The organism is Sphingomonas sp. 179-I 2A4 NHS (assembly GCF_045369135.1).
Classification (GTDB): Bacteria; Pseudomonadota; Alphaproteobacteria; order Sphingomonadales; family Sphingomonadaceae; genus Sphingomonas.
The window spans coordinates 113398-340919 of record NZ_JBIQFL010000001.1 but is presented as its reverse complement, the minus strand read 5'-3'; the positions used below and the strand labels follow the sequence as shown (position 1 = coordinate 340919).

210 protein-coding genes, 2 tRNA genes and 1 riboswitch (1 of these 213 running past the window's edge) are annotated in these 227522 nt (G+C 66.9%); of the genes, 87 read left to right on the top strand and 125 right to left on the bottom strand.

The window, feature by feature from the left end:
* The 14 genes from nuoN to ndhC form a co-directional block, all read right to left on the bottom strand.
* On the bottom strand, window positions 1-323 hold the 5' end (the start) of the coding sequence (gene nuoN, locus ACH0CP_RS01540; RefSeq protein WP_294444020.1) for an NADH-quinone oxidoreductase subunit NuoN. The gene continues 1138 nt to the left of window position 1, outside the view; 323 of the gene's 1461 nt are visible here — the first part of the coding sequence; it begins with the start codon at window positions 321-323; its stop codon lies off the left edge, out of view.
* Window positions 323-1876, bottom strand: a complete 1554-nt coding sequence (locus tag ACH0CP_RS01535; RefSeq protein WP_406875394.1) for an NADH-quinone oxidoreductase subunit M — start codon at window positions 1874-1876, stop codon at window positions 323-325. The genes nuoN and ACH0CP_RS01535 overlap by 1 nt, the downstream gene beginning before the upstream one ends.
* Before the next feature lie 103 nt (window positions 1877-1979).
* Window positions 1980-4061, bottom strand: a complete 2082-nt coding sequence (gene nuoL, locus ACH0CP_RS01530) for an NADH-quinone oxidoreductase subunit L (protein ID WP_406875395.1) — start codon at window positions 4059-4061, stop codon at window positions 1980-1982.
* A 7-nt stretch (window positions 4062-4068) separates the two neighbouring features.
* The gene (gene nuoK, locus ACH0CP_RS01525) at window positions 4069-4386 is read right to left on the bottom strand and encodes an NADH-quinone oxidoreductase subunit NuoK (protein WP_294445148.1); all 318 of its coding nucleotides are present in this window, start codon (window positions 4384-4386) and stop codon (window positions 4069-4071) included.
* A 5-nt stretch (window positions 4387-4391) separates the two neighbouring features.
* On the bottom strand, window positions 4392-5003 hold the full coding sequence (locus ACH0CP_RS01520) for an NADH-quinone oxidoreductase subunit J (protein WP_294445146.1): 612 nt from the start codon (window positions 5001-5003) through the stop codon (window positions 4392-4394).
* Window positions 5004-5042: 39 nt separating this feature from the next.
* On the bottom strand, window positions 5043-5528 hold the full coding sequence (gene nuoI, locus ACH0CP_RS01515) for an NADH-quinone oxidoreductase subunit NuoI (RefSeq protein ID WP_294445145.1): 486 nt from the start codon (window positions 5526-5528) through the stop codon (window positions 5043-5045).
* Window positions 5529-5531: 3 nt separating this feature from the next.
* Entirely contained in the window at window positions 5532-6578 is a 1047-nt protein-coding gene (nuoH, locus tag ACH0CP_RS01510) for an NADH-quinone oxidoreductase subunit NuoH (RefSeq protein ID WP_294445144.1), read from the bottom strand.
* Window positions 6575-8575 carry an NADH-quinone oxidoreductase subunit NuoG gene (gene nuoG / locus ACH0CP_RS01505; RefSeq protein ID WP_406875396.1) on the bottom strand — a complete coding sequence of 667 codons (2001 nt, stop codon included), beginning with the start codon at window positions 8573-8575 and terminating at the stop codon, window positions 6575-6577. The genes nuoH and nuoG overlap by 4 nt, the downstream gene beginning before the upstream one ends.
* A complete protein-coding gene (nuoF, locus tag ACH0CP_RS01500; protein WP_406875397.1) occupies window positions 8575-9894 on the bottom strand; it encodes an NADH-quinone oxidoreductase subunit NuoF in 1320 nt (439 codons plus the stop codon). The genes nuoG and nuoF overlap by 1 nt, the downstream gene beginning before the upstream one ends.
* Window positions 9891-10586 carry an NAD(P)H-dependent oxidoreductase subunit E gene (locus ACH0CP_RS01495; protein ID WP_294444352.1) on the bottom strand — a complete coding sequence of 232 codons (696 nt, stop codon included), beginning with the start codon at window positions 10584-10586 and terminating at the stop codon, window positions 9891-9893. Before ACH0CP_RS01495 ends, nuoF begins: the two co-directional genes overlap by 4 nt.
* Window positions 10586-11845, bottom strand: coding sequence for an NADH-quinone oxidoreductase subunit D (locus tag ACH0CP_RS01490; RefSeq protein ID WP_294444353.1), 1260 nt, complete (start codon window positions 11843-11845; stop codon window positions 10586-10588). Before ACH0CP_RS01490 ends, ACH0CP_RS01495 begins: the two co-directional genes overlap by 1 nt.
* Window positions 11842-12687 (bottom strand): NADH-quinone oxidoreductase subunit C, encoded by an 846-nt coding sequence (locus ACH0CP_RS01485; protein ID WP_406875398.1) that lies wholly within the window; start codon window positions 12685-12687, stop codon window positions 11842-11844. The genes ACH0CP_RS01490 and ACH0CP_RS01485 overlap by 4 nt, the downstream gene beginning before the upstream one ends.
* Window positions 12684-13250 (bottom strand): NADH-quinone oxidoreductase subunit B family protein, encoded by a 567-nt coding sequence (locus ACH0CP_RS01480; protein WP_294444368.1) that lies wholly within the window; start codon window positions 13248-13250, stop codon window positions 12684-12686. The genes ACH0CP_RS01485 and ACH0CP_RS01480 overlap by 4 nt, the downstream gene beginning before the upstream one ends.
* A 2-nt stretch (window positions 13251-13252) precedes the next feature.
* Window positions 13253-13627, bottom strand: a complete 375-nt coding sequence (gene ndhC / locus ACH0CP_RS01475) for an NADH-quinone oxidoreductase subunit A (RefSeq protein ID WP_294444356.1) — start codon at window positions 13625-13627, stop codon at window positions 13253-13255.
* 148 nt (window positions 13628-13775) lie between these two features.
* Between ndhC and ACH0CP_RS01470 the strand changes: the two genes are divergently transcribed.
* From ACH0CP_RS01470 to ACH0CP_RS01455, 4 genes are all read left to right on the top strand, one after another.
* Window positions 13776-14975 carry a hydrolase gene (locus tag ACH0CP_RS01470; protein ID WP_294444357.1) on the top strand — a complete coding sequence of 400 codons (1200 nt, stop codon included), beginning with the start codon at window positions 13776-13778 and terminating at the stop codon, window positions 14973-14975.
* A gap of 62 nt (window positions 14976-15037) precedes the next feature.
* Window positions 15038-16000: an arginine N-succinyltransferase gene (locus ACH0CP_RS01465; RefSeq protein WP_406875434.1), complete on the top strand. Its 963-nt coding sequence runs from the start codon at window positions 15038-15040 to the stop codon at window positions 15998-16000.
* Between the two features lie 4 nt (window positions 16001-16004).
* On the top strand, window positions 16005-17261 hold the full coding sequence (locus ACH0CP_RS01460) for an N-succinylarginine dihydrolase (protein WP_294444370.1): 1257 nt from the start codon (window positions 16005-16007) through the stop codon (window positions 17259-17261).
* Between the two features lie 65 nt (window positions 17262-17326).
* Entirely contained in the window at window positions 17327-17542 is a 216-nt protein-coding gene (locus ACH0CP_RS01455; RefSeq protein WP_294444359.1) for a hypothetical protein, read from the top strand.
* A gap of 3 nt (window positions 17543-17545) precedes the next feature.
* Here the strand turns inward: ACH0CP_RS01455 and ACH0CP_RS01450 are convergent, their stop codons facing one another.
* The 4 genes from ACH0CP_RS01450 to hemB are packed head-to-tail and all read right to left on the bottom strand — an operon-like array spanning window position 17546 to window position 21777.
* Complete coding sequence (locus tag ACH0CP_RS01450; protein WP_294444371.1) at window positions 17546-19729, bottom strand: spermidine synthase; 2184 nt, start codon at window positions 19727-19729, stop codon at window positions 17546-17548.
* Window positions 19722-20258: a GNAT family N-acetyltransferase gene (locus ACH0CP_RS01445; RefSeq protein WP_294444360.1), complete on the bottom strand. Its 537-nt coding sequence runs from the start codon at window positions 20256-20258 to the stop codon at window positions 19722-19724. The genes ACH0CP_RS01450 and ACH0CP_RS01445 overlap by 8 nt, the downstream gene beginning before the upstream one ends.
* On the bottom strand, window positions 20255-20788 hold the full coding sequence (locus ACH0CP_RS01440; RefSeq protein ID WP_294444361.1) for a GNAT family N-acetyltransferase: 534 nt from the start codon (window positions 20786-20788) through the stop codon (window positions 20255-20257). The genes ACH0CP_RS01445 and ACH0CP_RS01440 overlap by 4 nt, the downstream gene beginning before the upstream one ends.
* The gene (gene hemB / locus ACH0CP_RS01435) at window positions 20785-21777 is read right to left on the bottom strand and encodes a porphobilinogen synthase (protein ID WP_294444362.1); all 993 of its coding nucleotides are present in this window, start codon (window positions 21775-21777) and stop codon (window positions 20785-20787) included. Before hemB ends, ACH0CP_RS01440 begins: the two co-directional genes overlap by 4 nt.
* 76 nt (window positions 21778-21853) lie before the next feature.
* On the opposite strand from hemB, the gene ACH0CP_RS01430 reads away from it, so the two are divergent.
* Window positions 21854-22765, top strand: coding sequence for a diacylglycerol kinase family protein (locus ACH0CP_RS01430; protein WP_294444372.1), 912 nt, complete (start codon window positions 21854-21856; stop codon window positions 22763-22765).
* Here the strand turns inward: ACH0CP_RS01430 and ACH0CP_RS01425 are convergent.
* The 5 genes from ACH0CP_RS01425 to ACH0CP_RS01405 form a co-directional block, all read right to left on the bottom strand.
* Complete coding sequence (locus tag ACH0CP_RS01425; protein WP_294444363.1) at window positions 22762-24219, bottom strand: MATE family efflux transporter; 1458 nt, start codon at window positions 24217-24219, stop codon at window positions 22762-22764. The two genes, ACH0CP_RS01430 and ACH0CP_RS01425, sit on opposite strands and share 4 nt — an antisense overlap.
* Window positions 24220-24446: 227 nt before the next feature.
* Window positions 24447-25490 carry a choice-of-anchor A family protein gene (locus ACH0CP_RS01420; protein ID WP_294444364.1) on the bottom strand — a complete coding sequence of 348 codons (1044 nt, stop codon included), beginning with the start codon at window positions 25488-25490 and terminating at the stop codon, window positions 24447-24449.
* 106 nt (window positions 25491-25596) lie between these two features.
* Window positions 25597-28245 carry a valine--tRNA ligase gene (locus tag ACH0CP_RS01415; protein WP_294444366.1) on the bottom strand — a complete coding sequence of 883 codons (2649 nt, stop codon included), beginning with the start codon at window positions 28243-28245 and terminating at the stop codon, window positions 25597-25599.
* Window positions 28246-28332: 87 nt separating this feature from the next.
* Window positions 28333-30372, bottom strand: a complete 2040-nt coding sequence (locus ACH0CP_RS01410; RefSeq protein WP_406875399.1) for a prolyl oligopeptidase family serine peptidase — start codon at window positions 30370-30372, stop codon at window positions 28333-28335.
* 61 nt (window positions 30373-30433) lie between these two features.
* Entirely contained in the window at window positions 30434-31678 is a 1245-nt protein-coding gene (locus ACH0CP_RS01405) for a dipeptidase (protein WP_294445013.1), read from the bottom strand.
* A 172-nt stretch (window positions 31679-31850) separates the two neighbouring features.
* Between ACH0CP_RS01405 and ACH0CP_RS01400 the strand changes: the two genes are divergently transcribed.
* Window positions 31851-32147, top strand: a complete 297-nt coding sequence (locus ACH0CP_RS01400) for a hypothetical protein (protein ID WP_294445014.1) — start codon at window positions 31851-31853, stop codon at window positions 32145-32147.
* 24 nt (window positions 32148-32171) lie between these two features.
* On the opposite strand, the gene ACH0CP_RS01395 is transcribed toward ACH0CP_RS01400, so the two are convergent.
* The 4 genes from ACH0CP_RS01395 to ACH0CP_RS01380 form a co-directional block, all read right to left on the bottom strand.
* A complete protein-coding gene (locus ACH0CP_RS01395) occupies window positions 32172-32450 on the bottom strand; it encodes an acylphosphatase (protein ID WP_294445015.1) in 279 nt (92 codons plus the stop codon).
* 31 nt (window positions 32451-32481) lie between these two features.
* Window positions 32482-33132, bottom strand: coding sequence for a peptidylprolyl isomerase (locus ACH0CP_RS01390; protein WP_294445016.1), 651 nt, complete (start codon window positions 33130-33132; stop codon window positions 32482-32484).
* A 102-nt stretch (window positions 33133-33234) separates the two neighbouring features.
* Window positions 33235-34626 (bottom strand): M20/M25/M40 family metallo-hydrolase, encoded by a 1392-nt coding sequence (locus ACH0CP_RS01385; RefSeq protein WP_294445018.1) that lies wholly within the window; start codon window positions 34624-34626, stop codon window positions 33235-33237.
* Between the two features lie 465 nt (window positions 34627-35091).
* Window positions 35092-35622 (bottom strand): hypothetical protein, encoded by a 531-nt coding sequence (locus ACH0CP_RS01380; protein WP_294445019.1) that lies wholly within the window; start codon window positions 35620-35622, stop codon window positions 35092-35094.
* Window positions 35623-35706: 84 nt separating this feature from the next.
* Here ACH0CP_RS01380 and ACH0CP_RS01375 point away from each other — a divergent pair, with 84 nt between their 5' ends.
* Window positions 35707-36078 (top strand): PRC-barrel domain-containing protein, encoded by a 372-nt coding sequence (locus ACH0CP_RS01375; protein ID WP_294445020.1) that lies wholly within the window; start codon window positions 35707-35709, stop codon window positions 36076-36078.
* A 31-nt stretch (window positions 36079-36109) separates the two neighbouring features.
* Here ACH0CP_RS01375 and uvrB read toward each other — a convergent pair whose 3' ends face one another.
* Window positions 36110-38302, bottom strand: a complete 2193-nt coding sequence (uvrB, locus tag ACH0CP_RS01370) for an excinuclease ABC subunit UvrB (RefSeq protein WP_406875400.1) — start codon at window positions 38300-38302, stop codon at window positions 36110-36112.
* 106 nt (window positions 38303-38408) lie between these two features.
* Between uvrB and ACH0CP_RS01365 the strand changes: the two genes are divergently transcribed.
* Both ACH0CP_RS01365 and ACH0CP_RS01360 read left to right on the top strand, forming a co-directional pair.
* Window positions 38409-39755 (top strand): M20 family metallopeptidase, encoded by a 1347-nt coding sequence (locus tag ACH0CP_RS01365; RefSeq protein ID WP_294443330.1) that lies wholly within the window; start codon window positions 38409-38411, stop codon window positions 39753-39755.
* A complete protein-coding gene (locus tag ACH0CP_RS01360) occupies window positions 39755-40066 on the top strand; it encodes a hypothetical protein (RefSeq protein WP_294443331.1) in 312 nt (103 codons plus the stop codon). The genes ACH0CP_RS01365 and ACH0CP_RS01360 overlap by 1 nt, the downstream gene beginning before the upstream one ends.
* 14 nt (window positions 40067-40080) lie before the next feature.
* Here the strand turns inward: ACH0CP_RS01360 and ACH0CP_RS01355 are convergent, their stop codons facing one another.
* The gene (locus tag ACH0CP_RS01355) at window positions 40081-41265 is read right to left on the bottom strand and encodes an MBL fold metallo-hydrolase (RefSeq protein ID WP_294443332.1); all 1185 of its coding nucleotides are present in this window, start codon (window positions 41263-41265) and stop codon (window positions 40081-40083) included.
* A gap of 143 nt (window positions 41266-41408) precedes the next feature.
* Here ACH0CP_RS01355 and ACH0CP_RS01350 point away from each other — a divergent pair, with 143 nt between their 5' ends.
* Window positions 41409-42488 carry a GNAT family N-acetyltransferase gene (locus ACH0CP_RS01350; protein ID WP_294443334.1) on the top strand — a complete coding sequence of 360 codons (1080 nt, stop codon included), beginning with the start codon at window positions 41409-41411 and terminating at the stop codon, window positions 42486-42488.
* Here the strand turns inward: ACH0CP_RS01350 and ACH0CP_RS01345 are convergent.
* A complete protein-coding gene (locus tag ACH0CP_RS01345) occupies window positions 42463-43125 on the bottom strand; it encodes a TetR/AcrR family transcriptional regulator (RefSeq protein ID WP_294443335.1) in 663 nt (220 codons plus the stop codon). The two genes, ACH0CP_RS01350 and ACH0CP_RS01345, sit on opposite strands and share 26 nt — an antisense overlap.
* A 114-nt stretch (window positions 43126-43239) precedes the next feature.
* Between ACH0CP_RS01345 and ACH0CP_RS01340 the strand changes: the two genes are divergently transcribed.
* Window positions 43240-44310, top strand: coding sequence for a phosphotransferase family protein (locus tag ACH0CP_RS01340; RefSeq protein WP_294443336.1), 1071 nt, complete (start codon window positions 43240-43242; stop codon window positions 44308-44310).
* Window positions 44311-44329: 19 nt separating this feature from the next.
* Here the strand turns inward: ACH0CP_RS01340 and ACH0CP_RS01335 are convergent, their stop codons facing one another.
* Both ACH0CP_RS01335 and ACH0CP_RS01330 read right to left on the bottom strand, forming a co-directional pair.
* The gene (locus ACH0CP_RS01335; protein WP_294443337.1) at window positions 44330-45568 is read right to left on the bottom strand and encodes a serine hydrolase; all 1239 of its coding nucleotides are present in this window, start codon (window positions 45566-45568) and stop codon (window positions 44330-44332) included.
* The gene (locus tag ACH0CP_RS01330) at window positions 45502-48525 is read right to left on the bottom strand and encodes a TonB-dependent receptor domain-containing protein (protein ID WP_294443338.1); all 3024 of its coding nucleotides are present in this window, start codon (window positions 48523-48525) and stop codon (window positions 45502-45504) included. The genes ACH0CP_RS01335 and ACH0CP_RS01330 overlap by 67 nt, the downstream gene beginning before the upstream one ends.
* 168 nt (window positions 48526-48693) lie before the next feature.
* Between ACH0CP_RS01330 and ACH0CP_RS01325 the strand changes: the two genes are divergently transcribed.
* Together ACH0CP_RS01325 and ACH0CP_RS01320 are read left to right on the top strand one after the other, a co-directional pair.
* A complete protein-coding gene (locus tag ACH0CP_RS01325; RefSeq protein WP_294443339.1) occupies window positions 48694-50178 on the top strand; it encodes a permease in 1485 nt (494 codons plus the stop codon).
* Window positions 50175-51182 (top strand): serine hydrolase, encoded by a 1008-nt coding sequence (locus ACH0CP_RS01320; RefSeq protein ID WP_294443340.1) that lies wholly within the window; start codon window positions 50175-50177, stop codon window positions 51180-51182. Before ACH0CP_RS01325 ends, ACH0CP_RS01320 begins: the two co-directional genes overlap by 4 nt.
* Before the next feature lie 33 nt (window positions 51183-51215).
* On the opposite strand, the gene dacB is transcribed toward ACH0CP_RS01320, so the two are convergent.
* The 13 genes from dacB to ACH0CP_RS01255 all read right to left on the bottom strand — a co-directional run bounded on the left by dacB (window position 51216) and on the right by ACH0CP_RS01255 (window position 63275).
* Entirely contained in the window at window positions 51216-52607 is a 1392-nt protein-coding gene (gene dacB, locus ACH0CP_RS01315; protein WP_294443341.1) for a D-alanyl-D-alanine carboxypeptidase/D-alanyl-D-alanine-endopeptidase, read from the bottom strand.
* Window positions 52604-53845 (bottom strand): dicarboxylate/amino acid:cation symporter, encoded by a 1242-nt coding sequence (locus ACH0CP_RS01310; RefSeq protein WP_406875401.1) that lies wholly within the window; start codon window positions 53843-53845, stop codon window positions 52604-52606. The genes dacB and ACH0CP_RS01310 overlap by 4 nt, the downstream gene beginning before the upstream one ends.
* The gene (locus tag ACH0CP_RS01305; protein WP_406875402.1) at window positions 53845-55485 is read right to left on the bottom strand and encodes an amidohydrolase family protein; all 1641 of its coding nucleotides are present in this window, start codon (window positions 55483-55485) and stop codon (window positions 53845-53847) included. The genes ACH0CP_RS01310 and ACH0CP_RS01305 overlap by 1 nt, the downstream gene beginning before the upstream one ends.
* A 32-nt stretch (window positions 55486-55517) precedes the next feature.
* A complete protein-coding gene (locus ACH0CP_RS01300; RefSeq protein WP_294443346.1) occupies window positions 55518-55658 on the bottom strand; it encodes a hypothetical protein in 141 nt (46 codons plus the stop codon).
* Window positions 55659-55894: 236 nt separating this feature from the next.
* A complete protein-coding gene (locus tag ACH0CP_RS01295) occupies window positions 55895-56818 on the bottom strand; it encodes a sulfotransferase domain-containing protein (RefSeq protein ID WP_294443347.1) in 924 nt (307 codons plus the stop codon).
* A 128-nt stretch (window positions 56819-56946) separates the two neighbouring features.
* A complete protein-coding gene (gene acs / locus ACH0CP_RS01290; RefSeq protein WP_294443348.1) occupies window positions 56947-58884 on the bottom strand; it encodes an acetate--CoA ligase in 1938 nt (645 codons plus the stop codon).
* Between the two features lie 55 nt (window positions 58885-58939).
* Window positions 58940-59557, bottom strand: coding sequence for a MarC family protein (locus ACH0CP_RS01285; RefSeq protein WP_294443349.1), 618 nt, complete (start codon window positions 59555-59557; stop codon window positions 58940-58942).
* Window positions 59554-60168, bottom strand: coding sequence for a hypothetical protein (locus ACH0CP_RS01280; RefSeq protein ID WP_294443350.1), 615 nt, complete (start codon window positions 60166-60168; stop codon window positions 59554-59556). Before ACH0CP_RS01280 ends, ACH0CP_RS01285 begins: the two co-directional genes overlap by 4 nt.
* Window positions 60168-61037: a bifunctional methylenetetrahydrofolate dehydrogenase/methenyltetrahydrofolate cyclohydrolase FolD gene (folD, locus tag ACH0CP_RS01275; protein ID WP_294443351.1), complete on the bottom strand. Its 870-nt coding sequence runs from the start codon at window positions 61035-61037 to the stop codon at window positions 60168-60170. The genes ACH0CP_RS01280 and folD overlap by 1 nt, the downstream gene beginning before the upstream one ends.
* The gene (locus ACH0CP_RS01270; protein WP_294443352.1) at window positions 61034-61294 is read right to left on the bottom strand and encodes a DUF167 family protein; all 261 of its coding nucleotides are present in this window, start codon (window positions 61292-61294) and stop codon (window positions 61034-61036) included. The genes folD and ACH0CP_RS01270 overlap by 4 nt, the downstream gene beginning before the upstream one ends.
* A 38-nt stretch (window positions 61295-61332) precedes the next feature.
* A complete protein-coding gene (locus ACH0CP_RS01265) occupies window positions 61333-61632 on the bottom strand; it encodes a YggT family protein (RefSeq protein ID WP_294443365.1) in 300 nt (99 codons plus the stop codon).
* Window positions 61633-61708: 76 nt separating this feature from the next.
* Window positions 61709-62611, bottom strand: coding sequence for an acetylglutamate kinase (gene argB / locus ACH0CP_RS01260; protein ID WP_294443353.1), 903 nt, complete (start codon window positions 62609-62611; stop codon window positions 61709-61711).
* A gap of 10 nt (window positions 62612-62621) precedes the next feature.
* Entirely contained in the window at window positions 62622-63275 is a 654-nt protein-coding gene (locus tag ACH0CP_RS01255; protein WP_294443355.1) for a queuosine precursor transporter, read from the bottom strand.
* Between the two features lie 189 nt (window positions 63276-63464).
* Between ACH0CP_RS01255 and ACH0CP_RS01250 the strand changes: the two genes are divergently transcribed.
* Window positions 63465-64799 carry a NupC/NupG family nucleoside CNT transporter gene (locus ACH0CP_RS01250; protein ID WP_294443356.1) on the top strand — a complete coding sequence of 445 codons (1335 nt, stop codon included), beginning with the start codon at window positions 63465-63467 and terminating at the stop codon, window positions 64797-64799.
* 49 nt (window positions 64800-64848) lie between these two features.
* On the top strand, window positions 64849-65184 hold the full coding sequence (locus ACH0CP_RS01245; RefSeq protein ID WP_294443357.1) for a TfoX/Sxy family protein: 336 nt from the start codon (window positions 64849-64851) through the stop codon (window positions 65182-65184).
* A gap of 227 nt (window positions 65185-65411) precedes the next feature.
* On the opposite strand, the gene ACH0CP_RS01240 is transcribed toward ACH0CP_RS01245, so the two are convergent.
* Window positions 65412-65762 carry a hypothetical protein gene (locus ACH0CP_RS01240; RefSeq protein WP_294443358.1) on the bottom strand — a complete coding sequence of 117 codons (351 nt, stop codon included), beginning with the start codon at window positions 65760-65762 and terminating at the stop codon, window positions 65412-65414.
* A 153-nt stretch (window positions 65763-65915) separates the two neighbouring features.
* A complete protein-coding gene (locus ACH0CP_RS01235) occupies window positions 65916-66698 on the bottom strand; it encodes an SDR family oxidoreductase (RefSeq protein ID WP_294443359.1) in 783 nt (260 codons plus the stop codon).
* Between the two features lie 54 nt (window positions 66699-66752).
* On the opposite strand from ACH0CP_RS01235, the gene ACH0CP_RS01230 reads away from it, so the two are divergent.
* Window positions 66753-67523, top strand: a complete 771-nt coding sequence (locus tag ACH0CP_RS01230) for an ATP-binding cassette domain-containing protein (RefSeq protein WP_294443360.1) — start codon at window positions 66753-66755, stop codon at window positions 67521-67523.
* A complete protein-coding gene (locus ACH0CP_RS01225; RefSeq protein ID WP_294443361.1) occupies window positions 67520-69040 on the top strand; it encodes an ABC transporter permease/substrate-binding protein in 1521 nt (506 codons plus the stop codon). Before ACH0CP_RS01230 ends, ACH0CP_RS01225 begins: the two co-directional genes overlap by 4 nt.
* On the opposite strand, the gene ACH0CP_RS01220 is transcribed toward ACH0CP_RS01225, so the two are convergent.
* A complete protein-coding gene (locus ACH0CP_RS01220; RefSeq protein WP_294443367.1) occupies window positions 69037-69702 on the bottom strand; it encodes a LysR family substrate-binding domain-containing protein in 666 nt (221 codons plus the stop codon). The genes ACH0CP_RS01225 and ACH0CP_RS01220 overlap by 4 nt on opposite strands.
* A gap of 187 nt (window positions 69703-69889) precedes the next feature.
* Here ACH0CP_RS01220 and ACH0CP_RS01215 point away from each other — a divergent pair, with 187 nt between their 5' ends.
* Window positions 69890-75007, top strand: coding sequence for a GAF domain-containing protein (locus ACH0CP_RS01215; protein WP_294443362.1), 5118 nt, complete (start codon window positions 69890-69892; stop codon window positions 75005-75007).
* Window positions 75004-75765 carry a LytTR family DNA-binding domain-containing protein gene (locus ACH0CP_RS01210; RefSeq protein ID WP_294443363.1) on the top strand — a complete coding sequence of 254 codons (762 nt, stop codon included), beginning with the start codon at window positions 75004-75006 and terminating at the stop codon, window positions 75763-75765. The genes ACH0CP_RS01215 and ACH0CP_RS01210 overlap by 4 nt, the downstream gene beginning before the upstream one ends.
* 296 nt (window positions 75766-76061) lie before the next feature.
* Here ACH0CP_RS01210 and pal read toward each other — a convergent pair whose 3' ends face one another.
* The 7 genes from pal to ACH0CP_RS01175 all read right to left on the bottom strand — a co-directional run bounded on the left by pal (window position 76062) and on the right by ACH0CP_RS01175 (window position 81754).
* Entirely contained in the window at window positions 76062-76577 is a 516-nt protein-coding gene (pal, locus tag ACH0CP_RS01205; RefSeq protein ID WP_294443364.1) for a peptidoglycan-associated lipoprotein Pal, read from the bottom strand.
* Window positions 76578-76625: 48 nt separating this feature from the next.
* Window positions 76626-78104, bottom strand: a complete 1479-nt coding sequence (gene tolB / locus ACH0CP_RS01200; protein ID WP_406875404.1) for a Tol-Pal system beta propeller repeat protein TolB — start codon at window positions 78102-78104, stop codon at window positions 76626-76628.
* Window positions 78104-79168: a cell envelope biogenesis protein TolA gene (locus tag ACH0CP_RS01195; RefSeq protein ID WP_294444942.1), complete on the bottom strand. Its 1065-nt coding sequence runs from the start codon at window positions 79166-79168 to the stop codon at window positions 78104-78106. Before ACH0CP_RS01195 ends, tolB begins: the two co-directional genes overlap by 1 nt.
* A 3-nt stretch (window positions 79169-79171) precedes the next feature.
* Complete coding sequence (gene tolR, locus ACH0CP_RS01190) at window positions 79172-79603, bottom strand: protein TolR (protein ID WP_294444943.1); 432 nt, start codon at window positions 79601-79603, stop codon at window positions 79172-79174.
* Window positions 79604-79614: 11 nt separating this feature from the next.
* Window positions 79615-80307 (bottom strand): protein TolQ, encoded by a 693-nt coding sequence (tolQ, locus tag ACH0CP_RS01185; RefSeq protein WP_294444944.1) that lies wholly within the window; start codon window positions 80305-80307, stop codon window positions 79615-79617.
* A complete protein-coding gene (gene ybgC / locus ACH0CP_RS01180) occupies window positions 80304-80771 on the bottom strand; it encodes a tol-pal system-associated acyl-CoA thioesterase (protein WP_294444945.1) in 468 nt (155 codons plus the stop codon). Before ybgC ends, tolQ begins: the two co-directional genes overlap by 4 nt.
* A 65-nt stretch (window positions 80772-80836) precedes the next feature.
* Entirely contained in the window at window positions 80837-81754 is a 918-nt protein-coding gene (locus ACH0CP_RS01175) for a hypothetical protein (RefSeq protein WP_294444946.1), read from the bottom strand.
* Window positions 81755-81941: 187 nt separating this feature from the next.
* On the opposite strand from ACH0CP_RS01175, the gene ACH0CP_RS01170 reads away from it, so the two are divergent.
* On the top strand, window positions 81942-82616 hold the full coding sequence (locus ACH0CP_RS01170; protein WP_294444947.1) for an HAD-IA family hydrolase: 675 nt from the start codon (window positions 81942-81944) through the stop codon (window positions 82614-82616).
* On the opposite strand, the gene ACH0CP_RS01165 is transcribed toward ACH0CP_RS01170, so the two are convergent.
* Together ACH0CP_RS01165 and ACH0CP_RS01160 are read right to left on the bottom strand one after the other, a co-directional pair.
* Window positions 82606-83406 carry a TerC family protein gene (locus ACH0CP_RS01165; RefSeq protein ID WP_294444948.1) on the bottom strand — a complete coding sequence of 267 codons (801 nt, stop codon included), beginning with the start codon at window positions 83404-83406 and terminating at the stop codon, window positions 82606-82608. The two genes, ACH0CP_RS01170 and ACH0CP_RS01165, sit on opposite strands and share 11 nt — an antisense overlap.
* 62 nt (window positions 83407-83468) lie before the next feature.
* On the bottom strand, window positions 83469-84455 hold the full coding sequence (locus ACH0CP_RS01160; protein WP_294444952.1) for a nitronate monooxygenase family protein: 987 nt from the start codon (window positions 84453-84455) through the stop codon (window positions 83469-83471).
* An 89-nt stretch (window positions 84456-84544) separates the two neighbouring features.
* Here ACH0CP_RS01160 and ACH0CP_RS01155 point away from each other — a divergent pair, with 89 nt between their 5' ends.
* Together ACH0CP_RS01155 and ACH0CP_RS01150 are read left to right on the top strand one after the other, a co-directional pair.
* Entirely contained in the window at window positions 84545-84961 is a 417-nt protein-coding gene (locus ACH0CP_RS01155; RefSeq protein ID WP_294444949.1) for a secondary thiamine-phosphate synthase enzyme YjbQ, read from the top strand.
* Window positions 84962-84966: 5 nt separating this feature from the next.
* Window positions 84967-86448, top strand: coding sequence for an AarF/ABC1/UbiB kinase family protein (locus ACH0CP_RS01150; protein WP_294444950.1), 1482 nt, complete (start codon window positions 84967-84969; stop codon window positions 86446-86448).
* A gap of 4 nt (window positions 86449-86452) precedes the next feature.
* Here the strand turns inward: ACH0CP_RS01150 and ACH0CP_RS01145 are convergent, their stop codons facing one another.
* The gene (locus ACH0CP_RS01145) at window positions 86453-87724 is read right to left on the bottom strand and encodes an aspartate kinase (RefSeq protein ID WP_294444951.1); all 1272 of its coding nucleotides are present in this window, start codon (window positions 87722-87724) and stop codon (window positions 86453-86455) included.
* A 52-nt stretch (window positions 87725-87776) separates the two neighbouring features.
* Between ACH0CP_RS01145 and ubiG the strand changes: the two genes are divergently transcribed.
* The 8 genes from ubiG (at window position 87777) to ACH0CP_RS01105 (ending at window position 95259) form a co-directional block, all read left to right on the top strand.
* Window positions 87777-88556, top strand: coding sequence for a bifunctional 2-polyprenyl-6-hydroxyphenol methylase/3-demethylubiquinol 3-O-methyltransferase UbiG (gene ubiG, locus ACH0CP_RS01140; RefSeq protein WP_294443368.1), 780 nt, complete (start codon window positions 87777-87779; stop codon window positions 88554-88556).
* 70 nt (window positions 88557-88626) lie between these two features.
* Window positions 88627-90735, top strand: coding sequence for a S9 family peptidase (locus ACH0CP_RS01135; protein WP_294443369.1), 2109 nt, complete (start codon window positions 88627-88629; stop codon window positions 90733-90735).
* A 140-nt stretch (window positions 90736-90875) separates the two neighbouring features.
* Window positions 90876-92525: a diguanylate cyclase gene (locus ACH0CP_RS01130; RefSeq protein ID WP_294443370.1), complete on the top strand. Its 1650-nt coding sequence runs from the start codon at window positions 90876-90878 to the stop codon at window positions 92523-92525.
* 35 nt (window positions 92526-92560) lie between these two features.
* The gene (locus ACH0CP_RS01125) at window positions 92561-92764 is read left to right on the top strand and encodes a hypothetical protein (RefSeq protein WP_294443371.1); all 204 of its coding nucleotides are present in this window, start codon (window positions 92561-92563) and stop codon (window positions 92762-92764) included.
* Window positions 92765-92830: 66 nt separating this feature from the next.
* On the top strand, window positions 92831-93067 hold the full coding sequence (locus ACH0CP_RS01120) for an exodeoxyribonuclease VII small subunit (protein WP_294443372.1): 237 nt from the start codon (window positions 92831-92833) through the stop codon (window positions 93065-93067).
* Entirely contained in the window at window positions 93064-93960 is an 897-nt protein-coding gene (locus ACH0CP_RS01115) for a polyprenyl synthetase family protein (protein ID WP_294443373.1), read from the top strand. The genes ACH0CP_RS01120 and ACH0CP_RS01115 overlap by 4 nt, the downstream gene beginning before the upstream one ends.
* Window positions 93961-93964: 4 nt before the next feature.
* Window positions 93965-94471, top strand: coding sequence for a pantetheine-phosphate adenylyltransferase (coaD, locus tag ACH0CP_RS01110; RefSeq protein ID WP_294443374.1), 507 nt, complete (start codon window positions 93965-93967; stop codon window positions 94469-94471).
* A gap of 101 nt (window positions 94472-94572) precedes the next feature.
* Complete coding sequence (locus ACH0CP_RS01105) at window positions 94573-95259, top strand: peptidylprolyl isomerase (protein ID WP_294443404.1); 687 nt, start codon at window positions 94573-94575, stop codon at window positions 95257-95259.
* Between the two features lie 71 nt (window positions 95260-95330).
* Here the strand turns inward: ACH0CP_RS01105 and ACH0CP_RS01100 are convergent, their stop codons facing one another.
* From ACH0CP_RS01100 to ACH0CP_RS01090, 3 genes are all read right to left on the bottom strand, one after another.
* Window positions 95331-95924: an exopolysaccharide biosynthesis protein gene (locus ACH0CP_RS01100; RefSeq protein WP_294443375.1), complete on the bottom strand. Its 594-nt coding sequence runs from the start codon at window positions 95922-95924 to the stop codon at window positions 95331-95333.
* 122 nt (window positions 95925-96046) lie between these two features.
* Window positions 96047-98284: a catalase/peroxidase HPI gene (gene katG / locus ACH0CP_RS01095; protein ID WP_294443376.1), complete on the bottom strand. Its 2238-nt coding sequence runs from the start codon at window positions 98282-98284 to the stop codon at window positions 96047-96049.
* A gap of 139 nt (window positions 98285-98423) precedes the next feature.
* Complete coding sequence (locus ACH0CP_RS01090; RefSeq protein ID WP_294443377.1) at window positions 98424-99011, bottom strand: GDSL-type esterase/lipase family protein; 588 nt, start codon at window positions 99009-99011, stop codon at window positions 98424-98426.
* Between the two features lie 92 nt (window positions 99012-99103).
* Here ACH0CP_RS01090 and ACH0CP_RS01085 point away from each other — a divergent pair, with 92 nt between their 5' ends.
* A complete protein-coding gene (locus ACH0CP_RS01085) occupies window positions 99104-101434 on the top strand; it encodes a GH92 family glycosyl hydrolase (RefSeq protein ID WP_406875405.1) in 2331 nt (776 codons plus the stop codon).
* Window positions 101435-101445: 11 nt separating this feature from the next.
* Here ACH0CP_RS01085 and ACH0CP_RS01080 read toward each other — a convergent pair whose 3' ends face one another.
* From ACH0CP_RS01080 to ACH0CP_RS01050, 7 genes are all read right to left on the bottom strand, one after another.
* A complete protein-coding gene (locus ACH0CP_RS01080) occupies window positions 101446-101727 on the bottom strand; it encodes a hypothetical protein (protein WP_294443379.1) in 282 nt (93 codons plus the stop codon).
* Between the two features lie 57 nt (window positions 101728-101784).
* On the bottom strand, window positions 101785-102789 hold the full coding sequence (locus ACH0CP_RS01075) for an FAD:protein FMN transferase (protein ID WP_294443380.1): 1005 nt from the start codon (window positions 102787-102789) through the stop codon (window positions 101785-101787).
* Window positions 102790-102826: 37 nt separating this feature from the next.
* Entirely contained in the window at window positions 102827-103714 is an 888-nt protein-coding gene (locus ACH0CP_RS01070) for a DUF4198 domain-containing protein (protein ID WP_294443382.1), read from the bottom strand.
* 14 nt (window positions 103715-103728) lie between these two features.
* Window positions 103729-104199, bottom strand: a complete 471-nt coding sequence (locus ACH0CP_RS01065; protein WP_294443383.1) for a DUF2271 domain-containing protein — start codon at window positions 104197-104199, stop codon at window positions 103729-103731.
* A gap of 23 nt (window positions 104200-104222) precedes the next feature.
* Window positions 104223-104924: a PepSY-associated TM helix domain-containing protein gene (locus ACH0CP_RS01060; protein ID WP_294443384.1), complete on the bottom strand. Its 702-nt coding sequence runs from the start codon at window positions 104922-104924 to the stop codon at window positions 104223-104225.
* A gap of 81 nt (window positions 104925-105005) precedes the next feature.
* On the bottom strand, window positions 105006-105767 hold the full coding sequence (locus tag ACH0CP_RS01055; RefSeq protein ID WP_294443385.1) for an ABC transporter ATP-binding protein: 762 nt from the start codon (window positions 105765-105767) through the stop codon (window positions 105006-105008).
* Window positions 105761-106711, bottom strand: a complete 951-nt coding sequence (locus tag ACH0CP_RS01050; RefSeq protein WP_406875435.1) for a FecCD family ABC transporter permease — start codon at window positions 106709-106711, stop codon at window positions 105761-105763. The genes ACH0CP_RS01055 and ACH0CP_RS01050 overlap by 7 nt, the downstream gene beginning before the upstream one ends.
* 81 nt (window positions 106712-106792) lie before the next feature.
* Here ACH0CP_RS01050 and ACH0CP_RS01045 point away from each other — a divergent pair, with 81 nt between their 5' ends.
* Entirely contained in the window at window positions 106793-107590 is a 798-nt protein-coding gene (locus tag ACH0CP_RS01045) for an ABC transporter substrate-binding protein (protein WP_294443389.1), read from the top strand.
* 44 nt (window positions 107591-107634) lie between these two features.
* On the opposite strand, the gene ACH0CP_RS01040 is transcribed toward ACH0CP_RS01045, so the two are convergent.
* Window positions 107635-109575: a TonB-dependent siderophore receptor gene (locus ACH0CP_RS01040; protein ID WP_294443390.1), complete on the bottom strand. Its 1941-nt coding sequence runs from the start codon at window positions 109573-109575 to the stop codon at window positions 107635-107637.
* 221 nt (window positions 109576-109796) lie between these two features.
* Window positions 109797-110020, bottom strand: a riboswitch (cobalamin riboswitch).
* Between the two features lie 135 nt (window positions 110021-110155).
* Here ACH0CP_RS01040 and ACH0CP_RS01035 point away from each other — a divergent pair.
* Window positions 110156-111442 carry a glycoside hydrolase family 130 protein gene (locus tag ACH0CP_RS01035; protein ID WP_406888917.1) on the top strand — a complete coding sequence of 429 codons (1287 nt, stop codon included), beginning with the start codon at window positions 110156-110158 and terminating at the stop codon, window positions 111440-111442.
* A 47-nt stretch (window positions 111443-111489) separates the two neighbouring features.
* Window positions 111490-112794 carry a nicotinate phosphoribosyltransferase gene (gene pncB / locus ACH0CP_RS01030; protein WP_294443393.1) on the top strand — a complete coding sequence of 435 codons (1305 nt, stop codon included), beginning with the start codon at window positions 111490-111492 and terminating at the stop codon, window positions 112792-112794.
* A gap of 5 nt (window positions 112795-112799) precedes the next feature.
* Here pncB and glpK read toward each other — a convergent pair whose 3' ends face one another.
* Window positions 112800-114296 carry a glycerol kinase GlpK gene (gene glpK, locus ACH0CP_RS01025; RefSeq protein ID WP_294443394.1) on the bottom strand — a complete coding sequence of 499 codons (1497 nt, stop codon included), beginning with the start codon at window positions 114294-114296 and terminating at the stop codon, window positions 112800-112802.
* Window positions 114297-114408: 112 nt separating this feature from the next.
* Here glpK and ACH0CP_RS01020 point away from each other — a divergent pair, with 112 nt between their 5' ends.
* Genes ACH0CP_RS01020 through ACH0CP_RS01005 form a run of 4 tightly spaced genes read left to right on the top strand, consistent with a single transcriptional unit; the run spans window position 114409 to window position 118395 of the window.
* Window positions 114409-115938: a glycerol-3-phosphate dehydrogenase gene (locus ACH0CP_RS01020; RefSeq protein ID WP_406875407.1), complete on the top strand. Its 1530-nt coding sequence runs from the start codon at window positions 114409-114411 to the stop codon at window positions 115936-115938.
* Complete coding sequence (locus tag ACH0CP_RS01015; protein ID WP_406875408.1) at window positions 115935-116744, top strand: DeoR/GlpR family DNA-binding transcription regulator; 810 nt, start codon at window positions 115935-115937, stop codon at window positions 116742-116744. Before ACH0CP_RS01020 ends, ACH0CP_RS01015 begins: the two co-directional genes overlap by 4 nt.
* Entirely contained in the window at window positions 116744-117979 is a 1236-nt protein-coding gene (locus tag ACH0CP_RS01010; protein ID WP_406875409.1) for a molybdopterin-dependent oxidoreductase, read from the top strand. The genes ACH0CP_RS01015 and ACH0CP_RS01010 overlap by 1 nt, the downstream gene beginning before the upstream one ends.
* Window positions 117979-118395 carry a hypothetical protein gene (locus ACH0CP_RS01005; RefSeq protein WP_294443399.1) on the top strand — a complete coding sequence of 139 codons (417 nt, stop codon included), beginning with the start codon at window positions 117979-117981 and terminating at the stop codon, window positions 118393-118395. The genes ACH0CP_RS01010 and ACH0CP_RS01005 overlap by 1 nt, the downstream gene beginning before the upstream one ends.
* 6 nt (window positions 118396-118401) lie before the next feature.
* On the opposite strand, the gene ACH0CP_RS01000 is transcribed toward ACH0CP_RS01005, so the two are convergent.
* Window positions 118402-118536: a hypothetical protein gene (locus ACH0CP_RS01000; protein WP_294443400.1), complete on the bottom strand. Its 135-nt coding sequence runs from the start codon at window positions 118534-118536 to the stop codon at window positions 118402-118404.
* Between the two features lie 158 nt (window positions 118537-118694).
* Here ACH0CP_RS01000 and ACH0CP_RS00995 point away from each other — a divergent pair, with 158 nt between their 5' ends.
* From ACH0CP_RS00995 to ACH0CP_RS00970, 6 genes are all read left to right on the top strand, one after another.
* Window positions 118695-119744 carry a LacI family DNA-binding transcriptional regulator gene (locus ACH0CP_RS00995; RefSeq protein ID WP_294443401.1) on the top strand — a complete coding sequence of 350 codons (1050 nt, stop codon included), beginning with the start codon at window positions 118695-118697 and terminating at the stop codon, window positions 119742-119744.
* A gap of 53 nt (window positions 119745-119797) precedes the next feature.
* The gene (locus tag ACH0CP_RS00990) at window positions 119798-121027 is read left to right on the top strand and encodes an MFS transporter (RefSeq protein ID WP_294443402.1); all 1230 of its coding nucleotides are present in this window, start codon (window positions 119798-119800) and stop codon (window positions 121025-121027) included.
* Between the two features lie 73 nt (window positions 121028-121100).
* The gene (locus ACH0CP_RS00985; RefSeq protein WP_406875410.1) at window positions 121101-122009 is read left to right on the top strand and encodes an aldo/keto reductase family oxidoreductase; all 909 of its coding nucleotides are present in this window, start codon (window positions 121101-121103) and stop codon (window positions 122007-122009) included.
* The gene (locus ACH0CP_RS00980) at window positions 122006-123082 is read left to right on the top strand and encodes an LLM class flavin-dependent oxidoreductase (protein WP_241212617.1); all 1077 of its coding nucleotides are present in this window, start codon (window positions 122006-122008) and stop codon (window positions 123080-123082) included. The genes ACH0CP_RS00985 and ACH0CP_RS00980 overlap by 4 nt, the downstream gene beginning before the upstream one ends.
* Window positions 123083-123105: 23 nt before the next feature.
* A complete protein-coding gene (locus ACH0CP_RS00975) occupies window positions 123106-125109 on the top strand; it encodes an alpha-glucosidase (RefSeq protein ID WP_406875411.1) in 2004 nt (667 codons plus the stop codon).
* Between the two features lie 107 nt (window positions 125110-125216).
* Window positions 125217-126254 (top strand): YeiH family protein, encoded by a 1038-nt coding sequence (locus ACH0CP_RS00970; RefSeq protein ID WP_294442985.1) that lies wholly within the window; start codon window positions 125217-125219, stop codon window positions 126252-126254.
* Here ACH0CP_RS00970 and ACH0CP_RS00965 read toward each other — a convergent pair.
* The 6 genes from ACH0CP_RS00965 to ACH0CP_RS00940 all read right to left on the bottom strand — a co-directional run bounded on the left by ACH0CP_RS00965 (window position 126249) and on the right by ACH0CP_RS00940 (window position 134593).
* Entirely contained in the window at window positions 126249-127649 is a 1401-nt protein-coding gene (locus ACH0CP_RS00965) for an FAD-binding oxidoreductase (RefSeq protein WP_294442984.1), read from the bottom strand. The genes ACH0CP_RS00970 and ACH0CP_RS00965 overlap by 6 nt on opposite strands.
* A gap of 76 nt (window positions 127650-127725) precedes the next feature.
* Window positions 127726-129090: an efflux transporter outer membrane subunit gene (locus tag ACH0CP_RS00960; RefSeq protein WP_294442983.1), complete on the bottom strand. Its 1365-nt coding sequence runs from the start codon at window positions 129088-129090 to the stop codon at window positions 127726-127728.
* Window positions 129087-130235 (bottom strand): HlyD family secretion protein, encoded by a 1149-nt coding sequence (locus ACH0CP_RS00955; protein ID WP_406875436.1) that lies wholly within the window; start codon window positions 130233-130235, stop codon window positions 129087-129089. The genes ACH0CP_RS00960 and ACH0CP_RS00955 overlap by 4 nt, the downstream gene beginning before the upstream one ends.
* 14 nt (window positions 130236-130249) lie before the next feature.
* Window positions 130250-131914: an MFS transporter gene (locus tag ACH0CP_RS00950; RefSeq protein WP_294442980.1), complete on the bottom strand. Its 1665-nt coding sequence runs from the start codon at window positions 131912-131914 to the stop codon at window positions 130250-130252.
* Window positions 131915-132094: 180 nt separating this feature from the next.
* On the bottom strand, window positions 132095-133396 hold the full coding sequence (locus tag ACH0CP_RS00945; protein ID WP_294442979.1) for an Hsp70 family protein: 1302 nt from the start codon (window positions 133394-133396) through the stop codon (window positions 132095-132097).
* 90 nt (window positions 133397-133486) lie between these two features.
* The gene (locus ACH0CP_RS00940) at window positions 133487-134593 is read right to left on the bottom strand and encodes an NADH:flavin oxidoreductase/NADH oxidase (RefSeq protein ID WP_294442977.1); all 1107 of its coding nucleotides are present in this window, start codon (window positions 134591-134593) and stop codon (window positions 133487-133489) included.
* Window positions 134594-134892: 299 nt separating this feature from the next.
* On the opposite strand from ACH0CP_RS00940, the gene ACH0CP_RS00935 reads away from it, so the two are divergent.
* Window positions 134893-135411 carry a MucR family transcriptional regulator gene (locus ACH0CP_RS00935; protein ID WP_294442976.1) on the top strand — a complete coding sequence of 173 codons (519 nt, stop codon included), beginning with the start codon at window positions 134893-134895 and terminating at the stop codon, window positions 135409-135411.
* 70 nt (window positions 135412-135481) lie between these two features.
* Here ACH0CP_RS00935 and ACH0CP_RS00930 read toward each other — a convergent pair whose 3' ends face one another.
* The 3 genes from ACH0CP_RS00930 to ACH0CP_RS00920 form a co-directional block, all read right to left on the bottom strand.
* Window positions 135482-137293, bottom strand: coding sequence for a DUF885 family protein (locus ACH0CP_RS00930; RefSeq protein WP_294442975.1), 1812 nt, complete (start codon window positions 137291-137293; stop codon window positions 135482-135484).
* A 73-nt stretch (window positions 137294-137366) separates the two neighbouring features.
* On the bottom strand, window positions 137367-139826 hold the full coding sequence (locus ACH0CP_RS00925; protein ID WP_294442974.1) for a TonB-dependent receptor: 2460 nt from the start codon (window positions 139824-139826) through the stop codon (window positions 137367-137369).
* 194 nt (window positions 139827-140020) lie between these two features.
* Window positions 140021-141610, bottom strand: a complete 1590-nt coding sequence (locus ACH0CP_RS00920) for a sulfotransferase (protein ID WP_294442973.1) — start codon at window positions 141608-141610, stop codon at window positions 140021-140023.
* A gap of 129 nt (window positions 141611-141739) precedes the next feature.
* Here ACH0CP_RS00920 and ACH0CP_RS00915 point away from each other — a divergent pair, with 129 nt between their 5' ends.
* The gene (locus tag ACH0CP_RS00915; RefSeq protein WP_406888918.1) at window positions 141740-143026 is read left to right on the top strand and encodes an amino acid permease; all 1287 of its coding nucleotides are present in this window, start codon (window positions 141740-141742) and stop codon (window positions 143024-143026) included.
* Here the strand turns inward: ACH0CP_RS00915 and ACH0CP_RS00910 are convergent.
* Window positions 142998-144605: an NAD(P)/FAD-dependent oxidoreductase gene (locus ACH0CP_RS00910; protein ID WP_294442971.1), complete on the bottom strand. Its 1608-nt coding sequence runs from the start codon at window positions 144603-144605 to the stop codon at window positions 142998-143000. The two genes, ACH0CP_RS00915 and ACH0CP_RS00910, sit on opposite strands and share 29 nt — an antisense overlap.
* A gap of 53 nt (window positions 144606-144658) precedes the next feature.
* Window positions 144659-145840: an aromatic ring-hydroxylating dioxygenase subunit alpha gene (locus tag ACH0CP_RS00905; protein ID WP_294442970.1), complete on the bottom strand. Its 1182-nt coding sequence runs from the start codon at window positions 145838-145840 to the stop codon at window positions 144659-144661.
* A gap of 48 nt (window positions 145841-145888) precedes the next feature.
* Here ACH0CP_RS00905 and ACH0CP_RS00900 point away from each other — a divergent pair, with 48 nt between their 5' ends.
* The 3 genes from ACH0CP_RS00900 (at window position 145889) to ACH0CP_RS00890 (ending at window position 148052) form a co-directional block, all read left to right on the top strand.
* Entirely contained in the window at window positions 145889-146482 is a 594-nt protein-coding gene (locus tag ACH0CP_RS00900; RefSeq protein WP_294442969.1) for a TetR family transcriptional regulator C-terminal domain-containing protein, read from the top strand.
* 74 nt (window positions 146483-146556) lie between these two features.
* The gene (gene yghU, locus ACH0CP_RS00895; protein WP_294442968.1) at window positions 146557-147438 is read left to right on the top strand and encodes a glutathione-dependent disulfide-bond oxidoreductase; all 882 of its coding nucleotides are present in this window, start codon (window positions 146557-146559) and stop codon (window positions 147436-147438) included.
* A complete protein-coding gene (locus ACH0CP_RS00890; RefSeq protein WP_294442967.1) occupies window positions 147435-148052 on the top strand; it encodes a glutathione S-transferase family protein in 618 nt (205 codons plus the stop codon). Before yghU ends, ACH0CP_RS00890 begins: the two co-directional genes overlap by 4 nt.
* Window positions 148053-148111: 59 nt before the next feature.
* On the opposite strand, the gene ACH0CP_RS00885 is transcribed toward ACH0CP_RS00890, so the two are convergent.
* A complete protein-coding gene (locus ACH0CP_RS00885) occupies window positions 148112-149110 on the bottom strand; it encodes a ligase-associated DNA damage response exonuclease (protein ID WP_294442966.1) in 999 nt (332 codons plus the stop codon).
* Between the two features lie 75 nt (window positions 149111-149185).
* On the opposite strand from ACH0CP_RS00885, the gene ACH0CP_RS00880 reads away from it, so the two are divergent.
* From ACH0CP_RS00880 to ACH0CP_RS00865, 4 genes are all read left to right on the top strand, one after another.
* On the top strand, window positions 149186-149374 hold the full coding sequence (locus ACH0CP_RS00880) for a hypothetical protein (RefSeq protein WP_294442965.1): 189 nt from the start codon (window positions 149186-149188) through the stop codon (window positions 149372-149374).
* A gap of 73 nt (window positions 149375-149447) precedes the next feature.
* Window positions 149448-151859 carry a ligase-associated DNA damage response DEXH box helicase gene (locus ACH0CP_RS00875; RefSeq protein ID WP_294442964.1) on the top strand — a complete coding sequence of 804 codons (2412 nt, stop codon included), beginning with the start codon at window positions 149448-149450 and terminating at the stop codon, window positions 151857-151859.
* An 87-nt stretch (window positions 151860-151946) separates the two neighbouring features.
* The gene (locus ACH0CP_RS00870) at window positions 151947-152882 is read left to right on the top strand and encodes a retropepsin-like aspartic protease (protein ID WP_294442963.1); all 936 of its coding nucleotides are present in this window, start codon (window positions 151947-151949) and stop codon (window positions 152880-152882) included.
* A gap of 92 nt (window positions 152883-152974) precedes the next feature.
* The gene (locus ACH0CP_RS00865) at window positions 152975-154384 is read left to right on the top strand and encodes a M20/M25/M40 family metallo-hydrolase (RefSeq protein WP_406875414.1); all 1410 of its coding nucleotides are present in this window, start codon (window positions 152975-152977) and stop codon (window positions 154382-154384) included.
* Window positions 154385-154468: 84 nt separating this feature from the next.
* Here the strand turns inward: ACH0CP_RS00865 and ACH0CP_RS00860 are convergent, their stop codons facing one another.
* The 7 genes from ACH0CP_RS00860 to ACH0CP_RS00830 form a co-directional block, all read right to left on the bottom strand.
* Window positions 154469-155050 (bottom strand): ABC-type transport auxiliary lipoprotein family protein, encoded by a 582-nt coding sequence (locus tag ACH0CP_RS00860; RefSeq protein WP_294442960.1) that lies wholly within the window; start codon window positions 155048-155050, stop codon window positions 154469-154471.
* Window positions 155051-155070: 20 nt separating this feature from the next.
* Window positions 155071-156033, bottom strand: a complete 963-nt coding sequence (locus ACH0CP_RS00855; RefSeq protein ID WP_294442959.1) for an MlaD family protein — start codon at window positions 156031-156033, stop codon at window positions 155071-155073.
* The gene (locus ACH0CP_RS00850) at window positions 156033-156905 is read right to left on the bottom strand and encodes an ABC transporter ATP-binding protein (RefSeq protein ID WP_294442958.1); all 873 of its coding nucleotides are present in this window, start codon (window positions 156903-156905) and stop codon (window positions 156033-156035) included. Before ACH0CP_RS00850 ends, ACH0CP_RS00855 begins: the two co-directional genes overlap by 1 nt.
* Window positions 156905-158002, bottom strand: coding sequence for an ABC transporter permease (locus ACH0CP_RS00845; protein ID WP_294442957.1), 1098 nt, complete (start codon window positions 158000-158002; stop codon window positions 156905-156907). The genes ACH0CP_RS00850 and ACH0CP_RS00845 overlap by 1 nt, the downstream gene beginning before the upstream one ends.
* A 104-nt stretch (window positions 158003-158106) precedes the next feature.
* The gene (locus ACH0CP_RS00840) at window positions 158107-159312 is read right to left on the bottom strand and encodes a DUF445 domain-containing protein (RefSeq protein WP_294442956.1); all 1206 of its coding nucleotides are present in this window, start codon (window positions 159310-159312) and stop codon (window positions 158107-158109) included.
* A 147-nt stretch (window positions 159313-159459) separates the two neighbouring features.
* The gene (locus ACH0CP_RS00835) at window positions 159460-162726 is read right to left on the bottom strand and encodes an efflux RND transporter permease subunit (protein ID WP_294442955.1); all 3267 of its coding nucleotides are present in this window, start codon (window positions 162724-162726) and stop codon (window positions 159460-159462) included.
* A gap of 2 nt (window positions 162727-162728) precedes the next feature.
* Window positions 162729-163904: an efflux RND transporter periplasmic adaptor subunit gene (locus ACH0CP_RS00830; protein WP_294442954.1), complete on the bottom strand. Its 1176-nt coding sequence runs from the start codon at window positions 163902-163904 to the stop codon at window positions 162729-162731.
* Window positions 163905-164120: 216 nt separating this feature from the next.
* Between ACH0CP_RS00830 and ACH0CP_RS00825 the strand changes: the two genes are divergently transcribed.
* On the top strand, window positions 164121-164846 hold the full coding sequence (locus tag ACH0CP_RS00825) for an SIMPL domain-containing protein (RefSeq protein WP_294442953.1): 726 nt from the start codon (window positions 164121-164123) through the stop codon (window positions 164844-164846).
* Between the two features lie 83 nt (window positions 164847-164929).
* On the opposite strand, the gene ACH0CP_RS00820 is transcribed toward ACH0CP_RS00825, so the two are convergent.
* The 3 genes from ACH0CP_RS00820 to ACH0CP_RS00810 all read right to left on the bottom strand — a co-directional run bounded on the left by ACH0CP_RS00820 (window position 164930) and on the right by ACH0CP_RS00810 (window position 165901).
* The gene (locus tag ACH0CP_RS00820; protein ID WP_294442952.1) at window positions 164930-165187 is read right to left on the bottom strand and encodes a GlsB/YeaQ/YmgE family stress response membrane protein; all 258 of its coding nucleotides are present in this window, start codon (window positions 165185-165187) and stop codon (window positions 164930-164932) included.
* Window positions 165188-165271: 84 nt separating this feature from the next.
* Window positions 165272-165571, bottom strand: coding sequence for a DUF1153 domain-containing protein (locus tag ACH0CP_RS00815; protein ID WP_294442951.1), 300 nt, complete (start codon window positions 165569-165571; stop codon window positions 165272-165274).
* A 102-nt stretch (window positions 165572-165673) separates the two neighbouring features.
* Complete coding sequence (locus tag ACH0CP_RS00810; protein ID WP_294442950.1) at window positions 165674-165901, bottom strand: hypothetical protein; 228 nt, start codon at window positions 165899-165901, stop codon at window positions 165674-165676.
* Between the two features lie 161 nt (window positions 165902-166062).
* Between ACH0CP_RS00810 and mnmA the strand changes: the two genes are divergently transcribed.
* Window positions 166063-167169, top strand: coding sequence for a tRNA 2-thiouridine(34) synthase MnmA (gene mnmA, locus ACH0CP_RS00805; protein ID WP_294442949.1), 1107 nt, complete (start codon window positions 166063-166065; stop codon window positions 167167-167169).
* A 100-nt stretch (window positions 167170-167269) separates the two neighbouring features.
* Here mnmA and ACH0CP_RS00800 read toward each other — a convergent pair whose 3' ends face one another.
* The 4 genes from ACH0CP_RS00800 to pdxH all read right to left on the bottom strand — a co-directional run bounded on the left by ACH0CP_RS00800 (window position 167270) and on the right by pdxH (window position 169958).
* Window positions 167270-167488, bottom strand: coding sequence for a hypothetical protein (locus ACH0CP_RS00800; protein ID WP_294442947.1), 219 nt, complete (start codon window positions 167486-167488; stop codon window positions 167270-167272).
* Window positions 167489-167594: 106 nt separating this feature from the next.
* Window positions 167595-168389: a PhzF family phenazine biosynthesis protein gene (locus ACH0CP_RS00795; RefSeq protein ID WP_294442946.1), complete on the bottom strand. Its 795-nt coding sequence runs from the start codon at window positions 168387-168389 to the stop codon at window positions 167595-167597.
* A gap of 40 nt (window positions 168390-168429) precedes the next feature.
* Window positions 168430-169377, bottom strand: coding sequence for a cation diffusion facilitator family transporter (locus ACH0CP_RS00790; protein ID WP_294442944.1), 948 nt, complete (start codon window positions 169375-169377; stop codon window positions 168430-168432).
* Window positions 169374-169958: a pyridoxamine 5'-phosphate oxidase gene (gene pdxH, locus ACH0CP_RS00785; protein WP_294442943.1), complete on the bottom strand. Its 585-nt coding sequence runs from the start codon at window positions 169956-169958 to the stop codon at window positions 169374-169376. Before pdxH ends, ACH0CP_RS00790 begins: the two co-directional genes overlap by 4 nt.
* A gap of 99 nt (window positions 169959-170057) precedes the next feature.
* On the opposite strand from pdxH, the gene ACH0CP_RS00780 reads away from it, so the two are divergent.
* The 4 genes from ACH0CP_RS00780 to ACH0CP_RS00765 all read left to right on the top strand — a co-directional run bounded on the left by ACH0CP_RS00780 (window position 170058) and on the right by ACH0CP_RS00765 (window position 176943).
* A complete protein-coding gene (locus ACH0CP_RS00780) occupies window positions 170058-170984 on the top strand; it encodes a Ku protein (protein ID WP_294442942.1) in 927 nt (308 codons plus the stop codon).
* A 25-nt stretch (window positions 170985-171009) separates the two neighbouring features.
* On the top strand, window positions 171010-173496 hold the full coding sequence (gene ligD / locus ACH0CP_RS00775; RefSeq protein WP_294442941.1) for a DNA ligase D: 2487 nt from the start codon (window positions 171010-171012) through the stop codon (window positions 173494-173496).
* A 94-nt stretch (window positions 173497-173590) separates the two neighbouring features.
* The gene (locus ACH0CP_RS00770) at window positions 173591-176068 is read left to right on the top strand and encodes a circularly permuted type 2 ATP-grasp protein (RefSeq protein ID WP_294442940.1); all 2478 of its coding nucleotides are present in this window, start codon (window positions 173591-173593) and stop codon (window positions 176066-176068) included.
* Window positions 176065-176943 carry a transglutaminase family protein gene (locus ACH0CP_RS00765; protein ID WP_294442939.1) on the top strand — a complete coding sequence of 293 codons (879 nt, stop codon included), beginning with the start codon at window positions 176065-176067 and terminating at the stop codon, window positions 176941-176943. The genes ACH0CP_RS00770 and ACH0CP_RS00765 overlap by 4 nt, the downstream gene beginning before the upstream one ends.
* A 64-nt stretch (window positions 176944-177007) precedes the next feature.
* Here the strand turns inward: ACH0CP_RS00765 and ACH0CP_RS00760 are convergent, their stop codons facing one another.
* On the bottom strand, window positions 177008-178087 hold the full coding sequence (locus tag ACH0CP_RS00760) for an alkene reductase (protein ID WP_294442938.1): 1080 nt from the start codon (window positions 178085-178087) through the stop codon (window positions 177008-177010).
* Between the two features lie 63 nt (window positions 178088-178150).
* On the opposite strand from ACH0CP_RS00760, the gene ACH0CP_RS00755 reads away from it, so the two are divergent.
* The 6 genes from ACH0CP_RS00755 to ACH0CP_RS00730 all read left to right on the top strand — a co-directional run bounded on the left by ACH0CP_RS00755 (window position 178151) and on the right by ACH0CP_RS00730 (window position 184143).
* Window positions 178151-179101, top strand: coding sequence for a DMT family transporter (locus ACH0CP_RS00755; protein ID WP_406875416.1), 951 nt, complete (start codon window positions 178151-178153; stop codon window positions 179099-179101).
* A gap of 6 nt (window positions 179102-179107) precedes the next feature.
* The gene (locus ACH0CP_RS00750; RefSeq protein ID WP_294442936.1) at window positions 179108-179767 is read left to right on the top strand and encodes a COQ9 family protein; all 660 of its coding nucleotides are present in this window, start codon (window positions 179108-179110) and stop codon (window positions 179765-179767) included.
* 42 nt (window positions 179768-179809) lie between these two features.
* On the top strand, window positions 179810-180064 hold the full coding sequence (locus ACH0CP_RS00745) for a FeoA family protein (protein ID WP_294442935.1): 255 nt from the start codon (window positions 179810-179812) through the stop codon (window positions 180062-180064).
* A 1-nt stretch (window position 180065) separates the two neighbouring features.
* Window positions 180066-181925 carry a ferrous iron transporter B gene (locus ACH0CP_RS00740; RefSeq protein WP_294442934.1) on the top strand — a complete coding sequence of 620 codons (1860 nt, stop codon included), beginning with the start codon at window positions 180066-180068 and terminating at the stop codon, window positions 181923-181925.
* Between the two features lie 16 nt (window positions 181926-181941).
* Window positions 181942-182487 carry a single-stranded DNA-binding protein gene (ssb, locus tag ACH0CP_RS00735; protein ID WP_294442933.1) on the top strand — a complete coding sequence of 182 codons (546 nt, stop codon included), beginning with the start codon at window positions 181942-181944 and terminating at the stop codon, window positions 182485-182487.
* 162 nt (window positions 182488-182649) lie between these two features.
* Complete coding sequence (locus ACH0CP_RS00730; protein WP_294442988.1) at window positions 182650-184143, top strand: sensor histidine kinase; 1494 nt, start codon at window positions 182650-182652, stop codon at window positions 184141-184143.
* Here ACH0CP_RS00730 and ACH0CP_RS00725 read toward each other — a convergent pair.
* Genes ACH0CP_RS00725 through ACH0CP_RS00715 form a run of 3 tightly spaced genes read right to left on the bottom strand, consistent with a single transcriptional unit; the run spans window position 184118 to window position 186246 of the window.
* Window positions 184118-184510 carry a response regulator gene (locus ACH0CP_RS00725; protein ID WP_294442932.1) on the bottom strand — a complete coding sequence of 131 codons (393 nt, stop codon included), beginning with the start codon at window positions 184508-184510 and terminating at the stop codon, window positions 184118-184120. The genes ACH0CP_RS00730 and ACH0CP_RS00725 overlap by 26 nt on opposite strands.
* Window positions 184511-184531: 21 nt before the next feature.
* Window positions 184532-185131 (bottom strand): methionine biosynthesis protein MetW, encoded by a 600-nt coding sequence (metW, locus tag ACH0CP_RS00720; RefSeq protein ID WP_406875418.1) that lies wholly within the window; start codon window positions 185129-185131, stop codon window positions 184532-184534.
* The gene (locus ACH0CP_RS00715) at window positions 185128-186246 is read right to left on the bottom strand and encodes a homoserine O-acetyltransferase (RefSeq protein ID WP_294444988.1); all 1119 of its coding nucleotides are present in this window, start codon (window positions 186244-186246) and stop codon (window positions 185128-185130) included. The genes metW and ACH0CP_RS00715 overlap by 4 nt, the downstream gene beginning before the upstream one ends.
* 133 nt (window positions 186247-186379) lie before the next feature.
* On the opposite strand from ACH0CP_RS00715, the gene hisC reads away from it, so the two are divergent.
* Entirely contained in the window at window positions 186380-187477 is a 1098-nt protein-coding gene (gene hisC, locus ACH0CP_RS00710) for a histidinol-phosphate transaminase (protein WP_294444986.1), read from the top strand.
* Window positions 187478-187506: 29 nt separating this feature from the next.
* Window positions 187507-188415, top strand: a complete 909-nt coding sequence (locus ACH0CP_RS00705; RefSeq protein ID WP_294444985.1) for a prephenate/arogenate dehydrogenase family protein — start codon at window positions 187507-187509, stop codon at window positions 188413-188415.
* Window positions 188416-188421: 6 nt separating this feature from the next.
* On the opposite strand, the gene ACH0CP_RS00700 is transcribed toward ACH0CP_RS00705, so the two are convergent.
* From ACH0CP_RS00700 to ftsE, 4 genes are read right to left on the bottom strand one after another with little or no spacing between them, the layout of a single operon-like run.
* Window positions 188422-189141 carry a 1-acyl-sn-glycerol-3-phosphate acyltransferase gene (locus ACH0CP_RS00700; RefSeq protein ID WP_294444984.1) on the bottom strand — a complete coding sequence of 240 codons (720 nt, stop codon included), beginning with the start codon at window positions 189139-189141 and terminating at the stop codon, window positions 188422-188424.
* Window positions 189138-189674 carry a YdcF family protein gene (locus ACH0CP_RS00695; protein WP_294444983.1) on the bottom strand — a complete coding sequence of 179 codons (537 nt, stop codon included), beginning with the start codon at window positions 189672-189674 and terminating at the stop codon, window positions 189138-189140. The genes ACH0CP_RS00700 and ACH0CP_RS00695 overlap by 4 nt, the downstream gene beginning before the upstream one ends.
* A complete protein-coding gene (locus tag ACH0CP_RS00690; RefSeq protein ID WP_294444982.1) occupies window positions 189671-190609 on the bottom strand; it encodes an ABC transporter permease in 939 nt (312 codons plus the stop codon). The genes ACH0CP_RS00695 and ACH0CP_RS00690 overlap by 4 nt, the downstream gene beginning before the upstream one ends.
* A complete protein-coding gene (gene ftsE / locus ACH0CP_RS00685) occupies window positions 190563-191267 on the bottom strand; it encodes a cell division ATP-binding protein FtsE (protein WP_294444980.1) in 705 nt (234 codons plus the stop codon). Before ftsE ends, ACH0CP_RS00690 begins: the two co-directional genes overlap by 47 nt.
* A 152-nt stretch (window positions 191268-191419) precedes the next feature.
* Here ftsE and ACH0CP_RS00680 point away from each other — a divergent pair, with 152 nt between their 5' ends.
* The gene (locus ACH0CP_RS00680) at window positions 191420-192232 is read left to right on the top strand and encodes an MJ0042-type zinc finger domain-containing protein (RefSeq protein WP_294444978.1); all 813 of its coding nucleotides are present in this window, start codon (window positions 191420-191422) and stop codon (window positions 192230-192232) included.
* On the opposite strand, the gene ACH0CP_RS00675 is transcribed toward ACH0CP_RS00680, so the two are convergent.
* On the bottom strand, window positions 192204-193571 hold the full coding sequence (locus ACH0CP_RS00675; RefSeq protein ID WP_406893856.1) for an MATE family efflux transporter: 1368 nt from the start codon (window positions 193569-193571) through the stop codon (window positions 192204-192206). The two genes, ACH0CP_RS00680 and ACH0CP_RS00675, sit on opposite strands and share 29 nt — an antisense overlap.
* 101 nt (window positions 193572-193672) lie before the next feature.
* Here ACH0CP_RS00675 and ACH0CP_RS00670 point away from each other — a divergent pair.
* The 3 genes from ACH0CP_RS00670 to ACH0CP_RS00660 all read left to right on the top strand — a co-directional run bounded on the left by ACH0CP_RS00670 (window position 193673) and on the right by ACH0CP_RS00660 (window position 196397).
* Window positions 193673-193759 (top strand) — tRNA-Leu (locus ACH0CP_RS00670).
* Between the two features lie 180 nt (window positions 193760-193939).
* Window positions 193940-194101, top strand: a complete 162-nt coding sequence (locus ACH0CP_RS00665) for a hypothetical protein (RefSeq protein ID WP_294444953.1) — start codon at window positions 193940-193942, stop codon at window positions 194099-194101.
* Window positions 194102-194231: 130 nt separating this feature from the next.
* Window positions 194232-196397, top strand: coding sequence for a penicillin acylase family protein (locus ACH0CP_RS00660; RefSeq protein WP_294444961.1), 2166 nt, complete (start codon window positions 194232-194234; stop codon window positions 196395-196397).
* Here ACH0CP_RS00660 and ACH0CP_RS00655 read toward each other — a convergent pair whose 3' ends face one another.
* Together ACH0CP_RS00655 and ACH0CP_RS00650 are read right to left on the bottom strand one after the other, a co-directional pair.
* Window positions 196398-197414: an ATP-dependent DNA ligase gene (locus tag ACH0CP_RS00655; RefSeq protein ID WP_294444954.1), complete on the bottom strand. Its 1017-nt coding sequence runs from the start codon at window positions 197412-197414 to the stop codon at window positions 196398-196400.
* A 47-nt stretch (window positions 197415-197461) separates the two neighbouring features.
* Window positions 197462-198544 (bottom strand): zinc-binding dehydrogenase, encoded by a 1083-nt coding sequence (locus tag ACH0CP_RS00650; RefSeq protein WP_294444955.1) that lies wholly within the window; start codon window positions 198542-198544, stop codon window positions 197462-197464.
* A 163-nt stretch (window positions 198545-198707) separates the two neighbouring features.
* Here ACH0CP_RS00650 and ACH0CP_RS00645 point away from each other — a divergent pair, with 163 nt between their 5' ends.
* Window positions 198708-200228: an NAD(P)/FAD-dependent oxidoreductase gene (locus ACH0CP_RS00645; protein ID WP_294444956.1), complete on the top strand. Its 1521-nt coding sequence runs from the start codon at window positions 198708-198710 to the stop codon at window positions 200226-200228.
* Window positions 200229-200267: 39 nt separating this feature from the next.
* Here the strand turns inward: ACH0CP_RS00645 and ACH0CP_RS00640 are convergent, their stop codons facing one another.
* Both ACH0CP_RS00640 and ACH0CP_RS00635 read right to left on the bottom strand, forming a co-directional pair.
* Window positions 200268-201122 (bottom strand): SDR family oxidoreductase, encoded by an 855-nt coding sequence (locus ACH0CP_RS00640; RefSeq protein WP_294444957.1) that lies wholly within the window; start codon window positions 201120-201122, stop codon window positions 200268-200270.
* Window positions 201119-202333, bottom strand: coding sequence for an LLM class flavin-dependent oxidoreductase (locus tag ACH0CP_RS00635; RefSeq protein ID WP_406888920.1), 1215 nt, complete (start codon window positions 202331-202333; stop codon window positions 201119-201121). The genes ACH0CP_RS00640 and ACH0CP_RS00635 overlap by 4 nt, the downstream gene beginning before the upstream one ends.
* A gap of 166 nt (window positions 202334-202499) precedes the next feature.
* Here ACH0CP_RS00635 and ACH0CP_RS00630 point away from each other — a divergent pair, with 166 nt between their 5' ends.
* Window positions 202500-203168 (top strand): TetR/AcrR family transcriptional regulator, encoded by a 669-nt coding sequence (locus ACH0CP_RS00630; RefSeq protein WP_294444959.1) that lies wholly within the window; start codon window positions 202500-202502, stop codon window positions 203166-203168.
* Between the two features lie 69 nt (window positions 203169-203237).
* Here the strand turns inward: ACH0CP_RS00630 and ACH0CP_RS00625 are convergent, their stop codons facing one another.
* The 8 genes from ACH0CP_RS00625 to murC all read right to left on the bottom strand — a co-directional run bounded on the left by ACH0CP_RS00625 (window position 203238) and on the right by murC (window position 209536).
* Window positions 203238-204557, bottom strand: a complete 1320-nt coding sequence (locus ACH0CP_RS00625; RefSeq protein WP_406875419.1) for a cystathionine gamma-synthase family protein — start codon at window positions 204555-204557, stop codon at window positions 203238-203240.
* Window positions 204558-204638: 81 nt separating this feature from the next.
* Window positions 204639-205055 (bottom strand): hypothetical protein, encoded by a 417-nt coding sequence (locus ACH0CP_RS00620; RefSeq protein ID WP_406875420.1) that lies wholly within the window; start codon window positions 205053-205055, stop codon window positions 204639-204641.
* 36 nt (window positions 205056-205091) lie between these two features.
* Window positions 205092-205829, bottom strand: coding sequence for a hydroxyacylglutathione hydrolase (gene gloB / locus ACH0CP_RS00615; RefSeq protein ID WP_294445221.1), 738 nt, complete (start codon window positions 205827-205829; stop codon window positions 205092-205094).
* Window positions 205830-205842: 13 nt separating this feature from the next.
* On the bottom strand, window positions 205843-206301 hold the full coding sequence (locus ACH0CP_RS00610) for a VOC family protein (RefSeq protein WP_406875421.1): 459 nt from the start codon (window positions 206299-206301) through the stop codon (window positions 205843-205845).
* A 7-nt stretch (window positions 206302-206308) separates the two neighbouring features.
* The gene (locus tag ACH0CP_RS00605) at window positions 206309-207064 is read right to left on the bottom strand and encodes a hypothetical protein (protein ID WP_294443207.1); all 756 of its coding nucleotides are present in this window, start codon (window positions 207062-207064) and stop codon (window positions 206309-206311) included.
* The gene (locus ACH0CP_RS00600) at window positions 207064-207777 is read right to left on the bottom strand and encodes an alpha/beta fold hydrolase (protein ID WP_294443163.1); all 714 of its coding nucleotides are present in this window, start codon (window positions 207775-207777) and stop codon (window positions 207064-207066) included. The genes ACH0CP_RS00605 and ACH0CP_RS00600 overlap by 1 nt, the downstream gene beginning before the upstream one ends.
* Window positions 207778-207838: 61 nt before the next feature.
* Window positions 207839-208096 carry a DUF6356 family protein gene (locus ACH0CP_RS00595; protein ID WP_406875422.1) on the bottom strand — a complete coding sequence of 86 codons (258 nt, stop codon included), beginning with the start codon at window positions 208094-208096 and terminating at the stop codon, window positions 207839-207841.
* Between the two features lie 27 nt (window positions 208097-208123).
* Window positions 208124-209536, bottom strand: coding sequence for a UDP-N-acetylmuramate--L-alanine ligase (gene murC / locus ACH0CP_RS00590; RefSeq protein WP_294443164.1), 1413 nt, complete (start codon window positions 209534-209536; stop codon window positions 208124-208126).
* Between the two features lie 71 nt (window positions 209537-209607).
* Between murC and ACH0CP_RS00585 the strand changes: the two genes are divergently transcribed.
* On the top strand, window positions 209608-210429 hold the full coding sequence (locus ACH0CP_RS00585) for an LD-carboxypeptidase (RefSeq protein WP_294443165.1): 822 nt from the start codon (window positions 209608-209610) through the stop codon (window positions 210427-210429).
* A gap of 23 nt (window positions 210430-210452) precedes the next feature.
* On the opposite strand, the gene ACH0CP_RS00580 is transcribed toward ACH0CP_RS00585, so the two are convergent.
* Complete coding sequence (locus ACH0CP_RS00580) at window positions 210453-211178, bottom strand: folate-binding protein YgfZ (protein WP_294443166.1); 726 nt, start codon at window positions 211176-211178, stop codon at window positions 210453-210455.
* A 48-nt stretch (window positions 211179-211226) separates the two neighbouring features.
* Here ACH0CP_RS00580 and pyrC point away from each other — a divergent pair, with 48 nt between their 5' ends.
* Window positions 211227-212264, top strand: a complete 1038-nt coding sequence (gene pyrC / locus ACH0CP_RS00575) for a dihydroorotase (protein WP_406888923.1) — start codon at window positions 211227-211229, stop codon at window positions 212262-212264.
* A 12-nt stretch (window positions 212265-212276) separates the two neighbouring features.
* On the opposite strand, the gene ACH0CP_RS00570 is transcribed toward pyrC, so the two are convergent.
* Window positions 212277-213200: a peptidylprolyl isomerase gene (locus tag ACH0CP_RS00570; protein ID WP_406875438.1), complete on the bottom strand. Its 924-nt coding sequence runs from the start codon at window positions 213198-213200 to the stop codon at window positions 212277-212279.
* Between the two features lie 95 nt (window positions 213201-213295).
* Between ACH0CP_RS00570 and ACH0CP_RS00565 the strand changes: the two genes are divergently transcribed.
* The 9 genes from ACH0CP_RS00565 (at window position 213296) to ACH0CP_RS00525 (ending at window position 220049) form a co-directional block, all read left to right on the top strand.
* Window positions 213296-213386: transfer RNA gene (locus ACH0CP_RS00565), tRNA-Ser, on the top strand.
* A 182-nt stretch (window positions 213387-213568) separates the two neighbouring features.
* Window positions 213569-214756, top strand: a complete 1188-nt coding sequence (locus tag ACH0CP_RS00560) for a site-specific integrase (protein ID WP_294443169.1) — start codon at window positions 213569-213571, stop codon at window positions 214754-214756.
* Window positions 214753-215202, top strand: coding sequence for a hypothetical protein (locus ACH0CP_RS00555; protein WP_294443170.1), 450 nt, complete (start codon window positions 214753-214755; stop codon window positions 215200-215202). The genes ACH0CP_RS00560 and ACH0CP_RS00555 overlap by 4 nt, the downstream gene beginning before the upstream one ends.
* Before the next feature lie 75 nt (window positions 215203-215277).
* Window positions 215278-215511, top strand: a complete 234-nt coding sequence (locus tag ACH0CP_RS00550; RefSeq protein WP_294443171.1) for an AlpA family transcriptional regulator — start codon at window positions 215278-215280, stop codon at window positions 215509-215511.
* A gap of 308 nt (window positions 215512-215819) precedes the next feature.
* Window positions 215820-216290 (top strand): hypothetical protein, encoded by a 471-nt coding sequence (locus ACH0CP_RS00545; protein ID WP_294443172.1) that lies wholly within the window; start codon window positions 215820-215822, stop codon window positions 216288-216290.
* Window positions 216280-218616: a primase-helicase family protein gene (locus ACH0CP_RS00540; RefSeq protein WP_294443173.1), complete on the top strand. Its 2337-nt coding sequence runs from the start codon at window positions 216280-216282 to the stop codon at window positions 218614-218616. Before ACH0CP_RS00545 ends, ACH0CP_RS00540 begins: the two co-directional genes overlap by 11 nt.
* 570 nt (window positions 218617-219186) lie before the next feature.
* On the top strand, window positions 219187-219435 hold the full coding sequence (locus tag ACH0CP_RS00535; protein WP_294443174.1) for a hypothetical protein: 249 nt from the start codon (window positions 219187-219189) through the stop codon (window positions 219433-219435).
* The gene (locus ACH0CP_RS00530; protein ID WP_294443175.1) at window positions 219432-219632 is read left to right on the top strand and encodes a hypothetical protein; all 201 of its coding nucleotides are present in this window, start codon (window positions 219432-219434) and stop codon (window positions 219630-219632) included. The genes ACH0CP_RS00535 and ACH0CP_RS00530 overlap by 4 nt, the downstream gene beginning before the upstream one ends.
* A 129-nt stretch (window positions 219633-219761) precedes the next feature.
* The gene (locus tag ACH0CP_RS00525; protein WP_294443176.1) at window positions 219762-220049 is read left to right on the top strand and encodes a hypothetical protein; all 288 of its coding nucleotides are present in this window, start codon (window positions 219762-219764) and stop codon (window positions 220047-220049) included.
* On the opposite strand, the gene ACH0CP_RS00520 is transcribed toward ACH0CP_RS00525, so the two are convergent.
* A complete protein-coding gene (locus tag ACH0CP_RS00520; RefSeq protein ID WP_406893854.1) occupies window positions 220024-220626 on the bottom strand; it encodes a hypothetical protein in 603 nt (200 codons plus the stop codon). The genes ACH0CP_RS00525 and ACH0CP_RS00520 overlap by 26 nt on opposite strands.
* Before the next feature lie 220 nt (window positions 220627-220846).
* On the opposite strand from ACH0CP_RS00520, the gene ACH0CP_RS00515 reads away from it, so the two are divergent.
* Window positions 220847-222052 (top strand): phage major capsid protein, encoded by a 1206-nt coding sequence (locus tag ACH0CP_RS00515; RefSeq protein ID WP_294443179.1) that lies wholly within the window; start codon window positions 220847-220849, stop codon window positions 222050-222052.
* Window positions 222053-222124: 72 nt separating this feature from the next.
* Here ACH0CP_RS00515 and ACH0CP_RS00510 read toward each other — a convergent pair whose 3' ends face one another.
* A complete protein-coding gene (locus ACH0CP_RS00510; RefSeq protein WP_406875424.1) occupies window positions 222125-223549 on the bottom strand; it encodes a HEPN domain-containing protein in 1425 nt (474 codons plus the stop codon).
* 111 nt (window positions 223550-223660) lie between these two features.
* Here ACH0CP_RS00510 and ACH0CP_RS00505 point away from each other — a divergent pair, with 111 nt between their 5' ends.
* Window positions 223661-223852 carry a hypothetical protein gene (locus ACH0CP_RS00505; protein WP_294443181.1) on the top strand — a complete coding sequence of 64 codons (192 nt, stop codon included), beginning with the start codon at window positions 223661-223663 and terminating at the stop codon, window positions 223850-223852.
* Window positions 223853-224130: 278 nt separating this feature from the next.
* Complete coding sequence (locus ACH0CP_RS00500) at window positions 224131-225468, top strand: ferric reductase-like transmembrane domain-containing protein (protein ID WP_406888926.1); 1338 nt, start codon at window positions 224131-224133, stop codon at window positions 225466-225468.
* Window positions 225469-225539: 71 nt separating this feature from the next.
* Here ACH0CP_RS00500 and ACH0CP_RS00495 read toward each other — a convergent pair whose 3' ends face one another.
* From ACH0CP_RS00495 to ACH0CP_RS00485, 3 genes are all read right to left on the bottom strand, one after another.
* Window positions 225540-226244 carry a hypothetical protein gene (locus ACH0CP_RS00495; protein WP_294443182.1) on the bottom strand — a complete coding sequence of 235 codons (705 nt, stop codon included), beginning with the start codon at window positions 226242-226244 and terminating at the stop codon, window positions 225540-225542.
* Between the two features lie 90 nt (window positions 226245-226334).
* Complete coding sequence (locus tag ACH0CP_RS00490) at window positions 226335-226640, bottom strand: hypothetical protein (RefSeq protein ID WP_294443183.1); 306 nt, start codon at window positions 226638-226640, stop codon at window positions 226335-226337.
* Between the two features lie 203 nt (window positions 226641-226843).
* Window positions 226844-227482 carry a hypothetical protein gene (locus tag ACH0CP_RS00485; protein WP_406888927.1) on the bottom strand — a complete coding sequence of 213 codons (639 nt, stop codon included), beginning with the start codon at window positions 227480-227482 and terminating at the stop codon, window positions 226844-226846.
* Window positions 227483-227522 lie beyond the last annotated feature (40 nt).

Here is a 227522-nt window from a genome sequence, read left to right as displayed (position 1 = left end):
TATTCCGGACGAAGATCATCGCCCGACGTGCGCTCAAAGAAGCGTGGTGCGAGCATGATCGCCACCGCAGCGGAGATGTAGATCACCACCTTTGCAAAGCCGGCGAAGGCGTCCGCCCGGTACATGCCGTCAAAGGCGCTGCCGCCAGTGGTCGCGGGGCCCATCAGCGCGATGCAGGCACCACCGAGGATAGCCACGGCCGTCCAGGACAGCGCGCGCGTCGCCGAAGCTGGAGCCCAGGCCGAGACCATCAACAGTGCCAACGCACCCAGCGCCAGCACGATCTCGGGAAGGGTCATCGCGACCTGCGATGCATAGTCCATCAGTGCGCCTCCACGGCGGCAGAATCATGTGCGGAAGGAGCCGCGTGCGCGGCGGGGACGACACCCGTACCCTCGGTGGGAAGCGAATCCCCCGGCGGCGTCGCGCGCTCGATACGAGCGAGCAGGCGCTGCGTGTCGGCGCGCATCGGCGCGATGAAGCTCTCCGGATAGACGCCCATCCATAGAACAACGGCAGCGATCGGTGCGAGGAGCCACATCTCGCGGCTCGACAGATCCGGCATGGCGCTAACCTCGTCCGACTTGATCTCGCCCCAGACGACGCGGCGGTACAGGTACAGCATGTACGCGGCGCCAAGGATGATGCCGGTCGTGCACAGCAGCGTGATCGTGGTTGACACCTGGTACGAGCCCATCAGCGCCAGGAGTTCACCCGGGAAGTTGCTGGTGCCGGGCAGGCCGATCGAGGCCATGGTGAACAACAGGAACAGAACGGCGTAGCGCGGCATGTTGATGGCAAGCCCACCATAGCGCGAGATTTCGCGGGTGTGCAGGCGGTCGTAGATCACGCCGACGCACAGGAAGAGTGCGCCCGAGACGAGACCGTGGCCCAGCATGACGAGCATCGCGCCCTCGATGCCCTGCGCGTTGAACGCGAACAGGCCGACCGTCACGATTGCCATGTGCGCAACCGACGAATAGGCGATCAGCTTCTTCATGTCGGACTGCACCAGCGCCACAAGGCTGGTGTAGATCACCGCGACGGCGCTGAGACCGAAGATCAGCCAAACGAGCGAAGCCGAGGCCTCCGGGAACATCGGCAGGCTGAAGCGCAGGAAGCCATAGCCGCCCAGCTTCAGCAGCACGCCCGCGAGGATGACCGACCCGGCGGTAGGCGCCTGCACGTGCGCGTCGGGAAGCCAGGTGTGCACCGGCCACATGGGCATCTTAACCGCAAAGGAGGCGAAGAAGGCGAGCCACAGCCATGTCTGAACATCGACCGGGAAGTCGTAGTTCATCAGCGCCGGGATCGACGTCGTGTCCGCGGTGATGCTCATGTAGAGCATCGCGATGAACATCAGCAGCGAACCGAGCAGCGTGTACAGGAAGAACTTGTACGAAGCGTAGATGCGGTTCGCCCCGCCCCAGATGCCGATGATAAGGTACATCGGGATCAGGCCGGCTTCGAAGAAGATGTAGAAGAGGAAGATATCCTGCGCCGCGAAGGTGCCGATCATCAGCACCTCGGTCAGCAGGAACATCGCCATATATTCCGGCACGCGCTTCTCGATCGCCTGCCACGACGCTCCGATGCAAATCGGCATCAGGAACACGCTGAGCATGATCAGCAGAAGCGCGAACCCGTCGATGCCTAGCGCCCACGCGAACCGGCCGAAAACCGGCGCATATTCGACGAACTGCCACTGCGCGCCGCCAATGTCGAAGCTCAGCCAAAGGATCACGCCAAGCGCGAGATCAGCCAGCGTTGCCGCCAGCGCGAGCCAGCGTGCGCTCTGCGCGGACAGGAAGAGGCAGGCGACCGCGGCGATTGCCGGGATTGCGAGCATCACGGAGAGGATCGGAAAGGATGTCACGACTTAACGTCCGTTCGCCCTGAGCTAGTCGAAGGGCGTGGCGCCCGCGAGATAAACATGGGCTTCGACATGCGCAGCCCGAACGGTGGGAATGAGGTGATCGTCATCCGGCGATCACCCAGGTCGCAGCGGCGGTAAGGCCGATCAGCATGACGAAGGCATAGGTGTAGACATACCCCGTCTGAACCCGCCCCGCGACACGACTGGACAGCTGGGTGACCCAAGCCACGCCGTTGGGGCCGAACCGGTCGATCGTACCCTCGTCACCCTTGTGCCAGAGGAAGCGCCCGATCGCGAAGGCGGGACGGACGAACAGCAGGTTGTACAGTTCGTCGAAGTACCATTTGTGCGCCACGAAATCGTAGACCACCTCGAACGTCGCGGTGAAGCGCGCCGGGATGTCGGTGCGCCAGATGTACGCCATCCAGGCAATCACGAGGCCGATGATCATCACGATCGTGGCAGCCAGCTTCACCAGCAGCGGCACGGCGTGCATCTCGTGCGCAAGGTGCTCGCTGAATGCGATGCTGCCGCGCCAGAAGCGTTCGCCCGACTCCGGCTCGATGAAGAAGCCGTGGAAGACGAAGCCGGCGAAGACGGCGCCGATCGAGAGCACGATCAGCGGAATCAGCATCGAAAGCGGGCTTTCGTGCGGGTGGTAGCCTGCCGTGCCGGTCGGAACTTCTCGAACATCACGCGTGTGAGCATCAGGCGAATGGCCGGCATCCTCGTGCGCCGCGTCGCCATGGCCATGCGCCTCGTCATGGCCGTGGTGGCCGTGAGCGTCGTGAACGGCGTGTTGGACATGCTCCGACCCGGCCCAGCGCGGCTTGCCCCAGAAGGTGAGGAACATGAGGCGCCACGAGTAGAAGCTCGTCAGCAGCGCCGCAAAGGTGCCGACCCAGAAGGCGCCCTGCCCGCGGCCCGAGGCCCAGGCCACTTCGAGGATCGCGTCCTTCGAGTGGAAGCCGGCGAAACCGCCGATGCCGTAGATGCCGACGCCGGTGATCGCGAGCGTGCCGAGCAGCATTGCCCAGAAGGTGAGGGGGATGTGCTTACGCAGGCCACCGTAGAAACGCATGTCCTGTTCGTGGTGCATCGCATGGATGACCGAGCCAGCACCCAGGAACAGCAGCGCCTTGAAGAAGGCGTGCGTGAACAGGTGGAACATCGCCGCGCCATAGGCACCCACGCCGGCGGCGAAGAACATGTAGCCGAGCTGCGAACAGGTCGAATAGGCGATCACGCGCTTGATATCGGTCTGCGTCGTGCCGACGGTGGCGGCGAACAGGCACGTCGCGGCGCCGATCGCGGTGACGAAGTGAAGCGCCGTCTGCGACGTTTCGAACATCGGCGACAGGCGGCAGACCATGAACACGCCCGCGGTGACCATCGTCGCCGCGTGGATCAGCGCCGACACCGGGGTCGGGCCTTCCATCGCATCCGGCAACCAGGTGTGGAGGCCGAGCTGCGCCGACTTGCCCATCGCGCCGACGAACAGCAGCAGGCAGAGCACGGTCATCGTATCGAAGCGATAGCCGAGGAAGCCGATCGTCGAGCCCGCCATCCCCGGCGCCATTTCGAGGATCGCCGGGATCGAGACGGTGCCGAACACCAGATAGGTGCCGAAGATGCCGAGCATGAAGCCAAGGTCACCGACGCGGTTGACTACGAACGCCTTGATCGCGGCAGCCTGCGCGCTGGGCTTCCGGAACCAGAAACCGATCAGCAGGTAGCTGGCGAGGCCGACGCCTTCCCAGCCGAAGAACATCTGGATGAGGTTATCCGCCGTCACCAGCATCAGCATGGCGAAGGTGAACAGCGACAGGTACGCGAAGAACCTGGGCTGATCAGGATCGTCGCTCATATAGCCCCAGCTATAGAGGTGGACGAGCGCGGAGACGCTGGTGATCACCACCAGCATCACGCTGGTCAGCGCGTCGACGCGCAGCGACCAATCAGCGCTGAAGGTGCCGGACGTCATGAAGTGGAGCACCGGCGTGACGGTGGCCGACAGGCTGCCCGTCATGAAGCCGATGAAGATCGGCCACGACAGCGCGCAGGAGACGAACAGCGCCGCCGTCGTCACGCCCTTGGCCGCGACATTGCCGATCGAGCGATTGCCGAAGCCGGCGATCGCCGCAGCGAGCAGCGGCAGGAAGACGATGAAGAGGATCGAGGTCACGGTCGGATCAGCCCTTCATCCGGCTGGGATCGTCAACCGAGATCGAGCCCCGGCCGCGGAAGAAGATAACGAGGATGGCCAGGCCGATCGCAGCCTCACCGGCAGCGACCGTCAGCACGAACATCGCAAACACTTGGCCGACGAGATCGCCCAGCGCCGCGCTGAACGCGACGAGATTGATGTTCACGGCGAGCAGGATGAGCTCGATCGCCATCAGGATGACGATGATGTTCTTGCGATTGAGGAAGATGCCCAGCACGCCCATCGTGAACAGCAGCGCCGCCACGACAAGATAGTGAATGAGGCCGACGCCCCCTGAAGCCATGGCGCTCACAGCTGCACCCCCTGTCCGATTTCCGGCCGCACGTTGCGCGTCGCGTCCTGCGGACGGCGCGCAATCTGCTGCGCGATATTCTGCGGGCGAACGCCCTGCCTCTGGCGATGAGTCAGCACGATCGCCCCGATCATGGCGACCAGCAGCACCAGACCCGCGCCTTCGAAGACGAAGAGATAGCGCGAGTAAAGCAGGTTACCGATCGCCTGGATGTTCGGCACCGATGCATCGATCGGCGCGGCGCGACGATCGAGATCGACGCCCCCCGCAGTCCACGCGAAGACCGCGATCACGATCTCCGCGACCAGCGCCACGGCAAGCACCAGGCCAATGCCGAAATAGCGAACGAAACCAGCGCGAAGTTCGGCGAAGTCGATGTCGAGCATCATGACCACGAACAGGAACAGCACCGCGACCGCGCCGACGTACACGATCACCAGCAGCATCGCGATGAATTCGGCACCGACGAGCACCATGAGGCCGGCCGCGTTAAAGAACGCGAGGATCAGCCACAGCACGCTGTGCACCGGATTGCGCGACGCGATCGTCATCGCGCCCGAAACGAGCACGACGACCGCAAACAGATAAAAAGCGATGGCCTGGATCATGCCGTCACCACGGGAATATGGTTCGTCATCGCGCGCCGCCTATCGGTATGCCGCGTCGGCGGCAAGGTTGGCCGCAATCGCCCGCTCCCAGCGATCCCCGTTATCGAGCAGCTTGGCCTTGTCGTAGATCAGCTCTTCGCGGGTCTCGGTCGAGAATTCGTAGTTCGGGCCTTCGACGATCGCATCCACCGGGCAGGCTTCCTGGCACAGGCCGCAATAGATGCACTTCGTCATATCGATGTCGTAGCGCGTAGTGCGGCGGCTGCCGTCCTCGCGCGGTTCGGCCTCGATCGTGATCGCGAGCGCAGGGCACACGGCCTCGCACAGCTTGCACGCGATGCAGCGTTCCTCGCCGTTGGGATAGCGGCGCAACGCGTGCTCACCGCGGAAGCGCGGCGAGACGGGGTTACGCTCGAACGGATAGTTGATCGTGGCCTTTGGCTTGAAGAAATACTTCAAGGTCAGGGCGTGCGCCTTCACGAACTCCCAGAGAGTGAAAGCCTTGATCGTCGATGCGATACCCATGCGTCAGATCCCAACCCGGTTCAGCATCAACACGCCGGACACGAGGAATACCCAGAACAGCGACAGCGGCAGGAACACCTTCCAACCGAGCCGCATCAGCTGATCGTAACGGTACCTGGGCACCGTCGCCTTTACCCAGCTGAAGCAGAAGAAGAAGAAGAGCGCCTTCAGGAACAGCCAGATGATGCCCGGCACGGCATAGAGCGGCGCCCAGTCCAGCGGCGGCAGATAGCCACCCCAGAACAGCGTCGCGTTCAGCACGCACATCAGGATCACGTTGGCATATTCGCCGAGCCAGTAGAGCGCGAAGCTCATCGACGAATATTCGGTCTGATAGCCGGCGACGAGTTCCGATTCCGCCTCGGTCAGGTCGAACGGCGCGCGCGCCGTTTCGGCCAGCGCCGAGATGAAGAACACGATCGACATCGGGAACAGCAGCGGATTGAAGAAGAAGCCGTTGATCGGCGTCCCCAGCACACCGCGCTGCGCCTCGACGATCCCGGTGAGGTTGAACGTGCCGGCCCACAGGACGATCGAGATCAGGACGAAGCCGATCGCGACTTCATAGCTCACCATCTGCGCCGCGGCGCGAATGGCGGAGAAGAACGGATATTTGGAGTTCGACGACCAGCCGGCGAGGATGATGCCGTACACGCCGAGCGACGAGGCCGCGAGCACGTACAGCAGGCCGACGTTGATGTCCGCCAGCACCACGCCGAGATCGAAGGGCACCACGGCCCAGACAATCAGCGCCACCGTGAAGGTGACGATCGGCGCCAGGATGAAGAGCCCGCGATTGGCCGCTGCCGGAACGATCGTTTCCTGCAGGAAGACCTTGAGACCGTCAGCGAAGGACTGGAGCAGACCGAACGGGCCGACGACGTTCGGGCCGCGGCGCAGCGCCATTGCCGCCCAGATTTTGCGATCGGCATAGATGATCATCGCCACCGCCAGCATCAGCGGCAGGGCAATGACGAGGATACCGATCAGCGTGGCAAGGAACCACGCCCAGTTATAGTCCAAACCCCAGGACGTGAATAAGGCGGTCATTCCGCGGCCTCCGCGAAGGTTTCGCCGTGCACCAGTTCAGCCGAGCAGCGCTGCATCGTGGGCGATGCGCGGCAGATCGCGTTGGTGAGGTAGAAGTCCTTGATCGGATAGCCTTCCATGACGCCGCTTGCCGTCGCGGGCAGCGCGGGCGCGGACCACGGGAAGGTGACCAGGCCTTCGTTGGCGAGATCCGGGCAATCGAGCGCCATGGCGGCGCGCAGTTCACCCATCGTATCGAACGGCAGCACCGAACCGATCACTTCGGACAGGGCGCGGAAGATCGTCCAGTCCTCGCGCGCATCGCCCGGCGGGAAGACGGCGCGGTTGCCGCGCTGAACCCGGCCCTCGAGATTGACGTAGGTGCCCGATTTTTCGGCGTAGCTTGCGCCCGGCAGCACCACGTCCGCCGCGGCCGCGCCCTTGTCGCCGTGATGGCCGACATAAACTTTGAAGCCGGTGAAGCGCGTGAAATCGCACTCGTCGGCGCCGAGGAAGAAGGCGAGCTTCGCGTCGTAAAGCGCGGAGATACCGGCCTTTTGCGCATAGCCGAGCATCAGGCCACCCATCCGGCTGGCCGCCATGTGGAGGACGTTGAAGCCGTTCCAGCCGTCCTTGATCAGGCCAAGCGTGTCCACCAGCGCGAGCGCGGCGCCATGCGCGCCCTTCAGCGCCCCGCCGCCGACGATCACCGCCGGACGCTCGGCCTTGCCGAACGCGTCGGTCAGTGCTTGCGGCAGGTTGCCGAGGACCGCCAGATCATTGCCGAGCCACTCGACCTTGTAGGTTAGTTCCGTCTCCGGGCCAACCGCCCACACCTTCGCGCCGCGCTTGATCGCCTTGCGGATACGGGTGTTGACGAGGCTGGCTTCCCAGCGAAGGTTCGTGCCGACCAGCAGGATTGCGTCGGCCTTCTCGATGCCCGCGATGGTAGTGTTGAAATTCACCGCCGCGAGGCTGGACGTGTCATAATCCATGCCCGTCTGCCGCCCTTCGAGCAGCGACGAGCCGAGGTTCTTCAGCAGGGCCTTGGCGGCAAACATCGTCTCGCAATCGACGAGATCGCCGGCCACGGCGGCGACGCTGTCACCGGCGCCCTTGGCGACATCGGCGATCACCGCGAACGCCTCGTCCCAGCTGACAGGGACGAGCTTGCCGTCGCGGCGCACGAACGGGCGATCGAGGCGACGGCGCACCAGGCCATCGACGGCGTGGCGCGTCTTGTCAGTCGCCCACTCCTCGTTCACGTCCTCGTTCACACGCGGCAAGGCGCGCAGCACCTGCCGGCCGCGGCTGTCGAGGCGAATGTTGGTGCCGACCGCGTCCATTACATCGATCGAGAGCGTCTTGGTGAGCTCCCAGGGACGCGCCTCGAAGGAATAGGGCTTGCTGGTGAGCGCGCCGACCGGACAGAGATCAACGACGTTGCCGCTGAGCTCGCTCGTCACCGCCTCTTCGAGATAGGAGGTGATCTGCATGTTCTCGCCGCGGTAGATCGCGCCGATCTCCTCCACGCCGGCGACTTCCTCGGCGAAGCGGATGCAGCGGGTGCACTGGATGCACCGGGTCATGACCGTCTTCACGATCGGGCCCATGTACTTCTCGGTTACGGCGCGCTTGTTCTCGTGGAAGCGGCTGTGGCCGCGGCCGTAGGCGATCGACTGATCCTGCAGATCGCACTCGCCGCCCTGGTCGCAGATCGGGCAATCGAGCGGGTGGTTGATCAGCAGGAATTCCATGACGCCCTCGCGGGCGTGCTTCACCATCGGCGTATTGGTAAAGACTTCCTGATTGTCCGCTGCCGGCAGCGCGCAGGAGGCCTGCGGCTTGGGCGGCCCGGGCTTCACCTCGACGAGGCACATGCGGCAGTTGCCGGCGATCGACAGCCGCTCATGATAACAGAAACGCGGGATTTCCTTGCCGGCGATCTCACACGCCTGCAGCACCGTGGCGCCCTGCGGCACCTCGACCTCGATCCCGTCTACCTTCAGCTTGGGCATTATTCTGCAGCTTCCTGCATGGGGGCGAGACTGCCACCCTGACGTTCGATGATGCGGCGTTCCAGCTCGGGGCGGAAGTGGCGGATGAGGCCCTGGATCGGCCAGGCAGCCGCATCGCCCAGCGCGCAGATGGTGTGGCCTTCGACCTGCTTGGTCACCTGCTGCAGCATGTCGATCTCGCCGATCTCGGCGTCACCGGTGCGCAGACGCTCCATGACGCGCCACATCCAGCCCGTGCCCTCGCGGCACGGCGTGCACTGGCCGCAGCTCTCGTGCTTGTAGAAATACGAGATCCGGCTGATCGCGCGGACGACGTCGGTCGACTTGTCCATGACGATCACCGCCGCGGTGCCGAGGCCCGAGCCGACTGCCTTCAGGCCGTCGAAATCCATCGGCGCGTCCATGATGTCCTTCGCTGGCACCAAAGGCACCGACGAACCACCCGGAATAACCGCGAGCAGATTGTCCCACCCGCCGCGGATGCCGCCGCAATGCTTCTCGATGAGCTCGCGGAACGAGATACTCATCGATTCCTCGACCACGCAGGGCTTTTCCACATGGCCGCTGATCTGGAAGAGCTTCGTGCCGCGATTGTTCTCCGCGCCGAAACTGGCGAACCATTCCGCGCCGCGCCGCAGGATCGTCGGCGCGACGGCGATGCTCTCGACGTTGTTCACCGTCGTCGGACAGCCGTACAGGCCCGCACCCGCGGGGAACGGCGGCTTGAGGCGCGGCTGGCCCTTCTTGCCTTCCAGGCTCTCGATCATCGCGGTCTCTTCGCCGCAGATGTACGCGCCGGCCCCGCGGTGGACGAAAACGTCGAAGTCGTAGCCCGAACCGCAGGCGTTCTTGCCGACGAGGCCGGCGTCATACGCCTCCCGGACGGCGGCGAAGAGCGTCTCAGCCTCGCGGATATATTCGCCGCGGATGTAGATGTACGCGGCGCGCGCGCGCATCGCGAAGCCGGCGACCAGCGCGCCCTCGATCAGCTTGTGCGGATCGTGGCGGATGATCTCACGGTCCTTGCACGAACCGGGCTCGGATTCGTCGGCGTTGATGACCAGGAAGCTCGGCCGCTCGGGGCTCGGCGTCTTGGGCATGAACGACCATTTGGTGCCGGTGGGGAAGCCCGCACCGCCGCGACCGCGCAGGCCCGAGGCCTTGATCACGTCGATGATCTTGTCCTGGCCAAGCTCCAGCAGCGCCTTGGTATTGTCCCAGTCACCGCGCTGGCGCGCCGCCTGCAGCGTCCACGGCTGATAGCCGTAGAGGTTGGTGAAGATGCGGTCCTTGTCCGTCAGGGACGTGATGACGCTCATGCGCTCGCTCCCGCGGCCGGCGCGTTCCACTCGGAACGATAATCGTGGTTCTCGTTCACCATCGCGGTCAGCGTCGTCGGACCGCCGAGCGGCTCCACCGTGTGGCGGCCCGGCTCCTGCGTGCCCGTCTTCGGCTGCTCGCCACGCGCCAGCGCATCGAGGATCGCGACGGTGCGATCGTAATCGAGATCCTCGTAATTGTCGTCGTTGATCTGCACCATCGGGGCCGAGGCGCAATTGCCCATGCACTCGACCTCGGTGAGCGTGAACAGTCCGTCCGGCGTCGTCTTGCCCTTGGTGAGGCCGCGGTTCTTGCACGCCGCGAGCACATCGTCCGACCCGCGCAGCATGCACGGCGTCGTGCCGCAGACCTGCACGTGATAACGGCCGACCGGCGCCAAGTTGAACATCGTGTAGAAGGTCGCGACCTCGTACACGCGCATGTACGGCACGCCGATCTCACGCGCGACATATTCGATCACCGGGATCGGCAGCCAGCCTTGCGTGTTCGTTTCCGCGCCCACCTGGCGCTGCGCCAGATCGAGCAGCGGGATCGAGGCGGATTGCTCCCGCCCCGCGGGGTAGCGGGCAAGGATCGCATCGCGCTTGGCACGATTTTCGTCGGTCCAGGCGAACGCGCCCCAGCGCGCGCGCACTTCTGCCTCGTCGGGGATCTGAGGGGCGTCAGCCATCAGCGGTCACATTCACCAAAAACGATATCCATCGCGCCAAGGATCGCGGTGGTGTCCGCGAGCATGTGCCCGCGGCTCATGAAGTCCATCGCCTGCAGGTGGCTGAAGGCGGTCGGGCGGATCTTGCAACGGTACGGCTTGTTGGTGCCGTCCGACACCAGGTAGACACCGAACTCACCCTTCGGGCTCTCCGTGGCGACATACACTTCGCCGGCCGGCACATGATAGCCTTCGGTGTAGAGCTTGAAGTGGTGGATCAGCGCTTCCATCGACTGCTTCATCTCGGCGCGCTTGGGCGGCACCACCTTGCGGTCGAGGCTGGCAATCGGCCCTTCCGGCATTTCGGCAAGGCACTGCTTCATGATCCGCGCGGACTGGCGGACCTCCTCGACGCGCACCATGAAGCGATCGTAGCAATCGCCCTTCGTGCCGACCGGGATCTCGAAATCCATCCGGTCGTAGACGTCATAGGGCTGCGACTTGCGCAGATCCCACGGGATGCCGGCGGCGCGGATCATTGGGCCCGAGAAGCCCCAGCGGATCGCATCGTCACGGCTGACCACTGCAATATCGACGTTGCGCTGCTTGAAGATGCGGTTGTCGGCGACGAGGCTGATCGCATCCTCGAACAGGCGCGGCAGGCGCGTGTCGAGCCATTCGGCAATGTCGGTCAGCAGCTTCAGCGGCACATCCTGATGGACGCCGCCGGGCCGAAAGTAATTGTGGTGCATGCGCGCGCCGGTCGCGCGCTCGAGGAAGCCGTAGCAATCCTCGCGGATCTCGAACAGCCACAGGTTCGGCGTCATCGCGCCCACGTCCATGACGTGCGACCCGAGGTTCAGCATGTGGTTCGAGATGCGCGTCAGTTCGGCGAAGAACACGCGCAAATACTGCGCGCGGATCGGCACCTCGAGATCGAGCAGCTTCTCGATCGCGAGCACGAAGGTGTGCTCCATACATGCCGGCGAGCAATAATCGAGCCGATCGAAATAGGGGATCGCCTGCGCATAGGTCTTGTACTCGATCAGCTTCTCGGTGCCGCGGTGAAGCAGGCCGACGTGCGGATCGATCCGCTCGACGATCTCGCCGTCCAGCTCCATGACAAGCCGGAGCACGCCGTGCGCCGCGGGGTGCTGCGGGCCGAAATTGATCGTGTAGTTCTGGATCGCCACTTCATCATCGACGTGACCGTCGTGGATGGCGTCGGCCAGCCGCTCGACCGCGGGGTCGATCGAATCATTGAGCACGGTGTCGGTCATTGGTTCTGCCCTCCCTTGCCGGGAACGACATCGGGGTCGGATGGCTGCGGGGTTGCCTGCGGATGCGGGTTGCCGGCACCGGTCTGCGCAGTGCTGGTCGCCGGCTCCTTGGCATAAGGCTGGCTGGGTGCCTGCGCCGGCTTCTTCTCGCTCTGCGCAGCATCGGCCTTGCCGATCGCATCGGCGCTGAGCGGGGTCGGCGCGCCCTTCGCTTCCGGCAGCGCCGCCTTCTCGTCACCCGGAAGAACGTAGGCCGCACCCTCCCACGGACTGGTGAAGTCGAAGGTGCGGAAATCCTGCGCGAGCTTCACGGGCTCGTACACCACGCGCTTCGCCTCTTCGGAATAGCGCATCTCGACGAATCCGCTGAGCGGGAAGTCCTTGCGCTGCGGGTGGCCGCGGAAGCCGTAATCGGTCAGGATCCGGCGCAGGTCCTGATTGCCCTCGAACAGCACGCCGTACATGTCGTAAACCTCGCGCTCGTACCAGCCGGCGACCGGCCAGAGCTCGGTCACGGTCGGCACCGGCGTATCTTCGCTGGCGGCAACATGAACGTGCAGGCGGTGATTGCGGGTCAGCGACAGCAGGCAATAGACGACCTCGAACCGCTCCGCGCGATCCGGATAGTCGACGCCGGCAATGTCCATCAGCTGCTGATATTCCAGCCCCGGCGTGTCACGCAGCGCCGTCAGCGCCGAGATCAGGTGATCGCGGTGGACGTGCAGCTGGATCTCGCCGACATGCGCGAACGCGTCGACCAGCCCGTTCGGAATGGCAGCGCGCGCCGCCTCCAGCGTCGCGTCGTTGAGCTCGGCGGCCCAGCGGGGTGCAGGCGCCCTCACCGTTCGATGCTCCCCGAACGGCGGATCTTCCGCTGCAGCTGCATGATCCCGTACAGCAGCGCCTCGGCGGTCGGCGGGCAGCCGGGCACGTAGATGTCGACCGGCACCACACGATCGCAACCGCGCACGACGCTGTAGCTATAGTGATAATAGCCGCCGCCATTGGCGCACGAGCCCATCGAGATGACGTATTTCGGCTCCGACATCTGGTCGTACACGCGGCGCAGCGCCGGGGCCATCTTGTTGCACAGCGTGCCGGCGACAATCATCACGTCCGACTGGCGCGGGGACGCGCGCGGCGCAGCGCCGAACCGCTCCAGATCGTAACGCGGCATGTTGACGTGGATCATCTCGACCGCGCAGCAGGCGAGGCCGAACGTCATCCACCACAACGATCCGGTGCGCGCCCACTGGAACAGCTCCTCCGTCGAGGTGACGAGGAATCCCTTCTCGGTCAGTTCACCGTTCAGGTCATTGAAAAAGGCGGGATCGGGCTGGACAAGCCCGGTTCCGCTCGAGATCGCGCTTGCGTCGCGCGGCAATTCCACAGGGCCGGAGTGCATGGTCATTCCCAATCCAACGCGCCCTTTTTCCAGGCGTAGACGAGCCCGAGCGCGAGTTCACCGATGAAGATCATCATGCTGATCCAGGCTGCCCAGCCGAGATCAAACACGCTGACCGCCCATGGAAATAGGAACGCCGCTTCGAGATCGAAGATGATGAAGAGGATCGCAACTAGATAAAAACGCACGTCAAATTGCGCGCGACTATCCTCGAAGGCCGGAAAGCCGCACTCATATTCGCTGAGCTTTTCAACGGTCGGCTTGTGAGCGCCGGTCAGGCGCGCGACGCCCATCGGCAGGAACACGAAGGCCGACGACAGAACAAGCGCGATCCCCAGGAACATCAGGATCGGCAGATATTGCGACAGGTCGACCATGGCGCTCTCGAAGCTTCTCTCGCAGGTGCGAACGGATGGCGGCCGCTTTAGGCCCGGCGGTCCGGCGGGGCAAGGCGCACAGCCCGTGAGAATCATTCGCAAGACCAACGGGGTGGTCGGTCCCGCCCGCTTCGGCTAGCAGTGCCAGATGCTGGCGCTGACGACGAGCGAACGACAGGCGATCGACCATGCGAGCGCCTCCCCCATGCTGGAACGTACCCGCGCCTGGGCGGCGATCAATAGCGGAACGGGCAACCTGGCGGGGCTGAGCGCGGTGGCGGGGCAGCTCGCCGACGCCTTTTCCGCGCTTCCCGGCGAGTTGCGGCTGATCGATCCGGCGCCGGCGGAGCGCGTGGCGGCGGACGGCCGGGTGGAGCCGATCGCCCATGGCCAGCATCTGCACCTCAGCGTGCGTCGGCAGGCGCAGGCCCGGCTATTGCTGACCGGGCATATGGATACGGTGTACCCGGTCGATCACCCCTTCCAGGCGATCACGGACCGGCCGGATGGGACGATCAACGGGCCCGGGGTTGCCGACATGAAGGGCGGCCTTGCCGTGATGCTGGCCGCACTGGAAGCGATCGAGGCGGCCGGCTGCCCGATCGGCTATGACGTCATCATCAATTCGGATGAGGAAACCGGCTCCTTCTCCTCGGCCGCCTTGATCGCGCAGGCGGCGCGCGGGAAGCTTGCCGCCCTCACCTATGAACCCGCGCTGCCGGACGGCACGCTGGCGGGCGCGCGTGGTGGCACGGGCAATTTCTCGATCGTCGTGCGCGGCCGATCGGCGCATGCCGGGCGCAATCCGGAGGATGGCCGCAACGCCATCGTCGCCGCCGCCGCACTGGCGCTTCGCCTCAACGACGTGAAGGGTCCGACCCTCGCGGTGAATCCGGCGCGGATTGATGGCGGCGGGCCCAACAACGTGGTCCCCGACCTTGCCGTGCTTCGGGTCAACTTCCGCCCCAGGGGGCAGGACGAGATCGCGCGCGCCCGCGCCGCGATCGATGCCGCCGCCGCGGACGTATCCGCCGCGCACGACGTGCGGGTCGAAGTGCATGGCAGCTTCAACCGGCCGCCCAAGCCGATCGACACCGGCGCCGCAAAGCTGTTCGCCAAGGTGCGCAACGCCGGCGCCGACTTGGGGCTTGCCATCGCCTGGCGCGACACCGGCGGGGTATGCGACGGCAACAATATCGCCGCGGCCGGTACGCCGGTGATCGACACGATGGGCGTGCGCGGCGGCGCGATCCATTCGGCGGACGAGTATCTGATCGTCGACAGCCTCGCCGAACGCGCGGGCCTGTCGGCACTCACCATCCTACGACTGGCGGAGCAGGGACTTTGACGAATCCGGGAACATTCGTGGTGCGGGCGGCGCGCGACGAGGATCTCGAGCACCTCTACGAGATGGCCAAGCTGACCGGGGGCGGCTTCACCAATCTGCCGCCGGATCGCAAGGCGCTTCGCGCCAAGCTCGATCGCAGCCATACCGCCTTCGCCCGCACCGGCGACGGTATCGAGGACGAATTGTTCGTGCTGATCCTAGAGAATCTCTCGACCGGAGAGATTCGCGGCACCTGCCAGATCTTCACCCAGGTGGGCCAGCGGCACCCCTTCTACAGCTATCGCATCAGCACGCTGACCCAGCACAGCCGCGAACTGGAGCGCACCTTCCGCGCCGAGATGCTGACGCTGACGACCGATCTGGAAGGATCGAGCGAGGTGGGCGGCCTGTTCCTTCACCCCGGCGAGCGGGCCGGCGGGCTGGGGCTGCTGCTTGCGCGTAGTCGCTATCTCTTCATCAAGGCGCACCGTGCGCGCTTCGGCGACCGGATCCTCGCCGAGTTGCGCGGCGTGATCGACGAGGCGGGGGGCTCGCCCTTCTGGGACGGGCTTGCCGGGCGCTTCTTCGGCATGAACTTCCAGGATGCGGATGCTTTCAATGCGATCAACGGCCACCAGTTCATCGCCGATCTGATGCCAAAGCATCCAATCTATACCGCCATGCTGTCTGAAACCGCGCGGGCAGCGATCGGGCTTCCGCATCCCTCTGGCCGGGCGGCGATGCGGATGCTGGAGAATGAGGGCTTTGCGTTCGAGAAGTATATCGACATCTTCGACGGCGGCCCCACGATGACGGCACGGATCGATGCGGTGCGGACGATCCGCGAGGCGCGCGAGGCGCGGGTCGTCGCGCTCGACCGGGACGGAGGCACGCAATCGCTGGTGGCGCATGGCCGGCTGTCGGACTTCCGCTGCTCGTTCGGCGTGCTGCGCGAGGTGGGAGATACCGTGGTGATCGACCCAAGCTGCGCCGCGGCCATCGGGGCGAAGGAGGATTCGTCCATCCTCCACGCGCCCCGGATCTGAGCACATCATGATCCGGGAAATCAATTTCGACGGGATCGTCGGCCCGAGCCACAATTATGCGGGCCTCAGCCCGGGAAACCTGGCGGCCACGCGTAACGCGGGTGCCGTGGCGCACCCCCGCGCGGCCGCGTTGCAGGGCATTGCCAAGATGCGGGCCAATCTCGCGCTCGGCCTGCCGCAGGGCGTCTTTCTGCCCCACCCTCGGCCCGACCGTGCCTGGCTTTCCGCACTCCACACCAGCTACGATCGCGCGGCCCCGCACCTTCGGGCCGGGGCGCTCTCCGCCTCGTCAATGTGGGCCGCGAACGCCGCCACCGTGTCCCCGGCGCCGGACACGGCGGACGGCCGCTGTCACCTGACCGTCGCGAACCTCGTCACCATGCCGCACCGCAGCCACGAATGGCCCGCGACGCTGGCGCAACTGCGGCTTGCCTTCGCCGATCCTGCCTTTGCGGTTCACCCGCCGATCCCAGCGCCCTTCGGCGACGAGGGTGCGGCGAACCATATGCGGCTTGCGACGGCGCAAGGCGAAGCGGGTGTCGAGATCTTCGTCTATGGCGAGGCTGGCGGCCCCTTCCCTGCACGCCAGCACCGCGAGGCGAGCGAGGCGGTAGCCCGCGCGCATCGCCTGGACGCGGCGCGCACCCTATTCGTCCAGCAATCGCCCGAAGCGATCGCCGCCGGCGCCTTCCATAATGACGTCGTCGCGGTCGCAAACGAGCGGACGCTGTTTGCGCACGAACAGGCCTTTGCCGCCCGCGACGCCTTCTACGAACGGCTGCGCACGATGATGCCGGGGGTGGAGATCGTCGAGGTGCCCGCCGCCCGCGTTAGCCTCGAGGACGCGATCCGGTCCTATCTGTTCAACGCGCAGCTCGTCACGACGCCGGCGGGGACGCAGACGCTGATCGTGCCAGCGGAGGCGCGTGACACGGCCTCCGTATGGCAGTGGCTGCAGGATCATCTGGCGGGTAACGGCCCGATCCGCGCAGTGGAGGTTGTCGACGTCCGCGAATCAATGGCCAACGGCGGCGGGCCGGCGTGCCTTCGGCTGCGCGTGGCCTGCGATCCGGCGCTAATCGATCCGCGCTTCCTGGTCGACGCGGCGGCGCTTGATCGGATCGCCGCCGTGATCGAGGCGCACTGGCCAGAGGCGATCGCCGGCGAGGATCTCGCCGACCCCGCGCTCATCGCGCGGATCGAGAACGCACGCCGCGCGCTGCTGGAAGAGCTGCTACTTGTCGAGTTAATTGACAGTTAACCATTTAGCCTGACGCAAAAACAACGGAAGTCCGCCATTGGCGCGGGGCTTGCTTATGCGTCGGCATGTTCTCGCGCATTGCCAGGCTGTTCACGATCAAGACCAAGTTCGAGGCGTTCATGGTCATCTATGGCCTCAGCCTCGGGGCGACAGAGCGCGGCGTCCATTATGTCGAGCAATATCCCGGCCTCGGCGGCTGGGTGCTGTTCGGCGTCTGCCCCCTGGCGGTGTTCATGGCCGGTGCCCGCATCCTCGAATCGGTGGAGCGCAACAGCGAGTGATGCTCAGCGACGCAGCAGCGGCAGGATAGAGGCGTAGTCATCGCTCCAGCCGCCATACCCGGCGCGTGCCGCCAGTGGGCGCCAGCCCTCCCCCATCCCCTGCAGCTTGGCGAGCACCTTAGGATCGCGTGACAGCGCAACCCATAACGACAGCGAACCGGCCTCGTCATCCGCGGGCGGGTTGTCCGCAAGCTCGATCGCCCGCCACCCGCCGGCAGCGGCGGCTGCGGCGACGACCGGACGAAGATCGAGGAAGCGGTTCGAGATGTGCACCAGCAGCAGGCCCTTTGGCTGCAAGGCGCGCGCGTAATCGGCGAATGCCTCATGCGTCAGGAGGTGGATCGGTACCGAATCGGACGAGAAGGCATCAAGCGCCAGCAAGTCGAACGACCGGGACGGAGCCGCCTCGATCGAGAGCCTTGCATCCCCCAGCACAACCTTGGCGTCGGGCGCGCAGGTCCTGAGGAAAGAGAAGCGCTTGCGCGCGAGATCCGACATCACCGGATCGATCTCGAAGAACGTCCATTTCTGCGTCGGCCAGGCGTAGCAGGCGAGCGTACCCGTCCCGAGGCCAACGACGCCAATCCGGCTCTCAAGCCCGTAGAGCGCCGGTGCAATCGTCATCGCCCGCCCCACGCCGGACGACGGCACGTAATAGCTCGTCGGCTGCTGCTCTCGCTCCGCAGAGCCGAGCAACTGGATGCCGTGCATCGTCGTGCCGTGAGCAAGCGTGCGCTGCCGCGGCGTTTCCGAGATGCTGTAGACGCCGAAATAGCTGCGCGTGCGCACATTCGCCGCGATCATATCGCGAAGCGCGCTCATCCCCCCGAACAGCAGCAGCGATACGCCAAGCACCGTCACGTACGCCGGCCGCACACCGATCGACGCAAGCCCGACGAGCGCAATTGCTACGAAGACGAAACCGGTATGTTCCTCGCCGAAATAGGCGTCCGGCCCCCATTGGCGAAGCGCCAGTAGCGCGGCCAGCACCAGTCCGACGACCACGGTTGCCGGGATGCCACGTCCGCGTGCCCACCAGTCGCGCACAAAAGGCGCGAGGAACACCTGCGGCGTCAGCGCGCCGGCAGCGAGGATCAGCAGCGGGTATTCCCACGTCCAGTCGAACAGCGCCGGTGCCACGAGCCCGGCGAACACACCGCCAAGCGCGCCGCCCACCGACATGGCGAGATAGAAGCCGGTCAGTCGCTCGGGTGCGGGCCGCGCCCGATAAAGCGCGGTGTGAAGCGCGACCGAGACCATGAAGAGAAGGATCAGCGCCAGCGCCAGCCCGAACAGGGGCGCGACATGGAAGCCGCCGATCATCACGCCGCCGAACAGCAGGATCGTCACCGGCGCCACGCAAACCAGGAAATCCGCCGGACCGCGATCATCGGCAAAAGCGATGGTGAAGCTGAGCAGATACAGGCCGAGCGGCATCACCCACAGCAGCGGCATCGCGACGATATCGGTGGTGATGTATGTCGAGGTGGCCAGCATCAGCCCTGAGGGCACCAGCGACAGGGCGATCCACCGCGCGATCTGGCCAACGCGCGCGGGCGGCGCATCGAAGCTCACGGCCGCCTGCGCCGCTGCCCGCGGCAGCCGGGTCGCGATCAGGATCACCAGCGCCACCAGCACGACATAACCCGCGGTCCACAGCCAGCGCTGGCTGTTCACCGGCATCAGCGGTTCGACCACCAGAGGGTAGGCGATCAGGCCAGCGAAGCTGCCGAGATTGGACGCAGCGTAAAGCCGATAGGGGTCTTCCCCCGGGCGCGCGGCGGCGAACCAGCGCTGCACCAGTGGTGCCTGCGCCGAAACAGCAATGAACAGCGGGCCGATCGAGGCGGCGAACAGCCACGGTACCCACAACTCGGGCGCGGTTCCGATGGGAAGCGGCCAGCCCAGCACCCCGATCGGCAGCCAGAGGCAGGCGATCGCCAGCACGGCGAGATGGATTCCGGCCTGCCGGCGCACCGGCAACTGGCCGATCGCATGGGCATAGCCATAGCCGGCGAGCAGCAGCGCCTGGTACACCAGCATCGCCGAATTCCACACCGCCGGCGCCCCGCCGAGCCGCGGCAACGCGATCCGGGCGACCATCGGCTGGACGAGGAACAGCAAGAACGATCCGCTGAGGATCGTCACGATGAACAGCGCGCGCGGTGCGCGGCTGCCCTCACCCATGAAGGGGCCGTTCGATCGTGTAATGGACGTGGCGACGCAGCGGATCGCCTTCGGCCAGCGCCGGATGGTCAAAGTCGCCGTCTTCGACATGTGTCATGCCGAGCCGAATCATCAACCCCCAGCTGCGCTCGTTCGCCGGTACCGTGATCGCATGCACCCGCGGCGTTTCGCGCTGCCATGCGCGCGCCAGGCAAGCCGCAGCAGCCTCCCGCGCCAGCCCATTGCCCCAGGCATGCCGTGCCAGCCGCCAGCCGATCTCGGGCGCGCCGTCGATCGGCGTGCCGGCCGCGCCAGGCTTGATCCCGCAAAAGCCGATGAAGGCGCCGTCGGCGCGGCGCTCCACAGCCCAGAAGCAATCGCCAGTCGCCTCGGCAAGCTCGTTCATCCGCACCACCGTCGCTTCGCAATCCGCCATGCTCATCGGCGGGCCGAGATAGCGCATGACGTCGGGATCCTGCCCCATGGCGTGAAAGGGCATGACATCCTCCTGCCGCCATTGCCGCAGGATCAGGCGCGGCGTCTCGATCATGTCCGCTCGATCCGGTAGGTGACGCTGTCACGTCGCGGATCATCCGTGGTGAACAGGGGATGCTCGAAATCGAGGGCCGGCACGTGCGCCATGCCAAGGCGCGTCATCAGCGCCCGGCTCTTGGCATTCTGTCGTGCAGTGATGGCGACGATCGCGGGCTCGCCCCGGTTGGCCCAGCCCCAAGCGATGCTGGCCGCCGCCGCTTCATGGGCGTAGCCGGCACCCCAATAGGGCACCGCCAGCATCCAGCCGATCTCCAGCATGCCCATGATCGGCGTATCCGGCGCGCCGGGCTTCAGCCCGCAGAAGCCGATGGTCGCTCCGCTGTCCTTGTGGATCACCGCGCGGAAACCGAGCGGCGCGTAGGATGCGTGGCGCGCCAAGGCGGCGTCGCTCGCCACTTCGTCCTTCACCGGGCCGAGATCGGCCATCACCCGCTCGTCCGCCCACATGGCGTGGAGCGGCGCGCGGTCACCCGGTTCGGGCGCGCGCAGGATCAGCCGCTCGGTCTCGATCGGTGCACCCGTCATGCGTTCAGCAGCCGCGCCGCAAGGGCCGCGTGATAGGTGAGGACGCCGGAGCAGCCCGCGCGCTTGAAGGCGGTTAGCGTCTCGATGACCATCGCGTCGCGATCAGCCGCGCCAGCCGCGACCGCCGCCTCAATCATCGCATACTCGCCGGACACCTGGTATGCGAACACCGGTACTTCGAACCGATCCTTCACGCGGCGGATGACGTCGAGATAGGGCAGGCCCGGCTTCACCATCACGCTGTCCGCCCCTTCCGCGAGATCCAGCGCCACCTCGCGCAGCGCTTCTTCGGCATTGCCGTAATCCATCTGGTACGTCTTCTTGTCGCCCTTCAGCAGTCCGCGGCTGCCCACCGCGTCGCGGAACGGGCCGTAGAAGGCGCTGGCGTACTTGGCGGCATAGGCCATGATCTGGACGTTGCTGTGCCCGGACGCCTCCAGCGCGCCGCGGATCGTGCCGATACGGCCGTCCATCATGTCGGACGGCGCGATGATGTCAGCACCGGCAGCGGCCTGATTGAGCGACTGGCCGACCAGCACCTCCACCGTCGCGTCGTTCAGGACATAACCGGCTGCGTCGACCAGCCCGTCGTGGCCGTGCGCGGTATAGGGATCGAGCGCCACGTCCGTCAGGATGCCGATGTCGGGCACCGCATCCTTCACCGCGCGGATCGCGCGGCACATCAGATTGTCGGGGTTCAGCGCCTCGCGCCCGTCCTCGGTGCGCAACCGCGCAGGCGTATTGGGGAAGAAGGCGAGGCAGGCGATACCGAGCGCCTCCGCCTCCCGCGCACGCGCCACGATGCCATCGACCGACCAGCGCGAGACGCCCGGCAGGCTGGCGATCGGCTCCTCCACCCCTTCCCCGTCCGCGATGAACAGCGGCCAGATGAGGTCGGCGGGCGTCAGCACCGTCTCGCGATGCAGGCGGCGGCTCCAGTCGGCGGAGCGGGTACGGCGAAGGCGAAGCGCGGGGAAAGAGGCGGTCATGACGGTCGTTTGCGCCCGCCCCGGCCGCGCTGCAAGCGTTACGGAAGCGAAACCGGCACTCGCGCGTTGGGCGGGGATGAGCGAAATCCAGTCGGCTGCGCTGATCGTCAATGCCAAGTCGCGCAAGGGCAAGAAGCTGTTCAAAAAGGCGTGCAAGCGGCTGGAGAAGGTGCCCTTCCCGGTCGATGCACATGCCGTTGAGGATCCGGATGATCTCGAGCGCACCGTCGAGCGGGCGCTCGCTAAGAAGCCCGACCTTGTCATCTTCGGCGGCGGTGACGGCACGGTCAGCGGCCTGGTCGACCTGCTGATCGGGAAGGACGTGATCCTCGGCGTGCTGCCGCTCGGCACCGCGAACAGCTTCGCGCGAACGCTTGGCCTGCCGCTCGACATCGATGGCGCGATCGACGTGCTGGTGAACGGCGTGCCCAAGCGGATCGACCTTGGCGTGATCAATGGCGACTATTTCGCCAATTGCGCCGCCATGGGCCTGTCGCCGCAGATCGCGGAAAGCGTGCCGCACAATCTGAAGAAGGTGCTCGGGCGGGTCGGGTATCTCGGCTGGGCGGGGCTGCAATATCTCAGGTTCCGCCCCTTCATCCTCACCGTCGATGATGGGGTGGAGGAGAAGCGCCTCCGCGTCGTCGAGGTGCGGATATCCAACGGGCCCTATCATGGCGGCACCTGGCTGGTGGACGAGGCGGAGATCGATTCGGGCCAGATCGTCGTTCAGGCCGTTACAGGGCGGTACAAGCGCACGCTGCTGAAGAACTGGTTCGCCAGCTTCTTCGGTCTCTCCGCGCGCCATCAGGATACGATCACCTTTTCGGGCAAGCGGCTGAAGATCGACACACGGCCGAGCCTGCCGATCTCGATCGACGGCGAGGTGCTGGCGCGCACCCCGGTTGAGGCGCGGATCGCGGCCGGCGCGATCCGGGTGATGACCCCGCGCGATGCGCCCGACCAGCATGAGGAACACGCCGACTAGCCGACGGGCTTCAGGCTCCCCGCCGGCTCGATGTCCGCGTGGCTGCGTTCCTCGCCATGTTCGTCCGGCACCAGCAGCTGGTTCTCACGCCAGCGGCCGTAGCGATAATAGAGCCCGGCGAGCACGAGGTTAGTGCCCGACCCGATCGGGAAGCTCCACCACAAGGCGTCAGGCCCCAGCAGCGGCTGCAGCGCGAAGGCGACGCCGAGCCGCACCGGGAACATCGCGATCGTCATGATGGCGAGCGGCCCCCACACCGCACCATTGGCGCGGATCACGCCGAACAGCACCATCGTGCCGCCGAAGAGGATGAAGCCCCAGGTGGCGACGAGGTTGATGTGCTGCGCGATCGGCAGCGCCGGGCTGCCGCCCGGGATGAACAGACCGATGATCACGCGGTCGAACCACAGCACCGCCACGACGGTCGCCGCGGTGATGGTGAAATTGTAGAACAGGCCGGCGCGCGTGATCCGCGCCACGCGATCCCAGCGGCCGGCGCCGATGTTCTGCGCCGCCATCGCCGAAACCGCCGCGCCGATCGCCATCGCCGGCATCTGAACATAGCCCCAGAGCTGCTGGACGATGCCATAGGCGGCGACCGTATCGATCCCCGCGCGGTTGACGAGGCCGACCATGGCCAGCGCCGATACCGACAGCACCAGCATCTGCGCCCCGATCGGCAGGCCCTTGCCCACGATCGTGCGCACCAATGCGCGTTCGGGAAGGATGTAGCGGATCTCCGCGCCGCGCAGCCGGAGCGGCAGATCGCGCCAGGCGATCCAGCCGACGAGCGCGGCGAGGGCGACGATGTTGGCAATTAGCGTCGCGGTGGCGGAACCGGCGATCCCCATGCGTGGGAAAGGCCCCAAGCCGGCGATCAGCAACGGGTTCATCGCCGCGTCGATCAGCACGCACAGGCCCATGAACCACAAAGGCGTGACCGAATCGCCCGTGCCGCGCAGACCCATGAACATGAGGACGAGCAGCATCGACGGCGGCAGCGCGAGGAAGATGACGCGCAGGTAATCCAGCGCCGGCTCGAAGGCGTCGGGCGGGGTCGCCAGCGTGACGAGGATCTCGGGCGCGAAGATCCATCCGAGCGCGCCGACGATCACCGATCCCGCCAGCACGAGGCCGATGGCGGAGCCGAACGCGCGGCGCGCGGCATCCACGTCGCGTCGCCCCCAGCTCTGGCCGACGATGATCGTCGCCGCCATGCCGAAGCCGAAAACCGCGCCGAACATCAGGAACATGATGATGTTCGCGTTCGAGGTGGCCGCAAGCGCGCCTTCGCCGAGGAAGCGGCCGACCCAGATCGCGTTGATCGATCCGTTCAGCGATTGAAGGACGTTGGAGGCGAGCGTCGGCAGGGCGAACATCAGCAACGCAGAGCCGATCGGCCCGGACGTGAGATCGCGCTGCCCGGGACGGAGGTGCGTTACCGGTTCTTCCATGCCGCCCCTCTACCCCTTCCAGCCGGTATCGTTCCGGTCTCGGGATCTCCTTGAGGCAGTCTTTGGCGGCCGACAAGCGCGCGAATGTTGAGGAAGTTGAGGCTCTGGCGTGTTTTTCTCCAACATTCGCGTCCCTCCCATCGTGTCTGCGACACTGCCATGGGAGGGCGATTGTAGGACAGCGCCGTCGCTAGGCTGCCGGCTTTGGCCCCCGGCGTTACTGTTCCTCAGGCAGCCGCGAGGCGGCGGCGGCGCAGCAACCACAGGCCGACAGCGCCCAGCGCGAACAGACCGGCGGCCTCGCCCGGGATCGGCGTCGGCGAGCCGCCACCGTTGACCGGCGGCCCGGCCGGCGGATTGTAGGTGCCGACGTAGGTGCCGAGGTGGAACTCGCCGTTCTGCACGAGGCTGCCGAACACCGCGGAGCCCTCGATGTAATTGCCCGTCGTTGCCGCGGCGCCGGGCGCCAGCACCGATCCACCCCATGCCGTGGTGGCATCTACCTTTTGCGCGTCGACCAGGTTCCAGATCACGTGCTTACCGAGACCGCTGGTGCCGCCGAGGAAATTGTCGTTGAGCGTCACGTTCGTGCCGGTGACGTTGACGATCGCGGTATCGGCGCCGTTGAGGTTGAACTTGATCTCACCGATGCGATCGAGATCGGCGCTGGTGATGTTGAACACCGCCACGCCCTGCGCATCCGGCTTCGCATCGAACGTGCCGCGATTGCCGCTGATCGTCAGATCGCTGTTCGCGGACATGCCGCCGAAGGTGCGTGACAGTTCGCCCATGCTGCTGGCGATCAGGCTGCCCTGCTGCTTCAGGTTGACGAGGAAGGACGGATCGCTCGCCGCGAGACCCGACGTCACCGTGTTCTGATTGACGTTGGTGTTGGCGATCGTCCCGCCGACCTTCACCGTCTGCGGCGCGCCGTTCAGGTTGAAGCCGCTGTTGACGTTGCCGCCAACGACCGCGCCCGAGCCGCCGTTCAGGTTCTTGTGCGATCCGTTGACGTCGCCGACCACCGTCAGGCCTGTCACATTATAGGGCGACGGCTCCGGCGTGCGGATCTGATAGTTGGACGAACTGCCGTTGAGGTTGCCGCCAACAAAGGTGCGGCCCTCGACCTCGGACGAGGAGGTGAGATCACCCAGCACCACGAGGTTCCAGGTGCGCAGGACATCAAGGCCGACGATCGACTGGGCACTCGCCGGCGTGGCCGCAGCGAGCGCGGCGACCATGGCGATAACCGAAACCTTTACGCGCGTCATTTCAACTCCAGCGAGACCGGGGGTCCGTTACGACCGCGACACTAATGCCGCCAGTTTTCGTCGGCGGCACCTGTCCCATTCAGGGAAATGCCACCGACGGACGGGATCAGCCGAGCCGCGCCAGGGCGGCCGCAAGCCGCTCCGCCTCCGCGGACTTTTCGGCGTGGTCGGCGCGGGCCTTCTCGACCGCCTCCGGCTTCGCCCGTTCAACGAAACTCGGGTTGTTGAGGCGCCCGGCGAGGCCATCGCGCTCCTTCTGGGCCGCGGCGATCGCCTTGGCGAGGCGGGTGCGTTCGGCGGCGAGATCGATCACGTCACCCAACGCGAGGCGGAAGGTCGCCTCGTCCACGACGACCTGCGCAGTGCCGCCAGAGACTTCGCCCGGATCGATCCGTGCGAGGCGGGCGATCGTCGCGGCGTTGCGGGCAAGGCGCGCCTGGGTGTCGGCGTTCGCATCCGCCACCGCATAGGGCAGCCGTGCACCCGGCGGCACGTTCAGCTCGGTGCGGCTGGAGCGGACTTCGCTGACGAGGCGGATCAGCCAGTCGATCTCCTGCGCCGCCGCAGGATCGATCGCGCGCGCGTCGGCCATCGGCCAGTGCGCCACGATCAGGTCATGATCGCGGGGTGCGAGCGCATGCCACAGTTCCTCGGTGATGAACGGCATGAAGGGGTGGAGCACGACCAGGATCTGATCGAGCACCCAGCCGGCGACCGCCTTCGTCTCCTCGTCGATCGAGCCCTTGATGAGCTCCAGATACCAGTCGCAGAACTGGCTCCACACGAACTGGTAGATCGCGTTCGCCGCGGCATCGAAGCGATATTCGCCGAGGGCGAGGTCGACCGACTGGATCGCCTTGATCGCCTCACCGATGATCCACTTGTTGACCGGGTGAGTCGCCGCCGGCGGCTCCAGCGTGGTCGATCCGCCGATGCCGTTCGACTGGCAGAAGCGGCTGGCGTTCCACAGCTTGGTCGCGAAGTTGCGATAGCCCTCGACGCGCTTCTCATCCATCTTGATGTCACGGCCCTGGCTTTCCATCGCCGCCATGAAGAAGCGAAGCGCGTCCGCGCCGTATTTGTCGATCAGGCCGAGCGGATCGACGGTATTGCCCTTGGACTTGGACATCTTCGCGCCGTCCGCCGCGCGGACCAGGCCGTGCAGGTAGAGCGTGCGGAAGGGCACGTCCTTCAGGAAGTGCATGCCCTGCATCATCATGCGGGCATCCCAGAAGAACAGGATGTCGAAGCCCGAGATGAGGACGTCGTTCGGATAGCGGCCGCCCAGCGTCGGATCGGTGTTCTCCGGCCAGCCCATGGTGGCGAATGGCCAAAGCGCGGAGGAGAACCAGGTGTCGAGCACGTCGGGGTCGCGCGTCAGGGCAACGCCCTCGCCCGCCTGCGCCTGTGCCTCAGCCTCGGTTTCGGCGACATAGGCCTTGCCCTCCGCATCGAACCACGCCGGGATTTGGTGCCCCCACCACAGCTGGCGGCTGACGCACCAAGGCTGGATGTTCTCCATCCAGTTGAAGTAGGTCTTCTCCCACGTCTTGGGCACCAGCCGGATCGCGCCGGACTTCACCGCTTCGATCGCCGGCTGCGCCAGCGTCTTGGCGTCGACATACCATTGGTCGGTCAGCCACGGCTCGATGACGACGCCCGAGCGATCGCCGAACGGCGTCTGGATCGTGCGCGGCTCGGCATCATGCTCCACGCCTTCCTTGTCGACATAGGGCACGAGGACGCCATCGGCCTTCAGCCGGGCGACCACCGCCTTGCGCGCGTCCGCCGTCGACAGCCCCAGGAATTCGGCCGGGATCAGGCCGTCGGCGGTCTGCGTGACATTGGCCTTTGCGTCGAGCATGTTGAGCATCTCGCCCGCCTTCATGCCGGCGCGCTTGCCCACCTCGAAATCGTTGAAGTCATGCCCCGGCGTGATCTTCACCGCGCCCGTGCCTAGCGACGGATCGGCATGTTCGTCGGCGATCACCGGGATCAGGCGGCCGGTGATCGGGAGCCTGATCTGCTTGCCGATCATGTCCTTGTAGCGCGCGTCCTCCGGATGCACCGCGACCGCCATGTCGGCCAGCATCGTCTCCGGGCGGGTCGTCGCGACGGTGATCGTGCCCGAGCCGTCGGCGAGCGGATAGCGGATCTGCCAGAAGCTGCCCTTCACCTCGCGCGTCTCGACCTCGAGATCGCTGATCGCGGTGCCGAGGCCCGGATCCCAGTTCACGAGCCGCTTGTCGCGATAGAGCAGGCCCTGGCGGTGTAGCTCGACGAAGACCTTGAGCACGGCCTTCGAGAAGCCCTCGTCCATCGTGAACCGCTCGTTGGCCCAGTCCATCGAACAGCCGAGGCGGCGCAGCTGGCCGGTGATCTGGCCGCCGCTCTCCGCCTTCCATTCCCACACCTTGGCGACGAATTCGTCGCGCGTGAAATCGGTGCGCTTCTGTTGGCTAAGCGCCATCTGCCGCTCGACCACCATCTGGGTGGCGATGCCGGCGTGATCGGTGCCAACCACCCAGAGCGCGTCCTTGCCCTTCAGCCGGGCATGGCGGGTCAGGATGTCCTGCAGCGTATTGTCGAGCGCATGGCCGATGTGGAGCGAGCCGGTGACGTTGGGTGGCGGATTGACGATCGTCCACGGCTCGGCGCCGGGGCGCTCGGGGCGGAACAGGCCGTTCTCCTCCCAATGGCTGTACCAGCGGGATTCGATCGCGGCGGGGTCAAAGGTTTTCGGCAGCTCGCTCATGGAGCGGCCATAGCGAGGCGGTGGGGGGAACCCAAGTCCCCCCCTCCTCACACCATCACCCCGGCTCCAGGCCGGGATGACGAGGTGTTATTGGTCAGCGGGCGCCTTGCCGGTCCACTTGTCCATCCAGCCGATCACCTCGCGGTACCATTGGCGCGAGTTCTTCGGCTTCAGCACCCAGTGGTTCTCGTTCGGGAAGACGAGCAGGCGCGAGGGGATGCCGCGACGCTGGAGCGCGGTGAAGGCGGCAAGGCCCTGGGTGTAGGGGATGCGGAAATCCTTCTCGCCGGTGATGACGAGCTGCGGCGTCTTCCACTTGGCGACGTGGTGGACGGGGTTCCACTTCTCGAAGGCCTCTGGGTCCTCGTAATAGGTCTTGCCGCCGTGCTCCCACTCGTCGAACCAGAGCTCCTCAGTCTCGTACGCCATGGCGCGCGCGTCGAAGACGCCGTCGTGCTGGACGATGCACTTGAAACGATCAGGCCACTGCCCCTCGATCCAGTTCATCATATAGCCGCCGTAGGACGCACCGAGCGCGCAGGCGTTATCCGCGTCGAGCCAGGTGAACTTGGTGGTCGCGGCGGAGAGGCCCTTCTTGAGGTCCTCCAGCGGCCACCCACCCCAATTGTTGCGGATGCTGTCGGTGAAGGCCTGGCCGTAGCCGGTGGAGCCGTGGAAATCGACCGCGACGAGGCCGTAGCCCGCGCCGGCGAACACCGCCGGATTCCAGCGGTAGGACCAGCTGTTGTTGCTCGATCCCTGCGGGCCGCCATGGACCATGTACGCGATCGGCACCTTGCCGGTGCTATTGGCGGGCTTCACCGCATAGCCCCAGACGGTGTCGTTGTTTGCGCCGGTGAAGCTGAACCGTTCAACGGTCGGCATGTCGATGCCGGCAAGCTTGGCGGCGTTGACGTTGGTCAGCCGCTGCGGCGTGCCGCTCCCGGCGACGCGGTAGAAATCGGCAGGGGCGGTGAGCGAATCGAGCGCGATGATCGGCCCCGTCGTCGTCACGGCGACCGCGCCGACATGGCCCTGCTGTGTCAGCCGGGTGACCTGGCCCGTACGCGCATCGACGCGGAACAGCGGCGTTTCCTGCGTGTCATCGGCCGTCACGTAGAGCGATCGCGAGTCGGGTGCCCAGGCGATCGAGCCGACCGAGCGATCCCACTTTTCGGTGAGCGACGTCATGCGACCGGTGGCGAGATCGCGCAGCATCAGCACTTGGCGGTCCGCCTCATAGCCGGGGCGGCGCATGGCGAACCAGGCGAGCGTGCGGCCATCGGGCGAGACGACCGGCTGATTGTCTGTCGCCTTGTTGTCGGCCGTGAGGTTCACCGGTGCGCGACTCCCGTCCGCGGGCACCTCGAAGATGTCGAGATTGGTCGAGGTCGACTCGATCCGCCCGGCCTCGCGAAGCGCGAAGTATAGCGTCTTGCCGTCAGGGCTCCACGACACTTCCTCCGCGCCGCCGAACGGCTTGGAGGGCGTGTCGCCGACGAGGATCCCGACCACCGCCTTGCCGTTGCCGCGCGCGCCGGCAGCGGTCAGCGGCAGGACGAAGAGCTGCGACCTCTTGCCGTCGCTCCACGTATCCCAATGGCGCACGAACAGCTGGTCATAGGTGCGGCCCGACCCGGCGTCCGCGCGCTTGCGGATCATCGGCTCCTCAAGGCTGGGTGCGCCCGGCAGGCGGTCCGCCCACACGACGATCTTGTCGCCGGTGGGCGCGACCTTGAAGCCGTTGAAGCCGCCCTTGAAGTCGGTCAACCGGCGCGGCGTGCCGCCGGTGACGGGGACGGACCAGATCGCATCGTCCATCGCGAAATAGACGGTGTTGCCGACGATCTGCGGATCATTCTCGTCCTTCTGCGGATCGGCGAGCAATTTCTCCGGTGCGGCGCCGGGCTTCGTCAGATCGAGCCGCCACAGATCGAAGCGGCCGCGATCGGCGTCGAGATCGGTCTCGCGCTGCGCCCAGACCATCCAGCGGCCATCCTTGGAGACGGTCGGCGTGCCGATGCGGCTTAGCATCGTCAGGTCTTCGATGGTCATCGGGCGGGCTGCAGCAGGAAGGGCAGCGGCGGCGGCGAGCGTGATGAGGCTCGCGGAAAGGAACATCCTCATGGCCGCGAACTAAAGCAGATCGTTACCGTTGCGACAACTCGGCTGTTGCCCGCTGCCCACGCTAGTTGCGGCCGATCGCGTCCACCGGCGGCTGCCCGGCAGAGGCCGCGGCGATGGCCTCCGCCCGCTCCATCACGCGCAGCACATTGCCCTGCGCCAGTGCGGCGAGATCAGCATCGCTCCACCCGCGGCGGGCGAGTTCGGCGAACAGCTGCGGGTAGCCGTCAACGCCCGTCATATCCTCGGGCGCGGTGCCGTTGATCCCGTCGAAATCGCCGCCGAGGCCGACCGCACCCTTCCCCGCGACGCGGGCGATGTGATCGACGTGATCGGCGATCGTCGCTGCCGTCACGCGCGGCATCGGGTGCGCCGCATCCCAGGCGACAAGCGGTGCAGGCGCCTTCAGCCCATAGACATCCGCCGGCACGCCCTGCGCCTTGGCAAAGGCGGTTCGCTCCGCATCCCAAGCGCGCCATGGCGCGGAAGCGAAGGCGGGATAGAAGTTCACCATCACCACGCCGCCTGCCTCGCCGATCCGGCGCAGCAGCGCGTCCGGAATGTTGCGCGGCGCATCGGCGATGGCGCGCGCCGAGGAGTGGGAGGCGATCACCGGCGCCTTCGACACGTCAAGCACCGCAGCCATGGTCGCATCCGATACATGGCTGACGTCGACGATCAAGCCGATGCGGTTCATCTCGGCGACCACCTGCCGCCCGAAATCGGAAAGGCCGTTGGCGCGCGGCGCATCGGTGGAAGAATCCGCCCAGTCCAGGCTCTTGCCGTGCGTCAGCGTCATGTAGCTGACGCCCAGCGCCTTCATCTGGCGCAGGACGGAAAGCCGCGCGTCGATCTGATGGCCACCCTCGATCCCGATCAGCGAGGCGATCCGCCCGGCTTTCTGCGCGCGGCGGACGTCGGCGGCGGTGGTCGCCAGCACGAAGACATCGGGGTGCGCGGCGACGAAGCGGCGCACGATGTCGATCTGCTCCAGCGTCATCTCGACCGCGCGGGGGCCCTGCGCGTCGGCCGGGATCCAGACCGACCAGAACTGGCCGCCCACCCCGCCGCGGCGCAGGCGGGGAATGTCGGTCTGCAGCGGCCGCGGCAGCGCGGCGGTGTCGCGCGACAGATCCAAAGCCTCGACCTTCGCATCGTAGCGGTCGCGGATTTCCCAGGCGAGATCGTTATGCCCGTCGATCACCGGCGTCCGCTCCAGCAGCCGCGTGATCCGCGGCGGCACCGGGGGCGGCGCCGGCGCGGCGACGGACGCGGCCTGGGCGGCAAGCAGGATGGCGATCAGCGACATGGAACCCCCCTCGATCGGCCGACGGAACCATCGACCCCAAGCTGCAGTTGATACACCGCGCGGCCGAAAGGACGAGCGAATTGGATGTGGATCGCGCTTTACGCGCCGGCTGCATCATGATGGCCCCGCCGCGCCCGCGACGGGGCTTGTTTTTTGGGTGAGTATTCGACGAATGACCGTGACTTTGCGCCAGATTGCGCCAGTTTCCGATGTTACTATCTTGCCCTTTGAAGAATATGCCCCCACTTGCGCGGAAACAGACGCGCAGGACTATTCGGTGGAAGATAAAGAGTATTTCTACAAGCGCGCGGAGAGCGAGCTTGAGATGGCGCAGCGCACGATCGTTCCGGAAGCGGTAAAGGCGCACTATACTTTGGCCGGCTATTATCTGGACAAGGTCTATAACGACGATCAGGCGCCGGCGGCGAACGACGCGGGACCGGCGCTGGGCAACGCATCCGGCAGCTGACCGGCGCGTGATGCGCGCGGCCAATCAATGAGTCGCGCGCTTCTCGAACCCTTCGAAGGTTTCCGGCGGTGCATCGTCATGCACCGCCACGGCATCGACGCGTGACGCGGGCGAGCCCTGGCGCGCCTTGGCGAGCGCAGCCTCGACCATCTCGCTTGGCCCCTCGATCACTGCCTCGACGGAATTGTCGGCGCGGTTGCGAACCCAGCCGCGGATGCCAAGGCCCCGCATCTCCTCCACGAACGAGGCGCGGTAGAAGACGTTCTGGACACGGCCAGTGATGACGAGGCGGCGGCGGATCATGCGTCAAGAACGCGATGCCCGCCCAGCCGGTTCATCCGTCCTTGCGCCCCTCCAGCAGCCAGGGCCGCGGCCGCCCGGTGGGCTTCGGCTTGCCGTCCAGCCGCACCGCGCGTTTCACATAGACAGGCTTCATCAGCAGCGTGCCGTTCATGCCCCCGCCGGTCGGCTGGGCAAGGATCCGCTTCACCACATCCTGGCCGGCGACAACGCGGCCGAAGGCAGCATAGCCAGGATTGTCCTTCTTCCAGTCCATCCACGGCATCGGGCCGACCGCGATGAACCAGTTTCCGTTGGCAGAGCCCGGCGGCCCGCGCCGCGCCATGGAGATCGTCATGTCGAGATGCTTTATCCCCGTCTTGGCGGTGGATTCATGCGGGATCATGTCGAGGAAGCGGCGTGCATCGGTGCGGATGCCGGACTGGACGAAGCCCATTTGCGGCGCCTGCTTGCTGCGCGCGACGCGATAGAAACTGATCCCGTCGAACCGCCCGTCGTCAACGTAGCGCATGAAATTGGCGGTCGTCTCCGGCGCGCGCTTCGCATTCAGCGCGAGGACAATGTTGCCGAGCACCGTCTCCAGGCGGACGCGCACGAAGCCCGGCGTCGGCCGGTCCGCGCGCTGCGCTGCCGCGGGCGTGATGGTGGCGGCGAGGAGGGCGAGGATCAGAACAAGCGTACGCATCGACCCGCTAGGTAGCGCCGCATCAGCGGCGGCGCCACCGGATCGCTACGGCTTATCCGCCTCGTGCCGGCGAAAGCCGGCGCGAGGTGAATGCGGGGGAGCTTACTTCGAAAGGTCGGTGAAGACCGAGCGGTAGTAGCGCACGGCCAGCGGCACGTTGTCGATTGGCGCACGCTCATTCAGGCCGTGGCTGAAATCATCCGATTCCTTTACGAAGATCGGGCTGATGCCGTAGCTGGGGATGTTGACCGAGCGGAACCACATGGAATCGCTCGCGCCCGCGGACATGGAGGGGAAGATCGGCACGCCGGGGCGGATCGCGCCCATCGCCTTCTTCACCGCGCCCACCACATCGGGCCGCAACGGCGAGGCATCGGTGGGGTTCGAGCCTTCGGTGACGTCGGTGAACTTCACCGCCGGGTCAGCCGCGACACGGCTGAGCTCGGCCATCACGTCAGCCGGCTTCACACCCGGGAAGATGCGGCAATTGATGTTGGCGGTGGCGCGCTGCGGCAGCGCGTTCAGCGCGTGACCGCCCGAGATCATCGTCGCGACGCAGGTGGTGCCGATCTGCCCGACATAGGCGGGACTCGCCGTCAGCGTCTCGATCGCCTTCTGGTTGGTCGGATCGGCGGCGAACGCCTTCATCGCGGCGCCGAGTTCGGGCGTCTGGCGCGGTGCCACGCCTTCGAAATAGCCCTTGGTGATCGGGCTGATCTGCGGCTTGAAGCGGTACGCGCCGATCTTCGCCAGCGCATTCGACAGCTGGACGATCGCATTGTCGTGCCGCGGGGCGGAGGAATGGCCGCCGGGGTTCGTCACCTCCAGCTGGAAATCGGCATAGGTCTTCTCGGCCGCGCCGATGGTGAAATATTGCGGGCGACCGTCCTCGCCATAAAAGCCGCCGCCGCCATCGACGTTGAGCGCCATCTCCGCGCCCTTCAGCCGGTCGGCGAGAATCGAGGAGGTCTTCATCGTCGTCTCCTCGTCTCCCGAGAAGGCGAGCACGATGTCGCGCCGCGGCTTCACGCCGGCGCGCTTCATGTCGATCAGCGTGGCGACGACGAGCGCCATGTCGAGCTTCATGTCGGTGGCGCCGCGGCCATAGAGATACCCGTTCTCGACCACCGGGGTGAAGGGATCGCGCTGCCAGTCGGCGGGCTTCGCCTCCACCACGTCGATATGGCCGGAAATCACGATCGCCGGCGCCTTGGGATCGCTGCCGCGCCAGCGGGCGATCAGCATCGCGGTATCATCCACCGGCTCGACAATGATGTCGGCCGCTGGGAAGCCGCCAGCGACGAGCTGCTGCTTCAGATAGTCGGCGGCCGCGCGCGTCTGGTTGCCCTCCCCGCGCACGGTGCGGAAGGCGATCAGCTTCTGCGCGATTTCCAGGGCCTGCGCGTCGGCAGGGGAAGTGGCCGGTGTTGCCGCGTGAACGGGTAGCGCCGCCGCCATCATGGCCAGCGCCGCCAGCGTCGTGATCGTCTTCATGTGCGTACCCCCCGAATATGCTGCGACGCACGCTAACCGTTGCCGGGGGTGGGCGCCAGATGCGAGGCGCCGGATATGATGGGTGCCAGATATGAGAAGAGGTTGCCGAGCAGCCGCACCTGACTGCCCGACAACCCCTAAACATGGTCAGCGGCCGGAGAGCTCCAGCCCGGGAGACCATGCGAGCCTCTTCACCTCATTCAACCCGGCGTTGACTGGGGGAGAATACCCCCCGCCAGGCTGCGGTGGTGGTTAGAAGCGCGTCCCCCGAACGAACTGAACCGACCCCATTGCTGAACCATGAGACATCGGATCACCTCCTTTCGCTGGTTGATAACGATCGTGGCCAGCGTGGCCACGGACGCAATCTGAGTCGTTTGGCGATGCGAAACAAGTCTTGTTTTCACACCGGCTTTGCACGATCCTCTTTCGCCTTGCCGGAAGACCGCGCCGACGCGCGGTGCCTCAGCGGCAATCCTCGATCACCCGCCCGACTTCCGGATAGGCCGGCACCACCAGCGTCGGCGCGCCGGCCTGCTCGATCACGAAGCGGCCGCGGCTGAACGCCATGGCATCGAGCAGTTCGTCTCGGGCTGCGAGATCGGCCGCGACGTAAGGAGGCGTGCCCCCGGTCGGCCGCACCGGAACCGCGCGCGTCGTGCTGCTGGTGCGCACCGTGAACGCCCCCGTCGCCTGGCCCGGGCGCGACAGATAGAGGCGCCGTGCAGCCAGATCGCAGCGCAGCACCAGCCGCGCATCCTGCCCCGCCTGGCCGAACAAAGCGCGGCCGCCGCGCGCGTCCTTTTCATAGCGCCACGTGCCCGGCGTGATCGGCCAGTCGCGCCAGTCCCCGGCCAGTGGAGCCGGGGCCGGCCTCGGCGCGGGCGGCGGAGGCGCGGGTGACGGCGGCGGCGGGGGCGGCGCATCGGTCGGCGGGGCGACGCAGCCGGCGACGGCGAGAAGCAGGGCAGCGGACAGAAGCGGAAGATGACGCATGAGGCGCACCCTAACGCCCCCGACGCACGGCTCAACCGGAACCGGCGCAGGGGCAGAGCGGTTCAGCGCGGCAGGGAGATGTTTATGGCCGCTGCCGACACGCAAACTCTGCTTCTGATCGAAGCATCGCTCGCCTCGACCATGCGGGTGGAAAGCCGCGACGGCGACAAGATCGGCCATGTCTCCGCCTTCATGGTCAACAAGCGCAGCGGGCGCACGACCCATGCGGTGCTCAGCCTCGGCGGCTTCCTGGGCGTTGGCAAAAGCTATTACCCGCTGCCCTTCTCGCTGCTGCAGTTCGATCCGGTGCGCGACCAATATGTCGTGACGATCGACCGCCGCCTGCTGGAAGGCGGCCCGAGCTGGGCGAACAACGCGCCACACTTCGACCAGGCCTATGCCGATCGCGTCGCCAGTTACTATGGCGTCACCGGCGAGGATCTGTCGCTGGGCTGACCCCTGAAGACAGTGGCGGCGCGGCGAGCGGCTAGCGCCGCTTCGCCATCCTGATCGCCTGCTGCTTGCCGAAGCGCGTCTTGCGCGTGCCCGGCTTGCCTTCGTTGCTGCGGCCCATCAGCGGCGCCTTGTGCTCCTGCACCGGCAGGCCAAGCTCCTCCTGCTCCAACGCACGGATCTCGTCGCGCAGGCGGCCGGCTTCCTCGAACTCGAGGTCTGACGCGGCCTTGCGCATCTTCTTCTCGAGTTCCTCGATATAGGCGCGCAGATTGTGGCCCACCATGTGCGGCCGTTCCTCGTCGCCCGTATCGATCAGCACGCTGTCCTGGTTCGATACGTGCGCGATGATGTCGCCGATGTTGCGCTTGATCGTGGTCGGCGTGATGCCGTGCTCTCGGTTGTACGCCTCCTGCTTCTCGCGGCGGCGCGCGGTTTCGTTCATCGCCCGCTCCATCGAGCCGGTGATACGATCGGCGTAGAGGATCACGCGCCCGTCGACGTTGCGCGCCGCGCGGCCGATCGTCTGGATCAGCGAGGTCTCGGAGCGCAGGAAGCCTTCCTTGTCGGCATCCATGATGCACACGAGGCCGCATTCGGGGATGTCGAGGCCCTCGCGCAGCAGGTTGATGCCGATCAGCACGTCGTACACGCCGAGCCGCAGGTCCCGGATCAGCTCGATACGCTCCAGCGTCTCGACGTCGGAGTGCATGTAGCGGACCTTCACGCCCGCCTCGTGCATATATTCGGTCAGGTCCTCCGCCATCCGCTTGGTCAGCGTGGTGACGAGCGTGCGATAGCCGAGCTCCGCGGTCTTGCGGCACTCGACGATGCAATCCTGCACCTGTTCCTCGACCGGGCGAATCTCGACCGGCGGATCGATGAGGCCGGTCGGGCGGATGACCTGTTCGGCAAAGGCGCCGCCGGTCTGCTCCATCTCCCAGCCGCCCGGCGTCGCCGAGACACTGACGGTCTGCGGGCGCATGGCGTCCCATTCGTTGAAGCGCAGCGGGCGGTTGTCGATACAGCTCGGCAGGCGGAAGCCGTATTCGGCCAGCGTGATCTTCCGACGATGGTCGCCGCGCGCCATTGCGCCGATCTGCGGGATCGTCTGGTGGCTCTCGTCGACGAACAAGAGCGCGTTCTCGGGCAGATATTCGAACAGCGTGGGCGGTGGCTCGCCCGGCAGGCGGCCGGTGAGGAAGCGGCTGTAATTCTCGATGCCGTTGCAGCTGCCGGTGGCGGCGATCATCTCCAGATCGAAATTGGTGCGCTGCTCCAGCCGCTGATGCTCGAGCAGCTTGCCCTCCGCCTCCAGCTCCTTCAGCCGCTCCGCCAACTCGTGGCGGATCGCCTCGGTCGCCTGCTTCATCGTCGGCCCGGGGGTGACATAGTGCGAGTTCGCATAGACCCGCACCGAGTTCATGCTCGCCGCCTTCTTGCCCGTCAGCGGGTCGAACTCGACGATCTCCTCGATCTCGTCACCGAAGAAGCTGATCCGCCACGCTGCATCCTCGAGGTGCGACGGGAAGATCTCCAGATTGTCGCCCTTCACGCGGAAATTGCCGCGCTGGAAGGCCGCATCGTTGCGTTTGTACTGGAGCGCGACGAGCTTCCTCACGATCTCGCGCTGATCGACCGTCTGGCCCTTCTTCAGGTCGAAGATCATCGCCGAGTACGTCTCGACCGACCCGATGCCGTAGAGGCACGAGACAGAGGCGACGATCAGCACATCGTCGCGCTCCAGCAGCGAGCGGGTGGCCGAGTGGCGCATCCGGTCGATCGCCTCGTTCACCGAGCTTTCCTTCTCGATGTACGTGTCCGACCGGGGAACGTACGCCTCGGGCTGATAATAATCGTAGTAGCTGACGAAATACTCGACGGCATTCTCGGGGAAGAAGCTCTTGAACTCCCCATAGAGCTGCGCCGCCAGGATCTTGTTCGGCGCGAGGATCAGCGCGGGGCGCTGCAATTCCTCGATCACCTTGGCCATGGTGAAGGTCTTGCCCGATCCGGTGACGCCAAGCAGCACCTGGTCCTTCTCGCCCTGCCGCGCCGTATCCACCAGTTCGCGGATCGCGGTCGGCTGGTCGCCGGCGGGCTGGTAATCCGAGACAAGCTTGAACCGGCGGCCGCCCTCGACCTTTGCTGGGCGGTTGGGGCGGTGTGGCACGAACGCCGCGTCTGTCTGAGGTTCGTCGAGGGTCGTGCGGATCTGGATCGCCATGTGGAGAATATGGGGTGGAACAGGTGCGAACGGAAGGTGGCACTGCGAAGCCGCTTCACCACGCCGCGCGGCTGGCTATGGTGCGCGCAAACAACGGGGGATTCGCATGCGCCGCACCTTTATCGCCGCTCTTCTGGCCGCAGCTGCCACGCCGGTCGCCGCAGCGCCCGATTACCAGGCGCAGGTGAAGGCGGATTACGATCGCGATCTCGGCAAGCTGTGGGATCAGTTCCACCGCAATCCGGAGCTCTCCTTCCGCGAGACGAAGACGGCGGCGATCATGGCGGCGGAACTGCGCAAGGTGCCGGGCATGCAGGTGACCGAGAAGGTCGGGCAGACGGGCGTCGTCGGCGTGCTGAAGAACGGCGCGGGGCCAGTCGTGCTGGTGCGGGCGGACATGGACGGGCTGCCGGTTGAGGAAAAATCCGGTCTGCCCAATGCCTCGAAAGTGCGCCAGGTGGGCGTGGATGGCATCGAAACGCCGGTAATGCACGCCTGTGGGCATGACACGCACATCGTTGCACTGATTGCGACGGCGCGCCGCCTCGCAGCGATGAAGGACCGGTGGAACGGCACCGTCGTCTTCATCGCCCAGCCGGCCGAGGAGCGCGTCGGCGGCGCCAAGGCGATGATCGCGGATGGCCTGTTCACGCGCTTCCCCAAGCCCGAGTACGCGCTCGCCTTCCACGTCGCCGCAGCGATGGAGACGGGCAAGGTCGCGGCCGGCGAGACGATCCAATATTCATCGTCGGATTCGGTCGACATCACGATCCCCGGCGTCGGCGCGCATGGCGCGAGCCCGCACATGGGCAAGGACCCGGTCTACATGGCCTCCCAGCTCGTCATCGCGCTGCAGGGCCTCGTCAGCCGCGAGCGCGGGCCGCTGGCGCCGGGCGTCATCACCGTCGGCTCGTTCCATTCCGGGCTGAAGCACAACATCATTTCCGACGAGGCGAAACTGCAAGTGACGGTGCGCGCCAATGACGAAGCGACGCGCGCGCAGCTTCTCGCCGGGATCAAGCGGGTCGCCGCAGGGATCGGAGCGCTGAACGGCATGCCGGCGGACAAGATGCCCGTGGTGACGGTGAGCGAAGGCACGCCGACGACGATCAACGACACACCGCTCGCCAAGCGGCTGAACGCAGTGATGGTCGAGACGATGGGCGCCGACAATGTCGTGCCGTTCGAGCAGATGGGCATGGGGGCGGAGGACTTCGCCTATTACGTGCAGCCCGACACCGGCGTGAAAGGCTATTTCTTCGCGGTAGGCGGCACGCCCCGCGCGGCATTCGAGGCGGAGAAGAACGGCGGCCCCGCCGTCCCGTCGCACCATTCGCCGCTGTTCAAGATCACGCCGGAACCCGTTGTCGTCACCGGCGCGACAGCGATGACCGCCGCGGTGCTCGACCTGCTGAAGCCGGGCGCGACGCCCACGCCGGCGGCGGCGCAGTGATGCGCGCGCTGCTCATCCTGCCGGTGCTGCTGGCGGCCGGCTGCGACGTCACGCCGGATGCGGGGGACGTCGAGCGCGTCCGCCGCGGGACCGAGGCGGTGAAGGCTGAGCTGAAGCAGCCCGAAACCGCGCAATTCAAGAGCGTCGAGGCCTATGGCGATGCTGTCTGCGGCGAGGTCAATGCGAGTCTCGGGATGGGCCGCACCGGCTACGAACGGTTCATCGTGAAGGACGGCAAGGTGACGCTGGCGTCGCAGCTGCCGACCGACGCCGCGATGGACGATCGCTGGGCTGCCGACTGCCGTCGCTGAAGCGGCGCGCGGCGCTACTGCAGCGCCTGGACCGCGGGGGTGGATAGCGCCGGGGCGATCCGAGCCTCGTCCAGCCGCGCCGGCGCCGCATAGGGCGGCACCTCAACCGGTGTGCCAAACCCGGCGGGGGCGAAGCGGCCAGCCTCCACGCCGGTCGCGCGGAGCAGCGCGGCGAGCATGCGCGGCGGGGTGTCGCGTGCCTCGTAGCTGAGGCGGAACGTGCCCCAATGGATCGGGATTGCGTGCGACGCGCCCAGCCGGTTGAACACGCGCACCGCATCCGCCGGGCCGATGTGACTACCCGACCCCATCTGGCCGGGCGCGAAGCGGAACGCCCCGATCGGGATCAGCGCCAGCCGGACGGGCCCGAGCGCTGCGGCCTCTGCCGGCCAGCGCCCGTCGCCAAGCCCGGTATCGCCGGCGAAGAAGAGATTGCCGCCCGGCAGCCGAACGGTGAAGGCGGACCACAAGGCGCGGTTGCGATCGGTGAACCAGCGGCTGCCCCAATGGTGGTTGCGCACCACCGCCACCTCGACATTCGGGCGGATGCGGACCCGCTGCCCCCAATCGAGCGCCGTCGCCTTCACCCCCGCCTGGCCGATCACGCTGTCGTTGCCGAGGCTGGTGACAATCGCCGGCCGATCACGCTCCCACAGGCGCCTGAGCGTTCCCTTGTCGAGATGGTCGTAATGATTGTGGCTGACGAGGACGAGATCGATCGGCGGCAGATCCTCGAAGCGGATGCCGGGCGCCGCCACGCGGCGCGGGCCGAAGCCGAACGGGCCGGCGGTGTCCGACCAGACAGGATCGGTCAGGATGTTCAGCCCCTGCGTCTGCACCAGCACGCTGGCGTGGCCGACCCAGGTGGCGACCATGCGATCGCCGGCAACGCGTGTCGCCGGCCGCGTTGGCGTGACCGGCACCGATGCCGGCCAGGCGGGGCGACCGTCGCTCCCCGTCAGGAAGCGCAGCAGGAAGCCTTCGCGGCTGCCGCCGGTCGGCGGACGGGCAGTATCGGCGTCATTGTCAGGATTGAAGAAGCGGGCGCCGTTGAAATGGTCGGTGACCGGGCCTTCGTAATAGATGCGATCGAGGAAGCGCGGCACGATCGCGATGGCGAGCCCCAGGCCCACGCACAGGAACAACAGCGCCGTTCCCGCCACCTTCAGGATCGCACCCAAACCGATTCCCCTCCTCATCCCTGATCCACCCGCGTCACGACCGTCCTTTACCGCGGGCCGAAGCGCTGCCAACGCGCGGGCGGGCCGATCGGCGCATCGGGCGGATCATTAACCCCGATTTGGCAATACCGCGGTAACCACGCAGGTCTATGGCAGGCACGATGACGACGATGCTGGACTGCGACGATGTCGAGCGCCTGTGGCACCCGGTCCATGCCTCGATCGTCAGCGGCTTGCCTCCGGCGATCGACGAGGTTGCCGAATCCGCCCCTCCCAGCCACGCCTTCCTGCGCCGCGCCTGGTATGCCGCCGCGCTCGCGGCCTATGGCGGCGAGGCGCGCACGCTGACGGTTCAACGCGACGACCGGGCGGTACTGGCGCTGCCGATCGTGCCGGTCGGCCCGCGGGCGCTGCGCGGCGCGGCGGTGCCCGGCTGCTACTGGCCGTTTCGCGGCTTCCCGCAGGCCGAGGATGCGGGGCCGGACGTGGCAACCGCAGCGATCGCCGCGCTCGGCCGGCGAGTGCGCGCGCTGCGCATCGGCCCGGTCTATGATGGCGATGTCGCAGTGACGCCGCTCATCGACGCGGCGCGCGCCAGCGGCTGGACGGTGCTTGCCCGGCCGATCGCCACCAGCTTCCTGCTCGACATGGCGGCGGCGCAGGCGGAGGGCACCTGGCCGCGCAATTCGACGCTGCGCAAGAATCGCTTCCACGAGAAGCACCTCGCCGAACATGGCGCCTTGGGCTGGCATTTCCTGTCAGGCAGCGACTGGCCGGGCGCGTTCGACGATCTTGCCGCCGTCGAGTGGAGCAGCTGGATCGCTGCGCGCACCGACGGTCGCGACGCGAAGTTCACCCGCACCGGGCATGGCGCCTTCTGGCGCGCGGCGGCGGCGGACCCGGTGCTCGCCACGATGTTCCGCGCCGCGCTGCTCACCGTCGACGACCGCCCCGCTGCCTTCTCGTTCGATATCGATTGCGGCTCGCTGAAATATGCGATCGCCAACAGCTACGATCCGGCCTTCGCCAAGCATTCGCCCGGCAAGCTGCTGTATTACCGCAACCTCGTCGAGGCGCTGGGACGCGGCATCACGACCGTTGACTGGGGCGCGGGTGACAGCGGGTACAAGCGCACCATCGGTGCGGCGGAGGGGCCTGCGATCCGCGACTGGCTGCTGCTGCGCCCCGGGCTTCCCGCGGCGTTTGCCCCGGCGATCAGGCAGGTCTGGCGGGGCCGGTAAGGATCGCCTCGACCGCGTCGATCATCCCCTCGGTCGCGACCGGTTCGCCCCAATAAGGGTGATCGGGCCCTGCCCCGGCATCGCGCGCCGCCTCGCGCGCCGCCAGCAGCGTGCGCAGCGACAGGCCGGCGAACAACAGCCGCTGGTTCACCAGCGCATGCGGCAAGTGCGACAGCAGGCGATGGAAGTGCGAGACGCAGCGCACATAGCCTTCGGAATGCTCGCCGCCCGCCCATTGATCGAACATCTGGCGCCGCTCGGTCTGCATGCTGGTCATGAAGCGGAAATAGGTTTCACCCTCGCCCGTCTCGCCGGACAGTTCGGCATTGGCAACGACCAGGGCGCGCACCACGTCCCGCAGCGACAGCTCGCCCTTTGCTTCCGCGTCGTCCAGCATCCGCATGCGGATCTGGTCGATGATGTCAGCGCCTTCGACCACCAGTTCGCGCAGCAGATCGTCCTTGCTGCCGAAATAATAATGGACCGCGGCGGCGTTGCGCTGGCCGGCGGCCTCCACGATCTCGCGCATGCCCACCGCAGCGATGCCGCGCTCGGCGAACAGGCGGCGCGCGGCGCGCTTCAGTTCGTTGCGGGTGGTGCCACCGCGGCCGGCGGATTGGGGACGGGCAAGGTTCATGCGGCGGCAGCATCGGGCAAGCGGGCGTCCGGTTCAAGTCACATGGCTTAGATTGACGCTTGCCCCCTCGCCCTTATGGTAATTCGCACGACTTAAAAGAGCGGGGAGCGGACCATGGCAGCACTGGCGCACGACCGGGAGGCATGGCGCGAGCTGATCGATCTGGGCACGCTCGCGCGCTGGATGGACGGCCAGGGCCTCGGCACCGGGGCGCCGATCGAGAATGCCGATACGCTTGGCGGCGGCACGCAGAACATCCTGCTGCGCTTTGATCGTGCCGGCCGCACCTATGTCATGCGTCGCCCGCCGCGCCGCCCGCGCCCGGAAAGCGACGAGGTGATGCGCCGCGAGATGAAGGTCCTGTCCGCGATCGCCGGATCGGACGTGCCGCACCCCGGCTTCATCGCCGGCGAGGGCGATCCCGCGGTGCTCGGAACCGCCTTTTACCTGATGGAGCCGATCGACGGGTTCAACGCGACGGTCGGCCTGCCGCCGCTTCATGCCGGCAGCGCGGACGTGCGCCGGCAGATGGGCGAGGCGATCGTCGACGGCGCGATCGCCCTGTCGCGGATCGATCCGCATGAGGCGGGGCTCGACGACCTCGGCAAGCTCGACGGGTGGCTCGAACGCCAGGTGCCGCGCTGGCGCGCGCAGCTCGACGGCTATGCCAAGTTCGAGGGCTGGACCGGGCTGGAGGCGCTGCCGGACGTGGAGGCGATCTGCACCTGGCTGGAGGCGAACCGTCCGACGACGATGCAGCCCGGCCTGATTCACGGCGACTATCACCTGTCGAACGTCATGTACCGGCCGGATTCGCCCGCGCTGGCGGCGATCGTCGACTGGGAACTGGCGAGCCGCGGCGATCCGATGCTCGATCTCGGCTGGCTCACCGCCACCTGGCGCGATCCGGACGAGGAGAACCAGCGGGTGTCGGTGACGCCGTGGGATGGGTTCCCGAGCCTGGGCGAGATCGTCGACCGCTATCTTGCCGCCACCGGGCGGAGCGCGGCGGATGCGCGGTGGTACAGCGTCCTCGCCCCGTTCAAGCTGGGCGCGATCCTGGAGGGAAGCCATGCGCGCGCCTGCGCCGGCCTGACGCCCAAGCCGATCGGCGACGCGCTCCACGCTCACACCATCTCGCTGTTCGAACGCGCGCTGCGCCGGATCGACAAGCCGCTGCTGTGACCGCCGGAGGATCGGCGGGTTACTTGCCGGCCGCCAGCCGTTCCTCGGTCAGCGACAATGCCGATCGCGTGCCGGCTTCCTTCGGCACGTCGGTGGCGAAATAGACGACGCCGGTGCCGCCGGCGCGATCGACCCACAGGCCGGATTGCAGGCCGTAGGCCTCGCCGGCGTGGCCGATGCGCATGCGGCCGTCGCCGACCGGATCGTCGCGGCACATCGGCAGCGGCGTCGCGGTGAAACTTACCGCCAGGCCATAGCGGCAGTTGAAGCCACCGGGCTGAACGCCGCTTTCCGCCTCCTCGTTCTGCACGCCGTTGCGGCCGTCGAACGTCCATTCCGGCGTCGCCAGCACCGCCATCGAGGCAGGTGTCAGCAGCCGCACGCCATCCACGGCGCCGTCGTTCAGCAGCAGCCGGCCGATCGTGGCCAGCCCGCGCATCGAGATGCGCAGGCCGCCTTGCGGCGAGAACATCGCGCCGTTCACGCCCGGCCGCCACGTCGCCAGATCGCACGATCCATCGCGCGCCGGGGTGACGGGGCAGCCGGCGATGAACGCCGGCTCGTCGCGCACCGCCTTGCCCTGGTCGTACAGCACCACCGCCCGAGCCTTCGCCGCCGGGCTGCATCCTGCCCAGTTGAAGCACGCATCGAGCTTCAGCGGCGCCAGCACCAGCCGCTGCATCAGCCGGTCGAACCGCTCACCAGTCGCGCGCTCCATCACCGCGGCGACCACCGGGAAGTTGAAATTGGTGTAGCGGAAGAAGGTGCCAGGCGCGTGGGCGGCATCCCAGGCCCGCGGATCGCGCACCTTCTGCTCCAGCACATCGTCGAGCGGCAGCACGTAATCCGCTGCATCCGTCAGGCTGGAGCGGTGCGACAGCAGCAGGCGCAATGTGATCGGCACATCGGGAAAGGCGGGGTTGCGCAGCCGCCAGCCGAGCCGGTCCGACACGTCGGCATCGAGATCGAGCAGGCCCTGCTCCACCAGCCGCATCACGCCAATCGCCGTCACCAGCTTGGAGATCGACGCAACGCGTACCGGATCGTCCGCGGTTACCGCGCGGCCGGTCTCGCGGTTCGCGAGGCCAGTGACGGCAACCGCCGTCTCGCCGCGCCGGTCGAACGCCACGCGCACCGTCGCGATCGGAGCCGCAGCCTGGGTCGCGGCCGCAGCGGCAAGGGCGAGGAGGATCAGAACTTCGTCTCCACGCTGATCGTGAACGACCGGCCGCGCGGGTCGGCAACGCGCGGCTCCCACGAACTGCCGGCGCCGGTGTTGCCATCATAAGTGATGGCGAACGGTGGATCCTTATCGAACAGGTTCTTCACGCCCAGCGTCAGCCGGTATCCGGGGATCCCGGTCCAGGCGACGGCGGCATTGTAGATGACGTAATCGTCGACGCGCGGGTTGAAGCCCGGCCGCGTGATCGCGCCCGATGCGATGCCGGGCAGCGCCTGGTTCTTGTAGCCGTGGCGGAAGATCTGCGTCAGCGAGACGAGGAAATCGTCGTTCTGGAAGCTGACGAAGGCATTGTGCTTCCAGCGCAGGCTCAGGTCGCCAGCGAAGGTGAAGACGCCGATCTGGCTCGGGCCATAGTCCGCGGTGGGCGTCAGCTTCTCGCGCCGTTTCAGCAGATACGTGCCGTCGAGCCCGGCGAGGAACCGGCCGCCCGCTGCCTCGACGCCGCCGCGCAGCGCCACCTCAAGGCCCTGCGTGCGGCGCGATCCGGCGTTCAGCCAGCGATTGTCGATGATCTCGATCTCGCCAGTCGCATCGCGAATGAACGCGTCCGGGAACAGCGCGGCATTCTCCACCAGCTGGCGCAGCGTCAGTACCTGGATCGTGTTGTCGACGTTGATCACCCACCAGTCGACCGAGGCGCTGAACATCGGCGCCGGCTGGATCACCACGCCAAGGTTGAACTGCTCCGCCGTCTCCGGGCCGAGATCGCGCCGGCCGCCGGTGTAGATCGCCGGGCGGATGATCGCGCAGGCGGGGTTGGTGGTGTTGGGGACGCCGCCGGGGCAGCGCACCGGATCGGCCAAGTCACTGCCCGAATAAGGCGAATCGGTGATGCCGTTGAAGATCTGGTTGAACGACGGCACGCGGAAGCTGGTGTTGTACGATCCGCGGAACATGATCGCGTCGATCGGCTGGAAACGGAACGAGACCTTCGGGTTCGTCGTGGTGCCAAAGCCAGTGTAATCGTCGACGCGCACCGCGCCGGTGATGTCGATCATGTCACCCAGCGGCACCAGCAGCTCGGCATAAGCCGCCTTCACGTCGCGGTTCACGCGATCGAGCGCGTTGATATTGTCGAACGCGGCGTTGAAGATCACCGGCGCGGTGGCGATCGCGGCGGGCGAGCCGTTGAACGAATAGGTTTCGCGGCGATAATCCGCGCCTACCGCCAGCTGAACGTCCCGGCCCCAGATGCTGAACAGGTCACCCGCGACGGAGGCGTCGAACTGCCGGATCTCGTACTTGCCGCCGTAGAGCGTCACGCCCCGCGCCGAGACGGCGTCGAGCGCGGCAAGCCCGGCGGCGCTCTGGTTCAGCGTGAAGGGATTGATGAGGCCGCTGTTCAGCACGCCGACGAGGCCCGGCGCACTTGCCCCCGGCGCGGTCGGCGCATTGGGATCGATCGCGCCGTTCCCCAGCGTGCCACGATAATGATAGCCGGTGCCGAGCACGGACGACGCCTCGCTCTTCGCGTAGGACGCGCCGGCGTGATAATCCCAGCTGCCGAACAAGGGCCCTTCTGCCGCGGCATAGACGCGCAGCGTATCGACGTCGGTTTCGTACTCGCGCACGTCGCAGGCGATGCAGCGCCAGCGATAGCCGATCGGCTTGCCGTAATTGGCGGCAATCGCCGGGAATTGCGCAGCGATCGCGTTGAACACCTGATTGTAGGTGTCGCGGGTCAGATCGTTGAGCGGGAAAGCGACGGGCAGCGCGGCGGTCGCACTGGTCGTGTTCCCGCTGATCTGGTTGTTCGAGAAGCTCTTGGCGGATTTGGCGCTCGACCCTGACACTTCGAGTGAGAGTTCATGCTCGCCGCCCAGCCGCGCGGCGGCGCGGGCGTAATAGGTCAGCGTCTCGATCGGCTGCTGGATCACCGCGGCGCGACCGGTATCCCAGGAACAAGCGTAGCGCGCCGAGGGCACGTTCCACAGCTGCTCGTCATAGGCCATGCCGCCGTCGACCGAGCCGCATCCGGCCCCGCCCGGCAGATCGAGCGGATTGATGCCGCCGTTGGCCAGCTGCGTCGTGCCGGGGAACACCAGCCCCGGCAGCACGGTCGCGCCCGTCGTCCCGCCGAGCAACGTGCCGCCCGGGAAGAACGCGCCACTCGGGTTCAGCGGGAAGGCGGTGGCGATCGGCGTGCCGCGCGTGTCGACCGAAAGCCCGCGCTCCGGCTGGTTGCCGTTGACGAAGGCCCGGTCACGCCCGCGCAGAATCTGGTTCCACGAATAGGACACAGAGCCCATCACGTTGAAGCCCTGGTCGTCTAGGTCGCCCCAACCGGCGATGCCTGACAGGCGATAGATGTTGCCGTTGCCCTGCTCGGTCACATCGGTGAAGCCCTGCAGGCCGAGGCCCTTATATTCCTTGTAGGTGATGAAGTTGATCACGCCGCCGACCGCATCGGTGCCGTAGATCGCGGAGGCGCCGTCCTTCAGTACCTCGACGCGCTCGATCGCCGCAAAAGGCACCTGGTTCACGTCAACCGCGCCGCCCGTCAGGCCGTGCGCGGCGAGGCGCCGCCCGTTCAGCAGCACCAGCGTTCCCGCCGACCCCTGCCCGCGCAGGTTCGCCGCTGACAGCCCGTTGGTGCCGCGTTGCGCGCCCGAGGTAACGTCGCCGTTCGAGGCGAGATTGTCCGCGCCGGTGCCGTTGGTCGACAGGAAGTTGATCAGCTGTTCGGGATTGCTGATCGAATTGCGGCCAAGCTCCTGCGTGGTGATGATCTGCAGCGGGAGCGCGCTTCGGTTCGGATCCTGGCGGATGCGCGATCCGGTGACGAGGATGTCGCCGCCGCCCTCGGCCTGGCCGCTTGAGGAGGCATCCGTCGCCGGCGTGGCCGCGCCGGTGGGGGTGGCGGCTTCCGGCGTACCCCCGGTCGTCACCTGCGCGATCGCGGCCCCCGGCAGCATCGCCGCCAGCGCCACGCCGGACGCAAGGATCGCCTGAAGTGCGGAACGCTTGACCATTATTCCCCCCGTCGGCCGCTCCCCCAGCGGCGCTGGGCGCATAGCAACGAAATTGTCATCCATCGGCAAGGAGAATTTGCGCAGCCGCAGCATTTTCGCGCGTCCGGCGCCAGCAGCACACCCGGAGCATTGACGACGCCCGCATCGCCGCCAACAACCAACGCGCCCATGCACGCTGCCGCGCCCGTCATCATCCAGCCCCCGGGCCGCACAGCGGCGATCGCGCTGTTCGGCCTGCTCGGCTTTTCCGCGGGCCTGCCCTTCTACATGTTCTCCACCGTGCTGGCGCTTCGCCTTCAGGCGCATGGCGTCGGGCTGGTGGTGATCGGCTTCTTTGCCTGGATCACGCTACTGCCGACGATGAAGTTCCTGTGGGCGCCGGTGCTCGATCGCCTGGCCGTGCCGGGCTTTGCGCGCTTCTGGGGGCAGCGGCGAAGCTGGCTGATGCTCTCGCAGCTCGGCATCACCGCCTCGCTCATCGGCATGGCGCTGACGAGCGACGACGCCAGCCTGCCGCTGACCGCGCTGCTCGCCACCCTGCTCGCCTTCTGGACGACGACGCTGGAGGTCGCGTCCGACGCGTGGCGCATCATCCTTTATCCCAGCAAGGAGGATCAGGGCCCGGTCGTTGCCGCGACCGTCTGGGGCTATCGCACCGCGATGGTGGCAGCGGGCAGCGGCGCGCTGATCGTAGCGGACGGCCAGGGCTGGACGGCGGCGTATTTGCTGATCGCCATTGCGGCCTTCGCCCCCTTTCCGCTGCTCTCCGCCATGCCGCCCGAGCCGGGCTGCGGCGGCGGGCGCGTGGTTGCGCTGGCGACCGGCGTCGCGGCGAGCATGGCGATCCTGCTCGCCGTCGCGGCGGCGACGGCCACGATCGGCTGGATCCTGCTGTCCGGCGCCGAGGCGCTGGGCATCAATGCGGGCAGCAACGTGACGCCCGTCGTGCTGGGCCTGTGCCTCCTGCCCTTCGTCGTGCTGGCGCTCGCATTGCCCTACATCCGCCGCGCGCCGGCCGACGCCCCGGTCCGTCGCTCACCGGCGATCGGGCCCTATGTCGACATCTTCTGGCGTTACGGAACCGGTGTCCTCGCGCTGCTCGCGCTCGTCTCGCTCTATCGCATGGGGGACGTGTTGGCGCTCACCCTGTCGAAGCCGCTGGTCGCCTCGCTCGGCTATTCGCTGACCGCGATCGGCATGGCCGATGGCGGCGTGGCGCTGGCGGCGAGCATGGCGGGCGTGGGCGTCGGCGGGTGGATGGCAGCGCGCTGGCCGATGGGGCGGACGCTGGCGATCGGCGCAATCCTCGCCGGGCTGGGCAACTGGAGCTTCGTGTGGCTGGCGCATCGCCCGCCCGACAGCACGGCGCTGTATCTCGCCACCTTCGCCGACCAGTTCGGCAACGGGTTCGCGGGCGCGGTGTTCGTCGTCTATCTCTCGCTGATGGTGAACCCGCGATATCCGGGCGCGCAATATGCGTTTCTCTCGGGCTTCGCCTTCCTGTTGCCGCGGCTGCTGGCCGGTGCATCGGGATCGATGGTGGCGCGCTTCGGCTATGATGCCTTCTTCCTGCTGTCCGGCGCCTTGAGCTTGGCCGCCTTGCCGCTCCTCCCCTTCGTGATGCGGCTCCGCCCGCGCGCGGCGGACGCGTGATCGAGGGCATCGCCGCCCGCGCCTTCGCGCCCGCCGCCGCCGCGGTGGCGGACGGCCGGCTGCCCGGCGCTGCCCTGGGGATCGTGACACGCGACGGCGCGCGCGCCGTCGTCTTCGCTGGCCATGCCGCGCTGGTCCCGGACCCGGAGGTGCTGACGCGCGACCATTGGTTCGATCTCGCCTCGCTGACGAAGGTGATCGCGACGACACCGATGATCCTGTCGCTCGCGCGGCGCGGCGTGATCGACATCAATGCGCCGCTCACCACCGCGATTCCCGACCTCAGGCAATATGACGTGGACGGCGCGCTCGAACGCCGCCTCACCTTCCGCGATTGCCTCGCCCACCGCACGCATCTGCCCGCTGTGGAGCCGATCTACACTTATGGCGACGACTCCGCCCGGCTGCGCGCCTTCGTCCTGCAGCGCGAGTGGCGCGCCGGCCCGCCGGTCTATTCCGATATCAACTTCATCCTATTGGGGATTGCGATCGAGCGGCTGACCGGCGCCCCGCTCGACGCCTGGCCGCTTGGCCCCGGCCTTGGCTATCGCCCGCTCGGCCCCGCCGTCGCGACCGAGGCGTGCACCTGGCGCGGCCGCATGCTGAAGGGCGAGGTGCATGACGAGAATGCCTTCGCGCTCGGCGGTGCGGCGGGCCACGCGGGCCTGTTCGGCACGATCGATGGCGTGCTCGATTTCGCTGCCGCGACGCTCACCGATCCGCCCCGCGAGATCCTGGACGAAGCGGCGAACCACCGCAGTTGCGGCTGGGAGCTACGCCATCCGGGATGGTCCGGCGGCATGGCATGCGCACCGGGCACGATCGGCCACACCGGCTTCACCGGGACGGGCTTGTGGATCGACGTCTCTCGCGGCCTCGCCTGGACGTTGTTGACGAACCGCGTCCACCCAACGCGCCACCGCGACAGCGGTATCTTCGAGATCCGCCCGGCAACCGGCGAGGCAGTTATTGCCGCGTTCGACGCCCCCGCCCGTTCGTCCTGAACCTGTCGAAGGGCGTGCCGCCAGGCGCGCCGCTCAGTTCGCCGCCGCCACCTCAACCAGCGCCGCGTCGATCACCGCGGTCGCGCTCGCGTCCGCCGGCATGTCATTGGCATAGGCCGCGAACACCAGAGTCGCGCCGCTTTTGGCGGTCATATAGCCGGCCAGTGCATTGGCCGCGTTGAGCGTCCCGGTCTTGGCCCACAAACGGCCCTCCAGCGGCGTGCCGCGGAAGCGCCCGCGCAACGTGCCGTCCACGCCCGCCACCGGCAGCGTCGCGCGGAACTGCGCGCCCCACGGCCGCCCCGCCGCCCAGCGCAGCAGCGTGACCATCGCGCGCGGGCTGACACGATTGTAGCTCGACATGCCGGAGCCGTCGGCAAGATCCCAGCCGGTCCGCGGCACGCCGGCCTTGACCGCCACCGCCTCCACGCCGGCCAGCCCCGATGCGACCGATGCGACCGATGCGCCGCCACGCGCCGCGCCGATGCGGCGCAGCAACAGCTCGGCATGCAGGTTCTGGCTCATCTTGTTGGTGAGCGTGACGTCCGGCAGCAGCGGCGGGGGCACTAGCCGCGCGAGCGGCGCGGGCGGCGGCCCCCGCATCACCACCGCACCTGCCCGGTCGCTCGCGCCGGGCAGGCGATGCCGCGTGCCAATCGTGCCACTCACGCGCACGCCGCGGTCGCGCAGCAGCGCGGCAAAGCGCCACGCCGCGCGATGCGCCGGATCATCGATCCCGCCGCGCGCCTGTGCCGGCGGGGCATCCGCAGCGATCGAGCCGGTCAGCCGCAGCGCACGGCTGTTCGGTGCGCGTTCCAGTGACAGCGACGTCCTACTGCCGGCCACCGTCACCGCGCGATTGTCGATCGTGTAATAGCCATCGTCCGCCACGCGCGGCGCGGTCCCTACCCGCGTCGGCGTCACCACCAACACCGCCTCGTTATCGTCCAGCGTCAGCGCCGACGCGGCGGTACCCGATCGGCTGGGGATGTTGTTCCAGCTCATCCCCTCGCTCCACCGTTCGTCGGCAAAAGCGCTGTCGTCGCCGATCACGTCGCGAACGTGGCGCGTCTTGGCCGCCACCGCATCGGCCAGCGTCTTCAGGCAATTCGCGGCGCAATCTGGCGCACTCGACAGGCGCGCGTCGCCATGGCCGCTGAGCACCACGTCCTGCCCCTCGAGCCGGACCGACGCTCCGCCGGCCGCGTCCGGCGCGCTCAGGTCCAGCGTCTCGAAGGCGGCAATGGTGGTGAAGAGCTTGGTGTTCGACGCCGGCACGAAGCGCTCGTCGGCGCGAATGGCGACGACCTCCCGCCCGTTGAGCGTCGCCACCACCAGCCCGATCCGGGTTCCCGGCGGTGCCTCGATCAGTGGCTCAGCGGCGCTCACGGCCAGTAGCGCGATCGAGGCGGCCAGCCGCCTCATGCCAGCGGGCTTGCGCGATAGACGTTCTGGTCCAGCTCACCCTCCAGCCGCGCCACCGTGGTGGCAACGGCGAGGTTCGCGCTTGCGCTCGGCACCGTGCGCGTCATGTCGAGCAGCCGGTCGAACGGCAGCACAAAGCCCACCACGAGCGCAGTCTGCTCCGGGGCGACGCCGACCGCGGACAGCACGGCGGCGAGCATGAACAGCGAAGCGGAAGGCACCGGCGCCGTGCCGAACGCCGCCAGCGACCCGGTCAGCAGCATGATCGCCAGCACCGCAGGCGTGATCGGCACGCCCAGCGCCTGGAGCGCGAAGACGCTGAGCAGACCGACGTACATCGCCGTCCCGTCCTTGCCGATCGTCGCGCCGAGCGGCAGCACGGTGGAATAGATGCTCCGCCCGATGCCAAGGTTCGCGCCCGCCACCCGCATCGCGACGGGCAAAGTCGCGGAGCTCGAGGCGGTGGAGAAAGCGACGGCAAGCGCATCGACGATGCCGCGGAAGAACGGCAGCACCGGCACCCGCGCAATCAGCCGCAGCAGCAGCGAGTGAACGATCGCGAGCTGGATCAGCGAGCCCGCGACCACCGCGAGCGCCAGCCACCCGACCTGCACGAACACGGCCGCGCCGTGCTGCGCCACCGCATTGGCGATCAGCGCGAAGACGCCGAACGGCGCCGCCTCCATCACCAGGCTGACAATGCGCAGCAGCACGGCCGACAGCGACTGGAGCAGCCCGGCGAACGGCCGCCCCGCTTCCCCCGAAAGCACGGTGCCGACGCCAACCAGGATCGCGACGAAGATCAGCGCCAGCATGTCGCCCTTGGCCAGCGCCTCGACGATATTGACGGGAATGATCCCGATCAGTTGCTCGTACGGCGTCACCGGCGGCCCGAGCGCATGCGGCGCGGCATTGCCGAGCGGCGCGCCGACGCCCGGACGGATCACCAGCGCGACCGCCATGCCGACCGAGACCGCGATCGCGGTCGTCGCCGCGAACAGCCCGATCGTCCGCCCGCCGAGCGCTCCCAGCCGCCGCGGATCGGCGAGCGTCGTGATCCCCGCGGCGATCGTCACCAGCACGATCGGCGCAACGAGCATGCGGATCGCCCGCACGAACAGATCACCGAGGAACGCGACATAGGGCGCTGCGCCGGGCGCCACGATGGCCAGCAGCACGCCGAGCGCCAGCCCGCCCAGCACACGCTGCCACAAGGGGATGCCGAACCAGCCGCGCATCAGGGGCAACTGCCCGGCGACGGCACATGGCGGATCGCCTGGCCCGCTGCGATGCCCGTCGCGCGGCCATGGTCGACCGCAACACGACCATTCACCACCACAGTGCGCACGCCGGCGGCGAGCTTCGTCGGCGAAGCATAGGTGGCGCGGTCGGCATAGCGGCGCGGATCGAAGACGACGATGTCGGCGCGCTTGCCGCTCGCGAGCCGCCCGCGATCCGCAAGGTCAAGCGTGTCCGCCGGCAGCGCCGTGCTGCGATCGATGAACGCGCGCAGGTCGATCACCCCCTGCCGGCGCACGTAAGCGGCGTATTTGCGTGCGAAGCTGCCGAAGACGCGCGGGTGGCCCGGCGACGCGTCGGACCCCGTCATCACCCACGGCTGGCGCATGAAAGCGGCGATGTCGCCTTCGTCCATGTTGAAGGAGACGGTCGCCGGATCGCGCTTGCGGATGACGATAATCGCTGCCGCGACAGGGTCGCCGCGTCCGGCGATTTGCGCCAGCGTCCTCCCTGCTTCATCGCCTTCGGTCACCAGCAGCTTAGCCGCGCCCCCTCGCCGGACGAGATTGGCTCTCATCTCGCGCCGCAGGCGATCGGCCACGGTCGGATCGTTGAAGCGCCGCAGCAGCGCCGCGCGCCCGCCATCCTGCGCCCAGCCCGGTACGAGCGCCGCGACGAGGCTCGTGCCCGACGCTTCATACGGATACTGATCGGCCGACACCCGCACGCCGGCGCGTTGCGCCGCCGTAATTTGCGCGATCACCGCCGGCGCCTTGCCCCAGGTATCGCGCCCCAGCGCCTTGATATGGCTGATGTTCACCGGCAGCCGCGCATCGCGCCCGATCGCCAGCGCTTCCGCCACCGCCGCCTCCAGGCCGATCGAATAGGAGGATTCGTCGCGCAGATGCGTGTCGTAGATGCCGCCGCGCTTGCCTGCCTCAACCGCAAGCGCCGTCACCTCGTCGGTCCTGGCAAAGCGCTGCGGGGCGTAGAACAGCCCGGTCGAGAGCCCCAGCGCGCCCTGGCACATGGCCGCGGCAACGAGCCCGCGCATCGTTGCGAGTTCACCCGCTGTCGGCGCCCGAGCCGCCCCACCGATCACCTGCCGGCGGACCGCGCCGAAGCCGACATGCGCCGCGACGTTGACGCCGATGTTTTGCATCGCGCCCAGCGTCTGCGCGACGGCCGGGCTGCCGGCGCCATCGTTGCCGATGACGATCGTGGTCACCCCCTGCATCAGGAACGGCAGGGCGAGCCGGGTCCGTGCGTCGGGCGAAGACAGCAGCGTGTCGCCATGGGTGTGCGGATCGATGAAGCCGGGCGCGACGATCATGCCGCGGGCATCGATGGTGCGTGCGGCACGCAGCGGCAGCCACTGGCCGACCGCGACGATCCGGTCGCCGCGCACCGCCACATCCCCGACGTACGGATCGGCGCCGCCGCGATAGACCGTGCCGCCGCGGATCAGCAGGTCCACGCTGGGCGGCTGTGCCGCGCCCGGCAACAGGCAGGCGATCGCCGCAAGCGTCAGCCGGCCCAGCCGTGTCGATCGTTCCCCCATCCCGGCCTTGGTACAGCAATGCTGCACGCTGCAAAGAGGCAGGCGATGCGCGTCGATGAGGAAGCGGCTCCCGGACAAGGGAGCGGGCGCCCGTCAGATCGGGCGCCGGATCAGGCGTTGGCCGCCTGCGGCTGGGCAAGCCGGCGCGCGCGCGCCTTCGCCGTCAGCACGATATGCCCGCGCTTCTCCTGCACCCAGCCCTGCCGCGTCAGCGCATCCAGCGTGTACTGGCAATCGCCACGCGAAATCATGAGATGGGGCCCGGCGCAACGTGCCGACCCCAATATGCGTTCGAGCAGCTCAGCGGTAAGCCAAGCGCCATCGTCTTGCTGACCCAATGCGACCCCCCACGGGTTCTACGGCATCGTTGGTGGATGGCCGTAGAGGGCGCTGATTCTTGCTTTGCGTCAAGCGATTCGATGGCCTTGAGTGACCATCCGGGCGGAATCCTCGGCGAAGCGTTTCGCCATGTCGCCGGAAGTCCCCATTAGGCCGCCAGCTGCACCGCCGGCGCACTGCCCGATTGCAGCCAAGTCGCACATTCCGGGCCCAATTCTGCCCTTGCACGCGACTCGTAATGCAAGCTTTCGTTAACTGTCAGCACGTCGCGCCAGCGGCCGTTGGTACCCTTGTTGAGGAAGGATCTGGGCCCGTCCTTCCAGATCGCACCGTGCAGCGGCACCATCGTCTCGCCGTGCTGCCGCATCCAGTCAAAGGTGCAATGTTCGACCTGGGCCGGGAAGCGGTTTTCGTCGATCGGAATGTCGAGGAAGTCCGCCACGCGCCGCATCTCGCCGGCGAGGTCGCGCTTCAGATCGTCGAAGTGCAGCATCAGCACATTGGGCAGGTGCCGGATCGCCCACCAGCTGCGCACGTTCTCCCATAAGGACCAGAATGGCGCGCCATCTGCGGCGAACCAATGCCGCCAGAAAACGTGCACGTCGTCACCCGCGGGCGGCAGCGGCGGGCCGACCCGGCCGGGCGCGTCGTTGATCATCGCAAGCGCTTCGGGCGTGAAGGAGCGATGATGATTGAACAGGCTCCACACCACATCGCGCCCGTCGCGCCCGACGTAGATGTATTTGGCGCGCGGCGAGAAGACGAGCGCGTCGACCGGCAGATGGGTCTTGATGAACCGCCGATTGGTCTGCGCCTCCAGCATCGGCAGCAGCACGTCACGCCCCGGCACGCGCAGGTCCAGCCACGGCGACAGGTCCGCCACCGGAAAACTGGGATCCCCGCCCGACAGCAACTGGCCGACGATTTGCTGCGTCCAGGTGGTGCCTGATTTGGCGTAGGTCGCGATGACGATGTCGTCATCTCGAAAGACGAAGTCGTTCCAGATCGTCGAATCGAAATGATGATTGTGCAACTCCCGGGTTTTCACCGGGATCGGGCAAGCATTGGTCATCGTGGAACATCCCGTTCTTGGATGCCTTCCGACTAACGCTTCCCGATCCCGCGCGTCAAAACCTGCCGCGTTGCACGTGAAATCCTTCTTTCAACAACTTGCGGCACTGGTCGCAGCTTCGTCGCACATTACTGCGCCCGGTTTGCGACCAGATCGTCCACCACCGACGGATCGGCCAGCGTCGACGTATCGCCGAGGCTCGTCACGTCGCCTTCGGCGATCTTGCGCAGGATGCGGCGCATGATCTTGCCCGAACGCGTCTTGGGCAGGCCCGGCGCGAACTGGATCGCATCGGGGCTGGCGATCGGTCCGATCTCCTTGCGCACCCACTGGCGAAGATCGGCCGACAGCGCCTCGGACGCAGCCTCGCCGGCATTCAGCGTGACATAGGCGTAGATGCCCTGCCCCTTCACGTCGTGCGGCATGCCGACCACCGCGGCCTCGGCCACCTTGGGGTGGAGCACCAGGGCGCTTTCCACCTCGGCCGTGCCCATGCGGTGCCCGCTAACGTTGATCACATCGTCCACCCGGCCGGTGATCCAGTAATAGCCATGCTCGTCACGGCGGCAGCCGTCACCGGTGAAATACTTGCCGGGATAGGTCGTGAAATAGGTCTGGAAGAAGCGCGCATGATCGCCCCAGACGGTGCGCATCTGTCCCGGCCAGCTGGCGGTGAGGCACAGGTTGCCGCTCACCGCGCCGTCGAGTACCTGGCCCGTATCGTCCACCAGTTGCGGGTGCACGCCCGGCAGCGGCTTGGTCGCGGAACCGGGCTTGAGGTCCGTCGCGCCCGGCAGCGGCGCGATCAGCGCGCCGCCCGTCTCGGTCTGCCACCATGTATCGACGATCGGCGAGCGGCCCTCGCCCACCACCTCGTGATACCAGCGCCACGCCTCGGGATTGATCGGCTCGCCCACCGTGCCGAGCAGGCGCAGGCTCTTGCGGCTGGTCGCCTTCACCGGCGCATCGCCTTCCTTCATCAATGCCCGAAGTGCGGTCGGCGCGGTGAAGATGGTGTGCACCTGGTGCCGGTCCACCACCTGCCAGATGCGGCTTGCATCGGGCCACGTGGGCAGCCCCTCGTACATCAAAGTCGTCGCGCCGTTCGCGAGCGGGCCGTAGACGATGTACGTATGGCCGGTGACCCAGCCGACGTCCGCGGCGCACCAGAAGATGTTGCCGGGGCGATAATCGAACACCAGCTCGTGGGTGAAGCTCGCCCACAGCAGATAGCCGCCGGTGGTATGGAGCACGCCCTTGGGCTTGCCCGTTGATCCCGAGGTATAAAGGATGAACAGCGGGTCCTCCGCGTTCATCGGCTCGGGCGGGCAGTCGGTCGACACCTCGGCGGCCGCCTCGTGATACCAGACGTCGCGCTGGTGCATCGGCACCTCGTCGCCGGTCGCCTTGATGACGATCACCGTCTCCAGGCTCGGCGCGCGCCCGGCCGCGGCATCGACATTGGCCTTCAGCGCGATGCGCTTGCCGCCGCGCCGCCCGCAATCGGCGGTCACCACCACCTTGGAGTCGCAATCCTGGATCCGCCCGGCGAGCGCATCGGGCGAGAAGCCGCCAAACACCACCGAATGGATCGCGCCTATCCGCGCACAGGCGAGCAAGGCGAAGGCCGCCTCCGGGATCATCGGCAGGTAGATCGTCACCCGGTCGCCCTTGCGCACGCCTTGCGCCTTCAGCACGTTGGCGAAGCGGCACACCTCTTCGTGAAGCTGCGCATAGGTAAAGCGCCTCGGCTCCTCGCTCGGCTCGTCCGGCTCCCAGATGATCGCGATCTGGTCACCGCGTTCGGCCAGATGCCGGTCGAGGCAGTTCACCGAGGCGTTGAGGACGCCATCCTTGAACCACTCGATGCGGAAATCCGCCTCGTCGAACGACCAGTTGCCGGCGACGGTGGGCGGCTTGATCCAGTCCAGCCGCTTCGCCTGGTCGAGCCAGAAGGCGTCGGGATCCGCCGCCGCGGCGCTGTACATCGCCTCGTAGCCGGCACGATCCACCTTCGCTTCCGCAGCCCAGGCGTCCGGCACCGGGTAGTGTTGCTGGTCAGCCATGCATCGTCTCCTTTTTGCGCCTGATGGCCGCAGCGGAGCCGCATTGGCAACCCGTCTATGCGAGCTGTTCCTTGATCCCGTCGATCACGAACTGCACCGCCAGCGCCGCCAGCAGCACGCCGAGCAGCCGGGTGATTACCACCTCGATCTTGTGCCCCAGCATCCGCATCAGCGGCCCGGCCGCCATCAGCGCCACCAGCGTCAGCGCAAGCACCAGGCCGAGCGCGCCGAGCACCACCAGGGATTGCTGCAACCCATCGTTGCGCGCCATCAGCAGCATGACGCTGGCGATCGAGCCCGGCCCGGCGATCATCGGCATCGCCATCGGGAAGATCGAGACGTCCTCCGCCTCCTCCGCCGTCACGCTCGCTGCCCGGTCCTCACGGCGCTGGGTGCGCTTCTCGAACACCATTTCGAGCGCGATCAGGAACAGCATGATGCCGCCCGCGATCCGGAACGAGGCAAGATCGATGCCCAGCCCCTTCAGCAGCTTCTCGCCGAACAGCGCGAAGACGAGCAGGATCGCCGACGCAACGCCAACCGCGCGGATCGCCATGGCCCGCCGCTGCACCGCATTCGCCGTGGCGGTCAGCCCGGCGTAGATTGGGGCGCAGCCGGGCGGATCGATCACCACGAAGAAGGTGATGAAGGAGGAGATGAAGAGCTCGATCATGGTTTCGCCGCCCCCACACGGTCATTCAGTACATCGTCCCAGCCCGTGCCATTCCACAGCCACGCCCGAAGCGATCGCCCATTGGCGTCGCTGCGCCAGGCATAGAAAAGCGTTTGATCCGGCGAACGGCCAGACCCACCCGTACCATCCGCAACGGAAGAAGCCAGGGCACCGCCCGGTGGCGATGCAGGCGTGCCGCTGCACGCCGCCCGGCGAACCGCCGGTTCAGGCACGCGCGGGCGGGGCGTTTCAAGATTGTCCCCGTGATCCAAGGCCCAGCGCCATGTGCCGCCCGCCTGCTTCCACACGGTCGAGAAGTAGCTCGCATGCCCGTCCGGCCACGCCGCGCCGCCGGTATTCACCGCCATCTTGCCGTCGCACGAGACGAAGCTTGCCGTCGGCCACCAGTGGACGGCCTTCGGCGGGTCCTTCAGCGGCTTCAGGAATGCCTGCGCGTTCGTCGGCTGCGGCACGAAGATGACGGCATCATCCGCCGCCCATTTGCGGAACGCGCTCCACTGCCCGATCGCCTTGGCATCGGCGGCGAAGGCGCGTTCGGCGCCGGCTGCCGTCACCGGCCCCGCGCCGGCAAGCAGCAGCGCGGCGAGCATCAGATATCAGTCGCCAGCGTCACGCCCTCGCGCCGCGCGGCGGAGACCAGCGTATTGCGTAGCAGCACCGCGATCGTCATCGGGCCGACGCCGCCCGGCACCGGCGTCATCGCGCCCGCCACGTCGGCGCAGGCGGGGTCGATGTCACCCACCAGCCCCTCGTCCGTGCGGTTGATGCCGACGTCGATCAGCGTCGCGCCCGGCTTGATCCAGTCCGGCTTCACCATCTTCGCCCGGCCCACCGCCGCGACGACGATATCGGCGCGCTTCACCACCTCGGGCAGATCGCGGGTGCGCGAATGGGCGACCGTCACGGTGCAGCTGTCGCCGATCAGCAGCTGCGCCATCGGCTTGCCGACGATGTTCGATCGGCCGATCACCACCGCGTCCTTGCCACTGAGATCGCCCAGCCCGTCACGCAGCAGCATCAGGCAGCCGAGCGGCGTGCATGGCACAAATCCGGGAAGGCCAGTCGCGAGCCGCCCAGCGTTGACCGGGTGGAAGCCGTCGACGTCCTTGTCGGGGTCGATCCGCGTGATGATCGCGCTTTCGTCGAGATGCTCGGGCAACGGCAGCTGGACGAGGATGCCGTCCACCGCGGGATCGGCGTTGAGCCGGTCGACCAGCGCCTCGAGCTCCGCCTGGCCCGTATCGGCCGGCAGGCGATGCTCGAAGCTCTCCATGCCAGCGGCGACGGTCGCCTTGCCCTTCGACCGGACATAGACGGCCGACGCCGGATCCTCGCCAACCAGCACCACGGCCAGCCCGGGCTTGCGGCCGCTTTGCGCGATTACCTCAGCGGCAGCTTCCGCCACCCGTGCGCGCAGCCCTGCGGCGAACGCCTTTCCGTCAATGATCCGTGCCGTCATGTCTCATGGCCATAAAGAGTAGCGGCGACCCGCGCCAGCGCGGCGGGGTCACCGGAAATGAACAGGCGTTTGATCCGGCTCGTCTCGCCGCCGGTCAGGCGAACCGACCCGCGCGACACGCCGAAGCTCTTGGCGACCAGCGCCACCACGGCAGCGTTCGCCGCGCCGTCCACCGGCGGGGCGGACACGCGGGCGGCGAAATGACCGTCGGTGCCGGCGGCCAGCGCGTCCCGCCCGCCCCGCGGCGTCACGCGCACCGCGATGGCGAGGCCGTCGTCGGCGGTCCGCCAGGCGGTCAGATGCTGCCCACCATCACGCTGGCGGCGATGTTGTTGAGGATGATCGTCAGGATCGCGATGCCGATCAGCACCACCGCCGGCGCCAGATCGATGCCCTGCAGTTGCGGCAGCACGCGGCGCAGCGGGCGATAGAGCGGCTCCGTCAGCCGATCGAGCCCCATGTACAGCGAGCGCACGAAGTTCGACTGCATGTTGACGACGTTGAACGCCACCAGCAGCGACAGCACGAACTGGATGACGATTACCCACCAGACGACGTTCAGCAGAACCTGCAGGATCTGGATGATGGTGAGCATCAGCAAGGGCGGCCTCCGTAGGGGTGTATCATTTCAATAGCACAGTTGGGCATGATGTCCCAGCCGATCAAGGCGATCAGGCCCGGCGGATCAGCGTTCCCGCGCCGCGGCGCGTGAAGATCTCGAGCAGCATGCCGTGGGGCACGCGGCCATCCAGCACCACCGCCGCATCGACGCCGGATTCGACCGCGGCGACGCACGTCTCGAGCTTCGGGATCATGCCCCCGGTGATCGTGCCGTCGGCGCGCAGGCCGGCAATGTCGGCAGGCGTCAGATCCGTCATCAGCTCGCCCGACTTGTCGAGCACGCCGGCAACGTCGGTCAAAAGGAAGAAGCGCTTGGCGCCCAGCGCCGCGGCGATCGCGCCGGCCATGGTATCGGCGTTGATGTTATAGGTGTGGCCATCGGCGCCGATGCCGATCGGGGCGATCACCGGGATGATGCCGTCACGGCTCAGCGTGTCGACGATCCGCCGATCGACCGCCACCGGCTCGCCGACGAAGCCAAGGTCGACCTTGCGCTCGATGCCCTGCAGCTGATCGGGCTCCTGACGCCCGACCTTCTCGGCCTGCACCAGCCCCGCATCCTTGCCGGAGATGCCTACCGCACGCCCGCCGGCAGCAGCGATCCAGGAGACGATCTGCTTGTTGATCGATCCCGCAAGAACCATCTCGGCGATGTGCGCGGTTTCCGCATCGGTGACGCGCAGCCCGTCGACGAAGCGCGATTCGACGCCCAGCCGCTTCAGCATCGATCCGATCTGTGGCCCGCCGCCGTGGACCACCACGGGGTTGATGCCGACCGCCTTCATCAGCACCACGTCCTCGGCGAAATCGCGCTGCGCCTCGGGATCGCCCATGGCATGGCCGCCGTATTTCACGACGAAGGTCGCACCGGCATAACGCTGGAGATAGGGCAGTGCCTCGACGAGCGTTTCGGCCTTGGCGAGCAGCCCCGGGGACGGAGAATGGTCGGTCATGCGGCGGCCGTTACGCGGGGCGCGGCGTCGCGTCCAGTTTCCGGCCGAGCGCGACGAAGCCGTAGATCAGCGGCGGCACCAGCACGATCGATAGCACGACTTTGGCGATCATCTGCCCCACCATCAGCTCCCCGATCGGGAACACGCCGTAGAAGGCGATGGTAACGAACAGCAACGTGTCGACCACCTGCGACAGGACGCTGGCGATTGCCGCGCGCAGCCACAACAGCCGGCTATCCTCCTTGCCCTTCAAGGCGGCGAAGATCGTCACGTTCAGTGTCTGCGACGTGCCATAAGCGACGAGGCCGCCCAGCCAGATGCGCGGTGTGCCGGTCATCATCAGCTCGAACGCACCGAGTCGCTCAGGCTCCATCGATGGCGCGGCCGGCACCACCAGCACCACCAGGGTCAGCACCAGCGAGACGAGCAGCGGCACGAAGCCGATCTGCACCAGCCTGTTGGCCATCTGGCGCCCGTGCAGCTCCGCGATCGCGCTCGATGTCGCCACCAGGAACAGGAAGGCGAAAATGCCCGCCTCCACCGACAGCGGGCCAACCGCCACCTGCTTGTTGCCGAGCACGCCGGCGATACAGACCATCCCGCCGTAAAAGATCGAGAAGGCGAAGAGCGAGCGCGAGATGAGCGCAGGGGCGCGTGATTCCATGCGCTTGCCGGTAGCATCGCGAACCGCGGTTGCGAAAGCAGCGATATTACGCAAGCCGCCCGCTTCTCGCGCGCGCGAACGCCAAACCGCGCGGTTGGATGCTTGTCGAACGGGCGGTGCTTTCCCTATGATGGCGCACGGAAAAAGAATCCGGCGGCCAGGTTCCGCCCGAACGGGGACTTGTCGCACTTGAGCCGCTTTCTCATCGGCATTGCCGGTATTGCCGTCATTCTTGCGCTCGCCGTCGCGCTGTCGACCGATCGCCGCGCGATCCGCCCGCGCGTGGTGATCAGCGCCTTTGCGCTTCAGGTCGGGATCGCGGTGATGGTGCTCTACGTCGACTGGGGCAAGCGCGTGCTCGCCACCATGTCTGCGGGTGTCTCCAACCTGCTCGGCTATGCCAAGGCCGGCGTCGACTTTCTCTTCGGCCCGCTCGCCTCGCCGGAGATCGGCGGCAACAGCTTCGCGATCGCCGCGCTGCCGGTGATCATCTTCTTCGCCAGCCTTGTTTCGATCCTTTATTACCTCGGCATCATGCAGCTCGTCGTCCGCTGGCTGGGCGGCGCGCTGGAAAAGGTGATCGGCGTTTCCAAGGTGGAAAGCCTGTGCGCGGCGGCCAACGTCTTCGTCGGCCAGTCCGAATCGCCGCTCGTCATCCGCCCCTATCTCGCCGGCCTCACCCCGCCGCAGCTGTTCACCGTGATGACCAGCGGCATGGCCGGCGTCGCGGGCACGATCCTCGCGGCCTATGCCTCGATGGGCATCCGTATCGACTATCTCCTCGCCGCCAGCTTCATGGCCGCTCCCGCCGGCATCCTGATGGCAAAGATCATCATGCCGGACCGCACCGTGCCGCCGGAGGGCGAATTGCCGCTCGGCGACCTGCCCGATGCTGACCGCGAGATCCTGGTCTCCGAGTCACGGCTCGCCGGCGCGAGCATCGCCGCGCTGCCGAACGAGCTCGCGCCTGGCGAACCGATGCCGCAAGCGACCCATGACGAGGAGGCACCCGCCAACATCATCATGGCCGCCGCGCAGGGCGCGCAGACCGGCGTCCGCCTCGCGGTCGCGGTCGGCGCGATGGTGCTGGCGTTCGTCGCCCTAGTCGCGCTCGCCAACGGCATCCTCGGCGGCATCGGCGGCCTGTTCGGCTATCCCGATCTCAGCTTCCAGCAGATCCTCGGCTATGCCTTTGCGCCGGTGATGTTCCTCATCAACGTGCCGTGGGACGAGGCACTGCGCGCCGGCGGCATGTTCGGCCAGAAGATCGTGCTGAACGAATTCGTCGCCTATATAGATCTCGGCCGGCAGGCGGGCGAGCTGTCCGAGCGCACCGTCGCGATTGTCACCTTCGCCTTGTGCGGCTTTGCAAACTTCTCCTCCATCGCGATCCAGATGGCGGTGACCGGCAATCTCGCCCCCAACCAGCGGCCGATGATCGCCAAGCTCGGCATCCGCGCGCTTCTTGCTGGCAGCCTCGCGAACCTCCTCTCCGCCGCGCTCGCCGGCCTGCTGATCGGCTGACCGGCGGGGCACCCTGTTCGTCGCGATGTCCCACTGTTAGGCTCGCTTCATGGCAACGCAGCACCGCACGATTGAACATCTGATCGCGCAGGCTGCTGGTGCCGGGGAAGTGACCGCCAAGCCGATGTTCGGTGAGTACGGCGTGTACCTCGACGGCAAGATGATCGGCACGGTCTGCGACGATCAGCTGTACCTGAAGCCAACCGCCTCCGGCCGCAGCCATGCCGAGCCTGTGTCGGAAGCGCCGCCCTACCCGGGCGCGAAGCCAAATTTACTGATCGAAGCCGATCGGTGGGACGATGCCACATGGCTCGGCGAACTGCTGCGCATTACCGCGGCTGAGCTGCCGACACCCAAGCCGCGCAAGCCGAAGAAGGCGACCTGAGCGTCAGCCGCCCAACGGCCCCGTTCCCCGCGGACCTCATCGGTCCTGAGGCCGACAGCAGATAGAGGAACGGGCCGAAATCCCACGGGGAAGTGCCCCCGTCAGCCGACGGAAATCCCCGTGTCATGCCCACTCAGAAAGTCGGGCGCTCTCCTTCAATGGTGAGATCGCGTGCTGACCTGAGGCTAAGATGAGTCTGGTAATAATATTTACCCGTGGGGCGCCCTTTAGCCAAAAAGTCGATTCTCGTTTTCTTGGCGACCCCTGACAGCGATCACCTTTCCCAGGACTGCATTTTCAACCGGGCGACCAAGCCGCTCAGCCAGGGCACGTTCCTCTGACGGAGTGACAACGATCGACAGGTTTCGGGGATCGCGATAGTCAGTTTCAGAATTGAGATACAGAAACGATCCTTGCCTGCCCGTTGCTCGCACGACCATTTCGAACACGCCGCCAACGCCGCTCGGCATCTCGGCGGCGTTCATGACAGCTTGGGCGGGCGACAAGCGCAACGGCAACATTCGGGGTGCCTGAGCCGCAATGATCGTCGATGGAAATACTGTGAGCGCGATGGTCATCATCGCATATGCCGATCTCATGTAGCGCCCTTCTGAAGCAGAAACTCTTGCGTGCCACGCTCGGTGGACAGCAACAAGCCCCAGAATACATTGCAGACTCTTAATGCGGCAGTTCACAAGGACGATATTTGCTTGCGACTCAAAGCCAGCCGGTCACAGCCCCCGCCCGCCCCGCATCCGCTTGCGCAGCGATCCGGGCATCCAGCGCGAGGCGAAGGCGAGGCGGCGTGCCGTCTTGCCGACCAGCGTGTGCATGCGCTCGCCATGCACCGCCGCCCAGGCGGCCTCGGCCACCGTCTCAACGGGGGTGAACTCGAGCCCCGCCTCCACCACCGTCTCGCGCACGCTGCGGTTCGATCCGCCGACGCCGGCCTGCAACAGCGGCGTGTCGATGAAGCCCGGCATCAGGCTGCGTACGCGGATGCCGTCCGCTGCCCATTCGGCGTCGAGCGCCTCGGTCAGCCCGCGAACGCCGAACTTGGTGGCCGAATAGACCGCCGCCCCGGCGGTGCCATAGATGCCGGCGGCTGACGCCGTGTTGAGCAGGCACGCCCCCGGCGTCGCGGCAAGAAACGGATAGGCCAGCCGCGCGCCATAGACGACGCCCTTCAGGTTCACGTCCAGCGCGCGGTCGAGATCCTCGAGCGAGGTCGCGCCGAAAGGCCCGCCGACGGCGACTCCGGCGTTGTTGAATAACACGTCCAGCCGCCCCCCGCTGGCACCGACGAACTCGGCCAGCACTTCTTCCCAGTCCTCCGGCGATCGCACGTCCATCACATGGCTCGTCGTCCGGTCGGTCGGCAGCGTCGCTGCCGTGTCGACCAGCCCCGCCGGGTCCCGGTCCGCCAGTCCAACGCGCCAGCCGCGCGTCGCAAACAGCTGCGCCACTGCCCGGCCGATGCCGGAGCCGCCACCGGTGATGAGGATCGCCTTCATGTCCCAAGCTCTCTTATTTGACCTGCCCTGCCGCATCCCGCATCCTCCGGGGCGATGCCAGCGGAATCGCCCGGCCCCACGGTCGCCTTCCACGGCGTATCGAAGCGTTACGCCGCCGGCGCTGCGGCGGTCGACGACGTATCACTCACGATCGCCGGGGGAAGCTTCGTTGCGCTGGTCGGAACGTCTGGATCGGGCAAGTCGACGTTGCTCAAGACGATCAACCGCCTTGTTGTCCCCAGCGCAGGCCACGTCGCGATCGATGGCGAGGACGTCGCGGCGCAGCCCCTGCCCGCACTGCGCCGCGCCATCGGCTATGTCTTCCAGAATGTCGGGCTGTTCCCGCACCTGACGGTTGCGGAGAACATTGCGCTGCCAATGCGCATTGCGCGCCAGCCGGCAGCGGATCGCGTCGGCGCGATGCTCGATCTCGTCGACCTGCCGCGCAATCTCGCTGCGCGCCTCCCGGCCGAGCTTTCCGGCGGCCAGCGCCAGCGCGTCGGAGTCGCCCGCGCGCTCGTCGCCGGCCCGCGCCTGATGCTGATGGACGAGCCGTTCGGCGCGCTCGATCCCGTCACCCGCGCCGCGCTTGGTGACGCGGTCCACGCGCTCCACTCCCGCCTCGGCCTCACCACCATCATGGTGACGCACGATATGGCGGAGGCGCTTCTCCTCGCCGATCGCATCCTCGTCATGCAGCACGGCCGGATCGTCGCCGATGAGACACCCGCCACGCTTCTCGCCGGCGGCGGTGGCGAGGCGGCGCAGGCGCTGGTCGCCGTGCCGCGCACCCAGGCCGAACGTATCGCAGGGCTCGCGCGGTGAGCGAGGCGTGGACGCGCGTTCCCGAACTCGCGGCGCAGCATTTGCTGCTCGCCATCACGGCGCTGGTGCTGGGTATCGCGATTGCCGTGCCGCTCGGCTTCTGGTCGGCACACCGGCCCGCCGCCGCCCGCGTCGCGCTCGGCTTTGCCAGCCTCGTCCAGACGGTCCCCAGCCTCGCGCTGCTCGCGCTTTTCTATCCCGTGCTGCTGTGGATCGGCGGCGTCCCCGCGCTCGGCTTCCTGCCGTCGCTGCTCGCGCTCACGCTCTACGCGCTGTTGCCGATCCTGCGGAACGTCGTCACCGGGCTGCAGGGGCTGGATCCCGCCGTGGTCGAGGCGGCCGACGGCATCGGCATGACGCGCTGGCAGAAGCGCCGGCTGGTGGAGGCGCCGCTCGTCCTTCCGCTTGCGATGGCCGGCATCCGCACCGCCGCGGTGTGGACGATCGGTGCCGCCACCCTCTCCACCACCGTCGGCCAGCCGAGCCTCGGCGACCTCATCTTCGCCGGGCTGCAGACGCAATCGTGGCCGCTCGTCCTCGCTGGCTGCATTGCCGCCGCGGGTCTCGCGCTTGGCGTCGATGCGCTGCTCGGCCTCGCGCAATATGGCGTCGCTACTCGCCGTCGCTGGATCGCAGCCGCATCGCTTGCGCTGCTCGGTCTCGCGACGCTCGCCGCAACGACGCCGCTGTGGCGCAGCGGCGCGCATCGGACGGTGGTGATCGGCGCCAAGAACTTCTCGGAGCAATATATCCTCGCCCGGCTGATCGGGGATCGCCTGCGCGCAGCCGGCTATGAGGTCGCATATCGTGATGGCCTTGGATCGGCCGTCGCCTTCGGCGCAGTCGCCGGCAACACGATCGACGTCTATGTCGATTATGCCGGCACGATCTGGACCGGGCAGATGAAGCGCAGCGACGTGCCGCCGCGCGCCGATCAGGTTCGCGCCATCACGGATTGGGCGCGCGACACCCACGATGTGACGCTGCTCGGCCCGCTCGGCTTCGAGAACGCTTATGCCTTTGCGATGCGCAGCTCCGACGCGCGGCGCCTGAACATCGCCTCGCTCGATGATCTCGTCACCCATGCCCCGGCGCTCGCGCTCGGCGCTGATCTGGAGTTCCTAGACCGTCCCGAATGGGCCGCCGTCCGTCGCGCCTACCCGCTGCGCTTTGCCAGCATGACGCCCTACAGCCCGACCTTCATGTACCGCGCGGTCGCCAGCGGGCGGGCGGACGTGATCAGCGCCTTCTCCTCGGACGGGCGTATCGCGGCCGATCGCCTGACCGTGCTCAGCGATCCGAAGCGCGCGATCCCGGGCTATGACGCGATCCTGCTGGTCGCGCCGCGGCGCCGCGACGATGCCGCCCTCCTCGACGCGCTTCGCCCGCTCGTCGGCCGCATCCCGGTCGAGGCGATGCGGGAGGCGAACTACATGGTCGATCGCGATGCCGATAAGACAAGCCCGGAAGCCGCCGCCGCATGGCTCGACCGCAAGATCACCGGCGCCGCGCGCTAAACGAACCACCCCTCGCGGCTCTGCTCCAACTGCTCGATCAGCGTCGAGAGGGGTGCGTCCCGCCGCGCCTCCAGCCATAGGGCACGAACCCGGAATTGCGCCGCATCCCCCGTGACTGGGCGCACCGCCAGCTGCGCCATCGCCGCGTCGACCTGGCTTTCGCACAGCAGCGCCAGGCCCTCCCCGGCCGCGACCCGCGCCAGCAGTTGGGACCGCCGCGCATCCGCCACGATCCGCGTGGCTGGCGCCGCAACCTTCGGGAACAGCCGGTCGATCAGGAAGCGGTGCAATTGCTCGCGCGCACGATCGCGCGACACCAGCAGGACTGCATCCGCGAGTTGGTCGATCGTGATGTCGGGCGCTGCTGCCAGCGGATGATCCGGCGCCATCGCCACCACCGCCCTGTCAGGCCATAATTCTACGCTCGCAAAACCTTCGACACCAGCGCCGGGGCGCAGCGCCAGCGCCAGCCGGCCGGACGCCACGCCCCCCGGCAACTCGGCAAAACCCATCTCGTGGACGCCGACGTTTAGGTCGGGCCACGCCATGCTGAACGCGACAAGCGGCCCCGCCAGCCGATCGCGGCAAATCCCGCCAAAGCAACCGATAGAAAAGTCCAAAATGGAAGAATCGAAGCCGGGCGGCGAAAAGTGGCGTTGCATCAGGGAGCTGTTTCCCCTGCCCGCCGACACCTGCCGCGTAACTTGCGACGAGTGCGACGAAAGCTCGACGAAGGTGCCTGCCCCGTCGGCGGCGCCGGCCAGCGTGCGACGCGCGCCCTATGCGCGACTCGGCCACGTGATGCTAAGCTGCGCCTCCGGGGGGGGACAGATGGATACGAGCGGAGGAATGCGCGCGCAGAACGCCACCGCAGCGTCACCACCTGCGCTCGATTCTGTCGAGGCGGTAAAGCTGTGGCTGTCGGAACAGTTTGCCGCTGAACGCCCGCCGGCAGCGATCCTCGCGATCGTGTGCGAAACCATCGCCCGGTACCTGGGCGTCAGCCGCGTCGGCTATGGCGAGGTGGAGGGGGACGAGTTCGTCGTCCTTCATGACCGGACCGACGGGCTCGCCACGATGGTGGGCCGCCGTCCGCTGCACCGCGATTCCGGGCTGGTGCGCGAATATGTCCGCGGCCGCACGATCGCCGCCACCGACGTTGATGGCCTTGATCTGACGGAGGCGGAGCGCGCCAGCCTGCGCGCCACCCACTGCCGCGCCACCTTGTCGGTGCCGCTGATCCACGATGGTCGCTTCGTCGCGCTCTTCTCCGCCAATCATCATGAACCGCGCGTCTGGGCGGAGGATGAGATCGCGCTCGTCGCGCAGACCGGCGCGCGCACCTGGGCGGCGCTCGAGCAGGCGCGCACGCTCGCCAGGCTGCGCGAAAGCGAGGAGCAGTTCCGCCTCCTGGCCGACAACATGCCCGGGATCTGCTGGCTCGCCGATCCCGATGGCTTTGGCTATTGGATGAACCGTGCCGGCCGCGCTTATTATGGCGATGCGGTGCGCGATCCCAGCCGCACCATCCATCCCGAGGACCGCCGGGAGGCGATGCGGCTCTACTCCCGGTCCACGCGCGAGGGCTTGCCGCTCGAAACGACGGTGCGGATGCACGGGCTCGACGGCATCTATCGCCCGCTCCTCACCCGCACCGTGCCGATCCGCGACGCGAACGGCGCGATCACGCGCTGGTGCGGCATCCAGTTCGATCTGAGTGGCCAGGCCGCGCGCACCGAACACGAGATTTTCCTGCGCGGCCTGTCCGACGCGATCCGCGACGAAACCGAACCGGCGATCATCCTGGCGACGGTCGCGGACATGCTGAAGGCGCATCTCGGCGCCACCCGCGTCCTTTACAGCGAAGCGGAGCCCTCTTCCGAGGGGCCGATGATCAGCATCCGGCGTGGCCTCGCCGATCTGCTGCCACAGGCGGACAATACGCGCCGTTTCCCCGCCGCCTTCGACGCGTTGTTCGCCGCTTTTGCCCGCGGCGAGACCATCATTACCGAAGATTTCTCGACTTTGGGCGGCCCGATCACCGTTGGCACGCGGGATTATATGGCGGCGATCGGCGTGCGTTCCGGCATCTCGGTGCCGCTCGTGAAGGCGGGCCGGCTCGACGGCATATTGATCGTCCAGCACCACCTCCCCCGCCACTGGTCGCCGGCGGAGATCGCACTGGTGGAGGCGGTAGCCGAGCGCACCTGGGCAACGCTCACCCGCGCCCGCGCCGAGGAGGCGCTGAAGGCACGCGAGCGCGAACAGGCCTTCCTCATCCGCTGGAATGATCGCGTCCGCGCCGCGCTCGATCCGGCCGCGATCACCCAGATCACGCTCACCATGCTCGGCGGCCACCTCGGCGCGACCAGCACCACCTGCTCGACGATCGAACTCGATCCGGTCGGTCCCGCCGGCGACGGGCGTTACACCGTCATCGCGGAATGGGCGCCGGGCCGCCCCTCGGTGCTCGGCTATTCCTGGCCCGCGGCGAACCTCAGCCCGATGGTGCGCAGCGCCTATCTCGCCGGCGAGATGATGGTCAGCGAGGATCTGTCGAAGGATCATCGCTTCTCCGCCGAGGCGCGGCGCCGCTTTGCCGAGACCGGCATCGTCGCGCGGATCGGCGTCCCGCTGGCACGCGGCGGCGTGGTGCAGGCGATCCTCGCGATCGACCAGAACAGCCCGCGCCGCTGGCATCCGGCAGAGGCCGCGCTGGTCGGCGAGGTAGCGGACCGGATGTGGGGCATGCTCGAACGGGCACGCGCCGAGCAATCGCTGAAGGCGCGTGAGCGCGACCAGGCATTCCTGGTCGACTGGACCGATGCGCTGCGCGGCCTTTCCGAACCCGACGACATCATGCTGGATACGATGGAGCGGCTCGGCCGCCATCTCGGCACGACGCGCGTCACCTATTCGGAATTCGATCATGACGACCGCGTCTTCACCACCCGCTGGGACTGGTGCGATGGCTGCCCCAGCCTGATCGGTACCCGTGTCTCGCTGGAGGCGATCGGCACGCGGGCGCAGCGCGAATGGATCGCGGGCGAGATCGTCCGTTACGATGATGTCGCCAGCGATCCGCGCACCGACCCCAAGGACCTGCCGATCTACGCCGAGCGCGACATCGCCGCCTTCGTCAGCATCCCGCTGATCCGCGACGGCGGCGTTGCCGCGATCCTCTCGGTCCAGTCACGCGCGCCGCGGGCGTGGAAGGCCCGCGAGATCGCGCTGATCCGCGACATGGGGGAGCGGACATGGAACGCACTGGAGCGCGCCCGCACCCAGGCTGAACTTGCCCGGCGAGAACGGGATCAGGCGTTCGTCATCGCCTGGAGCGACCGGCTGCGCGCCGAGACGGATCCTGACGCGATCCTCGCCACGACGCTTGCCGCTCTCGCCGGCCACCTCGGCACCGCGCGGGCCAATTTCGCCGAGCCGGAGGCGAACGGTGGTTTTACTGTCCTGCACGAATGGCGCGACACGGTCGGCGCCACCCGCGCGTCGCCGCGGCCTGCCGTGAGCGATGCGGTGGAGTCATCGTATCTCGCCGGCGAGACCGTGATGTCGCGGGACGTGGATTCGGATCCCCGCTTCGACGAGGCGGCCCGCGCCCGCTACCACGCCGTCGACGCCGCCACTTTCGCGGCAGTGCCGATGGTGCGCAGCGGCACGACCTGCGCCTTGCTCTCGGTGCAGGATCGCAGCGCCCGCGACTGGTCGGAGCGCGAACTGCAGCTCCTGCGCGAGGTTGCCGATCGCCTCTGGACGATGCTGGAACGCGCGCGCGCCGAGGCATCGCTGCTCGAACGCGAACGCAATCAGGCGTTCCTCGTCGAATGGAGCGATCAGCTGCGGCAGCTCAGCACCGCCGATCAGGTGATGGCGGCAACGCTCGAGCGGCTCACCCGCCACCTCGGCATCACGCGCACCACCTATTCGATCAACACCGGGCCCGACGGCGAGTTCGTCGTGGTGGCCAACTGGTGCGACGGCGTCAGCAGCGTCGTCGGGCGGCGCTTCTCGGTCGCGCAGGTATCCCAGACGATTGCCGACCAATGGCGTGCGGGTCACGTGATCCGCTACGATGACATCGTCGGCGATCCGCGCGTGCTGCCGGGGCGCGAGGCTTATTATGCCGAAATCGAGGTCCGTGCCTTCGTCACGGTGCCGCTGATCGTCGAAGGCGAGATGCGCGCCTCGCTTTCCGCCCAGTCGCGTCATCCGCGTGGCTGGCGCCAATCCGAGATCCAGCTGATCCGCGACGTATCGGAACGGCTGTGGATCGCGCTCGATCGCGCCCGCGCGCTCGCCGAACTGCGCCAGCGCGAACGCGATCAGGCCTTCCTGATCGGCTGGAGCGATCTCGTCCGCGACGAAAGCCGCGCGCACGCAATCCTCGACATCACGCTGGAATGGGTCGGGCGGTATCTCGGCGTATCGCGCGCCAATTATTCCGAGAGTGACGAGGAAGGGCACGCGCTTCACGTGGTGCGTGAATGGACCCGGGACGGCACGCCGGCGCTGCTCGGGCAGCGCTTCCCCTTCGCGCAGCTTGGTGATCGCCTGCTCGACAGCCACTTCACCGGCACACCCGTCGTGATCGACGACATCGCCACCGATGATCGCTTCGATGAACGAAATCGCCCGCTGTTCGAAAGCATCGGCATCGGCGCGCTGAGCAGCGTCACGCTGACGCGCGCGGGGCGGATCGTCGCCATCCTGTCGATGCAGCAGGCCGAGCCGCGCGCCTGGCGCCCCAACGAGGTGCGCCTGCTGCGCGAGATCGCGGACCGGACCTGGGCCACCCTGGAGCGCGCCCATGCCGAGGAAGCGCTCGAGCGCAGCCGTGAGGCGCTGTATCAGACGGAGAAGCTCTCGGCGCTCGGCTCGCTTCTCGCCGGGGTCAGCCACGAGCTAAACAACCCCCTGTCGATCGTCGTCGCCCAGGCGGTGATGATGGAGCGCCAAGCGAAGGGAGGTGACCTCGCGGACCGCGCGTTCAAGATCCGCAAGGCGGCCGATCGCTGCGCGCGCATCGTCCAGACCTTCCTCGCCATGGCCCGGGCCAAGCAGCCGGAACGCCAGCCGGTCGATCTGAACCAGGTCGCGATCGCTGCGCTGGACCTCGCCGAATTCGGCCTCCGGACGGAGGGGATCCGCATCGAACGCGCTTTTGACCCCGCCTTGCCGCAGATCGCCGCCGATGCCGATCAGCTCCACCAGATCATCATCAACCTGTTGATCAACGCCCAGCATGCGCTCGTCGGCCATGGCGGGATCGGCGAGCGTGTGGTGCGGATCACCACCGCCCGGGGGCCGGAGCCGATGACGGTGGTGCTCGACGTGGCGGACAATGGCCCCGGCGTCCCGGCCGACGCGCGCCGGCGGATCTTCGAACCCTTCTTCACCACCAAGACGCAAGGCGAAGGCACCGGTGTCGGCCTCTCGTTCTCGCAAGGCCTGGCGGAGGCGCACGGCGGGCGGCTGACGCTGCTGCCCACCCGCACCGGCGCCACCTTCCGCCTGACGCTGCCGGTCGATCCGCAGCAGATGCTGGGCCGTGCCGAGCCGAGCGCGGCCGAGCCGCCGCCCCCGCCGCAGCGGCGCGCACTGGTGATCGATGACGAGGCCGAAATTGCCGAATCGCTCGCCGACTTCCTTTCGCTCGAGGGCTTCACCTGCGACATTGCGGTTGGCGGGCTGGCGGCCAAGTCGCGGCTCGCCGGCGGCGACTATGACCTCATCGTCAGTGATCTGCGCATGCCCGACATGGACGGGCCCGCGCTCTATGACTTCGTGCGCGCAGAGCGGCCGGATCTCGCCTCACGCGTCGCCTTCGCCACCGGCGACACGCTTGGTGCTGCTGCCGCGCGCTTCATTGCCGAGATGCAGCGCCCGGTGCTGGAAAAACCCTTCGTACCCGAGGCGGTGCGCCGCTTCCTTGACCAGATGGAGCAAAGATGAGCGACGCCATTCCCCACATCGTCCTGGTCGATGACGAAGAGGATCTGCGGGAGCCGACCGCCGCCTATCTCGCGGACCAGGGCCTCGATGTGTCGGAGGCGGATGGCGGCCGCGCGCTCGACGCCATCCTGGCGGAGCGTCCGGCCGATCTCGTCGTGCTCGACGTCACCATGCCCGAAGAGGACGGCTTCTCGATCGCGCGCCGGCTGCGCGCCACCGGCAAGCCGATCGGCATCATCATGCTGACGGCACGGCAGGACGTGATCGACCGCGTGGTGGGGCTGGAGCTTGGCGCGGACGATTACATGATGAAGCCGTTCGAGCCGCGCGAACTGCTCGCGCGCGTGCGCTCCGTGCTTCGGCGCGTCGCCACGACGAGTACGCCGGCCTCGGAACCGCAGACCGCGCCCGCGGAGATGCCGGGCGGCGGCTATCAGACCGAATTCTGGATCCCCACCGGCCGCGGCCAGGTGCGCGTCGCGGTCGACGCGATCGAGTGGATCGAGGCGGCCAAGGATTATGCGCTGCTCCACACGGCGGAGCGCAGCTACATGATCCGCGTCACGATGGGGGCGCTGGAAGGCGCGCTCGATCCGGCGCAGCTGATGCGCGTCCACCGCTCCGCCTTCGTGCGGCCGGACGCGGTGCAGGCGATCAACCAGATCGGCCGCCACACCACATTGGTGCTGAAATCAGGAGCGAGCGTCCGTGTCGGCCCGCAGCATGTCGGCGACGTTCGCCATCGGCTGAAGCGGTAGCGGCGCCGATCCCGCCGCTTCGTCGCGGCCACCGGCACCTTGGTCGCAGCCCCGCCCCGCCGATCGCACGGCGGCTGACGCCCACACCGGGCGATGGCACCTGCCTCCTCACGAAAGGAGACGCGCCATGCACCGTCCAAGCTTCTTCCCGGCGCTGCTCGCCGGCTTCCTGCTGACCGTTATGGTGATCGCGCCGTCCGTCGGCGCCGCCTGAGGGATTTGCCGCGGCCGTCCCTCCGCCCAGCAGGTCGCGGCAAACGGGCGCCGGCCCCTATCGGGCCGGCGCCCTCATATCGTCAGTTCAGGACGACGGTCACCGCGCGGCGGTTCTGCGCCCAGCTCTCCTCGTCGGAGCCAAGTGCCAGCGGCCGCTCCTTGCCGTAGCTGATGGTCGTGATGCGCGACGGCGAGATGCCACGCGCGACGAGATAGTTCTTCGCCGAATTCGCGCGGCGATCGCCCAGCGCCAGGTTGTACTCGCGCGTGCCGCGCTCGTCGGCATGGCCTTCGATCGTCACCCGCACGTTCGGATAGCGCTGCAGCCAAACCACCTGGCTGTCGAGGATGCCGCGCGCCGTGCCGTCGATGTCGTACATGTCGAGGCCGAAGTTGATCGTGTCGCTGGTAACCGAGCGCTTGAAGTCCTCGGACGAGCCCGGGATGACCGCGCCATCGCTCGGGCCGGTCGGGCCGGTCGGGCCCTGCGGCGCCTCGCCCGGCGCCGGCGGCAGCACTTCGGGCCGCTTCTTCGAGCAGGCCGCGGTCGTGACAAGCGCCGTCGCGAGCAGGATGGTGGTCGTCAGTCTCGCCATTCTTCTTTCTCCCATTTCTGCACCCCGTATCTCACCCCCATAACAGCTTTACGGCCGCAGCGGACCCCATGAGGGGTCGGAGCCGTCGAGCGGCGTCGGCACGCGGCGTTCGTTGACGCCGGTCAGGTCCACCGACCACAGATCCGCCTTGCCGCTGCGCCCCTGTGCGGAGCGATAGAACATCAGCACGCGGCCGTTCGGCGCCCAGCTCGGGCCCTCGTCATGCCAGCCGTTGGTGAGGATCTTCTCGCCTCCGCCGCTGGTGTTCATGATGCCGATGCGGAAGCCGCCCGACATGCGCGTGAACGCGATCAGGTCACCGCGCGGGCTCCAGGCCGGCGTGCCGTAGCGGCCGCCGCCGAAGCTGATGCGCTGCTGGTTCGAACCATCGGCGTTCATCACGTACAATTGCTGTCCACCCGAACGATCGCTCTCGAACACGATCTTGCTGCCGTCGGGGGAATAGCTGCCGCCGGTATCGATGCCCGGCGAATTGGTCAGCCGCTGCGGCGTGCCGCCGGCAGCGGGCACGCGATAGAGGTCCGTGTTGCCGCCGGTCGCCATCGAGAACAGGATCCAGCGGCCGTCCGGCGAGAAGCGCGGTGCGAAGGTCGTGGCGACATTCTGCACCACCAGCCGCTGCCGTCCGCTGCCGATCTCGTAGACATAGATCGCCGGCACCCGGCCGACATAGCTCATGTACACGATCGACTGCTGGTTCGGCGAGAAGCGCGGCGTCAGCACGATCGACTGGCCGTTGGTCAGGAAGCGGTGGTTGGCGCCGTCCTGATCCATGATCGACAGCCGCTTGATGCGCTTGCCCTTCGGCCCCGTCTCGGAGACGTAGACGACGCGGCTGTCGAAATACGGTCCTTCGCCGGTCAGGCGGGTGTAGACCATGTCGGCGCATTTGTGCGCCGCACGTCGCCAGTCGGACGGTGGCACCACGAAGCCCTGGCGCATCAGTTCGGTTTGCGCCGACACGTCGAACAGATAGCAGCCGACCGTCAGCGTGCCGTCGCCATTGGCGCGGATATAGCCCTGCACCAGCGCCTGCGCGCCCGTGCCGCCCCAATAGCTGAACGCCGGTGCCTGCACTTCGGGGAACATCACGGTGCGCAGCTGCGCCGGCGACAGCGGCGTGAAGAGGCCCGAGTTGCGCAGGTCGTTGGTCACGATCTCCGCCAGCTGCCGGCCGAGCGCGTCGGTCGATCCCGCCGGCGTCTGCGCGACGGCGGCAGGCGGCATATAGGGGATGGCGATCGGCATCGGCGCCGAGATGCCGCCCGTCACGTCCACTTCCAGCGGGCCGCCGGCGGTCTGCGCGGGAGCCGCCGCCGGCGCCTGGACGGTCGGCACGTTGAGCGGCGTCGGTGGCACGTCCTGCGCGACGCCCGGCGCGGCGAGCAGCGCGAGGAACAGCGCCGCCACGCCCGCCCGGGCCGGTCGGCCGGATCCACGGGCTGCAAGGCCGGCGTCTCCGCGCGCATCGACACGCTCAGGGCGAACGGTTGTTGGTTCGATCATCACCGCAGCTTCCACTTGAAGTTGATGTTGTTCCACCCGCCACTGGGCGTGTCGTAATATTCCGCCGGCAGCTTGAGCGGCGAACAGCCCTTGAACGCCGCGATGCCGAGGTCCTTCACGCGCTGGGCGTAACGCTCGTTCTCGGGCGTGATGCCGGTCTGGCGGACGACCGTTGGCGTTGAGGCGAGCGTGCCGTTCTCGTTCAGGCGCAGGTTCAGCGTCGTCACGATCTGGTTCGCGCCGGGGCCCGGATCGACCTGGCGATCGGCGCATGGCTGAATCTGTCGCGCGATCGCCTGCACGATCGATGCAAGGGCGGTCGCATCGATCTTCGCCGCACGTGGCGTCTGACTGCGGCTCGTCGACGGCTCGGTCGTCAGGCCCTTCAGGAAGTCATCGCCGAGCCGGCCACCGCGCGGCTTTGCCGATTTGGACTGGCTGTCCGATCCCGATCCACGCGCCTTGGCGGCTGCGGCAGCTTTTGCCTTGGCATCCGCTGCAGCCTTCGCGCGCGCATCGGCCGCGGCCTTCGCCTTCGCCTCTGCGGCAGCTTTCGCCTTGGCAGCGGCAGCTTCCTTCGCGGCATTCTCGGCCGCTGCGGCCTTCTTCGCCGCCTCGCGCTCCGCCGCCGGGTTCGGCCTGGGCGTGGGCTTGGGCTGCGGCTTTTCAGCCGGCTTGGGCGCAGGCTGCGGCTTGGGCGGCGCGGGCTTGGGCTTGGGTTCCTGCTTGGGCGCAGCCTTGGGTGCAGGCTTGGGCGGCTCGGGCTTCGGCGCGGGCTGCGGCGGCGCGGGTTCGGGCTCGGGTGCCGGTTCAGGCTCGGCCGGCGCCGGCGGCGCCGCATCGTCCGGCTCGCCCGTTTCCGGGGCAACCGACTGCGCCGGCTCCTCCACCGCTTGCGGCGCCGTCGCCTCCAGCCCCACGTCCTTTACGAGGCTGACGTCGATCGGCTGCTGCTTCAGCTTTTCGGGATTGGGCGTCGAGAGGAAGCCGACGGACAAGAGCCCAAACAGGACCAGATGTCCTGCCCCTGCAACCCCAAGCCCGACCTTCTCCGTCTGATCCATCGCTTACTCGTCGCCGATCGTCACCAGCGCGACGCGGTTCAGCCCGGCGCGGTTCAACTCGCCCATCACCCGCATCACGCGGCCGTAATCGAGCGCACGGTCGGCGCGCAGATACACCTGCGGCGGATCACCCGCGCCCGATTGCGCCGCGATCGCATCCAGCCGCGCCGGCAGCGCGTCCGGCGCGATCTCCTCCTTGGCGATGAAGATCTGGCCATCGGCGTCGAGCGAAATCTCGGTCGGCTGCTGGTCCTGGTCCAGCGGCTTGGCGCGGCTGTCAGGCAGGTTCACCGGCACGCCCGCGGTCAGCAGCGGCGCCGTCACCATGAAGATGATCAGCAGCACCAGCATCACGTCGACGAGCGGCGTGACGTTGATCTCCGCCATCGGCGCGCGGCGCCCGCCGGATCGTTGCGAGGGAAGTTGCAGGGCCATCGGCTACCCCCTCACTTCTCGCGGTCGAGCTGGCGCGAAAGCGTCGCGTGGAAGCCGTCGGCGAAGCGGTTCAGCCGCGCTTCGATGCGGTTGATGGCATGGCTGAAGCGGTTGTAGGCGATGACCGCGGGGATCGCCGCGAACAGGCCGATCGCGGTCGCGAACAGCGCCTCCGCAATGCCCGGCGCGACGACCGCAAGGCTGGTGTTCTGCTGGCTGGCGATGCTGGTGAAGCTGCGCATGATGCCCCACACGGTGCCGAACAGGCCAACGAACGGCGCCACCGAGCCGACCGTCGCCAGAATGTTCAGCCGGTCGGACAGGTTGTCGATCTCGCTCGCCACGGCCGCGCCCATCGTCGTCGCCAGCCGCTCGCGCGTGCCGCCGCGATCGATCACCGCGCCCTGGGTCGAGCGCCGCCACTCCGCGACGCCCGCGGCAAACACCCGCGCGCTTGGCAGGTCCGCATCGGCGCGTGTCTTGTAGAACGCGTCGATATCCTCCGCCTTCCAGAAATCGCGCTCGAACGTCTCAGTCGCCTTCCGCGTCCGCCCCAGCTTGCGCCAGAACATGAAGATGATCGCCCAAGTCCAGATGCTCGCGGCAAGCAGCCCGAACATCACCAGCTTCACCACCCAATCGGCCTGCAGGAACAAGGCGATCGGGGAGAGGGTGGCAGCGTCGGTATTGAAGAACGGGTTCAAGGCCTGTTTTCCCCTTTGTCGACAAGTGCGGAGAAACGGTCGATCCAATCACGCGGTTGCCGGCGCGGCCGCCCCGAAGGGGCGACCAGCGCGGCGACCACATCCGCCTCCGCCAGCACAAGCGCGTCACGCATGACTCTTTGATGAATGGAGACGCTGGCCGCGCGCACGGCCGTCACCCGCGTCGTCACCACCAGCGCGTCATCGAGCCGCGCGGGCGCGGCGTAGCGGATCGACAGGCTGGCGACGGCATAGGCGCCGTCGCCCGCTTCCTGCACCGCACGCTGATTGACGCCCACCAGGCGAAGCATGTCCGATCGCCCGCGTTCCATGAAACGCAGGTAATTGGCGTGATAGACCACGCCCGACAGGTCGGTGTCCTCGAAATAGACGCGCACCGGCAAACGGTGCTCGAACCCGTCGAAGCGCCCCTCGGCGGGCTGATCGGCGCGGCCGGTCTCCATGTCGCGCTGTTAACCCAACGCCTTGCCCGGCGTAACCCCTTCGCTGAGCGTCCGGGCGGGCGCGATCAACGGCGCGGCGCGACCGGCTCCTCGTCCTGCAGCGCCGCCATGTCGAGCTCCAGCCGCGGCGCGCGGGTACCGACCGCAGCGGCAGGGGCGGCAGGGGCAGGAGCGGCCACGGCCGCCGTGCGGACGCCGGCAGCCGGCACCACGGCGCGCGATGCCACCGCGGGCAGCGGCTTGCTCACCGGCGCCGGGGCCAGTGTCGGTGCGCGGGTACCCACCGCCGGCTCCGGCGCAGCGGCAACGCGCGTCGCGACGGCGCGCGCCGGCAAAGGCGCCGCAGTTGCCGGTGTCGACACCGGTAACGCCTGCGGTCGCGCCACCTGCGGCGTGATCGACGCATGGACCGGCACAGATGCGGGGGCCGCTGCGGCGATCACCGGTCGCGGCGCGAGCATTTCCGCGAATGGCGCGTCCAGCGTCGGCAGCACAGCTGCGGCGAAGCTCTGCAGCTCGCCCGGGCGCAGCCGTTCGGTCTCCGTCAGCGTCGCCGCCGCGGCCGTGCAGAACGCATCGCGTGCCTGCGCCTGCGAGAAGAAATTGTAGAGGCGGGTCATCGCATCGTCATAGCGATCCTGCCAGTCCCCGCCGCTCGCCTTGAACTCCGCCGACAGCGTCGCTTGCGCCGTCGCCAGCGTCGCCTTGTGCGTCGCCAGCATGGCATTGTAGCGCTGGATGATGCCGGCTTCCTCGGTCCCGCGGCAGGCGAGGGCCGCGACGTTCAGCGCCACCCGGACGTGCCAGACGGTCGCCGCATCGCTCAGGCCGCGGTTGATCGGAGACAAGGGCGGCGTGATGTACACCGGAACGGCCGGCGTCGGCGGCGGTGGCGGCGCCTCCGCGATCACCTTGGGCTTCGTCGAGCAGGCCGCCATGGCGACCAACACGAGGGCGGCAGAGGCTAGCGATACGCGTGACATGGCGGCTCCGTTTTCTCCCCGGCTCCCGAATCGAAACGTGCGCCCGATAAAGTTACCGCGCAGTAAACCTTGCGATAAACGGATCCGGTTCGGATCGGCTCCAGTGGTAACGATGTGTCCGCATCCCCTTGCACCAAGGAGAGTTCTGCTTCCCGGCTGCAACGGCCACATCCTGAGGAACACGATCTTGAGTCACCAGAAGCTTCCGAACCGCAGCTACGCCGCCCTGTTGTTCGACATGGATGGCACCATCCTCAACAGCATCGCCGTGGCCAATCGCGTGTGGACGACATGGGCGGAGCGGCACGGCATCGATCCCGCGGAAGTCCGCGCAGTGATGCATGGCGTGCAGGCGGCCGAGACGGTGCGGCGCTTCGCGAAGCCGGGCATGGATCCGGATCACGAGGCCGCGCTCATCACCGCCGCGGAGATCGAGGACGTGGAAGGCGTAGTGGAGATCGCCGGCGCCCGGCACCTTCTCGATCAACTCGCCGATGCACGCTGGGCGGTGGTCACGTCCGCCCCAAGTGCGCTCGCCTTGCGCCGCATGGAGGCCGCTGGGCTGCCGCTTCCGCCGGTCATGATCAGTGCCGAGGATATCGCGAACGGCAAGCCGGCACCCGATTGCTTCCTCGCAGCCGCCAGCGCGCTCGGCGTCGCGATCGAAGACTGCCTGATATGGGAGGATGCGCCGGCCGGGATTGCCGCTGCCGAAGCCGCCGAGGCGACAGCGATCATCGTCCTCCGCGCGGCGCACGACGATCCACCTTCCACGTCGCATCCCGTGGTCCGCGATTATCGCGGGCTTGCAGTGGCGGTTCAGGCGGACGGCAGCATCCGCCTGACCGGCGTCACTCCTTAGCGGCCTGCGCCGCGGCCTTACGCTGATCGGCGCGCCGCGACATCAGGTTCAGCGCCTCGACCAGGACCGAGAAGCCCATCGCGGCATAGATATAGCCCTTGGGCACATGCACGCCGAAGCCGTCCGCGATCAGCACCGCGCCGATCATCAACAGGAAGCCCAGCGCCAGCATCACGACGGACGGGTTGCGCGCGATGAAGTTCGCCAGCGGATCCGCCGCCAGCACCATCGTGCCGACCGCGACCAGCACCGCGATCACCATCACCGCCAGATTGTCGGTCATGCCCACCGCCGTCAGGATCGAATCGATCGAGAACACCATGTCGAGCAGGATGATCTGCACAATCGCCCCGCCGAAGGTGATCGCCGCCACCTGCTTCTTGTCGAGCAGGTCGTCGCTCACCCGCGGATCGACGTTATGGTGGATCTCCTTGGTCGCCTTCCAGATCAGGAACAGGCCGCCCGCGATCAGGATCAGGTCCCGCCAGGAGAACGCCGTCTCGAACGCCGGCTGGCCATAATCGTTGAGCGGCCCCTTGATGCCGAGGTCGAACACCACCGCCGTCAGGCCGACGAGCCAGGCGATCATCGACAGCAGGATAAGGCGCATGACCAGCGCCAGCCCGATGCCGAGCTTGCGGGCCTTGCCGCGCTGCTCCTCGGGCAGCTTGTTCGACAGGATCGAGATGAAGATCAGGTTGTCGATGCCAAGCACGACTTCCATGATCACCAGCGCGATCAGCGCCGCCCAGGCGGTCGGATCGGAGAATAACGCAACAAGGCTTTCCATGCCGCGATGCTATGCGGCCGATCGCCCACCGGCAACGAGGATATTTGTGCCGCCCGCGGAACCTATGCCGCGCGCTGCTCCAGCGCCTGCGCGGCTTCCGCCATCAGCGACGCGATGATGTCGGCCAACGGCTCTTCCTTGGTGACCATGCCCACCGACTGGCCAGCCATCACGCTGCCATGCTCGACATCGCCGTCGATCACCGCGCGGCGCAGCGCGCCGGCCCAATAATGTTCGATCTGCAGCTGCGCCTCGGCCATCGCGACCGACCCTTCGTCCAGCGCCTGCGCCACTTCGCGCTGCTTCGCCGTGAACAATTCGCCCCCGGCATTCTTCAACGCGCGCACCGGGATCACCGGCAGGCGCGGGTCGATCTGAACGCTGGCCACCGCGTCGCGGGCCGAGGCACGGATGAACGCCTGCTTGAACTTGGGATGCGCGATCGATTCGGTCGCGCAGACGAAGCGCGTACCGAGCTGGACGCCTGCCGCGCCCATGTCGAGATAGCCCGCAATCGCCTCGCCGCGGCCGATGCCGCCAGCGATGAACACCGGCACGTCACTGGCGATCGCCGGCAGGATCTCCTGCGCCAGCACGCTGGTCGAAACGGGGCCAATATGCCCCCCTGCCTCGGACCCTTCGATCACCAGCGCGTCGACGCCCGAGCGGATCAGCTTCTTCGCCAGCGCCAGCGTCGGCGCAAAGCAGATGACCTTGGCGCCTGATGCCTTGATCGCTTCCAGCGAGCCCTTGGGCGGCAGCCCGCCCGCCAGCACGACATGGCCAACCTGATGCTTCGCGCACACCTCGATCAGCGCCATCAGATCGGGGTGCATGGTGATCAGGTTCACGCCGAACGGCTTGTCGGTCAGCGCCTTGGTCGCGGCGATTTCCTTGTCGAGCAACTCGACCGTCATCGCCCCGCACGCAATCACGCCAAACCCGCCGGCGTTGGACATGGCGGCGACCAAATTGCGTTCGCTAACCCAGCTCATCGCGCCGGCCATGATGGCCACTTCGCTGCCGAGGAATGCGGCGCCGCGCTCCATGCGGCGGGCGAGACGGGCGGAACCCGAACGGTCGATCGTGGTATCGTTCATCACCGCGCCGCTACACCGGTCGCGCGGCGGAGACAAACATGCGGCAATACGCCACCGAATTGATTGTTACCTCGCCCGGACAGGGCCTTCACGAATTCACCCGCGATGTCACCGGCTGGGTCGCCTCGACCGGCATCGAACAGGGCCTCCTCACCCTCTTCATCCGCCACACCTCCGCCTCGCTGCTGATCCAGGAAAATGCCGCCCCCGCCGCGCGACGCGACATAGAACGCTATCTCGCCCGCATCGCCCCCGAATCGCGTGATTACGAGCATGACGATGAAGGGCCGGACGACATGCCCGCGCACCTGCGCTCGGCGCTCACCGCCACCAGCCTCTCGATCCCAGTCGCGAATGGCCGCCCTGTGCTCGGCACATGGCAGGGCATCTACCTCTTCGAGCATCGCCGTGCGTCGCACCGTCGGCAGGTCGCGCTTCACCTGATCGGCGAGTGACGGCGATGCTGGGAACGCTGAAAGTCGCCGCCCGCGATCGCGCCCGGCTGGGCGAAGTCGCCGCCGTCATGTCGCGCTTCGGCCTCGACGTGCTGCTCGCCCGCCTCGGCCTCGGCAGCGCGCAGGACGAGCCCGAGCCGTTCGACCTTCCCGATCGCACCCGCCGCGCGCTGGAGGCGCTCGGCCCCACCTGGGTGAAGCTCGGCCAGATCATGGCGACGCGCGCGGATATCCTGCCGCCCGAATGGATCGCCGCGTTCGAACAGCTGCAAAGCTCGGCCCCGCGCCTGCCCTTCGAGGACCTGCGCCCGGCGGTGGAGGCCGCGCTCGGCGAGCCGCCCGAGACCGTCTTCGCCCAGTTCGATGCCGAACCGCTCGCCGCCGCCTCGATGGCGCAGGTCCACCGCGCAACGCTGCCCGATGGCACGGCCGTGGTGGTCAAGATCCGCCGCCCCGGCATCCGCCCGCGGATGGAGGCGGACTTGCGCCTGCTCGGCGAAGTCGCGCGCGTCATGGAACGCTCCAATGCGGAGGCCCGCCGCTTCGGCGCGACCAAGCTCATCCGCCAGCTCGGCAGCGCGATCCTGGGCGAACTCGATTTCGCCAACGAGGGCCGCAACGCCGATCTGCTGCGCGACGATTTCGCGCGCGACTCCCGCGTGCTGATCCCGCGCATCCACTGGGATTATACGTCCGAAGCGCTGATCGTGATGGACCACATCCCCGGCGTGCCGCCGCGCAACGCCCAGGTGCTGCGAGATGCCGGGATCGACCCCGCCGTGATCGCCGCCTCGGGCGCGGACATCGTGCTTCAGATGGCGCTCATCAACGGCCGCTTCCACGGCGATCCGCACCCCGGCAACCTCCTGTGCTTGCCCGGCAACCGCATCGGCATGATCGATTTCGGCCTCATCGGCCACGTCAGCCCGCGCCGGCGTGAGGAATTCATCGCCTTCGTCCAGGCACTGGTCACCGACGATCCCGCGCTCCTCGCCGAAACGCTCGCCCGCTGGGCCGAACTGGAACATCAGGTCCCGCGCTTCATGCCGATCGCGGAGGGGCTGGTGGTCCGCCACGGCCGCCGTCTGGTGCTGGCCGATCTCGTCGCCGACCTGTTCGGCACGCTGCGCGAGGAGAAGCTCGCCTTCCCGCCCGATCTGCTGCTTTTGTTCAAGGCGCTGATCACATTGGACGGCGTGCTCGGCGCGATCGAGCCCGACTTCGATCTCGCCGCCGCGATGCGCCGGGCAAGCGGCCGGCTGGTGATGGAGCGGCTATCGCCGGAGCGCTGGTCACGCCGCGCCGCCGCCGTCGCACTGGAGGTCGATCGGCTGGGAGACGATCTCCCGCGTCTGATCCGCGCGCTCGTCCGCCGCGCGGAGGCCCCGCCAACGCCTGCCCCGGCGCAGCCGTTCGACAGCCGCATCCTCGCGGCCGCCCTAATCGTCGCCGCGCTGATCATCGCGGCGGCGATCATGCTGACCTAGCGGCTCAGGCCGCCTCGTCGGCGTCGAGGCCGTAGGCGGTGTGCAGCACGCGCACCGCCAGCTCGGTCTCGTCCTCGTTGATCAGCACGCTGACCTTGATCTCGCTGGTCGAGATCGCAAGGATGTTGATCCCGCGCGCGCCCAGCGTCGAGAACATCGTGCTCGCCACGCCCGCATGGCTGCGCATGCCGACGCCCACGACGCTGATCTTCGCCACGCGCGTGTCGTGCACCAGCTCCTCGAAGCCGATCGCCACACGCGCCTGGTTCAGCGTCTCGATCGATCGTGCCAGATCCGCCGCCGGCACGGTGAAGGTCACGTCCGTCGAGCCCGAGCCCCGCGCTCCGTGATCGTGCGCGATATTCTGGATGATCATGTCGACGTTGATGTTCGCCGCGGCCAGCGGCTCGAAGATCGCCGACACCGAACCCGGCTTGTCGGGCACTGCGGTCAGCGTGATCTTCGCTTCGTTCTTGTCGTGCGCGATGCCGGTGATCAGCTGGCGTTCCACGTCTTCAACCTCCTCTTCGCCCACGATCATCGTACCGGGCAGTGTATCCGCCATCGGCGCATCGTCGCCGGTGAACGACGAGAGCACCTGGACGCGGACGTTTTCCTTCATCGCCAGGCCCACCGACCGCGTCTGCAGCACCTTGGCGCCCACGCTGGCGAGCTCCAGCATCTCCTCATACGTCACCTTGGCGAGCTTGCGCGCGCGCGGCACGATGCGCGGATCGGTGGTATAGACGCCATCAACGTCGGTGTAGATGTCGCAGCGATCGGCCTTGATCGCTGCCGCCACCGCCACCGCCGACGTGTCGGAGCCGCCACGGCCCAGCGTCGTCACGCGCCCGTCATGCACGCCCTGGAAGCCGGGGATCACCGCCACTTCGCCCGCACCCATGCTGGCGAGCAGTGCCTCGGCATCGATCGTTTCGATCCGCGCCTTTGCGAACGCGCCGGACGTGTTGACCGGCAACTGCCAGCCCAGCCAGGAACGCGCCGGCACGCCGATCGCCTGCAGCGCGATCGCCAGCAGCCCGCTGGTGATCTGCTCGCCGGCGGAAACGACGACGTCATATTCCTTGGGATCGTACAGCGCGCTCGCCTCGCGGCAGAAATTGACCAGCCGGTCGGTCTCGCCCGCCATGGCGGAAACGACCACGGCCACTTCGTTGCCGGCCGCCGCCTCGCGTTTCACCCGCGCGGCGACCGAGCGAATCCGCTCGATCCCCGCCATCGAGGTGCCGCCGAATTTCATGACGATGCGGGCCACGCGAATACTCTCGGAGCTTGGGGAAAACAGGCGCGCCTGATAGGAGCGGCCCATGGTGGACGCAACCGTAACAACCGATACCGCTCCGGCCAGCTCCGGCGTAGCCAGCCCCGATCACGCGAGCATCGTCGCGACCGAGGCGGCGCACTTCGGCGCGATGGCGAAGGACTGGTGGGATCCGCGCGGTTCCTCGGCGATGCTCCACCGCCTGAACCCGGTGCGGCTGCGCTACATCCGCGAACAGGCGGACGGGCATTTCGATCTCGATCCGGCAAGCTTCACCCCGCTCGCCGGCAAGACCGCGCTCGATGTCGGCTGCGGCGCCGGGCTCCTCGCGGAGCCGCTGAAGCGCCTCGGCGCCGCCGTCACCGCGATTGACGCCGCGCCCGAGAATATCGCGGTGGCGCGCGATCACGCCCACACCAGCGGCCTCGTCATCGATTATCGCGCCGGCGGCGTGGAGGCAGTGGCGGGCGAGACGTTCGACCTTGTCACCTGCCTCGAGGTGATCGAGCATGTCGCCGATCCTGCTTCCTTCGTCGCTGGCCTCGCCGGCGCGCTGGCGGAGGGCGGCCTGCTGATCCTCTCCACCCCCAATCGCACCCCGCTGTCGCGCGTCGCGATGATCACGCTTGCCGAAGGGACCGGCCGGATCCCGAAGGGCACGCATGATTGGGACAAGTTCCTGACGCCAGAGGAACTGACCGAGCTGCTCGACAAGGCCGGCCTCACCGTGCGCGACACGCGCGGGCTCAGCTTCTCGCCAACCGCCGGCTTCACCCTCTCGGACTCGCTCGCGCTCAATTACCTGATTACCGCCACCCGCGCCTGAGCGCCGCAATCCACCGCTTGCGCGCCACGCCCGATCGCGCTTCAACGCCGCATCCTCACCGGAGACGTTGATGCGCATCCTTCCCTTGCTTCTCGCCTGCACCGCCATCGCCGCCGCGCCCGCCGCGGCCCAGCAGCAGACCAATGCTGCCCCGGTCGATGGCCCGACCCGCACCTTCACCGGCGCTGATCTCTTCGGCCTCTCGATCGCGGCCGATCCGCAGATCAGCCCCGATGGGCGCACCATCGTCTACGTCCGCCGCACCGGCGACATCATGAGCGATCGGATGCAGTCCTCGCTGTGGCTGATCGACGTCGCCAGCGGCAAGCAATCGCCCTTCGCTACCAGCGGCTCAAGCCCGCGCTGGTCGCCGGACGGCACGCGCATCGCCTATGTCGCCGCGGACGGCGATCGTGCGCAGCTGTTCGTGCGCTGGGTCGCGACCGGCGCCAGCACCCGCGTCACCAGCCTGCCGGGTGACCCGAACAGCCTCGCCTGGTCGCCTGACGGCAAGCGCATCGCCTATATCGCCACCGTTGCCGGCCAGCCGACCACGCTCGGCAAGGCGCCCGCGAAGCCGGAGGGTGCGAAATGGGCCGAGCCGCTCGAGGTGATCGACCGCATCACCTATCGCAACGACGGACCCGGCTATCGCAAGCCCGGCTATGACCATCTCTTTGTCGTCGCGGCAGAAGGCGGCGCGGCGCAGCAGCTCACCTTCGGCAAGTTCGACGATGGCGGCCCGCTTTCGTGGAGTGCCGATGGCCGCACCATCCTGTTCTCCGCCATCCGCGGCCCCGATGCCGAGCGCCAGGTGATGAATTCCGAGGTGATCGCGGTCGATGCGAACAGCGGCACGCTGCGCACGCTCACCAGCCGCGACGGCCCGGATGCCGCACCGCGCTATTCTGATGACGGCAGCCGGATCGCCTGGATCGGCTTCGACGACAAGCGCCGCGCCTATACCAATGCGGAGCTTTACGTCGGCGATGCGAACGCTGCGGCGCCACGCTCGCTGACCGCGTCGCTCGATCGCTCGATCGAGGACGCGCAATGGGCCGGCGACGGCCGCTCGCTCTACGCCAGCTATGACGACAAGGGGCAGCGCAAGCTCGCCCGCATCGGGCTCGACGGGCGTTCGACGGTGCTTGCGGATAATCTCGCCGGCGGCGGGCTCGACCGCCCCTATACGGGCGGCGACTTCTCCGTCTCGCGCGGCGGCACCGTGGCGTACACCGGCGGTGACGCCTCGGCACCCGCGGACGTATGGGTGTGGAGCGGCGGCAAGGCGCGCCGCCTGACGAACCTCAACGCCGTGCTCACCGCCTCCAAGACGCTGGCACCGGTGCGCAAGGTCCCGGTGACGGCGCCGGACGGCCGCCCGATCGACGCCTGGCTCGCCACCCCGCCGGGCTGGCAGCCGGGTACCCGCGTGCCGCTGATCCTGGAGATCCACGGTGGGCCGCATTCCGCCTATGGCCCCAGCTTCGCGACCGACGTCCAGCTCTATGCCTCGGGCGGCTACGCGGTGCTGTGGACCAACCCGCGCGGCTCCACCTCCTACGGCGCCGAATTCGCGAACCTGATCGACAAGAACTACCCCAGCCAGGACTATGACGATCTCATGGCCGCGGTGGATGCGACGATCGCCGAAGGCGTGGCCGATCCCAACAACCTGTTCGTCACCGGCGGCTCGGGCGGCGGCGTGCTCACCTCCTGGATCGTCGGGAAGACCAACCGGTTCAAGGCGGCGGCCACGCAGAAGCCGGTGATCAACTGGATCAGCGAGGCGCTGACGATGGACAACACGCTGTTCACGTCGCGCTACTGGTTCACCAAGCTGCCGTGGGAAGATCCCATGAGCTACTGGAACCGCTCGCCCTTGAGCCTCGTCGGGAACGTCAAGACGCCGACCCTCGTCGTCGTCGGTAGCGAGGATTACCGCACGCCCGTCAGCGAGAGCGAGCAATATTATGCCGCGCTCCAGATCGCCGGCGTGCCGACTGCACTGGTGAAGGTGCCCGGCGCCAGCCACGGCGGCTTCACCAGCCGCCCGTCGCAATCGGCCGCCAAGGCGAGCGCGATCCTCGCCTGGTTCGATCGCTATCGCGGCGCCGGTGCGCCTGCCGGCATGCAGCCGGCGCAGCCGCAGGCGCCGTCTGCCACGCCGACCAACTGACCGGTGCCGGGCCGGTCCGGGTGCACCCCGTTCCGGCCCGCCCGCGCGGCGAAATGCCGCCGCTCGTTTACGCATTATTCGTCTTGCGCCCTTAATCCCGAGCCATGTCGGGGTGGGTAAAACGATGTGTGGTCTGGCTGATGGCGTGCGTCATCGGCCCATGGGTGCTGGCGTCGCCCGCCGCGGCCGCCATTGGCGCCGTCGGCAGCCCGTTTTCCGTCTGCATCGCGCCGGTCCGGGCGGGTGACACGCCGGCAGCGATGCTGCGCGCGAACGAGCGATTCGATTGCACCGTCACCCAGTCTGATTACGGCCCGGGCGATTTCTGGGCTCGCTCCGCCCCGCTTGCCGCAGCCGGCCCGGTGTCGGTGCGCCACGCCAGCCTGTGGCAGCGCCATGCGACCCTCTGGACGATCTATGCCGACGGCGTCGTCAGGAAGCAGAGCTTCGACGGCGCAGGGCTGGCGCATCACATCCAGCTCGGCGCGATCGTCGAGATCCCGCTCGCGCGCCGCGACGTGCCCGTTACCCGCCTGCTCTGGCGAATCGACGGCGCGGCCAACATGCGCGGCGTCCTCCTCGGCACGCGGCTCGCCTCGCCCGAAGAAAGCGTGACGTCGAACATCACCTTGGCGGCGCTCTACGGCAGCTTCGCCGGCCTGTGCCTTGCGCTGTTCGTCTACAATCTCGCGCTTTGGGCAGCGCAGCGCCACCGCTTCCAGATCGTTTATTGCGCGATGCTGCTGTCGCTCGGCACCTACGCCTTCTCCTCCTCCGGCGCGCTCGCCTGGGTATGGCCGGATCTGCCCAACAACGTGCGGTTGCGCGTCAATTACTTTGCGCTCGCCGCCTCTGCCGCCTGGGCGATCGCGTTCGCGCGCACCTTCTTCGAATCGCGCGTGTTCCGCGGATGGCTCACCCACCTGACGAACCTCGTCGCGGCCCTTGTCCTTGGCAGCGCGATCGTGCTCGCCATCGCCGCGGATTGGGACATGGTGCTGCTCGACCGCATCTACGCGGCCAGCTTCCTCCTCCTCACGCTCGTCAGCATCCCGGTGCTCTGGCAGGCATGGCGTCGGCGGAGCAATTACCTGTGGCTGTTCGCCTGCGCCTGGGCGCTGCCGATCCTGCTCGCCGCCGTGCGCACCGCCGGCAACTTCCACCTCGTGCCGTGGAGCTTCCTGCTCGACAATTCGACGCTCGCCGCAATGGCCAGCGAGGCGCTGCTGTCCAGCCTCGCCATCGCCTACCGCACCCGCATGCTTGCCCGTGAGCGGGACGAGGCACGGGTGCGGGAAAGCGAGGCGCGCGAGCTGGCCGATCGCGATCCGCTAACCGGCCTTCTCAACCGCCGCGCGTTCCTGCGCGATGCGATTGGGCGCAGCGGCGAACAGCAGTTGATCATCGTCGACATCGATCACTTCAAGGCAGTCAACGACACGCTGGGCCATGATGGCGGGGACGAGGTGCTCCGCCTCGTCGCGCGCGTGCTGCGCCGCACCGCCGCCCCGCGCGACGCGCTCGTCGCGCGTCTCGGCGGCGAGGAATTCGCGCTGCTCGCCCCCGCCTGCGCACCCGTTGCGGTGGAAGAGGTGCTGGAGGCGATCCGTGCCGAACGCATGCCGTTCGACATTCGCGTCACCGCGTCGCTCGGTGTTGCATCCGGCTGGCTGACCGAGGAAACCGACTGGAAGCAGCTCTATCGCGCCGCCGATCAGGCGCTCTATGCGGCCAAGGACGCGGGCCGCGACCGGGCGCGCACCACCGGCGCCGTCGCGCTGGCCGCCTGATTGCCGCGCCGCCCGTGATCGGTTACAGTCCGGGCATGACCAAGCGTCGCCAGATCGCCCTCGCCGTCGGCGTCCTTTCGCTGGCCGCGGTCGCATCGCATCCGCCCAGCGCCAACGTCGCGATCCTCACGCATCGCTCGGGCGATGCCTCGCCGGCACGCTTCCAGGCCGCGGTCGATCTCGGCCTCGCCAGCGCCTCGATCCTCGTCACCTGGACGGGCAGCCAGCTCACCCGCTGAGGCGGCGCCGCGCCCGCGCCGCGCCATAACCTTGATTATTCCCCGGCCGCTGGCCATAGCGCGGGGATGGACACGCCCGTCGAGAACCTGACGTTCGAAGCCGCGCTGAAGGAGCTCGAGGCGATCGTCGGCCGCCTGGAATCGGGCGAAACCCCGCTACAGGACGCGATCGACCTCTACGAACGCGGCAACGCCCTTCGTGCCCGCTGCGCCGAGCGGCTTGATGCTGCCCAGGCCCGGATCGAGGCGATCCGCCTCGACGCGGAAGGCCGCGCCACCACCACGCCCTTCACCGCCGGATGAGCCCCTCCCCCGCGCTTGAAGCGGCGCTGGCCGAAACCGCGCGTGAGATCGACGCGCGCTTCGACGCGTTGCTCGCCGTGCCGGACGATCCCCGCGCGGATCTCTATCGCGCGATGCGCCACGCCGCGATCGACGGTGGCAAGCGGCTCCGCCCGCTGCTGGTCTTCGCCACGGCACAGCTCTTCAACTGCGATCGTCAGTGCGCCGCCCGCGTCGCCGTGGCGCTGGAGGCGATCCATGTCTATTCGCTGATCCACGACGATCTGCCGGCGATGGACAATGACGATATGCGCCGCGGTCGGCCGACGGTGCACAAGGCGTATAACGAGGCGACCGCGATCCTCGCCGGCGATTGCCTTCACGCCCTCGCCTTCGAGGTGCTGGCCGATCCCGCGACTCACCCCGATCCATTCGTCCGCGCCGAACTGGTGCTCGATCTCGCCCGCGCGGCCGGCCCCGCCGGCATGGCAGGCGGCCAGATGATGGATCTGGAGGCGGAAGGCGCGAACTTCGATCTCGCCACCGTCACCCGGCTGCAGGCGATGAAGACCGGCGCGCTGATCGCCGCGGCGGTGGAGGCCGGCGCGATCCTCGGCCGCCTTCCCCCTGAGGGCCGCGTCCACCTGCGCGGCTATGCGCGCGACATCGGCCTTGCCTTCCAGATCGTCGACGATCTCCTCGACGTCGAGGGCGACGAGGCGGTCGCCGGCAAGAAACTGCGCAAGGACGAGGGCGCCGGCAAGGAAACGTTCGTGTCGCTGCTCGGCGTCGAGCCCGCGCGGGCCCGGTGCCGCATGCTCGTCGACCAGGCGATCACGCACCTGCGCCACTATGGCCCGGAGGCCGATCTCCTCCGCGACATTGCCCGTTTTGTCCTATCCAGGGATCATTGACGACATGACCACCCGCATCGGCGTTTACCCCGGCACCTTCGATCCGATCACCCGCGGGCATATGGACATCATCCGGCGCGGGGCGAAGCTGGTCGACCGTCTGGTCATCGGGGTGACGACGAACCCCTCGAAAAGCCCGATGTTCAGCCTCGAGGAACGCATGGCGCAGGTGGAGCGCGAATGCGCGGCGCTCGACGCCGATATCCGCGTCGTCAGCTTCGATCTGCTCCTGATGGATTTCGCCGAGCGCGAGAAGGCCAGCATCATCGTGCGCGGCCTGCGCGCCGTCGCGGATTTCGAATACGAATATCAGATGGCCGGCATGAACCAGCAGCTCAATGACCGGATCGAGACGGTCTTCCTGATGGCCGACGTGGCGCTTCAGCCGATCGCCAGCCGGCTGGTGAAGGAAATCGCGCTGTTCGGCGGCGATATCTCCAAGTTCGTGACGCCGGCGGTGCGTGACGAAGTCGTCGCGCGGGTCGCGGCAACCGGTCGACGCGGCGGCTGATTCCCGCTTCGACCCGCCCTCACCTTTCGCCGGCGTAGTTCAGATTGGCGCAAGCTGCGATCTGGTCTACGGCGCGGCGACACGATCTGGTTGGGATGACGATGCGTTTTGTGGGAATGATCGCGATGCTCGGCGCGGCACTGCTCGCCGGCCCGGCTATGGCCAAAGACAAGGACAAGGCGCAGGATCCGGCGACGACGGCCAAGCAGCGGTACACGCCGCCGCCGACCAACGATCTGGAGAACACCTGGCTGCTCGACCTGTCGAGTGGTGGCCGCGTCTCGATCTGGCTGCGGCCGGACGTGGCACCGGAAACCGTGCGCCGCATCAAGAACCTGACGCGCCGACACTTCTATGACGGGCTGACGTTCCACCGCGTCATCGATGGCTTCATGGCGCAGGGCGGCGATCCTAAGGGCGACGGCAGCGGCGGCTCCGAGCTTCCCGACGTGAAGGCGGAGTTCAACTATCTGCCGCACGTGCGCGGCGCGGTCGCCATGGCACGCGCGGAGGATGAGAACAGCGGCAACAGCCAGTTCTACATCGTGCTGATGCCGCGCCTCAGCCTCGACGGGAAATACACCGTCTTCGGTCGCGTGCTGCAGGGCATGCAATATGTCGACGCGATCGAGAAGGGCGAGCCGCCGGCGAACCCGACGCGGATTCTCCACGCCTATATCGCGGCCGATAATCCGCCGCCCTACCAGGCAGCGCCCGCCGCACCCGCGCCGACGCTCGAGCCCGTCACCCTGCCGGGCACCAAGCCGAAGCCCGTTCCCGCCAAATAAGCTTCCGTCATCGCCGGTGCGGCGCGATCCGATCGCGCTGCCCGGTCAATGACGCGGCGTCTAACTGGCCCCTAGCCGCGCGCACTCCACAGGCCGATTGCGGCGGCGAGCGCCGCGCCGGCCGCTGCATAAGCGATGATCATCAGCAGCCCGTCGCGCACCAGCAGTGCCATGCCGAACGCCGCGATTGCCGCCATCGGCGCGGTCGTCGCCATCGGCAGCAGTTCCAGCGGTGGCACCGCCAGCGTCATCACGATGATCGCCGCCGCCGCCATCCGCACCGCCGGCCCCTTGGTCAGCGCCGGCAGGCGGCCGTGAAACCATTTGTCCATCCGCTCGCCGATCGGGCGGACCTTCTTCACCGCCTTCTTCACCTTGTCTGATTTCAGCGATCGGTTGGCGAGGAAGCCGGGCAGCCACATGTGCTTGCGCCCGAACAGCAGTTGCGCAGCCGTCAGCATGATCACCAGCGCCAGCAGCGTCGGCAGGCCGGGGATCGATCCGATCGGCGAAATCTCCATCAGCGGCAGGATCACTAGGAACGGGGCGTAGCTGCGGTTGCCGAACGCCTCGATCGTCTGCCCCAGCGACACCTCGTCCTTTTCGTCCGCCAGGTCGTTCAGTCGGTCCAGGATATCGCCGACGCTATGGGGTTCATCTGCCATCGCCCGCTTGAACGGCGCGGCGCGGGTCACGGTTCCGCTGGCGTAACGGTCGCCGCAGCCGCAAAAACAAAGGGCCGCGGCACCCGTGGATGCCGCGGCCCCTGTCGCCGCCTAGGCTGCGATCACTTGTACTTCAGGTCGAAGCGATCGGCTTCCATCACCTTGGTCCATGCCGCCACGAAGTCCTTCACGAACTTCTCCTTGGCGTCGTCGCAGGCATAGACTTCGGCCAGCGCGCGCAGCTGCGAATTGGCGCCGAACACCAGGTCGGTGCGCGATGCCCGCCACCGCGGCTCGTCTGTGGCGCGGTCGGTGCCGACGTAGAGCTCGTCGCTCTCCTCATCCACCTGCTTCCACGCCGTGCTCATGTCGAGCAGGTTGACGAAATAGTCGTTCGTCAGTTGCCCCGGCTTGTCGGTCAGCACGCCATGGTCGGTATCGCCATGATTGGCGCCGATCACGCGCATGCCGCCCACCAGCACGGTCATCTCCGGCCCGCTCAGCCCCAGCAGCTGCGCCCGGTCGACCAGCAGCTCCTCGGTCGGCACGTTGAACCGCACCTGCAGGTAATTGCGGAAGCCGTCGGCCTTGGGTTCCAGCACCTCGAAGCTCGCCGCATCGGTCTGCTCTTCCGTGGCATCGGTGCGCCCGGGTGTGAACGGCACCTCGATGTCGTGGCCGGCCGCCTTCGCCGCCTGCTCCACGCCCAGGCTGCCGCCCAGCACGATCAGGTCGGCGATCGACACCTTCTTGCCGCCGCTCGCGCTGCCATCGAAGTCCGCCTTGATGCGCTCATAGACGTCGAGCACACGGGCCAGCTTCTCCGGCTCGTTCACGTCCCAGCTGCGCTGCGGCTCCAGCCGGATGCGCGCGCCATTGGCGCCGCCGCGATGGTCCGACTGGCGATAGGTCGAGGCAGAGGCCCAGGCCGTCTTCACCAGTTCGCTCGTCGACAGGCCCGAAGCAGCGATCTTCTGCTTGAGCGCGTTCACGTCCGCCGCATCGATCATCGCGTAATCGGCCTTGGGGATCGGATCCTGCCAGATCAGATCCTCTGCCGGCACGTCCGGGCCGAGGTAGCGGATCTTGGGCCCCATGTCGCGGTGGCACAGCTTGAACCACGCACGGGCGAAGGCGTCGGCGAACTGATCCGGGTTGTTGCGGAACCGCTCGGAGATCTCGCGATACTTCGGGTCGACCTTCATCGCCATGTCGGCGGTGGTCATCATCGTCGGCACCTTGACGCCGGGCGTATGCGCCTTGGGCGCCAGCGTCTCCGGCGGGTTGCCGATCGGCTGCCACTGCCACGCACCGGCCGGGCTCTTCACCAGCTCATATTCGTGGTCGAGCAGCATCTCGAAATAGGTCATGTCCCATTTCGTCGGCGTCGGCGTCCACGCGCCCTCGATGCCGCTGGTGATCGTGTGATCGCCCATGCCGCTTTCGTGGGTGGAGGCCCAGCCAAGCCCCATCTGGGCGATGTCAGCGCCTTCCGGCTCCGCCCCGACGAGCGATGCGTCGCCCGCGCCATGCGCCTTGCCGAAAGTGTGGCCGCCGGCGGTGAGGGCAACGACTTCCTCGTCGTTCATGCCCATGCGGTGGAACGTCTCGCGGATGTCGCGCGCCGACCCCTTGGGATCAGGCTCGCCGCCCGGCCCTTCCGGATTGACGTAGATAAGGCCCATCTGGATCGCCGCGAGCGGGTTCTCCAGCGCCAGCCCCGATTTCTCGTCGATGCGCGTCTGGCCGAGCCATTCCTCCTCGGTGCCCCAGTAGATGTCCTTTTCCGGCTCGAACACGTCCTCGCGCCCGCCGCCGAAGCCGAACACCGGGCCGCCCATCGATTCGATCGCGACATTGCCGGTCAGGATGAAAAGGTCCGCCCAGCTCAGCTTGCGGCCGTACTTCTGCTTGATCGGCCACAACAGGCGCCGCGCCTTGTCGAGGTTGCCGTTATCCGGCCAGCTGTTGAGCGGGGCGAACCGCTGCGCGCCCGACGACGAACCGCCGCGCCCGTCGCCGGTGCGATAGGTGCCGGCCGAGTGCCACGCCATGCGGATGAAGAACGGGCCATAGTGACCGTAATCGGCCGGCCACCACGGCTGGCTGTCGGTCATCAGCGCGCGAAGATCCGCCTTCACCGCTTCCAGGTCGAGCGTCTTGAACTCCGCGGCGTAATCGAAGTCGTCGCCCATCGGATTTCCCGACAGGCCGTCCTGTTGAAGAATTTCCAGCGACAGCTGGTTCGGCCACCAATCCCGGTTCGTACGGCCGAGCAACTTGCGAAGCGCCGCCGGTTCCTTGGAATGATCGCTGAGGGGGCTTCCGGTAACCGGGCAGCCACTAGTGGGTGCGTCCATCTTGATATCCTCTCGTCGCGATGTTCTTGCCCGAGACTAGGCAGATCGCGCCGCGATGGAAGCAACATAAATTCGTCAGTAAGAGCGGCTAAATCGATCAAACGCGCCGGAACAAGCGACTCAGCCGATCGAAGCCACATCAGGCGGCAGCCGCGATCCCCGCCTTCGTCAGCGCCTGCTCCACCGCCGGCAGCAGGTGCGCGACCACCGCCGCGATCGCGCGCGCATTCGGGTGGACGCGGTCGAACAACACCATGTCCGCCCGCCCCAGCACGCCCGCCGGGAAGAAGCCGCTCACCGCCGCGCCATGCCGCGCCGCCACCTCGCCATGCACCCCCAGATACGGCCCGGTCCGCGCATGCAGGATCGCCGGGGGCTCCAGCGTCGCCAGCAGCACCGGGATGCCGCACCTCGCGAATTCGGTCAGCATCGCATCGAGGTTCGCGCGCGTCTGCGCCGGCGGAAGGCTGCGCAGCACGTCGTTCGCGCCGATCTGCACGATGGCAAGATCCGGCCGTGCGGCGAGCCCGCTCAAGAGCCGCGGCAGCCGGCGCAGCGCATCCGCGGTCGTGTTGCCGGAGACGCCGGCGTTGATCACCCGCGCCGCCGGATGCCGTGGCCGAAGCGCCGCCTCCAGCTGCGCCGGGAAACTTTCGCTCGCGGCAAGGCCATAGCCCGCGATCAGGCTGTCGCCGAACGCGAGGATGAGCGGGGTATCCTGGGTCATGAACCGGCAGAGATAGGAAGCGCGCGCGCTTTTGCATCGCCTGCCTTCGGGGGGCTTGGCCGCACCGCCGCCGTCATGCTCTAACCCCGCGGATGCTCCGCCCCGCTCTCGCGCTGCTCCTCGCCAGCGCCTCGCTCGCTGCCCCCGGCCTCGCGCAATCCACCTATGACAGCGTCGATCCGTTCATCGGGACGGGCGGCGAGGGTCACACCTTTCCCGGCGCCGTCGCTCCCTTCGGCATGGTGCAGGTGAGCCCCGACACCGACACCACCTGCCAGATCCGCGAATGCTACGGCCACGCCGCCGGCTATCGCTACGATGATCCGACGATCCAGGGCTTCTCGCTTACCCATTTCTCCGGCGCCGGCCATTCCGATCTCGGCGATTTCCTGCTGATGCCCGTGGCCGGCGCCAACGTGCCGCTCGAGCCGGGCGATCCGGGCAAGCCCGGCTCGGGCTATCGCTCCCGCTTCAGCCACGACGCCGAAGTCGCGCGGCCGGGCTATTACGCCGTCACCCTCGCCGAAAGCGGCGTGCGCGCCGAGCTTACCGCCGGCACCCGCGTCGGCGTCCACCGCTATACCTTTCCCGCGGGCAAGGACGCGCATGTCGTCCTCGACCTGCGCTCCTCGCTGTACAATTATCCGGGCAAGATCCTCTGGTCGTCGGTCCGCCTGCGCCCCAATGGCACGATCACCGGCATGCGCGAGACGCGCGGCTGGGCCCCGGCGCGCAAGCTCTATTTCGCGATCCGCCCGAACGCGCCGCTGGCCGGCCACGCCTTCCACAATCGCGAGGGGAAGATCGCCTACACGGGCTTCCAGGCCCCCGGTCGCGGCCGCGCCGACCTTGCGCAGCTACAGGGCCAGGCGCTCGTCGCCGCGCTCGATTTCGGCCGCCTCACCCGCCCGCTGGAATTGAAGGTCGCCATTTCCAGCGTCGACGAGGATGGCGCGATCGCCAATCTCGACAGCGAGCCCGGCAGCTTCGACGCCGTCGCCGCCGCTGCCCGCACCGCCTGGGCCCAGGCGCTCGCCACCCTGGAGGTCGACGCCCCCGCGCCGATGAAGCGCATGGTCTCCACCGCGCTCTATCACGCGATGATCGCCCCCAGCGTCTTCTCCGATGCGGACGGGCGCTATCGCGGCCCCGACGATCAGGTGCACCGGACGGACGGCTTCACCTTCCATTCCACCTTCTCGCTCTGGGATACGTTCCGCGCCGAGCACCCGTTGCTGCTCCTCGTCCAGCCGGAACAGCGCAACCGCGATTTCGTGAAGTCGCTCCTTGCCAGCCAGCAAGCGAGCCCGTTCGGCATCCTCCCCGTCTGGCAATTCCACGGCCGCGAGACGTGGACGATGATCGGCTATCACGCCGTTCCCGTCATCGCCGACGCGTATCTGAAGGGCCTGCGCGGCTTCGATGCCGATGCCGCGCTCGATGCAATGGTGAAGAGCGCCAGCTACGGCCCCTATGGCGGGCTCGATCACTATATGCGGCTTGGCTTCGTGCCGATCGACAAGGAGCCGGAGGCCGCCTCCAAGACGGTCGAATACGCCTATGACGACTGGACCATCGCCCGCATGGCCCGCGCGCTCGGCAAGGCCGATGTCGCGGCGGCGTTCGAGAAGCGCGCCGGCAACTGGCGCAACAGCTTTGACGCCAGGACCGGCTTCCTGCGCGCCCGCAAAACGGACGGCAGCTTCCGCACCCCGTTCGATCCCACCGCGATCAACTATGGCAGTGACTATACCGAGGGGAATGCCTGGCAATATTCCTGGTTCGTGCCGCAGGATCAGGCCGCGATGTTCCGCCTTCTGGGCGGAGACGCCGCCGCGGTGGCGAAGCTCGACGCCATGTTCGATCACGACAATTCGAAGCTCGATTACAGCCATGCCGAGGACATCGCCGGCCTCATCGGCCAATATATCCACGGCAACGAGCCAAGCCACCACGTCGCCTATCTCTATGCTTTTGCCGGCCAGCCATGGCGCACGCAGGAACGGCTGAAGCAGATCGTCGACGCCCAGTACAAGGCAGCGTCCGATGGGCTGTCGGGGAATGACGATCTCGGCCAGATGTCCGCCTGGCTCGTCTTCACCGCGCTCGGCTTCTATCCCGTCGCGCCGGGATCGAACGAATATGTCATCGGCCGACCCTTCGTAAATCGCGCCGCGCTGACGCTGCCGAACGGCAAGCGCTTCACCATCGTTGCCAACGGTCTCTCCGACGCAAACCGCTATGTCGGCCGCGTCACGCTGAACGGTCGCCCGCTGGAACGCAGCTATCTTCGCCACGACGAACTCACCGCCGGCGGCGAGCTTCGCTTCGCCATGCAGGCAACGCCCAACAAGGCTTGGGGCACGGCGCCCGGCGCGCGTCCCTATTCGATGAGCACGACGGCAGGCTCGCGCCCCCGGTAACGGGGCGCGGCCTAGACCATGTCCGGCAGCGGCGCGGTGCCCGCCGATCGCGCGATGAATACGCGTTCGGGGCAATGCTCGGTCAGCCAGGCAAGCCCTGCGGCTTCCGCATCGTCATAGCTCGGATAGGGCTCGCCGCCGACGAGCGAGACCGAATCGGCGGCATCGCCATCGCCGCAGCTCAGCAGCACCGATCCGCTCAGTTCGAACTTGTCGTCGGCCAGTTGCTGGATTCGGATGCAATCACCGTCGCTTGGCGCCGGCTGTCCGGGCGGCAGTTTCAGGATTTCCATGTCGCCTCCTATTCGCCCCGCTCTAGAACGCTCGGGCGTGCGATCGGCTGCGTCATCCTAATCCGCGATCATCGCCTGCAGGGCCGGGCTCAGAAGCTCCCGCACGCCGCCGTCCGTCCGGATCAGCGCTCGCGCAGCAAGGCCGTGCGCCTCGGACAGCGGCAGGAAATCCTCCGGCCCGACCACGCTGAGCGCTGTCGCCCAGGCATCGGCCAGCATCGCGGAACGGTGGATCACGCTCACGGCCAGCGCGTGATGGACCGGCCGGCCAGTGTGCGGATCGATCGTATGCTTGCCGCGCACGTAATCGCCCGATGTCGCGACCGCCAGTTGATGCAGCGCGACGCGGATCGGCCTCACCTCGCCGGCCGGCGTCTCCAGCTCCACCCACCAGGGATCGCCATCCGGCCGCATCCCGCGTCCGACGAACTCGCCCCCGATCTCAACCAGGCTGTGCCGCACGCCACGCTCCATCAACAGCGCCGACACGCGGTCCACCCCATGCCCCTTGGCGATGCCTGACAGGTCGAGGCGGAGCCCGCCCGGCTGCAACAATCGCCGCGCCGCGGGGTCGAAGTGCAGCCGCTGCCAGCCCCCCTGCTCAAGCGCCGCGCGCACCGAAGCATCGTCGGGGCGCCCCGCGGCGGGGACCGGACCGAAGCCCCACAGATCCACCAGCGCGCCGATCGCCGGATCGAACGCGCCGAAGGTTTGCGCGGCGAGGTCGAGCGCAGCGGCGATCACGGTCGCAAAGTCGGGCGGCAGCGCGGTCCAGCTGCCCGGCGCCGCGCGGTTGAAGCGGCCGAGCGCCGAATCGGGCTCCCAATGGCTCATCTCCGCCACCAGCTGATCGAGCAGCGCCACGATCGCTCCGCGCAGCTGGCCGCGATCCACGGCGGGCGGCGCGGCGAACATCGCCCGCCACCCGGTTCCCATGGTCGCGCCGCCAAGCTCGACGATCGGCAGCGTCGGATCCCAGCCCGCCATCGCGGCGGGATCGATCGCGCCCACCGCGATGCGCGGCGATATGCCGCCACCCGCGCCCGCGCCCTCGCCGCTCATCGCTGGCGCATCCCTGTTGCCGGCAAGTGGCGCCGCGTCAGGGCGCGGGCACTTCCAGCGTCGTGGTATAGGTCATCCGCCGCTCGGTCGCGCGCGGCGCGCTCGGCTTGGCGTCGGTCAGGGTCGCGCTCATCCAGTACATGCCGGGAACCGGCCATTTCACACGCAGCACGCCGTCCGCGCCGGTGGTCAGCTCCTGTGCTTCCTCGCTGTCGCGGAACTTCTTCGAACCCGGCACCACCGTCACCTTCACGCCCGCCGCCGGCTTGCCGTCGACGAGGAAGCGGAACTGGCCGTCCTCATCCGCCACCAGCGCGCTCGGGTGCGTGATGGGCTGCATCTCCAGCCCCTTGCCGGTCGGCTTGAACGCGCCCTCGGTGGCGGGGCCCGCGGTCACGAACACCGCGTTGGTGCCGATCACCTCGGTCAGCTTGATGTCGGTGGCGCCGGCCGGGATCTCCGCCGGGCTCGCGACGAACTTCGGCATCGGCCGTGCCGGCGCGCCGGCAGCACCAGCGCCGCCCGCCCCTGCGCCTGCGCCGCCCATCGGCGGCCGGCGGCCGCCGACGCGCCAGTCTTCGCCGTTCAGCTTGAAGCTGCCGTTCACGGCATTCATCTCGGTGCCGATCTTCCACGTGCCCGGCTTGTCGATCTTCACGTCGAAGGTCGTACGATATTTGCCCGTCGACGCATTCTCGATCGTCGCGGGCGTGCCGTCCGGCGCCCACACCTTGATCTGCTCGGGGCGCATCGGCACGTGATCGGCGTAGAACAGGTCGTTCGAAACCGCCGCATCCACCGTCACATATTGGTTGGTGTCGGCCAGCGTCGTCGTCGACGGCAGCAGCCACTGGCGATGCGCCAGCGCGGGCGTCGCGGCGGTGATGGCAGCAGCGGCCGCCAGCACGATGGTGCGGATGCGCATAGAGGGTCCCTTTCTTAGCGGACGGTAATGGTGCCGAGTTCGGATTTGCCGGTGGCGGTGCCGCCCTTGCCCGGCACGGTGATCGGCACCTGCACCAGCTCGCGCCCGCCGGTCTCGCGTGCGGCCTCGATGTTCAGCACATATTGCCCGGGCTTGAGGTCCGCCGGCAGCGGCACCTGATAGGTGCCCGGCGCGCGCGTCGCGCCGCTCACGCCATTGGCCGGCAGGGAAAGGTTGCGGCCGCCCTTGCGCCACCAGCTGCGGAGGTCCGCCAGCCACTTGGTGCCCGGCTCCGCCCCGCCCTTCTTGATGTCGTACCAGACGAAGACGGTGCGCGCCGCGCCGCCCCCCGCCGGCTCCAGCCAGCCCGCCACATAGGGACGGTGATATTCCGCCACCTTCAGCCGCGGGATGGTGATCGTAACGGTCGCCGCGGTCGCTGGCGTGCTGATGACGCCGGCTAGCAGCAGATAGGCAGGGCGCATGGAACCTCCCGGAACAAACAGGCTCAGTGGATCAGGAACATGGCGAGCAGCAGCGGCACGAGCAGGCTCGTCGCCACCAGTGGCCAGGTGGACGGGCGATGCCGGGCATGAAGCTGCAGCAGCAGCAGCCCGGTCAGCGTGAAGATGATGCAGGCAACGGCAAAGGCATCGATGAACCAGAACCAGGCGTCACCGGTGTTGCGGCCCTTGTGCAGGTCGTTGAGGTAGGAGATCCAGCCGCGCCACGTCGTCTCGGCCGAGATCTTGCCGCTCTCGCGATCGATGCTCACCCAGGCGTCGCGCCCCGGGCCCGGCATGGCGACATAGACTTCCGTGTCGGACCACTCGCCGGCGCGCCCGGCGGGGTCCAGCCCCACCTTGTCGCGCACCACCGTGGCAACGTCGGCTGGCAATTGCGCGTCCGCGGCATGGTCACCGCGCAGCTTGGCCAGCGCCTGGGGCGTCAGCACCGCCTCCACCTGCGTCACCTTCGGCTCAGCACCGATCGAGGCAGCGTGATTGAGCGTGATGCCGGTGATCGCGAACAGCAGCATGCCGGCCAGCGACACCGCCGCGCTCACCCAATGCCACATGTGGAGCTGCTTCAGCCACGCCGCGCGCACCTTGCGCTTGGCGCGCTGCGCACCGGCCGGCGAATCCGGACGGTTGGCGGCACCGCGGGTCGCCCGCTGTTCACCCGTCACCGTCGCGTCGCTCGCCTGCATGAAAAACCCTCTTCGCCCGCAGCAGCAGGCTGATGGCCTCCGCTAGCGTCTATGCGAATTATTCGCAATAGCGAAGCGGGGTCAGCGCAGGCGGTCCAGCGGAACGATCAGGCCATCGACGTATCGCGCCGCGATGCCATAGACGTCGGCGAGCAGCGCGGGCGTAAGCACCGCCCCGGGGGCGCCATCGGCCTTGAGCTCGCCGTCCGCCATCACCAGCACCCGATCGCAGAAGCGCGCCGCCAGCGTCAGGTCGTGCAGCACAGCGATCACCAGCGCGCCGGCATCCGCCTCGGCGCGCAGCAGCTCCATCCCCTCGATCTGGTGCGCAGGGTCGAGGCTCGCCAGCGGCTCGTCCGCGATCAGCGCCGGCGCCTCCACCGCCAGCGCCCGCGCCAGCAACACCCGCGCCCGCTCGCCCCCGGACAGTTCCGTCGCCACCCGCGCGCGTAGATGCGCCACGTCCGTCCGCGCCAGCGCCCGCTCGATCGCCGCGCGGTCTTCGTCCCCCAGCCGCGACAGGGGCGCCAAGTGCGGCAGCCGTCCCAGCGCCACCAGCCGCTCCACCGTCACCGGCCAATGCAGCACCTGCCCCTGCGGCAGATAGGCGATCCGCCGCGCCACTTCATGGCCGGGCAGAGACGCGCGATCCGCGTCGTCGATGCTCACGGTGCCCTCATGCGGCAGCAAACCCAGCAAGGCGCGTACAAAGGTGGACTTCCCCGCACCGTTCGGGCCGAGAATGCCGATCAACTGGCCGCCATCCATGTTCACGGAGATACCGCGAACGACCGTTCGGCGGCCAAGATTGACCGTCAATGCACTGGTTGCGACGCTCACCACAGGCGCCGCTCCCGCATCAGGTGGATCAGGAATACCGGCACGCCGAGGAACGCGGTCACCACGCCGAGCTTCAACTCGTTGCTCGCCGGGATCACCCGAACCGCCACATCGGCGAGCGTCAGCAGCGCCGCCCCCGCCACCGCGCTCGGCCACAATACCGCCGACGGGCTGCGGTCGGTCAGCGGGCGCACCAGGTGCGGCACGATCAGCCCGACGAAGCCGATTGCGCCCGACACGGCCACGGCGCCGCCCACCCCGATCGCCACCCCCAGCAGCAGCCGCAGCCGCACCGCACGAAGGTTCACGCCCAGCGCCGCCGCGCCGTCCTCCCCGAGCGTCAGCGCATCCAGCGCCCGCCCCTGTCCCGCGAGCAGCAGCATCCCCGCCATGACGCACGGTAGGGCGATGGCGACATGCTGGAACGATCGATCCTCCAGGCTGCCGAGCAGCCAGGTGGTGATCTCCATCGCCGCGAAGGGGTTGGGCGACAGGTTCAGCGCCAGGCTGATCCCGGCCCCCGCCAGCGTCGATACCGCGATGCCCGCCAGGATCAGTGTCAGCGCGCTTTCCGATCGCCCCGCCAGCACGAACAGCAACGACAGCGCAAGCAGTGCGCCCGTGATCGCCAGCACTGGCAGCACCACCGGGTTCGCGATCGCCAGCCCGAAATACAGCGCCACCACCGCGCCCAGCGCAGCGCCATTCGATGCGCCCAGCACCGATGGCTCTGCCAGCGGATTGCGCAGATATCCCTGCAGCGCCGCCCCGCCCAGGCCCAGGATCGCGCCGACGGCGAGTCCAAGGATCACACGCGGCAACCGCAGCTCGACCACGATGGCCCGCTCGATCGGATCGCCCCAGCCGCCCAATGCCGCCAGCAGCCGCGCCGGCGGGATGGTCGTGCTGCCGATCGCCACGCCCAGCATCGCGGCGAGGACGACCATCACGATCAACAAGGGCCAGAGCCAGGGGCGAGTCACCACCATCGTCTAGCGCGCCGCCGCCAAGCGGGGCAAAGCGCTGCCATGCGCCGCCTGCTCGCCATCCTGCTGATGCCCACCCTGATCGCCGCAGCGCCAGCACCGACGCCTAAGCGCATCGTGTCGCTCAACCTGTGCGCCGACCAATATCTGATGGCGCTCGCCGATCGGGGCCAGATCGTCGCCTTGTCGCGCAACGCCCGCGATCCCTCGATGTCGGCGGACGCGGCGCAGGCGCGGCGTTATCCGATCACGCGCGGCGGCGCGGAGGATGTGCTGGCGCTTCGGCCGGACCTCATCGTCGCAGCGCCTGGCCGCGTCGATGCTGCCACTACCGCGCTGCGCGGCCGCGCCCGCACGCTCGATGTGCCGCCAGCGAACAGCTACGCCGAAATCATCGACCAAGTGCGTACGATTGCTGCCGCCGTCGGTCATCCGGCGCGCGGCGAAGCACTGATTGCACACATGAATGCACAGCTTGGTACGGTGTCGACGGGTGCCGGGCGCGGCCGGACGGCGGCTTATTACCAGCGGCGTGGCTATCTCACCGGCGCCGGCACGCTCGTCGACGAACTGCTGCGCCACGTCGGGCTGCGCAATCTCGCCGTCTCGCTCGGCAAGCCCGCCTTGTCGCGGATCGGCCTCGAGGAACTGGCTCGCGCGCAGCCCGACTATCTGGTGGTGGAAACGGAGACCGACCGGATCAGCGATCAGGGAACGGAGATGCTGCACCACCCGGTGCTCGCATCCATTCCCCGCATCCGCCTGCCGCAATCCTGGACGGTCTGTGGCGGCCCCGCCTACGTCCGCGCCGCCCGGTCGATCGCGGCGCAGCTGCGCTGAACCCGCGCGATTGCGGACGCGCATCGCGCCGGCCCAGCCCATCATCAGAAGCGTGCCCGCACGCCGCCATAGGCAGCCCGTCCGGCCGCGGCGAAGCTGAAGATCTCCTGATAATCCTCGTCGGTCAGGTTCTCAATCCGGCCGAACAGCGACAGGCGATCCGACAGACGATATTCGGCGTTGAGGTTCACCAGCACGAACTCCTGCAGCTCCACCAAAGGTGATGTCGCATAGGTCGGGTCGGTAAACGTCACGTCCGTCTGGCGGCCGTTGTACCGCACGGTCAGCGTGCCGGAGAAGCGCTGGTCGGTGCTGAAGATCGTCGTGTTGAGGCTGGCCACATGCCGCGGGCGCCGAACCTCGTCGACGCCATTCTCGCGCGCCTTCAGATAGGTATAGGCCAGGTCGAACTTGATCTGCGGGATCGGCCGCGCGGAGGCGAAGAGCTCGACGCCATGCTGCTTCGACAAGGTGGTGCGATTCAGCGGCGTCGCGTCGAACGCAGGGGCCGGATAGGCGATGTAGATCTCGTTTTTCAGCCGGTTATCGAAATAGGTGACGCCGATCGTCCCCTTGCCGCCGGCCAGTTCCTGATCGACGCCGGCCTCCCATCCTTCCGACTTCTCCGGCTTCAGATCCGGATTGCCGATGTAGCGGCCGTCGGAATAGCCGAAGAGCTCGTAATAGCCCGGGTTCTTGACGCCCGTGCCATAGGCGCCGCGCAGCCGCAGGCCGATTGGCAGGCGGTAGCCGGCCTGCGCGCGCCAGGTGGTCACGTCCTCGAACCGGTCGTTCTCGTCCTGCCGCACGCTGGCTCCGGCGGACAGCGCATCGTCGACCGTCACTTCATACTGGCCGACAAACCCCCAGTTGGTCGTCGAGCGCCGCCCGTTGAACGCGAAGCCGCCGGGCGTGGTGTTCTGAAACTCCTCCCGCTCGTAATCAACCGCGCCAGTCAGCCGGTGCGCGACGCGATCATCGCCAAAGCGATAGCTCGTCTCGAACGTGACCTTGTACCGCCGGCCCTTGTCGCCGAAATCGAGCCCCGCAGCCGTGAAATTCTCGCGCGTCGTATCGGAAAACTGGCCCGTGAGGGCGTTGGTCCAGCGTCCATCTGCGAGCGACAATTCCGCCCGCGCCAGGCCATAGAAGGCCTCGCTGCGCGAATGGACGCCCGGGCTGTCGATCGTCTGGCCAAATAGCGGGCTTGCCGGATCATTGTCGCTGTCGTTGGTCAGCGCATCGGTATAGCCGTAGCGCCCGACGCCGATCAGCTTGAACGTGTCGGACGGCGTCCAGCTCAGCTTCGCGCTCGCACCGATGCTGGTTGCCCCGACATTGCGGCTGCCGCCGATCGCGCTGGGCGTGCCATCGGTGCGGTAGATCGAGCTCGACAACGCATAGTCCGCGGTATCGCTGAACCCCGCAACCCGTGCGCCGCCCGCAAAGGTGCCGAACGATCCGCCTTCCGCGCGGAGCAATATCCCCGGCGCCTCGCGCCCGGTCAGCGTGATGTACTGGATCACGCCCCCGATCGCGTCCGAGCCGTAAAGCGAGGATTGCTGGCCCCGCAGCACCTCGATCTTCGCCGCTTCGTCGGCGATCAGCGTGCCGAAATCGAACTCGCCCTGATAGGGGTCCGACGCTTCGATCCCGTCGACCAGCACCAGCACGTGGTTGCTCTCCCCGCCGCGCAGCCGCACCTGGGTGACGCCACCGACACCGCCAGTGCGGCTCACCGCCACGCCCGGCACGTCGCGCAGCACGTCGGAAACGATACGCGTCTGCCGCTCTTCCAGGTCCGCCGCGGTCAGCAGCGTCACCGATGCCGGCAGGTTACGCACCTCGACGCTGTCGCCGGAGCGCGATCCCGTGACGACAATATCGTTCCCGCTCGCGTCGGTGGTCGGCAGGGTGGGATTGCTCTGGGCGAGTGCCGGTGTGGCTGCAACGAGTGCGAACAGGGACACGAGCGGCTTCATCATGATCTTCTTCCCCGCGTCAGTTCCCGAACGCGCGGTCGGGGCCGCCCGCGCTTTGGCGGACGCCGGGGCACGACGGTGGGCAACGCGGGTGCCCGGGCGACGTGCGCCGATCGCAGCCCCGTGGCCGCGCAGCACTAGGACCGAGGCGAACAGATGCTCGCCCGCGGCCTTTCGTCGCTCGAACGGAAGAGATCCGTGCCTCCGCCATCCCCTGAGCGCGAGACATGAGCGACAGCGCTGGCAGGTCTCCTGGCTCGCGGGTCGTCGCTCGAAACACGCCTTCCCGGGATCATCCCAGTGGCTGGCCGGACGAGACCGCCGGCGCCTGTGCTTCTCACTCACCGCTTACAGTTGCAGGGACAGCCGCGGAATTGAGGGGCACGCCCCTCGCACCGCATTCCCGTTTTCAGCCCCGTCAAAGGGCACCGGCGCGATCTTCGGGCCCGGGCACGCCCGGATCCGGCGGCGCCTGTAATCGAAACGCGCGATGGCGTACAATGCAAATCGCGCTCGGCAGCGGGAGCCGTTCCGCCGTCCGCCCGTTACCTTGCGCATCGGGGCGCACTTGGGAGGATATCGGATGAAGGCAGCGGACGTATTCACCAAGCTTCCCCTCGAGCTGAAGCCCGATCCGTCCCGCACCGTCATCCGCCCGTTCAGCTTCGCCTATCCCGAAGCGTTCGCGCGTGGCCGGCCGCCGCGCATGCAGGAGGTGGTGCAGCGGCTCCTCGCACTCAGCCCGGCGATGCGACGGCGGATGCGCACCCTGCTTGCCATCCCGATGCACGAACGACACGACAATGCGGACGAGACGTTCCTGCGCCGCTTCAATTCGGTCTGCGAGGAGATCGGCCTTGATCCGTCGCTGTCGGAAACTGATCGACTGCTGATCGGCGCCTATTTCAGCCAGGAATATGCCTTTGAATCCGCGGCGCTTTTCAATCCCAGCATCGTGCGCCTGCCAGACGCCGACGTGACGGACGACAAGATGCCGTTCCTCCTCTCACTACGCGGGATCGGTGAGGGCCATATTTCATCCGTCACCTTCCGCACCGGAACCTGGGACGGCGGGACCGACGTGGTGATCGATCCCGCGAGCCAGCACGGCACACCGCCGCGGCTCGATGGCGTCATCGACGGGTGGTCGCATCTGATGTGCGATGAAAGCGACGACGTGTCCGAAACCGTCATCTTCCCGGTTCTCCCAAGCCAACGACAGGGCGTTGAGGACCTGCGCATGGTGAACTTCACCGACGATGATGGCTCCAAGAGCGTGATTGGCACCTACACTGCGTTCGACGGCGTCAAGGCCACGCAGGAGCTGCTGCGCGGGGTTGACCTTCGCACCTTCCAGATGCGCGCGCTGACGGGGGCGATGACGGCCTACAAGGGCATGGCGCTGTTTCCGCGGCGCATCGACGGCAAGTTCGTCATGCTCGGCCGACAGGATAACGAGAACATCTGGCTGCTGCGGTCGGACGATATCAGCCACTGGGACGAAGGGGAACGGATCATGGCTCCGAAATATCCCTGGGAGTTCGTTCAGCTCGGCAATTGCGGCTCCCCGATCGAAATCGACGAAGGCTGGCTGGTGTTCACCTATGGCGTGGGGATGATCCGCGGTTATTGCGTCGGCGCCTGCCTGCTCGACAAGTCTGATCCGTCGAAGGTGCTGGCACGCACGCCCTCGCCCCTATTGTTCCCCAGCGCCGAGCAGCGCGGCGGCTATGTCCCGAACGTCACCTACAGCTGCGGCGCGCTTCGCCATAAGCGTAACATCCTGCTGCCCTATGCGATTGGCGACGAGTATAGCGCCTTTGCGGTCGGCAAGGTCGATGACATCCTGTCGGTGATGGAGCCGGCCTGAGCGTGGCGAACGGCAACCGCAGCAGCGCCTGATCCGTTCGCCTGATCATGGCCGTTACCGACATCGCAACCCGCACCTACGATCACGCCTTCCGGCTCGATCCGATCGTCCGAAGCCTGCTCGATACGGATTTCTACAAGCTGCTGATGCTGCAGATGATCTGGCGGCTGCACCGCGACGTGAACGTCACGTTCGAACTGATCAACAGGTCCGGCGCCGTTCGGCTCGCCGACATCATCGACGAGGGCGAGCTTCGCGCGCAGCTCGATCACGCCCGCACGATCCGCTTCACGAAGAAGGAACTGATCTGGCTCGCCGGCAACAGCTTCTACGGCGAGCGCCGCATGTTCGCGCCCGATTTCCTCGCCTGGCTCGCCGATTTCCAGCTGCCGGGATATGAACTGTCGCGTGCGGACGGCCAGTTCCAGCTGCGCTTTGCCGGCCCGTGGACAGACACCACCATGTGGGAAATCCCGGCGCTCGCCATCGTTAACGAATTGCGCGCGCGGGCGACGCTCCACGGCAAGGGCCGGTTCGCGCTCGACGTCACCTATGCGCGCGCCAAGGCGAAGCTCTGGGCCAAGGTCGAGCGGCTGCGCGCACTCCCCGATCTCGCCATCTCGGATTTCGGCACCCGGCGCCGGCACGGCTTCCTGTGGCAGCGCTGGTGCGTCGAGGCGCTGAAGGAAGGTCTTGGCGATCGGTTCATCGGCACGTCGAACGTGTTGCTCGCGATGGACAATGATCTCGAGGCGATCGGCACCAATGCGCACGAACTACCCATGGTGGCGGCCGCGCTCGCGCCCGACGATGCGGCCCTCGCCCAGTCACCCTATCAGGTGCTGGAGGAATGGCGCGGCCAATATGCCGGCAACCTGCTGATCGTCCTTCCCGACACCTATGGCACCAGCCGCTTCCTCACCGACGCGCCCGACTGGGTCGCGGACTGGACCGGCTTTCGCCCGGACAGTGCGCCCCCGGTCGAGGCGGGCGAGGAGATCATCGCCTGGTGGCAGGAGAAGGGCCGCGATCCACGCGAGAAGCTTCTGATTTTCTCGGACGGCATGGACGTCGAGTCGATCGAGCGCGTCCGTCACCACTTCGCGGGGCGCGTGCGGACCAGCTTCGGCTGGGGTACCAACCTCACCAACGATTTTCGCGGTTGTGATCCGGACGGGCATCCGGGGCTGGAGCCCATCTCGCTCGTCTGCAAGGTCACCAGCGCCAACGGCCGGCCGGCGGTCAAACTATCCGACAACCCCGCCAAGGCATCCGGCGACCCGGCGGAGATCGCGCGTTATCTGCGCGTGTTCGGCGCCTCAGGCTACGCCGCGCACACGCCCGAGGTCTGAGCGCGTCAGCCCTCGTGCAGCTGACTCAGCGTCCGCCGGACCGCATCGTGCCAGCCAGCGACGAGCGGCGCCCGCGTCTCGGGGCTCATCGACGGCGCAAAGCTGCGCTCCCGGGACCACAGGCCAGCCAGTTCGTCGAGGCCTGACCAAACACCAGTCGCCAGTCCCGCATGGAAGGCCGCGCCACGCGCGGTCGTCTCCAGATCGGTCGGCCGCTCCACCGTCATGTCGGTGAGATCCGCGAGAAAACCGCAGAGCCAGTCGTTCGCGGCCATGCCACCATCGACACGCAGCAGCTTTGGCCGGCCGCCGCCATCGGCCGCCATGGCTTCGGCAAGGTCGAGCGTCTGGTAGGCCACCGCCTCCAGCGCCGCCCGCGCCAGGTGCGCCGCCGTCGTATCCAGCGTCAGCCCGTGGATCGAGCCCCGCGCCTCCGGGTCCCAATGCGGGGCGCCAAGCCCGACGAAGGCCGGCACCATATAGACGCCGTGGCTGTCCGCGACGCGCGTCGCCATGTCGTTGGTCTGGCTGGCGTGCGTGATGATGCCGATGCCGTCGCGCAGCCACTTGATCGCCGCGCCGGCGACGAAGATCGAGCCTTCCAGCGCATAGATGGTCTTGCCGCCCAGCCGATAGGCGGGTGTCGTCAGAAGCCGGTGCTTCGATTCCACTGCCTCCGCGCCGGTATTGAGCAACATGAAACAACCGGTGCCATAGGTCGATTTGGCGGTCCCGCGATCGAAGCAGGCCTGACCGAACAAGGCGGATTGCTGGTCCCCTGCCATCCCGGCAATTGGGATCGGCGCGCCAAACAGGTCGGCATCCGTGGTGCCGTAGAGGTGCGCATTGTCGTGCACCTCCGGCAGCAGTGACATCGGCACGCCGATCGCGCGGCACAATTCCTCGTCCCAGCTGCTGCGATGGATATCGAACAGCATCGTGCGGCTGGCGTTGGTGACGTCGGTCGCATGCACCTTCCCGCCGGTCAGCCGCCACAAGAGGAAACTGTCGATCGTGCCGAACGCGAGCTCGCCGCGCTCGGCGCGTGCCCGCGCGTCCGGCACATTGTCCAGCATCCACGCTATCTTGGTGGCTGAGAAATAGGGATCGATCAGCAGGCCCGTGCGGGCGCGGATCAGATCCTCAACGCCGTCCGTGCGCAGCTGCGTGCACAAGGCCGCGCCGCGCCGGTCCTGCCAGACAATGGCATTGTGGATCGGCACGCCAGTGGCGCGGTCCCAGATCACCGCCGTTTCGCGCTGGTTGGTGATGCCGATCGCGGCAATTGCCTGGAGTGACACCCCACTCTTCTCGATCGCCTCACGCGCGGTCGCCAGCGTGTCGCGCCAGATGTCTTCGGGATCATGCTCCACCCAGCCATGCGCCGGATAATGCTGCGCAAACTCGGTTTGCGCGATCGCGACGCGGCGCGCGGCATCATCGAACAGCACGCTACGCGTAGAGGTCGTCCCCTGATCGATCACCAGAATGTGGGACGCCATTTACACCTCCATCGACTTTCGAAACGAACCTCGCGCGCTTTCGTACGAACGTCAACGCTTTCATTTGCTGACCGCTTCCCTATGTTGCCTACACCAGTTCGGAGCAAAGATGATGGCGGCAAGCGCCGTAGGAAGTGCCGACGGCGGCACGGTCGACCTGCTGATCGTGGGCGGCGGAATCAACGGCGCGGGCATCGCTCGCGATGCGGCGGGCCGCGGCCTGTCGGTGCTGCTGGTCGAGCAGGACGATCTGGCAAGCCACACCTCGTCCGCCTCCACGAAGCTGATCCATGGCGGCCTGCGCTATCTCGAATATGGCGAGTTCCGCTTGGTGCGCGAGGCGCTGATCGAGCGGGAGCGGCTGCTCGGCATGGCGCCCCACATCATCTGGCCACTCGAATTCGTCCTGCCGCAAACGCAGTCGCCGCGTCCGGCCTGGATGGTTCGCCTCGGCCTCTTCCTCTACGATCATCTCGGCGGGCGAGAGAAGCTGCCCGGCACCCGCACCGTGCGGCTCGAACGCTCGCCGCTTGGCGACGGGCTCGCGACGCCTTCGGGCAAGGCGTTCGTCTATTCTGACTGCTGGGTGGAAGACAGCCGTCTGGTCGTGCTGAACGCCATGGATGCTGCTGCCCGCGGCGCCCGGATCGAAACGCGCACGCGGATGGTGTCCGCCCGTCGCACGGACAGCGGCTGGATCGCTACCATTGCCGATGCACGCGACGAGCGCGAGGTACGCGCCCGCGTCCTCGTCAACGCAGCCGGCCCTTGGGTTGCGGACGTGCTCGGCCGCGTACCCGACGCGCGCACCGACCGCGGCGTCCGGCTGGTCAAGGGCAGCCACATCATCGTGCCGCGACTGTATCACGGCGATCACGCGTTCATGCTGCAGAACCCGGACCGCCGGATCGTGTTCGCTATTCCGTACGAGCAGGATTACACGCTCGTCGGCACGACCGACGAGGTGTGGAACGAGCCCCCGGCCAAGGCGTCGATCAGCGCTGACGAAACCACGTATCTGCTCGAAACGGTGCGGCGCTACTTCGCCCGGCCAGTTAGCGAGAGTGATATCCGCTGGACCTACGCCGGTATCCGGCCGCTCTATGACGACAAGTCGTCGAACGCCTCGGCCGTCACCCGTGATTACGTGCTCGACCTCGACGCCGGCGAAGGGCGGGCCCCTATGCTGAGCATCTTCGGCGGCAAGATAACGACCTATCGCAAGCTCGCCGAACACGCGCTCGAAGAGCTCGCTCCCTTCTTCCCGGATGCCGGCAATTCATGGACAGCGGGCGCCACGCTTCCCGGTGGGGACATGCCGGATGCTGACTTCGACCGCTTCGTCGCATCGCTGCAGGCCGCGCGTCCCGGCCTGGACGCCCCGCTTCTGCGCCGCCTCGCCCGCGCCTACGGCACCCGCGTCGATCGGCTGCTGGGCGAAGCGCAGACCGTTGAAGATCTCGGCCGGCCATTCGGTGGCGATCTCTACCAGGCGGAAGTCGATTATCTCGTCGCCAACGAATGGGCGCGGACGTCAGAGGACGTGCTTTACCGACGCAGCAAGCTCGGCCTCCACACCCCCCCGGGTACCGCGACGGCGCTCGACGCCTATTTCGCCAATACGTCGCGGCAGACGGCATGAGCGCGCCGGGCACCGACGTCATAGCCGCCCGCCACCGGGCGATCCTGGAGATCGCGCGCCACACCGGCAGCGTTTCTGTGGATTCGCTTGCCGAGCAGCTAGGCGTCACCCCGCAGACGATCCGCAAAGATTTGAATCTGCTCGCTGATCGCGCGATGCTGGCACGCGTTCATGGCGGGGCGATCATCACCTCCGGCGTCGACAACCTGCGCTACGCCGAGCGTCGCCACGTCGCGGCGGAATCGAAGGCCGCGATCGGCGCTGCGGCGGCAGCACTGGTTCCTGATGGCGCCAGCCTCTTCATCAACATCGGTTCGACCACCGAGGCGATTGCCCGCCATCTCACCGGCCACCGCAATTTGATGGTGATCACGAACAACCTCAACGTCGTCGACATCCTCGCTGAGTGCCCATCGATCGAGGTGATCGCCGCTGGTGGCCGCGTGCGGGCCAGCGATCGCGCCGTGGTCGGCGCCCTGGCGATGGACTTCATCCGCGGCTTCAAGGTCGATTTCGCGCTGGTGGGCGCCTCCGCGATCGAGCCCGACGGGACGTTCCTCGATTTCGATATCGACGAGGTCCGCGTTTCGCAGACCATCATTGCACAGGCGCGTCAGGTGATCCTGGCGCTGGACTCCTCGAAGCTCGGTCGCCCGGCGCCGGTGCGTGTCGGTGATCTTGGCGATATCGACTTCCTCGTCACCGATACGCTAGCGGACGCAGGATTGGTGCAGGCGTGCAGCCTCGCGGAAGTGCGGGTGGTGGAAACCGCGCCATCCGCGACGGGGGCGCAACAGGGGGCGTGATGGACCGGTTCGATTTCCCGCTGGCGAAGGCGTTGACTCGCCGCCGGCTGCTCGCGGCAGGTGCCGGCGGTGCCGCTGCGACGATCGCGGCACGGGCGCTTGCCGCCGACGTCGACCTCAGCCTCCCCCGCGGCGCGGGGGCGCGGCCGCTCACCAGCGACTTTCCGCAAAAGGGGACGATGATCCTGCAGCGCGCGCGCCCCGCGCTGCTCGAGACACCGATGGAGGTCTTCCAGCAGAACCTCTTCACCCCGAACGACCGCTTCTACGTCCGCTGGCATTGGGGCGACATGCCGAACGCGATCGACGTCGAGGCCTATCGCATCCGTCTGTTCGGCGCGGTGAACCGGCCGCTGTCGATCTCGCTCGCCCAGTTGCTGCGGATGCCGCGGATCGAGCTTGCCGCGGTCAATCAATGCTCCGGCAATTCGCGGGGGCTGTTCCAGCCGCGCGTGCCCGGCGCGCAATGGGGCCATGGGGCGATGGGCAATGCGAAGTGGATGGGCGTCCCGCTTCGCCACCTGCTCGATCTTGCCGGCGTCCGTGCAGGTGCTGTCGCGATACGGGTCGGCGCGCTCGACAAGCCATCGGTGCCCGGCGCCCCCGACTTCGAGAAGTCACTCGCCATCGATCATGCACGTGATGGCGAGGTGATGCTCGCCTTCGCCATGAACGGAGAGCAACTGCCACTGCTGAACGGCTTCCCGGTGCGCATCGTCGTGCCCGGCTGGTATTCCACATACTGGATGAAGACCGTCGACTCGATCGAGGTGCTCGAGAGCGCCGACGAGGGCTATTGGATGGCGAAGGCCTACAAGATCCCCAAGACACCGCGTGCGCATGTCGCCCCCGGGACAAAGGATTTTCCCAGCGAGCCGATCAACCGCATGAACCCGCGGTCGTGGATCACCAGCCTCAGCGACGGCGCTGCCTATGGATATGATCCGGTGCTGCCGATCGAGGGGATCGCGATGGGCGGAGACACCGGGGTGACCGCCGTCCACATCTCCGGCGACAATGGCCGCAACTGGATCGAGGCGAAGCTTGGTCCCGATGAAGGGAAATACGGCTTCCGTCGCTTTGTCGGGCGGATCGGCGTACCTCGGCGTGGGCGCGTCCGCTTGATGTCCCGCTGCACCAACACGCGCGGCGAGATGCAGCCGATGGAGCCGAACTGGAACCCCGGCGGCTATATGCGCAATTGCGTCGAACCCGTCACCGTGGCGCTCACCTGATGCGCGCGCCCTCCACCGGTGCGATCGTCGGCGTCCTCCTGCTCGCCACCCTGCTTGTCGCAGTGCTGCTCGGCACACGCCATCGCCCTGCCGAGCCCGCACGCGCCAGCGCGGTTGCGCCCGCCAGCAGCGTCGCTTCGAACGGCTTCACCCTCACCTCCACCAGCGTCGAGCCGGTGACCGACGATGCGACCTTTCCCGCCGGACCGCACGCCGATCTGGTCAACCAGCGTTGCCTCGCCTGCCACTCGGCCAGCATGGTGCTGACCCAGCCGCCGCTGAAGCGCGAGCAATGGCAGGCGATCGTCGAGAAGATGCGCGACACGTATCACGCTCCGCTGGCGCCGGGCGAGGTACCGCTGATCGTCGACTATCTATCGCGCAGCGGCGCCTCGATCAGCAGCAGCGAGCGATAATTCGGATCAGATCGGCGAGACGCCAATGAACTTCAGCAACCCCAGCACCAGCAGAAGCAGTGCAATCGCAGCGATGATCTGCCCGACGTTGAAGCTCGAACGCTGGACCACGACGGTTTCGTCCTTGCGAACTTCGGCCATGGCATTTCTCCCCAAGTAGATAAAAGAGGGATGCGGCGGGCGAACCGTCGCATGCCGTAACAATCCCTGGGAATGGCTTCGGTTCATTGACGCACGCTCGCTCACCACGATCTTCTGTGACACGGCAGCGCCGGCGCCCTACACGGCAAGCAATGGATATGCCCCCGAACGCGGCCGCTTCTCCCGCCAGCCTCGGCATCGATCGACATCGGCCCACGATCCGCGATGTCGCCCGGCTCGCTGGCGTGTCGATCAAGACCGTGTCGCGCGTCATCAACGATCAGCAATATGTCAGCGCCGAAAAGCGCGATCGCGTTCGCGCCGTGATGGATGAACTCGCCTTCCAGCCGAGCCAGGCGGCCCGGGCGCTTGCCGGCCACCGCTCGCACCAGATCGCGCTGATCTGCGACAATCCCAATCCCTGGTACGTGTACGAGATCCAGCTTGGCGTTCGCGAACGCTGCGCGCGCGACAAGATCCGCATGATCGCCCAGCCCTATGATCGTGCCTCGCCCACGCTGCTGGAGGATATCGTCGCCCTCATCGATCAGGCGCACCCCGATGGGCTCGTGCTTGCCCCGCCAGCGTGCGACGACCAGCGCGTGCTCGGCGAACTTAACCGGCGGGGCATTCCCTTCGTCCGTCTTCAGCCCGGCACCCGCATGGAGGAAGGGCCAAGCGTCCTCATCGACAATGAAGCGGCTGCCTTCGACATGACGCAGCATCTGATCACGCTCGGCCACCGCCGGATCGGCTTCGTCGTCGGCGATCGCAGCTATGCCGCCTCGGAGCAGCGGCTGGCCGGCCACCACCGCGCGCTCGCCGCCGCCGGCATCGAGAGCGACGAAGACCTTATCCAGGAAGGGCGCTTCGACGTTGCCTCGGGTGAGGCCGCGGGTGCCGCGCTTCTCTCGCTGCCCAACCCGCCGACAGCCATCTTCGCCTCGAGCGACGACATGGCGGCGGGCGTGCTCGCTGCTGCGCACCAGCGCGGCGTGACGGTGCCGGGCTGTCTGTCGGTCGCGGGTTTCGACGACGGTCCCACCGCGCAGCTCGTCTGGCCGCCCCTCACCACCATTCGCCAGCCGGTCCGCGCGCTCGCCGATGCGGCTACCGACCAGTTGCTTGCCGGCGAGGATGCATCCTCCTCGCGCCGGATCGAGCATAGCCTGGTCGTGCGCGCCTCCACCGCGCCGCCCGGCAGTTGACGATCCAGCGCGGGGATGACACCGCTGTCCTATGGTGAGGGAGTAGCACGGCGATGGATGAAACGATCACTAACGCCCGTCGGGGGTGGATCGTGGCGCTCGCCTTCGCCGCGATCATGCTCAACTACGTCGATCGACAGATCATCGCGCTGCTGAAGCCGATGCTGCAGGCGGAATTCGGCTGGAGCGATCGTGACTACAGCCACATGGCCTCCGCCTTCCAGTTCAGCGCGGCGGTCGCCTTCCTTGGCACTGGCTGGTTCATCGACCGCATCGGCCTGCGCCGCGGCTTCGCGATCGGCGTCGGCGCATGGAGCCTTGCCGGCATGGCGCACGCCTTCGTCAGCAGCGTGGGCGGCTTCGTCGCTGTCCGTGCGGCGCTTGGCGCGGCGGAATCGATCGGCACGCCGGCGCAGGTGAAGACCGCCGCCACCTATTTCCCGCCAAAGCAGCGCTCGCTGATGCTCGGCATCGGCAACATGGCGTCGAACTTCGGCGCGGTGGTGGCGCCGCTCACCATCCCCGCACTCGCGCTATGGCTCGGCTGGCGCGCCGCCTTCCTCATCGCCGGCGGGCTCGGGCTCGTCTGGGTCATCGCCTGGCTGTTCGTCGCACCGCGCCCTGCCGTAGAATCGGACCAGCCGGCGCCGGGTGAAGAGGGCGCGAGCGTGCCATGGCGCACACTGCTCAAGGACCGCCGGCAATGGGCCGTGATTGCCGCCAAGGCGCTCAGCGATCAGGTTTGGTGGTTCCTCCTGTTCTTCATGCCCGATCTGTTCCACCGCCTGTTCGGCATGAGCCAGGGGACGCTCGGCCTGCCGATCGCGATGATCTATTTCCTCGCCGCGATGGGCTCGCTCACCGGCGGCATCCTGCCGACCTGGCTGCTCTCGCGCGGCGTCAGCATCAATGCCGCGCGCAAGGGCTCGATGCTGCTCTACGCGCTGCTGATCCTCCCCGTCCCCACCCTGCTGCTGACCAGCGATCCATGGGTCGCCGCGGCGCTGCTCGGCCTCGGCCTCTTCGCGCACCAGGGCTTCTCGACCAACGTCTTCGGCATGACGGCGGACATGTTCGCGCCGCGCGTCATCGGGACCGCGATCGGTATTGGAGCCTTCGCTGGCAACCTCTCCGGCATGGGGATGATCGAGCTTGCCGGCTGGTCGCTCGACAACGGCCACGGCTACACGCCGCTGCTTTTGATCTGCGGCGGTTCGTATCTCGTCGCCCTGCTCTTCATCCACCTGCTCGTGCCGCGGCTGGAGATCGCCAAGGCGGCGTAAGCACGCCGTTCTTCGCAGCCGCATTGCTGCTCAGCCTCTTTCACCCACCCCTTGTGATCGGTATAGGACAACGGTGTCTTATCTCCCCTCTCCCGCTCGCTCCGTCGCCCTGGGTGACACTGGCCTAACCATCAGCACCATCGCCTGGGGCATGTGGCGTTTCCGCGGCACCGACGTCGCCGCCGCCCGCGCACTGGTCGAGGCGGCGTTTGATGCCGGCGTCACGCTGTTCGACACCGCCGACATCTATGGCCCCGACAATGACGAGGATTTCGGCGCGGCAGAAGCGCTGCTGGGCCGCGTCTTCGCCGAGGCACCGGCATTGCGCGACAAGATGGTGCTGGCGTCCAAGGGCGGCATCCGCATGGGCGTGCCGTATGATTCGGGCGCGACCTATCTGGCCGAGGCGATCGACGCGTCGCTGAGCCGGCTGGGCTGCGAGAAGATCGACCTGTATCAGATCCACCGCCCGGACCTGCTGGCGCATCCGCAGGAAGTGGCGCGCGCGCTGGACGATGCGCGTGTCGCGGGCAAGATCAGCGCGATCGGCGTGTCGAACCATACGCCAAGCCAGACCGCGGCGCTGGCCGAATATCTGACCGTGCCGGTCGTCAGCCATCAGCCGGAATTCTCGGCATTGGCGATCAAGCCGCTGTTCGACGGCCTGTTCGACCAGGCAATGCAGCGTGGCATGGCGGTGCTGGCCTGGTCGCCGTTGGGCGGTGGTCGCCTGGCCGATCCGACCGACGAGCGCGCGCGTGCCGTTGCCGCCTTGCTCGACGTGAAGGCGCATGAGGCGGGCGTTGACCGCGCCGCCGCCGCCTATAGCTGGATCATGGCGCACCCAGCGCGCCCGATCCCGATCGTCGGCACGCAGAATGTGTCGCGGATCGCGACGATCCCCGACGCCTACAAACCACAATGGACGCGCGGGGAATGGTACGCCGTCCTTCAAGCCAGCATGGGAGAGCGTTTGCCGTGACCGGTTCGACCAATAAACAGTGCGAAGTCAGCTGGTTTTCGGCGCTGTGCGATGACGATTACGAGTTTCTCGGCGTTCCCGATCCCAAGCTGAAGTCGAGCTGGGAGCATTGCCGCGACATCGTGCTTCAGGCCGAGAGCGGCGGGTTCGACAATATCCTGCTGCCGTCGGGCTATGCGCTGGGCATCGACACGACCGCCTTTGCCGCGGCGATCGCGACGATGGTGAAGCGTATCCGGCTGCTGATGGCGGTGCGCATCGGCGAAAGCTGGCCGCCGCAGCTGGCGCGCCAGATCGCGACGATCGACCGCATCCTGGGCGGGCGGCTGACGGTCAACATCATCTCCTCCGACCTGCCGGGCGAAACGCTCGCGTCGGCGCCGCGCTATGCCCGCACGCTGGAGGCGATGCAGATCCTCAAGACCATGCTGAACGGCGAGCCGCTGGACCACCAGGGCGAGTTCTGGAAGCTGAAGCTGGACCCGCCGGCCGTCACCACCGTGTCGGGCAAGTGCCCGCCGCTGTATTTCGGCGGCCTGTCGCCGGACGCTCGCGAGACCGCGGCGCAGGGCGCCGACGTGTATCTGATGTGGCCCGACAAGCGGGAAGCGGTGCAGTCGATCATCGACGACATGACCGCGCGCGCCGCCAAGCACGGCCGCACGCTGAAGTTCGGGTATCGCGCGCATGTCATCGTGCGCGAGACCGAGAGCGAGGCGCGTGCCGCCGCCGATCGCCTGCTGTCCAAGCTGGATGCGGCGCAGGGCGAGGCGATCCGCAACAAGTCGCTCGACACCCAGTCGACCGGCGTCGCGGCACAGGCCGCGCTGCGCGAGAATGCCAGCGACGACGGCTATGCCGAGGACAACCTGTGGACCGGCGTCGGCCGGGCGCGCTCGGGCTGCGGCGCGGCGATCGTCGGTGATCCCGACCAGGTGCTCGCCAAGCTTCGCATGTACCAGGACATGGGGATCGAGGCGTTCATCCTGTCGGGCTATCCGCATGCCGCGGAGGCCGATTTGTTCGCGCGCCATGTGCTTCCCAAGCTGCAGCACGGCCCGCTGACGCTGTAACAACCTTCCCCGGAGGCTTTTGAATGACGGTGACGCTTCGCCCCGCGGAGAGCGGTTTCGATATCTTCGCGGGCGAGGCGCTGGTCATTCGCCACCGCGCCGACGCGCCTGCGCTGTTCGTCGGTGCGGGGCGGCCGCTGGTCGACATGTACCGCGGCAATTACTTCCTGGAGGACCGCGTCGACGAGCGGATCGCGCTGCGCGAGGCGAGCGTCGCTGGCGACACCGTCACGCTGTCCGCCGGTGGGCGCGCGCTGCTGACGCTGACGTTGCGTGACGATGCGCTGCATCTGGAAGCGCTCGATCCGGCGCTCAACCGCCTGTGGCTCAACATGGTCGGTGCGGCGGGCGAGCGGCTGTGGGGCGGCGGCGAGCAGATGTCCTATGTCGACATGGCGGGGCGGCGCTTCCCGATGTGGACGTCGGAGCCCGGCGTCGGGCGCGACAAGTCGACGCTGCTGACGTTCCAGTGCGATCGCGACCATCGTTCGGGCGGCGACTATTGGAACACCAACTATCCGCAGCCGACGTACCTCTCGTCGCGGCGCTATGCGCTGCACGTCGATACGACGGCCTATAGCTGCTTCGACTTCCGCGATGCTGCTGCGCCCGCGGTCGAGGTGTGGGAGGTGCCGGCGCGGATCGAGCTGTTCGCCGCGACGCGCTTTGCCGATCTGGTGACGCAGCTTTCGACGCGGTTCGGGCGCCAGCCGCTGCTGCCCGAATGGGCCTATTCGGGCGCGATCCTGGGGCTGAAGGACGGCGCCAACAGCTTCGACCGGATGGAGAAGATCATCGCGGCGGGCGCGGTGGTCACTGGCCTGTGGTGCGAGGATTGGGTCGGGCTTCGCGTCACCAGTTTCGGCAAGCGGCTGTTCTGGGACTGGAAGGCGAACGAGGCGCGCTATCCGCATCTGCGCCAGAAGATCGCCGAGCTGAACGAACGCGGCATTCGCTTTCTTGGCTATGTGAACCCGTATCTGGCGGTCGACGGATCGCTGTATGTCGAGGCGGCGGAGGCGGGGTATCTCGCGCTTAAGCTCGACGCCGATGAGCCGTATCTGGTCGATTTCGGCGAATTTGATTGCGGGATCGTCGATTTCACCAATCCCGCCGCCGCCGACTGGTTCGCCGATCGCGTGATCGGGCGCGAGATGCTGGATTTCGGGCTGTCGGGCTGGATGGCCGATTTCGGCGAGTACCTCCCCACCGACGTTCGCCTGTTCGACGGCACCGACGGGATGCTGGCGCACAATGCCTGGCCGACGATCTGGGCCGAGGTGAATGCGCGCGCGATCGCCTCGCGCGGGAAGACGGGCGATGCGCTGTTCTTCATGCGCGCCGGGTTCAGCGGCGTGGGCGCATATTGCCCGCTGCTGTGGGCCGGCGACCAGAGCGTCGATTTCACGCGGCATGACGGGATCGGCACGGTGATCCGAGGGGCGCTGTCCTCCGGCCTGGTTGGCAATGCCTATCACCACAGCGATCTGGGCGGATACACCAGCCTGTACGACAATGTCCGCACCGCCGAGCTGCTGATGCGGTGGAGCGAGTTGTCGGCATTCTCGCCGATCATGCGCAGCCATGAGGGCAATCGGCCCGACACAAACCTTCAGCTGGATGGCGACGCCGAGGTGCTGGCGCATTTCGTCGCCATGACGAAGGTGCACGCGGCGCTGGCGCCCTATGTTGCGGAACTGTGCCGCGAAGCGGCGGCGACCGGCCTGCCGCTGCAGCGTCCGCTGTTCCTCGACTATGAGGATGACGCGACCTGCTGGGGCGTGGAGACGCAATTCGCTTATGGCCGCGACCTGATCGTCGCGCCGGTGATCGAGGCGGGCGCGGAGCGGTGGCGCGCGTATCTGCCGGCCGGGGCCGAGTGGCGGCACATCTGGTCGGGCGAAACCTTCGCCGGTGGCGCAACCGTCGAAGTGGCGGCGCCAATAGGCCAGCCGCCGGTATTCTACCGCACCGACAGCGTGCATGCGGCAGTCTTCGCCGGTGTCGGCCATAACCATCGGGCATGAGGGCTCGCACGAACTGACCGCCACGCGGCGTGGCGGCACTTCTATGATGACGCGCAAAACTCGTGAATCAGCAAGACCGGGGGCAGCCGGTGCGTGAACGGAAAGCGATGACCAACTATCCCACGCTGCCGCTTGCAGCCGATCTCTACAATGATCTGGAACCCGATCCGCAAAGCAGCTGGCGGGATCTCATTCCCGGGCTGGTCGTGGCGGTGCTCGCGACGATGGCGGCAGCATTCGTCGCTGATCATTATGCCGCGCCGCTCACGCTCATGGCCCTGCTGATCGGTCTCGCCTTGAACTTTCTCGGCGCGGATCCGCGCATGGCGCCGGGGTTGAACTTCGCGTCCAAGACGCTGCTTCGCGTCGGCATCGTGCTGGTGGGCGCGCGCATCACGCTCGGCCAGATCGTCGGGCTCGGCCCGCTGACGTTGCTTGCCGTGGTCATCATCTTGCTCGCGACGCTCGGTGTCGGTGTCCTTGTTGCCCGCGCCACCGGCATGGGCAGTGCCTTTGGCACGCTCGCCGGCGGGGCGGTTGCCATCTGCGGCGCCTCCGCCGCGCTGGCCCTCGCGACCACGCTGGGCGAGAAGCGCGCCAATCAGGCCCAGCTCGCGCTCGTGCTCGTCGGCATTTCCGCCGCCAGCGCCGCCGCGATGTTCCTTTACCCCACGCTCGCGCATCAGCTCGGGCTCAGCGATCGTCAGGCCGGCTTCATGCTCGGCGCCTCGATCCATGACGTCGCCCAGGCGCTCGGCGCCGGGTACAGCTATTCGGACAGCGCCGGCCAGGTCGCCGCCATCGTCAAGCTCACCCGCGTTGCACTGCTCGCGCCGGTGCTGGCGCTCGTTGCCGCCTTCTTCCGGCCGGAGGATGGCAAGAAGACCGGGATCACCCTTCCCTGGTTCGTCGTCGGATTCTTCGTCTTCGCCGGCATCAACTCGCTCGGCCTCGTCCCGCCACTCGCAAGCCGCAGCGCGCAGGATATCGCCACCGCCTGCCTCGCCTGCGCCGTCGCCGCCACCGGCATCCGCGCCCCGATGAGCTCCCTCCTGGAAACCGGCACGCGCCCGCTGCTCGCGATCATCGTTTCCTCGATCGCTGCGCTCCTGCTGTCGCTCGGCGCGGCGCTGCTGCTGCTATAGGCTGAAGATCTTTCCGGGATTGAAGAGGTCGTGTGGATCAAGCGTCCGCTTGAGCGCGCGCATCACGTCCACCGCCTCGCCAAGCTCGCGCACCAGCCACGGCTGTTTGCCCAAACCGATGCCATGTTCGCCCGTGCAGGTGCCATCCGCGGCCAGCGCACGCTCGACAATGCGCGCGTTGATCGCTTCGACCTGCGCCCGCTCGTCTGCGCTGTTCGGGTCGAGCGAGAAGATCACGTGGTAATTGCCGTCCCCGACATGGCCGACGATCGTCGACGGCACATTCGCTTGCGCCAAATCCTCCTTGGTCGCGACGATGCACTCGGGAAGCCGGCTGATCGGCACGCACACGTCGGTCGTCCAGCCGACGCCGCCCGGCCGAAGCGCGATCGCAGCATAATAAGCCTCGTGCCGCGCCTTCCACAGCCGGCTGCGCTCCTCCGGCAGGTTCGACCACGCGAACTCACCACCGCCGTTCGCCGCGGCCAGTGCGCGCACCGTTTCCACCTGCTCTTCCACCCCGGCAGGCGAGCCGTGGAACTCGAAAAACAGCGTCGTCACCTCGGGCAGGTCCAGCTTCGACCACCGGTTCACGGCGCGGATTTGCATGTCGTCCAGCAGTTCGACGCGCGCCAGCGGCACGTCGAGCTGGATCGCCTGCACCACCGTCTCCACCGCCCCGTCGATGGAGGCAAAGCCGCACGTCGCGGACGAAATCACTTCCGGGATCGGGTGCAGCCGCACCGTCACTTCGGTGATGACGCCAAGCGTTCCGTCCGCGCCGACATACAGCCGCGTCAGGTCATAGCCCGCGGCCGATTTGCGCGCGCGCCGCGCCGTTTGGATCACCTTCCCCTCCGGCGTCACCACCGTCAGGTTCAGCACCGCCTCGCGCATCGTGCCGTAGCGGACGGCGTTGGTGCCGCTTGCCCGCGTCGCGGCCATGCCGCCGATCGTCGCATTCGCGCCCGGATCGATCGGGAAGAACAGCCCCAGGTCACGCAGATGCTCGTTCAGCTGCTCGCGCCTGACGCCGGCTTCGACCGTGCAATCGAAATCGGCCGCGTTCACCGCGACGATCCGGTTCATCTCGCTCATGTCGAGGCTGATGCCGCCGCGCACGGGCACCGCATTGCCTTCGATCGACGTACCCGCGCCGAACGGCGCGATCGGGACCCGAGCCGGCACGCAGATCGCGACGAGATCCGCCACATCCTGCGTCGACCGCGCGAAGACGACCGCATCAGGAAGCACCGGCGCGAAATGCGCCTCGCTCGACCCGTGCTGCACCCGCATCGCGTCGCTGGTGTGCAGCTGCGTACCAAAGCGTGCTGCCAGCGCCGCTATCACATCGGGATCAAGCGCGGCTCGCCAAGGATCCGAAACAAGCTGCATGGCATCACGTCCTTTCGCCGCCAAAGGGCGTAGATGGCGCGCGCACGTCCGCCAACAACGATTACTTTCCCGGTCCTCAGGCGCGCCAGCCGCCCCCCATCGCCTGGTATAGCGCGACCAGCGCGTTCAGCTGGTCGGCGCGAAGCTGCACCAGCGTCAGTTCCACGTTGAGCAAGGAGCGCTGCGCATCCAGCTGCTCGAGGTAGCTCGCATAGCCCGCGCGATAGCGATTGGTCGCATGGCGAAGCGCCTCCGCCAACGCCGTACGCTGCGCCTCCAGCCGCACGCGTTGCGCCGCCAGCCGGTCCACCGCCGCCAGCGCGTCCTCCACCTCGCGAAACGCGGTCAGCGCGGTGCGCTGATAAGTGAATGCCGCTTGGTCGCGCCGCGCTGCCGCTCCTTCGACGTTGGCGGTCAGCCGTCCGCCGGCGAACAGCGGCGCTAGCACGCTGGCCCCGGCGGACCAGATCGTCAGCGGGTTTGCCAGCGCGCTCGACAGAGCGAGCCCGCCCGATCCGGTCAGCTGGATGCTCGGCAGGAACTGCGCCCGTGCGGCGTCGAGCGAGCGGTCGGATGCCACCAGCGCGCGTTCGGCCTGTGCAATGTCTGGCCGCCGCCGCAACAGGTCGGACGGCAGGCCAGCCGGCACCGGCAACGGCCGCAAGTCTGCCAGAGATGCACCGCGCGGAATGTCGCGCGGCGCATCGCCTTGAAGAACGCTCAGTGCGTTTTCCTGCCGGCGGATCGCCAGCTCCGCCTGCGGCAGCAATTGCGCCGTGGCCTCATACTCCGCCTCCGCCTGGCGGAGCTCCAGCTGCGAGGTATAGCCCGCCTCGGCGCGTGACCGCGCGATGCGCAACGCCTCGGCGCGCGAGGCGATCGTCGCTTCCACGACGAGGCGACGCGCATCGAGCGCACGCAGCGTGATATAGCCGCTCGCCGCGGTCGCCGCGATCGACAGCACCACTGCGTCGCGCGCCGCTTCGCTCGCCAGCGCCGCCTCCCGCGCCGCCGCCACCTGGCTCGAGATGCGCCCGAACGCATCCACTTCGTAGCTTGCCTGGAACAGCGGCTGCGCGCTCGTCGTCTCCACCGCGGTACCAAAGGCGCTGACACTGCGCCCGTGAGTCACGCCGCCGCCGGCGCTGAGCGACGGGAACAGCTGCGCGCGCGCCAGCCGCTCATTTGCCCGCGCCTCCTGCACGCGCCCCGCCGCAATCGCGATGTCGGGATTGCGCGCCAGCGCCGTCTCCACCAGTCCGCTCAGCACGGGATCGCCGAACTGCGCCCACCAGTCGCGATCAACCGCGGCGCTCGCGGCGGGCAACGCGGTTCGCCAGGCGATCGGCGCCGTCACATTCGCCGCTTCCGGGCGCGGCGGATTGGGCGCCGAGCACGCCGCCAGCGCGCTCCCGACCAGCAGGACCAGGCGTCCCCTCATCGTGTGGCGGATGCCGCGCTGCGCGTGTCCACCCGCGCCTCCACCGACATGCCGGGGCTGAGGCGCGGGTACAGCGGGTCTCGGGCATCGACGGCGATGCGCACCGTCAGCCGCTGCGGCACCTTCACGAAATTGCCCGTCGCATTGTCCGGCCGGATGACCGAGAATTCGCTCCCCGCTGCCGGCGACAGCCGTTCCACCCTGCCGCGAAGCTCTGCGCCGCCAAGCGCGTCCACCGTCACGGTCGCCTGCTGGCCCGGGCGGATCAGCGCGGTCTGCGCTTCCTTGAAGTTCGCCGATACCCACACGGTCGGCGGCACCAGGAACATGAGTTGGGTGCCCGCCGTCACATATTGCCCGAGCCGGACGGATACTTCCCCCAGCCGCCCGTCCTGCGGCGCGCGGATTACCGTGTTCGACAGGTCGATCTGCGCCAGGCGAAGCGCCGCGCGTGCATTTTCGACCGCCGCCTCGAGCCCGCCGCGCCCGACCAGTACGGAGCGTACATCCTGCTCCCCGATCGCCCGCTGCGACTGCGCCTGCAGCACGCCCGCGCGGGCCTGCGCCAGCGCCGCCCGCGTCTGATCGCGCTCGCGCTCCGAGACTGACCCTTCCGCCACCAACTCGTCCACGCGGCGCATGTCCGCCTCGGCGCGCAGCAGCTGAGCGCGCGCATTGGCGATCGCCGCTTGCTGGCCGCCGAGAGCAGCCTCGCGCGACCGCTGGCTCTGCGCCGAATTGGCGAGGTTCGCGAGCTGCGTCGCCACCGCCGCCTCCGCCTGCTCCACCCGCTGGCGATAGATGCGATCGTCGATCCGCGCGAGCACCTGCCCGCGCCGAACGGTCTCGAAATCGCGCACCGTCACTTCGGTGACATAGCCGTTCACCTGCGGCGCGATGACGGTGGTCTGCCCGCGGACATAGGCGTTGTCCGTCACCTGAACGTAGCGGCGGAACGGCGGCAGATCCCAGGCATAGAGCGCCAGCAGCACACCCGCGATCAGCAGGCAGACGAAGATGATCGTGCCGCGCCTGCTGCCCCGCGGCGGTGCCCAGCCGCGCCGCGGCGCCTCGGCGCTGCCCGGCTCGACGGGATCGTGAAGCCGCTCGTTTTCTCCGGCGTCGCTTGTCTCTGCCCGGCGCATCGTCGTCGTGTCGCTCACTTGGATGCCTGTTCGCGCAATCGTTGCAAGGCCTGCAGTTCCTCGGCCAGCGGGTTGATCCCCTTCCATCGCAGATGCAGCCAGCGGGTGGCTAGCCATACGAAAACAGCAAGCGCCAGCATGCCGACCAGGAAGAAGACATCGTTATACGCAAGGACGTTCGCCTCGCGCGTTACTTGCTGTGCCAGCAGGGTCGCCCCTTCCGCCTGGCGCAGCGCGGTGTCGCCAAGCGTTCGCGCATAAGCGCCGCCCAGCTGCTGACTGCGCTGGGCGATCAGCGGATCGCCGCCGAGCATGCCCTCGACCAGCACCTCCGAATGAAACCGCTCGCGCATCGTCTGGAACGTGCCGAGCAGCGCCGCGCCGCCCAGGCTGCCCAGCGACTGGGCGATGCCGAACACTGCGGAAAAGCTCACCAGATGGTTGGGCCCGCGCGCCAGCGCGCGAAGGATGCCAACCATCGTCGCCGATCCGAGCCAGAACAGCGCGGCGAAGCCGATCATGCCCTGGCTGAAGAAAACGTTGACCGGCCGGGTCAGGTTCGTCGCCCGGCTGTCGAGGAACGCCGCCACCGAGATGATCGCCACGGACACCACGACCGGCCACAACAGGTCCTTGGGGTTCAGCGTCAGCACTCCCGTCACCAGCCCCGCAATTGATGCAAGCGTCAGCACGACATTCAACGTAACGAGCTGGTCGCTGCCCATCCCCAGCGTCGTCAACAGCCCGGTCGAACCATAGGTCTGTTCGGACAGGAGCACCCGGATCGCCAGCACGATGACGATGAAGCGCAGCACGTTTCTTGTGCGCATCCATCGGGTGTTGAGCAGCGGATTGGCGCGATTGTGCTCGATCAGCAGCGCCGTGCCGATCAGCACGATTGCGGCGGCCGTGGCGTATCCCAGCCACGCGGTGGTCCACCATACGATCCGCCCCTGCGCCAGCACCGCGCACAACAGGGCAACGCCCGGCGCAAAAAAGGCGAACGTCAGGAAGTCGAGCGGCTCGAACGCCTGGATACGCTGGCTCGGCGGCAACCGAAGCAATGCGACGGAGCCGAGGCACACCAGCGTCAGCCCCAGTTCGAGAATGAACAGGTTCTGGATGTCGCCGTCCGCCAGCAGCACCGGGGAGATCACCCGCGCCAGCGGCAGGGCGATCTGGCCCAGCCCGAAGCCAATAACGAGTCCCGACAGCCGCGCAGCGGGTGGCATGGCCTGGGTGATATAGAAGAAGCTCAAGGTGGTCAGGCCACTGCCTATGACACCAGCACCGCCCCGCACGATCAGCTCCACGCGATAACTGTGCACGAACACCTGAAGCAGCGTGACCGCGAGGAACCCGGCGAGCGAATAACGGATGAAGCGCTGGAGGCCGAATTGCTGGCGGAACTTGATCAGCAGCAGACTCATGCAAACGCTGGTCATCGTATAGGTCGCCATCAGCCACCCGCCCTCGACCGGCGTCAGCCCCAGCGAACCCTGGATCTGCGGCAGATTGGCCAGCAGCAGTCCGTTGCTGAGGCCCCCGGTGATGCCCAGCAGCGTGCCGATCGCGAAATAGGCGACTCGGCGGCTCGGCGGATGATCCGGCGTCGCCGGTGATCCGGGCAGCAGCGGCCGCTCATGCGGGGCGAATTCATAGACCGGTTCTGAAGCCATCTCGCGCTGCGCCTTCGCTTCCTTCAGACTCTTGCCGCGCGAAACACGCACTCATGCCACGGCCCCGCGCCGCCGCTCAGCGTGTGGATATCCGCCCCGGATGCGCGTTGAACGAGCAAGGCGGCGCGAGGTGCCATCGCTGCAACATCGCTGCGACAAAAGTGCACAGGGGAGCGGTCCTTACGCCGCCCATTCCGTCGGATCGGGCTCGGCCCCGATCAGCGCCAGGCCATGGGCGATCGATGTCAGTTCACCGCCCGTCGCGATACGCTCCGCGCCGAAACGCCGATCGAAGATTGCACGGATCGCCGGGATCAGTGACGATCCACCCGTTAGGAACACCCGGTCGATCGCCGGCGGCGCCAACTCAGCGCGCTCCAGCGCCTTGTCCAGCGCAGCCTCGATCTTCCGCAGATCGCCTTCAATCCATTGTTCGAAGTCCACGCGCCGCACCGCCGCTTTGATCTTCACGTCCCCGCCCTCAAAGACGAACTCGGCCTCTTCCGCGCTCGACAGCGCCCGCTTCAGCCGGCCGACCGCATCATACAGCGGGAAACCCTGCTCATGCTCGATCAGCGCGATCATCCGGCCGATCGGCGCTTGATCGACCGCGTCGCGTTGCAGTCGCCGCAAGTCCTCCAGCGTCCGCCGGTTGCGCATCATCGCCAACCTCGACCAGTCGGCGAAGTCAGTGAAATAGCCGCCGGGAATATCGAGCAGCTTGCCGAACGAGCGATATTGCCCGCCCTTGCCCAGGAACGGCAGGACAAGCTGTGAGACGATACGCTGGTCGAACCGGTCGCCGGCAATCCCGATGCCGGCTGAAGCGGCCGGCACGCAGCGGCGAGCCGCGCCCGGCTCCGCCACCCGCACGATCGAAAAGTCTGTCGTGCCGCCGCCGAAATCCGCGACCAGGATCGTCGCTGGCTCGGTAAGCCGGGCAGCGTAGCTGAACGCCGCGCCCAGCGGCTCGAACACATAATGCAACTCCACCCCGAAGCCTTCGAGCATCCGGTCATACCGTTCGCGCGCCAGCGCCTCGTTTGGCCGCGCGCCAGCGAACTCCACGGGCCGGCCGACGATCAGACGCCGCGGCCGCTCGTCCAGCCGCCCGGCGGCGTGCCCGACCAGCCGCTGGAGAAACAATCGCCCCAGATCCTCGAAGCGGAACGGCTTGTTGAAGATCAGCGCGCGTTCGAACGTCTCGCTCGCCGCGACGGTCTTGAATGATTGCACGAACCGGCTGTCGAGCGGCGACTGGAGATACTCCTCGATCGCCCACGGCCCCGCCTCATGTGCGATGCCGTTCCAGGCATCTTCCTCTCCCCAGAAGCACAAGGCGGATCGAAACACGGAGGCCCCGGCGTCGGCACTTCCGAACGGCACCAGCCGCGTTCCGGCGCTCCCGTCAGCCGCGGCGACGACGGTGTTGGTAGTACCAAAATCGAGGCCGAGCGCGCGCACGGCCGGTTCGTCGCTCACGACGCATTCCTGCTGAAAGAGGGGCCCGCGATCGATGCCGCCGGGCGGGCGGCGCCTATGGCATCCGCTCGCCCGTCCCGCAACCGCCGATCACTGGCCGCGCAGCAGATCCGGATAGCGCCGTGGCTGCGAGCGAAGATATTGATTAGGCGCCGAAACTTGCGCGCCCAATGCGGCCGCTGCATGCCATGGCCACCGCGGATCGTAGAGCATCGCGCGCGCGAGCGCGATCATGTCGGCGTCTCCCGCGCCGAGGATAGACTCGGCATGTTCCGGCTCGGTGATCAACCCCACCGCCACCACCGGCATGCGGGTCTCTGCCTTTATCGCGCGTGCCAGCGGCACCTGATAACCCGGTCCGACCGGGATCGCCTGGCGCGGATCAAGCCCGCCGCTCGACACATGAATCGCGGCGCAGCCACGGCGCTCCAGTGCCTGGGCGAAGGCAATCGTCTGCTCCACATCCCAGCCGCCGGGCACCCAGTCCGTCCCCGATACCCGCATCGTCACTGGCTTGTCCGCCGGGAATGCTGCGCGGACCGCGTCGAATACTTCCAGCGGAAAGCGCATTCGGTTCTCCAGCGATCCGCCGAACTCGTCGTCACGCCGGTTCGACAATGGAGAGAGGAACTGGTGCAGCAGATAGCCGTGCGCGCCGTGAAGCTGGATGCCATCCAGCCCAAGCCGCGCCGCCCGCCGCGCTGCTGCCGCAAAGGCAGTACGAAGCTCGTTCAGTGCTTTGCGGTCGATCGCGTTGGGCGCGTGGTCGCTCGCCGCAAACGGCAGCGCGGAGGGCGCCTGCGTCTGCCACCCATGTGGATGATCCGGCGCGATCTGTCCGCCGCCGTGCCACGGCAGGTCAGTCGAAGCCTTGCGGCCGGCGTGCGCCAGCTGGATCGCGATCGGCATGGTCGAGTGGCGCCGTATCGCCTCGATCACCCGCTCCATCGCGTCTTCGGTGGCATCGTCCCACAGGCCGACATCGGCATAGGAAATCCGCCCTTCGGGCACCACCGCCGTCGCCTCGATCGTCAGCAACCCCGCGCCGGACAGCGCCAACTGGCCAAGGTGGATGAGGTGCCAGTCCGTCATGCAGCCATCCGCGGCCGAATATTGGCACATCGGTGCAATGACGATCCGATTATCGAGCGAAAGCCCGCCAAAGCTGATCGGTTCGAACAATTTGGGTCCACTCATGGACAGGCTTCCTTGTGTCAAAAGCGCCCCTCAACTGGGAAGCACCTGACGCGAGATCAACCTCACCATCGGGATCGTGCCCGACCGACCATCCGCCAAAGCTGCCGAAAAGATCATGCGATCCGCTCCGTTCAAAGCAGATAGATCATATAAAATGCGAGAATTACTGATTGACGAGCAAGAGAAAGCAACGGCCTTGTCATGCCGCGGCGCGTTCATCCCCGATTTGGTGTCAACTTTGCTACCCGCCGCCGAACGACAACCCTATCGTTCGTCATGAGAGAACCGGGAGGGTGTGAGTGGAACAGGATGGAAGAACGCTGAAATTGGCAGCGGATCTGACGATCGCTTGGCTATCGAATCCGAATACACGTGTATCGGCCGGCGATGTCCCGGAATTCCTTCGCTCGACGCACCAGATGTTGTCGGACTTGGTCGCCACCCCGTCCGAGGAACATGCCGAAGCGGAACCGGCGTTCGAACCGGCGGTCAGCGTGCGCAAATCGCTTGCCTCGCCCGATCGGATCATCTCGATGATCGATGGCAAGCCTTACATGTCGCTCGCCCGCCATCTGAAGTCGCACGGTCTGACGCCGGACGAATATCGTCAACGTTATGGCCTGAAGCCTGATTATCCGATGGTCGCGCCCGCCTATAGCCAGGCGCGCCGTGCAATGGCGCTTCGCATTGGCCTTGGTGGCAAGGCGGCGGCAGCGCGCGCAGCGGCTGCAGCCAGCAATGGCGCCGGAAACAGCCGCGGCCAGGAAAAGGGGCGAAAGGCCGGCAGGTCCCGCTCCTCCTCCGCCGAGGCTGGCTGATCCAGGCGCGACATCCGCTGCACTTGGTCGATCCGTCCCGCCCCAGCCTGTCACCGGGGCGGGATCGACATCATTGCTGCGCTGCGATCCAGTCGGCCAGCTTCTTCTCCAGCACCGGCATGGGCAGTGATCCGGTGTCCAGCACCGCGGCATGGAACGCGCGCGGGTCGAACTTCGCGCCCAGCTTCGCCTTCGCCTCCGCCTTCAGGCGCAGGACGGTGAGCTGCCCGATCTTGTACGCCAGCGCCTGGCCCGGAATAGCGATATAGCGCTCGACCTCGGCGGTCGCGTCGCTTTCCGGCATCGGCGAATTGTCGAGCATGTATTTGATCGCCTGATCGCGGGTCCAGCCTTTGGCGTGCAGCCCGGTATCGACCACCAGCCGCATGGCGCGCAGCATCTCGTCATTGAGGCCGCCCATCCGCTGCAGCGGATCGGTCTCCATGCCAAGCTCGGGCCACAGCGTCTCGGCATAGAGTGCCCAGCCCTCGACGAAGGCGGTATTTCCACCGAAGCGCATGAACGCTGGCAGGCTGTCATTCTCCTGCGCCAGGCTGATCTGGAAATGATGCCCCGGCACCGCCTCGTGCAGGTACAAGGTCTCCATGCCCCACAGGTAACGGTTCGGCAGGTCATAGGTGTTGTAATAGAACACGCCCGGCCGCGTGCCGTCCGGCGTGCCCGACTGGTACGATCCCGCCGCGTCCGTCTTCTCCTTGAACGCGGGCACCGGCCGGATCTCGAGCGGCGTCTTGGGGATCAGCGTGAACTGCTCGCGCACCCGCGCGTCCACGCGCTTGCCGATCGCGTCATAGCCCTGCGCGATCTCCGCGGCAGACTTAGGCTTGAACTTGGGATCGGTGCGCAGATAGGCAAAGAACTCTGGCAACGTGCCGGTGAAGCCGGCGCGCGTCTTCTGCGCCTCCATCTCGGCCAGGATCCGCTTCACTTCGGACAGGCCCAGCTGATGCACCTCCTCCGCCTTCATCGGCAGGGTCGTGCTGCTTTCGATAAGATATTCGTAGAGCGCCGCCCCACCCGGCACCGCCGACAGGCCGACGGTGTCGCGCGCCTTGGGCAGATATTCGCTCTTCAGGAAGTCGCGCAGCAGGCTGTGCGCCGGGTTCAGCACCTCACGCACCTGCCGTTCGTATGCCGCCGTCAGACGGGCACGCTCGGTTGCCGGCAATCCTTCGGGAAACTTCGTCACGGGTTCGTAGAACAAGGATTTCTCGACCGGCGCGTCGAGCAGGTGATCGAGCTGGCCTATCACATTCTGCACCACCAGCTTCGGCGGCACGATGCCGCGCTTCATGCCTTCCCGGGCCCGCACGATCATCCGGTCGACGACGCGCGCATATTCGGCGTTGCGCTTCAGGTTGTTGTCGTAGTCTGCTACCGTCTTGAACGGTGCCGCGCCCTGGCCGGAGGCGAATTCCGGATAGAAGGTCTGGAAGCCGGAGAAGTGATTGATCGGCAGCACATCGGTAATCTGCCGGATGGCAGGCGCGTAGCCCCGCAGCTGCCGCTCATTGTCCGCCTTGAACACGTCATAAGCGATCTGGTTGACGGGCGAGAGCTTCGCGCGATCCACCGTGCCCAGCGCGCGCAGGTTCGCCAGCAGCGCCTGCCGCTCGCCCTCTTCATAAGCCGGCGTCAGATACGGGCTCAGCCGATCGGCATAGCGCAGGTCACCGCGGAAGATGCCCTCCAGCGGGTTGCGCTTCAGCGAGGCTTCGTCGCTCTCCGCAAATATGCGGCGCAGTTTCGCATCTTCGGCGGTAGCGGCAGCGGCGGGCTTCGCTGCGCTTGCGGCAGGGGTCTGCGCCGTGGCGACGGCAGGCAAAGCGGCGGACAACAGCAGGGCAAATGCAAGGCGCAAGGTGGGGGGTACCTTTCGGGAACGTTGCCCCGCCCTAGCGCCTCTGCCGCCCCCCGCGCAACGCAGCCAAACCCTAGAATTTCGTGCCCGCGCGCAGCCCGATCGTGCGCGGGCGGATCGGCACGATATAGACGCGCTGATCGCACGCGCCGCACTGCTGGAACCGCGTCAGTTGCGCCCGTTCGTCCCACAGGTTCTGCGCGAACAGCTCGAAGGTGAAATTGCGCAGCTCCGCCCCGATCGAAAGGTTGCCGGTGGTGTAAGGCTTCAGCCGCCCGATGATCGCTGCCTTCTCCACCCGTATGTCGGACGAGGCGGAGCTTTGGTGCGCGACCAGCATCTGGATATAGCCCTTCGCCTCCCCGATCGGCACGGTGTACCGCGCCGTCCCGCCCAGCTTGAAGCGCGGGGTGATCGGCAGTCGCGTTCCCGTCGGCGCCAGCACGTCATCCCCGGTCCCGTTGCAGATCTGCGCCGCGCACAGGTCGTTGCGCGTCTTGGCGTCCGTGTAAGCGGCGGACGCCGTCAGCGACAGCGGCCCTACCCCCAGGTTCACGTCGGTCTCGATCCCTCGGATCCGCGCATCCGGCCCGTTCTGGATCACCGTGAAGCTGTTCTCGCCCAGGAACGAGAATTGGAAGGCATCCCAATTCTGCTGATACACCGCGCCGTTGAAGCGCAGTCTCCCGCCGAGCAGCGTCGTCTTCCAGCCAAGCTCGTAGTTGGTCAGGAAGTCCGCGCCATAGGCGCCGACGTCACCGCGCCGGTTGATGCCGCCCGGGCGGAACCCGCGAGACCAGGTGCCGTAAAGGAGAATATCCTCCACCGGCTTCCACGTGACGTTGAAGCGATAGGTGACGCCGCTGCCTGACGCCTTCTTGGGTACCAGCTGCCCGCCTGACAGCGTGGCAAGGTTGGTACACGGGCTTCCCGAGACGATCCCCGGCAGCAAGGCCGATGTGTCGCCGCCATTGAGGTAAACGTCGCGCAGCGTCTGCCCGCCCGCGACATAGCAACCCGCAACCCCCGTCCGCCCGGAACCGGCGCCGTTGAACGGTGACGCCGTGAATGGCCGCCCGTCATCCGGATCGACACCCGGATTGCGCCCGAAGCCGAAGAAACCGATCAGCGAATTGTCATAAATGAAGGCGCGCCCGCCCGCGGTCAGCGTCAGCGTCGGCGTCACGTCCAGGCTCGCCTCGCCGAACATGGCGTAGTCGCGGTCCACCCGCTCCTGCTGGGTCAGCCACAAAGTGCCCGGCCAGCCATTGACGGACACGTCCGGGCCCAGCCCAGGGATGTTGTAATCCTGGTGGATGAAATTGCTCTGCCGCTGGTAGAACATGCCCGCCACCACGCGGAACGGATCCTCCGCCGGCGAGGCGACGCGAAGCTCCTGGCTCAGCTTCTTGAAGTGATCGGTGCCCAGCACGTTCTGCCGCGGGTCGATCGTATTCCCAGCCGCGTCGAGGTAATAGAAATAGCCGGCGAGCCCGCCGACCGACGCATAGAGCGAGTCATAGGCTTCGGAATAATCCGTATAATCCGATGAAGAGGCAGTGCGCCGGTCGAGATAGGCGCCGGCATAGGTCACGTCCCAATTGCCGACCTGCCCCTCGATCGTCAGCGCGGCCTGGACGAAGCGATCGCGCCGATATTCGGGGTAGAAGCGCTGCACCTGAAGATCGCCGACGCTGGGATCATAGGCGAAGCTGCCGTCGCTGCGCAGCTCCTGGTACAGCACCGTCGGCGTCACGGTCCAGCTATCATCCAGGTCGATCTTCAGCGCGGCGCGCCCGCCCCAGATGTCGGTCTTGTTGTAGTTCTTCTTGACGAATTCGTCATTGTCGACGGTGATCCCGCCCGGTGTCGGGAGGAAGCTGCGCGTGCCCGGCACGTTGTCGATGAAGCCCGCATCGCGCTGATAGAAACCGACGACGCGCAACGCGATGTCCTGCGAAAGCGGCGCATTGATCATGCCCTCGATCCGGCCGCCCTCGCCGCCGCTCTTGACCGTGTTCACCTCTCCGTCGACCCGGCCGTAGAAGCCGGACGTATCGGGCTTGTTGGTGATGATGCGGATCGTACCCGCCTGGGATGAAGCGCCGTAGAGCGTGCCCTGTGGGCCGGCCAGGCTCTCGATCCGCGCAATGTCGTAGATATGGACGTCCAGCGTCCCGCCGATTGTCGTCACCGGTTGCTCGTCCAGATACGTGCCCACCGATGGCAGCGATCCCGAGTGGTTGCCGTCCCCGCCCGATGCGACCCCGCGCATGTAAACGGTGGTCAGGCCCGGCTGCGACGTCTGATACGCGACCGATGGCAGGAGCTGGGTGTAATCGTTGAAATTGGTAATGTTCAGTTGATCCAGCCGCCGCGTGCCGATCGCCTGAATGCTGATCGCGACGTCCTGAATATTCTCATCGCGCTTTTGCGCCGTGACGATGATGTCGTCCTGGAAGTCCGATCGCGCGGTATCATCAGCCGGCGTGGTCGCGGTCGTGGCATCCTGCGCCAGCGCCGGGACTGCCATCACTGCTGCCGATGCGAGGAGAGCCGAGAAACCAGCCCGCCGAACCGAACCGCAGATCATCCGCCGCCCCCCGTGTGGAACTATGTTGCGGAAGATTGTGCAACTGCGAAAAGAACGTCAATCGGCTAGGCTGAACGCTGAACGATCATTACGTCTTCGTGACAGTTCTGCAACAGATCGCCCGATTTCGAGCGTCAGAAGCGCGGAACATTGGGATAGAGTGTCGCAACATCTCCAAGCGCCGCGTCTAGGGGGGCCAGCCGCTCGGCGAAGGGCCGCCATGCATCGTTACCCGTGCGATAGATTGGCTGGCGCACCTGCTCCGAACTCGCCGTGCGCACCGGCCGCTCCGTCTCGTGGAAGGCAAGGCACCCGGGCTCGAACGGAAGCCCACAGGCCTCGACCAATCGCCGCACCTCCGTCTCCGGGTCCGCGACCAAGGCCTCGTGGATCACACGGTGCACCCAGCCCGGCAGCCCCGCGTCAACATGCGCCATCAGCCGCACATAGTCGCGATAATAGCGTCCCACGTCCTCCAGCGTGTAGCTGAACGCCTGCCCGCGCGCGAAATGCTGCTTGAAGTTCGAAAAGCAGCACGCTCGCGGCTCGCGCCGCGCATCGATCACGATGGCGTTGGGCAGGATCAAGCGGATCAACGCGACATGCGCCCAATTGTTCGGCAGCTTGTCGATGAACAGCGGCCGCTCGGTGCGGCGCTGTACCGCGGTGCGCTGCAGATATTCCTCGCCCATCGCCCGCGCCTGATCCGCGGTCAGGGTGGCGAGACCCGCGGGATAGTCGCTGACGCGCCGCGCGATCGCGGGCAAATCGGGAAGCTCGGTCGTGCCCTCGATCTGGCTGTGGCTGGCAAGGATCTGCTCGATCAGCGTCGATCCCGCCCGCGGCATGCCCAGCACGAAGATCACTTCGCGCGATGGGCAGCCCCAGTCCTGCCGCTCGGCAAAGGAGGCCGGTGTCGCAATGGCGCACACGTCGTCCACGAACCGCTCGGTCTCGTCCGCATCATAGACGATTTGCGTGCGGCGCAGCGCATTGCCGCGCGCATAATGATCGAAAGCCCGCGCCGCCTCGCGCCGGTCCTCCCATGCTTTGCCCAGCGCGAAATCTAGGTGGAACCGATCCTCGTCGCTGATGTCCGCCTGGGCGAGCGCGGCGGTCATCGCCGCCACGTCCGCGTCATCGAACCGCACCGTCTTCAGATTGGCCAGGCTCCACCACGCCTCCCCCAGTTCCGGGCGAAGCGCGATGGCGCGGCGATAGGCGGCAATCCCGTCCTGCTGCCGCCCCACCGTCTTCAGCATGTGGCCGTAGCTCATCCACACCTTCGGCTGGTTCGGCGCCTGGCGCAGCACATTCTCGTACAGCGGAATGGCATCCTCGAAGCTGCCGAGCCGTCCCAGTGCCGCCGCCTTCAGGTTCGCGTGGCCGACATGATCGGGCTCTGCCGCGAGCAACTTGTCGAGCTCTGCCAGCGCCTCCACGGGGCGGTTCAAGCGGTAAAGCACGATCGCCAAGTTCGCGCGCGCCGCGGTGAAGGCGGGGGCGATCTCCAGTGCGCGACGAAGCAGCGTCTCGGCATCGCGGTTGCGCCCGATCCGCCCGGCAAGCTCCGCCAGCATGCGGATCGCGCGCGCGTCGAACGGATCATCCTTCAGATGCGCACGCAGCAGCGGCTCGGCGACGTTCAGCCGATTGTCGTGCAGCGCCAGCGCGGCGTCGATCAGCCGCGGCGGCCAGCGTGTGGTGAGGGAAGAAGCGGGCACGGGTCGGGAGAAGATCATGCGTTGCGAGGCCGATCAAGGGATGATCGGAAACGGGCCTCGCCACGGACGATCCTCGCTTATAGAAACGCATCACTTTCCGCCGACCATCCACGCACAGGAACCCCCGCATTGACCAACCGCGCGAGCAAGCCGCTCGGCTTCTGGCCCGTTCTGGCGCTCGTCGTCGGCAATATGGTCGGCTCCGGCATCTATCTCCTTCCCGCGACGCTCGCGCCCTTCGGCACCAACGCGACGCTTGGCTGGATGGCGACGATCGCAGGCGCAATGTGCCTCGCCTTCATCTTCGCGCGACTTGCCCATGCGATGCCGGTCGCGGGTGGCCCCTATGCCTTCGTCAACGCCGCGTTCGGGCCGGTCGCCGGCTTCGCCACGGCATGGAGCTACTGGACACTGCTCTGGGCCGGCAACGCCGCGGTCGCGATCGCCGTGATCAGCGCAATCAGCCTGATCCTGCCCGGGCTTGAGGCCTATGCCGCTCTCGCGTCCCTGGTGCTGATCTGGTCGGTGGTGCTCGTCAACGTACGCGGCGTCGCCCTCGCCGGCCGCGTCCAGCTCGTCACCGCCGCGCTGAAACTGGTGCCGCTCGTCGGCGTCATCCTGCTCGCCTTGTGGCTGCTGACCACGCAAGGTGGCGAGGCGATCGTGCCCAACCCGGCGGTGCCGATCACCGGCGGCGCGATCGCCGGGGCGGCGGCATTGACCTTTTGGGGCTTTCTGGGCGTCGAGTCGGCTACCGTTCCTGCTGATCGCATCACCAATGCCGCGCGTGTCGTGCCGTTTGCGACCATTCTCGGCACATTTTTGACCGGCGCGGTCTACCTTGCGGTCAGCCTCGCGCTCACCACAATGATGCCCGCGGCCGAGGCCGCCGCCTCTCCCTCGCCGATCGCGACCTTCCTCGGCCGCACCTTCGGCAATGGTACCGCCGTCGTCGTCGCGGCCTTCGCCGCAATTGCTGCGCTGGGCGCGCTGAACGGGTTCACGCTGTTGCAGGGCGAGATCTGCGCGGCGATGGCGCGCGGCGGCGTATTCCCCGCGTGGCTCGGCAAGCAGTCCAGCCGTGGCACGCCGGCACGCGCGCACATCGTCTCCGGCGTGCTCGTCACCGTCGTCACGCTCACCAACTACACCCGCGGCATGGGCGATCTGTTCACCTTCATCGCCTCCGTATCCCTCGCCGCCGGGATGCTCGCTTACTTCGCCAGCGCTTGCGCCGCGATCAAGCTCCTCCCTGGCGATCGCCCGGCGGTGATCGTCGCCGCAATCGGCGCAGCCTTCGTGGCGTGGTTGTCATGGGGCCTCGGCGCCGAAGCCAATGCCTGGGCGCTCATCCTGCTGCTTGCCGGCGCGCCGGTGTATCTTCTCGTCAGGCGCGCCGCAGCCAGCGGCCGATAAGGCTGCGATCAGCGAGGATGGCGTGCGCCGCATTATGCCCCGGCGCGCCTGTCACCCCGCCGCCCGGATGCGTACCCGATCCGCACATGTAGAGCCCCTTGATGGGCGCGCGATAGTCGCCGTGCCCAAGCACCGGCCGCGCCGCCCACAACTGGTCGAGGCTCATCCGGCCATGGAAAATGTCGCCGCCGATCAGCCCGAACTTGCGCTCCAGATCAAGCGGCGAGTGGATCTGCCGCGCGATCACGCTCGCCTTGAAGTTGGGCGCGTGATCGTTGACCGTATCGACGATGAGGTCCGCCACTTCCTCACGGTGATCGTCCCAGCTCCGCCCACCGGGCAGCTCAGGCGCGAACTGCTGGCAGAACAGGCTGGCGATATGCATCCCCGGCGGGGCCAGGCTGTCGTCCACTGTCGTCGGCAACTTCATCTCGACGATCGGCTTCTTCGACCAGCCGAAGGCGCGCGCATCGTCGAACGCCTGGTCCATGTAATCCATGCCTGGCGCGATGATGATTCCGGCGGTATGATGTTCCGCCTTATCCTTGCCGCGCAACACGCTGAAATCAGGAAGCTCGGATAGCGCCACATTCATCCGGAACGTGCCCGATCCGGTCTTGAACCCATCCATCCGGCGCCGGAAATCGCCATCGAGATCACTCGGATCGACCATCTGGCGGTACAGCATCGCCGGGCCGACGTTCGCCGCGAGGATCCCCGCGGCAAGCTCCTCTCCGCTCTCCAACCGGACACCGGCAGCGCGCCCGCCATCGACCAGCACCTTCGCGACAGGCGTATCGAGCGAAATTTCGACGCCAGCATCGATGCACGCCGCCGCCATTGCCTGCGTGATCGCGCCCATGCCGCCGACCGAATGTCCCCAGGCACCGTACTTGCCGTTCACCTCCCCGAACACGTGGTGCAGCAGCACGTACGCACTGCCCGGCGTGGACACCCCCGCGTAATTGCCCACCACCGCGTCGAAGGCGAAGGCAGTCTTGACGCAATCATTCTCGTACCAGCCATCGAGGAAGTCGCGCGCGGACTTCACGAACAGGTCGAGCACGTCGCGCTGCGCCTCGATACTCATCCCGGCCAGTCGCTTGCCCTGGCTCGCCGCGGCGAGCAGCGAGGGCAGGCCGCCCCCCACGTTCGGCGGCGCCTTCAACGCCAGGTCGCGCATGACTTGTGCGACGCGTTCCAGCGCCGCTTCATACGCTGGGAAAGAGTCCGCATCCTTCTTCGAGAAGCGCGCGAACTCCGCCTGCGTCTGCCCGCCGCCGAGCTTGAGATAGTCATTCTCGAACGGGAAGAAGTTCGAGATCGTCCGCTCGATGATGCGAAAGCCGCGGTCGTGCAGCTTCATGTCCGCGATCACCTTCGGGCGCAGCAGGCTGACCGTGTAGCTCGCGGTCGAGTTGCGGAAGCCGGGGTGGAACTCCTCGGTGACTGCCGCCCCGCCGACGACATGGCGCCGCTCCAGCACGCGCACCTTCAGCCGCGCCCGCGCGAGATAAAAGGCACAGACCAGCCCGTTGTGCCCGCCGCCGATCACCAGCGCATCATACTTCTTCGTCATGCCCGCCCCGCCCAAAAAGCCACTTCCCCGAACCACGTTCGGCATGACGATCCTCAGTCCACTGCCTTCAACCGCTTCGACCAGCCAGGCGCCGGCGGACGATGCAGCCGCGCCTCGGGGATCCGCTCCCGGATCTTCGCCGCGAAGCTCCGCAGGCATACCTCACTCGCGCCGATCGGGCCGGCGGTGTAGCTTTGCGATGCCATGCCCTGCTGCACGCGCTCGATCAGCCACGTGTCCTCGGCGTTGACCACCCGGTTGATCCGCCAATTGGCATAGCGCGCCAGCTTCATCTCGCGCCGATCGTCGGGCAGCGCGAACACCATCTCGCGGAGCAGCGAGGTCGTCGGGCTCAGCGGCGACCACTGCATGAAATCGATCTGGTCGGCGTAGATGTCGAACGCCATGTTCGGCCACAGCTTGTAGTAAAGCCACAGCCGCTGGTTCGCTTCCGGCAAGTGCGGCACATGCGGCAGATGCTTCTGGTAGAAGCGCTCGGACGGATTGTCCGACGGGCGATCGACGAGGTAGCCGGACATCTTGTCCACCCAGCCGCTTGCCTCGATTGCATAGCTCCTGCCGAACAGCCGCGTCAGCCCGTCATGCGCCACGGGGATGTGGAGATTGTCGGAATAATTATCGCCGACATTTTTCCAGTTCACCCGCCGCTCGCGGGTGCGCACCGGCGCGATCGCGCGCATTTCCTCGAAACGGTAAGGCGCGACCTCGGCATCGTAAGGCGCGAACATCTCCGCCACGGAAGGGCCGCCATCATCGGCAAGCCGCACGAAGACGAACCCGCGCCAGCGGTCGACCTCGACCGGCACCAGCCCGGTACTTGCCATGTCGAGCGCCGGATAATCGCGCCGCATCGGCACGCCCGTCAGCCGCCCATCGAGTTCATAGACCCAGGCGTGATAGGGGCAGACCAGCTTCCTCGCGCAGCCCGCTGCGCCCTCCACCAGCCGCATCGCGCGGTGACGGCATACGTTGTGAAAGGCCCGGATCGCACCGTCCTCGCCCCGCACCACGACGACGCTCTCCCCAAGATACTCGAGCGTGTGCCAGTCGCCCGCGGCCGGAATGTCGCTCTCGTGGCAAACGATCTGCCACGAGGGGCGGATCACCCGCTCCACCTCAAGGTCGAAAAACTCGCGATCGGTGTAGAGCCAGCCGGGCAGGCTCCAGTCCGCATCGCGATCGGGCAGCGGAAGATCGATCGGACGATGCGCCATGGCGAGCCTCAGATTGCTTGTTGTACGATCGTATTATAAGCCTCTCACATGCGCAAGCGCTTCGCCCGCGTCGATGCCGACAGCCGCCGCACCAGCCTGATCGAGGCCACCGCCCGCGTGCTCGCCGAGCGCGGCACCGCCGGCGCGTCGGTACGCGCCATCGCTGCAGAGGCGGGCGTCTCCCCGGGGCTCGTCACGCACCATTTCGCCAGCGTCGACACGCTGATTGCGCAGACCTACGCTCATGTCGCGGCGCGAGTGGATCGCGCCCTTGCCGATGCGGTGGCTCGAGCAGGCGAGGATCCCCGGGCACGGCTCGACGCCTATGTTCGCGCAAGCTTCGCCCCACCAATCGCCGACCCGGCGCTGCTCGCCACATGGACCGCCTTCTGGGGCCTCGTCCGCAGCAACCCCGGCGTCGCGGCGGAGCATGATCGAAGCTACGCCACCTACCGCGAGGATCTGGAGCGGCTGCTCGCGGCCTGCGGGCTGCCCCAGCCCGACTGCCGCATTGCCGCCATCTCGATCACTGCCCTTGTCGATGGCCTATGGCTGGAACTCTGCCTGACCCCGGGCGGCTTCACCGCGGCCGAGGCGATCACAATTGCCGATCTTCACGTAACGGCGTTGCTACCCGGCTGACTGTGTCGCGCCGCAGAGCCGGCCTTGGTCCTCCCCAACCCGGCGTGTATGCCGCCACCAAAGGAGAGCCGAGCATGACCGAGCCGACGTACACGCCGCCCGAAGTGTGGACCTGGAACAAGGAAAGCGGCGGGCGCTTCGCCAATATCAACCGCCCGATCGCCGGACCGACGCACGACAAGGATCTGCCGCTCGGCAAGCACCCGCTGCAGCTCTATTCGCTCGCCACGCCGAACGGCGTGAAGGTCACGGTGATGCTGGAGGAACTGCTCGCCGGCGGCCACAGCGGCGCGGAGTATGACGCATGGTTGATCCGCATCAACGAAGGCGATCAATTCTCCAGCGGCTTCGTCTCGGTGAACCCGAACTCGAAGATCCCTGCACTGCTGGATCGTAGCGGCGATACGCCGATCCGCGTCTTCGAATCCGGCGCGATCCTGCTTTATCTCGCCGAGAAGTTCGGCGCGTTCCTTCCCACCGACCCTGCCAAGCGCGCGGAATGCCTCTCCTGGCTGTTCTGGCAGATGGGCAGCGCGCCTTACCTCGGCGGCGGCTTCGGCCACTTCTACGCCTACGCCCCGTTCAAGATCGAATACGCGATCGATCGCTTTGCCATGGAGGTGAAGCGTCAGTTGGACGTGCTCGACCGGCGGCTTGCTGAAAGCGAATATCTCGGCGGCGACGAATATACGATCGCCGATATGGCGGTGTGGCCGTGGTATGGCGCGCTCGTGAAAGGCCTCGTCTATGAGGCGGGCACCTTCCTCCAGGTACAGGATTACAAGAACGTCCAGCGCTGGACTGACCAAATCGCGGAACGCCCGGCGGTGAAGCGCGGCCGAATGGTCAATCGCGTGATGGGTGATCCCGCAAGCCAGCTCCACGAGCGCCACGATGCCAGCGACTTCGACACAAAGACGCAGGACAAGATCGGCGCACAGGAGCCCGCAGCATGAAGCTTTACGACAGCACGCGTGCCCCCAATCCCCGTCGCGTCCGCTGGTTTCTCGCTGAAAAGGGCGCCGAGGATATCGAGATCGTCCAGGTCGACGTGTTCAAGGGCGAGCACAAGACGCCGGAATATCTCGCGCGTGTCGGGCTCGCGAATGTGCCCGCGCTGGAGCTCGACGACGGCACGACGATCACTGAGTCGGTCGCGATCTGCCGCTACCTCGAAAGCGTCTATCCCGAGCCCAACATGTTCGGCCGGGACGCGCGCGAGATCGCGGAGATCGAGATGTGGGCGCGGCGCACCGAATTGCTCGTCGCCAATCCGCTGATGATGGCTGTGCGACACACGCACCCGGCGCTGGCCGCGCTCGACACGCAGGTACCGGCTATCGCCGAAGCGAATGCCGCCTCCGCTACCCGTGCCTTGAAGCTGCTCGATCGGCGCCTCGGCGAGAGTCCGTTCATTGCCGCGGAACGCGTGACGATCGCGGACATCCTCGCCTTTACCGCGATGGATTTCGCTCGGATGATCAAATTCGCGCCGCCCGCCGAACTGACAAATGTCGCGCGATGGGCCGACGAGATGCGTGCCCGTCCCGCAGCTTCGGCGGGGGTGTAGCGACAAACCAACTGCGCGCCGTCACTCAGCTCAACGCGCAGGTGACGGCGCCAGACCTCTCAATCATCCTCGTCCTCGAAGCCAAGCAAGGCCAGCGCCCTGGCCTTGATCTGGCGCATTTCGCACCAGTGGATCAGCGCATCCTCGCGCCCGTGGGTCACCCATACTTCCCTCGGCGCGATCTCCTCGATCGTCTGCGTCAGTTCGTCCCAATCGGCGTGGTCCGACATGATCAGCGGCAGTTCGACCAGCTTCTGCCGCGCGCGCTGGCGCACCCGCATCCACCCGCTCGCCATCGCCGTGATGGGATCCGGCAAGCGGCGTGACCAGCGATCGTTGAGCGCGCCGGGAGGGCACATCACGACATGGCCCACCATCGCGGCCTTTGGCACGTCGGCGACCGGGACCAGCTCGCCCAGCCGTACGCCCTGCTCGGCATAAAGGTCGCACAGGCGCTGCAGCGCGCCATGGATATAGATCGGCGCCTCATGCCCGCGCTCCCGCAGCTCCGCGATCACTCGCTGCGCCTTGCCCAGAGCATAGGCACCGACAAGCACGCAGCGGTCCGGATTGGCGTGCAGCCGCTCCACCAGCTTGTCGATCTCGTCCCCCGTATCCGGATGGCGGAACACCGGCAGGCCGAACGTCGCTTCGGTAATGAACACGTCGCACGCGATCGGCTCGAACGGCGCGCACGTCGGATCCGGCCGCCGCTTGTAATCACCCGAGACGACGATCCGCTCGCCGCGATACTCCAGCAGTATCTGCGCGGAACCGAGCACATGACCTGCAGGCGCAAAGCTCGCCTCCACCTCGCCCAGCCGGATCGTTTCGCCATAAGCCACCGGATGCCCAGCCTGTTCGCCATAGCGCGTGTCCATGATCGCCAGCGTCTCGGGCGTCGCCCATACCGCGGCGTGCCCTCCCCTGGCGTGATCCGCATGGCCGTGCGTGACCAGCGCGCGAGGCTGAGGGATCGAGGGATCAACCCACGCATCGGCGGGCCGAATGTAAATGCCGTGCGGATGGGGTTCCAGCCAGTCGCCAAGCTTCGCCATGCCGGGCAGTACGCATGATCGGATCAAATCGCCGCATCGCCTCGTTCTGCAATCAAACACCAGGAGGGATTAGGCATGGAACATTCGTCATTCGGCGACAGCCTCTGGGCGATCGTGGTGATCGGCGGCTTCCTCGTTCTCGGGCTCGCGATCGCAATTGCCAAGCTGCGCAACAAGGCAACGCCTGCGCAGGAGCGCCGCACCGAACAGGCGACACACGATCTGTACAAGGAACAGGCCCGCGACGACGCGGCACGCGGCTAATCGACTTTGATGGGGAGGACAGGCAGGCGACGCTTGTTCTGTCGCGGCGCAGGCGTTCCTATATCGCCTCCCGATGAATTCTGTCCTTCCCGCCCCGCTGACTGACTGGTTCGCGTCACGGGGCTGGTCCCCGCGTCGCCATCAGCTTGACATGCTGGCTGAGGGACGAGCCGGTCAACACGCACTTCTCGTTGCGGCCACTGGGGCCGGCAAGACGCTCGCCGGTTTCCTGCCGACACTCGCCGAATTGATCGAGCAGCCGACTGAGGGGCTGCACACCCTTTACGTCTCGCCCCTCAAGGCGCTGGCGGTCGACATCCAGCGGAATCTCGTCACGCCGCTCGATGAAATGGGCATCGACATTCGCGTCGAAACCCGCACCGGCGACACGCCCTCCGATCGCAAGGCGCGTCAGCGGGTGAAGCCCCCGCAGATCCTGCTCACCACGCCCGAATCGCTCTCGCTGCTGCTGAGCTATCCCGACAGTTTCACCATGTTCGCTGGCCTGCGCACGATCGTGATCGACGAAGTTCACGCCTTCGCCACGGGCAAGCGCGGCGATCTCCTGTCGCTGTGCATGGCGCGGCTACAGGCGATTGCGCCCGGCCTGCGCCGCGTCGCGCTCTCCGCCACCGTTGCCGACGCCGATGGCTATCGCGCCTGGCTCGCGCCGGACGGCGATATCGACAGCGTCAGCCTGGTGCAGGGCGAAACTGGCGTCGATCCCAACATCGCCATCCTGCTGCCCGAGGATCGCGTGCCCTGGGCGGGTCATTCCGGCCGCTACGCCGCGGCGCAGGTCATGGCGGAGATCGAGACTCACAAGACCACCATCGTCTTCTGCAACACGCGCAGCCTTGCCGAACTGATCTTCCAGGATCTGTGGAAGGCGAACGAGATGCAGCTGCCGATCGGCATCCATCACGGCAGCCTGGAGAAAGAGGCGCGGCGCAAGGTGGAGGCCGCAATGGCCGGCGGCCGGTTGCGCGCGCTGGTCGCGACCGCCAGCCTCGACCTCGGGGTGGACTGGGGCGATGTCGATTGCGTGATCCAGATGGGCGCCCCCAAGGGCTCGTCGCGCCTTCTCCAGCGGATCGGCCGCAGCAACCACCGCCTCGATGAGCCGTCGGAGGCAATTGTCGTCCCGGGCAATCGCTTCGAGTATCTCGAGGCGCGCGCCGCGCTCGACGCGGTGGAGGCGGGCGAGCTCGATACCGACATATTCCGCATGGGCGCGCTCGACGTGCTGGCGCAGCATGTCATGGCCTGCGCCTGTGCCGCGCCCTTTGATCAGGCCGAATTGCTCGACGAGGTCCGCTCGGCCTTGCCCTATTCGGCGCTGACCGATGAACTGTTCGACAAGGTGCTCGGCTTCATCCGCGACGGCGGCTATTCGCTACGGGCCTACGATCGCTTCAAGCGGCTGACGCAGGATGCCAACGGCCGCTGGCGCGTGAGCCACCCCAGGTTCATCGCGCAGCACCGCCTCAACGCCGGTATCATCGTCGAGGCGACGATGCTCAAGGTGCGCTTCCGCAACGGGCGCGCGCTGGGCAAGGTGGAGGAGGCGTTCGCCTCCACGCTCAGCCATGGCGATACCTTCTTCTTCGCCGGGATGAGCCTTGAGGTCGAGAAGATCGATACCGAGGATCTGATCGTCCGCGCCACCGCCCGGCCCGCGCGCATCCCCACCTATGGCGGCAGCCGGATGCCGCTCTCGACCAACCTTGCCGATCGCGTGCGCGGCTTCCTCGATACGCCGGCCGAATGGTCGCGCTTTCCCGACGACGTGCGCGAATGGCTCGAAATCCAGGCGCGCCGCTCCGCGCTGCCGCACCCCGATCAGCTATTGGTCGAAACCTTCCCGCGCGAAGGGCGCAACTACATGGTCGCCTATAGTTTCGAGGGGTGGAACGCGCACCAATCGCTCGGCATGCTGATCACCCGGCGGATGGAAACGGCGGGGCTGAAGCCGCTCGGCTTCGTCGCCAACGATTATGCCATCGCCACCTATTCGATTGATCCCGTGACCGATCCGGCGGCGCTCTTTTCGCCCGACATCCTTGAGCATGAATTCGTCGACTGGGTGCAGCAATCGCACCTGCTGAAGCGCGCCTTTCGCGAGGTGGCGGTGATCGGCGGGCTGGTGGAGCGGCAGCATCCGGGCAAGCGCAAGACCGGCAAGCAGGTGACCTTCTCCACCGACCTCATCTACGACGTGCTGCGCAAGTACGAACCCGGCCATATCCTGCTGGAGGCTGCCTGGGCCGACGCGCGGGCGCGCATGACCGACGTTGGCCGTCTCGCCGACCTGCTCGACCGCGCGGCCGGCACGATGCTCCATGTCGATCTCCCCCGCGTGTCGCCGCTCGCGGTACCGGTGCTGGTGCTGATCGGGCGTGAACGAGTCGCCACTGGCAGCGCCGACGATGCGTTGCTGATCGAGGCGGAGTCGCTCGCCGCGGAGGCGATGCGCGTCGAATGATGTTCGCTGCGCTGCCTTTGCGACGAAGGCGACATGCTGCGCAGCAATTCCTTTGACAAAGGGCCGAAACGGGCGTTCCCTCACGTAATGCGCCGCTGGTTCTCCCTTGCATTGCTACCGCTTCTGGCAAACGCGGCGCCGCAGCAGCCGCTTGTGCCGCCCGCGCCGATCAGCGAGCCGACGCTTCCTTCGTTGATCGACGAACTTGCCTTCGGCCATAATGGCTTGCGGATGACGGTGCCGGTCGAGATTGCGGGCGCCGGGCCGTACGAATTCATTATCGACACTGGTGCGCAGCGCACGGTCATCAGCCGGGAGCTGGCCGGGAAGCTGGGGCTTGCCGGCGGTCGCAACGTCCGCCTCACTGGCATGACCGGGACGGAGAATGTCGGGACAGTCGTCATCCCCTCCATCTCGGTAAGCACTTTAGGCGGCGAGCGGATCGAAGCCCCGGCGCTTGCTGCCGCGCACCTCGGCGCGCCCGGCATGCTCGGGATCGATGCGCTGCAGGGCCATGCGCTGGCAATCGACTTCGACAATCAGCGCATGACTGTCGCCCCGGCGCGCAAGCGCGGCGAGCGCGTTCGCCGCGCGCCCGATGAAATCGTGATCCAGGCGAAGAGCCTGTTCGGCCAGCTGGTCGTCACCGATGCTCGCGTCGCCGGGGAACGCGTACGCGTGATCCTTGATACCGGCAGCGCCGTCACGATGGGCAACTCCGCTCTGCGTCGCAAGCTCGCGCGCCGGAGCAAAGGCACGCCGGTATCGCTGGTCAGCGTCACCGGCGGGCAGCTTACCGCCGATTACAGCACGATCGGCTCGATCAAGATTGGCGACATCGAGATTCAGGACATGCCCGTCGCCTTCGCGGACGTGCCACCGTTCCGCTCCTTTGGCCTGGAACGGCGCCCGGCGCTGCTCCTGGGCATGGATGCGTTGAAGCTCTTCACCCGCGTGCAGATCGACTTTGCCAATCGCGAACTGCGGCTCAGCCTTCCGCGTTACGGAAGCCGACGCGGCTAGAAATAGCTTTCGCACCGCATGCACACCCGCTCCATTGCGCGGGTACCCTTTCCCTGCAACCATTGCATCTGACATGAGCAGGGGAGAGCGGGATGCGGTTTGGGGCACGGGAATTGGCAACCATGGTCGCGCTCGCGCCGCTTGCCGCGCCGATGGCGGTGCAGGCACAGGCCCGGCCTGATCAGAAGGCCTTCTTCACGCTCTACAAGGAACTGGTCGAGACGAACACGGTCGTCGGCCAGGGCAGTTGCACCCGCGCTGCGCAGCAGATCGCCACGCGGATGAAAGCCGCCGGCTATCCCGATAGCGCCGTCACGCTGTTCAGCACGCCTGAGCACCCTGATGACGGCGGCATCGTCGTCACGCTCAAGGGGAGTGATCCTTCCATCGGCGCGATGCTGCTGCTCGGCCATCTCGATGTCGTGGCGGCCAAGCGCGAGGATTGGGTGCGCGATCCGTTTAAGCTCGTCGAGGAGGACGGCTTCTACTACGCCCGTGGCACCGTCGACGACAAGGCGATGTCCGCCGTCTGGGCGGATACGATGATCCGCTTTGCGCAGGACAAGTTCACGCCCCGCCGCACGGTCAAGCTGGCGCTCACCTGCGGCGAGGAAACGACCTACGCCTTCAACGGCGCCGACTGGCTGGCGCGCAACCGCCCCGAACTCGTGCGCGCCGAATTCGTCCTGAACGAAGGCGGTGGCGGAAGGCTGGATGTGAACGGCCGGCGCCAGGCACTCGCCGTTCAGGTGGGCGAGAAGGCTGCGCAGAACTTCACTTTTGCCGCCACCAATCCCGGCGGGCACAGTTCGGCGCCGACGCCAGACAATGCGATCTACGAACTGGCCGATGCCATCAAGGCGGTGCAGGCCTATGAATTCCCGATCAAGTTCACTGACACCACGCGCGCCTTCTTCGCGGCGACGTCCCAGGCGCTCCCCGCGCCCACCGGCCCGGCTATCAAGCGCCTGCTGGCCAACCCCGCTGATGCACAAGCCGACGCCATCGTCAGCCGCGACAAGACCATGCACTCCACGCTTCGCACCACCTGCGTCGCCACGCTGGTGAACGCCGGCCATGCCGAAAACGCGCTGCCGCAACGTGCGACAGCCAACGTCAATTGTCGCATCTTCCCAGGTGAAACGGTGGACGGCACGCTCGCCAAGCTGAAGGAGCTTGCCGGCCCGAAGGTGACAGTCACCGCCAACCAACCGGTTCGCCCGATCGCCGTTCCCCCACCGCTCGATCCCAAGATCATGGGGCCGATCAAGACGATCGCGGCTAAGCATTTCCCCAACGTGCCCGTCGTGCCGATGATGTCCACGGGGGCGACCGATGGCGTGTTCTTCGGCACGCTCAACATGCCGGTCTACGGCGTGCCGGGCATCTTCCTCGAATCCGATCTGAACGGCGTCCACGGCCTCAACGAACGGGTGCGGGTCAGCGCGCTGTATGAAGGCCGCGACTATCTCTTCGACCTGGCAAAGACGCTCGCCAGCTAGAGGTAGCGGCTGAAGCGCACCCGACGTTTAGTCACCCCGGACTTGATCCGAGGACCCGCTTCTTCATGCTTGGCAGCGACGCTATCACCGGCCGAGCCAGTCGGCGACCTCGCCCGCCACTTGGTTCGCTGCCTGGTTCAGCGCGACACCAACCGGTGCCGCCTCGATCTCCGACACGGGCACCCGCGCCTCGAACCGTCGCTTCTCCAGCGTGCCGCCCTCGTCCCGCACCAGCGCCGCGTCGAACGTCACCACCGCGTTACGCGACGCGGCATCCACGCCGAACCAGCTCAACTGCCCGGCGAGTTGCGCGCCCGGCTCCGCCAGCGACTGCGCGCCGGACAAAACCACCCGCCCGGTGCGGGCGCTGACGGTGTCGGAAAGAACACGCGCGAACTGGCGCGCCGGCAACTCGGCCCATTGCGCGTCCTTAATATAGGCGATCTCCGTCGCACTCGCGCGCACCGGCACCCGGTTGTTTGCCAGCGCCTGAGGCACCGTCGGCACCTGGATCGTCACCGTACGCGCACCGGCCGAACTTTGCGTCTGGCCGACCGGAACCTGTTCGGCAGAGCTCAGGGTCAGCAGTGCGTTCGGCGGCTTCGCACCGAAGCTGATGCAGCCAGCGAGCGGCAGCAGGGCAAGACCAATCAGGATCTTCTTCATGTCCATCCTCATTTCGCCGCTCATTTGCCCTTATAATCCGGCAGCTTCTGCTGCCCGATCAGCGAGCCTGCGCCCTGCTGGTCAACCTTTTCCGCGACCGACGCCAGCGCTGCCGACATCTGGCGCAGATCGAAGACCAGCTTGTTGATCTCGGGTACCGTCTGCTTGGAGAAGGTCTGCAGGCCCGGCCGTGCATCCTGGATCGCGCCGTTCAGCGTGTCGGCACTCTGCCGTGCCGAGCGGATCGTCTCGTTCAGCGTTACCATCGTCGGCTTCACGTCGTCCGCCAGGATGCCGTTGGTGGTTTCCGCCAACGCCCCGATCTGCTCCGCCGCCGTGCCAGCCTGCGCAATCGCGATCCGCGTCTGCGCCAGCGTTGCCGCGATTTCCGGCCCGCGATCGGCAAGTGCGGCGGTCAAACGATCGGTATTCTCCAGGATGCCCGCGATCGACGCCTGGTTCTTGTCCGTCAGCAGCCCCGTCAGACGCTCCGTCAGGGTCGACAGTCGCTCGAGCAGCTGCGGCGCGGAATTGAGGATCGCGCCCAGTCCGCCGGTGCGCGTCGGGATCACCGGCACGCCATAGGGACACTGGCTCGCCATGTCGTTCTCAGGACACACGATCGGCGGCGCGCCTTTTCGCGCACCGTCGAGGCTGATCGTGCTGGTGCCCGTGAAACTGCCCTGGATGGTCGCGGCGGTGCCCTGCAGGATCGGCGTGTCTTCATTCACGCTGATCCGCACGCGCACGAATTGCGGATCGTTGCGCCACAGCTGGATCGATTTCACCTGGCCGGATGGCACGCCCGAATACGTGACCGACGAACCCTTCGCCAGGCCGTCGACCGACTGTTTGAAGAAGATGTCATATTCCTTCTCCTTCGTACCACCGAGGCGCGCGATCCACACCGTGAACAGCGCGAGGACCGCAAGAAGGATCAGTACCACGGCACCGACAAGGACGTGGTTGGAACGGGTTTCCATCAATCAGCCCCTGAACTTCGTGGCGTGCCTGGCGCCGTGCTTGTCGACACATCGGTCGAGGTACCGTCGTGTTCGTGTTCGCCCACGTGCTCGCGCGCTTCCTGTGTCGCGAGCGCGGCGCGGCCGCGCGGCCCCCTGAAATACTCCTGAATCCACGGATGATCCAACGCCAGCAACTCGTCGATGGTCCCAACGGCGATCACCCGCTTGTCCGCGAGCACCGCCACACGGTCGCAGATCGAGTAGAGCGTATCCAGATCGTGGGTGATCAAGAAGACCGTAAGGCCAAGCGTGCGCTGCAAGGATCGCGTCAGTTCGTCGAACGCCGCGGCGCCGATCGGGTCGAGGCCCGCCGTCGGCTCGTCGAGAAACAACAGTTCCGGGTCCAGCGCCAGCGCCCGCGCAAGTCCGGCACGCTTCTTCATGCCGCCGGACAGCTCCGCCGGGTATTTCGGCCCGGCGTCCGCCGGCAGACCCGTCATCGTCACCTTAAACGACGCAATCTCGTCGAGCAGCGACATGTCCAGTTCGCGATAGAACTCGCGCAGCGGCACTTGCACATTCTCCGCCACGGTCAGCGTGGAGAACAAGGCCCCGCCCTGGAACAGCACGCCCCAGCGCTTTCGGATCTCGATCGCCTCGGTTTCCTCGCGGCCGAGGGTCGGTTCGCCGAACACGGTGACCTCGCCCGCCAGCGGCGTCTGCAGGCCAATGATCGAGCGCATCAGCACCGATTTGCCAGTGCCCGATCCGCCCACAACGCCCAGGATCTCCCCGCGCTTGACGTCGAGGTCCAGATCCTCGTGCACCACCTGATCGCCAAATGCGTTCTTCAGGCCGCGCACTTCAATGATGTTGTCCGTCCCCGTCATCAGATCCAGCCGATCCGTTCGAAGAACACCGCGAAGAACGCGTCGAGCACGATGACGAGGAAGATCGCCTGCACGACGGCGGCGGTCGTGCGGGTACCCACCTGTTCCGCGTCACCCTTCACCTGCATGCCCTGAAAGCAACCAGCGACCGCGATGATGGTCCCGAATACCGGCGCCTTGATCAGGCCGACGTAGAGGTCGGTGATCGGCACCACTTCGCGCAGCCGAGCGACGAAGGTGACCGGCGGGATCTCCAGCTGCCACCAGCACAGCAGGCCGCCGCCGATGATGGCAATCAACGAGGAATAGAAGCCAAGCAGCGGCATCATCAGCACCGCCGCCAGCGTGCGTGGCACCACCAGCGCCTCCATCGGCGATACGCCGATCGTGCGCATCGCATCGATCTCCTCGGTCAGCTTCATGGTGCCAAGCTGCGCCGCAAAGGCCGATCCCGATCGGCCCGCGACCATGATTGCGGTCATCAGCACGCCAAGCTCACGCAGCGTGATCCGGCCGATCAGGTTGATCGTGAACACTTCCGCACCAAACTGCCGCAGCTGAACCGCGCCCTGCTGTGCAATGACGATCCCGATCAGGAAGCTCATCAGGCCGATGATGCCAAGCGCCGACACACCGACGACCTCGAACCGCTGCACCGTGGCGTTGAATCGGAATCGGCGGGGATGGCGAATGACATTTCCGAACGCGATGATCGTCGCGCCAAGGAAGCCGAGCAGGCCTACGAGCGTTCGACCCGAGGTCACCACCGCATCGCCGACTTCGCCGAGAACGCGGCTGAACGGCCGAATATGCGGCGCGCGTACTGGTGCGGCAGTGTCAGCGGTCTGCACCTGGTCCAGCAAATGCTGCTGTGGCGGCGTCAGCCCTTCGATCGTCGCCTGATGATCACGCGCGAACCGATGGACTACCCAGGCCCCGATCGTGTCCATCCGATCAATCCCCGACAGATCGATCTTGGACACGCTGCCGTCGAAGCTCTGCAGCCGGTTCGGCAAGTCTCCCAGCCGCGCGAGCGAAAGGTCCCCGGTGAAGCGCAGGACGTCTCCGTCCTCTTTAAAGTCGGTGAGCCCGGCCATCGTCCGCTTCCTTGCGTGAAAGCCTGCACGACGGCAAGGCACAGGTGCAGAAACCCACCGTTGTCACACACATAGACATTCTGCTGGAACTGTATCGGCCTGGGTCACAGGGCAACGTCGACGGCGTGGATCGCAAGACCGACGAGGCCGCCGACCAGCGTGCCGTTGATGCGGATGAACTGCAGATCCTTGCCGACCGCATGTTCCAGCCGCTGCGTGATCGTTCGCGCGTCCCACCCACGAACGGTTTCCGATACGAGGCCGACGATCACATCGCCGTAATCCGCCGCTGCACCAACCGCGACACGGCGCGTGAAGCGATTGATCGTCGCACGCAGGCGCACATCGCTTTCAAGCGTCTCGCCCAGCTGGCGCATCATCTCGCCCATCTTGCCTGCAAGCAGCGCCTCCGGATCGCGCGCCATCCGCAGCATTGCCTGGCGCGCCTGCTCCCACAGGCCATTGATCCAGTCCTGCATCGCCGGATTCTCGAGCAGCCCCAGCTTCAGAGCCTCCACCCGCTCGCGCATCTCCGGCTTGTGCTGCAGATCGGCCGCGAGCGTCACCAGCGCCTCTTCCACCTTGGCGCGCATCGGGTGGTCGGGCTGCTCCGCCATGTCGGTGAGCATCTTGTCGAGGCCATCGATGATCTTGTTGGCGAGCGTCTCGTCGAGGCCTGTCCAGCGCAGGATCGTGCCGGCGCGTTCATGCACCATCGCGCGCACCATGCTGTCGTTCGCTTCCAGCACCTTGCGTGCCCAGCGCACCACCCCGTCCAGCAGCGGCAGGTGCCGGTCCTCGGCCATTGCCGCCTCCAGCGCACGGCCCAGCATCGGCGAGAGGTCGATCGCGCGCACCTGCTGCACCATGGCGCCGCGCACCATCCCGCCCAGTCGCTCCTGATCGAGCGACTGCAGCACTTCGACGGCGAGCCGCGAGGCACCGCGCGTCACCCGCTTGCTGCCGCCCGTCGGATTGCTCAACCAGCGGCCGAGCGCGCCCGCCACGTCCATGCGGCGCATCCGCCGCGCAACCACCACCGGAATCAGGAAATAATCCCGCAAAAAGCTGGCGAGCTGGTCGCCGATCCGGTCCTTGTTGCGCGGGATGATTGCGGTGTGCGGGATCGGCAGCCCCAGCGGGTGGCGGAACAGCGCAGTCACTGCAAACCAGTCTGCCAGGCCGCCCACCATCGCCGCCTCAGCGAAAGCGCGTACGAAGCCCCAGGCGGCGTGTCCGTTCTCCAGATGACGCGCGACGAGGAAGGTCGCGGCCATCACGATCAGCATGCCCGTCGCGATGACGCGCATGCGTACCAGCCCGGGCGGCGGGCGCATTCTGGCTGGGCGCCGAAGCGCGTCGGGGGTCATGCCGCGAACAATACGCAAAGCGACGGATAGTTCACGCGCTTTACGGCGCATCCCCCGCATTGCTCATTCGCCAGCCTCCCCGGCGCGTCACTCCGCTGGCGCCTCGCCGTCGCGGAAGCCGATCCGGCCATGCGGTGCGGGCAGCGGCCCGCCGCCCGGCACATGGTCGATCACCGGCGTACCGTCATCGCCCGGACGATAGGTCAGCAGCTTGCGCCCGAGCCACGGTCCGATCCGCCGCTCGACGCCAACCGCCAGGCTGAACGACGCCGGAACGATCAGGAGGGTCAGCACTGTCGACACGGTCAGGCCGCCAATCACCACGATCCCCATCGGCGCGCGCCACGCGCCGTCGCCGGTCAGTGCAAGCGCGGTCGGCACCATGCCGGCGACCATCGCCACCGTCGTCATCACGATCGGTTGAGCTCGCTTGTGCCCGGCATCGACGATCGCGTCATAGATCGGCACGCCCGCGTTCATCTCCTCCAGCGCGAAGTCGATCAGCAGGATCGAGTTCTTGGCCACGATACCCAGCAGCATGAGCAACCCGATGAACACCGGCATCGACAGCGGATTGCCGGTGAGCATCAGCGCCAGCACGCCGCCGAGGGGCGCCAGCAGCAGCGAGCCCATGTTGACCAGCGGCGGCAACAAGCGGCGGTACAGCAGCACCAGCACAGAGAAGACGAGGAACACGCCCGCGATCACTGCGAAGACGAAGTTGATCAGCATCTCCATCTGCCACTTTGCCTGACCGACGCTCATCTTCTGCACGCCCAGCGGCAGGTTCTTCATGATCGGCAGCGCGTTCACCTGCTGCATCGCGTTCGACAGCACCAGGCCCGGCGCAAGATCCGCACCGATCGTCAGCTGGCGCTGCTGGTTGAGGCGATTGATCTTGGTCGGGCCGGAGCCGAAGCCGATCTCCGCCACCACCGACAGCGGCACCGATCCGCCATTCTGCGTCTGCACCGGCAGGTTTCGGATCGTCGCCATGCGCGACCGCGACGATTGCTCCAGCGCTACCCGGATCGGGATCTGCCGATCGTTCAGCGAGAAGCGCGCGCTGTTCTGGTCGATATCACCCAACGTCGCGATGCGGATCGCATTGGACAGCGCGCTGGTCGTCACGCCAAGATCGGCTGCCAAGTCGAGCCGTGGCTTGATCACGATCTCAGGCCGGTTGAGGTCGCCCGCGATACGCGGCGCCAGGAAGCCGGGGATCTTCGCCATCTCGGCGACGATCTTGTCGGCGGTCTGGCGCAGCAGCACCGGATCGTCGCCGCCCAGCGTCACGGACACGTCGCGGTTGTTATCGCCCCAGCCGAACTGCGACTGGAAATTCACGCGCGCGTCCGGGATCTTGGCCAGCTCCGGCGCCAGCGCGCGCTCGAACTCGGTCGAGCTCTTCGTCCTGAGATGCGAAATGTCGCCGCCGAAGATCGCGCGGATGCGATCATTCAGCGTCGGCTTCTCCTTGAACTGCACCGTTACACGGCCAGTGCCGACTCCGGTACGGGTATAGACCGTGTCGGCCTCCGGCTGCTGACGGATCAGTTCGTACACCTGATCCACCGTTGCCTGGGTCTGTGCGAGCGTGGTGCCCGGCGCCATGGTGATGGTGACGGTCGAACGCTCCTGGTCGGTGGACGGCTGGAACTGCATCGGCAGCGAGGCAAAGCCCAGGACCGTCAACAGGAAGGCAAAGGCGCCGATCCCCATCGTCCAGATACGATGATCGTAGAAATAGCCGGTCACGCGCCGCATCCCGCCGCGTGCGCGCACCGCAAGCGACTTGCCGGGCTCCAGCGTCCAGCGAAGCACGGCCATGTAGATGTCCATGAGCCGGCCTTCGCCATGCGCTTCGGGCCCGGCGGATTTCAGAAAATAGGCTGCGATCATCGGCGTGATCAAACGGGCGACCGCGAGGCTCATCAGCACTGCGACCACCACGGTCAGGCCGAAGTTCTTGAAGAACTGGCCCGACACGCCCGGCATCAGGCCGACCGGCAGGAACACTGCGACGATCGACATGGTCGTCGCCAGAACGGCAAGGCCGATCTCATCCGCTGCGTCGATCGCGGCCTGATATGCCGATTTGCCCATCCGCATGTGCCGGACGATGTTCTCGATCTCCACGATCGCATCGTCGACCAGCACGCCTGCCACCAAACTAAGCGCCAGCAGCGTCATGCTGTTCAGCGAGAAGCCCAGCATGTCCATGAACCAGAAGGCCGGGATTGCCGACAGCGGGATGGCCAGCGCGGAAATGACTGTCGCACGCCAGTCGCGCAGGAACAGGAATACGATGAACACCGCGAGCACCGCGCCCTCGATCATCGCGTGGATCGCGCTCTTGTACTGTTCCAGCGCGTATTTTGAACCGTCGATGCGCAGCTGGAACTTCACCTGCGGATTGCGCTTCTCGAGCTCCTCCAGCTTTTTCTTCGCCTCGCGGAAGACGGTGACTTCCGAATAGCCCTTGGCCCGCTTGAAATCGAACGTCAGCACCGGGCGGCCGTTCACCGCCGCGGCGGTCCGCTGCTCCGCATAAAGGTCCCGCACGGTGGCGACGCTGCTGAGCTTGATCGTGCGGCCGTTGCCGATCGAGATCTGCGTCTGGCCAAGTTCATAGGCGTCGCGCGCATTGCCCAGCACGCGCACCGATTGCTCGGTGCCGGCGATCTCCGCGCGGCCGCCGGCGGCGTTCAGATTCACCTGCCGCAGCTGCTGGTTGATCTGCGTCGCCGTCAGGCCATAGGCTGCGAGCTTCGCCGGATCGAGGATCACGCGGATCTCGCGATCGACGCCGCCGTTGCGCTCAACGCCGCCCATGCCCTCGATGCTGAGCAGTTCCTTGGACACCGTATTGTCGATGTACCAACTCAGCTGCTCGATCGTCATGTCCGTGCCGATCGCGGAATAGCTGCCGAGATCGTCGTCGTTGATCTTCACCCGGCTGATCTGCGGCTCCAGGATGCCTTCGGGCAGATTGGAACGGATCTGGGTGACGGCGTCGCGCACCTCGTTGACCGCGCGATCGACTGGCGTGCCGATGTCCAGCTGGATCATCGTCGTTGAATTGCCTTCGGAGACGTAGGACTGGATCTCGTCCACGCCCTCGACGGTGCGCACCGCCGCCTCGACGCGCTGGGTGATCTGGGTCTCAAGCTCGCTTGGCGCGGCGCCCGGCTGCGTGATCTCGACCGCCACCATCGGGAAGTCGATGTCCGGCTCCCGGTTAATGTCCATCCTCACGAAACTGACGATGCCAGCCACGGTCAGGATGACGAACAGGACGATCGATGGAACCGGGTTCCGGATCGACCAGGCCGAGATATTCTGGAAGCCCATCGTCAGCCCTTTGTCTTGGCGAGCACCGGTGCGATCTTCTGTCCGGGGTTCAGGAAAGCACCTGCCGACACGACCACGCGCTCCGTGCCATCGAGCCCCTCGGCAATCGCGACCGAGGTGTCGTTCACCGTGCCAAGGCGCACGTCACGCCGCCGCACGACATTGTCCTTGTCGGCGATATAAACGTAATTGCCCTTCTCGTCGCTCAAGATCGCAGACTGCGGCAGTTCCGGCACATTCGCGGCGCCACTGACGATCACTGCGGAGGCAAAACCACCCGGGCGAAGCGCCTGATCATACTTCAGCGCGATGCGCGCGATCCCCTGCCTGGTCTGCGGATCGATCACCGGCGACACCTGCCAGACCTGGCCGTCGAAGGAGCGCGCCTCGCCCACCGGGGTCACCTTGGCCTGCGCGCCGGTCCGAACCGTGACGAGGTCGCTTTCCGCCAGTTGCGCGCGCATTTCCATCTCGCCGCCCTTCGCCATGCGGAACAAGGTGCCCGAAGCGGAGCTGATGATCTGGCCCGGCTCCACCTGCCGCGTCAGCACGAGTCCCGCGGCAGGCGCACGGATGTCGAGCCGGCCGTTGCGCGCGCGCTGCTCGGACGCTGCCGCAGTCGCAACCTTCACGCGCGCCGCCGCTGCGTCGCGCGTCGCGATGCGCCGCTGCACATCGGCCTGGCTGATGAAGCCGCGGCCAACCAGTTGCTGGGCACGTTCCAGTTCAGACTGCGCCAGCGTCAGGTCCGCACGCGCGACATTCACCTGGGCCGCAAGGCTCGCCGCCGTCTGCGTCTGAACCGAGCGATCGACCAGCGCGAGGACCTGCCCCTCACGCACCCACTCGCCGGGTTCGACCAGCACGCGAGTCACCATGCCGCCTTCACCCGCGACGCCGACCGGCATCTCGCGCCGCGCCGCCAGAGTACCGGTAGCGTTCACCTGGCGCTCGACCGACGCGCGGCCCGGAACGACGACGGTGACGGTTGGTGCCTGGTCGGATGCGGCCTGCTTTGGCCCCTCTTCGCCGCCACGCAGGAAGAACCACGCCCCTGCGGCCAGAGCTACCACGACAATAATGATGATGAACATGCGCCGCCGGCGCCGTGCCCTGTCGTCTGCGGGCCCCTCGATCGCCAAGGTCTCGCCCTGCAGATTGCCGGCTTCGTAATTCATGCGCCTCGTCATCCCATCCGGCCCTCGACAGAGGCCGTCCGCTGTCTTGATTGTTCAGCTGTGTTATCGAAATAAGTCACCGGCCTCAAGAGCCAGTCGGAACCGCCGTGCAATTGGCAGATTCAGCGTTTCACCTCAAGCGAGCGTCCGTTCATCGTGCGTTGTCCGGCCGGCTTGCAGAAGGGCGCCACTGGTCGAACAGGAGGATTGTTTCCTATGCGTTACACGATTGCAACACTGGCCCTGGTCGCAGCCGCGCAAGCCGCGGTCCCGGCGGCGGCGCAGATTCCGGCCGCGACGCCGATCCTCCCCGACGCGACCGTGCTCGACGTGGTCGCCACCGGCGAGGTCACCCGTGTGCCGGATGTGGCAACCGTGCGAGCCGGTGTGGTCACTCAGGCACCCACCGCCGCCGCTGCGCTCAGCGAAAACGCGGCGCGGATGGAAAAGATCGTTGCCGCGCTTCGCGCCGCCGGCATCGCCTCGCGTGATATCGCGACCGCCAGCGTCGGCCTGTCGCCGCAATATCGCTATGCGGACAATCAACCGCCCGTGATCACGGGTTATCAGGCGAACAACACCGTCTCGATCAAGTTCCGCGACATCGCCAAGAGCGGCGCTGCGCTTGACGCGCTGGTGAAGGCCGGGGCGAACCAGATCGATGGGCCGCAATTGTCGATCGATCAACCCGAAGCGGCGCTGGATGAGGCGCGTACCAACGCGATTGCCCGCGCCCGCGCTCGCGCGGAACTATATGCCCGGGCCGCCGGGATGCGCGTCGATCGGATTGCCGCAATCGAGGAGAATGGGGAGAACGCAGGCGGCGGCCCGCGCCCGCCGGTGCTCTACGTCCAGTCCGCAAAGCGCGAGGCTGCAACCGATGTGATGCCGGGCGAAACGCCGGTGAGCGTGACAGTCGCTGTCCGGTTCCTGCTGAAGTAGCGGTCGACCTTAAGCACAAACGAAAGCGGCCGCCCGAGCGATCGGGCGGCCGTTCAAGTTCTAGTACTGGAGCGTTGCGCTGATTAACGCACGCTACCACGACGAACGAGGTTGACGATCCCGAGCAGGACGATCGCACCAAGCAGCGACACCAGGAACGACGTCAGGGTCAGCGGCGCGCTATTGATCGAACCACCCGAAACGATCAGGCCACCGATGAAGGCGCCGACGATACCCACGACGATATTCAGAAAGATGCCCTGCTGAGCATCCGTGCGCATGATGATGCTGGCCAGCCAGCCGATCACACCGCCGACGATCAACCAGAGAATGATACCCATAACTAACTCCCCTGCGTTAACGGCCCGAACGGCCGGGCGCTGGGGAAAATACTCTTGACAAGGCCCTCTTGTTCCGCCCGCGTATCAGAACTTCTGCTGGCGCTCGTACAACGACTTGTAATGCTGGATCCGCGTCACCCGCAGTCCCGGCATGCCGGAACGGTCGATCGCCCGCTGCCAGCTGGCGAATTCCTCGACGGTCAGATTGTACCGCTGGCACACTTCGTCGACGGTCAGCAGACCGCCATTAACGGCGGCCACCACTTCGGCCTTGCGCCGCACGACCCAGCGCGTGGTGTTCGCCGGCGGCAGGCTGTCGAGCGTCAGCGGCTCGCCTAGCGGGCCAATCACTCGTGCCGGGCGAATTTTCTGATTCTCGATCATTCCTTAACCTCGGTTCGGGGCGGGGGCCCCCTCTCCAGTCCCGCAGCCTTGATGCGACTGCACGGTTGAACGGCCACTAAAGGCCAACGGTAAACAGCCTCTTCATTCGTCACTCCACCGTGCCATCGCCTTGGCCATAGGGCCATTAAACGCACCATCGACAGGGGCAAAAAGCGCCGAATCGAGCCTAATTCGCGCCGATTTGGCGTAAATTGTCGCCGTCGGAGAAGCCGCCTGCCGCGCAGTCATTTCCACCATCAGCACCGCCAGGTCGGTTGGCAGCGTGACGATGGGGCTGTGGCGGTCGAAACGGGTGAAACTCAGATCCACGCGGTGCTTTGTTCCTGTGCAGTGTCCTTTGGCTGCATCGGTCTAGGTCAACGTGGTGAAGGCACCGTAAACCGCGGCGGAAGAATTTTTGCGGCATGGCGCGGCGTTAGGTCGGTTCGTCCGGCTTTCGCCTCCCGCCCCCCCGTCCTAGATAGGGGATCGTGAACGATATCGCAGATTTCCAGCTCGGCCCCGATCTTGCCGGCCGCCGCATCGTTGTCGCCATGTCCGGCGGCGTCGACAGCTCGGTCGTGGCCGCGCTTGCCGCGGCGAGCGGCGCCGAGACGATCGGCATCACGCTGCAATTGTATGATCATGGCGAGGCGACGGCGCGGCCTGGCGCCTGCTGTGCGGGCCGCGACATTCGAGACGCGCGCGCCGTGTGCGATCGACTGGGGATCGCCCATTACGTGTTCGATCACGAAACGAGCTTCCGCAGCCAGGTGGTGGATCGGTTCGCCGACGAGTATCTCGCCGGACGAACACCAATTCCCTGCGTCCAGTGCAACATGGGGCCGAAGTTCACCGATCTTTTCGCGCTCGCCCACGATCTCGGCGCCGACTGCCTTGCCACCGGCCATTATGTCCGCCGCCTGATGGGCGCTGAAGGGGCCGAGTTGCACCGCGCGATCGATCCTGCGCGCGACCAGAGCTATTTTCTCTTCGCCACCACCCGCGCTCAACTCGATTACCTGCGCTTCCCGCTGGGCGGCATGCCCAAGGATCGGGTCCGCGCGATTGCCGCCGAAATGGATCTAGGCGTTGCAGCAAAGCCCGACAGCCAAAACATCTGTTTCGTGCCGGACGGTGACTATGCCGGCCTCGTCAAGAAGCTCCGCCCTGAAGCCGCGCAGGATGGCGAGATCGTCGACCTCGCGGGTCGCCAACTCGGCCGCCATGCCGGCATCATTCATTACACCGTCGGCCAGCGTCGCGGGCTGGAGATCGGCGGCCAGGCAGAGCCGCTCTACGTCGTTCGCCTCGAGCCGGAGGAGAACCGTGTCGTAGTTGGTCCGCGTGCCGCGCTCGCCGTATCTGCGGCCCGGCTGACCGATCTCAACGTACTCGGCCCGCTTGATGGGCCGCTCAGTGCGAAGGTGCGCTCCATGGCAAAGCCCGTGCCCGCGCGCCTCGACGGGGACCGGCTGGTATTCGGATCGCCCGAATATGGCGTCTCCCCGGGGCAGGCCGCCGTGCTCTATGCCGGAAACCGCGTCCTCGGCGGCGGCTGGATCGCCGCGACCGAGCCGGCGCTTCTCGCCGCCTGACAGAAGAAGGCCCGACGCGAGTGGCGCCGGGCCCTAGGTTCGCCTGGGAGCTATCCGGGCGGAAAATCGCCGCAGCGCGATCGACCCGCGCCGCCAAGCATCACAGCGCGTTGGTCGCGATATCGTTGCCGAGATCGAGATCGTTACCGACGAGGCCGTTGTCGGTAACCGTCAGATTGTCGTCCGCGGGAATCTCGTCGTCGAGCACCGTTTCATTGCTGATCACGGTGTTGCCGCCCGCGTCATTGGCCGGCGAACCGCATGCAGCAAGGCCGGCAGACACCAACACAATCGCCAATCCGGAAACGAGCTTCTTCATCCGCATTTCCCCCTCATTATGAGATCGCATCGCGACGATCCGCCGCGTCCCGAGTCAATCTACATGGATGAAGTAGGAATTCAAGCGTGATCGTTGCCGCCTGTACTCACGGCAGCAGAAACGCCCCCTCGATCGTGGTGACACACGCGCCCGTCAGCAGCACGCGATCACCGGCAAGCCGGCATCCCAGTCGCCCACCCCGCGCGCTCGCCTGATAAGCCGTGAAGCTGTCGCGGCCGAGCACCTCCGCCCAATACGGCACCATCACCGCATGTGCTGACCCGGTCACCGGATCCTCCGGAATGTCGAAATAGTCGGTGAACACCCGGCTGACGATATCCGCCGTATCGCCGCGCGCGGCGACGATCAGCACATAAGGGCCCAGCGCCTTCACCGCGCGTCCGTCCGGCGTCGCTGCCCGCACCGCCGCGTCGTCCTCGACCACGACCAGCGCATAGCCTTTGTCGTGCCAAAGCGTCTCTCGCGCCGTCACACCCAACGCCGCGACGATCGCGTCGAGCGGCTTGGGATGCGGCGTCCAAGCGGGCAGCGCCATTTCGTACCCTGCCCCACGCCGCGCGACTTCCAGCACCCCGGCCTGCCGCGTCGAAAAACGAACGACGTCCAGCGTGGGGTCGGACGACAGCACGAAATGCCCGCTGGCGAGCGTCGCATGGCCGCATAGCGCGACTTCGGCCGCCGGGGTGAACCAGCGCAACTCGAAATCCGCGTCTTCACCGCTCGCCGGCACGATGAAGGCCGTCTCGGACAGGTTGTTCTCGCTAGCGATGCTCTGAAGCGTGGCATCGTCCAGCCAAGACGACAGCGGCATCACCGCCGCCGGATTGCCGGTAAACGGCGCGTCGGCAAACGCATCGATCTGCGCAAATGGAATTCTCATACGTTCCCGCTCATTCTCCTGCGCCGCCGGGGGCGGGTCGCTAGACCCGCTTGCCGAACCAGTGCGGCGTCACATCCGCCTCCACTAGCGGATTATCGGTATCGACATGTCCCTCGGGATCGAGGTGGATCAGCACCTCGACGCGCGGGAACACGTCGCGCAGCCGGCGCTCGACGCTTTCGACGATGTCGTGCGCCGCTGCCACCGTCAGGTTGCGATCTACCTCCATGTGGAATTGGGCAAACTCATGCGTCCCCGCGCGCCGCGTGCGGAAATCATGGATGCCGCGGATGCCCGGCTGGCGCGCGGCAACCTCGATGAAGGCAGCGCGCTGCTCGTCCGGCCATTCCTTGTCCATCAGCATGTCGATCGCCTGGCTCGAAGCCTTGAACGCACCCCATGCCAGCCACAGCGCAATCGCGATGCCGAACACCGGATCCGCGCCTGACAGCCCCGCGAACTGGTCAAGCACAAGCGCGGCGATCACTGCGACGTTGAGCAGCACGTCCGACTGGTAATGGACATTGTCGGCCAGGATCGCGACGGATCCGGTCTTGCGGATGATGCTCCGCTGATAGGCGAGCAGCGCGAAGGTAGCGACGATTGCCACGACCGACACGCCGATGCCGAGCGCCGCATCCTCGTTCACCTGCGGGTTGGTAAAGCGCTCGATCGCCCGCGCCGCGATGCCGATGGCGGACGCGGTGATCAGCACCACCTGGAACAGCGCCGCCAGCGCCTCCGCCTTGCCGTGGCCGAAGCGATGATCGTGATCCGCCGGCTCTGCCGCCAGCTTCACACCGTACAGCGTCACCAGGCTCGCCAGAAGGTCGAGCCCGGTATCGGCAAGGCTGCCCAGCATCGCCACCGACCCGGTGTGCCAGGCTGCATAGCCCTTCATCACCAGCAGGAAAAAGGCGGTCGCGACGCTCGCCAGCGCCGCGCGCATCGCAAGCGGAATGACGCGCCGGCGTTCGTCACGTGTCATGGGTACAACAGGCCCTCGGTCCAGTCCGCCCCGGCATCGGCGCGCGTGAATAGTCGCCGCTCATGTAGGCGGTGCGCGCGATCCTGCCAGAACTCGATCCGGTCGGGCACGACGCGATAGCCGCCCCAGTGCGGCGGCCGGGGCACGTCATGCCCCTCGAAGCGGAACTGCATCGCCTCGAAACGCCCTTCGAAGATTGATCGCGCGGCAAGCGGACGGGATTGTTCGGAGGCCCAGGCGCCAAGCTGCGAGTCGCGACCGCGGGACGCGAAATAGGCGTCACTCTCGGCATCACTCACGAGGCTCACCACGCCCTCGATCCGCACCTGTCGGCGAAGCGATTTCCAGTGAAACAGCAATGCCGCCTGCATGTTCTCCGCCAGGTCCGCCGCCTTTCGGCTCTCGCGGTTGGTGTAGAAGACGAAGCCGTCCGGCCCGTGCCCCTTCAGCAGCACCATCCGCGCCGACGGCCGCCCACGCGAATCCGCCGTGGCGAGCGCCATCGCATTGGGGTCGTTCGGCTCGCTCTCGCGCGCTTCGGCAAACCAGGTCTCGAACAGCGTGAAGGGATCATCGGCCATGCCGCGCGCCTTAGCACCGGATGCTTCGCGGAACGACTCCCGCGTCCGTGAATTGAATCGGCCTCGCAACGACAGTTTTCAAGGACAGGGGCAGCAACCATGGCGGCGCGCGCCTATTGGCAGGGACAGATAAGGCTCGCCCTGGTATCGATCCCGGTCGAGATCTACTCCGCCACCAAGTCTGGCGCCGCGGTCTCCTTCCGCCAGATCCATGAGCCAAGCGGTCAGCCGATCCATTACGAAAAGGTCGCGGACGGCGTCGGCCCAGTGAACCCGGACGATATCGTGAAGGGCTACCAGATCGAAAAGGGCGAGTACGTTCTGCTCGATCAGGACGAGATCGATTCGGTGAAACTCGAATCGAAGAAGACGCTGGAGCTCACCCAGTTCGTCGACGCCACCGACATCGACGTCCTATATTACGAGAAACCGTATTTCGTCGTCCCGGCGGACGATCTGGCGGAAGAAGCCTTCATCGTCCTGCGGGAGGCGCTGCGCCGCACGAAGAAGGTCGGGCTCGGTCAACTCGCGATGCGCGGCCGCGAGTATGTCGTCAGCCTGAAGCCGTGCGGCCGCGGGATGATCCTCGAAACCCTGCGCTACGCCGACGAAGTGAACCGCGCGCAAAGCTACTTCCGCGACATTCCCGACGCGAAACCGGACGAGGATCTGCTCGAACTCGCCGAGGCGCTGATCGAGAAGAAGAGCGGAGCCTTCGATCCGAAGGAATTCCACGATCGCTACGTCGATGCGCTGAAGGACCTCATCGAGCGCAAGCGCAAGCAGAAGAGCAATCGCAAGATCATCGAGGACAAGGACAGCGGCGGCGGCCGCTCCGCCTCGAACGTCGTCGACCTCATGGCGGCGCTGAAGAAATCGATGGAAAAGAGCGGCGGCAGCGCGCCTGCCGCCAAATCCACCACAAAGAAGCCGACCGCGAAAAAGGCTCCGGCAAAGAAGCCGGCGACGCGCGCGGCCTCGTCGACCACCACGGCCAAGAAGGCGCCGGCGAGGAAGCGGGCGTGATCGCGCGCTGCCCGGGAGAGGTCGCATGAGCACCGATCCTCTTGCCCGCTACAATGCCAAGCGCGATTTCTCGAAGACGGCGGAGCCTGCCGGCACGCTTGCGCCCGGCAACGGCAACAGCTTCATGGTGCAGAAGCATGATGCGACACGCCTCCACTGGGATTTCCGGCTGGAGCTCGACGGCGTCCTCAAGAGCTGGGCAGTAACGCGCGGGCCCAGCCTCGATCCGAACGAGAAACGCCTCGCCGTCCGCACCGAGGATCACCCGCTCAGCTACGCAACCTTCGAAGGCACCATCCCGAAGGGCGAATATGGCGGCGGCACCGTGATGCTGTGGGATCGCGGCACCTGGTCCGTGATCAAGGGCAAATCGCCCAAGGATCTGGAAAAGGGCCATCTCCACTTCGTCCTCGATGGCGAGCGGATGAAGGGCGAATGGCTGCTCATCCGCCTGAAGCCGCGCGGCAAGGAGAAGAACGAGAACTGGCTGCTTCGCAAGATCGATGATGCCAATGCCGGCGGCACCGACACATTGGTCGAGACCGCACTCACCAGCATCGAGACCGGTCGCACGATGCAGGAGATCGCCGAGGGCAAGAAACCGCCTGCAAAGACCAAGCGAACAGCCAGGACGGAGCCGGCTAAGGGAAAGGCGTCCGCAAAGCGCGCAGGCAGGGCGTCACGAAAAGCCTCCGGCACGCCCCCCGCCTTTCACGAGCCCCAACTCTGCACCCTGGTCGATGCAGTCCCCGCCGGCAGCAACTGGCTGCACGAAGTGAAATACGACGGCTATCGTGCGCTGATCGCGATCGGCGGCGGCTCGGCCAGGGTCTATACCCGCAACGGCCTCGACTGGACGGACAAGTTCGCCGCCATTGCGGAGGCAGCCGCCACGCTCGATGTCGAGGATGCGCTGATCGACGGGGAGATCGTCGCCTTCAAGGATGGCCGACCCGATTTCTCGACGCTGAAGGACGCGATCTCCGCCGGCGGCGACATGACGTTCTTCGCCTTCGACCTTCTGGAGCTGAATGGCGGGGATCTGCGCGCGCTTCCGACGATCGATCGCAAGGAGCGGCTGCGCCCGCTCATCCCCGGCGCAGACCGGATCCAGTTCAGCGAGCACGTCATCGGCTCGGGCGAGAAACTGCTCGACACGATGTGCGAACAGGGGCTGGAGGGCGTCGTCTCCAAACAAGCCGATGCCCCCTATCGTTCGGGGCGCACCAAGGCCTGGCTCAAGATCAAATGCACCCGCCGGCAGGAGTTCATCATCATCGGCTGGACACCATCGGACAAGTCGCGCGGCTTCCGCTCGCTGCTGCTCGGCGTGCATGAGGATGGCAAGCTGCGTTACGCCGGCAAGGTGGGCACAGGCTTTTCCAACCAGTTGATGATCGATCTTGGCGAGAAGCTTGCGAAGCTCAAACGCAAGACGCCGACCGTCGAGGTGCCGCGAAACCTGCGCGCGGCGGTCCGCGGCGCGCACTGGGTCACGCCGAAGCTCGTCGCCGAGATCGCCTATACCGAGACGACGCCGGATAACGTGCTGCGCCACCCGAGCTTCCTTGGCCTGCGCGGTGACAAGGACGCGAAGGACGTGGTGATCGAAACGCCGCAGCCGCTTCCTGCCGCCGCCGCGGCACCGGAAGTCAGCGTGAAGGTGAGCAGCCGCGATCGCCTGATCTTCCCCGAATCAAGTGTGACGAAGGGCGACCTCGCCGACTATTACGCGAAGGTCGCGCCGATCATGCTGCCCTGGTCCGCACGCCGCCCCATCAGCCTCGTCCGCTGCCCGCAGGGGCGCGCCAAGAAATGCTTCTTCCAGAAACATGACGCTGGCTCGTTTGGGGAACACGTCCATCAAGTGCCGGTCACGGAAAAGGACGGCTCGACGGAGAATTACCTGTGGGTCGATGACGCTGACGGCCTAGTCGCCTGCATCCAGATGGGCACGATCGAGTTCCACGGCTGGGGCTCGACCATCGATCATCTCGAGCAGCCCGACCGGCTGGTGTTCGATCTCGATCCCGACGAGGGCTTGGATTTTGGCGACACCAAGAAGGCCGCGGAGCACCTCAAGAACCAGCTTGCCGAAGTCGGCCTCGTCAGCTTCCCCATGCTCTCGGGCGGCAAGGGCGTCCATGTCGTCGTGCCGCTAACGCCAAAGGCCGATTGGCCGGCAGTGAAGAGCTTTGCCGATCGCTTCGCGCGCGCCCTCGCGCAGGCGGAGCCCGACCGCTTCGTCGCCACCATGTCGAAGGCGAAGCGCAAGGGCCGGATCTTCATCGATTGGCTGCGCAACCAGCGCGGCGCCACCGCAATCATGCCCTATGCCGCCCGCGCCCGCGCCGGCGCGCCCGTCGCCGCCCCCGTCTCGTGGACAGAGCTTCGCGACATCGACACCGCCGCGCGCTGGCACGTCACGGACGGGGACGAACTGATCGCGCGCGCTGGCAGCCGCGCGCTGGCCGGTTGGGGTGTGGCCGATCAGACGCTCCCCGATCTCTGAATAGCGACGGCGAACGGGCACCAGCGACTTAGTTATTGCACCTGGGTTGCGCGCAGCTAGGGTCCGCCGCGCTGATTGGGGGGAGCCCGACGACGTGGCGACGCAGCCTGCCCTGTTCGATGCCGCGACGCACGCGCGCCGCTGGGTCGACGATTACTGCACGCACGCCGGGGCCGGCGGCGATGTGCTGTGCAGCGCCGACAAGGCACCTTGGCTCGCCATGCTCGAGGAGCTGGCCGGCGTCGTTGGCGACGACCTCGGCCATGCGCGTGAACGCGTCCAGCGGCACGCCGCGGACATGGGCACTGGCTTTCGCATCCCGGGTGAGGCCGAGGAACGTCCCTGGCCGGTTTCCCCCGTCCCGCTGCTGATCGACAGCGACGAATGGGCCCGGATCGAACGCGGCGTGGTGCAGCGCGCCTCGCTCTTCGAAACGATCCTCAGCGATCTTTATGGCGAGGCGAAGCTCGTCCAGCGCGGCCTCATTCCCGCAGCGCTTGTCACGGGTAGCCAGTTCTTCCTTCGACAGCTCGTCGGGCTGGCCCCGCCCGGTGGCCACCACCTCCATTTCGTCGCGGTCGATCTCGGCCGTGGCCCGACCGGCGAATGGCGCGTCCTTGCCGATCACCTGCGCACCCCCGCCGGGGCCGGCTATGCGCTGGAGAACCGGCTAGCGATCAGCCGCACTCTGGGTGGTCTCCAGGCGCGGCTCAACGTCGCCCGTCACGCGCCCTTCTTCGCCGCCTTTCGTGATGGCATTGCCGCGCTCTGCCGCCGCGCCGATCCGCGCATCGGCCTCCTCACGCCCGGGCGTTACAATCCCAGCTACCCCGAACAGGCGCATCTCGCGCGCTACCTCGGCTTCCTGCTCGTCGAGGGCGCCGATCTCGCCGCGCTTGAGGACAAGGTCTATATCCGCACCATCGGCGGGCTGAAGCGGATCGATGCTTTATGGCGCCGCCTCGATCCGCGCTTCCTTGATCCGTTGGCGTTCGACACCCATTCGCAGATCGGCGTCCCTGGCCTGATCGACGCCTATGCCGCCGGCAACGTCGTCCTATCCAACGCGCCGGGCGTCGGCGTGCTGGAAGCAACCGCGTGGAACGCCTTTCTGCCGCAACTCTCCACCCGGCTCACCGGCGCTGACTTGACGCTGCCCAACATTGCCACCTGGTGGTGCGGGCAGCCGTCGGAGCGCGAGCGGGTCGAGGAGGATCTCACCAACCTGCAGATCGCACCGGCCTTCGGCGGCGGCACGCTCGGCCTGCCCGCGGACGCCCCCGTCACCGGCAGCGATCTCTCCCCTGATCAGCGCGCCGCACTTCTCGCCGATATGGCGCGCCGTCCACAGGATTATGTCGGGCAGGAAGTGGTTCGTCTCTCCACGATGCCGGTGGTGGCCGGCGACACGCTCGTTGCCCGCCCCTTCACCCTGAGGGTCTTCGCCGCGCGCGGCGCGGATGGCAGCTGGACGGTGCTGCCCGGCGGCTTCGCGCGGATCGGCGAGCATCCCGATCCGCGCGCCGCGGTCATGGGCGAAGGCAGCTGGTCGGCCGATGTGGTCGTGCACGGGCGGGTACCAGTCGCGCCCATTTCGCTCCTTCCGGCACCGGATTCGCACCATGTGCGTCGCAATCCGGGCACATTGCCAAGCCGCGTTGCCGACAATTTTTACTGGCTTGGCCGCTATCTGGAGCGCGGCGAGGCTCTGCTCGCGATCATCCGCGTCATGCTCGGCAACTCGATCGACGCCGATGGCGGCGCGGCGCTCGGCCCGGATACCGTCAGCCGCCTCGCCAATCTGGTCGCGACATCCGGCGCAGCCCCTGCTCCGCCTTCGCTAACTCGCGCTGATCTACGCCAGATGGCGCGCACCGCCATGGAGGCCGGCGACGGTTGGCAGTCGGTCGCGGAGATCAACCGACAGGCGCGCCGCGTCGGCGAAGGCTCCCGCGACCGCCTGTCGGCAGACATGGTACGCCTGCTCGACGCGCCTTTCCCCACGCATCGCGGCATGCTCGATCGCGCCGGCTCGCTTCAGCGCCGCTACGCCGCGATCGCCGGCCTGTCGGCGGAACATATGAGCCGCACCGCCGCATGGCGCTTCCACGATCTCGGCCGCCGGGTCGAGCGCGCCGCGGCCATCGCGCGCGCCGTTCGCACCTTCGGCATGCCCGGCGCCTCGCTCGACGATCTTTCCACCCTGCTTGATCTTGCCGACAGCCAGATCAGCTATCGCCAGCGTTATCTCACTGGCCTCGCCCGTGTGCCGGTCATCGACCTCGTGGTGCTCGATCCCGGCAATCCGCGCGCGCTCGCGTTCCAGGTAGAGCGTATCTGTGAGCATCTCGCCGCGCTTCCCACGCTGAACGATGATGGCATGGCCGAGCCGCAGCAGACGCAAGCGACCGAGTTGAAGGCGATGGTGTCGATCGCCCAGGCCGCCACCCTCGATTGGGAAACCCTCAGCCGGATTGAACAGCATCTCGCCGGCCTTTCGGATGCCATTGCGCGTCGCTATTTCCTGCAGGGCGCCGAGCCGTTGCGCGCCGGAGGCCTGACGCTCGCGTGATTTACGACATCGTCCATGTGACGCGCTTCGATTACGGGGCGCAGGTCAAGTTCGCGCGGTGCAACCTCAGGCTCCAGCCGATCGACTGGCCGGGGCAGCGGGTGGAATCTTATGCTCTCCACGTCTCGCCCGCCGGCCGCACCACTCCTGCGCGCGCCGAGGCCGGCCTCGCGCATGTCACGCGGCTGGTGGTGGACGAACCCGTCCGCCGCCTGACGATCGAGAGCATCGCCCGCGTTGCGGTCGACCGCTTGGTTCCCGTGCCCGATGCCGGCGATCCGACGCTTGGCGATGTGGCCAGTCTCGCCCGCGCCAGCCGCGATCTCAGCGCCGCGGGGCCGGCAAGCTACCTCTTCCCCTCGCCGCTCATTCCACTCGATCGCGCGATCGCCGATTATTGCGCACCTGATCTCGACCCCGGCCGCAACGCGTTGGAGGCCGGCATAGCGCTTGCCCGGCGCATCCAGGCCGATTTTGAGTTCGATAACACCGCGACGCTGGTCGATACACCGCCGCACGAGGCGTTCGCCAAGCGGCGCGGCGTGTGCCAGGATTTTGCGCAGATCATGATCACCGGTCTGCGCGCCGCCGGCCTCCCTGCCGCCTATGCCTCCGGCTACATCCGCACCCTGCCGCCCGAGGGGCAGGAACGACTGGTCGGCGCCGACGCCACCCACGCCTGGTTGTTGTTGTGGTGCGGGCCGGAGCGCGGCTGGGTCGGCTTCGATCCCACCAATGGCATCTGGATGGCGAGCGACCACATCATCGTGGCGGTTGGCCGGGATTATGCCGAGATCGCGCCTGTCGACGGCATCGTGCTCGGCTCCAGCGCGCAGAAGATGGACGTCTCGGTCGACGTCGCCCCCGTCGCCTGAACAACAACAGGGCCGCCCCCACCGGCGGCAGGAACGGCCCTGAGATGCCTTCAGGCGATGACGATCAGGCGGCGGCCTGCTCGCTCAGCGCCGGATAGTCGATGTAACCTTCCGGCCCCTTCGTGTACCAGGTCTTCGGATTGTCCTGGTTCAGCGGCGCCCCGGTGCGCAGCCGCTCGACCAGATCCGGGTTGCCGATGAACGCCCGGCCAAACGCAATCGCATCCGCTACGCCCGAATCAAGGTCGGCCTGCGCCTTCTCCAGCGTGTAATCCTGGTTCAGCACCAGCGGGCGCGAGAAGACCTTGCGGATCTGGGGGCTGAGCTTGGGCACGCTCGACGCGCCGAACGTGCCGTCAGGCGATTGCTCGCGCAGCTCGAGGAAGGCGATGCCAAGCTCGTCCAGCACCTTTGCGGCCGGGATGAACACCGCTTGCGGGTTGCTGTCGTCGGCGCCTTGCGTCTCGCCATTGGGTGACAGGCGGATCGAGGTGCGCTCGGCGCCTGCCACCGCGATCACCGCCTGCACCGCTTCCTTCATGAAGCGGATACGATTCTCGGGCGAACCGCCGTAATCATCGTCGCGCAGGTTCGTGTTGTCGCGCAGGAACTGGTCGATCAGATAACCATTGGCGCCGTGCAACTGCACACCGTCGAAGCCGGCCGCAATCGCATTGCGCGCGGCATCGGCATATTGCTCGATCGCCTCCTTGATCTCGTCGATCGTCGCGGCGCGCGCCTCGCCATAGGGGTTTTTCTCCGGAATCGGATAGGGCGCCCGGGTTGCTGAGGCGGACAGCGGCTGCAGCTTGTTCACGTCCGGGCGCGCGAGCCGGCCCTGGTGCCACAGCTGGGCGATGATCTTGCCGCCCGCCTTGTGCACTGCCTCGGTGATCGGCTTCCACGCCTCGGTCTGCGCCTCGGTCCATATGCCCGGCGCATTGGGCCAGCCCAGTCCCTGCCGGCTGATCCCCGTCGCTTCCGAAATGATCAGCCCGGCGCTGGCCCGCTGCCGATAGTATTCGATCATCATCTCGGTCGGCACATGATCCGCATCGGCCCGGGTGCGGGTAAGCGGTGCCATGAGGATACGATTGGCGGCGCGAATCGCGCCCAGTTCGATTGGGTCAAAGAGGCTTGGCATTCATCTCCCTTTCCGTTGCGCTTTGCTACGCGACTTGCGCGATCTAGGCGGTTAGGTGGCACCATGCACGAGGCTCCTGCCCCAAGAAAAGCTACACCGCAGCCAAGCGGTGGTCCGGTCGCCTTCGCCGCGCTGCTCGGCGGCAACCTTGCGCTCGCCTTTGGGCCTTGGTTCGTCCGCCTCGCCGACGTGGGTCCAGTCGCCGCCGGTTTCTGGCGGATTGCGCTCGCGACGCCGCTGTTGCTCGCCATCGCCGCGATGACGACACGCCACGTCCTCGCCAGCGCCCGTGGCCTCGGCTGGGTCCTCGTCGGATCGGGTGTGCTCTTCGCCGGCGATCTCGCCAGCTGGCATGTCGGCATCCACCATACGAAGCTCGCCAACGCCACATTGTTCGGCAATGCGGCGACGTTCGTGTTCCCGCTCTACGGCTTTCTCGTCGCCCGCGCCTGGCCGACACGGGTGCAGGGCCTGGCGCTCGGGCTGGCCGCGGTAGGCGCCGCGCTACTGATGGGGCGTTCCTATCAACTCGCCCCCCAAAACCTGGTCGGCGACCTTCTCTGCTTGCTGGCGGGCATCCTGTATGCGGGATACTTCATCCTGATGTCGCGCGCGCGCACGACAATGGCACCGCTGCCCGCGCTTGGTCTGTCGTCCGCCGCCGCCACGCTCCCGCTGCTCCTGTCGGCAATACTCCTCGGCGAAAAGGTGATGCCGACCAACTGGACGCCGCTGATTGCACTCGCCTTGCTCAGCCAGGTGATCGGCCAGGGGTTGATGATCTATGCGCTCGGCCGCTTCAGCCCGCTGGTGATCGGACTTGCCCTGCTCACCCAGCCGGTGGTCGCCGCTGCGGTCGGCTGGATCGTTTATGGCGAAGCGCTTGGCCTTGCCGACGTGATCGGCGCAGTGTTGGTCGCCATCGCACTCGTCCTCGTCCGCATCGCGCCGGAGCGCGCCCCCGCTCGCCCCGGAAACGCGGGAGTGGCACAAGAGACGTCGCCAAGGGTATAAGGCAGCATGACCGACACCGCAGACATGACCCTCGACGAGATCCGCCTCGCGCTTGCCCCGTCGATCGCCGAGAATGCGGCGTTCGACGGCTGGGGCGATGCCGCGCGCGACATGGCGGCGGAGTTGGCCGGCATCGATCGCGATGTCGCGGCACTCGCGTTCGAGGGTGGCGCGGTCGCGATGATCGACGCCTGGTTCGCATCGATCGACGCGGCCATGCTCCTCGCCGTCCCGCCAGAGCATCTTGCCGTGATGAAGATCCGCCAGCGCATCACGTCGCTGGTGGAGGCACGGCTCGACGCACTGGCTCCTCACCGTGAGGCACTTCGCCGTGCGCTGGCCATCCTCGCCATGCCGCAGAACGTGGCCACTGCCGCCAAGCTCGGCTGGCGCAGCGCCGATGCGATGTGGCGCGCCGCCGGCGACACGGCGACCGACTATAATCACTATACCAAGCGGACGATGCTGCTCGGCGTCTATGCCGCAACGATCACCGTCTTCCTCGACGATGAAAGCGACGGCTACGTCGATACCAAGGCCTTCCTCTCGCGCCGCATCGACAACATCATGCAGATCGAGAAAGCCAAGGCCGGCTTCATCCGCCGGACGCGGCATCGACCCAGCCTCAGCCGTTTCGTCGGGCGCCTGCGCTATCCCGTCGCCTGACGGGAATTGATAATCGTTCGCAGAATCGGTAAGGGCAGGAGCGTGCTTGCTCCTGCTTCCTTGCCGCTAGAAACGCTCCCGGTTCACCGCCGCGCCACGATCACTGACATTGCCTGGGATCGCCTCGCGCCCCCCGAGGCGCGCCGCTTGCGTGAATTCGGCTTTGACGTCGGTGTGCACGTCGAAATCCTTCACCGGGCGACGCTTTTCCGCGGGCCGCTGGCCTGCCGCATCGGCCGGATGACGGTGGCGCTTCGCCGCGGCGTCGCGTCGGCGATCACGGTGCTGACCGACTGACATGAGCAATCTTCCGCTGGTCGCGCTCGTCGGCAACCCCAATGCCGGCAAATCCGCCCTGTTCAACGCTTTGACCGGCGCACGGCAGAAGGTCGGGAATTATCCGGGCGTCACCGTCGAACGCCACTCCGGCCGCCTAGCGCTTGACGACGGCCGCCCGGTTGAGCTCGTCGATCTGCCCGGCACCTACAGTCTCGATCCTTCCTCGCCCGACGAGCAGGTCACCCGCGATGTGCTGTTCGGCAAACAGGCGGGGGAGCGGCGGCCCGACGCGCTGATCGTCGTTGTCGACGCCGCGAACCTCGATCTTCACCTCCGCTTCGCGCTTCAACTGATCGCGCTCGGCCTCCCCGTGGTCGTCGCGCTCAATATGGTCGATCTGGCCGAGCGTGACGGGCTCATCCTGTCGCCCGAGGCGCTGTCGCGCGAACTGGGCGTGCCGGTCGTCGCCACCGTCGCGGTCCGCAAACGTGGCCTCGACGTGCTGCGCGCTGCACTGACCACCGCGGTCGACGGCGGCGGCAACCGCCCCGCGCCAGTGTCGGCAGACCTCGCCGACCAGCCGCTCACCGCGCTGCAGCGTCGCGCGCGTGACATTGCCGCTGCCGCTATCGTCTCCGAAACGCCGATGCGCCGCTGGAATCATGCGCTCGATAGCGTCGCCCTCCACCCGGTCATCGGGCCGCTGCTGCTCGTCGCCTTGATGTTCGTCATGTTCCAGGCGGTATTCAGCTGGTCGGAAGCACCGATCGGCTGGATCGAGGACGGCTTTGCCGCGATTGACGAGGTCGTCCGCGGCGCGATGCCGGATGGTCTTTTGCGATCGATGATCACCGACGGCATCATCGCCGGCGTCGGCGCGGTGGTCGTCTTCCTGCCGCAGATCCTGATCCTCTTCGCCTTCATCCTGGTGCTGGAGGCATCGGGCTATATGGTCCGCGCCGCCTTCCTGATGGATCGGCTGATGGCCGGCGTCGGTCTCTCGGGCCGGGCCTTCATTCCCCTGCTTTCGAGCTTCGCCTGCGCCGTTCCCGGCATCATGGCGACGCGCACGATCAGCGACGAAAAGGATCGGCTGACGACGATCCTGATCGCCCCTTTGATGACCTGCTCGGCGCGCCTGCCGGTCTATACGATCATCATCGGCGCCTTCATTCCGGCGCGGACCGTGCTGCCCGGGGTCGGGCTGCAAGGCCTCATCCTCCTCGGCCTCTATCTTGCCGGCATCGCGGGCGCGTTCGTCGCCGCGCTTCTCCTGCGTCGAACGGTCACCAAGGGCGATTCCTCGGGCTTCATGATGGAGATGCCGAAATACCAGATGCCGCGTCTCAGCGACATTCTGCTCGGCCTTTGGACCCGCGCCATCATCTTCCTGAAGCGTGCCGGCACCATCATCGCACTGACCACGATCATCCTCTGGGCGCTGCTCAGCTTCCCGCGCGCAACCGAGGGCCAGAGCCAGGTGGAGCATTCGATTGCCGGCCGGATCGCCAGCGGCATCGAGGTCGTCGTGAAGCCGATCGGCTTCAATCACGATATCGCGCTTGCGCTGATCCCCGCCATGGCCGCCCGCGAAGTCGCCGTCGCGGCGATCGGCACCGCCTACGCCGTCGACAACCCAGACGAGGCTTCGGGCGAGCAAACGATCATCGAGAAGCTGCGCGAACGCTGGTCGCTGCCCACGGCACTCGCCTTCCTCATGTGGTTCGTCTTCGCCCCGCAATGTGTCTCCACCATCGCCATCACCCGGCGGGAGACAAATGGCTGGAAGTGGCCGCTGTTCATGGTTGGCTATCTGTTCGCCGCCGCTTACATCATGGCCGGAATCACTTACTGGCTCGCCGTTGCGCTGGGCCTCTGAACAAAGGCATCACTGAATGGCGGGCAGCGTCAACAAGGTCATCCTCGTCGGCAATCTCGGCCGCGATCCCGAATCGCGCTCGTTCCAGAACGGCGGCAAGGTCGTGAACCTGCGCATCGCCACCAGCGAGAGCTGGAAGGATCGCAATACGGGCGAGCGCAAGGAAAAGACCGAGTGGCACTCGGTCGCAATCTTCAACGAAGGCCTCGCCAACGTCGCCGAGCGCTTCCTGCGCAAGGGGTCGAAGGTCTATATCGAAGGCCAACTGCAGACCCGCAAATGGCAGGATCAGAACGGTCAGGACCGGTATTCCACCGAAGTGGTGCTTCAAGGCTTCAACAGCGTCCTCACCATGCTCGACGGCCCCGGCGGGAACTCGGGGGGCGGCGGCGGCAGCCGTGATGACTTCGGCGGCGGCGATGATTTCAGCGGCGGCGGCGGTGGCTTTGGCGGTGGCAACCGTGGCGGCAGCGGCAGTCGCAGCGGCGGCGGTGCTGCCGGTGGTTTCGGCCAGTCGCGCGGCGGCTTCGCGGACGACCTTGACGACGACGTGCCGTTCTAAGCTCCACGGAATTGACGCCAGGCGTGCCGGAACCTTCCCGCCGGCGCGTCCTTTTTGACGACGCGTCCTTCAGGCGTTAGCGCCGGACACCGACCATCGTTGCCAGGAGCCGTTACGCACGCCCATCCATCACTGCTCGACGAGGTCGATCGCGCCCGTGTGATGGCGCTCTACGATCTTGCCGGCGCACGCGAAGAAGGCGTGCTGGACGATCTGGCATCGTTCGCCTCGGAATTGTGCGCCGCCCCCGTCGCGGTGGTCAGTCTGGTCGAGGAGGAGTTCCAGACCTTCCTCTCGCGCACCGGCACCGAGCTTTCCGGCACGCCGCGGTCCCAGTCCTTCTGCGCCTATGCCATGCACGGCCACCATGTGATGGAAGTGCCGGACGCGACGCGCGACGTGCGCTTTGCGGATAACCCGCTGGTCACCGGGGAGCCGTTCATCCGCTTCTATGCCGGCGCGCCGCTGGTGTCGCGAGAAGGCGTACCGCTGGGTGCGATTTGCGTCATCGACGTGACGCCGCGCGATGGCCTCACCGCCTTCCAGACCCGCGGGCTCGAAATCCTCGCCACCAGCGTCATGTCGCGCCTTGATGCGCGGCGCGTCGCACGCGAACAGCGCAAGGAACGCGAAGCCGTCGCCGAAACGCGCGCCGCGCTGCAGGATAGCGAGATCCGCTTCCGCACCCTCGCGGATACCATGCCGCAGATGGTGTGGTCGACGCAGCCGGACGGCTATCACGATTACTACAACGCGCGCTGGTACGAGTTCACCGGCGCGCCCTCCGGCACCACTGACGGCGAAGGCTGGAACAACATGTTCCATCCCGACGATCAGGAACGCGCATGGCAGGTGTGGCGCCACAGCCTGGAAACCGGCGCGCCCTACCAGATCGAATACCGGCTGCGGCATTTCGACGGCACCTATCGCTGGGTGCTCGGCCGCGCGCAGCCGATCCGTGACCAGCACGGGCGGATTACCCGTTGGTTCGGCACCTGCACCGACATCCACGAGCAGAAACTCGCGCTCGAGGAGCGGGAGGTCATCAGCCAGGAGCTGTCGCACCGCATCAAGAACATCTTCGCGGTGATGAGCGGCCTCATCCATCTCGCCGCCCGCACCCGGCCGGAGATCGCGCCGCTGGCGGCGGATCTGCGCGAGCGGATCGCGGCGCTTGGGCGGGCGCATGATTTCGTCCGTCCGCACAGCTCCAATTCGCGCCCGTCAGCGCAGCAGGACAGCCTGCGCGGTCTGTTGGGCGAATTGCTGGCGCCTTATCAGAACACGCCCGGGGAGCGCGTGACGATCGATGGCGTGGACGTCGCGATCGACGATCGCGCCGCCACGCCGCTCGCTCTCCTGTTCCACGAACTGGCCACCAACGCGAGCAAGTACGGCGCGCTCTCCACGCCGGAAGGTCACGTGACGATCCAGATCGGAACCGATGGGGAAAACGCAACGATTGTGTGGCGTGAGCGTGGTGGTCCGCCGCTCACCGGCGCTGCGGAGCCGTCAGGCTTCGGCAGCCACTTGATCGAGCTTAGCGCGGTTCGTCAGCTTGGCGGCTCGGTGACGCGCAATTGGCAGCAAGAGGGCCTGGAGATGACGATCCAGGCGCCGCGCGGTTCGTTCAGCCGAGCGCGTCGAGCCGGATGACGTCGTCATTGGCGGCGAGTTGCTCCCCGCTGGCCAGCGCCGCCGCCGCCAGGATCGCCTTGTCGCTGAACGGCTTGCGAATATAGCCCAGCGCATCGACCCCGGCGCCGATCTGTGACGGATTGGCCGTGACGAACACGACCTTCACGCCGTAATCGCGCGCGATCCGCTCCGCGATCTGCGGGCCGGTCGCACCGTCCCGAAGGTTGATGTCGACAAAGGCGAAGGCGCATCCAGGCGCAGCGGCCAGTGCCTGCTCGCTATCGGCGGCAATGGCCGCGACCTGATATCCTGCGTCGGTAAGAATTCGCTCCAAGTCGAGCGCAACGAAGATCTCGTCTTCAATGATGAGTGCAGTTTTGCTCATAATAGTCGTGGGGCAACCCGGTTAACTAGATTTCGTTCCCCGCAAGAGGAAGATTGCGTGCTCAGCGAGGAAGTTTGCCGCCGCCGATGTGGTTTTTTTGTCACCCGACAGAAACCACGCGCCTTCCACTACGACTCCCCTGTCCTTCAGGTAGGCGCGAAAATCGTCGATCGTCAGATGATGGATGTTGGGCGTGTCATACCAGCGCTCCGGCAGCAGCCGGGTCACCGGCATCCGTCCTCCCCAAAGAAGTGACAGTCGCACGCGCCAATGCGCGAAGTTGGGAAAGCTCACGAACGCCCGCCGCCCGATCCGCAGCAGGTGATCGAGCACCGCGTCGGGCGCCCGGCACGTCTGCAGCGTCTGGCTCAGGATCGCATAGTCGAAGCTCGCATCCGGATAGCCCGCGAGGTCGACATCAGCGTCGCCCTGGATCACGCTAAGCCCGCGCCCTACCGCCGCTGCGACATTGTGCGGCTCCAGCTCCAGCCCACGCGCGTCAGCTTGCTTGCCGTCGCGCAGCGCCGCCATCAGCGCACCGTCGCCGCAGCCGACGTCCAGCACCCGGCTGCCAGGCGCGACATGATCGGCGATGATGGCGAGGTCCGCGCGCAAGCTCATGCCGCCGTCCCCAGGAAACCCGCGACCACCCGGTTCATTTCGGGCGAATCGAGCAGGAACGCGTCATGCCCATAGGGGCTGGACAGCTCGACGAAGCTGACGGGTGCGCCGGCGGCATTCAGCGCCTGCACGATGCTGCGCGATTCGCGGGTCGGATACAGCCAGTCGGTATCGAAACTCACCAGGGCGAACCGCGCGCGCGACTGACGGAAGGCATTGGCGAGCAGCCCGCCATGTTCCTCCGCCAGATCGAAATAGTCCATCGCCCGCGTGATATAGAGATAGGAGTTGGCGTCGAACCGGTCGACGAAGGTGATGCCCTGGTGGCGCAGATAGCTCTCCACCTGGAAATCCGCGTCGAACCCGAAGGTCTTGGCCTCACGCGCCTGCAGCTTGCGCCCGAACTTCTCGGTGAGGCCAGCCTCGGACAGATAGGTGATATGCGCCGCCATTCGCGCCACCGCCAGCCCGGCCGCCGGCGTGGAATGGCCGTAATAATCCCCGCCGCGCCAGTTGGGATCGGCCATCACTGCCTGCCGTCCGACTTCGTGGAAGGCAATGTTCTGCGCCGAATGCCGCGCGGCGGATGCGATCACCACCACCGCCTCCACCCGGTCGGGGAAGGTCGCGGGCCAGCTCAGCGCCTGCATCCCTCCCATGGACCCGCCGATCACCGCCTTCAGCCGCCCCACGCCCAGGTGGTCAAGCAGCATCGCCTGCGCGCGCACCATGTCGCGGATCGTGATCACGGGGAAGGTCATGCCCCACGGCCGCCCGGTCGCCGGGTTCACCGTCGCGGGGCCCGACGATCCCATGCAGCTCCCGAGCACGTTCGCGCACACCACGAAGAACCGGTTTGTATCCACCGGGCGACCAGGACCGACCATCTGGGTCCACCAGCCCGCCTTTCCGGTACGCGGATTCGCGCCTGCGACATGCTGGTCCATGGTGAGCGCGTGGCATACGAGCACTGCATTGCTGCCGTCCGGCGCCAGCGTGCCATAGGTTTCGTACGCGATTTCGACCGGCGTCAGCTGCCCCCCGCCGTCGAGCGGCAGCGGGCTGGGCAGGATCACATGGCGCTGGAGACCGAAACGCTGGTCGTCGGCTGACATGATGGCGGCGCTAGCATCGCGCGCGTCCCAAGCAAACCCGCGGCATCGCGCCATTTGTTGCAGATCAGCACCACGCCGCGCGATGAAGGCTACAATTGCCAAGCGTGATCCGCCGCCGCTATGCGCCCGCACCATGACAGGCCCCACTCCCAAGCCGTGGATCATGGAGATCGCGCCCTACGTTCCCGGTCGCTCGACCACGGACGACGGGCGCAAGGTCGCCAAGCTTTCCTCCAACGAAAATCCGCTCGGCACCAGCCCCAAGGCGCGCGAAGCCTTTGCTTCGGCGGCCAACAACCTGGAACGCTATCCCGATGCCAGCGCCAATGAGTTGCGCGAGGCGCTGGCCGCCCGCCACGGCCTTGATCCGGCTCGCATCATCTACGGCAACGGCTCGGACGAGGTACTTCACCTTGCCGCTGGCGCCTTCGCCGGCCCGGGCGACGAGGCAATCTACGTCAACTACGGGTTCGCCGTGTACCCGATCGCGATCCGCCGCGTCGGCGCCACCCCGGTGATCGCCCCGGACAAGGATTACGCGACCGACGTCGACGCGATCCTCGCCGCCGTCACCGAGCGCACGAAGATCGTGTTCGTCGCCAACCCCAACAATCCCACGGGCACGTACGCGCCGCGCGGCGAGATCGAGCGGCTGCACGCAGGCCTTCGCGACGACATCCTGCTCGTCCTCGACCACGCCTATGCTGAGTATATCGAAGGTGGTGACGATGATGGCGGCATGGCGCTCGCTGCGCGCGCCTCGAACGTGCTCGTCACGCGCACCTTCTCAAAGATGTACGGGCTCGCCGCGGAGCGGATCGGCTGGGGCTATGCCGCCGCGCCGATCACCGAGGCGATGCACCGCATCCGGCTGCCTTTCTCAATCACCATCGCCGGCACCGCCGCCGCCGTAGCCGCGCTTGGCGATACCGATTTCGTCGCCCACACGGCGGCGCATAACGCCAAGTGGCGCACCTGGTTCGCGGAAGAGATTGCCAAGCTCGGCAACGCCGGCCTTCGCGCGATCCCCAGCCAGGCGAACTTCGTCCTCGTCGTATTCGAAGGCGCGCTGACGGCGGAAGCCGCGTACAAGGGCCTCATGGACGCCGGCTACATCGTCCGGTGGCTGCCCGGACAGGGTTTGCCGCACGGCCTGCGGATCACGATCGGCACCGAAGACGAGACCAGGGGCGTCATTGCCGCGCTTCGCAAGATGACGGCCGCGGCGTGACGAGCGCGCTTAGGATGGACCTCCGCTAGATGCTGCCCTTCGCCCGCGTCACGATCGTCGGCCTCGGCCTGATCGGCTCCTCAATCGCTCGCGCGGTGCGGGCGAACATGCCGACCGTCCGGCTCATTGGCCATGATGCCGATCCGGACGTGCGGCAGCGTGCCGACGGGCTGGGGATCGTCGACGATGTGACCGACACGATCGGTGCTGCGGTTCAGGACGCCGATCTGGTGATCCTTTGCGTGCCGGTCGGCGCCATGGGCACGGCCGCGGCCGAAATGGCCGCCGGTCTTCCAGCCGATGCGATCGTCAGCGATGTCGGCAGTTGCAAGGCAGAGGTAGTCCGCGCGCTCACCGCCGCGCTACCTGGCGCCACCATCGTTCCCGCGCATCCCGTCGCGGGCACGGAGCAGAGCGGGCCCGAGGCCGGCTTCGCGACCCTCTTCCAGGGCCGCTGGTGCATCGTCACCCCGCTGCCTGACGGCGATCCCACCGCGACCGAGAGAGTCGCCGAATTCTGGCGCCGCCTTGGCAGCATGGTGGAGACGATGGCGCCCGATCATCACGATCGCGTGCTCGCCGTCACCAGCCACCTGCCGCACCTCATCGCGTATACGATCGTCGGCACCGCCAACGATCTCGCCGAGGTCACCCAATCGGAAGTGATCAAATTCTCCGCCGGCGGCTTTCGCGATTTCACCCGCATCGCCGCGTCGGATCCGACGATGTGGCGCGACGTCTTCCTCGCCAACAAGGAAGCCGTGCTCGAGATGCTGCAGCGGTTCAGCGAGGATCTGTCGCACCTCCAGCGCGCGATCCGCTGGGACGATGGCGACACGTTGTTCGATCTCTTCTCCCGCACTCGCACGATCCGCCGCTCGATCGTCGATCAGGGGCAGGACGACGCCGCGGCGGACTTCGGCCGCAAGCACGGCTGATTCTGGTCAGGCCGGCGGGCTGCCTTCCGGCGCCTTCGCCTCCAGTTCCAGCGCGTTGATCGCCGCCCACACGCGCTGCTCGGCTTCCTTGCGCGGCAGCCCCGGCGGGATCACCTCGCCGATCCGCACCGTCACGATGCCGGGATGCTTTGCGCCCTTCTTCGGCAGCAGGCGGCCACTGTCGAGCGCGATCGGCACCACCGGCAGGCCAAGCGCCTTGTAAAGCCCTGCGAAGCCGGACCGCAGCGGCGGCGTCTCGCCCGGCGGCACGCGCGTCCCTTCCGGATAAACGATCACCGAGCGGCCACGCGCGCGGACGGCCGCACCCTCGCTCATCAATTGGCGCAGTGCCTTGGCGGACGCTTCCCGGTCCACAGCGATCGCGCCGTACAGCCGCGTTGCCCAGCCCCACACCGGAATGCGGGTCAATTCGCGCTTCAGCACCATTGCCGGCCCATTCAGGATCAGCTGAAGCTCGGTCGTTTCATACATCGCCTGGTGCTTGGCGGCGTAGAGGAACTGGCCCTCGGGGATGGTGCCCTCCACGCGTGTCGTCACACCCAGGATCATGCGCGCGCACCAGCGGTTGAACGCGGCCCAGCGATGCGCATGCACGATCACCGCCCGTTCGCCGAACGGCGCGACGAACAGCACGGCGATCACGATCGCGGTCGATCCGGCGTAGAACACCAGCCGATAGAGGATCGTGCGCAGCCAGTCGTTCATCCGTCCAGTCCCGCCCACAACGCAACCCGCCGCAGGATCAGCTTGTTATATTCGTTTACCAGCGGGCCCAGCCGCTGCTCGGTCGGCACGCCGTCACGCACGATCCGCACGTTGGGGTCCAGCGCCGCGCCCAGTTCCATCCGCGCACGCGCCATATGCCAGTCGGACGTCACCAGCCGCACCGAGCGATAGCCATGCTCGCGCACCCAGCGCGCCGTTTCCTCGGCATTTGACCGGGTATCGACCGCTTCGCTCCCAAGATCGACGCAGCAGATGATCGCCTGCGCGTGGCCGTTGGCGGCGATCAGGTCCACCTTGCGCAGCCCCGTCGCCACCCCGCTCACAAGCATCCGCTTCGCGCGCTCTGCCTCGATCAGTGCCAGACCGCGAGGGATCCGCCCCGCGCCGCCCGTCGGTACGACGATCGCGTCGGTGACTAGTAGGTCATCCGCCGGCTGGGCAAGCGCCAGCATGAAGATCGCGAAGCCCAAGCCCCAGGCGATCGCCACCAACGCAAATAACCGAGAGATCACAGCACGTTCCTCAGGGCACTCACGACCGCAAGCCGCGCGGCCAGCGCCGCCAGGAGGACGAAGAACACCGGCAGCATCAGCAACGCGATCCAGCCCGCCGGGCCCAGCACCGCGCCGCCAAGCAATCCCGATCCCAGCGCCGCCGCCCGGCTGCCCACCAGCGCCACCAGCGCCACCGCGGCGAGGCCGCCGATGGTGGCGCCGATCGCCGCATCCCGCGCGATCCGCCGCTGGAACAGCCGCGCGATCTGCACGTCGGTCGATCCCAGCATGTGCATCACGTCGATCGTCTGGCGATGCGCGTCGAGCCCGGCCCGCGCCGCCAGCACCACGACCGCCGCGGTTGCCGCCGCCATTAGCAGCACGAGAACCGCCGCGATCAGCACGACGAGGTCGAGGAAATCCGCCACCGGCGCCATCCACGCCTCATGCGCGTCGACCCGCGCCTCCGGCGCCACGCGCCGCACGGCCTCGCGCACGCGGCTCACCGTGGTGGCGTCGTCGCTGGCCAGCTCAAGGTCGATCATCGCCGGCACCGGCAGTTCCGGATCGCCTGCGTCGTCGCCAAGCCACGGCTCCAGCAGGGTGGCGAGCTGCGCCCGGTCCACAGGCGCCGCCGCCCGCACCTCCCGCAGCTTGCGCACCTCGGAAAGCACCCGCGCGGCCTGCGCTTCACGCTGCGCCGGATCGCCAGCGGCGATTTGCACCGTCGCCCGCCCGGTCAGTTCTGTTTCCAGTCCGTCCGCCGCGTTGCGCATCGCGATTCCCAGCGCGCCGCCCAGGATGGTCAGGAACAGCATGATGGCGATGATCCAGATCATTGCCCGCACGCCATGTGCATCATCGAGGACGCGCCGCGTCCGCTCGCCCTTCATCGCCCCTGCCCCATCAGGACGGCCGCGCCGGCGGGTGCCGCAGCGTGCCCGCGGGATCATGCAGCTGCCCCTTGGACAGGCGCATCATCTGCGCGCTTGGAATGCGCTGCATGAGGTGCAGGTCGTGGGTCGCCACCACCACGGTCGTGCCCAGGCGATTGAGCGAATCGAACAGCAGCAGCAGACGCTCGGCCATTTCCGGGTCGACGTTGCCCGTCGGCTCGTCCGCCACCAGCATCTCGGGCCGTGCGATTACCGCGCGGGCGATCGCCACGCGCTGCTGCTCGCCGCCCGACAGGGTCGCCGGCCGCGCGTCGGCGCGATCCGCCAGGCCCACCCAGGCCAGCATCTCGCCCACCGGCCCCGCCACCTCTGCCTCGGGCATCCCGGCAATCCGCAGCGGCAGGGCAATATTGTCTGCCGCGGACAGGTGCGGCACCAGCCGGAAATCCTGAAACACCACGCCGATACGCCGTCGGAAGCCCGGCAGGCGCCCGCGCGGCATCATCACCGCGTCCTCGCCGAACAGCTTGATCACGCCCCGCGTCGGCCGCTGCGCGAGGTAGAGCAGCCGCAGCAGCGACGTCTTTCCCGCCCCGCTCGCTCCCGTCAGGAAGTAGAAGGAACCGGCCGCCAGCGAGAAGCTGATGTCGGACAGCGTCTCGGGCCCGTCGCCGTACCGCAGCCCCACATTCTCGAACTGCACGATGTTCGCCATTGCGGCGCCGTCATCCCTACGCACCCATGCCCCGTCGCAGCCATCGCACGAGCGGTGCCGCTGCATCAACCTCCGCTTGCATGCAACGCACGGGCCGTGTTTAGATTCGCGATGTTACCAGCCCCTGATCCAGTTTCCGGCAGCGTCGCTTCATGATCCTCGAATGTCCCGAATGCCGCACCCGCTATCTGGTGCCCGACAGCTCAATCGGGACGGAGGGTCGGACCGTGCGCTGCGCCAACTGTCGCCACAGCTGGCATCAGGAGCCCGACGCCCGCGCCGTCGAGGCCCTCGCCGCGACACCGCCCGCCGAACCTGCTCCCGCCGAGGCCGAGGCCTCATCCACCCCTGCGCCGCCGCCCGCCGCTGCGGCACCTGCAGCCCCCGTAGCTCGGCCTGCACCCGGCCCCGGCCCCGCAACAGCAGCCACGCCAACGCCGCCGCTGCCGCCGGTCACCCCACCGGCCGCCGCCACGCCGACGGCTCCCGGCACTGATCTCGACCCACTCGGCAATCGCCCCTCCACCCGCCCGCGCATCAACCCCGCGCGCCGCTGGACGATCGCCGCCGTCGCCGCGGCGCTGCTGATGCTCGTCGCCGTCGCCGCAATCCTGTGGACCAGCGCACCCGGCCTGGCGACTCAGCTCGGCTTCTCCTTCGGCCCGGAAGAATCGCCGCTTCGCCTGATCGACAATCCGATCGAGCGGCGCGAGATCAACAATGGCAGCGAATTGTTCGCGGTCAGCGGCAAGGTGCTGAACCCCTCGAACGAGCGGCAGCGCGTGCCGGACATCCGCGCCGATCTGCGCGATGCGCAGGGCCGGATCGTCTACAGCTGGACGATCATCCCGCAGCAGCGCAGCCTCTCGCCCAAGAGCGCGATCGACTTCAACTCGGCAAAGCTCGACGTACCCGCCACCTCCAAGCGGCTCGAGCTCAGCTTCGTCGGCGAAGACGGCGGCTGACCAGCGCGAAGCGGCCGCCGTTCAGCGCCGCGGCCGCAACCATACCCAGCGCCGACGCCCATACGAGCGCCATCGGCCCATCGCCGCGCGTGACGAACCACCAGCCTGCGCCGCCGGTGACGATGAAGAAGGCGATGATCCCGTTCACGCCCGCCGCCACCTGATCACCCAGCGAACGTAGCGCATAGACGAACACCACCTGCAGCCCGTCGAACACGACGAAGGGTAGCCACGGCAACAACATCGTCGCCGCCAACACGGCCACCGCCGCCTCCGCCGGGAACAGGGCCACCACCTGCGCGCGCAGCAGGATCAGCGTCATCGCCACCAGCCCCAGCGCCGCCGCCGTCGCGCCGGCCGCGATCGCCACCCGGCGCCCCGCCTCCTGCGGCACCCCCTCGCCCACCGCATTCCCAGTCCTGACGCCAGCCGCCGAGGCAAAGCCGATCGCGATCGAGAAGGTCACATTGTGGATCGAAAAGACGATCTGGAAGGCATGCGCTGCGGCTTCGCCAAGTTGGGTCGACAGCGCGATCAGGATGGAGAATCCCGCCAGTTCCAGCCCGGCGGCAATTGCCGGCACGATGCCGAACCAGGCGATCCGCCCTGCACCGCGCAGCGTGCCGCGCCACGCGGCGATACCCCAGTCGCGCAACCCGCGCTCGCGCGCTTGCGGGGTCGCCAGCGCCGCAGCCACCATTGCGACCCCGCCCACCAGAGACGCCAGCGTCGTCGCGATCCCGGCGCCGACGGCGCCCAGCGCCGGCAGGCCCGCCTGCCCCGTCGCCAGCACCCAGGCCAGCAAGGCGTTGATCGGCATCACTGAGAGGTTCACCGCCGCCACCATTCTTGGCCGGCTGATCCCCTCGAGGAAGAAGCTCGCTGCCACCAGCGCCAGCTGAAAGGGATAACTGAGCGCAATCGCCCGCACCACGGCAGCGCCGGGCACCACCAGCGGTTCGGCCACGCCCACCATGCGCAGCAGGGATTCGGCGCCGAAGAAGAGGATCGCCGCCATCACCGCGCCCAGCGATACAGCGAACACTAACCCTTCGCGCAGCACCGCCCCGGTCCGCCGCAGATCGCCCGCGCCATCTGCCCGCGAGGCGAAGACCAGCACCCCCGACAGCCAGGACAAGGACGCGACGATCCCGACGAAGGTGATCGCCCGGCTGGCGGACAGCGCGGCCACCTCGTGCACGCTGACGAGCCCGACGACGACCACGTCGGTCACGTGAAGCACCGTCCAGTTGAGGCTGGTCAGCATCACCGGCCAGGCAAGCGCCAGGATCCGCCCCAGTTCGCCGCCCCGCGCCATGCTGCCGCTGCCCCCTCGCATCTTTTCGCGCTAGCGGTGCGACGCGGGCATTGCCAGCCCGCAAAACCCTTGCTAGTGGCCCGCTCCTGCCAGCCGCCGGGCCAGCCCGGTGGACATCACGTGCGGTCGTGGCGGAACTGGTAGACGCGCAACGTTGAGGTCGTTGTGGCCGAAAGGCCGTGGAAGTTCGAGTCTTCTCGACCGCACCATTTCACTCACTGGCAGGCTATCCGGATCATCAGGATCCGGTAGCCGCCAGTGAAGCTGAAACACCCATCATCCTTCGCCGCTGATTCTCGCTGGCCGCCGCCCGCGCGCTCGATTTGGCGCCTGACATGGATTAGGCACAGCGTGCGGTGCGAAAGCCGCTCCTGCGCGTTTGCGGCGGCGTGGATAGGCCCTCGAACTCTCGTCTGGCGAGTGTCGCGGTCATCGTCCTTGTACTGGCCGCACTGATCTGGCTGGTATCGTTCGTCGGCATCAATCTCAGCGGCAAGCAGACGTCGGATCGCCAGCCATCGCGGGTGGCGACCGGCGAGAACAGGAACTGAGGCCGCCATACGACATTACGCGGCAAGCGGCCCCGCGTCGCGCCGGCCATGCAGTCACTACATGGCCATACGCGGCCCGTCGTTCTACGGGGCAACCATGCACTTCTTCCCGCGCCGCGTCCGCACGCCGATGATCCTGCTGGCGTTCGCCGCCACGACAGCAGCCGCGCCCGATCGGGAGCGCGCACGCTGGGAAACGCGGGCTGCCGACGTCACCATCACACGCGACGACTGGGGTATCCCGCACATCCGCGCCCGCACTGATGCCAATGCGGTGTTCGGCATGATGTATGCCCAGGCCGAAGATGATTTCGCCCGGATCGAGGCCAATTACCTCACTGCGCTCGGCCGCACGGCGGAGGCTGATGGGGAAGAAGCCGTCTGGGCCGATCTTCGCCAGCGCCTGTTCGTCGATCCGGCAGAGCTCAAGCGGCAATATGCCGGCAGCCCGGCCTGGCTACGTGCGCTGATGGACGCCTGGGCCGACGGACTGAACTTCTATCTCGCGACACACCCGCAAGTGAAGCCGCGCGTCCTCACCCGCTTCGAACCGTGGATGGCGCTCAGCTTCACCGAAGGCAGCATCGGCGGCGACATCGAGCGCATTTCACTCAGCGAGCTCAAGACCTTTTACGGCCGCCCCACTCCGCCGACGTCGCAGGAGACCGGTGCCACGCCGCGCGAGCCGTCCGGATCGAACGGGATCGCCATCGCGCGCAGCCTCACCAGCAATGGCCGCGCGCTGCTGCTCATCAACCCGCACACCAGCTTCTACTTTCGCTCCGAAGCGCAGGTGACAAGCGACGAGGGCCTCGACGCTTATGGCGCCAGCACGTGGGGCCAGTTCTTCATCTACCAGGGCTTCAACGCCAAGGCCGGCTGGATGCACACCTCCGCCACCGTCGACAATGTCGATGACTTCGCCGAGCGGATCGTGCCGCGCGGCAAAGGCTTTGCCTATCGCTACGGGACGGAGCTTCGCCCGGTCACCGAGAAGATCGTCACGCTACGCGTCCGCCAGAGTAATGGCCGCCTCGCCGAGCAGCGCTTCACAACCTGGCGCACCCATCACGGCCCGATCGTTGCGTCGCGTGACGGCCGCTGGATCGCGACCGCGCTGATGTGGCGCCCGATCTCGGCGCTCGAGCAAAGCTACTTGCGCACCAAGGCGACTGACCTTGTCGGCTACATGAAGATCGCCGAGCGCAAGGCAAATTCGTCGAACGCCACGCTCTTTGCCGACAGCAAGGGCGCGATCGCGTTCCTGATGCCGCAGTTCATGCCGCTGCGCGACGACCGCTTCGATTATACCCGTGCCGTCGACGGCAGCGATCCGGCGACCGACTGGAAGGGGCTGCACACCCTCGCCAGCCTGCCCAATGTCGCCAATCCGCGCGTCGGCTGGGTCCACAACACCAATGACTGGCCGTGGAGCGCCGCCGGGCCGGACAGCCCGAAGGCAAAGGATTATCCGCGTTACATGGATCAGACCGGCTCCAACGCCCGCGGCGTACACGCCGATCTGCTGCTTACCGGGAAGCGCGGCTGGACGCTCGATCGCCTGCAAGCCGCGGCCTATGATCCTTATCTCCCCGCCTTCGCGCGGCTGATGCCGGATCTCGTCGCCGCGTGGCGCGCGCTGCCTGCCGGCGATCCGCGCCGCGCCGCGCTGGCCGAGCCGATCCACCTTATCGAACGCTGGGATCACCGCTGGGGCTATGATTCGGTCGCGACCAGCCTTGCGGTCTTCTGGGGCGATCATCTGTGGGGCGAAGTCGGCGCCGCCGCGCAGGCAGCACGGATGAACGTGCCCGATTACATCGCCGCCCATGTGCCCGCGGAGCAGCGCATCGCTGCGCTGTCGGCAGCGATCGATCGCCTCAACCGCGATTTCGGCAGCTGGCGAACGCCTTGGGGCGCGATCAACCGCTTCCAGCGGCTGGATAATTCCCTGAAGCCGCACTTTGATGATTCGAGGCCGTCGGTGCCGGTGCCCTTCACCTCGGCGCAATGGGGCGGCCTCGCCTCGTTCGGCGCCAAGGCGTGGGCGGGTACGAAGCGCTATTATGGCACCAGCGGGAACAGCTTCGTCGCGGTGGTCGAATTCGGCCCGCGAGTGAGGGCCAAGGCGGTGATGGCGGGTGGCCAGAGCGGTGACCCCGCCTCGCCGCACTTCGCCGATCAGATCCAGCGTTATGCGCAAGGCAACCTGCGCCCGGTCTATTTCTATCCCGACGAGCTCGCCGGCCATGTCGAGCGCCGCTATCGTCCCGGCGAGGTCACCCACGCGCGCTGATCAGCGCGTGATCGTGGCCAGCTCCGCCGGGCGCAACTCATGGACCAACTGCTCCATCCGGCATTGCGCCGGCGCCTTGTCCGGTCGCCAGCGCAGCAGCCGCGTACCATGGCGGAACCGCTTGCCCGTCACCTGATCGTACAGCACCTCGACCACCAGCTCGGGGCGCAGCGGCTCCCACGCACTTTCCTTGCCGTCGTTCCAGCGGCTTGGCCCGCCGGGCGCCTTGCCAGTGAAGCCGGGCGCCTCGATCAGCGGCTCCAGCCGCTCGGCGAGCGCCAGCCGCTCCTCCGCCGCGATGCCGGAGGTGAAGCCGACATGGTTCAGCAGCCCGGCGTCATCGTAGAGCCCAAGCAGCAACGATGCGACGCCTGCCCCGTCCTTGGCGCGGCGAAAGCCGCCCACGACGCAATCGGCCGAACGATGCTGTTTCACCTTCAGCATCGCGCGCTCGCCGGGCCGATAGGGTTCGTCGATCCGTTTCGCCACCACGCCATCAAGCGCCCCGCCGCTCCGCGCCAGCCATGCTTGCGCCGTATCGATCTTCTCGGTTCGATCCGACAGCAGCAGTGCGGCGCTGCCGTGCCTGGCATGGAAGCGCTCCAGCGCCAGCCGTCGCTTGGCCAGCGGCTCGCCCGCCAGATCCACGCCATCCAGCATCAGGCAGTCGAACAGCATCAGCTGCGCCGGCGTCTCACGGGATAGTTTCTCGATCCGGCTCGCCGCCGGATGCAGCCGCGCCTGCAACGCATCGAAGGACAGGATCCCGCCGATCGGCAGGATCAGCTCGCCGTCCAGCGTGAAGCGCTCGCGCTTCACCGCCGCGATCATCGCGACGATTTCGGGGAAATAGCGCGCCAGCGACTTGCCGGATTTGGACAGGATCTCGACATGCTTGCCGTCGCGAAACCCCAAGGCGCGAAAGCCGTCCCACTTGGGTTCGAACTGCCAGCCCGCCTCCTCCGGCAGGTCGGCGACCAGCTTGGCTTCCATCGGGCTGAGGATCGGCGCCGTCATGCACCGAGGAACGCCCGCCCCCTCGGCTCTGATCCACCTCGTTTGCGTCAGCTCACCTTGTCGGGCCGCACGACCACCTTGCACTGCTGCTCCGGGTCCGCGAGCGCGGCGAAGGCGGCGGCCACTCCGTCCAGCCCCACTTCGTCCGTCACCGCCGGCAGTACGTCGATCGTGCCTTCCGCGATATTGCCCAGCGTCGCGGCGAATTCCTCCGCGCTGTAACCAAGCACGAAACGGAAATCGATCTGCTTGCTGATGCACAGGAACGGCTCGATCTTGTCGGTTTCCATGCACACGCCGACGACGATCACCTGCGTGCCGACCGGTACCGATTCGACGATATTGTTGATGACGCCCGGCACGCCGACGCATTCGAAGACGATCGCGCGCTTGCCGCTCTGCCCAGTCATCATCGCCGCCATCCGCTCGCTCGACGTGCGCGGCACGCCAAGATCGCTCCAGCGCGTGTGCGGCGATTCCCTGGCCGGGTCGACGATGATGTCCGCCCCCATCTTCTCCGCCACCGCACGGCGCGCCGGCGAGAAGTCGGACGCGAGGACGGGGCCCAGCCCGCGCGATTTCAGCGCCGCGATCACGGCCAGGCCAACCGGCCCGCAGCCGATGACGAGGTTCACCGTGTCCGCTCCGGCGGCCGACATCGCGACGGCATGTTCGCCCACCGCGAACGGCTCGGTCATCGCCGCCTGCACGTCACTGAGGCCGTTCGGCACCGGCAGCAGCAAGGCCTCGCTCAGCACCATCCGCTCGCTATATCCGCCCGGGTACGTGTTCGAATAACCGATCGCCTCATAGCCATCGGCCTTCATCGCGATCGGCATGGAGACGACGCGCGTGCCGGCCTTCAGCGCCTTCGCCGAACCTGGGCCATGGTCCAGGATTTCGGCGGAGAATTCATGGCCGAACACCATGTCACGCGCCGGATCCGTCTTCGGCTTCTCGCCGGTGCGCGCGCCAAGCTCCAGCATGTTCTCGAACGAGTGGACGGCGTGAAGATCGGATCCGCAGATGCCGCAGGCCAGCGTCTTCACCAGCACCTCGCCCGCGCCCGGCGTCGGCTCGGCGATCTCGTCCAGCACCAGCTTCTTGTTGCGTCTCACCACTGCGCGCATCGCCGCCATCCTCCCCACCGGCCGGCGTTCACCACCGGCTCTTGCCGCATCGTGGCCCGCGCCGCCGCACGAGGCAATAGCGAAAACCATAACGCGTTTGTATTTCTTGCGAGTGCCGTTGGTCTCAGGTAAATGCCGGCGCGACGAGATCCGGAGGATGTTCATGGTCGCCACCACCACCCACGCCGCGCCACAGGAAGACGTGATCGTCGTGGGCGCGGGCATTGCCGGCCTGTGTACGGCGCTGCGGCTGGGCGGCGGCAGCCGGCGCGTCACGCTGCTCGAACGTGATGAGGCACCGCCCCCCGGCGGCCCGGATGCCGCGTTCGATCAATGGCAGCGCCGCGGCGTCAGCCAGCTGCGCCAGAGCCACGCCTTCCTCGCGCGCCTACGCAACATCATCCGTGACGAGCATCCTGAACTGCTCGCCGATCTCTACGCCGCCGGCTGCCGCGACATCGCTTTCGTCGATATGCTCCCGCCCAAGCTGCGCGCGCGCTACGTGCCGGTGCCCGGCGACGAGGACCTGACGATCCTCACCAGCCGCCGCACGACGCTGGAACTCGTGATCCGCCGCTACGTCGAGCGCCTGCCCGGTGTCGCGATCCGCAGCGGCGTCAAGGTGCGCGAGCTGCTCAGCCACAAGGACGCGAGCGGCACCTTCGTCGTCACCGGGGTCCTCGCAGACACCACGGACGGGCGGGAGGAGATCACCGCCGACATGGTGGTCGACGCCGGCGGCAAGGCCGCGAACTTGATCGAGCAGCTGATCAAGGCCGGCGCGCCGATCGCCGAAACGTCGGAAACCGCTGGCGTCCTCTACTTCACCCGCCACTATCGCCTCCACGACGGGCAGGAGGAGCCGCCGCGCGGCGAAATCGCTGCCTCGGGCGATCTTGGCTATCTCAAGTTCGGCGTCTTCCCGGCAGACAATCAGCGCTTCTCGATCACGTTATGCGTGCCCGAGATCGAGAACGGCCTGCGCCGCGCGGTGATGGATGGCGACATGTTCCAGCGCATCTGCGAACAGATGCCCGGCATGGCACCCTGGGTGGATCCCGCCAGGTCGAGCCCGGTCGGCAAGGTGATCGGCATGGGCGATCTGCACAGCCGCTGGCGCAGCCTCGTCACCGGCAGTCGCCCGGCGGTGCTCGGCTATTTCGCGATCGGCGACGCGCTGGTGCGCACCAATCCGCTCTACGGCCGCGGCTGTTCGCTCGCGGCGGTCAGCGCAGGCGTGCTGCGCGGTGCGCTTGACGGCAGCAAGGATTCCGCCGCCCGTATCCTCGCCTATGACGAGGGCATCACGCGCGAGGTGAAGCCCTATTACGATCTCATGCTGAAGCAGGATCGCTCGGCGATCCGCCGCGCCCGCGCCACGCTCAGCCCGGCCCATCGACCGCGTCTCAAGGCGCGCGTCGCCAAGAGCTTCGTCGAGGATGGGATTACCATCGCCGCCCGCTCCGATATCCGGCTGATGCGGGCGATGATGCGCGGCTTCCACATGCTCGAACATCCCGAGGCATGGCTGAAGCGGCCGCAGAACCTCAGCAAGGTGCTCGGCTATTGGGCGCGCGGCCGGCGCCTGAACGAGGCGGCCTATGCGCCCAAGCCCGGCCCCGATCGACCGCAGCTGATGGCGACGCTCGGGCTTGATCCGCAGGCAGACATGCTCGCCGCCTGATCGGGCCGCAGGGGAGCGGGACAACCCGCCCCCGCACCCTCAGCCCGCCGTCGCCGCCACCGGCAGCACCGTCGCCGCCGCATTCCTCGCATCGATCGTCGCGAACAGCGTGCCCGCCGCCATCTCGTCACGCGTCCGCTCCGGCTCCAGCGTCGCCATATGATCCAGCGCGACGAGCTCGGGCGGCACGTACCAGTGCAGCTTGTCCGAATGATACGCCTCCCACACCGTATCGGCGACGTCGCTCGGCGGGATCGCCCGGAACACCCCGGTCTTGGGCGCCGCCGCCGCTGCCCCTTCCGGCAGGATGGGCGTGTCGATCAGCGCCGGCAGCACGTCGGCAACGCGAATGCCATAAGGCTTTAGCTCGATCGCCAGCGCCTCGGTCAGCCCCTTCACCGCGTGCTTGGTCGCCGAATAGACCGCGATCATCGGCATGCCGTAGGTGGCCGACGAGGATGAGGTGGTGAAGCAGAGCGACCCCGGCGTCGCCTTCAGCAGCGGGATGGCGAGGTGGATGCCGGTCAGCACGCCGACGAAATTCACCTGCACCACCGCCAGCACGTCCTCCCACGGCTGGTCCGCGAAGGGCCCGCCACGACCGATGCCGGCATTGTTGTACAGCACGTCCATCCGCCCGTCGGTCGCTGCGGCGAATTCCTCGATTGCGGCGCGATAATCCTCGCGGTCGGTCACATCGAGCCGGCGGACGATGCAGTTCTCCGCGCCCAGTTCGTCGCGCAGCCGCTCCAGCCCCACCTGGTTCACGTCATAGCCGCCGACGAACCAGCCCTCGCCCGCAAAGCGCCGCGCGGTGGCGAGCCCCATGCCCGATGCCGCGCCGGTGATGAAGATCGACTTGCGGCCCCCGGCCGTCCCGGCCTCGCCGCTCATTCCGCCGCCTCCGGCTTCTTGCCGAGGCCCATGGCCGCCAGGATCTCCGGCCGGATATTCTCCGTCCCCTTCTTCTGGATGTGTTCGGCCAGCCGCGCGCCGACCGCTGCCTGCGCCTCGCCGATGAAGCGCGGCCTGTTCGCCGCGGCCCATTCGATCGACGCATGGCGGTTCGCATTCACGCCGTTCACCTCGGGAATCACGTAGCGCGCGATCAGCTCATAGGACTTCTTCATGTCGTCCCATTCCGCCCAGTTGTGATCCATCATCAGGAACGCGCCGAACCCGCCCGATTGCTCGCGCAGCCGCTCGATCTGCTTCACCGCATCCTCGGGCGTGCCGATCACCGCCATGCCGGAATTGACCAGCGCATCCACCGGATCGCTGCCATCGGTCGGCGCCAGCGGCAGTGCCGCCACCTCGCGGAAATAATACAGCCACTTCTCCAACCCGAAGCGCACCTGCGCCCGCGCTTCCTCCCGCGTCGCGGCCACGTGCATCGGGCCGACCAGCCGCCACTGGTTGCGATCCACCCGCGTGCCGCTGTCGGCCGCCTGGTTCTCCGCGATCGCCCAGTTGGAGGCGAGCGCATTGAACCCGCCCGTCTGCGTCGCCCCGATCGAGAGCAGGCCAAGCCCATGCCGCCCCGCCGCCGTCGCACCCGACGGCGATACCTGGCTCGCCACGCTGATCTCGACCGACGGATGGCTGTACGGCAGCATCTGCAGCCGCGCCTCGTTCAGCTCGAACCAGTCGGTCTTCTTCGTCACCTGTTCGCCGCGCAGCAGCGGCACCAGCACATCCAGCGCCTCGTCCATCCGGTCCCGCTGCTTGGCGACCGGAATGCCCATCATGAACGCGTCGGACGGCAGCGCCCCGGGGCCGACCCCGAACATCACGCGCCCGCGCGTGATGTGATCCAGCTGGTTGATCCGGTCCGCCAGCATCAGCGGATGGTGATAGGGAAGCGATGAGACGCCGGTGCCAAGCCGGATGTTGCGCGTGCGCTCCGCGACCGTCGCGATGAACAGCTCCGGGCTGGCAATCAGTTCGTAACCGGCAGAATGATGCTCGCCGATCCAGGCCTCATCATAGCCCAGCTTGTCCATGTGGACGACGAGATCGAGATCGCGCTCCAGCGCCAGCGTCGGGTTCTCATTGAGCGGGTGAAACGGGGCGATGAACGCACCGAACCTGATCTTCGCGGGCACTGAGTCTCTCCTCATTTCTGTTTGCCGCGATGCTACGCCTGCCCCCTGATCGAGAGCAATGCGGATTTTGCGAACACGTTATGAATATCGCCGCTGTCGCCTCCCGCGGGTGATTGCGGCAATGGCCGCCCGCTCGTAGGAAAGATCAGGTGAAGAGGAACGCAAGTTGAGCCGGCGCGAAGACGCGAAGGCGGAGCGCCGTCGACGCATCGTCGCTGCGGCGCGTGATCTCATCAAGGAAACCGGGGACGCGGGCCTGTCGATGCGGGCGATCGCGGCGCGCGCCGGTGTATCGCTGACGACGCCGTACAATCTGTTCGGATCGAAGCGCGCCATCGTCATCGCGCTGCTCGAAGACGTGCGGGAGTTTCACGAGCGTTTCTCCCAGCTCGAACGTGCCAGCGCGATTGACCGTATCTTCGAGGCGGTGTCGATCACCCTCGCCTATTTGGCCGACGATCCCGATTTCTATCGCACCTTGTGGACGGAGGCGCTCCGCTTCGACAGCAAGGAGCTGCGCGGCGAACTGCAATCATCGCAACGCTACAGTTTCTGGGAAGCGTTGCTTGGGGAAGCGCGGGCGGACGGCACGTTGCTCGCCGATATCGCGCTCGATCCGCTTCTGGTCGCGCTAGACTCGGTGTTCGTTTCCGCGATGCTGGCCTGGGTGCTCGGCGCGATCGACGTGCGCGATCTCGAGGCGCATGTCGGCTATGGCTATGCCCTGGCGTTGCGTGGCGCGGCGACCAGCACGCATGCTTCACAGATCGAAGCGCGCCTGCTCGGGTACCAGCGCGATCTGCTGCGGCAGCGCGCCAAGCCCGCCGCCGCCTGAGGACTGGCGCGCCGGGACATTCGATCGTCCCCGGCGCGCCGCCCCTCTCAACTCATCAGTTCCGCGCGGCTACGCAATCGCGGCCAGTGCCTGCTCGAAATCGGCGATCAGGTCGTCGGCATCCTCGACGCCGATCGAGATACGCACCAGATTGTCGGTGATGCCCAGCGCCGCCTTGCGCTCATCGGCGACCGACAGGTGAGTCATCCCCGCCGGGTGGCTTGCCAGCGTCTCGGTGCCACCCAGGCTCACCGCCAGCTTGGCGATCTTCAGCGCGTCGAGGAACGCGAACGCCTCCGTCTCCCCGCCCTTCAGGTACAGCGAGAAGGTCGACCCCGCGCCGCTGCAATGGCGACGATAGATGTCGGCTTGGCGCTTGTCCTCGCCCCGCTCCAGGAAGCCGAGGTAGCCGACCTTTTCCACCTTGGGATGCGCAGCCAGGAATTCGCACACCTTGGCGGCATTCTCACCCGCGCGGCTCATGCGCAGTTCCAGCGTCTCAAGGCTGCGCAGCAGCATCCACGACGTGTTCGGGTCGCAGATCGTGCCGATCGTGTTGCGCATCAGCCGGATGGTGTTGATGTGCTCCTTCGATCCCAGCACGCCGCCGGCCACCAGGTCCGAATGGCCGCCGGCATATTTGGTCAGCGAATAGACAACGATGTCCGCGCCCTGCTTGAGCGGCTTGGCCCACAGCGGCCCAAGGAACGTGTTGTCGATCGCGATCGGCGGCTTGTTCTCACCCGTGAAGATCGCGTCACGGCTCGCCGCGACGGCCTCCACGTCGACCAGCGCATTGGTCGGGTTGGCCGGGCTTTCGAGATAGATCAGCGCGACGTTGCCGGTCGCCGCCTCGGTCAGCACGGCATCGATTTCCTCGCGCGTCGCACCGGCCGGGAAGTCGAGCCACTTCACCCCGAACTTGCCCAGGATGCGCGCGATCAGCGTCTCGGTCGCCGCATACAGTGGCCCGGAATGGACGATCGTGTCGCCGGGCTTGGTCATCGACAGGAACAGCGTGGCGATGGCCGACATGCCGCTGGAGAAGGTCAGCGCATCCTCGGCATCTTCCCACACGCTCAGGCGGTCTTCCAGGATCTCCTGGTTCGGCCCGTTGAAGCGCGAATAGACGAGGCCCTCTGCCCCGCCGGGGCGCTTGCCCGTCACGCCTTCGAAATGGCGCTTGCCGGCAGCGGCATTGGGGAAGACGAAGGTGGAGGTGAGGAAGATCGGCGGCTTCAGCGATCCCTCGGACAGCGCCGGGTCATAGCCATGGCCCATCATCAGCGTCGCCGGCTTCAGCTTGCGCCCGCCGATCTCGTCAACCGCCGGTTTGGGCGATACGCGCGGGGCGACGCCGGTCAGGTCGGCTTCCGTCTCTTTGGTCATGCTGCTGCTCCACTCAGGATCGTATCGCTCGTTACTAACGTAACGCGCTCGGCCCGCAAGCGATGCCTGATGCTGCGACCATCAGCCCTTCGTGTACGGCGTGAAGGTCCCGATGGCGCAGCTGCCGGTATAGAAGCGGCCGACGCGGTCCATCGTGGTGGCGATATCGCCGCGGCACAGCCGGGTGCCGAACTGGCGCGTCACCAGCACGTCACCGCGCGCGACATTCTCGCACCCGCCGGTCGTGTCGCTGACGTAGATCTTGTTGCGGCTCTCACGGTAGATCAGCTTGTTACCGATCGCCGTCAGGCTGATGTTGCGGAAACGCGTGTCGATACATTCCACCGGCGCCTGCGGCTTCAGCTGCGCCAGTTCCTTCTGCAGCCGCTCCTCCAGCCGCTGCTGCGAGTTGCGCGGCTTGTCCGCAGCACTCGCGGCGGTGATGGCCGCGGCGCCGGCAGCGGCCGACAAGGCGAATGAGATCAGGGCCTTGCGCATCCTCGTCACTCCATTCGTTTCACGCGCACAACGCACCTAGCCGCGAAAACTATCCTTCTCGGCGCGTCGCTTGCCCAGCTCCGCCGCGTCGCTCGCCCGCAAAAACGGATTGGTCGCCAGTTCCTCGCCGATCGTCGTCGGGATGGTCGGCTCGCCCGCCGCGCGCATCGCGTCCACCCGCGCCATCCGCTCCCGGATCGCCGCGTTGTCCGGCTCCGCGACCAAGGCGTAGCGGCCGTTCGACTGGGTATATTCATGCCCGCAATAAACGCGCGTCTCCGGCGACAGCGTGGCGTAGCGCTGCATGTTCCCGAACATGTCGTCCGGCGTGCCTTCGAACAGCCGGCCGCAGCCCATCGCGAACAAGGTGTCGCCGGTGAAGATCGCGCGATCCTCGGCGAAGTGAAAGGCGATGTGCCCCTGGGTGTGCCCCGGCACGCTCATCACCCGCGCCTCGTGAGTGCCGAGCGGCACGGTATCGCCCTCGCCAACGCCGACATCCAGCCCGCCGATCTTGCCGCGCTCCGCCTCCGGGCCGATCACCGTCGCGCCGGTCGCGGCGACAATCGCGCCATTGCCGCCGACATGATCGGGGTGCCAGTGAGTGTTCCACACCTGCGTGATCCGCCAGCCGCGCGCCGCCGCCGCATCCAGCAACGGCTGCGCCTCGCCGGGATCGATCACCATCGTCTCGCCGCTGGCGGGATCATGCGCCAGCCAGCTGTAATTGTCGCTCAGCACCGGCACGCGCACGATCTCCAGCGGCGAGGTCATGGTCTTCTCCTTCTTACCAGGTCCCGGTGTTCGGCATCGACGCCCAGGGCTCCTGCGGCGGCTTCGGTCCGTTGAGCTGCAGCAGCTCGATCGAGATGCCGTCCGGCGTCTTCACGAACGCCATGTACCCGTCCCTCGGAGGGCGGTGGACGGTGTAACCGGCGTCGAGCACCGCCTGGCACGTCGCGTAGATATCGTCGCAATCATAGGCGAGATGCCCGAAGTTGCGCCCGCCGGTATATTCCTCCGGCGCGCTGCCGTCCTCGGGCGGCCAGTTGTAGGTCAGCTCCACCTCGGCATGCGCGCGCTCGCCCGGCCCGCGCATGTCGTCGGGCGTGGCGAGGAAGATCAGCGTGAAGCGCCCCGCCTCATTCTCCATCCGGCGCACTTCCTTCAGGCCAAGCACCTCGAAGAATTTGATCGTCTCGTCCGGGTCACTCACCCGGATCATGGTGTGCAGATACCGCATCATTCCTCCGTTACTTCTGCCCGTCGGCATTGAATTGCGTCAGCGCGCGCGCCGCGGCCTGGCCCGCCGGCCGATCCGGCGCGATCCGCATCGCGGCGGTCCAGGCGGCCTTGGCGCCGGCCTCGTCGCCATCGAGCGCGGCGATATTGCCGGCCTCCAGCTGCACCTGCGCATCGTCGGCGGAGCGGCGCAGCGCCTGCGCGATATCGGCCTTGGCGCGCGTCAGATCGCCGGTGCGCCGCGCCAGCGTCGCCGACAGGAGCCAGGCGAGCGGATCGTCCGCCGCATCCACTACCGCCCCGTCGAGGTCGACGCGCGCCGCCTTCAAATCCCCCGTCGCCACCAGCGCGCGGGCCCGGTCCAGCATCGCCTCGCCGCGCTCCAGGCCGCTCAGCGTGCCCGCCGCCAGCGCCGCATCCAGCGCCGCGCGTGCCTTCACCGGGTCCTCGCCGGCGAGCCAGGCATTGCCGGCCTGCGCCCAGAAGCGCGCCGCCTCGCCGGTCCGCGCCAGCTCCGCGGTGCGCGCCGCTTCCTCGAATGCCGCCGCCGCCGCGGCAAAGCGGTTCTGCGCCGTCAGCGCGAGGCCAAGGCACGCCCGCCCCTCCACGCTGCGATCGACGCTTGCCCGCCGCTCGGCCGCGACCGGGTCCTCGCGGATCAGCGCGGCACAGCTGTCGCCCGCCGGCAATGCCGCTACCGTCGGCGGCATGGTCGGCGGTTCGGCGGGTGCCGCGGCCTGTAGCGCGCCTGCGATCAAAAGCAGCATCACGGCAGCACGTCCTCGACGGTGCGGATCAGCAGCGCAATGTCCGCCTCTTGCGACAGGCGATGATCCCCGCCCTTCACCAAAGTCACCTGCACATCCTCGGACCGGATCAGCTCCGCCAGCCGCACCGATTGCGCCCAGGGCACGTCAGGGTCACGCTGGCCGTGGATCAGCCGCACCGGGCAGTCGATCTCCACCGGCTTGTGCATTAGCCGGCTGGCCTCGCCCGCCTGCCAGAAGCGGCGGGTATAGACGGTCGGCGCCGGGCCATAAGGGTTGGGCCGCTCCAGCCGCCCGTGCTGCAGGATGTAGAGCTTCTCTTCCTGGCTGAAGCCCCAGTCGGTGAAGTCGGGCGCCGCCGCGATGCCGACCAGCGCGGCCACCCGCTCCGGCCGCGCCAGCGCCGCCAGCAGCATGATCCACCCGCCCATCGACGATCCGACCAGCACCACCGGGCCTTCGACGGCCTGGTCGATCATCGCCAGCGCGTCATCGCGCCAGTCGGTCAGCGATTGCTCCTCGAACGATCCCTCGCTTGCGCCGCACCCGGCATAATCGAAACGCAGGAAGGCGCGGCCGGCCGATTTCGCCCATTCCTCCAGCGCCAGCGCCTTGGCGCCGGTCATGTCGGAGGCATAGCCGGGAAGGAACACGATCGTCGGGCCGGCGCCCTCGGTCAGGTGATAGGCAAGACGCGGGCGCTGCAAGGTCATGGGCCGCGATGTAGGGGCGGAACGCCCCGGGCGAAAGGCGCGAAGCGCCCCCCGCCGCCGCTCAGATCACATATTCGACGGTGCGAAGCTGGGTCTCCGCGTCACGCTTTGCGGTCCGCTTGGCGACCATTTCGGCGTGCAGCTTGGCGATCGTGCGGCTCCCGGTGGTCTTGAACGCGAACGGCAGCACGCCGTGAATCAGCGCCCCGATCCCGCCCGCCACCATCAGCGCGCCGAAACGGGTCGCGACACCGAAGTGCTCGGCATAGCTCTCACCGACGGATGCGGGGTGATCGAGGAACAGGCGGCGGATCATCATCAAGGCTCCGTTAGGATGAGGGGGAGATTAGCACTTGGCGCCGGCCGCGCCACCTAGCTGCGCCACCATGTCGGCGGCCAGCAGCGGCAAGGTGTCGTCCCGCGCGCCCATCACCACGATCCGGTCGCCCGGTCGTGCCGATGCCACCAGATGTGCCGCCGCCGCCGCGCGGTCGGGAATATGCCGCGCCGTGTGGCCGGCGATCTCGATGTCGCGCACGATATCGGCGCTGGTCACGTCGCGCGTCACCGTGCCGCCCTGATAGACGGGATCCGGCAGGACGAGCAGATCGTCCGGCCGAAGCCGCTCGACGAAACTCTCCACCAATTCGCGTCGCATCGTCTTCAATGGCCCAAACCCATGCGGTTGGAACAGGATCAGCAACCGGCCCGGAAAGGCATGAAGCGTATCCAGCGTCGCGGCAATCTTGTCCGGGTTATGTCCGAAATCATCGATCACGGCGACGCCGCCCGCCTCGCCGACCAGGTCGAACCGGCGCTTCAGCCCGGTGAAGCGGCCGATCGCGCCCACCGCCACGTCGAACGACACGCCCGCCGCCAGGGTCGCGCCGATCGCAGCCAGCGCATTGCCGATATTGTGCCGCCCCGGCACCTGAAGCGCGACGGTCGTGCCACGTAGCGAGAAGCGCGCGGCAAACGGCGCCTCGACGATATCCTCCGCCACCAGATCGGCGTCGCCGATCAGCGAGAATGTCGTCACCCGCTCGCGCGGCAGCTGCATCGCCAGCGCGCGCGCATCCGCATTGTCGGCATTGACGATCGCGGTTCCGGCCTTTCCGATGAAGTCGCCGAACAGCGTGTTCAGTTCCTCCAGCGATTTGTGATCGAGGCTGACGTTGTTCAGCACCGCGATCCGCGGCGCATAAAGCGCGATCGATCCGTCGCTCTCGTCCACTTCGCTGACATAGGGCGCCCCGGCGCCGACCAGTGCGCTGGCGAAGGGTCGGTCGGGCGCGGCGAAATCCTTCATCACCGCGCCGTTCATCACCGTCGGGTCCTGGCCGGCATCGCTCAGGATGCGCGCGATCATTCCCGTCACCGTCGATTTGCCGCTGGTCCCCGCCACACCGATCGGCAGCCGGCTCTCGTTGAACAGCGCAGCGTTCAGCTCCGCGCGGCTCATCCTCCGGCAGCCAAGCCGCTCCGCCGCCACGATATCCGCGACCGTCGCTTCCACCGCAGCGGACGCGACCACGATCTGCTCGGCGGAAACCACGCCGCTGCCGTCCTGCGGGAACAGCGCCACGCCCTTCGCCTCCAGGTCCGCGAATTTGGCCGGCACCCGGCCCTGGTCCAGCCCGCGATCCGAACCTGCGACGCTTGCGCCCCGCCCGGCCAGGATCATGGCCAGCGGCATCATGCCCGATCCGCCGACGCCGACGAAGAAGAAGCGCTTTCCTGCGATGTTGCCGTCCTGCATGGCCGCGCGCTATCGCCGCGATGGGCACGGGGCAAGGCGAAGGCGGCCAATCAGATGAAGAAGCGGGCGATATGAAGATCGGCATCGTCGCCCCGGCGAATACCGCCAACCCCGATATGGTCGCGCCGCTCACCGCTTACGCGGCGCTCGCCTATCCGGAGGTGGATCTCGTCTTCCACCCGCAATGCTTCGAGAATGACGGGCATTTTGCCGGGTCCGATGCGCGCCGCGCCGCCGCCTTCCTCGAATTCGCCAATGATCCCGGCTTCTCGGCGATCTGGTTTGCGCGTGGCGGTTATGGCTCGAACCGGATCCTCGCCACCGTCATGCCGCAGCTGAACGCCGCCGCCCGCTCGAAGAAATATGTCGGCTATTCCGACATGGGGTTCCTGCTCGGCGCGCTGTACGCCCGGCGCATCGGCCAGGTCGCGCATGGCCCGATGCCGATCGACGTCATGCGTCGCTCAGGGGGCGGCGACGAAACCGTCGCCCGCTCGCTCGGCTGGATCGCCCGCGGTGAGCGCCACGGGCTGGAGCCCGGCCTTGGCCAGCGCCCCGCCGCGGCCTTCAACCTCGCGATCCTCGGCTCGCTGATCGGTACGCCCTGGCTGCCCGATCTCGCTGATCACGAACTGCTGATCGAGGAAGTGTCGGAACCGCTCTACAATGTCGATCGGCTGCTCTTCACCATGGCCAATGCCGCGCAGCTCCGCGGCATTGCCGGCGTGCGGCTTGGTGCGGTGACCGACATCAAGGAAAACACACCGCGCTGGGGCGAGACGCTGGACGTCATGATCCAGCGCTGGTGCCGCGACATGGGCGTGCCGTATCTCGGCACCGCGCTGATCGGCCATACCCAGACGAACCGGGTCGTGCCCTTCGGCATGGCCTGAAGCGGGCGCGCCAGCGCGCCCTTTCAGCCCAGCGCTGCGCGCAACCAGTCCGGCATCAGCGCATCGCCCAACGCTTCGACGCGGCGATGTTCCACCATCAGGCCCAGTTCGGGATAGACGGCGCGCGTCCGGTCACCCGGCTCGCCCAGCGGAGCCACCACCAGCCGGCGGTTCACCTTGGCGCGATAGTTCATCCGCGCGGTATTCTCCTGGCCGACATAGCAGCCCTTGGTGAAGCTCACGCCGCCAAGCTCCCCGGCATTGCACTCCAGCCACAGCGTCTCGCCCGATCCCAGTTCGCCCACGCCCTCGGTCACGCCCAGCGACAAACGATGCGCCACCCAGCCTTCGGCCGCCGGCCCGCCGGGTTCGCCGATCCAGCGCCGCCCCAGCGCCGCCAGCCGCGGATCCGGCACGCCCGCGTCGCCCTCACGCGACCAGTGCACCGCCAGCGAATCATCGCGTGCGATCGTGATCGGGCGGCGCAGGCGATACATGGTCAGCCGCTTCGCCAGCGCTTCCGCGTGGCTCGCCTCGCAATCGATCAGCAGGTCCTCGCCGTCCTCCCAGACGATGAAGTCGAACAATGCCTTGCCCTGCGGCGTCAGCAGCCCGGCCCACACCGGCAGCGGGCCCGCCACGTCATTGGTCACCAGCCCTTGCAGGAAACCGCGAACGTCCTCCCCCGAAAGGCGGATGATGGCGCGATCGGTCAGTGTGGTGGCAGCAAGCATGGTGGCATCGGTCATGGGGACAAGCTAGGGCGTCGGCGCCCCTTTCCAAGCTCCGGAATCGTCATGACTGACCGCATCACCATCCGCCGCCCCGATGACTGGCACGTCCATCTGCGTGACGGGGCGATGCTGCAGGCGGTGGCCGCGCATACCGCGCGCCAGTTCGCCCGCGCGATCGTGATGCCGAACCTGACGCCGCCGGTGACGGACGCCGCCGCCGCCGTCGCCTATCGTGAACGGATCATGGCCGCACTCCCGGCAGACGCGGATTTCGCCCCGCTGATGACCTGCTATCTCACTGACGCGGCGGATGCGGCCGCCATCGCGGACGCGCACGCCGCGGGCGTCTTCACCGCGTGCAAGCTCTATCCCGCTCATGCGACGACAAACTCGGCGCATGGCGTCACCGATATCTTTCGCCTCGCCCCGGTGCTCGAACGGATGCAGGCGATCGGCATGCCGCTCCTCATCCACGGCGAGGTCACCGATCGTGACATCGACATCTTCGATCGGGAGGCGGTGTTCGTCGATCGTATCCTGTCGCGGCTGGTGCGCGAATTCCCCGCGCTCAAGATCGTGCTCGAACACATCACCACGGCAGAAGCCGCCGCCTTCGTTTCGGAAGGCCCTGCCACGCTCGCGGCAACGATCACGCCGCAGCATCTCATCATCAACCGTAACGCGCTGTTCGATGGCGGCCTTCGCCCGCACGCGTACTGCCTGCCGGTCGTGAAGCGCGAGAAGCACCGTCTCGCCGTCCGTGCCGCCGCCGTCTCGGGGTCGCCCAAGTTCTTCCTCGGCACGGATAGCGCGCCGCATGTCGTCGGTGCCAAGGAATCGGGCTGCGGCTGCGCCGGCATCTTCAACGCCCCCTTTGCGCTCGAAGCCTATCTTCGGGTGTTCGACCAGGAAGGCGCGCTCGACAAGTTCGAAGCCTTTGTCAGCGAAAACGGCGCTCGCTTCTATGGCCTTCCATTGAACGCCGGTACGATCACACTGGTGCGCGGTGAGACGCCAGTGCCGACCATTATTGGACAAGGCGATACCGCGCTTGTACCTTTTCATGCCGGCGAGACCCTGGGTTGGCGCCTCGTCAACTGATCGCTCGCGCGCCTATTGGCGGCGGATCGGCACCGGAATGTTGCAGATATCCGCCGCCCCCGCGGGCCGGATGAAGAAGGAATCGTGCCGGTTGGCACGCGCCGCGGCGTAGCGCGCCCAGGTCGGCCCGTTGGTCGCAAGATACTGAAAACGCGGCCGTTCGCCTTTAGGTAGGTCGCTTGCGAGGCGCAGGCTGGTCACCGGCACCCGTTGCTCGGCGCGCTCATAGAACCCCAGCCCAAGCGTCCCCCGCGGCAGGCTGGACAGATGCTCCATGCCCTCCACCACCCGCCCCACAACCGCGATATTCCGATCCAGATGCCGCGGCGCATGCCCAATCACCGCATAAAGCTCCGCCCCCGTCCCTGTGTTCGGCGACACGTCACGTCCAACCCCGACCGTGCCGTAGCAATGAACAGGCCACACTTGGCGCGATACGGTGCCGGGCGCATCGGCAGCAACGGGCCAACCGCGGTAAAACATCGTGGCGGCGGCATAAACGTCGGCGGGACCGGGAGCCAGTTCCGCAGCAGAAAACACTGATGCGCCAACAGAATAGTCTTTCTCTGCGGCGACGGAGAGGATCGCCGGAAGCGGCTTCTTCTCGCTCGCATCGCCCCATTGCACCACGTAATTATCCTGAACGCGGTTGACGCTGGTGCCGTCCCACCACCGGGCGCCGGCGAGCGAACGAATATTGGCCACCCACGGCCGCGCGAAAGGCGCCGGGATCAACTGGATCACTACTTGTCGCGGTTCACCACCTCGGGCCGCCGGCAGCCGCATCACCAGCAGTTCCTCCGCCGGGATGGTCACCCACTCGCTGGCGGACGCACTGGCTGCAACCTCAGCCGGTGAAACCGGGTCGGGCGCGGCGCGCCCACTAGCCTGGGCGGCTGCAGCTTGGGCGAGAATGGAGAGCAGCGTTGCGATCATGGCTCCTTGGTGCGCGCCGTCGAGCCGATACGCAATGCCTCGGCGCTTGCGCGAAGCCGCCAAGCCGCCTAGGGGCGCTCCACCCCAGGGTATGCGGAGCGGTGGCCGAGTGGTCGAAGGCGCTCGCCTGGAAAGTGAGTATACGGCAAAACCGTATCGAGGGTTCGAATCCCTCCCGCTCCGCCACTTACCATTTTATACACCGATTTAGCGCGTCTTTACGCGCTCTTTCGCCTGCGTCAGAACCGCAGAAATCTGCCATTTTCGCGCGATCTGGTGGGGCTTATCCGCTCCGTTGCGTTTTCTGTTCCCTTTTTTACCAACTCAGGGGATAGTCGGGTGAAGAAAAACAGCACCCGGAGGCGACGGTGAAGTCCACCCAGCTCAACGTGAAGATGATCGACCGGCTCAAGGAGCCGGGGAAATATAGCGACGGGCGCAACCTCTACCTTCAGGTGGGGCCGAACGGCTCTAAAAGCTGGCTTTTCATCTATCGCCGGATGGGTAGCGACCGAATGCGCGGGCTGGGTTCCTATCGCCATGTCAGCTTGGACGAAGCACGCGAGAAGGCGGCGGAGTACCGGGCGCTGCTCCGGCAGGGCATCGAACCGCCAGTCGCTCGCGGCGCTGTGAGGAAGAAAGAAGAGGGCCGCACCTTCGCGCAGTTGAACGAACGCTATCTGTCCGAGCACAAGGATAGCTGGCGCGATCCCGACAAGGCGGAGAGCCTGTGGCGCAACAGCCTCCGCGACCACGCATATGCGGTCCTTGGCGAGAAGGACGTGAAGGACATCGACGTGAAGGACGTTCACGCCGTCCTCAGTCCGATCTGGCTCACAAAGCATCCGACCGCGAAGAAGATCAGATGGCGGATCGGAGCCGTCCTCGCCTACGCCGCCGCCCTCGACCTCCGCCCTGACGTGGACCTCACGCGCACCGGCGGCAAGCTGGACAAGCTGCTACCGAAGGCGAAGCGCGTCCACATCGTGAAGGGCCATGATTCGATGCCCTATCAACAGATGCCGGAGTTCGTGCCCGAGCTTCGCGGGCGGGTCGGTGTCGCCGCCGCCGCGCTGGACTTCCTCATCCTGACCGCCGCACGAGCGAAGGAAGTGCGGTTGGCGACGTGGGATCAGATCGACTTCAAGGAAGCCGTCTGGAACGCGCCCGAGGAAAACATGAAGGCTGGGCGCGCTCACCGCGTCCCTCTCTCCCCGGACGCTATCGTCGTGTTGAAGGCCATGCCTCGCGACCGCGACGGCGATTACATCTTCATCAGCGCCAGTAAGCCGGGTGAGCCGCTGTCCGATATGGCGATGACCGCCGTGTTGAAACGAATGGACCGCAAGGACGGGGTGACGATTCACGGTTTCCGATCCACGTTCCGCACCTGGGTGGCGGAGGAATGCTTGGACGTGCCGCGTGAGATTGCGGAAGCGGCGCTGGCGCATACCGTGGGCGGCGTGGAAGGCGCATACCAGCGCGGCGATTACTTCAATACGCGCCGCGCGCTGATGGAGCGTTGGGCGGCCTATTGCCGGAGCGCGGAGCAGTGACCGCCGACGAGTTCCGCGCGCTCGCTCTCCAGCACCTAGAACGGTGCGACGAGGCTGACATGGAGGCGCTGGCTTTCGAACAGCCGAACGCTGACCTCTTCATCGACCTTTTCTCACGATACCAGCACGCGCGGCAGGCTTTCCCCGGCATGACGTGGGAGGAGTTCAGTCAGATCGACGCGGCGCGTGAGCGTAGGGGGCGGCGCGGCAGGCCCAACCGCGCATCGGAAGAGCGCGCCGATGAACCGCTGTGGCGCGCCGCGCGCGATGCTGATCGGCTCAAGAGCCTATGGCGGTCGCTGAACCCGGCGACCCCGCGCCCCCGCCCGCCGTTGCATCCCCATCAAATCGCCGCCGCCCGGCACGGCGTGAACCGGCAGGCGCTTGACGACCAGATGAGGCGTCCAACGGCGCGGCGCATGGACCGGATCACCGCCCAAAAATAGCCGATATACCGGCGGCGATCTTATCCGCTTCTCTCGTGATTCCTGAGCGCCTCGAACAACACTCAGGAGACCACCGTGACCGTCCCAACCAGCGCCGCCTCTCCGCGCCGCGCCCTTCCCAAGCCGCTCATCTACCGCGAGCGCGAGCTTCAGGCCGTGACCAGCCTCTCGCGGAAAGCTCGCGAGGACGCGATGCGCGCGGGCACCTTTCCCAAGCCCGTCCCCCTCTCGACCAAGGCGCGCGGCTGGCTCGTCAGCGAGATCGAGCAGTGGATCGAGGAGCGGAAGGCCGCTCGCGACGCGGCTTGAACCGTGGAGCGGGATGACGAGTACGGCGAGGAGCCGTCCGGCCCGCGCGTCGTGATGAGCGCCGAAGCTGGCATGGTAGCGGTCAAGATCGACCCGCCTTTGCCAACCGGCGATCACCGGCGCGACTTCTCCTTCAAAGACTGCGCGTGGTCCTACGCTCGCGAACTATGGTGCGAGTTCCGGCTTGGCTTCTTGGACACGACAACCTTCCGATCTGGTCAGACTTGGTCAACGCGGAAGCCTTCCGAAGAATAGTTGTCGGCTTTGAACTAGCCGCAGTCTTTAGGAAATCCCGAAAGGATACCGGGATGCAAGAACTACATATCAACTCCAAAGAGGCGGCGGAGCATAGCCGCTGCGGCGCGAACATCTATCAGGTTCAGGCCGACCCGAACTGCGCCACTTTCCTGCCCGCCATCGTGGGCGTCGGCAAGATGCGCCCCTACAATCGGCATCAGTACCTCGCGCTGGCGCTCCATACGAAGCTCATGCGACTGGGCTTGTCGATCCCGGCGGCGGGCAAGCTCGTGACGCGCATCACGGAGGAACTGTTCCTTCACCCGGACTCGGGGGCCGTGGTGATCGAGTGCCACGAGAACGGCTACAACGCCTTCTACGCCGTGGAGCGCGATGACCTCTCCTTCGAGCGCAGCGACGCCAGCCGCGCGGCAGGTCCGTCCGCTTTGCGCGTCACCCTCGACATCGCCGGGATGTGGGACGGCGTGAACCACGTGTTCGCCACCTACGGGCGGCGGATCGGGGGCGAAGATGCCGAGTGAGGCGGAAACGAATGCGCCCGCCTCGGAGGGGACCAAGGCGGGCGCCACGTCGGGGCCGACGCAGAATCAAACTGCCTCCGCTCCGCGTCAGACGGAACAGCTACCGCGCATCGGCCTGATCGCCAGCCTGGACGATATTCGTTCGGTGGCGGCTTACCTCCGCCGCGTCGGCGCGCGGGCGATCAACTTCAAGCTCGCCAAGGTGGAGGAAGTCGCCAGCGGCTATCCCCGCTCGGTCGGCACGATCACCTTTGCGCCGGACGGCTGCGTCACGTCGCGGGGCAATGTGGAACCTCCGACCGAAGAAGAAGCAGCGGCGATCAAGCGCGACTTCGAGCGGGCGCAGTTCCCCAAAACGTCCAAGCTCGCGGCGCTGGCCGCGCTCCCGCCGGACGTGGTTGCCTCCGATCCGAACGTCTTCGTGTTCCATGACTTCGACGGTCAGATCACGATGCTTCAGAAGCGGTACGACAACCGCGACGGGGGCAAGGGCTTCCTGACTTACACCTACTGGTCGGACGGGTGCTGGCGACAGATGGAGCCGGACACGCTCCCGTTCTTCGGCCTTCCCGGCTGGCAGGAGCATAGCACCCTCTTCCTGCACGAAGGCGCGGGAGCGGCGGCGCGGGTGAAGCGCATCCTCGCGGGCGAAGACAAGGCGGACTTCCCTTGGCGCGAGGAAATGCGCTGGGGACACCATGTCGGTTGGGTAGGCGGCGTGTTCGCGGTCGGACGCTCCGATTGGGCGGCACTCGCGGCCAAGAACTGGAAGCGCGTCGTCATCGTCGCGGACAACGACCAGAACGGCATCGTCGCGGCACACCGGATCGCGCGACACTTCCCCGGCGACGTTTCCACCGTGACGTTCGATCAGCGGTTCAAAGAGGGCTTCGACTGCGGCGACGATTGGCCCGCCACTCTGTTCGAGGAAGGCGGCGCGTACATCGGCCCGACGATGGACGATTGTCTGCGCTCCGCGATGCAGGCGACCGAGGAAGGTGAGGTGCCGGACGGGCAGCGCGGCCGCCCTCCGTCGCATATCACGCGCTCCTTCGCGGAGCGGGTGGCTTTCACCGTTATCCCGCCCACCTTCATCTTCCGCAACCGGCCTAGCCGCGCCTACTCAGCCGAAGAGTTCAACGCGCTCACCGCGCCGTTCTCGCACGCGCCGATGCGAACGGCGGCGAAGGTGTTGGAGCAGATCACCTGCCAGCACGAACGACTCCAGTACGATTGCGCCCACGCGCCGGGTCCGCTGATCGTGGACGGGCGGCGCGACTGGAACGTGTTCCAGCCGACGCGCGTGAAGCCGATTAAGGGTGATCCCGGTCGGTGGCTCGCGTTCCTCGCGCATCTGTTCCCGGACGAAGCCGAGCGGGAGGAGGTCAAGAAGTGGCTCGCCACGCTGATCGCGATGCCGCAGATCAGAATGCGGTACGGGCTGCTGCTCATCTCGACCACGCAAGGCGTCGGCAAGAATACGCTCTCGCACGTGCTGACGCCCCTGTTGGGCGCGGACAACGTCAGCTTTCCCTCCGAACAGGCGGTGGTCGAAAGCCAGTTCAATGATTGGCTTGCGCGCAAGCGATTGGTGTTCGTCGCGGAAATATACTCCGGCACGAGCCGCGCCGCCTACGACAAGATGAAGTCGGTCGTGACCGACGACATTTGCACGATCAACGAGAAGCGGGTGAAGCCGTACAAGCTGGCGAACTGGGCGACCGTGATAGCCTGTTCCAATTCGCTCGCCGCCCTTCATCTCGACAAGGAGGATCGACGCTGGTTCGTGCCGACCGTCGCGGAGAACGTGAAGCCGCGAGAATGGTGGAACGACTTGTACCGTTGGCTGCGCGGCGACGGCACGGGCATCATTCTCCAGTGGGCGCGCGATTACGTGCGCGACGGCAACCATGTGCAGACCGGCGACCGCGCGCCGGGGTCCGCGCGCAAGGAACTCATCGTGGAGGGTTCGCGGTCGGAGGGGCAGAACCTCGCCAACTCCCTTGCGGAGCATCTACGCGACTGGCCTGAGCCGGTGATCCTGCGGATCAGCGATATTCGCCGGTGGATCGCGGTGCACCGGGGTTTCGTCAGAGGCGGTGAGCCGGACCTTGGGGAGCGGCGCTTAGAGAAGCCCGCCACCATCCTTGCCGCGATGAAGGCGGTCGATGGGATCACCGTTTGGGCGGACAAGATGCGCCCCAAGTTCGGCGCGACCCGCGAGGCGGTCGTCATGAACTTCCGACCTGAAGAGGGGGCTGGCTGGCCTGAAATCAAGAGCCGCCTCACGACTATTGAAGGAGTGAACGCCGATGCCCCGATGTGAAAACCCACGAAGCCCGTCCGAAGGAGGGGGACGGGGGACGGGCGAAAGCCAATTTTCCTCTTCGACTGGTTTTTGTAACCGGCCGGAAGAAGAGAGCTTCGTATTAAAAAGGGGGAAAGAGGAAATTGGGACTTCGCCCGTCCCCCGTCCCCTTTTCGACGGTGCGGACGTTCGCTCCCCACGCGCGCTCAAGGGCAAGTCGCCGGTTCGCGATCCTCGCAATGGTGAGCTGGTCGCTCCCTCCCTCGCGGCCAACGGGAAGCCGAAGAGCCGCGACCATCTGCGCTACCTCGCGACCTCTCGACCGGCGCTGAGCCTTGATCGAGCCGACCGGCAGGCGGCGGCGTGTGATCCTGGCTTGGTTTGGGACGCCGCAGCGTATCGCTACCGGCTCGCCGCCAAAGCCACTCCTCACCCACCGCTGGCCAAGGACGGCCATGAGGACGGGGCCGGGGGGTCGAAAAGTTCTCGCAGCCACAACGCCCAGACCGGCGGTGGCCACGAAAACGAATGCAAACACCATTTTCGCGACCTGGATGCGCCGCGCGCGCCCGCGCGAGGGAGGCTGACATGACCAGCACCGACGAAGCCTGCTCCATGCAGGTGATCGAGTTTTGCCGCGACATGAACCGAAAGGCGGCACGTCAGTACGTCGCACTCGGCATTCGTGCCGAGGACATCGCCATCGCCGCCGCGTACAGCGCCGCCGATCTGGCGCAGCATCATACGGGCGATCCCGCCTCCGCCATCGCGTGGCTCCGGCGCGCGCTGGACGTGATGGAGGAAGGTCTGCCTCTCAATGTGGAAACCCTACAATGAGTCCGCTCGAAAAGCTCCGTAACCTCCCCCCGCACGTTCGCGCGCCGGTGCTAGAGTTGCTCGACCAGATCAGCACCCCGCTCGGGCCGCGCGAACTGGACCGCGCCATACAGGACGCCGGGTACAGCCGAGGCGAAGCCCGCCGGGTCACGAAGGTGCTCAAGACCCTCAACGTCATCGCGGTGACGCGAGCATGAGCGCGTTCACCCTCTCCCCCGGCAGGCCCGCGCGACCGGCGGCGGAGCGCCGCCTAGTGCGTGAGTTCGCCCGATCCTTGGCGAAGCCGGACACCCCACGCGCGCCGATCGCGCGCGCTCGCGGCGCGGGTGGTCGATCATCTGCGCGAACTCGTGGCGGAGGGTAGCGATCCGATGATGGCGGCGGTGAGCGAGAAGCTGCGACGGGCTTTCCCCACCCCCGCAACCATGCTCGCGACCGACCCGGACGTTGATACGCTCGCCTTGTACGTGGAAGCGCGGGTGGAGCAGCTTCGCAACCGTAACGGGTGCCCGTTGTCCCCGGTCGATGAGCAGGCAGAGGTCAGCGCCGCCTTCGCGGCGGTGGAGAGCAGGTTGGCGCTGCGCTACCTCAAGCACCTTCGCGGTCCGGCGTAACCTGATCGCCGGATGGTTCATCAACGCCATCTTCCTTCATGACGCGACGGTAGCGCTCATTGATCGCGTCCGTCTCGCGCTGGCGGTCGTCGGCATCATACGTCTCAGCGCGGATGCGTCGGGTGCCGCTGGCGACTTTGCTCCAATCTTCACGCAGCTTCTTCAACTGATCCGCCACCTGAACTATCGGGTCACGCGCGCCGAGGAAGCTCACTCCCTTGTAGTCCCCCATGTTGAGCAAATAGGAAAGCGCCTCCCGCTCGCCTGCGGGATGTATCTTCCAACTGATCGTCACGGTGAACGTCTTATCGAGATAATCACCAACGCCACTGAGGTAGCTCTTCAATTCCTGCCCCGGTTTGAGAATGCTGATCTTCTGAAACGGGATCGGCATTTCGTCGGATCGGGCTTCGCCGTTCTCCAACGGCGGATCGAAGGTGATCTCAATATCGAACGCGGTTGCGTTGCCGGTGTTCTCCACATTCAGGTCCAGGTGGATCGTGGACCAAGGGTTAGGCACGATATTGGCGACCACCTGCGGCTGCGCCGCCGCGTCCGCCATGCGCTTGGTTTCCACGGCAAGTATCTTCGTGACACGCCAAAGGAAGAACGTCGCCAGCGCCGTGGCGATGGTTGCCGCTAATGTCCCCCAAGTTGCTATCGCTTGAACCATGCTCGCAGAATGGCGCAACGGCGCGCCAGCGCAATCCCGCGCGACTTATTTCGCGTCGTTTGACCTAAAACCGCGAAAGGTCAGCGCCGCGCGCCGATCCTCCTCCGCGATCAAGGAGGACTTCATGCGTACCCACGGCATTGCCATCGCGCTCGCCCGCTCCGGCGGTCGCGTTCTGGCCATTTCGACCGAAGAGCGGATGTTCAACGAACTGAACGAAACGCTCCGCACCAACTTCACGCAGCAGCGCGAACGGGCCGACAACCTCGAAGCGGCGCTGGAAGCCGTGCAGGCGCAGATCAACGGCGGCGCGGGCGCTGTCGGCCTGATCGGTTCGCCCCTCCCGGTGGACCCGAGTTACACCACCGCCTTCGCCAGCTACTTCCGCCGGGGCGACGGTGAGGATGCGCTCAAGGTCGCGAACGCGACGGGCGACCGCGCCATCGTGCAGAACGCCATGTCGGTCGGCACGAACACGGACGGCGGCTATCTCGCGCCGGTCGAATGGGATCGCAAGTTGCAGGAGCGCCAGCGGGCGACCTCGCCCATGCGTCGCCTCGCGACCGTCCGCACGACCACGGTGGGCGCGTACTCCACCCTCTGGAACCTCGACCAGTGGGGATCGGGCTGGGTGGGAGAGACGGCGGCGCGCCCGAACACGACCGCCACGAGCCTCGCGCCCATCATCTTCGCGGCGGGCGAAATCTACGCCATGCCGGCGGCGACGCAGCGGCTGCTGGACGACGCGGCGCTCAACGTCGAGAACTGGCTGGCGGAGAGCGTCGAGCGCGAGTTCAACCGTCAGGAGGGCATCGCCTTCCTCTCCGGCGACGGCTCCAACAAGCCCGCCGGGTTCCTGACCTACGTGGACGGCGGCGCGAACGAGAACACCCACCCCGGCGGCGCGCTGGAAGTCGTGGAAGCTGACATCGACCTCGATGCTCTGACCGACTTCCTCTATGGGCTGGGTGCTCCCTATCGCCAAAATGCGACCTGGCTGATGAGCAGCCAGACGGCGGCGTTCATCGCCAAGATCAAGGACGCCGATGGTCGCCCGATCTGGCGCGAGAGCCTCATCGTGGGCCAGCCCGCGACGCTGCTGGGCCGTCCGGTGGAGATTGACGAAGGGATGCCCGCGCCGACGGCTGGCAACCTCGCAATCGCCTTCGGTGACTTCCGGGCAGGGTATCTCATCAACGACCGCATCGGCACCCGCGTGCTGCGCGACCCGTACACCAACAAGCCTTACGTGAACTTCTACGTCACCAAGCGCGTGGGCGGCGGTGTGCTCGACCCATTCGCGATCCGGCTGCTGCGCGTCGCCGCCTGATCGCGGCCACTACCGTGGTGAGCTAGGGCTATGGGCGGGCGTCCGGGATCAGCGGACTGCCCGCCCGTCGCTTTATTTGGGAACGCCTGCTTTGTCCCAGAGCGTTCGAAACTCGCGATGATTCGTGAGAGCGCCGCGCACTCCCTCTGCGCCGATACCCAGTCGAAGCAATAGCAGCACCGTCAGGAGCAGAATAATCCGCCGCGTGGCATAATGCATATCAGTCCCCTCGAGCGTTTTGCCTTCAAGGCCGGGGGAGTAGTGAGTGTAATAGTTTCGCGTAGTCACAAGTGCGTGCAAGTATGAGTTGCTGAAACCCCCGGGCGTCTCGCCGAACTCTGCTCTCACTTGTGTCATTATCGACTTGAGGCGTTGCATGAGACTAGGTTCATTGGAGAACTGTAAGGTTCCCTCGAGCTTATTCCGCATCCTCGGCGGCGTTCCCTGCGGGATGGCCTTCAACAATGCGATTTGAAGAGCCTGATGCTCAGCTTCGTCCATGATTGTGTCGTCGCACGTCAATCGATGGAATACCTCAAGCGCTTGGATCGCTAATAAGAACCGCACGTTGATGTACATCCACTTCGCGCCTTGAACCGCGAAAAACAAATGCAACGCGGAGGCGATCTCATCATAGGAAGAGAACCAGACCTTAAATGCATTGCTGTTGTACGCAGTCAGATTATGGGCGCGAATCAATGGAACGTCATGGCGACGCGCCTTCTGTGACTCCGAATGAGACATCTGCGCGTACACACGAACGTCGGCTGGATGTGTCCTGTCCGGCGACACTCTCTTTTCTGGCCCATCCAAGGTCAACGAGAGCAAAGGAAGGTGCCTGCCGGTACAGAGTGACGCAAGGCTCTGTATCTTGCTGGCGGCGGAAAAGAACCATGCAAGCGACCGCTTTTCAGAGGGTTCTATGCTGACGTAACTATGAGCCGTGATCGTATAGTCGGTTTCACTTTGGTCGGTGTAAAGGCTCGATCCGAACGTGAGAATACCTTCTTCAAAGCTGCCGAGTGGCGCTTCTCGTCGGCGGTTGACGTGTAGGTCTAAGCTTGTGTGATCGTCTCGAAACTCTAGGTCGAAAAAGCGGTCGCCCAGCCAAGCCTCAATATCCTCGAACCGCACATATCCCTTCGTGAAAATAGCCTCTTCTTCGCTGTCGAAATGCAAGCCTATCGCTGTCAGGTGAGGCTTGTGCGTTTCTCGAACGAAACCGCCGAAGAATGCGCCATGTCTCCCGGTGTTCAGTGAATCAAGAAGTGTAACTGCTTTTCCGTCCTTGAGCGCGCCCAAGATTACCGGATGATCTTTCAGATCGGACTGGAAGGGGCGGAACGGCTTCCCCTCGAATGAGCCAAGAAGCTTGAGTACCGCCCCGTCCTCTTGATTGAAGGTTAGCTCACCGGCCACCTTATCGTCCTCACCGCCGGGCAGCCACCACAATCCATCCTCTCGAAATTGATCGTTCATCCCCGGTGGCGCTGCCATTATCGACCCCTCTTCTAATTCAAGGCACGAGACATCGTCGTTGAGGGATGGTCAACCGGCGAAAGCGACATCATCATCGGTTCACGCAATGATGCAGAAGGAGAGTCGGTGATGGGCGGCGCAAAGAACAAGCAGATGGACGACCAAGGCAGTAGCGCTGCCCGGTGGAAGCACGTTGCTGTGACGGAGGGCTATGCTTGCATTCGCTGCGGCAATCTGCCGGAGTTCGAGGAACGCGAGGAGTATTTCGAGACCAAGCTCTGCGGGTGGTGCCTGCATCAGACCCAAAAAGGGAACGATTGAGCGGGAATGACAGGCGATCCACGCGGCTGTCATCTCGGGTGAAATTCCGCCCTCTTCACCCGACTTCCGCTATCTAGGCCACGTTTTCCGTGAGAGTTCGCCTCCCTCCCGCTCCGCCACACACCGTCCCGAATCCCGTAGGTTTGATTGCGGCCCTGATTAACCGGGGAGAGCATGACGTCACTGCGGGCTCCGTAAAATTGCTGATCGCACCTGCGATGGGCGCATGTCACTCCTTCGATCGACCATCGCTGTCCGGGTCAGGGAGGTGAGACGCATTGCCGTACCGGACGCGCCTTGCGTTTGCCTTCGCTCTGCTCTTCCTCGTGCTTACCCTGCTATGGGCGCTGAGCGTTCAGGCTAACAACAACCCTGACGCCTTCTGGGCGATCCGCAACTACGCCCTATATTACACTGGCTGCCTTGCGATCGGCTTCATGTCGGCCGCGGTTATTCTGGCGGCACGGCCAGTCCAGTTCGAGAGCACGCTAGGCGGGCTCGATAAATTCTACCGGCTCCACAAATGGTTCGGCGTTGCCGGCGCCAGCTTGGGCGTCGTTCACTGGTTGATCGAAATTCTTCCCCGCAGCTTTGTCCGTTGGGGGTGGCTGGCGCCGCGGATCCGTGGGCCGCGACCTGCCATCGACCCGACAGCGGGGTTCGATCTTTTCCGGAATCTGCGCGAACCGGCGGTTAGCGTCGCTGAGCCAGCGCTCTACTTTCTGCTCGCGCTCGTCATCATCGCGCTGTGGAAACGCTTTCCCTACCGCCTGTTTCTCCGCACGCATCGCCTGCTATCGATCGTCTTCATCGTGCTCGTCTTTCACGCCGTGATCCTCATGGGGCGAGCCTATTGGCAGGCGCCGATTGGTCCGGTGATCGGCATATTGATGGCGGCAGCGTCGCTCGCGGCGCTAGCGTCCCTCTTTCGCCGCATCGGAAAGGATCGGCGGGCATCCGGCACGATCGCGGACGTCAACTATCATGGCGACAGCGGCGTTCTTGAACTGACGATCGCGCTGGCCACCGCCTGGCCCGGGCACCGTGCCGGCCAGTTCGCCTACATCGATTTTGGTGACGGGGAGCCACCGCATCCCTTCACCATCGCTTCTGCCTGGCACCATGATGGGCGGCTCCATTTTGGCATCAAGGAACTGGGCGATTACACGCGCGTGCTTCCCGAGCGGCTCTTCCCCGGTCAGACCGTGACGATCGAAGGGCCGTACGGCAGCTTCGACTTCGATCGCGGTCGCCGCCAGCTGTGGATCGCGGGCGGCATCGGGATCGCGCCCTTTGTTGCCGGACTGGAACGCTATGCGGAGCAGAAGGAACGGCCGCAAATCGATCTGATCTACTCAACCCGCCACAGAGACGAAGGCTTGCTCAAGCGGCTGGCGAGGCTCGCGGGGCGAACTGGAGCGCGCGTTCATCTTCTGGTTACGCCGCCCGATCCGCAACTCACGGTACAAAACCTTGAAGAGATGGTGCCGGATTGGCGCGGCGCGGAGGTATGGTTCTGCGGGCCGGCCGACTTCTGCGAATCGATACGCGCGGCGATGCTGGCCAGAGGACTGCCTGCCAGCCGTTTTCATCAAGAGCTATTTGCTCTGCGCTGACGACCGATTTGACAAGCGTCAGGCCAAACCCAGTTCTCAGCCGAAGAAGGCATAGACTGGCGCCGTCAGGCTCAGGACGCAGCCTGCACCGCGAGGCTATGAACGCGTAGGCGCGGGAAAACCTCTTCGAGGGGCTTCGTGTCAGGTAGAACGTACACATAACCGCCCTTCTTCTGGAAGACGGGCTGGACATGTTTGCCGTAAAAGGCGCGCGGCACGTTGATGCATCCAAAGGTAATTCGGTTGTCATCCGGCGTCTCCGACAGCATGCGACCGCGTCTGTTTTCCTTCTTCGCTGCGTCTGCGGGGATCGGGTGTATCGCAACACTGTTGGTATAATCGACCCACAGCACGCGCTGGCGCCCGGCGGCATAGCCGAACTTCGCGAGGAAGCGGCCGGCGGGCGTCGTCTTCTCCGCCGGGCCGAGATCGCTTAGCTTCTTGCTGCCCACCCCGGGGCTTGCATCGTCGCCGGCGGCGATGCCGATCAGCACCGGCACCTGATCCAGCGGCTTCCCGTTTGCGTCATAGAGGATCAGCGAAGCCGTCTTCTTGTCGAGGACAGCGTAAGGCAAGCCGCGATTGTCACCCGACGCGGATATCCAGTCGGCGACCACCCGCGCATCCGGCGAGGGATTGACCTCAACTGGGCGACTGGCCGCGGCAGGCGGCCGTGACGCCTTCTTGGATTTGGCACTGGCCTTCTTGGTCGGTGCGGCATCGGCCGCAGTGGCGATCAGTGCGGTGGCGGCGAGAAGCGGTAGAAACTTGATCATCTTTACCCATGTGAAAGGGTGGCCGCCCCCTCCCTGAGGACGGCCACCCCCTTCAGTCAGACTGCAATTCGCAAACGCGTGGGTGCTGTATCAGTGCCGCGGGCGCTTACCCCGCCGCTCCTGCTCCTGCATGCGCTGTTCGACACTGTCGACGCGGCCATTGATCTGGTCTAGCCGCTGGCCGTTCTGCTGTGCCTGGCCGGAGGCCGCCTGCGCTTCGGCAAGCGCCTGCTTCGCAGTGCCGTCAGTCGCCTGGAGCTGCGTCTCGATCGCGTCGACGCGCTGGCTCACCGGCGCGATCTGCTCACGCACATAGGATTTGGTGGCACAGCCGCCGAGCGCGGTGGCGGCGACCAGAACCACAGCTGCGGGGGCGAGTTTGGTAATTTGAAGCATCGCTCTATCCATTTGGTTATGTAGCCGCGCGAAGGAGCGCGTATCGCTACCTTGCGGCAATAGACGCGGCGGCAGACCGAGGCTATCATGAGCCAAATGGAGCGTTTTAGCTTGATGGTAATCGCACTAAACTGATCACGCTCAGATCATTTGCTTCAGTGCGCATTACTCTTAACCGGCGATGAACAGAATGGGGCGGATCGTTACTTGCGCGAATCGCGCTTCTTATCTGCAGCGAACGGATCCACGGGAATGCGGCCGTCGTTGGCGGGCGCGCGTGGAGCCACAGCCGGGCCACCGCGATAGGCATCGACGCATTTGCGCAATTCAGCGACCGCGGCGCCGCTGCCGTCCAACCGCAGTTCCTCGACCGGCACGTCGCCGCGGCTGACGTGGAGGAAGGCCGAGGCGGCAAAGACCTTGGGGAACGATCCGCCAAAGCTGGTGACGAAGCCCCGCTTGCCGTCAGCGACGATGCCCACCGCCAGATGCCGCGGGAAAGCGGCGTTGGAGAGCCGGAAGTTCAGCTTCAGCTGCTCCTTGGGGCGGATCGACCAATTCGGATTGAGGAGCGACAGGCGGTTGCTGCCATCGGTGTCCAGCCCGAGTAGCAGCGTGGTATTGCGCGCGCCGTCAAAGGTTCGCGTGATGAAGCAGCCTTGCTTGTCGGTGCTAGGCGCGACTTTCCATGCGCCGACGTCGCGAGTGGCATATTCCTTTGCGGCGGCAGGCATGCCGGCGAACAGTGCAGCGCCGACCAGCGAAGCGCAGAGCATCGCGCGACCGACAATTCCGGACCGACCGGCGAATGGGGATCGTAGAGAAGGCACGTCGTCAGACAATCTCAAGCTCCTGCAAAGCCGGGTGGCGGTGATGCGGCGG

Bases quoted from the DNA above. Each gene is read 5' to 3' on its own strand.
- nuoK (WP_294445148.1), bottom strand. From the start codon at position 4,386: ATGGCTTCAGGGGGCGTCGGCCTCATTCACTATCTTGTCGTGGCGGCG.
- ACH0CP_RS01520 (WP_294445146.1), bottom strand. From the start codon at position 5,003: ATGATCCAGGCCATCGCTTTTTATCTGTTTGCGGTCGTCGTGCTCGTT.
- nuoI (WP_294445145.1), bottom strand. From the start codon at position 5,528: ATGGGTATCGCATCGACGATCAAGGCTTTCACTCTCTGGGAGTTCGTG.
- nuoH (WP_294445144.1), bottom strand. From the start codon at position 6,578: ATGACCGCCTTATTCACGTCCTGGGGTTTGGACTATAACTGGGCGTGG.
- nuoG (WP_406875396.1), bottom strand. From the start codon at position 8,575: ATGCCCAAGCTGAAGGTAGACGGGATCGAGGTCGAGGTGCCGCAGGGC.
- nuoF (WP_406875397.1), bottom strand. From the start codon at position 9,894: ATGAGCGTCATCACGTCCCTGACGGACAAGGACCGCATCTTCACCAAC.
- ACH0CP_RS01495 (WP_294444352.1), bottom strand. From the start codon at position 10,586: ATGGCTGACGCCCCTCAGATCCCCGACGAGGCAGAAGTGCGCGCGCGC.
- ACH0CP_RS01490 (WP_294444353.1), bottom strand. From the start codon at position 11,845: ATGACCGACACCGTGCTCAATGATTCGATCGACCCCGCGGTCGAGCGG.
- ACH0CP_RS01480 (WP_294444368.1), bottom strand. From the start codon at position 13,250: ATGCACTCCGGCCCTGTGGAATTGCCGCGCGACGCAAGCGCGATCTCG.
- ndhC (WP_294444356.1), bottom strand. From the start codon at position 13,627: ATGGTCGACCTGTCGCAATATCTGCCGATCCTGATGTTCCTGGGGATC.
- ACH0CP_RS01470 (WP_294444357.1), top strand. From the start codon at position 13,776: ATGCTGGCGCTGACGACGAGCGAACGACAGGCGATCGACCATGCGAGC.
- ACH0CP_RS01465 (WP_406875434.1), top strand. From the start codon at position 15,038: ATGGCCAAGCTGACCGGGGGCGGCTTCACCAATCTGCCGCCGGATCGC.
- ACH0CP_RS01455 (WP_294444359.1), top strand. From the start codon at position 17,327: ATGTTCTCGCGCATTGCCAGGCTGTTCACGATCAAGACCAAGTTCGAG.
- ACH0CP_RS01450 (WP_294444371.1), bottom strand. From the start codon at position 19,729: ATGGGTGAGGGCAGCCGCGCACCGCGCGCGCTGTTCATCGTGACGATC.
- ACH0CP_RS01445 (WP_294444360.1), bottom strand. From the start codon at position 20,258: ATGATCGAGACGCCGCGCCTGATCCTGCGGCAATGGCGGCAGGAGGAT.
- ACH0CP_RS01440 (WP_294444361.1), bottom strand. From the start codon at position 20,788: ATGACGGGTGCACCGATCGAGACCGAGCGGCTGATCCTGCGCGCGCCC.
- hemB (WP_294444362.1), bottom strand. From the start codon at position 21,777: ATGACCGCCTCTTTCCCCGCGCTTCGCCTTCGCCGTACCCGCTCCGCC.
- ACH0CP_RS01430 (WP_294444372.1), top strand. From the start codon at position 21,854: ATGAGCGAAATCCAGTCGGCTGCGCTGATCGTCAATGCCAAGTCGCGC.
- ACH0CP_RS01425 (WP_294444363.1), bottom strand. From the start codon at position 24,219: ATGGAAGAACCGGTAACGCACCTCCGTCCCGGGCAGCGCGATCTCACG.
- ACH0CP_RS01420 (WP_294444364.1), bottom strand. From the start codon at position 25,490: ATGACGCGCGTAAAGGTTTCGGTTATCGCCATGGTCGCCGCGCTCGCT.
- ACH0CP_RS01415 (WP_294444366.1), bottom strand. From the start codon at position 28,245: ATGAGCGAGCTGCCGAAAACCTTTGACCCCGCCGCGATCGAATCCCGC.
- ACH0CP_RS01410 (WP_406875399.1), bottom strand. From the start codon at position 30,372: ATGAGGATGTTCCTTTCCGCGAGCCTCATCACGCTCGCCGCCGCCGCT.
- ACH0CP_RS01405 (WP_294445013.1), bottom strand. From the start codon at position 31,678: ATGTCGCTGATCGCCATCCTGCTTGCCGCCCAGGCCGCGTCCGTCGCC.
- ACH0CP_RS01400 (WP_294445014.1), top strand. From the start codon at position 31,851: ATGACCGTGACTTTGCGCCAGATTGCGCCAGTTTCCGATGTTACTATC.
- ACH0CP_RS01395 (WP_294445015.1), bottom strand. From the start codon at position 32,450: ATGATCCGCCGCCGCCTCGTCATCACTGGCCGTGTCCAGAACGTCTTC.
- ACH0CP_RS01390 (WP_294445016.1), bottom strand. From the start codon at position 33,132: ATGCGTACGCTTGTTCTGATCCTCGCCCTCCTCGCCGCCACCATCACG.
- ACH0CP_RS01385 (WP_294445018.1), bottom strand. From the start codon at position 34,626: ATGAAGACGATCACGACGCTGGCGGCGCTGGCCATGATGGCGGCGGCG.
- ACH0CP_RS01380 (WP_294445019.1), bottom strand. From the start codon at position 35,622: ATGCGTCATCTTCCGCTTCTGTCCGCTGCCCTGCTTCTCGCCGTCGCC.
- ACH0CP_RS01375 (WP_294445020.1), top strand. From the start codon at position 35,707: ATGGCCGCTGCCGACACGCAAACTCTGCTTCTGATCGAAGCATCGCTC.
- uvrB (WP_406875400.1), bottom strand. From the start codon at position 38,302: ATGGCGATCCAGATCCGCACGACCCTCGACGAACCTCAGACAGACGCG.
- ACH0CP_RS01365 (WP_294443330.1), top strand. From the start codon at position 38,409: ATGCGCCGCACCTTTATCGCCGCTCTTCTGGCCGCAGCTGCCACGCCG.
- ACH0CP_RS01360 (WP_294443331.1), top strand. From the start codon at position 39,755: ATGCGCGCGCTGCTCATCCTGCCGGTGCTGCTGGCGGCCGGCTGCGAC.
- ACH0CP_RS01355 (WP_294443332.1), bottom strand. From the start codon at position 41,265: ATGAGGAGGGGAATCGGTTTGGGTGCGATCCTGAAGGTGGCGGGAACG.
- ACH0CP_RS01350 (WP_294443334.1), top strand. From the start codon at position 41,409: ATGACGACGATGCTGGACTGCGACGATGTCGAGCGCCTGTGGCACCCG.
- ACH0CP_RS01345 (WP_294443335.1), bottom strand. From the start codon at position 43,125: ATGAACCTTGCCCGTCCCCAATCCGCCGGCCGCGGTGGCACCACCCGC.
- ACH0CP_RS01340 (WP_294443336.1), top strand. From the start codon at position 43,240: ATGGCAGCACTGGCGCACGACCGGGAGGCATGGCGCGAGCTGATCGAT.
- ACH0CP_RS01330 (WP_294443338.1), bottom strand. From the start codon at position 48,525: ATGGTCAAGCGTTCCGCACTTCAGGCGATCCTTGCGTCCGGCGTGGCG.
- ACH0CP_RS01325 (WP_294443339.1), top strand. From the start codon at position 48,694: ATGCACGCTGCCGCGCCCGTCATCATCCAGCCCCCGGGCCGCACAGCG.
- dacB (WP_294443341.1), bottom strand. From the start codon at position 52,607: ATGAGGCGGCTGGCCGCCTCGATCGCGCTACTGGCCGTGAGCGCCGCT.
- ACH0CP_RS01310 (WP_406875401.1), bottom strand. From the start codon at position 53,845: ATGCGCGGCTGGTTCGGCATCCCCTTGTGGCAGCGTGTGCTGGGCGGG.
- ACH0CP_RS01300 (WP_294443346.1), bottom strand. From the start codon at position 55,658: ATGATTTCGCGTGGCGATTGCCAGTACACGCTGGATGCGCTGACGCGG.
- ACH0CP_RS01295 (WP_294443347.1), bottom strand. From the start codon at position 56,818: ATGACCAATGCTTGCCCGATCCCGGTGAAAACCCGGGAGTTGCACAAT.
- acs (WP_294443348.1), bottom strand. From the start codon at position 58,884: ATGGCTGACCAGCAACACTACCCGGTGCCGGACGCCTGGGCTGCGGAA.
- ACH0CP_RS01285 (WP_294443349.1), bottom strand. From the start codon at position 59,557: ATGATCGAGCTCTTCATCTCCTCCTTCATCACCTTCTTCGTGGTGATC.
- ACH0CP_RS01280 (WP_294443350.1), bottom strand. From the start codon at position 60,168: ATGCTCGCCGCGCTGCTGCTTGCCGGCGCGGGGCCGGTGACGGCAGCC.
- folD (WP_294443351.1), bottom strand. From the start codon at position 61,037: ATGACGGCACGGATCATTGACGGAAAGGCGTTCGCCGCAGGGCTGCGC.
- ACH0CP_RS01265 (WP_294443365.1), bottom strand. From the start codon at position 61,632: ATGCTCACCATCATCCAGATCCTGCAGGTTCTGCTGAACGTCGTCTGG.
- argB (WP_294443353.1), bottom strand. From the start codon at position 62,611: ATGACCGACCATTCTCCGTCCCCGGGGCTGCTCGCCAAGGCCGAAACG.
- ACH0CP_RS01255 (WP_294443355.1), bottom strand. From the start codon at position 63,275: ATGGAATCACGCGCCCCTGCGCTCATCTCGCGCTCGCTCTTCGCCTTC.
- ACH0CP_RS01245 (WP_294443357.1), top strand. From the start codon at position 64,849: ATGGCAACGCAGCACCGCACGATTGAACATCTGATCGCGCAGGCTGCT.
- ACH0CP_RS01240 (WP_294443358.1), bottom strand. From the start codon at position 65,762: ATGACCATCGCGCTCACAGTATTTCCATCGACGATCATTGCGGCTCAG.
- ACH0CP_RS01235 (WP_294443359.1), bottom strand. From the start codon at position 66,698: ATGAAGGCGATCCTCATCACCGGTGGCGGCTCCGGCATCGGCCGGGCA.
- ACH0CP_RS01230 (WP_294443360.1), top strand. From the start codon at position 66,753: ATGCCAGCGGAATCGCCCGGCCCCACGGTCGCCTTCCACGGCGTATCG.
- ACH0CP_RS01220 (WP_294443367.1), bottom strand. From the start codon at position 69,702: ATGCAACGCCACTTTTCGCCGCCCGGCTTCGATTCTTCCATTTTGGAC.
- ACH0CP_RS01215 (WP_294443362.1), top strand. From the start codon at position 69,890: ATGCGCGCGCAGAACGCCACCGCAGCGTCACCACCTGCGCTCGATTCT.
- ACH0CP_RS01210 (WP_294443363.1), top strand. From the start codon at position 75,004: ATGAGCGACGCCATTCCCCACATCGTCCTGGTCGATGACGAAGAGGAT.
- pal (WP_294443364.1), bottom strand. From the start codon at position 76,577: ATGGCGAGACTGACGACCACCATCCTGCTCGCGACGGCGCTTGTCACG.
- tolB (WP_406875404.1), bottom strand. From the start codon at position 78,104: ATGATCGAACCAACAACCGTTCGCCCTGAGCGTGTCGATGCGCGCGGA.
- ACH0CP_RS01195 (WP_294444942.1), bottom strand. From the start codon at position 79,168: ATGGATCAGACGGAGAAGGTCGGGCTTGGGGTTGCAGGGGCAGGACAT.
- tolR (WP_294444943.1), bottom strand. From the start codon at position 79,603: ATGGCCCTGCAACTTCCCTCGCAACGATCCGGCGGGCGCCGCGCGCCG.
- ybgC (WP_294444945.1), bottom strand. From the start codon at position 80,771: ATGGAGACCGGCCGCGCCGATCAGCCCGCCGAGGGGCGCTTCGACGGG.
- ACH0CP_RS01175 (WP_294444946.1), bottom strand. From the start codon at position 81,754: ATGTCACGCGTATCGCTAGCCTCTGCCGCCCTCGTGTTGGTCGCCATG.
- ACH0CP_RS01165 (WP_294444948.1), bottom strand. From the start codon at position 83,406: ATGGAAAGCCTTGTTGCGTTATTCTCCGATCCGACCGCCTGGGCGGCG.
- ACH0CP_RS01160 (WP_294444952.1), bottom strand. From the start codon at position 84,455: ATGGAGCGCGGCGCCGCATTCCTCGGCAGCGAAGTGGCCATCATGGCC.
- ACH0CP_RS01155 (WP_294444949.1), top strand. From the start codon at position 84,545: ATGCGGCAATACGCCACCGAATTGATTGTTACCTCGCCCGGACAGGGC.
- ACH0CP_RS01150 (WP_294444950.1), top strand. From the start codon at position 84,967: ATGCTGGGAACGCTGAAAGTCGCCGCCCGCGATCGCGCCCGGCTGGGC.
- ubiG (WP_294443368.1), top strand. From the start codon at position 87,777: ATGGTGGACGCAACCGTAACAACCGATACCGCTCCGGCCAGCTCCGGC.
- ACH0CP_RS01135 (WP_294443369.1), top strand. From the start codon at position 88,627: ATGCGCATCCTTCCCTTGCTTCTCGCCTGCACCGCCATCGCCGCCGCG.
- ACH0CP_RS01130 (WP_294443370.1), top strand. From the start codon at position 90,876: ATGGCGTGCGTCATCGGCCCATGGGTGCTGGCGTCGCCCGCCGCGGCC.
- ACH0CP_RS01125 (WP_294443371.1), top strand. From the start codon at position 92,561: ATGACCAAGCGTCGCCAGATCGCCCTCGCCGTCGGCGTCCTTTCGCTG.
- ACH0CP_RS01120 (WP_294443372.1), top strand. From the start codon at position 92,831: ATGGACACGCCCGTCGAGAACCTGACGTTCGAAGCCGCGCTGAAGGAG.
- ACH0CP_RS01115 (WP_294443373.1), top strand. From the start codon at position 93,064: ATGAGCCCCTCCCCCGCGCTTGAAGCGGCGCTGGCCGAAACCGCGCGT.
- coaD (WP_294443374.1), top strand. From the start codon at position 93,965: ATGACCACCCGCATCGGCGTTTACCCCGGCACCTTCGATCCGATCACC.
- ACH0CP_RS01105 (WP_294443404.1), top strand. From the start codon at position 94,573: ATGCGTTTTGTGGGAATGATCGCGATGCTCGGCGCGGCACTGCTCGCC.
- ACH0CP_RS01100 (WP_294443375.1), bottom strand. From the start codon at position 95,924: ATGGCAGATGAACCCCATAGCGTCGGCGATATCCTGGACCGACTGAAC.
- katG (WP_294443376.1), bottom strand. From the start codon at position 98,284: ATGGACGCACCCACTAGTGGCTGCCCGGTTACCGGAAGCCCCCTCAGC.
- ACH0CP_RS01090 (WP_294443377.1), bottom strand. From the start codon at position 99,011: ATGACCCAGGATACCCCGCTCATCCTCGCGTTCGGCGACAGCCTGATC.
- ACH0CP_RS01085 (WP_406875405.1), top strand. From the start codon at position 99,104: ATGCTCCGCCCCGCTCTCGCGCTGCTCCTCGCCAGCGCCTCGCTCGCT.
- ACH0CP_RS01080 (WP_294443379.1), bottom strand. From the start codon at position 101,727: ATGGAAATCCTGAAACTGCCGCCCGGACAGCCGGCGCCAAGCGACGGT.
- ACH0CP_RS01075 (WP_294443380.1), bottom strand. From the start codon at position 102,789: ATGAGCGGCGAGGGCGCGGGCGCGGGTGGCGGCATATCGCCGCGCATC.
- ACH0CP_RS01070 (WP_294443382.1), bottom strand. From the start codon at position 103,714: ATGCGCATCCGCACCATCGTGCTGGCGGCCGCTGCTGCCATCACCGCC.
- ACH0CP_RS01065 (WP_294443383.1), bottom strand. From the start codon at position 104,199: ATGCGCCCTGCCTATCTGCTGCTAGCCGGCGTCATCAGCACGCCAGCG.
- ACH0CP_RS01060 (WP_294443384.1), bottom strand. From the start codon at position 104,924: ATGCAGGCGAGCGACGCGACGGTGACGGGTGAACAGCGGGCGACCCGC.
- ACH0CP_RS01050 (WP_406875435.1), bottom strand. From the start codon at position 106,711: ATGGTCGTCCTCGCCGCGATGCTGGGCGTGGCGATCGGCAGCACGACC.
- ACH0CP_RS01045 (WP_294443389.1), top strand. From the start codon at position 106,793: ATGCGCCGCCTGCTCGCCATCCTGCTGATGCCCACCCTGATCGCCGCA.
- ACH0CP_RS01040 (WP_294443390.1), bottom strand. From the start codon at position 109,575: ATGATGAAGCCGCTCGTGTCCCTGTTCGCACTCGTTGCAGCCACACCG.
- ACH0CP_RS01035 (WP_406888917.1), top strand. From the start codon at position 110,156: ATGAAGGCAGCGGACGTATTCACCAAGCTTCCCCTCGAGCTGAAGCCC.
- pncB (WP_294443393.1), top strand. From the start codon at position 111,490: ATGGCCGTTACCGACATCGCAACCCGCACCTACGATCACGCCTTCCGG.
- glpK (WP_294443394.1), bottom strand. From the start codon at position 114,296: ATGGCGTCCCACATTCTGGTGATCGATCAGGGGACGACCTCTACGCGT.
- ACH0CP_RS01020 (WP_406875407.1), top strand. From the start codon at position 114,409: ATGGCGGCAAGCGCCGTAGGAAGTGCCGACGGCGGCACGGTCGACCTG.
- ACH0CP_RS01015 (WP_406875408.1), top strand. From the start codon at position 115,935: ATGAGCGCGCCGGGCACCGACGTCATAGCCGCCCGCCACCGGGCGATC.
- ACH0CP_RS01010 (WP_406875409.1), top strand. From the start codon at position 116,744: ATGGACCGGTTCGATTTCCCGCTGGCGAAGGCGTTGACTCGCCGCCGG.
- ACH0CP_RS01005 (WP_294443399.1), top strand. From the start codon at position 117,979: ATGCGCGCGCCCTCCACCGGTGCGATCGTCGGCGTCCTCCTGCTCGCC.
- ACH0CP_RS01000 (WP_294443400.1), bottom strand. From the start codon at position 118,536: ATGGCCGAAGTTCGCAAGGACGAAACCGTCGTGGTCCAGCGTTCGAGC.
- ACH0CP_RS00995 (WP_294443401.1), top strand. From the start codon at position 118,695: ATGCCCCCGAACGCGGCCGCTTCTCCCGCCAGCCTCGGCATCGATCGA.
- ACH0CP_RS00990 (WP_294443402.1), top strand. From the start codon at position 119,798: ATGGATGAAACGATCACTAACGCCCGTCGGGGGTGGATCGTGGCGCTC.
- ACH0CP_RS00975 (WP_406875411.1), top strand. From the start codon at position 123,106: ATGACGGTGACGCTTCGCCCCGCGGAGAGCGGTTTCGATATCTTCGCG.
- ACH0CP_RS00970 (WP_294442985.1), top strand. From the start codon at position 125,217: ATGACCAACTATCCCACGCTGCCGCTTGCAGCCGATCTCTACAATGAT.
- ACH0CP_RS00965 (WP_294442984.1), bottom strand. From the start codon at position 127,649: ATGCAGCTTGTTTCGGATCCTTGGCGAGCCGCGCTTGATCCCGATGTG.
- ACH0CP_RS00960 (WP_294442983.1), bottom strand. From the start codon at position 129,090: ATGAGGGGACGCCTGGTCCTGCTGGTCGGGAGCGCGCTGGCGGCGTGC.
- ACH0CP_RS00955 (WP_406875436.1), bottom strand. From the start codon at position 130,235: ATGCGCCGGGCAGAGACAAGCGACGCCGGAGAAAACGAGCGGCTTCAC.
- ACH0CP_RS00950 (WP_294442980.1), bottom strand. From the start codon at position 131,914: ATGGCTTCAGAACCGGTCTATGAATTCGCCCCGCATGAGCGGCCGCTG.
- ACH0CP_RS00940 (WP_294442977.1), bottom strand. From the start codon at position 134,593: ATGAGTGGACCCAAATTGTTCGAACCGATCAGCTTTGGCGGGCTTTCG.
- ACH0CP_RS00925 (WP_294442974.1), bottom strand. From the start codon at position 139,826: ATGGCAGTCCCGGCGCTGGCGCAGGATGCCACGACCGCGACCACGCCG.
- ACH0CP_RS00910 (WP_294442971.1), bottom strand. From the start codon at position 144,605: ATGACGAAGAAGTATGATGCGCTGGTGATCGGCGGCGGGCACAACGGG.
- ACH0CP_RS00905 (WP_294442970.1), bottom strand. From the start codon at position 145,840: ATGGCGCATCGTCCGATCGATCTTCCGCTGCCCGATCGCGATGCGGAC.
- ACH0CP_RS00900 (WP_294442969.1), top strand. From the start codon at position 145,889: ATGCGCAAGCGCTTCGCCCGCGTCGATGCCGACAGCCGCCGCACCAGC.
- yghU (WP_294442968.1), top strand. From the start codon at position 146,557: ATGACCGAGCCGACGTACACGCCGCCCGAAGTGTGGACCTGGAACAAG.
- ACH0CP_RS00890 (WP_294442967.1), top strand. From the start codon at position 147,435: ATGAAGCTTTACGACAGCACGCGTGCCCCCAATCCCCGTCGCGTCCGC.
- ACH0CP_RS00885 (WP_294442966.1), bottom strand. From the start codon at position 149,110: ATGGCGAAGCTTGGCGACTGGCTGGAACCCCATCCGCACGGCATTTAC.
- ACH0CP_RS00880 (WP_294442965.1), top strand. From the start codon at position 149,186: ATGGAACATTCGTCATTCGGCGACAGCCTCTGGGCGATCGTGGTGATC.
- ACH0CP_RS00875 (WP_294442964.1), top strand. From the start codon at position 149,448: ATGAATTCTGTCCTTCCCGCCCCGCTGACTGACTGGTTCGCGTCACGG.
- ACH0CP_RS00870 (WP_294442963.1), top strand. From the start codon at position 151,947: ATGCGCCGCTGGTTCTCCCTTGCATTGCTACCGCTTCTGGCAAACGCG.
- ACH0CP_RS00865 (WP_406875414.1), top strand. From the start codon at position 152,975: ATGCGGTTTGGGGCACGGGAATTGGCAACCATGGTCGCGCTCGCGCCG.
- ACH0CP_RS00860 (WP_294442960.1), bottom strand. From the start codon at position 155,050: ATGAAGAAGATCCTGATTGGTCTTGCCCTGCTGCCGCTCGCTGGCTGC.
- ACH0CP_RS00855 (WP_294442959.1), bottom strand. From the start codon at position 156,033: ATGGAAACCCGTTCCAACCACGTCCTTGTCGGTGCCGTGGTACTGATC.
- ACH0CP_RS00850 (WP_294442958.1), bottom strand. From the start codon at position 156,905: ATGACGGGGACGGACAACATCATTGAAGTGCGCGGCCTGAAGAACGCA.
- ACH0CP_RS00845 (WP_294442957.1), bottom strand. From the start codon at position 158,002: ATGGCCGGGCTCACCGACTTTAAAGAGGACGGAGACGTCCTGCGCTTC.
- ACH0CP_RS00840 (WP_294442956.1), bottom strand. From the start codon at position 159,312: ATGCGCGTCATCGCGACGGGCATGCTGATCGTGATGGCCGCGACCTTC.
- ACH0CP_RS00835 (WP_294442955.1), bottom strand. From the start codon at position 162,726: ATGGGCTTCCAGAATATCTCGGCCTGGTCGATCCGGAACCCGGTTCCA.
- ACH0CP_RS00830 (WP_294442954.1), bottom strand. From the start codon at position 163,904: ATGAATTACGAAGCCGGCAATCTGCAGGGCGAGACCTTGGCGATCGAG.
- ACH0CP_RS00825 (WP_294442953.1), top strand. From the start codon at position 164,121: ATGCGTTACACGATTGCAACACTGGCCCTGGTCGCAGCCGCGCAAGCC.
- ACH0CP_RS00820 (WP_294442952.1), bottom strand. From the start codon at position 165,187: ATGGGTATCATTCTCTGGTTGATCGTCGGCGGTGTGATCGGCTGGCTG.
- ACH0CP_RS00815 (WP_294442951.1), bottom strand. From the start codon at position 165,571: ATGATCGAGAATCAGAAAATTCGCCCGGCACGAGTGATTGGCCCGCTA.
- ACH0CP_RS00800 (WP_294442947.1), bottom strand. From the start codon at position 167,488: ATGAAGAAGCTCGTTTCCGGATTGGCGATTGTGTTGGTGTCTGCCGGC.
- ACH0CP_RS00795 (WP_294442946.1), bottom strand. From the start codon at position 168,389: ATGAGAATTCCATTTGCGCAGATCGATGCGTTTGCCGACGCGCCGTTT.
- ACH0CP_RS00790 (WP_294442944.1), bottom strand. From the start codon at position 169,377: ATGACACGTGACGAACGCCGGCGCGTCATTCCGCTTGCGATGCGCGCG.
- pdxH (WP_294442943.1), bottom strand. From the start codon at position 169,958: ATGGCCGATGATCCCTTCACGCTGTTCGAGACCTGGTTTGCCGAAGCG.
- ACH0CP_RS00780 (WP_294442942.1), top strand. From the start codon at position 170,058: ATGGCGGCGCGCGCCTATTGGCAGGGACAGATAAGGCTCGCCCTGGTA.
- ligD (WP_294442941.1), top strand. From the start codon at position 171,010: ATGAGCACCGATCCTCTTGCCCGCTACAATGCCAAGCGCGATTTCTCG.
- ACH0CP_RS00760 (WP_294442938.1), bottom strand. From the start codon at position 178,087: ATGCCAAGCCTCTTTGACCCAATCGAACTGGGCGCGATTCGCGCCGCC.
- ACH0CP_RS00755 (WP_406875416.1), top strand. From the start codon at position 178,151: ATGCACGAGGCTCCTGCCCCAAGAAAAGCTACACCGCAGCCAAGCGGT.
- ACH0CP_RS00750 (WP_294442936.1), top strand. From the start codon at position 179,108: ATGACCGACACCGCAGACATGACCCTCGACGAGATCCGCCTCGCGCTT.
- ACH0CP_RS00740 (WP_294442934.1), top strand. From the start codon at position 180,066: ATGAGCAATCTTCCGCTGGTCGCGCTCGTCGGCAACCCCAATGCCGGC.
- ssb (WP_294442933.1), top strand. From the start codon at position 181,942: ATGGCGGGCAGCGTCAACAAGGTCATCCTCGTCGGCAATCTCGGCCGC.
- ACH0CP_RS00730 (WP_294442988.1), top strand. From the start codon at position 182,650: ATGGCGCTCTACGATCTTGCCGGCGCACGCGAAGAAGGCGTGCTGGAC.
- ACH0CP_RS00725 (WP_294442932.1), bottom strand. From the start codon at position 184,510: ATGAGCAAAACTGCACTCATCATTGAAGACGAGATCTTCGTTGCGCTC.
- metW (WP_406875418.1), bottom strand. From the start codon at position 185,131: ATGAGCTTGCGCGCGGACCTCGCCATCATCGCCGATCATGTCGCGCCT.
- ACH0CP_RS00715 (WP_294444988.1), bottom strand. From the start codon at position 186,246: ATGTCAGCCGACGACCAGCGTTTCGGTCTCCAGCGCCATGTGATCCTG.
- hisC (WP_294444986.1), top strand. From the start codon at position 186,380: ATGACAGGCCCCACTCCCAAGCCGTGGATCATGGAGATCGCGCCCTAC.
- ACH0CP_RS00705 (WP_294444985.1), top strand. From the start codon at position 187,507: ATGCTGCCCTTCGCCCGCGTCACGATCGTCGGCCTCGGCCTGATCGGC.
- ACH0CP_RS00700 (WP_294444984.1), bottom strand. From the start codon at position 189,141: ATGAACGACTGGCTGCGCACGATCCTCTATCGGCTGGTGTTCTACGCC.
- ACH0CP_RS00690 (WP_294444982.1), bottom strand. From the start codon at position 190,609: ATGATCCCGCGGGCACGCTGCGGCACCCGCCGGCGCGGCCGTCCTGAT.
- ftsE (WP_294444980.1), bottom strand. From the start codon at position 191,267: ATGGCGAACATCGTGCAGTTCGAGAATGTGGGGCTGCGGTACGGCGAC.
- ACH0CP_RS00680 (WP_294444978.1), top strand. From the start codon at position 191,420: ATGATCCTCGAATGTCCCGAATGCCGCACCCGCTATCTGGTGCCCGAC.
- ACH0CP_RS00675 (WP_406893856.1), bottom strand. From the start codon at position 193,571: ATGCGAGGGGGCAGCGGCAGCATGGCGCGGGGCGGCGAACTGGGGCGG.
- ACH0CP_RS00660 (WP_294444961.1), top strand. From the start codon at position 194,232: ATGATCCTGCTGGCGTTCGCCGCCACGACAGCAGCCGCGCCCGATCGG.
- ACH0CP_RS00655 (WP_294444954.1), bottom strand. From the start codon at position 197,414: ATGACGGCGCCGATCCTCAGCCCGATGGAAGCCAAGCTGGTCGCCGAC.
- ACH0CP_RS00650 (WP_294444955.1), bottom strand. From the start codon at position 198,544: ATGCGCGCAGTGGTGAGACGCAACAAGAAGCTGGTGCTGGACGAGATC.
- ACH0CP_RS00645 (WP_294444956.1), top strand. From the start codon at position 198,708: ATGGTCGCCACCACCACCCACGCCGCGCCACAGGAAGACGTGATCGTC.
- ACH0CP_RS00640 (WP_294444957.1), bottom strand. From the start codon at position 201,122: ATGAGCGGCGAGGCCGGGACGGCCGGGGGCCGCAAGTCGATCTTCATC.
- ACH0CP_RS00625 (WP_406875419.1), bottom strand. From the start codon at position 204,557: ATGACCAAAGAGACGGAAGCCGACCTGACCGGCGTCGCCCCGCGCGTA.
- ACH0CP_RS00620 (WP_406875420.1), bottom strand. From the start codon at position 205,055: ATGCGCAAGGCCCTGATCTCATTCGCCTTGTCGGCCGCTGCCGGCGCC.
- gloB (WP_294445221.1), bottom strand. From the start codon at position 205,829: ATGACCTCGCCGCTGGAGATCGTGCGCGTGCCGGTGCTGAGCGACAAT.
- ACH0CP_RS00610 (WP_406875421.1), bottom strand. From the start codon at position 206,301: ATGATGCGGTATCTGCACACCATGATCCGGGTGAGTGACCCGGACGAG.
- ACH0CP_RS00605 (WP_294443207.1), bottom strand. From the start codon at position 207,064: ATGCTGCTTTTGATCGCAGGCGCGCTACAGGCCGCGGCACCCGCCGAA.
- ACH0CP_RS00600 (WP_294443163.1), bottom strand. From the start codon at position 207,777: ATGACCTTGCAGCGCCCGCGTCTTGCCTATCACCTGACCGAGGGCGCC.
- ACH0CP_RS00595 (WP_406875422.1), bottom strand. From the start codon at position 208,096: ATGATGATCCGCCGCCTGTTCCTCGATCACCCCGCATCCGTCGGTGAG.
- murC (WP_294443164.1), bottom strand. From the start codon at position 209,536: ATGCAGGACGGCAACATCGCAGGAAAGCGCTTCTTCTTCGTCGGCGTC.
- ACH0CP_RS00585 (WP_294443165.1), top strand. From the start codon at position 209,608: ATGAAGATCGGCATCGTCGCCCCGGCGAATACCGCCAACCCCGATATG.
- ACH0CP_RS00580 (WP_294443166.1), bottom strand. From the start codon at position 211,178: ATGACCGATGCCACCATGCTTGCTGCCACCACACTGACCGATCGCGCC.
- pyrC (WP_406888923.1), top strand. From the start codon at position 211,227: ATGACTGACCGCATCACCATCCGCCGCCCCGATGACTGGCACGTCCAT.
- ACH0CP_RS00570 (WP_406875438.1), bottom strand. From the start codon at position 213,200: ATGATCGCAACGCTGCTCTCCATTCTCGCCCAAGCTGCAGCCGCCCAG.
- ACH0CP_RS00545 (WP_294443172.1), top strand. From the start codon at position 215,820: ATGCAAGAACTACATATCAACTCCAAAGAGGCGGCGGAGCATAGCCGC.
- ACH0CP_RS00540 (WP_294443173.1), top strand. From the start codon at position 216,280: ATGCCGAGTGAGGCGGAAACGAATGCGCCCGCCTCGGAGGGGACCAAG.
- ACH0CP_RS00535 (WP_294443174.1), top strand. From the start codon at position 219,187: ATGACCAGCACCGACGAAGCCTGCTCCATGCAGGTGATCGAGTTTTGC.
- ACH0CP_RS00530 (WP_294443175.1), top strand. From the start codon at position 219,432: ATGAGTCCGCTCGAAAAGCTCCGTAACCTCCCCCCGCACGTTCGCGCG.
- ACH0CP_RS00515 (WP_294443179.1), top strand. From the start codon at position 220,847: ATGCGTACCCACGGCATTGCCATCGCGCTCGCCCGCTCCGGCGGTCGC.
- ACH0CP_RS00510 (WP_406875424.1), bottom strand. From the start codon at position 223,549: ATGGCAGCGCCACCGGGGATGAACGATCAATTTCGAGAGGATGGATTG.
- ACH0CP_RS00505 (WP_294443181.1), top strand. From the start codon at position 223,661: ATGGGCGGCGCAAAGAACAAGCAGATGGACGACCAAGGCAGTAGCGCT.
- ACH0CP_RS00495 (WP_294443182.1), bottom strand. From the start codon at position 226,244: ATGATCAAGTTTCTACCGCTTCTCGCCGCCACCGCACTGATCGCCACT.
- ACH0CP_RS00490 (WP_294443183.1), bottom strand. From the start codon at position 226,640: ATGCTTCAAATTACCAAACTCGCCCCCGCAGCTGTGGTTCTGGTCGCC.